This window comes from Pandoraea fibrosis (genome assembly GCF_000807775.2).
GTDB lineage: Bacteria > Pseudomonadota > Gammaproteobacteria > Burkholderiales > Burkholderiaceae > Pandoraea > Pandoraea fibrosis.
In genome coordinates, this window is the sequence record NZ_CP047385.1 from 2,245,450 (window position 1) to 2,474,312 (window position 228,863).

General features: G+C 63.4%; 207 protein-coding genes, 5 tRNA genes, 2 pseudogenes and 2 riboswitches (2 of these 216 only partly in view). Of the genes and pseudogenes, 99 read left to right on the plus strand and 115 right to left on the minus strand.

Annotation, left to right across the window (positions count from 1 at the left end):
• The 5 genes from PI93_RS10060 to PI93_RS10080 form a co-directional block, all read left to right on the plus strand.
• Positions 1–248, plus strand: the end of a protein-coding gene (locus PI93_RS10060; RefSeq protein WP_039372677.1) for a CoxG family protein. It extends 367 nt beyond the left edge of the window; only the last 248 of its 615 coding nucleotides appear in the window; its start codon lies beyond the left edge, outside the window; its stop codon occupies positions 246–248.
• A complete protein-coding gene (locus PI93_RS24985; protein WP_080759298.1) occupies positions 238–774 on the plus strand; it encodes a winged helix-turn-helix domain-containing protein in 537 nt (178 codons plus the stop codon). Before PI93_RS10060 ends, PI93_RS24985 begins: the two co-directional genes overlap by 11 nt.
• A 129-nt stretch (positions 775–903) precedes the next feature.
• The gene (locus tag PI93_RS10070) at positions 904–1,539 is read left to right on the plus strand and encodes a cytochrome b/b6 domain-containing protein (protein WP_052240821.1); all 636 of its coding nucleotides are present in this window, start codon (positions 904–906) and stop codon (positions 1,537–1,539) included.
• Positions 1,540–1,568: 29 nt separating this feature from the next.
• On the plus strand, positions 1,569–2,387 hold the full coding sequence (locus PI93_RS10075; RefSeq protein ID WP_039372674.1) for a molybdopterin-dependent oxidoreductase: 819 nt from the start codon (positions 1,569–1,571) through the stop codon (positions 2,385–2,387).
• Positions 2,388–2,468: 81 nt separating this feature from the next.
• Positions 2,469–2,762, plus strand: a complete 294-nt coding sequence (locus PI93_RS10080; RefSeq protein WP_039372672.1) for a hypothetical protein — start codon at positions 2,469–2,471, stop codon at positions 2,760–2,762.
• A gap of 85 nt (positions 2,763–2,847) precedes the next feature.
• Here the strand turns inward: PI93_RS10080 and modC are convergent, their stop codons facing one another.
• The 4 genes from modC to PI93_RS10100 all read right to left on the minus strand — a co-directional run bounded on the left by modC (position 2,848) and on the right by PI93_RS10100 (position 6,721).
• Positions 2,848–3,963, minus strand: coding sequence for a molybdenum ABC transporter ATP-binding protein (gene modC / locus PI93_RS10085; protein WP_039372670.1), 1,116 nt, complete (start codon positions 3,961–3,963; stop codon positions 2,848–2,850).
• Positions 3,953–4,651, minus strand: coding sequence for a molybdate ABC transporter permease subunit (gene modB, locus PI93_RS10090; RefSeq protein WP_039372668.1), 699 nt, complete (start codon positions 4,649–4,651; stop codon positions 3,953–3,955). The genes modC and modB overlap by 11 nt, the downstream gene beginning before the upstream one ends.
• Before the next feature lie 221 nt (positions 4,652–4,872).
• Positions 4,873–5,685: a molybdate ABC transporter substrate-binding protein gene (gene modA, locus PI93_RS10095; RefSeq protein ID WP_236105609.1), complete on the minus strand. Its 813-nt coding sequence runs from the start codon at positions 5,683–5,685 to the stop codon at positions 4,873–4,875.
• A 370-nt stretch (positions 5,686–6,055) separates the two neighbouring features.
• On the minus strand, positions 6,056–6,721 hold the full coding sequence (locus tag PI93_RS10100; RefSeq protein WP_039372666.1) for a TetR family transcriptional regulator: 666 nt from the start codon (positions 6,719–6,721) through the stop codon (positions 6,056–6,058).
• Between the two features lie 340 nt (positions 6,722–7,061).
• Here PI93_RS10100 and PI93_RS10105 point away from each other — a divergent pair, with 340 nt between their 5' ends.
• The 8 genes from PI93_RS10105 (at position 7,062) to PI93_RS10140 (ending at position 16,344) form a co-directional block, all read left to right on the plus strand.
• Positions 7,062–8,294 (plus strand): efflux RND transporter periplasmic adaptor subunit, encoded by a 1,233-nt coding sequence (locus tag PI93_RS10105; protein WP_039372664.1) that lies wholly within the window; start codon positions 7,062–7,064, stop codon positions 8,292–8,294.
• 15 nt (positions 8,295–8,309) lie between these two features.
• Complete coding sequence (locus PI93_RS10110) at positions 8,310–11,483, plus strand: efflux RND transporter permease subunit (protein ID WP_039372662.1); 3,174 nt, start codon at positions 8,310–8,312, stop codon at positions 11,481–11,483.
• A gap of 2 nt (positions 11,484–11,485) precedes the next feature.
• Positions 11,486–12,976, plus strand: coding sequence for an AdeC/AdeK/OprM family multidrug efflux complex outer membrane factor (gene adeC / locus PI93_RS10115; protein ID WP_039372660.1), 1,491 nt, complete (start codon positions 11,486–11,488; stop codon positions 12,974–12,976).
• A gap of 340 nt (positions 12,977–13,316) precedes the next feature.
• Positions 13,317–13,574 carry an acyl-CoA-binding protein gene (locus tag PI93_RS10120; protein WP_010808495.1) on the plus strand — a complete coding sequence of 86 codons (258 nt, stop codon included), beginning with the start codon at positions 13,317–13,319 and terminating at the stop codon, positions 13,572–13,574.
• A 254-nt stretch (positions 13,575–13,828) separates the two neighbouring features.
• Positions 13,829–14,254 (plus strand): hypothetical protein, encoded by a 426-nt coding sequence (locus PI93_RS10125; protein WP_039372656.1) that lies wholly within the window; start codon positions 13,829–13,831, stop codon positions 14,252–14,254.
• On the plus strand, positions 14,230–15,213 hold the full coding sequence (locus PI93_RS10130) for a PilW family protein (protein WP_144400507.1): 984 nt from the start codon (positions 14,230–14,232) through the stop codon (positions 15,211–15,213). Before PI93_RS10125 ends, PI93_RS10130 begins: the two co-directional genes overlap by 25 nt.
• Positions 15,192–15,836 carry a pilus assembly protein gene (locus PI93_RS10135; RefSeq protein WP_039372652.1) on the plus strand — a complete coding sequence of 215 codons (645 nt, stop codon included), beginning with the start codon at positions 15,192–15,194 and terminating at the stop codon, positions 15,834–15,836. The genes PI93_RS10130 and PI93_RS10135 overlap by 22 nt, the downstream gene beginning before the upstream one ends.
• A complete protein-coding gene (locus PI93_RS10140) occupies positions 15,826–16,344 on the plus strand; it encodes a GspH/FimT family pseudopilin (RefSeq protein WP_039372650.1) in 519 nt (172 codons plus the stop codon). The genes PI93_RS10135 and PI93_RS10140 overlap by 11 nt, the downstream gene beginning before the upstream one ends.
• A 14-nt stretch (positions 16,345–16,358) precedes the next feature.
• On the opposite strand, the gene PI93_RS10145 is transcribed toward PI93_RS10140, so the two are convergent.
• The 3 genes from PI93_RS10145 to PI93_RS10155 form a co-directional block, all read right to left on the minus strand.
• On the minus strand, positions 16,359–16,862 hold the full coding sequence (locus tag PI93_RS10145) for a DUF3318 domain-containing protein (RefSeq protein ID WP_052240820.1): 504 nt from the start codon (positions 16,860–16,862) through the stop codon (positions 16,359–16,361).
• 13 nt (positions 16,863–16,875) lie between these two features.
• Positions 16,876–17,259, minus strand: coding sequence for a phage holin family protein (locus PI93_RS10150; protein ID WP_039372648.1), 384 nt, complete (start codon positions 17,257–17,259; stop codon positions 16,876–16,878).
• A gap of 94 nt (positions 17,260–17,353) precedes the next feature.
• Complete coding sequence (locus tag PI93_RS10155; protein WP_370834648.1) at positions 17,354–17,653, minus strand: DUF883 family protein; 300 nt, start codon at positions 17,651–17,653, stop codon at positions 17,354–17,356.
• Between the two features lie 214 nt (positions 17,654–17,867).
• On the opposite strand from PI93_RS10155, the gene PI93_RS10160 reads away from it, so the two are divergent.
• A complete protein-coding gene (locus tag PI93_RS10160) occupies positions 17,868–18,506 on the plus strand; it encodes a peroxiredoxin (protein WP_039372644.1) in 639 nt (212 codons plus the stop codon).
• Between the two features lie 213 nt (positions 18,507–18,719).
• Here PI93_RS10160 and PI93_RS10165 read toward each other — a convergent pair whose 3' ends face one another.
• Positions 18,720–19,913, minus strand: a complete 1,194-nt coding sequence (locus PI93_RS10165) for an acyl-CoA dehydrogenase (protein WP_039372641.1) — start codon at positions 19,911–19,913, stop codon at positions 18,720–18,722.
• A 233-nt stretch (positions 19,914–20,146) separates the two neighbouring features.
• Here PI93_RS10165 and PI93_RS10170 point away from each other — a divergent pair, with 233 nt between their 5' ends.
• Positions 20,147–20,995, plus strand: coding sequence for an IclR family transcriptional regulator (locus tag PI93_RS10170; RefSeq protein WP_224786281.1), 849 nt, complete (start codon positions 20,147–20,149; stop codon positions 20,993–20,995).
• A 304-nt stretch (positions 20,996–21,299) separates the two neighbouring features.
• Here the strand turns inward: PI93_RS10170 and kynA are convergent, their stop codons facing one another.
• From kynA to PI93_RS10195, 5 genes are all read right to left on the minus strand, one after another.
• Positions 21,300–22,265, minus strand: coding sequence for a tryptophan 2,3-dioxygenase (gene kynA / locus PI93_RS10175; protein WP_039372639.1), 966 nt, complete (start codon positions 22,263–22,265; stop codon positions 21,300–21,302).
• A gap of 16 nt (positions 22,266–22,281) precedes the next feature.
• Positions 22,282–23,535, minus strand: coding sequence for a kynureninase (gene kynU / locus PI93_RS10180; RefSeq protein ID WP_039372636.1), 1,254 nt, complete (start codon positions 23,533–23,535; stop codon positions 22,282–22,284).
• Positions 23,536–23,604: 69 nt separating this feature from the next.
• Positions 23,605–24,270, minus strand: coding sequence for an arylformamidase (gene kynB, locus PI93_RS10185; protein ID WP_052240835.1), 666 nt, complete (start codon positions 24,268–24,270; stop codon positions 23,605–23,607).
• A 226-nt stretch (positions 24,271–24,496) separates the two neighbouring features.
• Positions 24,497–24,955, minus strand: a complete 459-nt coding sequence (locus PI93_RS10190) for a MarR family winged helix-turn-helix transcriptional regulator (protein ID WP_039372634.1) — start codon at positions 24,953–24,955, stop codon at positions 24,497–24,499.
• Positions 24,956–24,961: 6 nt separating this feature from the next.
• Positions 24,962–25,480, minus strand: a complete 519-nt coding sequence (locus PI93_RS10195) for a flavin reductase family protein (RefSeq protein ID WP_039372633.1) — start codon at positions 25,478–25,480, stop codon at positions 24,962–24,964.
• Positions 25,481–25,643: 163 nt separating this feature from the next.
• Between PI93_RS10195 and PI93_RS10200 the strand changes: the two genes are divergently transcribed.
• The 10 genes from PI93_RS10200 to msrA all read left to right on the plus strand — a co-directional run bounded on the left by PI93_RS10200 (position 25,644) and on the right by msrA (position 35,384).
• Positions 25,644–26,693, plus strand: a complete 1,050-nt coding sequence (locus tag PI93_RS10200) for a M29 family metallopeptidase (RefSeq protein WP_039372630.1) — start codon at positions 25,644–25,646, stop codon at positions 26,691–26,693.
• Positions 26,690–27,496 (plus strand): alpha/beta fold hydrolase, encoded by an 807-nt coding sequence (locus tag PI93_RS10205; RefSeq protein ID WP_039372629.1) that lies wholly within the window; start codon positions 26,690–26,692, stop codon positions 27,494–27,496. Before PI93_RS10200 ends, PI93_RS10205 begins: the two co-directional genes overlap by 4 nt.
• Before the next feature lie 9 nt (positions 27,497–27,505).
• Entirely contained in the window at positions 27,506–28,750 is a 1,245-nt protein-coding gene (locus PI93_RS10210; protein ID WP_052240819.1) for an acyl-CoA dehydrogenase family protein, read from the plus strand.
• A gap of 84 nt (positions 28,751–28,834) precedes the next feature.
• Positions 28,835–30,385 carry a class I adenylate-forming enzyme family protein gene (locus tag PI93_RS10215; RefSeq protein ID WP_039372627.1) on the plus strand — a complete coding sequence of 517 codons (1,551 nt, stop codon included), beginning with the start codon at positions 28,835–28,837 and terminating at the stop codon, positions 30,383–30,385.
• Between the two features lie 243 nt (positions 30,386–30,628).
• Positions 30,629–31,375: an IclR family transcriptional regulator gene (locus PI93_RS10220; protein WP_039372846.1), complete on the plus strand. Its 747-nt coding sequence runs from the start codon at positions 30,629–30,631 to the stop codon at positions 31,373–31,375.
• A 39-nt stretch (positions 31,376–31,414) separates the two neighbouring features.
• Entirely contained in the window at positions 31,415–32,152 is a 738-nt protein-coding gene (locus tag PI93_RS10225) for a transporter substrate-binding domain-containing protein (RefSeq protein WP_039372624.1), read from the plus strand.
• Positions 32,153–32,253: 101 nt separating this feature from the next.
• A complete protein-coding gene (locus PI93_RS10230; RefSeq protein ID WP_039372621.1) occupies positions 32,254–32,922 on the plus strand; it encodes an amino acid ABC transporter permease in 669 nt (222 codons plus the stop codon).
• Complete coding sequence (locus PI93_RS10235; RefSeq protein WP_039372619.1) at positions 32,919–33,695, plus strand: amino acid ABC transporter ATP-binding protein; 777 nt, start codon at positions 32,919–32,921, stop codon at positions 33,693–33,695. The genes PI93_RS10230 and PI93_RS10235 overlap by 4 nt, the downstream gene beginning before the upstream one ends.
• A gap of 18 nt (positions 33,696–33,713) precedes the next feature.
• Positions 33,714–34,661, plus strand: a complete 948-nt coding sequence (hutG, locus tag PI93_RS10240; RefSeq protein WP_039372616.1) for a formimidoylglutamase — start codon at positions 33,714–33,716, stop codon at positions 34,659–34,661.
• A gap of 147 nt (positions 34,662–34,808) precedes the next feature.
• Complete coding sequence (gene msrA, locus PI93_RS10245) at positions 34,809–35,384, plus strand: peptide-methionine (S)-S-oxide reductase MsrA (protein WP_224786282.1); 576 nt, start codon at positions 34,809–34,811, stop codon at positions 35,382–35,384.
• Between the two features lie 84 nt (positions 35,385–35,468).
• Here the strand turns inward: msrA and PI93_RS10250 are convergent, their stop codons facing one another.
• Positions 35,469–36,290: a hypothetical protein gene (locus tag PI93_RS10250; RefSeq protein ID WP_144400505.1), complete on the minus strand. Its 822-nt coding sequence runs from the start codon at positions 36,288–36,290 to the stop codon at positions 35,469–35,471.
• Positions 36,291–36,380: 90 nt separating this feature from the next.
• Complete coding sequence (locus PI93_RS10255; RefSeq protein WP_039372610.1) at positions 36,381–36,722, minus strand: hypothetical protein; 342 nt, start codon at positions 36,720–36,722, stop codon at positions 36,381–36,383.
• Positions 36,723–37,298: 576 nt separating this feature from the next.
• Here PI93_RS10255 and PI93_RS10260 point away from each other — a divergent pair.
• Positions 37,299–38,837, plus strand: a complete 1,539-nt coding sequence (locus tag PI93_RS10260) for an MFS transporter (protein WP_039372840.1) — start codon at positions 37,299–37,301, stop codon at positions 38,835–38,837.
• A 198-nt stretch (positions 38,838–39,035) separates the two neighbouring features.
• Positions 39,036–40,229 (plus strand): enoyl-ACP reductase FabV, encoded by a 1,194-nt coding sequence (fabV, locus tag PI93_RS10265; RefSeq protein WP_039372607.1) that lies wholly within the window; start codon positions 39,036–39,038, stop codon positions 40,227–40,229.
• A 160-nt stretch (positions 40,230–40,389) separates the two neighbouring features.
• Here fabV and PI93_RS10270 read toward each other — a convergent pair whose 3' ends face one another.
• From PI93_RS10270 to PI93_RS10285, 4 genes are all read right to left on the minus strand, one after another.
• Entirely contained in the window at positions 40,390–41,523 is a 1,134-nt protein-coding gene (locus PI93_RS10270) for a DUF72 domain-containing protein (RefSeq protein ID WP_039372605.1), read from the minus strand.
• A complete protein-coding gene (locus PI93_RS10275; protein ID WP_039372602.1) occupies positions 41,520–42,740 on the minus strand; it encodes an SAM-dependent methyltransferase in 1,221 nt (406 codons plus the stop codon). Before PI93_RS10275 ends, PI93_RS10270 begins: the two co-directional genes overlap by 4 nt.
• 113 nt (positions 42,741–42,853) lie before the next feature.
• Positions 42,854–43,501 (minus strand): pyridoxamine 5'-phosphate oxidase, encoded by a 648-nt coding sequence (gene pdxH, locus PI93_RS10280; RefSeq protein WP_039372600.1) that lies wholly within the window; start codon positions 43,499–43,501, stop codon positions 42,854–42,856.
• Positions 43,502–43,785: 284 nt separating this feature from the next.
• Positions 43,786–45,885, minus strand: coding sequence for an AsmA family protein (locus PI93_RS10285; protein WP_236105606.1), 2,100 nt, complete (start codon positions 45,883–45,885; stop codon positions 43,786–43,788).
• On the opposite strand from PI93_RS10285, the gene tcdA reads away from it, so the two are divergent.
• Positions 45,884–46,720: a tRNA cyclic N6-threonylcarbamoyladenosine(37) synthase TcdA gene (gene tcdA / locus PI93_RS10290; RefSeq protein ID WP_039372598.1), complete on the plus strand. Its 837-nt coding sequence runs from the start codon at positions 45,884–45,886 to the stop codon at positions 46,718–46,720. The genes PI93_RS10285 and tcdA overlap by 2 nt on opposite strands.
• 209 nt (positions 46,721–46,929) lie before the next feature.
• On the opposite strand, the gene PI93_RS10295 is transcribed toward tcdA, so the two are convergent.
• Positions 46,930–48,582: an AMP-binding protein gene (locus tag PI93_RS10295; protein WP_039372595.1), complete on the minus strand. Its 1,653-nt coding sequence runs from the start codon at positions 48,580–48,582 to the stop codon at positions 46,930–46,932.
• Positions 48,583–48,990: 408 nt separating this feature from the next.
• Here PI93_RS10295 and PI93_RS10300 point away from each other — a divergent pair.
• Positions 48,991–49,067, plus strand: a tRNA-Arg gene (locus PI93_RS10300).
• A 154-nt stretch (positions 49,068–49,221) separates the two neighbouring features.
• Positions 49,222–49,298: transfer RNA gene (locus tag PI93_RS10305), tRNA-Arg, on the plus strand.
• A gap of 179 nt (positions 49,299–49,477) precedes the next feature.
• Here the strand turns inward: PI93_RS10305 and PI93_RS10310 are convergent.
• From PI93_RS10310 to PI93_RS10320, 3 genes are all read right to left on the minus strand, one after another.
• A complete protein-coding gene (locus PI93_RS10310; RefSeq protein ID WP_039372593.1) occupies positions 49,478–50,974 on the minus strand; it encodes an efflux transporter outer membrane subunit in 1,497 nt (498 codons plus the stop codon).
• A 6-nt stretch (positions 50,975–50,980) separates the two neighbouring features.
• The gene (locus PI93_RS10315) at positions 50,981–52,591 is read right to left on the minus strand and encodes a DHA2 family efflux MFS transporter permease subunit (RefSeq protein ID WP_039372837.1); all 1,611 of its coding nucleotides are present in this window, start codon (positions 52,589–52,591) and stop codon (positions 50,981–50,983) included.
• Positions 52,592–52,655: 64 nt separating this feature from the next.
• A complete protein-coding gene (locus PI93_RS10320; RefSeq protein WP_039372591.1) occupies positions 52,656–53,942 on the minus strand; it encodes an HlyD family secretion protein in 1,287 nt (428 codons plus the stop codon).
• A gap of 103 nt (positions 53,943–54,045) precedes the next feature.
• On the opposite strand from PI93_RS10320, the gene PI93_RS10325 reads away from it, so the two are divergent.
• Positions 54,046–54,795: a CerR family C-terminal domain-containing protein gene (locus PI93_RS10325; protein WP_052240818.1), complete on the plus strand. Its 750-nt coding sequence runs from the start codon at positions 54,046–54,048 to the stop codon at positions 54,793–54,795.
• A 79-nt stretch (positions 54,796–54,874) separates the two neighbouring features.
• On the opposite strand, the gene PI93_RS10330 is transcribed toward PI93_RS10325, so the two are convergent.
• Positions 54,875–56,332, minus strand: a complete 1,458-nt coding sequence (locus tag PI93_RS10330; RefSeq protein ID WP_039372590.1) for an amino acid permease — start codon at positions 56,330–56,332, stop codon at positions 54,875–54,877.
• A gap of 231 nt (positions 56,333–56,563) precedes the next feature.
• Positions 56,564–57,652, minus strand: a complete 1,089-nt coding sequence (locus tag PI93_RS10335) for a porin (protein WP_039372585.1) — start codon at positions 57,650–57,652, stop codon at positions 56,564–56,566.
• A gap of 269 nt (positions 57,653–57,921) precedes the next feature.
• On the opposite strand from PI93_RS10335, the gene PI93_RS10340 reads away from it, so the two are divergent.
• Together PI93_RS10340 and PI93_RS10345 are read left to right on the plus strand one after the other, a co-directional pair.
• Positions 57,922–58,395, plus strand: coding sequence for an Lrp/AsnC family transcriptional regulator (locus PI93_RS10340; protein ID WP_039372583.1), 474 nt, complete (start codon positions 57,922–57,924; stop codon positions 58,393–58,395).
• A gap of 67 nt (positions 58,396–58,462) precedes the next feature.
• Complete coding sequence (locus tag PI93_RS10345) at positions 58,463–59,650, plus strand: alpha-hydroxy acid oxidase (protein WP_039372580.1); 1,188 nt, start codon at positions 58,463–58,465, stop codon at positions 59,648–59,650.
• Positions 59,651–59,747: 97 nt separating this feature from the next.
• Here the strand turns inward: PI93_RS10345 and PI93_RS10350 are convergent, their stop codons facing one another.
• Both PI93_RS10350 and PI93_RS10355 read right to left on the minus strand, forming a co-directional pair.
• A complete protein-coding gene (locus tag PI93_RS10350; protein WP_039372578.1) occupies positions 59,748–60,179 on the minus strand; it encodes a hypothetical protein in 432 nt (143 codons plus the stop codon).
• Between the two features lie 133 nt (positions 60,180–60,312).
• Complete coding sequence (locus PI93_RS10355) at positions 60,313–61,239, minus strand: LysR family transcriptional regulator (RefSeq protein WP_039372575.1); 927 nt, start codon at positions 61,237–61,239, stop codon at positions 60,313–60,315.
• A 313-nt stretch (positions 61,240–61,552) separates the two neighbouring features.
• Between PI93_RS10355 and tcuC the strand changes: the two genes are divergently transcribed.
• The 3 genes from tcuC (at position 61,553) to PI93_RS10370 (ending at position 65,384) form a co-directional block, all read left to right on the plus strand.
• Entirely contained in the window at positions 61,553–62,872 is a 1,320-nt protein-coding gene (tcuC, locus tag PI93_RS10360; RefSeq protein ID WP_039372573.1) for an MFS transporter, read from the plus strand.
• Between the two features lie 11 nt (positions 62,873–62,883).
• Positions 62,884–63,699: a substrate-binding domain-containing protein gene (locus PI93_RS10365; RefSeq protein WP_052240817.1), complete on the plus strand. Its 816-nt coding sequence runs from the start codon at positions 62,884–62,886 to the stop codon at positions 63,697–63,699.
• 149 nt (positions 63,700–63,848) lie between these two features.
• Positions 63,849–65,384, plus strand: coding sequence for an amidase (locus tag PI93_RS10370; protein WP_080759295.1), 1,536 nt, complete (start codon positions 63,849–63,851; stop codon positions 65,382–65,384).
• Positions 65,385–65,418: 34 nt separating this feature from the next.
• On the opposite strand, the gene PI93_RS10375 is transcribed toward PI93_RS10370, so the two are convergent.
• The 9 genes from PI93_RS10375 to PI93_RS10415 form a co-directional block, all read right to left on the minus strand.
• The gene (locus PI93_RS10375; protein ID WP_039372571.1) at positions 65,419–65,655 is read right to left on the minus strand and encodes a DUF3820 family protein; all 237 of its coding nucleotides are present in this window, start codon (positions 65,653–65,655) and stop codon (positions 65,419–65,421) included.
• A 106-nt stretch (positions 65,656–65,761) separates the two neighbouring features.
• The gene (locus tag PI93_RS10380) at positions 65,762–66,403 is read right to left on the minus strand and encodes a LysE family translocator (RefSeq protein ID WP_039372829.1); all 642 of its coding nucleotides are present in this window, start codon (positions 66,401–66,403) and stop codon (positions 65,762–65,764) included.
• A gap of 201 nt (positions 66,404–66,604) precedes the next feature.
• Positions 66,605–67,573, minus strand: coding sequence for an ABC transporter substrate-binding protein (locus tag PI93_RS10385; RefSeq protein ID WP_039372568.1), 969 nt, complete (start codon positions 67,571–67,573; stop codon positions 66,605–66,607).
• A gap of 59 nt (positions 67,574–67,632) precedes the next feature.
• Complete coding sequence (locus tag PI93_RS10390) at positions 67,633–68,910, minus strand: c-type cytochrome (RefSeq protein WP_039372566.1); 1,278 nt, start codon at positions 68,908–68,910, stop codon at positions 67,633–67,635.
• An 81-nt stretch (positions 68,911–68,991) separates the two neighbouring features.
• On the minus strand, positions 68,992–69,855 hold the full coding sequence (locus PI93_RS10395; RefSeq protein WP_080759294.1) for an ABC transporter ATP-binding protein: 864 nt from the start codon (positions 69,853–69,855) through the stop codon (positions 68,992–68,994).
• Complete coding sequence (locus PI93_RS10400; RefSeq protein WP_080759293.1) at positions 69,849–70,979, minus strand: ABC transporter permease; 1,131 nt, start codon at positions 70,977–70,979, stop codon at positions 69,849–69,851. Before PI93_RS10400 ends, PI93_RS10395 begins: the two co-directional genes overlap by 7 nt.
• Before the next feature lie 6 nt (positions 70,980–70,985).
• Complete coding sequence (locus PI93_RS10405) at positions 70,986–72,029, minus strand: ABC transporter substrate-binding protein (RefSeq protein ID WP_080759292.1); 1,044 nt, start codon at positions 72,027–72,029, stop codon at positions 70,986–70,988.
• 82 nt (positions 72,030–72,111) lie between these two features.
• Positions 72,112–73,008 (minus strand): class II aldolase/adducin family protein, encoded by an 897-nt coding sequence (locus tag PI93_RS10410; protein WP_039372563.1) that lies wholly within the window; start codon positions 73,006–73,008, stop codon positions 72,112–72,114.
• A 17-nt stretch (positions 73,009–73,025) separates the two neighbouring features.
• Entirely contained in the window at positions 73,026–74,123 is a 1,098-nt protein-coding gene (locus PI93_RS10415) for an LLM class flavin-dependent oxidoreductase (RefSeq protein ID WP_039372560.1), read from the minus strand.
• A 254-nt stretch (positions 74,124–74,377) separates the two neighbouring features.
• Here PI93_RS10415 and PI93_RS10420 point away from each other — a divergent pair, with 254 nt between their 5' ends.
• The 4 genes and pseudogenes from PI93_RS10420 to PI93_RS25075 all read left to right on the plus strand — a co-directional run.
• Positions 74,378–75,691, plus strand: a complete 1,314-nt coding sequence (locus PI93_RS10420; RefSeq protein ID WP_080759291.1) for an acyl-CoA dehydrogenase family protein — start codon at positions 74,378–74,380, stop codon at positions 75,689–75,691.
• Positions 75,688–76,335 (plus strand): cysteine dioxygenase family protein, encoded by a 648-nt coding sequence (locus PI93_RS10425; RefSeq protein ID WP_052240816.1) that lies wholly within the window; start codon positions 75,688–75,690, stop codon positions 76,333–76,335. The genes PI93_RS10420 and PI93_RS10425 overlap by 4 nt, the downstream gene beginning before the upstream one ends.
• 170 nt (positions 76,336–76,505) lie before the next feature.
• Entirely contained in the window at positions 76,506–78,164 is a 1,659-nt protein-coding gene (locus PI93_RS10430) for a rhodanese-related sulfurtransferase (protein ID WP_407945350.1), read from the plus strand.
• Positions 78,165–79,067: 903 nt separating this feature from the next.
• A pseudogene (locus PI93_RS25075) lies at positions 79,068–79,478 on the plus strand (glycosyltransferase family 9 protein); the annotation flags it as partial.
• Positions 79,479–79,604: 126 nt separating this feature from the next.
• On the opposite strand, the gene PI93_RS10440 reads toward PI93_RS25075, so the two are convergent.
• The 8 genes from PI93_RS10440 to PI93_RS10475 all read right to left on the minus strand — a co-directional run bounded on the left by PI93_RS10440 (position 79,605) and on the right by PI93_RS10475 (position 87,749).
• Positions 79,605–79,985 (minus strand): DUF1801 domain-containing protein, encoded by a 381-nt coding sequence (locus PI93_RS10440; RefSeq protein ID WP_039372558.1) that lies wholly within the window; start codon positions 79,983–79,985, stop codon positions 79,605–79,607.
• Between the two features lie 272 nt (positions 79,986–80,257).
• Entirely contained in the window at positions 80,258–81,418 is a 1,161-nt protein-coding gene (locus PI93_RS10445) for an iron-containing alcohol dehydrogenase (protein ID WP_039372554.1), read from the minus strand.
• A 24-nt stretch (positions 81,419–81,442) separates the two neighbouring features.
• Positions 81,443–82,090: a branched-chain amino acid ABC transporter ATP-binding protein gene (locus PI93_RS10450; protein ID WP_039372551.1), complete on the minus strand. Its 648-nt coding sequence runs from the start codon at positions 82,088–82,090 to the stop codon at positions 81,443–81,445.
• On the minus strand, positions 82,083–82,847 hold the full coding sequence (locus PI93_RS10455; RefSeq protein WP_052240832.1) for an ABC transporter ATP-binding protein: 765 nt from the start codon (positions 82,845–82,847) through the stop codon (positions 82,083–82,085). The genes PI93_RS10450 and PI93_RS10455 overlap by 8 nt, the downstream gene beginning before the upstream one ends.
• A gap of 11 nt (positions 82,848–82,858) precedes the next feature.
• The gene (locus PI93_RS10460; RefSeq protein WP_052240814.1) at positions 82,859–83,875 is read right to left on the minus strand and encodes a branched-chain amino acid ABC transporter permease; all 1,017 of its coding nucleotides are present in this window, start codon (positions 83,873–83,875) and stop codon (positions 82,859–82,861) included.
• Positions 83,872–84,768 carry a branched-chain amino acid ABC transporter permease gene (locus PI93_RS10465; protein WP_039372549.1) on the minus strand — a complete coding sequence of 299 codons (897 nt, stop codon included), beginning with the start codon at positions 84,766–84,768 and terminating at the stop codon, positions 83,872–83,874. Before PI93_RS10465 ends, PI93_RS10460 begins: the two co-directional genes overlap by 4 nt.
• A 129-nt stretch (positions 84,769–84,897) precedes the next feature.
• Positions 84,898–86,190 (minus strand): ABC transporter substrate-binding protein, encoded by a 1,293-nt coding sequence (locus tag PI93_RS10470; protein ID WP_224786301.1) that lies wholly within the window; start codon positions 86,188–86,190, stop codon positions 84,898–84,900.
• Between the two features lie 110 nt (positions 86,191–86,300).
• Positions 86,301–87,749 (minus strand): NAD-dependent succinate-semialdehyde dehydrogenase, encoded by a 1,449-nt coding sequence (locus PI93_RS10475; RefSeq protein ID WP_039372547.1) that lies wholly within the window; start codon positions 87,747–87,749, stop codon positions 86,301–86,303.
• A 248-nt stretch (positions 87,750–87,997) separates the two neighbouring features.
• Between PI93_RS10475 and PI93_RS10480 the strand changes: the two genes are divergently transcribed.
• Together PI93_RS10480 and PI93_RS10485 are read left to right on the plus strand one after the other, a co-directional pair.
• Positions 87,998–88,828 carry an IclR family transcriptional regulator gene (locus PI93_RS10480; protein WP_080759289.1) on the plus strand — a complete coding sequence of 277 codons (831 nt, stop codon included), beginning with the start codon at positions 87,998–88,000 and terminating at the stop codon, positions 88,826–88,828.
• Between the two features lie 249 nt (positions 88,829–89,077).
• The gene (locus PI93_RS10485; protein ID WP_052240813.1) at positions 89,078–89,719 is read left to right on the plus strand and encodes a flavodoxin family protein; all 642 of its coding nucleotides are present in this window, start codon (positions 89,078–89,080) and stop codon (positions 89,717–89,719) included.
• 134 nt (positions 89,720–89,853) lie between these two features.
• Here the strand turns inward: PI93_RS10485 and PI93_RS10490 are convergent, their stop codons facing one another.
• Positions 89,854–90,570 (minus strand): GntR family transcriptional regulator, encoded by a 717-nt coding sequence (locus PI93_RS10490; RefSeq protein WP_039365005.1) that lies wholly within the window; start codon positions 90,568–90,570, stop codon positions 89,854–89,856.
• A gap of 177 nt (positions 90,571–90,747) precedes the next feature.
• Here PI93_RS10490 and PI93_RS10495 point away from each other — a divergent pair, with 177 nt between their 5' ends.
• The 6 genes from PI93_RS10495 to PI93_RS10520 all read left to right on the plus strand — a co-directional run bounded on the left by PI93_RS10495 (position 90,748) and on the right by PI93_RS10520 (position 98,134).
• Positions 90,748–91,968: a pyridoxal-phosphate-dependent aminotransferase family protein gene (locus PI93_RS10495; protein WP_039365002.1), complete on the plus strand. Its 1,221-nt coding sequence runs from the start codon at positions 90,748–90,750 to the stop codon at positions 91,966–91,968.
• 189 nt (positions 91,969–92,157) lie between these two features.
• A complete protein-coding gene (locus PI93_RS10500) occupies positions 92,158–93,435 on the plus strand; it encodes an MFS transporter (protein WP_039364999.1) in 1,278 nt (425 codons plus the stop codon).
• Between the two features lie 183 nt (positions 93,436–93,618).
• Entirely contained in the window at positions 93,619–96,675 is a 3,057-nt protein-coding gene (locus PI93_RS10505; RefSeq protein WP_039364996.1) for an FAD-binding and (Fe-S)-binding domain-containing protein, read from the plus strand.
• A gap of 40 nt (positions 96,676–96,715) precedes the next feature.
• The gene (locus PI93_RS10510) at positions 96,716–97,885 is read left to right on the plus strand and encodes a DSD1 family PLP-dependent enzyme (RefSeq protein ID WP_052240287.1); all 1,170 of its coding nucleotides are present in this window, start codon (positions 96,716–96,718) and stop codon (positions 97,883–97,885) included.
• Between the two features lie 82 nt (positions 97,886–97,967).
• Positions 97,968–98,043 (plus strand) — tRNA-Ala (locus tag PI93_RS10515).
• 15 nt (positions 98,044–98,058) lie between these two features.
• Positions 98,059–98,134 (plus strand) — tRNA-Glu (locus tag PI93_RS10520).
• 185 nt (positions 98,135–98,319) lie between these two features.
• Here PI93_RS10520 and PI93_RS10525 read toward each other — a convergent pair.
• Together PI93_RS10525 and PI93_RS10530 are read right to left on the minus strand one after the other, a co-directional pair.
• Positions 98,320–98,616: a YciI-like protein gene (locus PI93_RS10525; protein WP_039364993.1), complete on the minus strand. Its 297-nt coding sequence runs from the start codon at positions 98,614–98,616 to the stop codon at positions 98,320–98,322.
• Between the two features lie 49 nt (positions 98,617–98,665).
• Positions 98,666–99,454 carry an AraC family transcriptional regulator gene (locus tag PI93_RS10530; RefSeq protein ID WP_236105604.1) on the minus strand — a complete coding sequence of 263 codons (789 nt, stop codon included), beginning with the start codon at positions 99,452–99,454 and terminating at the stop codon, positions 98,666–98,668.
• A 103-nt stretch (positions 99,455–99,557) separates the two neighbouring features.
• Here PI93_RS10530 and PI93_RS10535 point away from each other — a divergent pair, with 103 nt between their 5' ends.
• Entirely contained in the window at positions 99,558–100,505 is a 948-nt protein-coding gene (locus PI93_RS10535; protein ID WP_080758947.1) for a DMT family transporter, read from the plus strand.
• Between the two features lie 73 nt (positions 100,506–100,578).
• On the opposite strand, the gene PI93_RS10540 is transcribed toward PI93_RS10535, so the two are convergent.
• The 4 genes from PI93_RS10540 to PI93_RS10555 form a co-directional block, all read right to left on the minus strand.
• Positions 100,579–100,896, minus strand: a complete 318-nt coding sequence (locus tag PI93_RS10540) for a VOC family protein (protein WP_039364990.1) — start codon at positions 100,894–100,896, stop codon at positions 100,579–100,581.
• A gap of 300 nt (positions 100,897–101,196) precedes the next feature.
• On the minus strand, positions 101,197–101,700 hold the full coding sequence (locus PI93_RS10545) for a hypothetical protein (protein WP_039365050.1): 504 nt from the start codon (positions 101,698–101,700) through the stop codon (positions 101,197–101,199).
• 154 nt (positions 101,701–101,854) lie between these two features.
• The gene (locus PI93_RS10550) at positions 101,855–102,616 is read right to left on the minus strand and encodes a 3-oxoacyl-ACP reductase (protein ID WP_039364987.1); all 762 of its coding nucleotides are present in this window, start codon (positions 102,614–102,616) and stop codon (positions 101,855–101,857) included.
• A gap of 194 nt (positions 102,617–102,810) precedes the next feature.
• Positions 102,811–103,545, minus strand: a complete 735-nt coding sequence (locus PI93_RS10555; RefSeq protein WP_039364983.1) for a YoaK family protein — start codon at positions 103,543–103,545, stop codon at positions 102,811–102,813.
• Positions 103,546–103,782: 237 nt separating this feature from the next.
• Between PI93_RS10555 and PI93_RS10560 the strand changes: the two genes are divergently transcribed.
• The 3 genes from PI93_RS10560 (at position 103,783) to PI93_RS10570 (ending at position 105,172) form a co-directional block, all read left to right on the plus strand.
• Positions 103,783–103,929: a TOBE domain-containing protein gene (locus PI93_RS10560; RefSeq protein WP_158453289.1), complete on the plus strand. Its 147-nt coding sequence runs from the start codon at positions 103,783–103,785 to the stop codon at positions 103,927–103,929.
• Between the two features lie 44 nt (positions 103,930–103,973).
• Positions 103,974–104,549 (plus strand): nitrogen fixation protein NifQ, encoded by a 576-nt coding sequence (locus PI93_RS10565; RefSeq protein WP_052240286.1) that lies wholly within the window; start codon positions 103,974–103,976, stop codon positions 104,547–104,549.
• Positions 104,550–104,650: 101 nt separating this feature from the next.
• A complete protein-coding gene (locus PI93_RS10570; protein ID WP_039364981.1) occupies positions 104,651–105,172 on the plus strand; it encodes a DUF1993 domain-containing protein in 522 nt (173 codons plus the stop codon).
• A gap of 81 nt (positions 105,173–105,253) precedes the next feature.
• Here the strand turns inward: PI93_RS10570 and PI93_RS10575 are convergent, their stop codons facing one another.
• Both PI93_RS10575 and PI93_RS10580 read right to left on the minus strand, forming a co-directional pair.
• Positions 105,254–105,745, minus strand: a complete 492-nt coding sequence (locus PI93_RS10575) for a GNAT family N-acetyltransferase (RefSeq protein WP_158453290.1) — start codon at positions 105,743–105,745, stop codon at positions 105,254–105,256.
• A 35-nt stretch (positions 105,746–105,780) separates the two neighbouring features.
• Complete coding sequence (locus PI93_RS10580) at positions 105,781–106,470, minus strand: type 1 glutamine amidotransferase domain-containing protein (RefSeq protein ID WP_039364977.1); 690 nt, start codon at positions 106,468–106,470, stop codon at positions 105,781–105,783.
• A 273-nt stretch (positions 106,471–106,743) separates the two neighbouring features.
• On the opposite strand from PI93_RS10580, the gene PI93_RS10585 reads away from it, so the two are divergent.
• Positions 106,744–107,358 (plus strand): glutathione S-transferase, encoded by a 615-nt coding sequence (locus PI93_RS10585; protein WP_039364976.1) that lies wholly within the window; start codon positions 106,744–106,746, stop codon positions 107,356–107,358.
• A 65-nt stretch (positions 107,359–107,423) separates the two neighbouring features.
• Here the strand turns inward: PI93_RS10585 and PI93_RS10590 are convergent, their stop codons facing one another.
• The 4 genes from PI93_RS10590 to PI93_RS10605 form a co-directional block, all read right to left on the minus strand.
• Positions 107,424–108,185: an ABC transporter permease gene (locus tag PI93_RS10590; RefSeq protein ID WP_039364975.1), complete on the minus strand. Its 762-nt coding sequence runs from the start codon at positions 108,183–108,185 to the stop codon at positions 107,424–107,426.
• A gap of 8 nt (positions 108,186–108,193) precedes the next feature.
• Positions 108,194–109,123, minus strand: coding sequence for an ABC transporter ATP-binding protein (locus PI93_RS10595; RefSeq protein ID WP_039364974.1), 930 nt, complete (start codon positions 109,121–109,123; stop codon positions 108,194–108,196).
• 188 nt (positions 109,124–109,311) lie between these two features.
• On the minus strand, positions 109,312–109,740 hold the full coding sequence (locus tag PI93_RS10600; protein ID WP_039364973.1) for a VOC family protein: 429 nt from the start codon (positions 109,738–109,740) through the stop codon (positions 109,312–109,314).
• A 59-nt stretch (positions 109,741–109,799) separates the two neighbouring features.
• Positions 109,800–110,219, minus strand: coding sequence for a YybH family protein (locus PI93_RS10605; RefSeq protein ID WP_039364971.1), 420 nt, complete (start codon positions 110,217–110,219; stop codon positions 109,800–109,802).
• A 107-nt stretch (positions 110,220–110,326) separates the two neighbouring features.
• Here PI93_RS10605 and PI93_RS10610 point away from each other — a divergent pair, with 107 nt between their 5' ends.
• The gene (locus PI93_RS10610; RefSeq protein ID WP_039364969.1) at positions 110,327–110,977 is read left to right on the plus strand and encodes a TetR/AcrR family transcriptional regulator; all 651 of its coding nucleotides are present in this window, start codon (positions 110,327–110,329) and stop codon (positions 110,975–110,977) included.
• A 37-nt stretch (positions 110,978–111,014) separates the two neighbouring features.
• Here the strand turns inward: PI93_RS10610 and PI93_RS10615 are convergent, their stop codons facing one another.
• On the minus strand, positions 111,015–111,920 hold the full coding sequence (locus tag PI93_RS10615; RefSeq protein WP_039364967.1) for a LysR family transcriptional regulator: 906 nt from the start codon (positions 111,918–111,920) through the stop codon (positions 111,015–111,017).
• Between the two features lie 282 nt (positions 111,921–112,202).
• Here PI93_RS10615 and PI93_RS10620 point away from each other — a divergent pair, with 282 nt between their 5' ends.
• The gene (locus PI93_RS10620) at positions 112,203–112,961 is read left to right on the plus strand and encodes an SDR family NAD(P)-dependent oxidoreductase (RefSeq protein WP_039364965.1); all 759 of its coding nucleotides are present in this window, start codon (positions 112,203–112,205) and stop codon (positions 112,959–112,961) included.
• Between the two features lie 12 nt (positions 112,962–112,973).
• On the opposite strand, the gene PI93_RS10625 is transcribed toward PI93_RS10620, so the two are convergent.
• Positions 112,974–113,942, minus strand: coding sequence for a DMT family transporter (locus PI93_RS10625; protein WP_052240285.1), 969 nt, complete (start codon positions 113,940–113,942; stop codon positions 112,974–112,976).
• Complete coding sequence (locus PI93_RS10630) at positions 113,935–114,414, minus strand: Lrp/AsnC family transcriptional regulator (protein WP_039364963.1); 480 nt, start codon at positions 114,412–114,414, stop codon at positions 113,935–113,937. The genes PI93_RS10625 and PI93_RS10630 overlap by 8 nt, the downstream gene beginning before the upstream one ends.
• A gap of 523 nt (positions 114,415–114,937) precedes the next feature.
• Here PI93_RS10630 and PI93_RS10635 point away from each other — a divergent pair.
• From PI93_RS10635 to PI93_RS10645, 3 genes and pseudogenes are all read left to right on the plus strand, one after another.
• Positions 114,938–117,145 (plus strand): annotated as a pseudogene (locus tag PI93_RS10635) (TonB-dependent siderophore receptor).
• A 192-nt stretch (positions 117,146–117,337) separates the two neighbouring features.
• On the plus strand, positions 117,338–117,922 hold the full coding sequence (locus PI93_RS10640) for a TetR/AcrR family transcriptional regulator (RefSeq protein ID WP_039364961.1): 585 nt from the start codon (positions 117,338–117,340) through the stop codon (positions 117,920–117,922).
• A gap of 412 nt (positions 117,923–118,334) precedes the next feature.
• Positions 118,335–118,760, plus strand: a complete 426-nt coding sequence (locus PI93_RS10645; protein ID WP_039364959.1) for an organic hydroperoxide resistance protein — start codon at positions 118,335–118,337, stop codon at positions 118,758–118,760.
• 131 nt (positions 118,761–118,891) lie between these two features.
• On the opposite strand, the gene PI93_RS10650 is transcribed toward PI93_RS10645, so the two are convergent.
• Together PI93_RS10650 and PI93_RS10655 are read right to left on the minus strand one after the other, a co-directional pair.
• Positions 118,892–119,563: a DUF1439 domain-containing protein gene (locus PI93_RS10650; protein WP_080758945.1), complete on the minus strand. Its 672-nt coding sequence runs from the start codon at positions 119,561–119,563 to the stop codon at positions 118,892–118,894.
• 171 nt (positions 119,564–119,734) lie between these two features.
• The gene (locus PI93_RS10655; protein WP_039364957.1) at positions 119,735–119,947 is read right to left on the minus strand and encodes a SlyX family protein; all 213 of its coding nucleotides are present in this window, start codon (positions 119,945–119,947) and stop codon (positions 119,735–119,737) included.
• Positions 119,948–120,049: 102 nt separating this feature from the next.
• On the opposite strand from PI93_RS10655, the gene PI93_RS10660 reads away from it, so the two are divergent.
• Positions 120,050–120,367 (plus strand): YnfA family protein, encoded by a 318-nt coding sequence (locus PI93_RS10660; RefSeq protein ID WP_039365037.1) that lies wholly within the window; start codon positions 120,050–120,052, stop codon positions 120,365–120,367.
• An 11-nt stretch (positions 120,368–120,378) separates the two neighbouring features.
• Here PI93_RS10660 and PI93_RS10665 read toward each other — a convergent pair whose 3' ends face one another.
• Positions 120,379–120,969 (minus strand): helix-turn-helix transcriptional regulator, encoded by a 591-nt coding sequence (locus PI93_RS10665; protein WP_328803350.1) that lies wholly within the window; start codon positions 120,967–120,969, stop codon positions 120,379–120,381.
• 140 nt (positions 120,970–121,109) lie between these two features.
• Here PI93_RS10665 and PI93_RS10670 point away from each other — a divergent pair, with 140 nt between their 5' ends.
• A complete protein-coding gene (locus PI93_RS10670; protein WP_039364953.1) occupies positions 121,110–122,585 on the plus strand; it encodes an MFS transporter in 1,476 nt (491 codons plus the stop codon).
• Complete coding sequence (locus PI93_RS10675) at positions 122,582–123,682, plus strand: LysR family transcriptional regulator (protein ID WP_039376133.1); 1,101 nt, start codon at positions 122,582–122,584, stop codon at positions 123,680–123,682. Before PI93_RS10670 ends, PI93_RS10675 begins: the two co-directional genes overlap by 4 nt.
• Here PI93_RS10675 and PI93_RS10680 read toward each other — a convergent pair.
• Both PI93_RS10680 and PI93_RS10685 read right to left on the minus strand, forming a co-directional pair.
• Entirely contained in the window at positions 123,586–125,070 is a 1,485-nt protein-coding gene (locus PI93_RS10680) for a sensor domain-containing diguanylate cyclase (RefSeq protein ID WP_052240288.1), read from the minus strand. The two genes, PI93_RS10675 and PI93_RS10680, sit on opposite strands and share 97 nt — an antisense overlap.
• 176 nt (positions 125,071–125,246) lie before the next feature.
• Positions 125,247–125,711, minus strand: a complete 465-nt coding sequence (locus PI93_RS10685) for an Lrp/AsnC family transcriptional regulator (RefSeq protein ID WP_039364951.1) — start codon at positions 125,709–125,711, stop codon at positions 125,247–125,249.
• Between the two features lie 267 nt (positions 125,712–125,978).
• Between PI93_RS10685 and PI93_RS10690 the strand changes: the two genes are divergently transcribed.
• From PI93_RS10690 to PI93_RS10710, 5 genes are all read left to right on the plus strand, one after another.
• Positions 125,979–126,608, plus strand: coding sequence for a LysE family translocator (locus tag PI93_RS10690; protein ID WP_039364949.1), 630 nt, complete (start codon positions 125,979–125,981; stop codon positions 126,606–126,608).
• Positions 126,609–127,118: 510 nt separating this feature from the next.
• A complete protein-coding gene (gene cyoA / locus PI93_RS10695) occupies positions 127,119–128,180 on the plus strand; it encodes a ubiquinol oxidase subunit II (RefSeq protein WP_080758943.1) in 1,062 nt (353 codons plus the stop codon).
• Positions 128,181–128,195: 15 nt separating this feature from the next.
• Complete coding sequence (gene cyoB / locus PI93_RS10700) at positions 128,196–130,175, plus strand: cytochrome o ubiquinol oxidase subunit I (RefSeq protein WP_039365024.1); 1,980 nt, start codon at positions 128,196–128,198, stop codon at positions 130,173–130,175.
• A gap of 2 nt (positions 130,176–130,177) precedes the next feature.
• Positions 130,178–130,804: a cytochrome o ubiquinol oxidase subunit III gene (locus tag PI93_RS10705; protein WP_039364947.1), complete on the plus strand. Its 627-nt coding sequence runs from the start codon at positions 130,178–130,180 to the stop codon at positions 130,802–130,804.
• On the plus strand, positions 130,805–131,170 hold the full coding sequence (locus tag PI93_RS10710; protein ID WP_010808614.1) for a cytochrome o ubiquinol oxidase subunit IV: 366 nt from the start codon (positions 130,805–130,807) through the stop codon (positions 131,168–131,170). It begins immediately after the preceding gene.
• 146 nt (positions 131,171–131,316) lie between these two features.
• Here the strand turns inward: PI93_RS10710 and PI93_RS10715 are convergent, their stop codons facing one another.
• The 3 genes from PI93_RS10715 to PI93_RS10725 form a co-directional block, all read right to left on the minus strand.
• Entirely contained in the window at positions 131,317–133,101 is a 1,785-nt protein-coding gene (locus PI93_RS10715; RefSeq protein ID WP_039364945.1) for a peptidoglycan D,D-transpeptidase FtsI family protein, read from the minus strand.
• 278 nt (positions 133,102–133,379) lie between these two features.
• The gene (locus tag PI93_RS10720; protein ID WP_080758942.1) at positions 133,380–134,240 is read right to left on the minus strand and encodes a DUF3047 domain-containing protein; all 861 of its coding nucleotides are present in this window, start codon (positions 134,238–134,240) and stop codon (positions 133,380–133,382) included.
• Between the two features lie 112 nt (positions 134,241–134,352).
• Positions 134,353–134,979: a LysE family translocator gene (locus PI93_RS10725; protein WP_039364943.1), complete on the minus strand. Its 627-nt coding sequence runs from the start codon at positions 134,977–134,979 to the stop codon at positions 134,353–134,355.
• 155 nt (positions 134,980–135,134) lie between these two features.
• Here PI93_RS10725 and PI93_RS10730 point away from each other — a divergent pair, with 155 nt between their 5' ends.
• Positions 135,135–136,499 (plus strand): hypothetical protein, encoded by a 1,365-nt coding sequence (locus tag PI93_RS10730; RefSeq protein WP_039364941.1) that lies wholly within the window; start codon positions 135,135–135,137, stop codon positions 136,497–136,499.
• A gap of 57 nt (positions 136,500–136,556) precedes the next feature.
• Here PI93_RS10730 and PI93_RS10735 read toward each other — a convergent pair whose 3' ends face one another.
• Both PI93_RS10735 and PI93_RS10740 read right to left on the minus strand, forming a co-directional pair.
• Positions 136,557–137,087 (minus strand): chromate transporter, encoded by a 531-nt coding sequence (locus PI93_RS10735; protein WP_039364939.1) that lies wholly within the window; start codon positions 137,085–137,087, stop codon positions 136,557–136,559.
• On the minus strand, positions 137,084–137,686 hold the full coding sequence (locus PI93_RS10740; protein ID WP_080758941.1) for a chromate transporter: 603 nt from the start codon (positions 137,684–137,686) through the stop codon (positions 137,084–137,086). The genes PI93_RS10735 and PI93_RS10740 overlap by 4 nt, the downstream gene beginning before the upstream one ends.
• Positions 137,687–137,844: 158 nt before the next feature.
• On the opposite strand from PI93_RS10740, the gene PI93_RS10745 reads away from it, so the two are divergent.
• The gene (locus PI93_RS10745) at positions 137,845–138,768 is read left to right on the plus strand and encodes a LysR family transcriptional regulator (RefSeq protein ID WP_039364936.1); all 924 of its coding nucleotides are present in this window, start codon (positions 137,845–137,847) and stop codon (positions 138,766–138,768) included.
• A gap of 36 nt (positions 138,769–138,804) precedes the next feature.
• On the opposite strand, the gene PI93_RS10750 is transcribed toward PI93_RS10745, so the two are convergent.
• Together PI93_RS10750 and PI93_RS10755 are read right to left on the minus strand one after the other, a co-directional pair.
• Positions 138,805–139,404: a TlpA family protein disulfide reductase gene (locus tag PI93_RS10750; protein ID WP_052240282.1), complete on the minus strand. Its 600-nt coding sequence runs from the start codon at positions 139,402–139,404 to the stop codon at positions 138,805–138,807.
• Positions 139,405–139,450: 46 nt separating this feature from the next.
• Entirely contained in the window at positions 139,451–140,617 is a 1,167-nt protein-coding gene (locus PI93_RS10755; protein WP_039364934.1) for a transglutaminase-like domain-containing protein, read from the minus strand.
• Between the two features lie 318 nt (positions 140,618–140,935).
• On the opposite strand from PI93_RS10755, the gene selD reads away from it, so the two are divergent.
• Entirely contained in the window at positions 140,936–142,015 is a 1,080-nt protein-coding gene (gene selD, locus PI93_RS10760; protein WP_039364932.1) for a selenide, water dikinase SelD, read from the plus strand.
• A 58-nt stretch (positions 142,016–142,073) separates the two neighbouring features.
• On the opposite strand, the gene PI93_RS10765 is transcribed toward selD, so the two are convergent.
• The 4 genes from PI93_RS10765 to PI93_RS10780 form a co-directional block, all read right to left on the minus strand.
• Complete coding sequence (locus tag PI93_RS10765; protein ID WP_039364930.1) at positions 142,074–142,895, minus strand: alpha/beta fold hydrolase; 822 nt, start codon at positions 142,893–142,895, stop codon at positions 142,074–142,076.
• A gap of 14 nt (positions 142,896–142,909) precedes the next feature.
• Positions 142,910–144,472, minus strand: a complete 1,563-nt coding sequence (locus PI93_RS10770) for a benzoate-CoA ligase family protein (RefSeq protein WP_039364929.1) — start codon at positions 144,470–144,472, stop codon at positions 142,910–142,912.
• Positions 144,473–144,611: 139 nt separating this feature from the next.
• Positions 144,612–146,216, minus strand: a complete 1,605-nt coding sequence (locus PI93_RS10775) for a 3,4-dehydroadipyl-CoA semialdehyde dehydrogenase (RefSeq protein ID WP_039364928.1) — start codon at positions 146,214–146,216, stop codon at positions 144,612–144,614.
• Between the two features lie 41 nt (positions 146,217–146,257).
• Entirely contained in the window at positions 146,258–146,728 is a 471-nt protein-coding gene (locus PI93_RS10780; RefSeq protein WP_039364926.1) for a DUF4863 family protein, read from the minus strand.
• A 269-nt stretch (positions 146,729–146,997) separates the two neighbouring features.
• On the opposite strand from PI93_RS10780, the gene PI93_RS10785 reads away from it, so the two are divergent.
• The 5 genes from PI93_RS10785 to PI93_RS10805 all read left to right on the plus strand — a co-directional run bounded on the left by PI93_RS10785 (position 146,998) and on the right by PI93_RS10805 (position 153,344).
• Positions 146,998–147,912 (plus strand): helix-turn-helix transcriptional regulator, encoded by a 915-nt coding sequence (locus PI93_RS10785; RefSeq protein ID WP_052240281.1) that lies wholly within the window; start codon positions 146,998–147,000, stop codon positions 147,910–147,912.
• Positions 147,913–148,023: 111 nt separating this feature from the next.
• A complete protein-coding gene (gene boxC / locus PI93_RS10790; protein ID WP_039364922.1) occupies positions 148,024–149,679 on the plus strand; it encodes a 2,3-epoxybenzoyl-CoA dihydrolase in 1,656 nt (551 codons plus the stop codon).
• 109 nt (positions 149,680–149,788) lie between these two features.
• The gene (gene boxB / locus PI93_RS10795) at positions 149,789–151,216 is read left to right on the plus strand and encodes a benzoyl-CoA 2,3-epoxidase subunit BoxB (RefSeq protein ID WP_039364919.1); all 1,428 of its coding nucleotides are present in this window, start codon (positions 149,789–149,791) and stop codon (positions 151,214–151,216) included.
• Positions 151,217–151,253: 37 nt separating this feature from the next.
• Positions 151,254–152,510: a benzoyl-CoA 2,3-epoxidase subunit BoxA gene (gene boxA / locus PI93_RS10800; protein WP_039364916.1), complete on the plus strand. Its 1,257-nt coding sequence runs from the start codon at positions 151,254–151,256 to the stop codon at positions 152,508–152,510.
• Between the two features lie 252 nt (positions 152,511–152,762).
• Complete coding sequence (locus tag PI93_RS10805; protein ID WP_039364913.1) at positions 152,763–153,344, plus strand: DJ-1/PfpI family protein; 582 nt, start codon at positions 152,763–152,765, stop codon at positions 153,342–153,344.
• Positions 153,345–153,394: 50 nt separating this feature from the next.
• On the opposite strand, the gene PI93_RS10810 is transcribed toward PI93_RS10805, so the two are convergent.
• On the minus strand, positions 153,395–153,922 hold the full coding sequence (locus PI93_RS10810) for a DUF523 domain-containing protein (protein WP_039364910.1): 528 nt from the start codon (positions 153,920–153,922) through the stop codon (positions 153,395–153,397).
• A 167-nt stretch (positions 153,923–154,089) separates the two neighbouring features.
• Here PI93_RS10810 and PI93_RS10815 point away from each other — a divergent pair, with 167 nt between their 5' ends.
• Positions 154,090–155,496 (plus strand): hypothetical protein, encoded by a 1,407-nt coding sequence (locus tag PI93_RS10815; protein ID WP_039364908.1) that lies wholly within the window; start codon positions 154,090–154,092, stop codon positions 155,494–155,496.
• A gap of 41 nt (positions 155,497–155,537) precedes the next feature.
• On the opposite strand, the gene PI93_RS10820 is transcribed toward PI93_RS10815, so the two are convergent.
• Positions 155,538–156,467 (minus strand): LysR family transcriptional regulator, encoded by a 930-nt coding sequence (locus PI93_RS10820; protein WP_039364906.1) that lies wholly within the window; start codon positions 156,465–156,467, stop codon positions 155,538–155,540.
• A 120-nt stretch (positions 156,468–156,587) separates the two neighbouring features.
• Here PI93_RS10820 and PI93_RS10825 point away from each other — a divergent pair, with 120 nt between their 5' ends.
• The 5 genes from PI93_RS10825 to PI93_RS10845 all read left to right on the plus strand — a co-directional run bounded on the left by PI93_RS10825 (position 156,588) and on the right by PI93_RS10845 (position 166,575).
• A complete protein-coding gene (locus PI93_RS10825) occupies positions 156,588–157,598 on the plus strand; it encodes a zinc-dependent alcohol dehydrogenase family protein (protein WP_039365011.1) in 1,011 nt (336 codons plus the stop codon).
• 31 nt (positions 157,599–157,629) lie between these two features.
• A riboswitch (ZMP/ZTP riboswitch) is annotated at positions 157,630–157,737 on the plus strand.
• 98 nt (positions 157,738–157,835) lie between these two features.
• Positions 157,836–159,083, plus strand: a complete 1,248-nt coding sequence (glyA, locus tag PI93_RS10830; RefSeq protein ID WP_039364904.1) for a serine hydroxymethyltransferase — start codon at positions 157,836–157,838, stop codon at positions 159,081–159,083.
• 18 nt (positions 159,084–159,101) lie between these two features.
• The gene (nrdR, locus tag PI93_RS10835) at positions 159,102–159,584 is read left to right on the plus strand and encodes a transcriptional regulator NrdR (protein ID WP_039364902.1); all 483 of its coding nucleotides are present in this window, start codon (positions 159,102–159,104) and stop codon (positions 159,582–159,584) included.
• A 449-nt stretch (positions 159,585–160,033) separates the two neighbouring features.
• Complete coding sequence (locus PI93_RS10840) at positions 160,034–163,774, plus strand: autotransporter family protein (protein WP_080758940.1); 3,741 nt, start codon at positions 160,034–160,036, stop codon at positions 163,772–163,774.
• A 527-nt stretch (positions 163,775–164,301) separates the two neighbouring features.
• A complete protein-coding gene (locus tag PI93_RS10845; protein WP_039364896.1) occupies positions 164,302–166,575 on the plus strand; it encodes an autotransporter outer membrane beta-barrel domain-containing protein in 2,274 nt (757 codons plus the stop codon).
• A gap of 188 nt (positions 166,576–166,763) precedes the next feature.
• On the opposite strand, the gene PI93_RS10850 is transcribed toward PI93_RS10845, so the two are convergent.
• The gene (locus PI93_RS10850) at positions 166,764–167,828 is read right to left on the minus strand and encodes a porin (protein WP_039364894.1); all 1,065 of its coding nucleotides are present in this window, start codon (positions 167,826–167,828) and stop codon (positions 166,764–166,766) included.
• Between the two features lie 501 nt (positions 167,829–168,329).
• A complete protein-coding gene (locus tag PI93_RS10855) occupies positions 168,330–169,271 on the minus strand; it encodes a LysR family transcriptional regulator (protein ID WP_039364892.1) in 942 nt (313 codons plus the stop codon).
• A 274-nt stretch (positions 169,272–169,545) separates the two neighbouring features.
• Between PI93_RS10855 and PI93_RS10860 the strand changes: the two genes are divergently transcribed.
• The 4 genes from PI93_RS10860 (at position 169,546) to PI93_RS10875 (ending at position 174,815) form a co-directional block, all read left to right on the plus strand.
• The gene (locus tag PI93_RS10860; protein ID WP_039364889.1) at positions 169,546–170,451 is read left to right on the plus strand and encodes a VOC family protein; all 906 of its coding nucleotides are present in this window, start codon (positions 169,546–169,548) and stop codon (positions 170,449–170,451) included.
• Between the two features lie 104 nt (positions 170,452–170,555).
• Complete coding sequence (locus PI93_RS10865; RefSeq protein WP_039364887.1) at positions 170,556–171,437, plus strand: NAD(P)-dependent oxidoreductase; 882 nt, start codon at positions 170,556–170,558, stop codon at positions 171,435–171,437.
• Positions 171,438–171,534: 97 nt separating this feature from the next.
• Positions 171,535–173,049, plus strand: a complete 1,515-nt coding sequence (locus PI93_RS10870) for an aldehyde dehydrogenase family protein (RefSeq protein ID WP_039364884.1) — start codon at positions 171,535–171,537, stop codon at positions 173,047–173,049.
• 398 nt (positions 173,050–173,447) lie between these two features.
• A complete protein-coding gene (locus tag PI93_RS10875; RefSeq protein WP_144400430.1) occupies positions 173,448–174,815 on the plus strand; it encodes a DUF3100 domain-containing protein in 1,368 nt (455 codons plus the stop codon).
• Positions 174,816–174,919: 104 nt separating this feature from the next.
• Here PI93_RS10875 and PI93_RS10880 read toward each other — a convergent pair whose 3' ends face one another.
• The 3 genes from PI93_RS10880 to PI93_RS10890 form a co-directional block, all read right to left on the minus strand.
• On the minus strand, positions 174,920–175,483 hold the full coding sequence (locus tag PI93_RS10880; RefSeq protein ID WP_052241145.1) for an EF-hand domain-containing protein: 564 nt from the start codon (positions 175,481–175,483) through the stop codon (positions 174,920–174,922).
• Positions 175,484–175,604: 121 nt separating this feature from the next.
• Positions 175,605–175,871, minus strand: coding sequence for a glycine zipper 2TM domain-containing protein (locus tag PI93_RS10885; RefSeq protein WP_236105602.1), 267 nt, complete (start codon positions 175,869–175,871; stop codon positions 175,605–175,607).
• A 176-nt stretch (positions 175,872–176,047) separates the two neighbouring features.
• Positions 176,048–176,476 carry a hypothetical protein gene (locus PI93_RS10890; RefSeq protein ID WP_039375768.1) on the minus strand — a complete coding sequence of 143 codons (429 nt, stop codon included), beginning with the start codon at positions 176,474–176,476 and terminating at the stop codon, positions 176,048–176,050.
• Between the two features lie 615 nt (positions 176,477–177,091).
• Here PI93_RS10890 and PI93_RS10895 point away from each other — a divergent pair.
• Positions 177,092–177,748: a TetR/AcrR family transcriptional regulator gene (locus PI93_RS10895; protein WP_052241144.1), complete on the plus strand. Its 657-nt coding sequence runs from the start codon at positions 177,092–177,094 to the stop codon at positions 177,746–177,748.
• Positions 177,749–177,759: 11 nt separating this feature from the next.
• Positions 177,760–178,716: a LysR substrate-binding domain-containing protein gene (locus tag PI93_RS10900; RefSeq protein ID WP_039375762.1), complete on the plus strand. Its 957-nt coding sequence runs from the start codon at positions 177,760–177,762 to the stop codon at positions 178,714–178,716.
• Between the two features lie 100 nt (positions 178,717–178,816).
• Here PI93_RS10900 and PI93_RS10905 read toward each other — a convergent pair whose 3' ends face one another.
• The 12 genes from PI93_RS10905 to PI93_RS10960 form a co-directional block, all read right to left on the minus strand.
• Positions 178,817–179,176 (minus strand): helix-turn-helix domain-containing protein, encoded by a 360-nt coding sequence (locus PI93_RS10905; RefSeq protein ID WP_010805833.1) that lies wholly within the window; start codon positions 179,174–179,176, stop codon positions 178,817–178,819.
• Positions 179,177–179,384: 208 nt separating this feature from the next.
• Positions 179,385–180,095, minus strand: a complete 711-nt coding sequence (locus tag PI93_RS10910; RefSeq protein ID WP_039368125.1) for an ABC transporter ATP-binding protein — start codon at positions 180,093–180,095, stop codon at positions 179,385–179,387.
• A complete protein-coding gene (locus PI93_RS10915) occupies positions 180,092–180,862 on the minus strand; it encodes an ABC transporter ATP-binding protein (protein ID WP_039368123.1) in 771 nt (256 codons plus the stop codon). The genes PI93_RS10910 and PI93_RS10915 overlap by 4 nt, the downstream gene beginning before the upstream one ends.
• The gene (locus tag PI93_RS10920) at positions 180,859–181,833 is read right to left on the minus strand and encodes a branched-chain amino acid ABC transporter permease (protein ID WP_039368176.1); all 975 of its coding nucleotides are present in this window, start codon (positions 181,831–181,833) and stop codon (positions 180,859–180,861) included. The genes PI93_RS10915 and PI93_RS10920 overlap by 4 nt, the downstream gene beginning before the upstream one ends.
• 8 nt (positions 181,834–181,841) lie before the next feature.
• Positions 181,842–182,762: a branched-chain amino acid ABC transporter permease gene (locus PI93_RS10925; protein ID WP_039368120.1), complete on the minus strand. Its 921-nt coding sequence runs from the start codon at positions 182,760–182,762 to the stop codon at positions 181,842–181,844.
• A complete protein-coding gene (locus tag PI93_RS10930; protein WP_039368117.1) occupies positions 182,759–183,631 on the minus strand; it encodes an alpha/beta hydrolase in 873 nt (290 codons plus the stop codon). The genes PI93_RS10925 and PI93_RS10930 overlap by 4 nt, the downstream gene beginning before the upstream one ends.
• 252 nt (positions 183,632–183,883) lie before the next feature.
• Positions 183,884–185,077 carry an ABC transporter substrate-binding protein gene (locus PI93_RS10935; RefSeq protein ID WP_039368115.1) on the minus strand — a complete coding sequence of 398 codons (1,194 nt, stop codon included), beginning with the start codon at positions 185,075–185,077 and terminating at the stop codon, positions 183,884–183,886.
• Positions 185,078–185,285: 208 nt separating this feature from the next.
• Positions 185,286–186,281, minus strand: coding sequence for an amidohydrolase family protein (locus PI93_RS10940; RefSeq protein ID WP_039368114.1), 996 nt, complete (start codon positions 186,279–186,281; stop codon positions 185,286–185,288).
• A 37-nt stretch (positions 186,282–186,318) separates the two neighbouring features.
• A complete protein-coding gene (locus tag PI93_RS10945; protein ID WP_039368112.1) occupies positions 186,319–186,873 on the minus strand; it encodes a 3-hydroxyanthranilate 3,4-dioxygenase in 555 nt (184 codons plus the stop codon).
• Between the two features lie 42 nt (positions 186,874–186,915).
• Positions 186,916–187,350 carry a RidA family protein gene (locus tag PI93_RS10950; RefSeq protein ID WP_039368109.1) on the minus strand — a complete coding sequence of 145 codons (435 nt, stop codon included), beginning with the start codon at positions 187,348–187,350 and terminating at the stop codon, positions 186,916–186,918.
• A gap of 102 nt (positions 187,351–187,452) precedes the next feature.
• Positions 187,453–188,925, minus strand: coding sequence for a 2-hydroxymuconic semialdehyde dehydrogenase (locus tag PI93_RS10955; protein WP_039368107.1), 1,473 nt, complete (start codon positions 188,923–188,925; stop codon positions 187,453–187,455).
• 154 nt (positions 188,926–189,079) lie between these two features.
• Complete coding sequence (locus PI93_RS10960; RefSeq protein ID WP_039368105.1) at positions 189,080–189,646, minus strand: SRPBCC family protein; 567 nt, start codon at positions 189,644–189,646, stop codon at positions 189,080–189,082.
• A 301-nt stretch (positions 189,647–189,947) separates the two neighbouring features.
• Here PI93_RS10960 and PI93_RS10965 point away from each other — a divergent pair, with 301 nt between their 5' ends.
• The 6 genes from PI93_RS10965 to PI93_RS10990 all read left to right on the plus strand — a co-directional run bounded on the left by PI93_RS10965 (position 189,948) and on the right by PI93_RS10990 (position 195,812).
• The gene (locus PI93_RS10965) at positions 189,948–191,003 is read left to right on the plus strand and encodes a LacI family DNA-binding transcriptional regulator (protein ID WP_039368103.1); all 1,056 of its coding nucleotides are present in this window, start codon (positions 189,948–189,950) and stop codon (positions 191,001–191,003) included.
• Positions 191,004–191,187: 184 nt separating this feature from the next.
• Positions 191,188–192,201 carry an extracellular solute-binding protein gene (locus PI93_RS10970; protein ID WP_039368101.1) on the plus strand — a complete coding sequence of 338 codons (1,014 nt, stop codon included), beginning with the start codon at positions 191,188–191,190 and terminating at the stop codon, positions 192,199–192,201.
• 40 nt (positions 192,202–192,241) lie between these two features.
• Entirely contained in the window at positions 192,242–193,066 is an 825-nt protein-coding gene (locus PI93_RS10975) for an ABC transporter permease (RefSeq protein ID WP_039368098.1), read from the plus strand.
• A 5-nt stretch (positions 193,067–193,071) separates the two neighbouring features.
• Positions 193,072–193,887: an ABC transporter permease gene (locus tag PI93_RS10980; protein ID WP_039368097.1), complete on the plus strand. Its 816-nt coding sequence runs from the start codon at positions 193,072–193,074 to the stop codon at positions 193,885–193,887.
• A 46-nt stretch (positions 193,888–193,933) separates the two neighbouring features.
• On the plus strand, positions 193,934–194,977 hold the full coding sequence (locus tag PI93_RS10985) for an ABC transporter ATP-binding protein (RefSeq protein WP_039368093.1): 1,044 nt from the start codon (positions 193,934–193,936) through the stop codon (positions 194,975–194,977).
• Between the two features lie 7 nt (positions 194,978–194,984).
• Positions 194,985–195,812 (plus strand): phosphodiesterase, encoded by an 828-nt coding sequence (locus PI93_RS10990; protein ID WP_039368089.1) that lies wholly within the window; start codon positions 194,985–194,987, stop codon positions 195,810–195,812.
• A gap of 87 nt (positions 195,813–195,899) precedes the next feature.
• On the opposite strand, the gene hmpA is transcribed toward PI93_RS10990, so the two are convergent.
• From hmpA to PI93_RS11005, 3 genes are all read right to left on the minus strand, one after another.
• On the minus strand, positions 195,900–197,102 hold the full coding sequence (hmpA, locus tag PI93_RS10995; protein WP_039368086.1) for an NO-inducible flavohemoprotein: 1,203 nt from the start codon (positions 197,100–197,102) through the stop codon (positions 195,900–195,902).
• A 196-nt stretch (positions 197,103–197,298) separates the two neighbouring features.
• Positions 197,299–198,936, minus strand: coding sequence for a hypothetical protein (locus PI93_RS11000; RefSeq protein ID WP_144400431.1), 1,638 nt, complete (start codon positions 198,934–198,936; stop codon positions 197,299–197,301).
• Positions 198,937–199,208: 272 nt separating this feature from the next.
• On the minus strand, positions 199,209–200,402 hold the full coding sequence (locus PI93_RS11005) for a hypothetical protein (RefSeq protein WP_039368080.1): 1,194 nt from the start codon (positions 200,400–200,402) through the stop codon (positions 199,209–199,211).
• Positions 200,403–200,590: 188 nt separating this feature from the next.
• Between PI93_RS11005 and PI93_RS11010 the strand changes: the two genes are divergently transcribed.
• Positions 200,591–201,238, plus strand: a complete 648-nt coding sequence (locus PI93_RS11010; protein WP_236105600.1) for a DUF1415 domain-containing protein — start codon at positions 200,591–200,593, stop codon at positions 201,236–201,238.
• A 214-nt stretch (positions 201,239–201,452) separates the two neighbouring features.
• Here PI93_RS11010 and PI93_RS11015 read toward each other — a convergent pair.
• The 3 genes from PI93_RS11015 to PI93_RS11025 form a co-directional block, all read right to left on the minus strand.
• A tRNA-Thr gene (locus PI93_RS11015) sits at positions 201,453–201,528 on the minus strand.
• 166 nt (positions 201,529–201,694) lie between these two features.
• Positions 201,695–202,708, minus strand: a complete 1,014-nt coding sequence (locus PI93_RS11020; RefSeq protein WP_039368077.1) for a class 1 fructose-bisphosphatase — start codon at positions 202,706–202,708, stop codon at positions 201,695–201,697.
• Positions 202,709–202,860: 152 nt separating this feature from the next.
• Positions 202,861–204,144 (minus strand): aspartate carbamoyltransferase, encoded by a 1,284-nt coding sequence (locus PI93_RS11025; protein WP_039368173.1) that lies wholly within the window; start codon positions 204,142–204,144, stop codon positions 202,861–202,863.
• 206 nt (positions 204,145–204,350) lie between these two features.
• On the opposite strand from PI93_RS11025, the gene PI93_RS11030 reads away from it, so the two are divergent.
• Positions 204,351–205,184 (plus strand): LysR family transcriptional regulator, encoded by an 834-nt coding sequence (locus PI93_RS11030; protein WP_456238606.1) that lies wholly within the window; start codon positions 204,351–204,353, stop codon positions 205,182–205,184.
• Positions 205,185–205,284: 100 nt separating this feature from the next.
• Here PI93_RS11030 and PI93_RS11035 read toward each other — a convergent pair whose 3' ends face one another.
• Positions 205,285–205,488 carry a hypothetical protein gene (locus PI93_RS11035; RefSeq protein ID WP_144400432.1) on the minus strand — a complete coding sequence of 68 codons (204 nt, stop codon included), beginning with the start codon at positions 205,486–205,488 and terminating at the stop codon, positions 205,285–205,287.
• Positions 205,485–205,748 carry a hypothetical protein gene (locus PI93_RS11040; protein WP_039368068.1) on the minus strand — a complete coding sequence of 88 codons (264 nt, stop codon included), beginning with the start codon at positions 205,746–205,748 and terminating at the stop codon, positions 205,485–205,487. Before PI93_RS11040 ends, PI93_RS11035 begins: the two co-directional genes overlap by 4 nt.
• Before the next feature lie 427 nt (positions 205,749–206,175).
• On the opposite strand from PI93_RS11040, the gene PI93_RS11045 reads away from it, so the two are divergent.
• The 3 genes from PI93_RS11045 to PI93_RS11055 all read left to right on the plus strand — a co-directional run bounded on the left by PI93_RS11045 (position 206,176) and on the right by PI93_RS11055 (position 210,445).
• On the plus strand, positions 206,176–208,161 hold the full coding sequence (locus PI93_RS11045) for an aconitase family protein (protein WP_039368172.1): 1,986 nt from the start codon (positions 206,176–206,178) through the stop codon (positions 208,159–208,161).
• Positions 208,162–208,369: 208 nt separating this feature from the next.
• Positions 208,370–209,788: an MFS transporter gene (locus tag PI93_RS11050; protein WP_407945351.1), complete on the plus strand. Its 1,419-nt coding sequence runs from the start codon at positions 208,370–208,372 to the stop codon at positions 209,786–209,788.
• Between the two features lie 63 nt (positions 209,789–209,851).
• Positions 209,852–210,445, plus strand: a complete 594-nt coding sequence (locus PI93_RS11055; RefSeq protein ID WP_039368062.1) for a class I SAM-dependent methyltransferase — start codon at positions 209,852–209,854, stop codon at positions 210,443–210,445.
• A gap of 74 nt (positions 210,446–210,519) precedes the next feature.
• Here PI93_RS11055 and pepN read toward each other — a convergent pair whose 3' ends face one another.
• On the minus strand, positions 210,520–213,231 hold the full coding sequence (gene pepN / locus PI93_RS11060) for an aminopeptidase N (RefSeq protein WP_039368059.1): 2,712 nt from the start codon (positions 213,229–213,231) through the stop codon (positions 210,520–210,522).
• Positions 213,232–213,431: 200 nt separating this feature from the next.
• Here pepN and PI93_RS11065 point away from each other — a divergent pair, with 200 nt between their 5' ends.
• Positions 213,432–214,040, plus strand: a complete 609-nt coding sequence (locus PI93_RS11065) for a DUF4136 domain-containing protein (RefSeq protein ID WP_039368057.1) — start codon at positions 213,432–213,434, stop codon at positions 214,038–214,040.
• Positions 214,041–214,136: 96 nt separating this feature from the next.
• Here the strand turns inward: PI93_RS11065 and PI93_RS11070 are convergent, their stop codons facing one another.
• From PI93_RS11070 to xdhA, 9 genes are all read right to left on the minus strand, one after another.
• Positions 214,137–214,694 (minus strand): TMEM165/GDT1 family protein, encoded by a 558-nt coding sequence (locus PI93_RS11070; RefSeq protein WP_039368054.1) that lies wholly within the window; start codon positions 214,692–214,694, stop codon positions 214,137–214,139.
• Positions 214,695–214,706: 12 nt separating this feature from the next.
• A riboswitch (yybP-ykoY riboswitch) is annotated at positions 214,707–214,894 on the minus strand.
• A 112-nt stretch (positions 214,895–215,006) separates the two neighbouring features.
• Complete coding sequence (locus PI93_RS11075; protein WP_144400433.1) at positions 215,007–216,137, minus strand: hypothetical protein; 1,131 nt, start codon at positions 216,135–216,137, stop codon at positions 215,007–215,009.
• A 258-nt stretch (positions 216,138–216,395) separates the two neighbouring features.
• A complete protein-coding gene (locus PI93_RS11080) occupies positions 216,396–216,803 on the minus strand; it encodes a CesT family type III secretion system chaperone (RefSeq protein ID WP_039368048.1) in 408 nt (135 codons plus the stop codon).
• Between the two features lie 495 nt (positions 216,804–217,298).
• Positions 217,299–218,627: a guanine deaminase gene (guaD, locus tag PI93_RS11085; protein WP_039368045.1), complete on the minus strand. Its 1,329-nt coding sequence runs from the start codon at positions 218,625–218,627 to the stop codon at positions 217,299–217,301.
• Positions 218,628–218,646: 19 nt separating this feature from the next.
• On the minus strand, positions 218,647–220,071 hold the full coding sequence (locus tag PI93_RS11090; protein ID WP_224786295.1) for an NCS2 family permease: 1,425 nt from the start codon (positions 220,069–220,071) through the stop codon (positions 218,647–218,649).
• A gap of 318 nt (positions 220,072–220,389) precedes the next feature.
• Positions 220,390–221,430 carry an adenosine deaminase gene (locus PI93_RS11095; RefSeq protein ID WP_052240521.1) on the minus strand — a complete coding sequence of 347 codons (1,041 nt, stop codon included), beginning with the start codon at positions 221,428–221,430 and terminating at the stop codon, positions 220,390–220,392.
• Positions 221,431–221,524: 94 nt separating this feature from the next.
• Complete coding sequence (gene xdhC / locus PI93_RS11100; protein WP_039368041.1) at positions 221,525–222,604, minus strand: xanthine dehydrogenase accessory protein XdhC; 1,080 nt, start codon at positions 222,602–222,604, stop codon at positions 221,525–221,527.
• Positions 222,604–224,952, minus strand: a complete 2,349-nt coding sequence (gene xdhB, locus PI93_RS11105; protein WP_039368038.1) for a xanthine dehydrogenase molybdopterin binding subunit — start codon at positions 224,950–224,952, stop codon at positions 222,604–222,606. Before xdhB ends, xdhC begins: the two co-directional genes overlap by 1 nt.
• Positions 224,953–224,964: 12 nt before the next feature.
• Positions 224,965–226,437, minus strand: a complete 1,473-nt coding sequence (gene xdhA / locus PI93_RS11110; RefSeq protein ID WP_039368035.1) for a xanthine dehydrogenase small subunit — start codon at positions 226,435–226,437, stop codon at positions 224,965–224,967.
• A 207-nt stretch (positions 226,438–226,644) separates the two neighbouring features.
• Between xdhA and PI93_RS11115 the strand changes: the two genes are divergently transcribed.
• Positions 226,645–227,610 carry a LysR substrate-binding domain-containing protein gene (locus PI93_RS11115; RefSeq protein WP_039368032.1) on the plus strand — a complete coding sequence of 322 codons (966 nt, stop codon included), beginning with the start codon at positions 226,645–226,647 and terminating at the stop codon, positions 227,608–227,610.
• Positions 227,611–227,730: 120 nt separating this feature from the next.
• On the opposite strand, the gene PI93_RS11120 is transcribed toward PI93_RS11115, so the two are convergent.
• Positions 227,731–228,243, minus strand: a complete 513-nt coding sequence (locus PI93_RS11120) for a disulfide bond formation protein B (RefSeq protein ID WP_039368029.1) — start codon at positions 228,241–228,243, stop codon at positions 227,731–227,733.
• A gap of 267 nt (positions 228,244–228,510) precedes the next feature.
• Positions 228,511–228,863, minus strand: the end of a protein-coding gene (locus PI93_RS11125) for an amidase (protein ID WP_039368026.1). Its footprint extends 1,033 nt past the window's final position; the window shows 353 of its 1,386 coding nt (coding positions 1,034–1,386); its start codon lies beyond the right edge, outside the window; it ends in the stop codon at positions 228,511–228,513.

The window sequence follows — 228,863 nt, forward strand, 5'->3', positions numbered from 1 at the left end:
CCCCGCAGGTCGATAGCGCGGCCCACGCGCTCGCCGACGAGTTCTTCCGGCGCCTGACGGTGGCCATCGCCCCTCACCACCAACTCAACGACCCCGTGACCACCGACGGTGAAGTGGCGGCCGTCCTCGCAACGCGTGCCCCGCGCGATACGTCTTCCGCACGCGGCAAGATGGCGCGCTGGTGGCCGTGGGCGGTGGCGGTCGTGATCCTCGTGCTTATCGTGTTGTGGGGCAACCATGCCAGTTGAGCGTCGTCAGAGGAAAGCGGGACGTCCAGAGGCGGCAAGCAAGGTCGATATCGCCCTGAGCTCGGACGTTCATGACACCGACGCCCTCGCACGCGAGTTGCTCGCCGCCGCCGAAGCGCTGGAAGCAGCGGGCAAGGCCGCAGCGCCTGCGGGGGTCGCGAGCTACGACGTGCGCGTGCGTATTCGCGATGGCGACACGCCGGTGTTCGGGCCGGGGCGTCTGACGTTGCTGCGTGCCATCGACGCGACGGGGTCGATTTCTGCGGCGGCGCGCCGCATGGGCATGTCGTACCGGCGGGCGTGGCTGCTCGTCGAAGCGATGAACCACGAGTTTCGCGAGCCGCTCGTCACGCGCCATATCGGCGGTGTGTCCGGTGGCGGTGCGCAACTCACGCCCTTCGCGCAGAACCTCACGGCACACTACGACACGCTCATCAAGGAAATCCGCTTGCTGCTCGACGCCCATGTCCCGACTTTCGACGCCTATCTCAAAGGCGGCAAGGCTGTCGACCCGGACGAGGGGTAAACACCAGCTTCCGGTCGCTGATTCCCGCAGCCCCGACTATCACGAAAACGTTATCTCTCCGTGAGGACTTCGTCACCGGCCTGAGGCGACACTGACTCCATCGACGCGAACCCCGCGATGGAGGTCCCCATGTCCAGTCTGACGAAGTCCGTGCCCCCGGCGGCACAGCCCCCGGTGCGGTCCCGGCCGGTACAGCCCGGTTGGCTTCGCGTCACCCATTGGCTGAACGTGTTGGCCGTGCTCGTGATGGTGACGAGCGGCTGGCGCATCTACAACGCGTCGCCCATTTTCGGTTTTCGCATCCCCAACGAGATCACGCTCGGCGGCTGGCTCGGTGGCGCGCTGCGCTGGCACTTTGCCGCCATGTGGCTGCTGGCGGCCAATGGGCTCATCTATCTGCTGGTCAATCTCGCCAGCGGCCGTCTGTCGCGCCGCTTCTTTCCGCTGACGTTGCGCGGTGTGTTGCGCGACGCCTTCGCCGCACTGCGCGGCCGTCTCGCGCACGACGATCCCCGGCAATACAACCATGTGCAGCGCGCGGCCTATCTGTTCGCGGTGCTCGATCTGGTGTTGCTGGTGGCGTCCGGACTCGCGATCTGGAAGCCCGTGCAACTCGGCTGGCTGTGCACGTTGTTCGGTGGTTTTCAGGGCGCGCGGCTGGTGCATTTCATCGCAATGGCGGGCCTTGTCGCATTCGTTGCCGTGCATGTGGCGATGGTGGCGCTGGTGCCTCGCACGCTGCGCACGATGATTACCGGACGCTGAGCGCGCCGTCTACGAGAGAGCCAACGATCATGACCCTCGAACGAAAACCAGGCAACGCGTCGCCGAGTGCGCCAGTCGTGCGCGACGGTGAAGCGATTCTCCATGAAGCGCGTGCGTTGGTGAAACGCCGCGTGGCCGAGCCCTCGCGCAGAGCTTTCCTGACCCGCACGTTGTCGCTCGGTGGCGTGGCGTTGCTCTCGGGATGTTCGCTCGACGACAACCCCAGCGTGGAGTCGGCGCTCGACAAGATATCGAGATGGAACGACCGAGTGCAGGCTGCGCTGTTCCGTCAGGACGTGCTGGCGCCGACGTTCCCGGCATCGAGCATCACCCGGCCGTTCCCGTTCAACGCCTTCTATTCGATGGACGAGGCCCCGGTGGTCGACGCCGCCGATTATCAACTGGAATTGTCGGGACTGATTGCGGACAAGGCGCCGTGGCGGCTCGACGCACTTCGCGACTTCGCCAGTCCGCGAGCGGCAGAGCAGATCACGCGTCATGTCTGCGTGGAGGGATGGAGCGCCATCGGCCGCTGGGGCGGCGTGACGTTCTCCGACTTCCTGCGGCGTATCGGCGCCGACACGACGGCGCGCTACGTCGGTTTCAAATGCGCCGACGACTACTACACGAGTATCGACATGCCGACGGCACTGCATCCGCAGACGCTGCTCGCATTCACTTACGACGGCCAGACGCTGCCAAGGGAGTACGGCTTCCCGATGAAGCTACGTATCCCGACCAAGCTCGGCTACAAGAATCCCAAACATATCCGCGCGATTTTCGTGACGAACACCTATCCGGGCGGGTACTGGGAGGACCAGGGTTACAACTGGTTCGGCGGCAGTTGACGCTGAGGCGCGACTGCTGGATGAACGGAGCACTGTCGTGGTGTTCCGGCAGCACACACTCACTCTTGGAGGACTACGGCAATGAAGATGCGATATCTGGCGGTGATGGCGATGGGGCTGGCGCTCGGCACCGGTGCGGCGTTTGCACAGGACGCGATGAGCAAGGGCGATGCCATGAGTAAAGGCGACGCCATGTCGAAGGGCGATGCAATGGGTAAGAGCGGCGCCATGAGCAAAGACATGGACAAAAGCGGCAAGATGTCCAAAGGCGACGCGATGGGCAAGGGAGGTGCGATGAGCAAGCACGACGCCATGGGCAAGATGGACAAGGGCGACGGCATGTCCAAGGGCGACGCGATGGGTAAGGGCCAGTAAGTCGGGCGCGGTAAAGCCTAAAGGCGTCGTAACGGGAATCCGTTGCGACGCCTTTTCTGTGGCTGCGGCTCCCGCTCCCGCTGCCTTATCGGGTCAGCGCGACCGATTTGATCAGCAGGTACACCTCGCGGCCCGCCGTCAGTTGCAGTTGGTCGGCCGAGAAGCGCGTGATGCGTGCGCGCAGCGTTGTGCCTGTTGTCCCTGTGGCATCGCCGGTGAGCGCTGCCTCCACTTCCACCGAATCGCCCAGGTCGCGCAGCGTGATCACGCGTGCGGGCAGCACGTTCAGCACACTGGTATCGACGGGGGGGGCCGTGGCCACGGCGACGTCGCGCTCGCGCACGAGAATGCGGCAGGCATCGCCCATCTCGCCGCTCGCACGCGGTACACGCAGCCGAATCGTGTCGCTGCCATTCACGGCAAGCTCCGTCAGCCCGTAATGTGCGTCGTGCGCAACGATGCGTGTCTCCAGCACCGTGCCCGGCGTGTCGCTGGCGCCGTCGAGCGCGTCGCGATGCGTATTGAGCACGTCGGCCGGCGCACCTTGCGAGACGGTACGACCGTCCTTGAACAACACCACCTGATCGGCCAGCCGCATCACCTCGTCGAGCGAGTGTGTGACGTACAGTACCGGCAACTTCAACTCGTGACGAATGCGGTTGAGGTAGTCGAGCACTTCGAGGCGCCGGGCGTGATCGAGCGACGCGAGCGGCTCGTCCATGAGCAGCATGCGCGGGCACGACAGCAACGCACGGCCAATGCCGACGCGCTGCTTCTCGCCGCCCGACAGTGCGCCGGGACGGCGACTCAGCAGATGTCCCAGATTCAACACATCGACGATATGTTCGAGCGCAATGGCGCCGGTGCCGGCGGCGGCCACATCGCGGCGGCGCAACCAGCGGCCGAAGAGCAGGTTCTGGCGAACGGTCAGATGCGGCAGCAGGCGCGAGTCCTGAAACACGTAGCCGATCCGACGACGCCAGGTCGGCAGCGCCACGCCTGCCATGCTGTCGAAGAGGACGTCGTCGCCGACGACGATTCGTCCGGTATCGGGCCTGAGCAGGCCGGACACGGCGTTGACGACCGTGCTCTTGCCGCTGCCCGACGGCCCGAACAGTGCCGTCACGCCCATGCCTGCGGCGAATTCGGCGTCGAGCCGGAAGTCGCCGAACCTATGCTGGAGTCGAACTTCAACCGTCATAGCCGAGCGCCTTGCGATTGCCGAAGCGGATCAGCACTTCGGAGAAGATGAGCGTCGCCACGGCCAGCACGACCGAGATGGCGCACAGACGCCAGACCAGCGCGTCGCCATTGGGTACCTGAGTGGCCGTGTAGATCGCGAGCGGTAGTGTCTGCGTCTGTCCGGGAATATTCGAGACGAACGTGATCGTTGCGCCGAACTCGCCGAGCGCACGGGCGAACGCGAGCACGAAGCCGTGCAGCACGCCGGTGGCGCTGAGCGGTAGCGTCACTGTGAAGAAGGTGAGCCACGGGCCTGCGCCAAGCGTTTGCGCGGCTTGCTCCAGCTTGGTGTCGGACGATTCGAGCGCTTGCCGGATCGCTCGCACAAGCAGCGGGAACCCCATCACGCCGGCGGCGAGCGCGGCGCCCGTCCAGCGAAACGCGAAGGTGAAATTGAACCACTCGCGCAGCAGTTTGCCGATGGCGCCTTGTGCACCGAACAGCACGAGCAGCGCGAAGCCGACGACGACCGGCGGCAGCACGAGCGGCAAGTGCAGGACGGCATCGAGCAGTGCCTTGCCGGGGAAATGCCGGCGAGCGAGCAGCCAGGCGGCGGCATAGGCGAAGGGCAGGCTGCAGAGCGTGCCCCATAGGCCGATGCGCAGGCTGAGTTCGACGATGCCCCATTCTTCCGGGCTGAGACTCATGAACATTCGGGCGAGCAGTTGAGAGTGACGGAGTCGGCCGGACGCTTACGCGCCGGTCCTGCGGGTCCAGCCGGTCTTACATGAGGCAATGCCGAAACCGTCAACGACGGCTTCGGCGGCCAATGCATCAGAGGGATACCGGGAATGTAGCGGATCTCGCCCGTATGAGCGCGAAATGGTTTCCCGGTAGGCGTGCTGCGAGTGTGACAGGCGTTGCGAAATTACGGATGGCTGAAGCCGAAGCGCTGGAACGTTGCCTGTGCCGTCGGCGTTTGCAGGAATTTGTAGAACGGATCGGCATCGGCGCGGTTGGCCTGCTTCGTCACGGCCACCGGATAGACGATCGGTGCGTGGCTGTCGGCCGGGAACGTGCCGGCGATGCGCACACGCTTCTCGGCGTTGGCATCGGTCTTGTACACGATGCCGTAAGGCGCTTCGCCGCGGGCGACCAGCAACAGGGCGTTGCGCACGTTGTCCGCTGCGGCGACCTTGCCTTGCACCTTCGACCAGATGCCGAGCTTCTCGAGCGCAGCCTTGCCGTATAGACCGGCCGGCACGTGAGCGGGATCGCCCATCGCGAGTTTGCCGTTACCGAGCTTGGCGTCGAGATCGGCGCCCGACTTCAGATCGATGTCGCCCGTGGTCGTGGCCGGCGCGATCAGCACCAGCTCGTTGCCGAGCAGGTTGCGACGCGTGCCTGTATCGATCAGGTCGTGCTTCTGGGCATAGTCCATCCAGTCCTGGTCGGCCGAGATGAAGACGTCGGCCGGCGCACCTTTCTCGATCTGACGCGCGAGCGTCGAGCTGGCGCCATACACAAGCACCGGCTTCTTGCCGGTTTCCTTGGTGTAGGCGGCCGACAGATCGTCCAGCGCGTCTTTCATGCTGGCGGCGGCGAAGACTTGTTGGGCCGCCGCGTGGCCGGCAAACAACAGACTTGCGCCGACGGCGGCTACGCCCAGTACGCGGCGCAGCATCGTGCCGGTCTTGTGCGGGGCTTGGGACTTGAGGCTAGCGATAACGACAGCTTTCACGAATAAGGTCTCCAGCGTGTGGTGGCTAGGTCGGCTCGATGTCTGGCGGCGAACGGATCGTGCGCCCTGAGCTGACTCGTGGATGCAATCGGGCGGCGAGGCCGGATTGCCGGTCGCGCAGTGCGCGCAACGCGTTGTGTAGGATTATATATAACGCTTCGACGCTGTACAGGTATACGCCGTATCACGGCACCCGAATGCGATCCGATGCGGCAACGCCGCGCCGTGAAACGGAGAAATCGGGACGAACTGCGTCAGTTGACGCCCGAATGAGGCGAAAGCGAACAGGCGCCCGGTCGAGGGCGCCTCCTAATTAATATATGTAGTAAATCCGGGGGGGAGCGGCGGAAGGAGCGGACGGGGTCGCCCGTCAGGCGAGGGCGACTTGTGGCGTTTTGCCCGCCGGGCGCAGCATCGCCGGGCTCGTGCGCAGCATATCGAAGAAGCCGTCGACGACGGCATCGCATTCCGCACCCAGGTCGTAGTCGGGCAGGAACAACCAGTCCGACATCATGCCGACCACAAGCGCGTGCAGCATGATCGCTGCGCGACGGGTATCGAGATTTTTCGGCAACTGATCGCGCTCAATGGCGCGTTCCATGTCGCGCATGATGCGTTGCTTGCCGTCGGCGCACGCCTCGCGCTGGCGCTCGAGCACGGAGAGCATCTCGTTCGTGTATTCACATTTGTGGAACAGAATGTCGAGCACGCGGCGGCGGCGCTCGTTGCGCGCCGTCTCCTTGAGGACGAGCTTGCAGATATCGTGCATGCGCTCCATGGGGTCGCCATTCTCCGACTCGGCGCATTCTTCGTCGATCATGCGCTCCATGGGCAGACGAATGCGGTCCGTCATGGCGTTGAACAGGTCGATCTTGTTCTTGAAGTGCCAATAAATGGCGCCGCGGGTCAGACCGGCGGCTTCGGCGATGTCGGCGAGCGATGTGCGCGACACGCCTTTCTGTGCGAACACCGTCTCGGCGGTGTCGAGCAACAGATTGCGGGTCTCGATCGCTTCCTCTTTGGTTCTGCGGGCCATCGTCGTGTCACAGGGGCGGCGGAAATTTGCGAAATGCGATGTAAACCGGTGCGCACTTTGGTGCGACGCAATGTGATTTACATACATTCATGAATGTATCTATAATAGCAGCCGCTTGCTCAATTGCACAGGGAACATTTAAGCTCCTTCGTCTAAGGGAAAAACCTCACGGATGTGAGGGAGCCATTTGAGGCCAGATCACCCGGGCCTCAGGCACTCGCCGACCCGTCTTTGTGCGACAGGATTGCCGAGCGGACTTTGCCGCAGCAGTCGTCGCCACCGCAATCGTCGCAACGTATCGTCATTTTGTTTGACCGCATTCCATTTATCGGGGGCGTATATGCACGTCAAGAGAAGTTCACTGGGGATGGTCACGGCCGTGGCACTCGCGGTATTGACCTTGGCCGCGTGCGGCAAGAAGCCGCAGCAGCCGCAGGGCATGGTGCCGGAAGTCGGCGTCGTGACACTGCAACCCCAGAACGTAACACTGACGACCGACCTGCCCGGACGCACCTCGCCCTTCCGCGTTGCCGACGTGCGGGCGCGTGTCGACGGCATCGTGCTCAAGCGCGATTTCACCGAAGGCGGTGACGTCAAGGCAGGCCAGCGTCTGTACAAGATCGACCCGGCAACGTATCAGGCGGCTTACGACAACGCCAAGGCCACGCTGGCCAAGGCCGTCGCGAACCAGGCCTCGACCAAGCTGTTGGCCGATCGCTACAAGCAACTGGTCGCCGTCGAGGCTGTCTCGAAGCAGGACTACGACAACGCCGTCGCGTCTGCCCTGCAGGCCGACGCCGATGTGCAGTCCGGCAAGGCCGCGGTCGAAACGGCACGCATCAACCTCGGCTACACCGACGTGCCGGCTCCGATCTCGGGCCGCACCGGGCTGTCGCAAGTGACCGAAGGCGCTTACGTGCAATCGGGCGCCGCCACGCTCATGACGACCGTTCAGCAGATCGATCCGATGTACGTGGACGTGACGCAATCGGCCGCCGAGGGGCTGCGTCTGCGCCGTTCACTGGCCGACGGCAAGCTGCAAAGTGCGGGCAAGAACGCCGCCAAGGTCGAACTGACGCTGGAAGACGGCACGAAGTACCCGCTCGAAGGCAAGCTGCAGTTCTCCGACATCACCGTCGATCAGACGACCGGCTCGGTGACGGTGCGCGCGATCTTCCCGAACCCGAACCGCGAGTTGTTGCCCGGCATGTTCGTGCACGCCAAGCTCCAGGAAGGGGTGAAGGAAGGTGGTCTGCTCGTGCCGCAACAGGGCGTCACGCGTGACCAGAAGGGTCAGCCGACGGCACTGATCGTGAACAAGGAAGGCAAGGTCGAACTGCGTCAACTCGTGACCGATCGCGCGATCGGCGACAAGTGGCTGGTGAGTTCGGGCCTGGCAGCGGGCGATCAGGTGATCGTGTCGGGGCTGCAGAAGGTGCGCCCGGGTGCGCCGGCGAAGGCTGTGCCGGCACAACAACCGGGGGCGGCGCCGGCGCCGGCGGGTGCCAGCGCACCGGCCGCTGCGGCACCTGCCTCGCAGGCGAGCACTGCCTCGGCCGCCAACGCTCAATAACGCGGAGCCTTATTCATGGCAAAGTTTTTTATCGATCGCCCGATTTTTGCGTGGGTGATCGCGATTGTCATCATGCTGGCCGGTGCGCTTTCGATTCTGAAGCTCCCGGTCTCGCAATATCCGCCCATCGCACCGCCTTCGGTGCAGATCACCGCGACTTACCCGGGCGCTTCGGCGCAGACCGTTCAGGATACGGTCACGCAGGTGATCGAGCAGCAGATGAACGGTATCGACAACCTCGAGTACATGTCGTCGACGTCTGACGGCTCGGGTACGGCACAGATCACGCTGACCTTCTCGCAGGGCACGAACCCGGACATCGCACAGGTGCAGGTGCAGAACAAGCTGCAACTTGCCACGCCGCTGCTGCCGCAGCAGGTGCAACAGCAGGGTATCAAGGTGGCCAAGGCGACCAAGAACTTCTTGCTGGTGATCGGTGCGTATTCCGACGACGGTCAGATGACCGACATCGACCTTGCCAACTACATCGCCGCCAACGTGCAGGACCCGATCAGCCGTGTGAACGGTGTGGGTCAGGTGCAGCTCTTCGGTTCGCAGTACGCGATGCGTGTCTGGGTCGATCCGCAGAAACTGAACGGCTACAACCTCACCGTCATCGACGTTTCGAACGCCATTTCGGCGCAGAACGTTCAGATTTCGGCGGGTGAGTTGGGCGGTGCACCGGCAGTGAAGGGGCAACAGCTCAATGCCACCGTGACGGCACAAAGCCGTCTGCAAACGCCGGAGCAGTTCCGCAAGATTCTGCTCAAGGTCAACAAGGACGGCTCGCAAGTGCGTCTGGGTGACGTGGCACGTATCGAGCTGGGCGGTGAGTCGTATCAGGTGGTGGCACGCTATAACGGCAAGCCGGCCGCCGGTCTGGCCATTACGCTGGCCACGGGCGCGAACGCGCTGCAAACCGCGACAGCAGTCAAGCAGGCCGTCACCGAGCTGGAGCCGTACTTCCCGGCGGGCATGAAGGTCGACTACCCCTACGACACCACGCCGTTCGTGAAGATCTCGATCGAGGAAGTGATCAAGACCCTCATCGAAGGTATCGTGCTCGTGTTCCTGGTGATGTATCTGTTCCTGCAAAATCTGCGGGCAACGATCATCCCGACGATTGCCGTGCCGGTCGTGTTGCTGGGGACGTTCGGCATCATGGGCGCGGCGGGCTTCTCGATCAACACCTTGTCGATGTTCGGGCTGGTGCTGGCCATTGGTCTGCTCGTTGACGATGCCATTGTGGTGGTGGAAAACGTCGAGCGGGTGATGGCCGAAGAGGGCTTGAGTCCGAAGGAAGCGACGAAGAAGGCGATGGACCAGATCGTCGGCGCGCTGGTGGGCGTGGCGCTCGTGCTCTCGGCGGTGTTCGTGCCGATGGCGTTCTTCGGCGGCTCGACGGGGGCCATCTATCGTCAGTTCTCGTTGACGATCGTGGCGGCCATGGCGTTGTCGGTGCTGGTGGCTATCGTGCTCACGCCGGCCATGTGCGCGACGATTCTCAAGCCGATCAAGAAGGGCGAAGTGCACGAGAAGCGCGGCTTCTTCGGCTGGTTCAACCGCACGTTCGACAAGGGCTCGAAGAAGTATCAGGGTCAGGTCGAGCGGATTCTGAAGCGCAGCACGCCGCTCGTGATCGTATATGTCGTGATCGTGGCGGCGGTGGGCTTCCTGTTCGTGCGCATGCCGACAGCGTTCTTGCCGGACGAAGATCAGGGCTACTTCTTCAACCTGGTGCAATTGCCGCCGGGCGCGACGCAAGAGCGCACGCTCGACGTGATGAAGCAGGTCGAGAAGCACTACCTCGAGAAGGAAAAGGACGCCGTGCGTTCGATCTTCACGGTGACGGGCTTCGGCTTTAACGGCCGTGGTCAGAACGTGGGTCTCGCGTTCACGATGTTGCGTCCGTGGGAAGACCGTCAGTCGTCGGATCTGAAGGTGCAGGCGGTGATCGCGCGGTCGTACCAGGCCTTCGCGAGCGTGAAGGACGCCATGATCTTCGCGATCAACCCGCCGTCGGTGCCTGAACTGGGTAACGCGGGCGGTATCGACTTCGAACTGCAGGATCGCGCAGGCCTGGGCCACGACGCGTTGATGGCCGCACGTAACCAGCTTCTCGGATTGGCGGCAAAGAATCCGAATCTGGCGAACATGCGTCCGAACGGTCTCGACGACACGCCGCAGTACAAGGTGGACGTCGACGAGGAAAAGGCCGCTGCACTGGGTCTGTCGATTGCCGACGTGTACACCACGCTCTCGGCCTCGTGGGGTTCGTCCTACGTGAACGACTTCATCGACCGTGGTCGTGTGAAGAAGGTGTACGTGATGTCGGAGGCGAAGGACCGCATGCTGCCGCAAGACATCAACAAGCTGTATGTGCGCAACGCGAGCGGAACCATGGTGCCGTTCTCGGCCTTCGCGACCGGCAAGTGGACTTACGGCTCGCCGCGTCTGGAGCGTTACAACGGTGTGCCTGCGGTGGAAATCCAGGGGATGCCGGCACCGGGCAAGTCGTCGGGTGACGCCATGAAGGCCGTGGAGGAAATCGCCAAGCAACTGCCGGCGGGTATCGGTCTGGAGTGGACGGGGCTGTCGTTTGAAGAGCGCATTTCGGGCTCGCAGGCACCGGCGCTGTATGCCATCTCGATCCTGATCGTGTTCTTGTGTCTGGCCGCGTTGTATGAAAGCTGGTCGATTCCGTTCTCGGTGATTCTGGTGGTGCCGCTGGGTGTGTTGGGCGCACTGCTTGCAGCGACGCTGCGTGGATTGTCGAACGACGTGTACTTCCAGGTGGGTCTGCTGACAACCGTGGGTCTGTCGGCGAAGAACGCGATTCTGATCGTGGAATTCGCCAAGGATCTGCAAGAGCAGGGCCGCACGCTGATGGAAGCGACGATGGAAGCGGTGCGACTGCGTTTGCGCCCGATTCTGATGACGTCGATGGCGTTCATTCTCGGGGTGTTGCCGCTCGCGATCTCGAACGGTGCCGGCTCGGCTTCGCAGCACGCTATCGGTACCGGCGTGATCGGCGGTATGCTGGCGGCGACGTTCCTCGCGATCTACTACGTGCCGGTCTTCTTCGTGATGGTGCGCAAGCGCTTCGCCCATGAAGATCTGGATACCGTGGAGCATCCGGAATTGCGTCATGAGCAACCGGACGCCGGCCCCGCCAAGGAAGGAAACTGACTATGAAGCACAAAGCATTGCCGATTGCCTTGGCGGCAGCGTTCCTGGCAGGCTGTACCCTCGCGCCGCACTATGAGCGGCCCGAGGCACCGGTTGCCACGTCGTTCCCCACTGGCCCGGCTTACAAGACGCCCGGGGCGGCGAACCAGAACGGCACGGCCGGCAGCAATGCCCTGGTGGCTGCCGATCTGGGTTGGCGAGATTTCTTCACCGATCCCCGCCTGCAAAAGCTGATCGAGATCGCACTGGAGAACAACCGCGATCTGCGAGTCTCGATGCTCAACATCGAAGCGGCGCGTGCGCAGTATCAGATCCAGCGCTCTGCGCTGTTGCCCTCGGTTGGGGCGGCAGGGCAGGCGTCGATCCAGCGTTCCCCGGCAGACTTGTCGTCGTCGGGACGCGCGGGGGTCAGCCGCAGTTATCAGGTGGGTGTGGGTTTTACGTCGTATGAACTCGATCTGTTCGGTCGTATCCAGAGCCTGAAGGATCAGGCATTGGAGACGTATCTGGCGAGCGAGGACACGGCCAAGGCAGCGCATATGACGCTGATCTCGGAAGTGGCCACGGCGTACCTCACCTGGCTGGCGGATCAGGAACTGCTCAAGCTCACCGCCGACACGCTCAAGAGCCAGGAATCGTCGTATAACCTGACCCTGCGCAGCTTTAACGTGGGCACGGCCTCCGGGCTGGATCTGCGTCAGGCGCAAACGCCGGTCGATACGGCGCGGGCGAATTTTGCGCAATACACGCGTCAGGTCGCACAGGACGAGAATGCGCTGACGCTGCTCATCGGCCAGCCGTTGCCGGCCGATCTGCCGCCGGGACGTCCGCTCGACGGGCAGGGTTTGCTCACCGACCTGCCGGCCGGGTTGCCTTCGGATCTGCTGCTGCGTCGTCCGGATGTCACGGCGGCCGAGCACACGCTCAAGGGGGCCAACGCGAACATCGGTGCTGCGCGTGCCGCATTCTTCCCGTCGATCTCTTTGACGGCGAGCGCCGGGACGGCCAGCGCCTCGTTGAGCAATCTGTTCAAGGGCGGGCAGGGCGCATGGTCGTTTGCGCCGACGATTACGCTGCCGATCTTCGCGGGTGGGCAGAACATCGCCAACCTCGACTTGGCCAAGGTGCAGAAGCGTATCGAGATCGCCAATTACGAGAAGGCGATTCAGACTGCGTTCCGCGAAGTGTCGGACGGGTTGGCCGCGCGCGGCACGCTCGACGATCAGGTCGCGGCGCAGGAGTCGCTCGTCAAGGCGAGCGACGAGAGCTACAAGCTCTCGGATCTGCGCTACCGCAACGGCGTCGACAGCTACCTGAACGCGCTCGTTTCGCAACGCGCGCTGTACTCGGCGCAGCAAACGCTGATTGCCACGCGCCTGTCGCGCTGGACCAACCTCGTCACGCTGTACAAGGCGCTTGGCGGCGGTTGGGAAGAGCGCTCGGTTCCGGCCAATGCCGGAACGGCGTCGGCACCGGCAGCAGCATCGTCGTGATGGGGGCGAGGGTGTCGGCGATGTTGTGAGGCGGGCGGCGGTGTGAGCCGCTCAACTGTCTCGCAACGGCGCAAGACCTCACCTTCGAGGTATCGGAAACGCCCGGCCAAGTGCCGGGCGTTTCTTTTTTGTGCGTCATGTCGCGCGAACAATAAGCTCAGTTCCCGAGAGGTTTAGACGCCGGGTTCTACGCTCGCCCCTACCTTGCGTAGCGCTTCGTCGCTATCCTTGATCGCGTTGTATTCGCAACACCCCGAGCGTCGACGCGAGCGTTCCATGACACTCGCGAACTGATGCACGGGACACATATAAGCTGACTGCTTTTCCAGGGAGAGACACCATGAGCGATCTTCAAGCACGCTTCGACGAGGCGGTAGCCCAATCCAAGACGCTGCCCGAACGCCCCGACAATTTCACGTTGCTGCGCATCTATGCGCTTTTCAAGCAAGGCACCGAGGGCGATGTGTCCGGCACGCGTCCCGGCATGACGGATTTCGTCGGTCGCGCCAAATTCGATGCGTGGGAAATGCTCAAAGGCAAGTCGAAGGAAGAGGCGCAGGAAGCTTATGTCGCCCTCGTCGACGAGTTGAAGGGATAACGCTGGCGGGCACTTCGTTGCCCGGCCTGCGACGATGAGGCGGTGCCGAACCTGTTCGGCGCGATCGGCCTGATCGGCAAAAAAACGGCGGCTTCGGTCGCCGTTTTTTCATGGGCGTCCGCCGTCGAGCGAAGCCTCGCGTATGAGAAGTGAGGTGGCGTATGACGGGGTGAGTTTTGCGGTGTGGTCCGATTGGCGAGTGGCGGAGGGTGCGCGACGATGAACACGTCATCAACGAGACGAGAGACTGCACCATGCAACAGGATCGACGACACTCGCGGCGTCACGCCGATCGTCAGGCGCTGCGCGATGCACTTGCCAATCGCAGCTATCCATCCAGGCGAATCGATCCGCGAATGCCTTCGCGTGAGGCAACGCGACGTCGGGGCCGGGGCGTGTGGCTATTGCCGCCGCGTGCGCGGGGGCAGCCGGCTGGCGAGATGACGGCAGAGGCGACGTCGATCGGCGCTCGGCGAGGCAAGCCTCGTTGTCGAGGCGCGGCACTGCTCGACGTCATGTTCACGTTGGCGGCGCTCATGGCGGGCATGCAGGGCTTTGCCCAGTGGCAGGCGGCGGGAGGCACGACATCTGCTGCGCTTGGCTCGGCGACGAAAGCTGTCGCGATGGCCTCGCCGGTGCAGGCAGGAGGCAACGCGTGGCTCGTTCGTCGACAACCGTGATGTGGGCACCGAGCGCCGTACCGCGTGCTCGGCCCGGCGCGCAACGTATGGCGGGTTTTACGCTGCTCGAATGGGTGCTGGCGATGCCGCTCGGGCTGCTGATCGTGACGGCGGCCATCGCGATCTATCTCGCCGGCATTCGGCTGTGGCGGGTGCAGGCGGAGCGATACGACGTCACCGAGCGCGCTATCTTTGCGTTGACCCAACTTACCCGTGCCGTGAGTGTGGCGGGATACCGGAACTGGGACCCGATGGAGGGGGCGATCTGGCCACCGGGAGCCGGGACGGCGAAGCGCGAATGGCCGTCGTTGCGCGCGAGCGCGGCGTGTGCGAGCACGGTCGACACCTGTCCGCGACAGGGCTGGCAAGGCAGTTCGTTGCTGGAGGTGCAGTTTCAGGGCGCCGGGCTGTCGACCGGCAATGGCGCGATGCAGAACTGTGCCGGCTTGCGCGCCCGGGCGACGGGGCGTCTGGATGATCGACACGTCAGCATCTTCTATGTCGACAAGGGGGAAGACGAGATTCCGTCTCTCTATTGCCGCTATGGCGAGCGTCAGATGCTCTCGACGGATCTGCATCCGGCGCAGGTGCTGGTCAGCGGTGTCGAGGCGATGTACGTTCGGTTAGGTTTTCGCGTCGGTGGCACGGGGCCTTTGCGTTGGGTCGAGCCCGTAAGGAGTGTGCGTCGCAGACCGCCTAGCCCGCCGCCGGGGGAGGGGGGATGGGAGAACGTCGCGGCCGTGGCGTTTTCACTGGTCTTGCGCGGCGCGCCGCGACGCGGAGGCAAGCCTCGAACGGTACGCGTGGTCGAAGTCTTCGACGCGGCAACCGGCGGCCGTGAGTACAAGCGGTTGGGCAATGCCGGAGACGTTCACCTGCACGTATTCAATGCGGTGGCCTATCGTCGCAACGATGGCGGCATTGGCGAGGAGGCGAAATGGTTGGCGTCTTCATGGTGATGTGGCTGGCGGCATTGATGACGCTCGCCGCATCCGGCATGCAACAGCGTCAACTGGCCGCCCGCTTTGTCGCTTATACGAATGACCGCGCGGGCGCATTTGCGGCGGCGGACCAAGCGCTGGCCGAGGCTCGCGATTGGCTGACGCACGAGACGCGTGCGGCCGAGATTGCCGGCGTATCGACGTTCGAGGCGGGACCCTACGGTGTGCTTGAGGCGAACCATCGCGACGACATCTGGTATCAGCGTCGTGTGCCGAGATGGCGGACGGTCGAATGGAATGGCAGTGCCGCCGTTGTGACGACGCACAAGGCGCGCTACTTCATCGAGAGAATTGCCTTTTCCGCCTATCGCGCGGGCGAACCGGAGGCACGCGACATGCCGGTGCGCCGGTACCGTGTGAGTGCAATGGGGTGTGGCGACCTGCCTGGCACACGCGTGTATTTGCAGGCGGTCTATGAAGTCCGGCAGGTCAGGCAACGACCGACAGATGCGCGCAGCGGTGGCCTGCCGCCGACATTTTCATCCCGGTCATTGAGTTGGCGCGAGGTCGCTGCGTGGCGTGACGACGCGGTGGTACCGCTCGCGCAGGACAATCGTGGCGAGCATTGCGATGCGTCGTGATCTACGTTCCGCACGCGGCTTCACGATGCTGGAGTGCTTGATTGCAATGGCGGTGCTTGCCGTCGCGATGATGGCGGTCCGGCCTTCCATCGACGCGGTGCGCCACCGTGTCGCCGTGGACATCACGGCGCGGGCGTTTCTGGCCTCGATGCAGTCGGCGCGTGCGGAGGCCTTGGGGCGGCACCGTCGTGTTGCGCTGGCGCCGCATGACGGCGGAAGTCTCAACAGTGGCTGGGTAACGTTCGTCGACGAGAATCGCAACGATCGTTTCGACGCGGGGGATCAATTGCTGGGGCGACATGCACCGTTGCCGCCGGGCGTCAGCGTGGAAGTGAGATGGGGGTTGTACAACACCGAGGGCCTCGCGTTCGCGGAAAACGGCTTCATGCGAACGGAGACACGCGGATGGTTGTCGGGGAATGTGCGAATCGAGGGGCATGGGCGACGCGTTTGCATCACCATCAATGCCTACGGCCGCGCCCGTGTGGCTCGACGCTGCCGTGCGTGAGCCGGGCGCAGCCCTTACATCACCGGTGGCGTGCCGTTGTCGTTGACGTGGGACGCGCTCGACGTGGAAGTGTTGGCCACATCGGTCGCACTGGCATTAGGGGGCGGCGGTTTGGTCGACTCCTGCCACAGCTTGATGCCTTGCCAGGCGAGAACGCCAAGGCTGCCCCATTTGAGGCTACGGCGTAGCACGCGTCCGACGGGCGTATGCGACAGCCCGGTGAGCGCCAGCGATGCCACCGAGCTGACCAGCGGATAGCGTTCAAGCAGCCCGCCGAGCTTCAGTCCGGAATTGGCAATGCCGCCAATACCGGAGAACTTGGAGAAGGCACCAGGCAGCAGATAGCGCACCCAGCGGAAGTTGCGCAGGCGCTCGCGAGTGACGTGCGAGGCCTGAATCAGTTCGGCACGCTCCACGGCGATACGCGTGAGCACGAGCTCCTTGCGAATGGCGAGGAGGTCGTGACGCGAGCGTCGTGACGGTCGCGTGCGGCGAGGGCGGTTCGGTTCCAGCGGCACGGGCAGATCTCCTTCAGTCCGGACGCAGGGCGTCGCGGTCCTTTTCGAACTCGGCCAGTGTGGCCTCGAACGGCATCGGGGCATCGCGCAGGATGTTGCGAGCGCGCAATGCGCACCCGGCGGCGATCAGCAGATACACGATGAAAATGCCGGTCATGGCCTGGAGACGATAGGTGTCCCAGAAAATCACGATCACCAGCGCGGTCAGCGACACGAGGGCGAGAACGCCGAAGAGCATCGCGGCAAGGCCGAGGAAAGCCACGCCCATCAGGCGTTCCTTCTCTTCGGTCAATTCGATGCCGATGAGTTCGATGCGCGACTGCAGGATCTCGAGCAACGCACCGGCGAGGCGCCGCAGCGAAGGCCGCGGCGGGGTCGTGCGATCATTGTCGGTCATGGGCTGGACTCGGGCGGCCCACCTGACCCGTCGCACCGGTCAAGTGAGTCCGCCTTGGGCTGAATAGGCGAGAGAGCGACTTGCGTCGGCCAGCTTACTTGCGGTTGAGCAGCAGGCCGATCACGACGCCGATACCGGCGGCGATGCCCACGGCTTGCCACGGATGGTCGTGAACATAATCGTCGGTCGCGCGAGCGGCTTGCTTGCTCTTCTCGACAACGACGACCTGCACGTCGGATGCCTTTTCCTTGGCTTGCTTGAGCAACGCCAGTGCCTTGTCGCTCAATTCGGAGGCGCGCTCACCGGTCGTGTTGGCGGCTTGTTTGAGCAGGTCTTCGGCGTCGGCCAATACGGATTTGATATCGGTCATAAACTTCTCCTTGTTGGTGTGCATTTGCGACATGGTCGTTACCCGGTTCTGGGAGGAAAATGCGAGGGGGTATGAGTGTTATCGTAACGCTTTCAACGAGCCGTTGCCAGAAAACAACACCCCGGAAGTCGGTATATTTCGAATAATTATGTGCAATCAATTTTTTATTCGTTCTTGCAAAGCTTAGCATCCTTTAGTCTTTACCCCACTGAGTGGAAGGTTCTCAAGGAGACCGTAAATGACATTGCGTTTGGGTGACATTGCTCCCGATTTCGAGCAAGACTCGTCGGTTGGCAAAATCAAGTTCCATGAATTCCTTGGCGATGGTTGGGGCGTGCTGTTCTCGCACCCGGCGGATTACACGCCGGTGTGCACGACCGAACTGGGTCTGACCGCGAAACTCAAGGGTGAGTTCGAAAAGCGTGGCGTGAAGGCCATCGCGTTGTCGGTCGACGACGCCGAATCGCACAAGGGCTGGATCAACGACATCAACGAAACACAGAACACCACGGTCAACTTCCCGATTCTGGCGGACGGCGATCGCAAGGTTTCCCAGCTTTACGACATGATCCATCCGAATGCCAGCGAAACCGTGACGGTGCGCTCGCTGTTCGTGATCGATCCGAAGAAGAAGGTGCGTCTGATCATTACGTATCCGGCCAGCACCGGCCGCAACTTCGACGAGATCCTGCGTGTGATCGACTCGTTGCAACTGACCGACAACTATTCGGTTGCCACGCCGGGTAACTGGAAGGATGGCGAAGATGTCGTGATCGTCCCGTCGCTCAAGGACGAAGCCGTGCTGAAGGAAAAATTCCCGAAGGGATACAAGGCCGTGCGCCCGTATCTGCGTCTCACGCCGCAGCCGAACAAGTAATCCGGCCCGCGTCTCGGAAGACGGCAGACGAAAAAAAGCCAGCTCGACAGAGCTGGCTTTTTTGTTTGGTACGCGCCGTCGCCCGGGGGATTGACGGCCCGCGAAATGCGGCCTGAGAAACGACGCGTACCAGACAAATCACAAGTCGCATGAACCGCGAGGCGCTGCACCTTCGTGTGCGGTTCATGCAACCCGGTCCATCGTGGCGATCGATCAGAAGAACGCCTGGATGCCGGTCTGTGCACGGCCGAGAATCAGCGCGTGGATGTCGTGGGTGCCTTCGTAGGTGTTGACCACTTCGAGGTTCACGAGGTGACGCGCGATGCCGAATTCGTCGGAGATGCCGTTGCCGCCGAGCATGTCGCGCGCGAGACGGGCGACATCCAGTGCCTTGCCGCACGAGTTGCGCTTCATGATCGAGGTGATCTCGACGGCTGCCGTGCCTTCGTCCTTCATGCGGCCCAGACGCAGGCAGCCTTGCAGGCCGAGGGTGATTTCCGTCTGCATGTCGGCGAGCTTCTTTTGGATCAACTGGTTGGCGGCGAGCGGGCGCCCGAACTGCTGACGGTCGAGCACGTACTGACGTGCCGTGTGCCAGCAGAATTCGGCGGCACCCAGTGCGCCCCAGGCAATGCCGTAGCGCGCCGAGTTCAGGCAGGTGAACGGACCCTTCAGGCCCGAGACGCCCGGCATCAGATTGTCTTCCGGTACGAAGACTTGATCCATCACGATCTCACCGGTGATCGACGCGCGCAGACCGACCTTGCCGTGAATTGCCGGCGCCGACAGACCCTTCCAGCCCTTTTCCAGAATGAAGCCGCGGATCTTCTCGTCGCCATTCTCGTCGGCGAGCTTGCCCCACACCACGAAGACGTCGGCGATGGGCGAGTTGGTGATCCACATCTTGCTGCCGCTCAACTCATAGCCGCCAGCGACCTTCTTGGCGCGCGTGGTCATGCCGGCCGGATCGGAGCCGTGGTTCGGTTCGGTCAGACCGAAGCAGCCGATCCACTCGCCGCTGGCCAGCTTCGGCAGGTACTTCTGCTTTTGCGCTTCGCTGCCGAATTCGAAGATCGGCACCATGACGAGCGACGACTGCACCGACATCATCGAGCGATAGCCCGAGTCCACGCGCTCGACTTCGCGCGCGATCAGACCGTAGGCGACATAGTTCAGGCCCGGGCCGCCGTATTGCTCGGGAATCGTCGGGCCGAGCAGGCCGATCTCACCCATCTCGCGAAAGATGGCGGCGTCGGTGCGCTCATGACGGAATGCTTCGAGCACGCGCGGCGCGAGCTTGTCGTTCGAGTACGCGGCCGCGGCGTCGCGAATCATGCGCTCTTCGCTCGTGAGCTGTGCGTCGAGCAACAGCGGATCTTCCCAATGAAACTGTGCATTGCCTGCCATGACCTATCTCCTCCGACGTTCTCGAAAAATATGCCGACGCCATCCTCATCGTCCCGTTTGGCACATGTGTGGCATCGCTTGCGACTTGCCACACCGGGAAAGCACTTCGACTTGACGAAAGTTCCGCAATGCGGAACAATGTTCTGAAATCGAAGTTAGTTTAGCACTAAACTTTTTTCTCAGGCAACGGCCAGTGTGTGCACTGGCCGAACTCATTTGAAGCGGAGTGCGCGATGGTTGTGGTCAAAACGTCCCTGTCAGCCTTTGCCGGTGCTCCGGCGCACGGTGTGCCGCCGTCGCATGACGAGCGCAAGTTCGTGACCGCGCTGGCGCGCGGTCTCGAACTGTTGCGCGCTTTCGGTCCCGACGATGTCCTGCTGGGCAACCGCGACTTCGCGGCCCGCACCGGATTGCCCAAGGCGACCGTCAGTCGCCTCGCCTACACGCTCACGGAGTTGGGGTATCTGCGTTATGACGCCGAGCTTGGCAAATACGCCCTAGATGCAGGCGTGCTGGCCCTGGGATACGCGTTCCTGAGCGGTACCGACATGCTGACGCTCGCGCGTCCGCACATGCGGGCGCTGGCGAAGGAAATGGGATGTTCCATTTCGCTGGGTTGCCGAGAGGGCATCGACATGATGTATCTCGAAACCATCCGCAGCGATTCGGCACACCTCACGCTGGGACTGACGGCGGGCTCACGCCTGTCGATGCTGACAAGTTCGATGGGGCGCGTCTACCTCGCGGCCATGACGCCGACTGAGCGCGAGACGATGCTCGCCGATCTTCGCGATGCCTACGACGCGAATCCGGCGGCACTGCGCAACGTGGGCTGGGATGTGTTGCAGTCCGGCGTCGACAAAGGGATCGAGTCGTATAAGCGCGAGGGCTGCTGCTACTCGTTTCGCGAGTGGCATGAAGGCGTGAATGCGGTGGCCGTGCCGTTGCGTGACGTGCGGCAGAACCGTTGGCTGGCGATCAGTTGCAGCGGGCCGTCTTCGTCGATTCCGGATGCGGTTTTCCGTGAAGAGATCGGCCCGAGATTGAAGCAGCTCGCGGCGCGGCTTACCGGGCAGGTGTAGGTAAATCCCGAACACCTACCTAACACTTAACACCCGTGGTCCATCGGGTTGGGGGCCGCCCGCGGCGCTCCAATGCCTGTTAAGTCGCACCGCAGGCGGCCCCCAACCCGATCCGCAACCGCCATCGATCCGTCGACACCTCGTCGACGCGATGACGGCTGTGCGATTGGGCACACGATGGTGGTTGTCCGTCCCCTGACGTAGCGACTTAACAAGCGTTGGCGCGGAGGCAGGGGACGGGCGGGCACCGGGCACCGGGGTGCTCGCCAAATCTATGCGGTGGGTGTTCTCACCGCAAACGACATCACAGCAACGTTCGCACGTGCCACAACTCGGGGAACAGCACCACATCGAGCATCTTGCGAAGGTAAGGCGCGCCATTGGTGCCACCGGTGCCTTGCTTGAAGCCGATGATGCGCTCGACGGTTGTCACGTGGCGGAAGCGCCACTGCCGGAAGGCGTCTTCGAGATCGACCAATTCCTCAGCCATCTCGTACAACTCCCAGTGCTGCGACGGATTGCGATACACCTCAAGCCACGCCGCCTCGACGGTCTCGTCGTGAGGCGTCGGCTGTGTCCAGTCGCGCTCCAGCCGGGCTGGCGCAATCGCGAAGCCGCGACGAGCCAGCAGGCGCACCACTTCATCGTAAAACGACGGCGCGTTGAGCGCCGCTTCCACCTGCTGGAATAGATCCGGGCGATGCGAATGCGGCTTCAACATCGCCGCATTCTTGTTGCCCAGCATGAACTCCAGAATGCGGTACTGATACGACTGGAAGCCCGACGAGCTACCCAGTGACGGACGCATCGACGAATACTCCGACGGCGTCATCGTCGCCAGCACGCTCCACGCCTGCACCAGTTGTTCAAGAATGCGCGACACGCGTGCGAGCATCTTGAAGGCGGGTGGCAGTGCGTCGTTGTGAACCGCGGCACGCGCTGCCTGCAGTTCGTACAACGCCAACTTCATCCACAACTCACTTGTCTGATGCTGAATGATGAACAGCATCTCGTTGTGATCGGTCGAGCGCGGATGTTGCGCATTCAAAATCGGATCGAGCGACAGATAATCGCCGTAGCTCATGCTCTTGGAGAAGTCGAGCTGAGCGTCGTGCCATTGGGTCGCTTCGGCCGGTGCACTTTGCGCGGCGTTCGTGTTGCCCGCCGCGTTCTCGCCACTCTGATGCCCGAACGGGCACCCGCCCTGTGCGGGCGTGGCGTCCGTCGGCGTGTCGCGAGGGTCGTTTGCGGAAGAGGGAGTCTTGCTCATACTGACGATTCCTCTCTCAGGTCACCGTGCCGCGACGATGAAATTCGGGCTTGTCCCACGCGCCCGTGGCCAGCACCTCGCGCAGAATTTCGACGGAATCCCAGACATCGGCAAAGCTCGTGTACAGCGGCGTCATACCGAAGCGCATGATGCGCGGCTCGCGATAGTCACCGATGACACCTCGTGCAATCAGCGCCTGAATCACGGCAAACCCCTCCGGATGCTCGAAGCTCACCTGCGAACCTCGCGCGGCATGATCGCGCGGCGTCACCAGCGTGAGCGGGAATTCGGCGCAACGCTCTTCGACCAGCTTGATGAACAGATCCGTCAGCGCCAGCGACTTGCTGCGCAGGGCTTCCATCGACGTCTGCGCGAAGATGTCCAGACCGCATTGCACAAGCGAGAGCGAGACGATCGGTTGCGTGCCGCACAGGTAGCGTCCGATGCCATTGTCCGGCGTGTAGTCCGGATGCATGGCGAACGGCGTGCGATGGCCCCACCAGCCCGACAACGGCTGCCAGAACTCGTCCTGATGTGACTTGTTGACCCACACGAAGGCCGGTGCACCCGGGCCGCCGTTCAGATACTTATATGTGCAGCCCACCGCGTAGTCGGCCTTGGCACCGTTCAGATCGACGGGCACGGCGCCCGCCGAATGGCAAAGGTCCCACACCGCCAGTGCTCCCGCGGCATGAATCTCTGCCGTGCGTGCGGCCATGTCGTACATCGCGCCGCTGCGGTAGTTCACGTGCGTGAGCAGCACCACAGCGACATCGTCGCGCAGCGCGTTCGGCAGGTCTTCCGGCGCATCGATCAGACGCAACGAGTAGCCGTCGTCGAGCAAGCGCGTGAGGCCCTGCACGATGTAGAGGTCGGTCGGGAAGTTGCTGCGCTCGGAGACGATCACCTTGCGTTGCGGTGCTCGCGTGCGCTGCATGTCGAGGGCGGCAGCCATCACCTTGAAGAGGTTGCTCGACGTGGTGTCGGTCACCACGACTTCGCCTTGACCGGCACCGATGATCGGAGCGAGGGCGTCGCCGAGCTTGCGCGGCAGCGCAAACCAGTCGGCGTCGTTCCAGCTACGGATGAGATCCCGGCCCCATTCGGCGGTAATCACTTCCTGAGCGCGCTTGGCCGACGCCAGCGGGCGGGCACCCAGCGAGTTTCCGTCGAGATAGATCACGTCGGGCGGCAGATCGAATTGTGCGCGCAGCGGGGCGAGCGGATCGGCCGCATCGAGGGCCAGGCAATCGTTGCGAGAAGACGTCATGGTTTGCGTTTTATGAGTGAATGCAATGAAAAAAATCGTTTGCCGTGAGGCCGACGCGGGCTGTCCCGTTCAGAGGGAGCGCAGCACGGCGCGGACCGGGCTTGCGTCGAGCCGCATGAACTTCAGCGGCAACGCAATGAGTTCGTAATCGGCCGGGAGAATCGCGTCGAGCACCAGCCCTTCGAGAATGGCCATGCGATGCGCGCGAATGCGGTGGTGCGCGTCCATCGTCTTGCTTTCCTGCGGATCGAGCGACGGCGTGTCGATGCCCACCAGCTTCACGCCATGCGACGCGAGCAGATCGATAGTCTCTGGCGCTACCGCGCAAAACGCGCTATCCCAACGAGCCAACGGCGCCCGCTCATACGTGCGCAACAGCACACGCGGCGGCACATCGCTCAGGTGCGGCGCCACCATCTCGGGGGTGACGACCGGAGAGGCGCCAAGACAATGAATCACCCGGCACGGTCCCAGATACGTATCCAGCGAGACCTCGCCAATGAAGGCGCCATCGTCGTCGTAATGACGCGGGGCATCCGCATGAGCCCCCGTGTGAGGCGACAACGTGATGCGCCCGACATTGACCGGACAACCCGGCCCGATCTGCCAAACCGCTTCTTCCGAGAACGGTGTGTCACCTGGCCAGACGGGCGTGTTGCTGGAGAGTGGGGCGCTGATATCCCAAACGCGGCGCTCGTTGCGCGCGTCGGCTGGGTGATGGCTGGGTGCGGTCATGGACGTGCGCATTAGCGGGAATCGATATGCGCATCTTAGAAGAATTCGCGTTGCAAGTGCTTGCGTATTCGCCGATCGCGATCCGTGAAATTGATAGTGGAAATGCGATTTTTGTGAATTGTCGATAGAAAATTCGACAATATGGCAAAGGGGTCGAATTTTTGACGATTCGACGCGCGACGTGATTCGTGTTTTCGGACACGTCCGTGCGCGAAGCGGAAACGGCCTAACGAGGGAGTTGGGTTCCCTGCGCCATCTCGTCGATCAGGCGGCGCAACGTGTCTTTGAGGAGGGTGGATTGTTCGGCACCGAAGCGCGCGAGCACCCCGGCTTCGTGCCGGCGTGCGCTGGCGAGCAACGGCGCCACGCGTTCGCGGCCCGCGTCGGTGAGCGAGACAAGCGACTGGCGGCGATCCGTTGTGCTCTCGCCGCGCACGACGTCGCCGGTCGCTTCCAGCCGGTCGACAACCTTGGTGAGCGTCGGCTGCTTGGCAAGCACGATGTCGGCGAGTTGATTGATGGTGCGCGCCCTGCCATCGGAAAGCGTGGCAAGGACTCGCCACTCAGACACACCGAGGCCCGCTGCTGCCACTTCGCGATGAAACTCATCGGAGACCAGCGTGCTCGCACGAGCGAGCAGATACGCCAGATAGTCGTCGACGAACGGCGCTCCGGCGGCTGACATGGGACTTTAACCGAGAGATTGCGGCTTGTGGAAGCCGCCGGCGTGGAAGATCAGCGGCATGCGATCGGCAACGTTCGCATGAACGCCGCAACGCTCGACCTCGCCGACGAAGATGACGTGGTCGCCTTCGTCATAACGGCTGCGGTTATGACACTCAAACCAGGCCAGCGCCCCGTCCAGCACCGGGGTGCCCGACGCCGACAACGTATAAGGTACGCCCGCAAAACGGTCACCCTTCACCGTGGCGAATCGCTTGCAGATGTCAAGCTGATCGGCCGCCAGTACATTCACGGCATAGTGGGAGTTTTCGCGGAAGACGGGCATGCTGCCCGCGCGCGTGGCGAGACTCCACAAGATGAGCGGCGGCGTGAGCGACACCGAGTTGAACGAACTGGCGGTAATACCGATGAGCGAACCGTCGTCGGCGCGCGTGGTGATGACTGTCACCCCGGTCGCAAACTGACCGAGCGCATGACGAAAGGCTGCGCTGTCGAAATCTGGCACTGCGGCGCGTTTGGCGTTCACTGTCCCTGCACTCCCGTCCGGCTAATTTGATCGGGTTGATTTGTATGAATATTCATATACTATGGCACGAACAACAGATCGACAAGACGCATGACGGCCAGCAGCGTGCCACGGGGCGAAGCAGCCCCCGGCGGGCGAGAGGGTCAGACGCTCAGGAGACGATATGCTGATCGAGCGAATCGAGCATAAGTGGATCGAGGTATTTGCCGAGACCTTGCGGCGCTGCGACATACGACCCGGTGATGTGGTGGCGATTGTAGCCGAAACGCAATCCCGGCCTGTCAACGTGGAATTAGCACAGCTTGCGGCGGAATCGCTTGGCGCCAAGCCTTTCCGGCTGATTGTGCCGAGTCCGCGCGTGAGTGCCCCGGTGCCGGTGCGCTCGACGGGCGCCAGCGACGCACTGGGGCAACTGGCCCCGGTCGTGGCGGCGCTACGGGCCGCAACGCTGGTCGTCGACTGCACCGTAGAAGGGTTGCTGCATGCGCCCGAACTGCCCGACATTCTGGGCGGCGGCGCGCGCGTGTTGATGGTCTCCAACGAACATCCCGAAATTCTGGAACGCTGCGCAACCGACCCGGCGCTCGAGCCGAAGGTGCGTGCGGCGATCAAGCGTTTGCGCGGTTCGGCACAAATGCATGTCACCTCCGCCGCTGGCACCGATCTGCGCATCGGGCTGCGTGACGCGCGCGTGGGCGGTGTCTGGGGTTGGTGCGCCAAACCGGGACAGGTGGCCCACTGGCCGGGCGGTCTGGCGTTGGCGTTCCCCGCTGCGCACAGTGTGAACGGCCGACTCGTGCTCGCGCCGGGGGACATCAATCTGACGTTCAAACAATACCTGCGCGATCGTATCGAACTCACGGTCGAGGACGACTATGTCGTCGCTATCGACGGTGAAGGCGTCGACGTCGATCTCATGCGCGAGTACTTCGCGGCGTGGGGCGATCGCGAAGCCTACGCCGTCTCGCACGTTGGCTTCGGTCTGAACCCGCGTGCGCGTTGGGATGCACTCGCCTGCTACGACAAGCGCGATTGCAACGGTACGGAGCAGCGCGCGTTCGCGGGCAATTTCCTGTATTCGACGGGCGCGAACGAAGTGGCGGGACGTCACACGCTCGGTCACTTCGACTTGCCATTGCGCCGTTGCACCATCGCGCTCGATGGCGATGTGGTCGTGCGCGATGGTCAACTGCAAGGCGAGTTCGCATCATGACGCTTCCCGTACCCGCCTGTCGCATGGCGGGCGACGGCCCGCTCACGCTGGTGCTGCTGCACGGCATTGGTGGCAACCAGCATGTCTGGCCCGCGCAATTCGAGACTTTCGTGACGGCGGGCTATCGCGTGGTGGCCTGGGACATGCCCGGTTACGGCGAGAGCGCCATGCCTGCCGAGCCGACCATGGCGTCGCTGGCCGACAGTCTGCGGGCGCTGCTCGACGCATTGGGGCCATCGCGCTCGTCGCGATTCGTGCTCGTCGGTCACAGCATGGGTGGCATGGTCGCGCAGGAGCTGATGGCGCGCGGCGAGCCGTTCACGCGCGATATCGCGGCGCTCGTGTTGTGCGGCACGTCCCCCGCATTCGGCAAGCCGGATGGCGACTTTCAACGTGAATTCGTGCGTCAGCGCACTGCGCCGTTAGACGCCGGTAAAACGCTGCGCGAGATGGCGCAAGCGATCGTGCCGGGCATGCTCGGTGAGCCGGATGCCGCCACGCGTGCGAGTGCGCAGGCGCTGGCCGTCGACGCGATGGGCGCGCTCACGCCCGACGCATACCGCGCCGCGCTGCAAGCGCTCGTGGGCTTCGAGCAACGTGCTGCGCTTGCACGTCTCGCCGTGCCGGTGTTGCTGATCGCCGGCGAGCACGACACCAATGCGCCACCGAGAGTCATGGCGCGCATGGCCGAGTCCATTGCACAGGCGCGCTATGTCTGCCTGCCCGGCGCCGGACACCTCATGAATCTGACGCACCCGGCGGCCTTCGACGCCGAGGTGCGCGCTTTCCTCGCAACACTCTAGGAGACTACCGTGGCCTATCAGCCCCCTTCGATCGTCGGCGAGCATTACCCGTTCACGGACAAGCAACGGCGTTTGCTGGCGCTGGCCGAACAGGTGGGGCGCGAGTCGCTCGCGCCACGCGCCGCCCGCTGGGATCGTGAAGCGTCGTTCCCGTTCGAGAACTACGACGACATGCGCGCCGCCGGCTTGCTGAAGTTGTGCATTCCCGAATCGGACGGTGGCCTGGGCGCCGATTTCGCCACGTACATGATGGTCTCCGCCGAGCTGGGCCGCCACTGCGGTGCTACGGCGCTCACATTCAATATGCATACGTGCTCGATGATGTGGACGGGCATTCTTGCCGACGATCTCGACATGACTCCCGAGCAACGCACTGAGCATGCGGGCTATCGAAAGCATCACTTCTCGCGCGTCATTCAGGACGGCGCGATCTACGCGCAGCCGTTCTCCGAGGGCAGTGCGGCGGCGGCGGGCAAGGCACCGTTCGGTACGACCGCGACGAAGGTGGAGGGGGGCTGGAAGATCAACGGTCGCAAGATCTTTGCATCGCTCTCGGGCGCGGCGAACTACTACGGCGTGCTGTGCACCGAAGACAAGCCCGAGTTGTCGATGAAGGACACGTTCTACATCGCCGTGCCGGGCGACGCGCCGGGCGTGACCGTCACCGGCGACTGGGACCCGCTGGGCATGCGCGGTACGGTGTCGCGCACGTTGCTCTTCAAAGACGTGTTCGTTCCCGACGAACTGCAATTGATGCCGCGTGGCGTCTACTATCAGGCCGCCAGCCGCTGGCCACACATGTTCATGACGCTCGCCCCGACGTATATGGGGATCGCGCAGGCCGCCTACGATTTCACGGTGCGCTATCTGCGTGGCGAAGCCGACGGCATGGGCGCACCGGTCAAGCGTCGTATGTATCCGACCAAGCAGATTGCCGTTGCACAAATGCACATCATGCTTGAGCAAACGCGCGCGCTGTTTTTGCGCGCCTTGCAGGACGGTCGTGCAGATCCAGGCAAGGAGGCGCGTCTGCGGGCGTATGCAGCGCAGTACACGATCATGGAGAATGCGAACGAGTTGTGCCGTCTCGCCATCCGCACCTGCGGCGGGCAGTCGATGCTCAAGACGTTGCCGCTCGAACGTATGTATCGCGATTCGCGTTGCGGCGCGCTGATGCTGCCGTGGACTGCGGAATTGTGCCTCGACCGTATTGGCCGCGAGGCGCTCTACGAACCGGGCGAGCGCGACGAGTAGAAACAAGGTAAGCGACGTGAGTGGCACGCGGGCCCCGGTTCGCTGGACTCATGCGTTGTCGTCTCTCTTGTCACGGAGAACAAGTTGACGCCTTTTGTAGAAGCGCTTGCCCGTCATGCACGCGCCACGCCTGAGCGGCTGGCATTGCGTTGTGGCATTGGCGATGAATCGGAGCGGACCGACTACGCTGCGTTGTGGCGACGCGTCGAGCGGGTGGGGGGGCATTTGCGCAGCACCTGGCGCATCGCACCGGGCGATCGCGTCGCCTGTCTCGGTCTGAATGACGAGTTGCAACTGGCGCTGCTGTTTGCCTGCGCCCGTGCCGGCGCCATTTTCCTGCCGCTCAATTTCCGTCTAGCCGTTCCCGAACTGGCCGCGATCGTGCGCCATGCGGGCGTGCGTGTGCTGTGGTTCGACGCTGTGCATCGCGACGCTGCGCGTCAGATCCGCGACTCGCTCGAACAGCACGCCATCACCGACCTGCCGCCGCCCGCCATTGCACCGATCGAAGGACTGATCGCGGTGCCGTCGACAAAACCCGTCGACTATCCCGATGTCGCTGCCGATGCGCCTGTACTGCTCGCCTATACGTCCGGCACGACGGGCGAACCCAAGGGCGCGCTGCATACGCAGGCCGGCTTGCTCGCCAATGCCGAAGCCAGTTGGTGGGCGCACGACATGCGTGCCGACGACCACATCCTGTCGACACTGCCGATGTTTCATGTCGGCGGCCTGTGTATTCAAACGCTGCCTGCGCTGTTGTGCGGGGCGAGCGTCACGCTGCATCCCCGTTTCGATCCGGCAGCGTGGCTGGCGGATGTCGCGAAGCACCGTCCGACGCTCTCTCTGATGGTGCCCGCGACGATGCGAGCGGTGCAACTGCATCCGGCGTGGTCGACGACTGATCTGTCGTCGCTGCGCGGCGTGATGGCCGGCTCCAGCGTTGTGCCGATGTCCGCCATCGATGCATTCCACGCGCGTGGCATTCCGCTCGGGCAGGTGTATGGCGCGACGGAAACCGGTCCGGTATCGATTGCGCTGCGCTTTGGCGAAGCGAAAGCGTATCCCGGTGCGGTGGGCCGTGCGTGCCCGGGCGTGGAAGTGCGGCTGACGGATGTGAGCGGGCAGGACGTCGCGGCCGGTGAGGTCGGCGAGATTCTCGTGCGTGCACCGAATGTGATGCGCGAGTACTGGCGTGCGCCCGGACACGCCTCGTTCGAGGGCGGCTGGTTCCACTCCGGCGATCTGGCGCGCTTGCGTGAGGATGGGTGTTTCGAAGTCGTGGGCCGCAGCAAGGACATGATCATCTCGGGGGGCGAGAACATCTACCCGGCGGAAATCGAGAATGCGCTGGTCGACTGCCCGGGGGTACTGGAGGCCGCTGTCGTTGGCGTGCCGGACGAGCGATGGGGCGAGGTGCCGGTGGCGGTCATCGTACCGACGCCCTCGGCCGGTGCGACGTCTCAGACCGTGCTCGACTTCCTTGGCGAGCGCATCGCTCGCTTCAAATTGCCGCGACGCGTTGTGATTCTCGATGCGCTTCCCAAAAGCGCGCTTGGGAAAGTGCAAAAACCGATTCTCATTGGCTGGTTATCTGCGACGCAGGAATTGCAAACGTCGACTGCAAGTCGGTAATCAGAATATTTATTCAGTTTTTGCTTAAAAACGCCGAAGTCCTTGCTGTACAAGGGCTTCGGCGTTTTTTTATGCTGACGTTCCGCGATGCATAAGGGAAAATCCCTATGCGTAACCGCTCGATTTGTTACCATCCGGTGAGAATCTCATTTTTTACTTTGGGAATTGCATCGCAAGATAGCGCCCATGTCGTCATCGGCGGCTAGCCCGCTGATTTTTTTGCTTTCTTTTGTTTTCAAGACGATGGACACCACCGAAGCTCATTCGGTCTCTGAACGCGTTCTGCAAGTCCTTGTGACTGTGGCGCGTCATGGACGACCGATCGCGGCACGCGAGATCGCCGCGCAAACGAGCCTGCCGCTCTCCACGGTTTACCGCCACCTCGTGCCGCTCAAGAAGTGGGGCCTGGTGCAGGAGCACGCCCATGAGGCGCTCTATGAACCGGGTCCGGTCGGCGTGCAATTGGCGTGGGGTTTCGACCACAACTCGCATCTTGTCACCCAGGCACGTGAGGAAATCGACGCCCTCGTGCAGCGCACCGGCGAGACTGTCGGTCTGCTTGTGGCCGCCAACGGCCAGGTCGTCTGCCTCGACATGCACGAGAGCGAGCAATCGCTGCGTTGCTCCTTTGCCAAGGGGCGTGCGCATCCGCTGGTGCATGGCGCGTCTGCCAAGGCACTGCTCTCGTTCCTGCCCCAGGCGACCCGCGAAAGCCTGATCGGCCGCCAATTGGCGGGCCAGCCGGTCGCGCAGGAGCGTCTCGTCGCGCAGGTCGAAGAGATTCGCAAGCAGCGATACGCGGTGTCCGAAAGCGAAGTGGATTTCGGCGTCTGGGGCGTGTCGGCCCCTGTGTTTGCCGCCAAGGAGCGTCTGGAGGGCACCATCACGCTGATGGCGCCGGCCGTGCGTGTGGCTCAGCGCCACGAAGAGCTGATCCGCCTCACGGTGGCAGCAGCCGAGCGTATTTCGAATCGATTGCAGTACTTTTAACCGGTTTTAGCCGACCAAGACTACACGAAGGAGTACCAGATGAAATTGCGTCACATCCTGTTCACGATGGCGCTGGCCGTCACCTGCTCGAGCAAAGTCTTCGCTGCCGACGACGTGTTGCGTGTTGCCACCGACGCGACCTTCCCGCCGTTCGAATATGTGGACAACGGCAAGCGCACCGGCTTCGACGTCGAAATGATCGAAGCGCTGGGCAAGGCCATGGGCAAGAAGGTCGAGTGGACGGATATCGATTTCAAGGGGCTGATCCCGGCCGTGCTTTCCAAACGCGTCGACGTGGCTGCTTCGGCGATCTACATCACCGACGAGCGCCTGAAGGTGGTGAACTTCACGCATCCCTACTACACCGGCGGTCTGGCGATTCTGGTGAAGGCAGATAACACGAGCATCAAGGAACCGGCCGACCTGACCGGCAAGAAGGTGTCGGTGCAGGTGGGAACGAAGTCGGTGCAATTCCTGAAGGAAAGCTATCCGAAGGTCGAGCGCGTGGAAGTCGAGAAGAACGATCAGATGTTCGAACTCGTGAAGATCGGTCGTGCCGACGCTGCCGTGACCGGCAAGCCGGCAGCGCTGCTGTACGCCAAGGCCAACCCGGGCGTGAAGGTGCTCGACAAGACGCTGACCGTTGAGCGTTATGGCTTCGCCGTGCGCAAGGGCGACACCGAACTGACCAACGAGATGAACAAGGCGCTGGAGAAGGTTCGTGCAGACGGCACCTACGCTGCGCTGGTCAGCAAGTACTTCGGTACCGCGAAGTAAGCACGTCGCAAACGTAATACCGGGCGGGTTTGCCGTCACCCCGAATGGGATGACGGCGCCCGCCGATGCAATAAAGCAGTAGAGCAACTGACGGAGTACGCATGGAACTCGATTTTTCGCCGGTGTGGGCAAACTGGCAGGACCTCGCGCGTGGCGCGCTCGTTACCGTCGAGGTAACTGCCTGCGCACTGGCGCTGGGCTGCGTGTTGGGTTTGCTGGTCGGCATGGGCCGCCTGAACCCGGCACATCGCATTCGCTACGGCATCTGTACCGCCTATGTCACGTTCATTCGTGGCACGCCGCTGCTGGTGCAGCTCTTTATCCTGTTCTTCGGACTGCCTCAGTTCAACATTCTGCTGCCGGCCTTCATGTGCGGTGTGCTGGGTCTGGGCATCTATAGCGGTGCCTATGTCTCGGAGATCGTGCGCGGTGCCATCCAGTCGATCGAACGCGGTCAGATGGAAGCCGCCCGCTCACTCGGCATGCCGTATGGTCAGGCCATGCGCTCGGTGATTCTGCCGCAGGCCGTTGTGCGCATGATTCCGCCGCTGGGCAACGAATTCATTGCGCTGATCAAGAACTCGGCCCTCGTGTCGCTGCTCACGATTCATGACGTGATGCACGAAGGTCAGAAAATCATCAGCGTGTCGTATCGCTCGCTGGAAGTGTATCTGGCGATTGCGTTTGTTTATCTGATTCTGACCGGTGTCACCACGCTGCTCCTGCAGCGCGCCGAGAAGTCCCTGCGTGCCGGAGGTGCCGTGCAATGAGCGAAGTGAAAAAGGAGATCGGCGCCCCGATCCTGAAGATCGAGGGCCTGGGCAAGGCCTACGGCAGTCATCAGGTGCTCAAGGGCATCGACTTCGAAGTCGATGCGCGTCAGGTTGTCGTGGTCATCGGCCCGAGCGGTTCGGGCAAGAGCACGTTCCTGCGTTGCTGCAACGGGCTGGAAACGGCGGAGCAGGGCACCATCGAAATCGTGGGCAAGAAGCTCGTCGATCACGGCAAGATGATGGGCGAGAACGCGCTCAATCATCTGCGTACCGAAGTGGGCATGGTGTTCCAGTCGTTTAATCTGTTCCCGCATCTGAGCGTGCTCGATAACGTCACGCTCGCACCGCGCAAGCTGCGCGGCATGAAGAGCGCCGACGCCGAGAAGCTCGCTCGCGAATTGCTGGCGAAGGTGGGACTGGCGGCGAAGGCCGACGTCTATCCGGGCACGCTGTCGGGCGGTCAGAAGCAGCGTGTGGCGATTGCCCGCGCACTGGCCATGCAACCGCAAGTCATGTTGTTCGACGAGCCGACCTCGGCACTCGATCCGGAACTCGTGGGGGAAGTGCTTCAGGTGATGAAGGCGCTCGCAAACGACGGCATGACAATGCTGGTGGTCACGCACGAGATGGGATTCGCCCGCGAAGTGGCCGATGTCGTGGTCGTGATGGATCAGGGGCGAATCATCGAAGCGGGCGCGCCGGAGCAGATTTTCACTGCGCCGCGTGAAGCGCGCACGCGAGAATTCCTGCAAGCGGTCATCGCACGGTAAGGCAAGGCAGGCAAACGTATGACAATTGATCGAACGGTCTGGCAAGGCCGTGTGGATACCGGCGAAACCGGCCATACCCTGCGTCTGCATCAGGTGCTGCGCGATTACGATGCGTCGCAGGCGGCGGGCGGCGCAGTCGTGCTGGGCTTTTGCAGCGACGAGGGTGTGCGCCGCAATCATGGGCGTCAGGGCGCGGTCGCTGGGCCGGACATGCTGCGTCGCGCGCTCGCGAGCCTGCCGGTGAAGGGCACGCCGGTCGTGTTCGATGGCGGCAATATTGTGTGCGCCGACGACCGGCTCGAAGCGGCGCAAGCCGCGCTCGGCCACCGCGTGGCCGAGGTGCTGGCCGCCGGTGCGCTGCCGGTCGTGCTGGGTGGTGGGCATGAGATTGCCTATGGCACCTTCCTGGGCGTTGCCGAGCATTTCGGCGACCGTCTGCGCGACGAGCCGATCCTGATCCTCAATTTCGACGCGCACTTCGACCTGCGTGCACAACCGACGGCCAGCTCGGGTACGCCGTTCTGGCAGATTTCGCAGTTGCTCGCGGGCCGTCAGGCGCCTTTCCATTACGCCTGTCTTGGTGTGAGCCGCTACAGCAATACCGATGCCCTTTTCGAGCGTGCGGAATCGCTGAACGTGGATTACTGGCTCGACGACACGATGCTCGCGCATCGTTTGCCGGAAATGTGCGAGCGGCTCGAGAAGAAGCTTGCACAAGTGAGTCACATCTATCTGACCATCGACATGGACGTGCTCCCAGGCGAGAAGGCGCCGGGCGTGTCGGCACCGGCGGCGCATGGCGTGGCTCTGGAAGTTGTCGAAGCGCTCATCGGCGTGGTTCGCCGCTCCGGCAAGTTACGTGTCGCGGATATCGCCGAGTACAACCCGACGTATGACCGCGACGGTCTGACCGCGCGAGTCGGCGCTCGTCTTCTGCATCCGCTCATCACGCAGTTGAAAGGCTGACGCAGATCGGTAGACGCGAGTTCGCTGTAGGGTAATTTGCGCCGTTTGCAGAACTTCTGCGCGACAATAGGGCGGGCGATCGAACCATCGATCGCCCGCCCTAATTTTTGTGCGCTGCCGCATAAAGCGTTGTCGACAAGCGAGGTCATGATGACAGAGCAGACGAACTCCCCGAGCGATACCCGTACCGAAGTTGCCACGCTGGCGGGTGGCTGTTTTTGGTGTCTCGAGGCTTGCTATCAGCAGTTGGACGGCGTCAAGTCCGTCGTCTCGGGTTATGAAGGCGGCCGTGTCGACAACCCGACCTACGAGCAGGTCTGTGAGGGCGAAACCGGTCACGCGGAAGTGGTGCGGTTGACCTACGACCCGGAGGTTGTCTCGTTCGAAGAATTGCTGATCGTGTTTTTCCAGATTCACGATCCGACGACCGTCAACCGTCAGGGCAACGACGTTGGCACGCAATACCGCTCTGCGATCTTCTATCAGGATGAGAAGCAGAAGGAGATCGCCGAGCATCTCATCGCCGAACTGATGGCCGAGATGACTTACCCCGCACCGATCGTCACGCAAGTGGTCCCGACGCAGACGTTCTGGCCGGCCGAGGCGTATCACCAGAACTACTTCCGTCAGCATCCCGATCAGGGTTACTGCGCTTATGTAGTCGCCCCGAAACTCAAGAAATTCCGCGAGAAGTTTGCGCGCCGTCTCAAGTCGGCGGCTTAACCTAACCAAGTCCCTCACCGCCGTCCCCGACACGTCGAGCCTCTTGCGACGACGCGGGGCGGCGCGGTTCAGCCTGGCGTTGGGTTACAGAATCACACACGGACCGCTTTGCATCAGGTCGAGCGGATCGTGGTGGCGGTACGGGCCGCTCGCCCGCGGTGAACGACCCAGATCGGAACGCTGACGGCATCGGGCCAATTGCGCGGTGAAATCGGCAAGGGTGGTGTCGTCCTTTGCCGCGAGCGTGTTGCCGGCGGGGGGGAGTGTAGTGTGTCCCCGCACTCCCGCTGCTCGGTAATGGAATCCGAGGATTGCCGCATGCGCTTCTCTGATGAGAGGCGCATGCGGATTCCCTTCATGAAGAAATGCCAGTTCGCTCTCGCCGGCGAACAGCAACGCGTCCTCTTTCCCTTCGTCAAGCTCCGGAAACGCGAACCGTCCGATTTCGACGCTGTGCGCGCCGACGTCGTAGCTCAATGCCGTCAGTGTTCCGGGCAAGTAAGCGGGATCGTCGCGAAGGAGCGATGGCAGCCCCATTTCCTTGACTCGCGCCTCGACCGAGACTTCGGTGCCTTCCGGGTGAAACGTTAGAAGCTCACCAAGCGCCTTGCGCAGCTCGGCGTTGCTGGTGTATCGCCCGGTTCCACACGCGTTGTGCGGCGTGATCAGCTCCGCGAGCACATTATCGAAGTAGTCTCTCACTGGTATGACGCGGCACGTGAAGGCCGCGCGGCCCAAGCGAGCGTAGAGCCGCTCCGACGTTGTCGAAGCAGGGCTCCTTGCGTGAGGCCGGTTCTCGATCCTTTCCATGTCGATGGCGATTTCGTGGCGATTCGCGCGAGCGTCAATCGCATAGGAACCGGCGTTTGATAGTACGGACGAAATTACCAAGGCGAGTGGCGGCATTGTTGGTGCTCCGTTAGGGTGAGGGACGCGGGAGGGGGCATTGGGTAAAGCGACTGAGAGTGGATTGCATGTTCTACGTGGCTATCGGCATCAACCCACAACAAGGGCAGGCGCCCCACCGCTCGCCGCATACAGGATCAGACAGGGTTCGTCGACAAAGACGGCATGCCCGTAGGCGGCGTCTAGGCTGTCGAAGAAGAAGGCTTCGGCTGCACTCGGCACCCGCTGCGTCACGATCTCGAAACGGTGGTGATCGAAGCGAATGTCGAGATACGTCAGACTCACATGAAACCAGACCACATAACCGGCAAATGGCAGCACTGACGGCAGCGTCGGAACGCCGCCGGTCGAGTGCGATTCGCCGTCCGACGCTGCGACGCCTTGCGCTTCCAGCCAACGCCGATAGTCTTCGCGCACAGGTCGATTTTTCATGGTCGTTTCTCCTGAGAAGTGACGACGACGCTTCCTGAGGCGTCGAGCGATAGTGCGGCCGTTGTCAAGGCACGGATTTCGGAAACGACCGGTGCGCTGCCGAATTTGCATCGCACCGTCGAAGCGCGCGGCGTCCAGCGACGTTGCCACGTCATATGGGTGCCGGCCGCACGCGCTGAAGCCCGACGCAATCTAAGTCCTTTGCGCGGCATCGTTCGGTGTCCGGTCAACGATATCGATGATGCCCGGTGTGCCGACTTCCGGGATGAAGGAGCGTCTGAAAGGGGTATCGGACAACACCCGATTCCGGGGCTACCGGCGCCCAAAGCGGGTCGCCCCCAGGGTGAACGTGGTGCCGACGGCCGTTGAAATTCCCTCACGGGGGGCCTGACATGAGAGCTCGCGAGGGCAGAAGACCAGACGCCAAGGCCGTCCAGGCGAATCGGTCCGGAAACCCGCATGGCACCTGAATGTTCATATATTCATTATTTTTCGCATAAAATACCGGCTTCCCTCCATGAAGTCTTCAGGTAGTCCGCCGTGCGCCCCCTGCCTTTCCGCGATGCGTTGATGGCCATGATCGGCATCGCGCTCGTCAATATGCTGGTCGCTCTCGACCAGACCGTTGTCAGTACAGCACTCCCGTCCATCGTCGCCGAACTCAAAGGGTTCGAGTATTACGCCTGGATTGCGAGCATTTACCTGTTGGCCTCCGTGGTCACCGTGCCGGTATTCGGCCGGCTAGGGGACTATTTCGGCCGACGGCAGTTCGTGATCGCTTCGGTACTGACCTTCACCATCGCCTCGCTGCTGTGCGGGCTGGCCCCCAACATGCCGTTCCTCGTGTTTGCACGCGGGTTGCAGGGGATCGGCGGCGGCATGATGGTCGGTACGGCCTTTGCTTCGGTGCCGGACCTGTTCCCCGACGCCCGCTCACGCGTGCGCTGGCAGGTCGTGATTACCACGGCTTACGGCATTGGCACGGCCGCCGGGCCGTCGCTGGGCGGGCTGCTCTCCGAGCATTTCGGCTGGCGTTCGACGTTCTTCGTGAACCTGCCGGTCGGTCTGGCGGCGTTGTACTTCGTATGGCGATACCTGCCGAAATTCCCGCCGGCGCATCGGGGCGAAGTTCGGGTGGACTGGCGCGGCGCGGCGTGGATCGCGATCGTGCTCGGTGGCTTTCAGGTGTTTATCGAAAACGTGCCGGCGCATGGCGCTTCGCTCGGGAATCTGCTGCTGATCGCTGCCGTCGTGTTCGGCTTCTGGGCGTTGCTGCGCACCGAGCGCCGGGCCACGCACCCGATCGTGCCGCTCGATATGTTCCGGCACCCGCAACTCATCGTGCTCTTCACGCTGTCGGTGCTGATCGGTTTTGTGATGTATTCGCTGATTTTCTTTGCGCCGCTGCTGTTGCAGGGCGGATTCGGCCTGAGTCCGCAGGGCGCAGGCCTGATCGCGACGCCCATTGCGGCATGTATCGCGCTGGGCAGCTTCATCAATACGCCAATCGTGGTGCGCCTCTCGCGGCCCACCAACATGCTGATCCTAGGGTTTTGTCTGCTCGCGGTGGCGTCGGCGGGCGTGGGGCTGGCGCATCGGGATACGTCGCACGGCCTGCTGGCATTGATGATGGCCTGTGCGGGCATCGGCATTGGTTTCATCCTGAACAACATGAACGTGTTCGGACAGGAAATCGCGGGGCGCGAGCGTTTCGGCATTACCACCGCGCTGTTGCAGTCGACGCGGATGGTCGGCGGCATGCTGGGCACGACCATCGTGGGCACGCTGGTCAATCACTGGTACGCCAACGGCGTGGCCGGTGCCGTGTCGGGTTACGACGGCACCCCGGCGGCCCACGCGGTCGCACGGGCGCTCGATCCGCGCATCCTGATCGATCCGGCCCTGCGTGCCGATTTGCTGATGGACCTGCGCGCCATGGGCATCGACGGTGCGCCGTTGGTGGAAACCGCTCGCCAGACGCTCGTGAACGCTGTGCACGCCGGGGTGTTGCTGACGGGCATTGCGGCGATCATTGCTGCCGTGCTGGTGCGCCGCATTCGGCAGATCCAGTTTCCCAAGCATATCGACCGTTCGGCGGTCGCCGCGCCGGAATAAGTGGGGATCAGTTGAATCAGTTGGAATCAGCGCGAAAGCGGCCCGGTGTTGTCCTAACGGGCGATGCCAACTGGCGCAAAACCGCAGCACAGGGCAAGCCAACGCCCGTCAAAATGCCGGGCCGGGTCCGACCTCGTTTACAATGCGCGGTGTTTGCCGGGTGAGCCGGCATCAACGAATTTTGTGAACGAGGTTTCCATGATCATCAAGCCACGCGTGCGCGGCTTCATCTGCGTCACCACCCACCCCGTCGGCTGCGAAGCCAACGTCAAGCAACAAATCGAATATGTGAAGGCACAAGGCCCGATCGCGAACGGCCCGAAGAAGGTGCTCGTGATCGGCGCGTCGACCGGCTATGGCCTGGCCGCGCGCATTACCGCCGCCTTCGGTGCCGACGCGGCAACGCTGGGTGTGTTTTTCGAGCGCGCGGGCAGCGAGACCAAGCCGGGAACGCCGGGTTGGTACAACACCGCTGCCTTCGACAAATTCGCTACCGAGAAGGGCCTGTACGCGAAGAGCATCAACGGCGACGCGTTCTCCAAGGAGATCAAGGCCAAGACCATCGAGACGATCAAGAACGATCTTGGTCAGGTCGATCTGGTCGTATACAGCCTGGCCGCGCCGCGCCGCACGCATCCGGAAACGGGGCAGGTGTTCAGTTCGGTGCTCAAGCCGATCGGCAAGTCGGTGACGCTGCGCGGCATCGATACGGACAAGGAAGTCGTCAAGGCGTCGGTGTTCGAGCCGGCGTCGCAGGAAGAAATCGATAACACCGTGGCCGTCATGGGTGGCGAAGACTGGCAGATGTGGATCGACGCGCTTGCCGAAGCCGGCGTGCTCGCGCCGGGGGCCAAGACGACAGCATTCACCTATCTCGGCGAGAAGATCACGCACGACATCTACTGGAACGGTTCCATTGGCGCCGCCAAGAAGGACCTCGACGAGAAGGTGCTGGATATTCGCGCCAAGCTCGCCGCGAACGGGGGCGATGCCCGCGTGGCCGTGCTCAAGGCGCTGGTCACGCAGGCCAGCTCGGCCATTCCGATGATGCCGCTCTACCTCTCGCTGCTGTTCAAGGTCATGAAGGCCAAGGGCACGCACGAAGGCTGTATCGAGCAGATCTATGGTCTGTACAAGGACAGTCTGTACAGCGCTACGCCGCGCCTCGACGACGAAGGCCGTGTGCGCACCGACCAGAAGGAACTCTCGGCGGATGTGCAGGCGGAAGTCTCGGCGCTGTGGGATAAGGTGACGGACGAGAACCTGTACGAGTTGACGGATTTCGTGGGCTACAAGCACGAGTTCCTGCGTCTGTTCGGCTTCGAGATCGACGGTGTCGATTACGAGGCCGACGTGAATCCGGACGTGCCGATTCCGCACCTCGTGGCGTAAGCCATCAGCACGCCCCGCACGGGCGTAGTGAGACTTAGCGAGACGTAGTGCGATGGCGAAGGCCTGAGTCCGGCGAAAGCCGGCTCAGGCCTTCGTCGTTTCAGCGCATGCCGGAGGGGGCAGATGGCCGCGAAATCGGCGTTAGTCGGTTTCCGTCGACTTAATCCGCACTCGCAGCAGGCGGTGCCTCGGAGAGTTCGGTGATGCGTTCGGCCAGCGCGCTGCACGACAGCGGTGACGAGCCTTCGGCTTTGTTGTTGATGATCACGTAGACCGGATGCCCGGCCATCGCGTAGTGCGTGGCGAGGGCGGCGAGTACGTCGCGCGTTGTCGGATCGGGATCGACGATCTTGTCGAACGGCGCGTACTTCGCTTTGGCTTGCTCGTAGCGGTGCGCGCTGTTCAGATTCCAACGCACGACGAGTGGGCCTGCGCCCGCTTCGTCGAGCATGGCGAGCGCTGCCGCCTGACGTTCCACATGAGGCATGCGAGCGTGCAAGCCAATGCAATAGCGCACGCCCAACTGTCCCAATGCTCGCATGAGACGTGGCGTAAGCAGCGCGCCATCGCGAATTTCCAGTGCGTAACAAGGCCCGGGGGCGGCATTGCCGTCGGGCAATGTCGCCCCCTGCGGCAGAGGCGGCAGCGCAGCAAAAAACGCTTCGAGGCGTTGGATCAACGCAGGAATGTCGCGCAGCAACTCAACAGGCAATGGCGACACCTGAAACACTAATACGCCTGCTTTCGATCCGAGTCCGGCCAGACAGGGCGCGACGAATTGCTCGGTGGCAATGCGCGCATCGAGGAAACAGGGGTTCGCGCTCAGTCCTTCGCCTTTTTCGCCACGAACGACGGCATCGGTCACGACACTCGGCGCCTTGACGAGAAAGCGGAAGTCATCTGGCACCTGTTGCGCATATTTCTGATACTCGACGATCGACATCGGCTTGTAGAACGACCGGTCGATGCCGACGCAACGCAGCACCGGGTGACGGGCGTAAGCCGTGAGTCCCTGACGGGAGAGCTTGGTGTCGCTGTAGTCGTCGTCCCAGACGATGCCCTTCCACCCGGGGAACGACCACGACGAGGTGCCCAGTCGAATGTGGCCGGGCAACCGGTGGCCCAACGTCTGCATGTCGGGGGGAATGTCGGCAGCACCGACGCCGCCACGACGCGCTGCGCCTTGGCGAGGTTCGGTGCTATCCGTTGCGGGGGCGTTGCCATCGACCTGCCTGGCATGTCCACCTGTCGGGGGATCGTCAGGCGGCGTGCCAAACAGATCGAACTGGCTCATCGACTCTCGTGGTTGTCGTACATGTAACGGCGTGACCAGGGCAGACGCGTGGCCGGCAGGCCCGCCTTGCGGCAAACGATTTGATAGATCGAGACGTGATCGTGCTCGAACGCATACGCGCAACCCGCAAGATACACGCGCCAGACACGGAAGCGCTCTTCGCCGGCCAACTGGCGCAGCGTGGGAGCGTGCGCTTCGAAGCGTTCGGACCAGAGCGTGAGCGTGCGGGCGTAGTGACGGCGCAGACTCTCCACGTCGCTCGCCTCGAGCCCGCCGCGCTGCATCGATTCCAGTGCCAGGCTGATGTGCGGCAACTCGCCGTTGGGGAACACGTACTTGTCGATGAACTCGCCGCCCCCCATCGCCGTCTCGCCGCTATCCGGATCGGTCGATGTGATGCCGTGGTTCATGGCGACGCCGTCGTCCTTGAGCAGCGACGCGATCTTGGCGAAGTAGTCCTTCAGGTTCTTGCGCCCCACATGCTCGAACATCCCCACGCTCGTGATGCGGTCGAACTCACCTGTCACGTCGCGATAATCCTGAATACGGATTTCGATCTGGTTCTCGAGGCCGAGTGCCTTCACTCGCTGGGTGGCGAGATCGAACTGGTTCTGAGAGAGCGTGACGCCGACACACTTCGCACCGAATTTCTGCGCAGCGCGAATCACCAGTGCGCCCCAGCCGCAACCGATATCGAGCAGGGTCTGCCCGGGCTGCAACTGGATCTTGGTGAGGATGTGATCGATCTTTTTCTCCTGCGCCGTGTCGAGGTCTTCGTCGCCGTTTTCAAAGTAGGCACACGAATAGACCATGTTCTTGTCCAGCCAGAGCTGGTAGAACTCGTTCGACACGTCGTAGTGAAATTCGATCGAGCGTTTGTCGGACTTCTTGCTGTGATTGAAGTGGCGTACCGCCCGCTCCAGCGGACCGATAGTCGAGAGACTGCTACCGGCGAGCGCGTAGCTCATGTCGATGACGTCGGCGAGCTTGCCCTCGACGTCGATTTCGCCCTTCACGTAAGCCTCTCCGAGATTGTCGAGGCTCGGACTCAGCAGACGCGTCATGGCCGCAGGGCCGTTGATGCGCAACGTTACGCTGGGGTTGTCGAAGGCACCGAAATCATAGTGCTGTCCATTCCAAAGCGCGAGCCGGATCGGCAGATTCGAAGACGTCTTGACGCCGCTGACCCAGTTTTCGAGTTTTTTCTCCCACAACATGGATATGCTCCAAGTGTCACCAAAAAAACTTCAATCCGTACCGCAGGCACGGTGACGTCTCCTCGTCAAAACGGGCGGGCAGGCGTACCGCGTCGGCGTAGCCGACACAACGTTTAGGGGGACAGGCGCGCCACGCGCCACGACCCGTCGGCAAGCCGGAAATACTTGATGCGATCGTGCAGGCGCGATTCGCGGCCCTGCCAGAACTCGATGGTCTCCGGCACCAGCCGGTAGCCACCCCAGTGCGGCGGGCGCGGCGGAGCGTCGCCGAACTGGCGCCGGAAATCCGCTTCGCGTTGCTCGATGATGCTGCGATCGGCCACTTCGGCGCTTTGCACCGAGGCCCAGGCACCCAGACGGGAGCCCACCGGGCGCGAGTGGTAATAAGCGTCGCTCTCGGCTTCGCTCACCTTGTCGACACGACCCTCGATGCGCACCTGACGCTCGAGTTCGATCCAGTGGAACAGCAGACAGCCATAGGGCGTGGCGGCCAGTTCCTGGCCTTTGCGCGACTCGTAATTCGTGAAGAATGTGAACCCGCTTTCGTCCGCGCCTTTGATGAGCACGATGCGCGCGTCCGGCCGGCCATCCGGCGTGACCGTGGCGAGCGTCATGGCGTTCGGCTCGGCCAGTTGGGCGGCGAGCGCTTGCTCAAACCAAAGTCGGAATTGATCGAACGGGCTGGACGCCACGTCGGTCTCTGAAAGGGAGCCGAGGGCGTAGTTTTTGCGCAGATCCGCGAGAGAAAGCGTCTGAGTCACGACGATCGATATCAGTCTGTTGCGGTTGGGGGTTGCGACACAGTATAGCGAAGAGTCGGCGAGTGTGCGCGCGTGTCGATTTGTCGCATAGCGCAGCGCAGCGATCCTTCGGGAGCCCCGTGATGCGGGCATCTCGCGCCATGTGCTTGATATTTAAGGAGTGAAGTAGTTTTGCCGGCCAGGCGTCGCCGGTCCCGAAATCGTGCGACGTGGGGCGACAAATCCCTGAGCCTGGCATGGGCATTGCTTCGACGGAACGAAACATGCCCGAGACCATCAGGAATTCACGGCGCCTCCCGGCCAGACCCGAAAGTCGGCGTCGTTGCCGCTGGCGGCGGGTTGCCGGACGGGCGTCGTTGCGAGTTCGTTCTGGCGCCGCCGGTGCCGTTGGCATCGGGCACCGGTTTGACCTTGGACGGGTTCCGGCTCGCCGGATGCTGCAGGTTGGCGAGCAACTCGCCGCACGGGCTGTCCTTGCCGGGGCCGAGTTCAAGCAACGGCACGAGGGCGGTGTAGGGGGCGAGTACGCCCAGCGCGATGGCGCCGCCCGCGCGTGCCACCAGCGTCGGCACGTTGACGCCCACGTCCGGATGTTTGAACGTGCCGCGCACGTACAGCGGCGAGCGCAACGACAGCAGACCGAAATGCTTCGGTTCCGGCCGGATCGTCAGATTGAAGTGCTCGCGCTTGAGGTCGACCTGACCGGTCACGCCGATGCTCGTGTCGTCGGTGTCGATCACGAACGTGCGGGCGTCCATCAAGCCGTCTCGCACCGCGAAGTCCGCCGCCGCACAACGCATCTCGATCTGCTTGTCGCCGAAGAGCTTGGTGAGCACGATGTTCCCCACGTTGAGCCCAAGGTATTGCAGCAACAATTTGCTCATCGAGCCGCGGTCGATCAGCGTCTTGATCTCGCCGTTCGACGAGCCGGCCAACGCGGCAATCGAATTGCCGGTCGCGGTCAATGCGGCGTCGCCGTTCACTTCGCCGACGCTCGTCTTCATCAGATCGACATCGGGCAGCAACTGCTTCATTTGCAGATGACGCAGCGACACCTGCGAATCCACCTTCATCGGTTCGCTCTGTCCGTTGAGCACCAGCGTCGAGGTGATGCGTCCCCCGGCCACGCCGAATTCCAGCGGCCTGAGCGAGAGGACGCCGTCGTCAAGCACGATGTGCGTGACGAGATTGTCGATCGGCAGGCTCTTGTCCTTGATGATCTTGCGGCCGGTGAATTGCACGTCGGCGTCGATCGCACGCCAGCGATCGGTCTTGAAGGGATCGACCGGCAGGACCTTGTCGGAGGGCGGCGCTTTGGGCTTGCCCGTCAGGTCGCTGCCGCCCGACGGATTCTGTCCGCCCACGACCGGCCCGAGGTCGACCAGCCGCAACTGGTTCGATACGACGGCGCCTTGCAGGACGTTGCGCGGCTCGCGTTGACGGAACACGAGCGTGCCCGACAGATCGCTCTGGCCGACCTTGCCCTGGAAACGCTCATAGCGCCATACGCCCGCAGTGTGCAGCAGGTGCCCGTTGGTCTCGTAGGCAGGGGTTTCCGGCAACAGCACGCCTGTGATCGGGTAGAGGTCGGCCATCGTCGGGCCGGACAGCCGCAGGTGCATGTCCAGCGCCGAGAGCGTGGCCGGGTTGGTGAACGTTCCGTTCGCGGCGATCTGGGTGCGGCCGATGCGCACGCTGGCGTCGAGCGGGTAGGGGTCGCCAGCGTCTTCAAGCGAGAGAACGTCGCCCCCGCGCGCCTTGCCCGTGACGGCGACTTTTCGGAAGGTGCCCTTGAGCGACACGCCGATGCCGTAAGGGGCCTGCCCGTCGATGGTGGCGATGTTCGCGGTGAGGTCGAGTTGCTGGGGAACGAGGTTGGCGCGTACCACGCCGTCTTCGAGAATCAGACGGCCGATGCGCAGTTTCCACGGAGACGGTTTGCCGTCGCCCTTCGTGAAAGTCCAGTTGTTCTGTCCGTCGGCCCGTTGCTCCACGATGACCTTGGGCGCGGACAAGGCCACTTCGGGCAGCACCACATGTTTGTCGAGCAGCGGCAGCCATTCGAGCGAGAACGTGAGCCGTCCGAGCGTGATCATGTTCGGCTCCTGACTCCACGCAACGTTGCCTAACACGATATCATTCGCGATCAGGCGAGGCCGCGGCAGCCAGCGCCCCAGTCCTGGGGCCTGTGCGTTCGGCGCCAGCCAGTGCAGCGAAAGGTCGCCCCGGATTTCGAACGGGCGACCGGTCGCGGTGCTCACTTCCCGGTTGATAAAGGGCCGGGCGTAGTTCCAGTCAAACCACGTGATGAACGCCGCGAATGCCAGCACGATGGCGACTATCGTGATCGCCAGCCATTTCAAGGACGTTACCCATCGCATCATGAACAGTACCCCGTCGATCGTTGTTGCTCCGGTGCCTGTCACGCCATCGGAGGAAGATTTTGACGCGAACCGCCGTTTTGGCGGCATCGCGCGCTTATATGGTGATGACGGTCTCGCACGCCTGCGTGATGCCCACGTGGCCGTCATCGGCATCGGCGGCGTCGGTTCGTGGGTCGCCGAAGCACTGGCACGCAGCGCCGTGGGCCGACTCACGCTGATCGATCTCGATAACGTCGCCGAAAGCAATACCAATCGTCAGGTGCATGCACTGGACGGCAACTTCGGGAAACCGAAAGTTACCGCGATGGCCGAGCGAATCGTGGCCATCAATCCTGCTTGCCAGCTTACGCTTGTCGAAGACTTCGTGGCGCCGGAGAATCTCGACGCCATGTTGAGCGGCGGCTTCGACTGGCTCGTCGATGCCATCGACAGCGTGCGGGTGAAGACGGCGCTGATCGCCTGGTGCGTGGCGCACAAGCAGCGTCTGATCACCGTGGGCGGGGCGGGCGGTCAGATCGATCCGACACGGATTCGTATCGACGATCTTGCCCGCACGATCCAGGACCCGCTGCTGGCGAAAGTGCGTGCGCAATTACGCAAGCAACATGGTTTTGTCCGTGGGCCGAAAGCCAAGTTCAACGTGCCCGCCGTGTACTCGGACGAGCCCTTGCAGTACCCGGAAGCGGTCTGTGCACCGGGCGACGGCGCCGATGCGGCTCCGGGGCCACAGGGCCTGAACTGTGCCGGTTTCGGCTCAAGCATGTGTGTGACAGCGACATTCGGCATGGCAGCCGCTGCTCACGTTCTGAAGCAAATCACGAAGCGTGCCGCCTGATGGCCTACCTGACGTGCCCCTGTTTTACCAAGGCATGCGCGCCACGTCTGTAACCAAAAGTTACCAATCGCGGTCGACGTCTCGATCAACGTTTCGATATCTGAAATGACAATGGCCGGGAGTGCTCCCGGCCATGTGGGTGATCGTGTAATGTCAGCGGACTTTCGGCCGTTTCGTTATGTAGGACGAAATAACCCGCCGGACAGCGATCAGCGCAATTCGCGACGAAGGACCTTGCCCACCGGCGTCTTGGGCAGGTCTTTGCGGAATTCGATCACGTGCGGCACCTTGTAGTTCGTCAGGTGCTGGCGGCAGAAGTCGATGATGACCTTCTCGGTCAGATCCTGCGACTTCTTCACGATCACGGCTTTCACCGCTTCGCCAGTCCGCTCGCTCGGCACGCCGACAACGGCCGCTTCGAGCACGCCCGGGCACATCGCCAGCACGCTCTCGACCTCGTTCGGATACACGTTGAAGCCGGACACGATGATCATGTCCTTCTTGCGGTCGGTGATGCGCACATAGCCCTGTTCATCCATCGTGCCGATGTCGCCGGTGCGCAGCCAGCCGTCAGGCGTAATCGTCTTGGCCGTTTCGTCCGGCCGGTGCCAGTAACCCTTCATGACCTGTGGGCCGCGCACGCAGATTTCGCCTTCCTGACCGAAGCCGAGCGCTTCGTTGGCGTCGTTGCGGATACTGACGTCCGTCGACGAGATCGGCAGGCCGATCGACCCGTTGAACTCGCTGCCGAGCGGGTTGATACACACGGCGGGTGACGTCTCCGTGAGACCGTAGGCTTCGATGAGCGGATGGCCGGTGACCTTCTGCCAGCGATCGGCCACCGCACGCTGCACGGCAGCGCCACCCCCCAGCGCGCACTTGAGCGCGCTGAAGTCGAGCTGATCGAACCCGGGGGTATTGAGCAATCCGTTGAAGAGCGTGTTCACGCCGGTCATGAACGTGAACTTCCATTTGCCCAGCTCTTTCACGAAGCCGGGCATGTCGCGCGGGTTGGTGATGAGCAGGTTGAGTGCGCCCAACTGGAGGAACACCAGGCAGTTCGCCGTCAGACAGAAGATGTGATAGAGCGGCAGGGCGGTGACGATGATCTCCTTGCCTTCCTCGAGACCCGAACCGACCCACGCGCGTGCCTGCAGCATGTTGGCGATCATGTTGCGATGCGTGAGCATCGCGCCCTTGGCGACACCCGTGGTGCCGCCCGTGTATTGCAGGAAGGCGATGTCGTCGTGACCCAGTTGCACTTCCTGATGCTTGGCGCGCGCGCCTTGCGCGAGCGCCGTGCGAAACGGCACCGCGTGGGGAATGCTCCACGCGGGCACCATCTTCTTCACATGGCGCACGACGTAGTTCACGATCCAGCGCTTGGGGGCCGGCACGAGATCGCCGATCGCCGTCGTGATGACGTGCTTGACCGGCGTGTTGGGCAGTGCCTTTTCCAGGGTGGCAGCGAAGTTTTCGATCACGACGATGGCGCCGCACTCGGCATCTTTGAGTTGATGCTCGAGTTCGCCGGCCGTGTAAAGCGGGTTGACGTTCACGACCACCATGCCGGCCCGCAGGATGCCGAAAACGGCGACCGGATATTGCAGCAGGTTCGGCGACATGATCGCCACGCGCGAGCCGCGCTCCAGTCCGGGCAGGCTTTGCAGATAGGCGGCAAAGTCGCGTGATTTGCGTTCGAGGTCCGCAAAGGTCATCGTCACACCGAGGTTGGTGAACGACGGGCGATCCGCGAACTTCTGGCAGCTTTGCAGGAACAGATCGTTCAGCGAACGATACATGTTGACGTCGATCTCGGCCGGCACGCCGGGCGGATAGCTCTTGAGCCAGACTTTTTCCATGAGCGCCTCCTTGAATTTGGTTTTTATCGCATCGTCGTCGCCGGGGGAAGAGCTTGGGCGCGCGGTGCGTCGTTTCATCGCATTTCCGTCGGCAATGCAAGAGGGGGCTCCGGACGTGTCGTCTCCCCAGTCCGGTCTTGCATGCGCGATGCGCGCGCCAACATCGACGCGCTGCAAAAAGTCGTAGCATACCGTGCCGTTTCCGGTGGGAGCACATGGAAAGCCCTGATTTGATGCGGGTTTGCGTGGAGTAATTGTTCTAGCGGCAAAGGCTTGCCAGTGGAGGGGATTCCGCGCTAATCCCGCACGGAATGGCCGATGCGACGGACAATCCGCAGATGTGACAAAAGAATTGCAAAAAACGCTTGCGTGGCGGGCTGGTTTCTTACATAATTCTGTTCTCACGACGCGGCTGTAGCTCAGTTGGATAGAGTACTTGGCTACGAACCAAGGGGTCGTGGGTTCGAATCCTGCCAGCCGCGCCACCTAATTCGAGGGTCTCCTCACGGGGAGACCCTTAGTTTTTCGGGAGAGTCCTTCCCAGTGACGCGCCGCATGTCATGTACATTCGGCCCGCGTCGATGAGAAGGCAACCGACAGCAGCAAGATCGTCTGATCGGTGTCTCACGTGCAGTAAGTGCGGCTGTAGCTCAGTTGGATAGAGTACTTGGCTACGAACCAAGGGGTCGTGGGTTCGAATCCTGCCAGCCGCGCCAACTCAGTTGGCAAAAACGCTCCAGAGGCGAAAGCTTCTGGAGCGTTTTCGTTTGTGCGGATGAAAAGCACGGCACTCGGCACAGATCGTCGCGCGTTGGCTCACATCGGCCGGCTTCCCTCACGTCGGGCACGACGACGTCCCTCCATCGAACGCCATCACACCCGACGCTCATCGCCGTCAGCCTCGCCCTGCTTGCGTTGCCGTTGCCGCTGTCGTTGCCCCTTCTGCGGCGACTTCCGGGCCGACTTGCCATCCCAGCCCCAGCGCTTTGTGCAACGTCACGAACGACTTGAGAAGTTGCGCATCCGCAGCGATGCGGTCTTGTTCGGCGGAGAATCGCGTGCGCTCCGCATCCAGCCAATCGAGCGTGCTGGCGGTGCCTGCGCGGTAGCGCTGTCGTGTGAGTACGGCAGCGCGCGCGGCCGACGCCTCCACGCTGCGCACCCGGTACACGTTTTCGCGCTGATGGCCGTAGCGCGCGAGCGCCACGTCGGCGTCTCGCAACGCGGTGAGCACCGCACTTTCATACTTCGCCTGCGCCTGATCGCGTCCCGCCTTTGCGCCGTCGACACCCGCCTGAACGCGGCCGAAGTCGAGCACATTCCATTGCAGGCGCGGCATCGTCATCCAACTGAAGTTGTCCTTGCGCACGAGATGGCCGGGGTCCAGCGCGGAATAGCCGAGTTCTCCCATGATCGAGAGCTTCGGAAACCAATTGGCCGTCTGCACACCGATCTGTGCGTTCTGCGAGGCCAGACGACGCTCCGCAGCGCGAATGTCCGGGCGCGCCTGCAACAAGGCGGACGGATCGCCGATGGCGACCTTTGCCGGCAGGGTCGGCAGCGCTTTGGATGTCTTCAACTCGGCGTCGAGGGTGCCCGGGGCGCGTCCGGTCAGCAATGCCAACTGATCGAGCGATTCGATGACGTCGGCTTCCAGCGGCAGTACACGCGATTGTGTTTGCTCCACTTGCGTCACGAGTCGTTCGACGTCGAGCTCCGACGCGACACCGCCCGCGCGGCGCTGACGCGTGAGGTCGAGCATTTCGCTTTCCAACTGGGCCGAGTCGCGCACCAGCGTCAGGCGGGCTTGCTGATCGCGCAACCCGACGTAAGTCTGAGCGACCTCGGCGGCAAGTTGCACATGCGCGTCGGCCAGATCCTCCGATGCGGCGTCGGCATCGGCGCTGGCGGCCTCGACAGCACGTCGCGTGCCGCCGAACAGATCGATCTCCCAACTGGCGTCGAAGCCGGCGACATACAGGTCGAGCGGGCCACGACCACCGCCGCCGCCTTCACCGCCAAGCAGACTCAGATCCGGGGATCGGGTGCGTATCGTCGCCAGATCGACGCCCGCTTTCGGCAGCAGGTCGGCCTGATGACTGCGCAGGCTCGCGCGCGACTGACGTACCTTCGCCTGCGCGGCACGGATGTCGGGGCTATGCGCGATGGCGTCGTCGATCAGCGCGGTGAGTTGTGGATCGTTCAGCGCCGTCCACCACCGGGCAACCCCCGGCGTGTGGGCTTCGACACCTTCGCCCGCATGTGCGAACGTCGCCCCGGTGCGCAGGGCGTCGCCCGCGACCTCGGGCGCGCCGCGATAGTTCGGGCCGACGGTGCAGCCGGTGACGAGGAGGGCGGCCGCAACGGCCAGCGTTCGGATAGGAAGCGTCATGATGGTTCAATGGCCGCCGGAACTGAAACCGGTCGGCTGCTTGAGCAACAGGGCCAGCGGCACGCAAAGCAGCAGCGCGATACCCAGTGCGTAAAAAGTCTCGGAAAACGTCATCACGCTGGCCTGCCGTGCGATCTCGGCGGCGAGCTGTGCGGTGGCCTGCAATTGGGCATGGACCATGTCGCCTGTCTGCGCGAAGAAGCCCGCCGCGTTGGCCGCGAGATGCTCTTGACCTCGTGCGCTGTTGGCGGTGATCGTCTCGCGCAGCATGGCGTCGTGATAGTCGGTGCGACGGTCGATCAGCGTGCCGAGCAACGCCAGCCCCACCGACCCGCCGAGGTTGCGGGCCATGTTGTACAGACCTGCGGCGTCGCCGGCGTCCTGCGCATCGACGGCGGCCATCGACGCTTGATTGAGCGGCATCATGGCAAGCATCTGCCCCACACCGCGCAGCAGTTGCGAGAGCGTGAAATCGTGGCCCACGCTTTGCGCCGTGAGGCCGATGTCGAGCATGCAACTGGCAAAGAAGCACAACAGCCCGAGAATCACGAGCAGGCGAATGTCCACCCGGCTGATGAGGCGCGGCAGGAACGGCATCATCAGGAAGGCGGGCAGTCCCGAGAGCAGCATGATGTTGCCCGACTGTTGGGCGTTGTAGCCCGCGATCGTGGAAAGGAACTGCGGCAGCAGATACGACACGCCATAGAGCCCCGCCCCCACCGTGAAGACGATGTAGATCACGCTCGCGTAATTCTTGTTGCCCAGCAGCGAGAGCTTGACGATGGGTTTGTCTGCCGTGAACTGCGCCACGAGCATCATGCCGATGCCGATCGCCGACACGATCGACAGCCAGATAATCAGGTGCGAGTCGAACCAACGCTCGCGCTGTCCTTCTTCAAGCACCACCGTGAGCGAACTCAGACCGATGGTCAGCCCCACGATGCCCAGCCAGTCGGCGGTGAAGAACGCCCGCAGATTGGTCGGCTCGCGTTTGAGACCAAGCATGAGCAGCGTGACGATGGCGGCCGAGATCGGCAGATTCAGAAAGAAGCACCAGCGCCAGTTGGCGTTCTCGGTCAGCCATCCGCCGACGACCGGTCCGAGCAATGGACCGAGCAGCACGATCAGGCCGAACATCGCCATGCCCACCGGCATCTGATGCCGTGGCAGCCGCGTGCGAATGATCATCTGCGCCGTGGGAATCATGGCGCCACCGGCGAAGCCTTGTCCGATACGGCCGATGATCATCTCGGGCAGGCTGCTCGAGGCACCGCACATCATCGAGAAAAGCGTGAAGAACACGGCGTTGAGCATCAGGAAACGTCGTAGCCCGAGCACGCGCGTGAGCCACGCGGCGAGCGGAATCATGACGATTTCCGACATCAGGTAACCCGTCGAGATCCAGGTGCCTTCCGTGCCCGAGGCGCCGATTTGTCCCTGAATCTGCGGCAGCGCCGAGTTGGTGATGGAAATGTCGAGCGTGGCCAGCAGTGCGCCCAGCGCACCCGCCGCCACGGCGATCCAGTCCGACGCCGAGGCGTTGCGCGGCGCGGCGGCGCTTGCGGCACTCCCACCCGTGTTGCCCGAGCCACCACCGCTGCCGCCTCCCGCTGCCATGGCACTACGCGCCTGATCGCTTGTCAATGTGACGGGCGAGGGCGAAGCGCTCACCACGCTGCCGTCAGCCACGTTGCGCTCCACCGTTCGCAGGCGACGGCGCGACGTTCGTGTCGGGTCCGAAGATGGCGTCGAGCGGCGCACTGAGCGAGAGCTGCTGCCCCGTGCGGGCCGCTTGTTTTGCGGGCGTGGCCGGCGCGTTGCGATGCGTATCGACCTCGGCGGTAACCGACAGGCCTGGCAGCAGCACCGTTCGCAACGATTCCGGCACCTCGAGACGGATGCGAACCGGCACGCGTTGCACGATCTTCGTGAAGTTACCGGTGGCGTTCTGCGCGGGCAGCAGTGCGAATTGCGCACCGGTGCCGGGCGAGAGCGAATCGACCACACCGTGAATCGGTTCGCCGGGCAGGGCATCGACGTGCACCGTCACCGGCTGGCCGGGCCGCATATGGCCGACCTGCGTTTCCTTGAAGTTCGCCGTCAGATAGACGTTCTGCACCGGCACGACGGTGAGCAGTCGCGTGCCCGGCTGAGCAAACTGGCCGACGCGCACGGCACGATCGCCGACGCGTCCGGCCAGCGTGCTTTTGACTACCGTGTCCGCGAGATCGAGTTCGGCCTTGCGTGCGCTGGCCTGTGCGACGCTCAGTTGCGCCTTGGCCTGGGCCAGTGCGGCCGTGAGCGTGTCCGTCTGGCGCTCGCTTGCCAACAAGCTGGCCTCGTTGCTCTTGAGCGAGGCGTCGGCGCGGGCGCTGGCATTGCGCAACTCGGCGAGACGCTCGTCGGTTTCGGCACCGGTGGCGACCAGCGGCGCATAGCGTTTGACCTGACCCGCGGAGTACGCGGCATTCGCGCGTGCGCTGTCGAGTTCGGCGCGTGCCTGCGCGATCGTGGCCGAGTGCTGAGAGAGTTCCGCCTGTGCCCGGGCAACGTCGGCTTCGCGGGCCAGTGCCGTGGCCTGCGCTTCGTCGTAGGCGGCCTGATACTGACGCCCATCGAGTCGCACGAGTGGCTGCCCGACCGTCACCGTTTCGTTGTCGCGCACCAGCACTTCGGTCACGTAGCCGCCAACTTTCGGGGCGACAGTCATGCTGTCGGCTTGCAAATAGGCGTCGTCGGTCGACTCGATGAAGCGACCGACAAACCACCATTGCGCGCCCCAGCCGAGCGCGGCAACCACGCCCAGCGCCACCGCGCCGAGCAGAATTTTCTTGCGGCGAGGGTTGGCCGGGGCCTTCGTCTGGCCGGGCGTTTGCGGCGCCTCGCCAGCCTTGTTGGCCGGGGCTTGCGCCTGACGTGCGGTCAACGGCGCCGATTCCGCCGGCTTGACCTGTGCTGCGGTGGTCATGGGAATTTTCCTAAAATTATTCCAGTTGGCAGAATTATTCCAGTTGATCGATTTATGTCAAGTGTTATATTTTTGACGAAAGTTTTGGCAAGCAAGGACAGACATGACAGGGACTTCACGTGCAGGGCGTGCGCAGGGTGCGGCAACGCGTCCGCGGCATGCAGTCGACACGGGGTATCAACGTGGCGAGGAAACGCGTGCGCGCATCATCCTCGCGGCGATCAAGTGTTTCGGGGAGTTCGGCTTTGCGGGAGCGTCTACGCGAGACATCGCGAACGAGGCGGGCGTGAACGCGCCGGCGCTCCAGTATTACTTCGACAACAAGGAGGGGGTGTACAAGGCGTGCGTCGAGTACATCCTGAGCCTCGTGATGGGGCAGATGGGGGAAGCCATCGAATCCGCCGAGCGAGTGGTGGCGGATCCGAACGCAACCGACAAGCAGCTCATGGATGCGTTTTGCGAACTACAGAACCGCAAAGCGGGATTCATGGAAGAGGTGCCTGAGATCGACGGCTGGCACATGTTCATGGCTCGCGAACAGGCAGGCCTTGGCCCGGAAGCCGGATTCAAGGTGTTTCACGAGCGGTTTTCGAGCCGGTTGGCGTCGGTCTGCGCAAACATCGTCACGCGTCTCGCGGGCGTGGCACCGGACAATGAGGAAATGCGTATTCGCGCGGTGTGCATCAGCACATTGGGCATGGCATTTCGCGTGATGCGCCGCTCCGTCGCTTGTTCGATGGGATGGGACGGCGAGCCGAATCCCGATCGCAACCGGATGGTGCGCGAGGCAGTACTGGAACAGACGCGGCAACTGCTGGAGCGCATCGTCAAGCAGCGCAAGGCGGCCAGGTAACGTCAAACGCACGCTGCTGTCGGACAGGGGCACCTTTGGGTGCCCTTGTGTCGTTTTCAGGGCGTCGTTCCTGTTGCGGTCATGACGGCGTGGCCGTGCGCGTCTGTGGTTCGCCGTCGTGCTTGCGGTACCACAGGAAGTAGATCAGCAGCACGACGACAACGAACGGCACGCCGAAGATCAGCGTCATGCGGAATACCCCGGTGAACAGCGTGGTGAGCATGATGGCTGCCATCAGCGTCGCGCCGAGCAGCGTGAGCCACGGGAAGCCCCACATGCGGAATGCCAGCGGCGGATGATTCTCGCGCCGCCACGCCCGGCGGAAGAAGAAGTGCGTGACGAAGATCATCATCCAGGTGAGCATCGCGCCGAACATCGAGATCGCCATCATGAACGTGAAAGACGACTCGGGATACAGGAAGTTCACGAGCGTGGCGAGCGCAATGCCGACGGTCGAGAGCAGCAATGCCGCAAGCGGCACGCCACGCCGATTGACCTCGCCGAAGCGTGCGGGCGCATACCCGGCGCGCGAGAGCGAGAACATCATGCGCGTGGTGATGTAGAGCTGACTGTTCATCGACGAGAGCGCGGCGATCAGCACCACGAAGTTGATGACACCTGCGGCGCCGGGAATGCTAATGGCCTGCATCACCTTCACGAACGGGCTTTCGTCCTGACCGGCGGCGGTCCACGGCACGATGGCGAGCATCAGGGCAAGCGTGAGCAGATAGAACAACACGAGACGCACGACTGTGGAGCGGAAGGCGCGCGTCACGGCGCGCTCCGGATTCTCGGCTTCACCGGCGGCCACCGCAATCATCTCGATGGACAGGTAGCTGAATATCGAGATGATGACCGCGACCCACATCCCCCACAGCCCCTTCGGAAAGAAGCCGCCGTGCGCGGTGTAATTCGCAAATCCCGCAGGCGTATGCCCGCCACCGGCGACCGATCCCGGCGCGATGAAGACCACGTAGGCGCCGATCAGAATGAAGATGACGATGGCGGTGATCTTGATGAGCGAAAAGCCGTATTCGATCGCACCGAACAGATTCACCGACATGGCGTTCACGAGTACGAGCGCTGCCGAGAAGCCCGCAACCCAATACCAGCCCGGCACCTGTGGGAACCAGTACTTCATGTAGACGGCGATGGCGCTCACCTCGGTGCCCACGGCCAGTACGATGCATGACCAATACGCGTAGCGAACCAGAAAACCGGCCCACGGACCGATGTAGTGTTCGGCGTACGCGCCGAACGAGCCCGACGTCGGATGCGCGACCGTCATTTCGGCGAGGCATCCCATGAGCATGAGTGCGATGAATGCGCCGATGCCGTAAGAGATCAGCACACTCGGACCGGCAAAGCCGATGGCGAAGCCGCTGCCGAGAAAGAGCCCGGTGCCGATGGCACCCCCGATGGCGATCATCGCCATCTGACTGGCCGTGAGCGAGCGTCGCAAGCCTTGCTCGCGGCGCGTGATATGGGCGAAGTCGCGGGGCCGACTGGATTGAGAAGACTGGGGGGAATGCGTCATGACACACCTTTTGGGCGTCGTCGCGAGAAGTCGGCGACACCCGCATGAGTACAGCATTGCTTGTCATCGCCCGCCGGCGCGCCATGGGTGGCGCTCGCGAGCCCGGTGACAGCATCGGATATCGCAAAGCGCAGGCGCGAACGGGCCCCACCGCCCCGGACGAATCCGGGGCGGGTCATACCAACAGCAGAGGAAACCACCGAAACGGCGCGAACGGGTCGCGCCATCGGGTTAGAAGATGTGGCGAATACCGGTTGCCACGCCCACTTGCGTCGAGTTGCCCGGCAGTTCGACGCGCGCTGCGCCGCTGACCTTGTTGTAGTCGACGGTGCCGTAGACTTGCGTGCGCTTGGACAGGGCGTACTCGGCGAGCAGCACATACGTGTAACGACGGCCAGAACCGGCATCGCCCGCCTGGGCGTTGATGTTCTTGATGTCGTCGAAATACGCCGCACCCGTGATCGCGAGGTTCGGCATGGCCTGAATGGTCGTGCCGAGATAGAACGTCATGTCCTTGCGCGGGTTGTCGTTCAGGTTGCCCGTAGCGACCGTGTGAGCCGGATCGTTGAGCGTGCTGTCGAGCCAGCCGCTGCGATCGCGCCCGCCCATGTAGCCGACGAAGACCTTGGCGATCGAGACGCTGTAGATACCGGCCAGGCCCCACATCTGCTGCACGTTCTTGGCGGCATCGCGCGCTTGCTGATACACGCCGGCGACCTGGAACGGGCCCATGGCGTAGGCGGCACGAGCGCCCCAGTAGTTGCTGGCAGCCATCGTGCCCGGCGTGTTGCCGAAGCCATAGGTTGCACCGACCGACAGGCCACCGAACGTGCCGGCGTAGCTCACTGCGTTGTCGACGCGCCCGCGCGTGATGTTGTACATCCACGAGTTGTTCGCGTAGTTGCCGATCGTGAGCGGATCGAAATCGCCATAGACGTTAAACGCCTCGGTTGCCTGACGGCCGATCTTGATCGTGCCGTACTGGTTTTGCAGGCCGACGAAGGCGTAGCGGTCAAACAGTCGCGGACCATTCGAGAGTTGGCCGTTTTGCGGGTTGATGCCCGATTCCAACTGGAAGATCGCCTTCATGCCGCCACCGAGATCTTCCGAGCCCTTGAAGCCGAAACGGCTGTTGGTCACGGCGCCGTTGGCGACTTGCCACAGGGCGTCGTTATTGGCGTTGGCGTTGTTCTGATAGCGCACGCTCTGATCGACGATCCCGTACAGGGTGACAGAGCTTTGCGCGGCAGCGGTGGTGCTCAGGGCCAGGCCGCTAGCGGCGCAGAGGATGGCCAGGCTGGCCGGAATTGCAGACTTCATGAGTCTCCTTTTTTTAGTCTTGTAGACGGACTACTGTTTAAAACGGATCCGCTGCTCCTTCCGATATAGGAGGTCACGGATTCTTCTGGGCACGACAACTGCAATATCCAAAAACGGCACCCGTTGCCGGAATGGCAAAGCGACCCCGGCCCGAGGCCGAGGGCTATCATATCAACGCAAAAATTGAATTTGCTTGTTATTTATGTCGGGCAACTGGCGGTGAGTCGAAGGATCTGCCAGAATTCGTGAAAACTTGACGGATTCTGCCAATGAACCTCGACCTTGCCGATCTGCGCATCCTTCGCCATCTTGAACTCAATGGACGCATCTCCAACCAGGAGTTGGCGGATGCCGTTGGCTTGTCGCCATCAGCCTGCCTTCGCCGGGTGAAATTGCTCGAGGATCGCGGGGTGATTTCCGGATACCGCTGCATCGTGGACGCACAGCATATCGGTCTGGAGTTCGAAGCGCTAGTGCAAATTACGCTCCGTCCGGACGTCGATCAGTGGCATGAAAAGTTTCTCGCGTGTGTGCAGAACTGGCCCGAAGTGGTGACCGCTCGCATCGTTACCGGCTCGGCGAATTACATCTTGACGGTAAGAGCCCGTAACCTCGCGCATTACTCCGATTTCATCGTGAATGAGCTGTACCGGGCGCCCGCCGTGATGTCGATTCAGTCGAATATCGTGCTAAAGACAATTAAACACACGCAGTCCCTTGTCGACCTCGTCAAGCAAAAATAAAAAAATATAGAAGATATTAACTAATTCCCAAAAGACCGTTGGGATTTCCCGGAAGAAGAGACGCAGCATGGCAGTGATTACCACCATCGAGGACTTGCGGGTTCTCGCGCAGCGGCGAGTGCCGCGCATGTTTTACGAGTATGTCGATTCGGGGTCGTGGACGGAGTCCACCTATCGGGCGAATGCGGCGGATTTCGGCGGTATCGGATTCCGTCAGCGTGTTGCCGTGAACATCGAGCATCGCAGCACGCGCACGACGATGTTGGGCGAGTCGGTCGCCATGCCGGTGGCATTGGCGCCCACGGGCATGACCGGCATGCAGCACGCGGACGGCGAGATCCTCGCAGCGCGCGCCGCCGAGGCGTTCGGCGTGCCGTTCACGCTCTCGACCGTGTCGATCTGCTCCATCGAGGACGTGGCGGCGCACACCAAGGCGCCGTTCTGGTTCCAGTTGTACGTGATGCGCGATCGCGATTTCATCGAGCGTCTGATCGACCGGGCCAAGGCGGCGGGATGTTCGGCCCTGATGGTGACGATGGATTTGCAGATCAGCGGTCAGCGTCACCGCGACATCAAGAATGGGCTGTCGGCGCCGCCGAAGCTGACGCTGCCGAACATTGCCAACATGATGACCAAGCCGCGCTGGTGCATGGGCATGCTGGGCACACGACGTCGCACCTTCGGCAATATCGTGGGCCATGCCAAAGGCGTAGACGACATTGGTTCGTTAGCCACGTGGTCGGCGGCGCAGTTCGATCCCTGCCTGTCGTGGGATGACGTCGAGTGGATCAAGAAGCGCTGGGGAGGCAAGCTCGTGCTCAAGGGCGTGCTCGACCCTGAAGATGCGCGTGCCGCACGCGATACCGGGGCCGACGCCATCGTGGTGAGCAATCACGGCGGGCGTCAGCTTGACGGTGCGATCTCGACGATTCGCGCGCTGCCGGACATCGTGGCGGCCGTCGGGCGCGACACCGAAGTCTGGCTCGACGGCGGTATCCGTTCCGGTCAGGACGTGATCAAGGCGATGGCGTTAGGGGCGAAGGGCACGCTGATCGGGCGCCCGTTTCTGTATGGGTTGGGTGCGATGGGCGAGGCGGGCGTGCGTCGTGCGTTGGAGGTGATTGCGAAGGAGATGGATGTGACGATGGCGCTGACCGGGCGCACGACCATCGATCGTCTCGATCCTTCGATGCTCATTCCGGGGAGCTACCCGACAGGCATTGGCCCATACCTGCCCGAACCGGGCATCAGCTAATCCGCTTGTCCAAAAAAGAAAGCCGCAGCTAATCGCGCTGCGGCTTTTTTATTGCCGTCGGGGCTTTCCGATAATCGGAGGGTCGCTCCCCGCTCGATCAATGATGGTGGTGTTTGCGATGACCACGGCGCTTGCCGCGGTAGTGGTCGTCGTCGTATGAGCTGGAGCGCGACATGTTGCCGCCGAGTGCGGCACCGGCGCCACCCCCCACCGCGGCACCGATCAGGCCGCCCGAACGGCCGCCCATCGCGTTGCCGGCTGCGGTACCGGCACCACCGCCCAGCGCGCCGCCGAGAATGGCGCCCGTGCGCTCGCGCCGGTTGGACGTGATCGCGCCGCCGGCACCACCGCCGACTGCGCCACCCACCACCGCACCGGTGCTGCCGCCGAGTGCACCGCCTACGGCTGCGCCTGCGACACCCCCCAGCGCGCCGCCGAGAGCATTGTTCATATCACTGGCCGAAGCCGTCAGGGAGGTCGTTGCAACCACGGCGGCGATCGCCACCATCGGGAAAATTCGCTTGAGCATGAGTCTTGAAGAAGATTCGGATTAACGCGAGGCAAGTATAAAGACGCCTCGCCCTGCCGCCGTCGACCCAATGTTTCACTTCTCGTAAGACGAGTAACAAAGTGTTTCCGGGCGTGCATTCGCAACCATTCGGCTATAGCGGATCGCCCCCCGCGCGACGGCGGGCCGGCACCTTCATCTCCGCCACGTAGCGATACAACTGTACCGCCGCCGGAGACAGCGGCCGCGCCTTGCTGCGGATCATACCAACGCGTCGCGTCACTACCGGATCGACCAGCGGCACGCTCGTGAGCAGCGGATGATCGCTGCCCGGCATGGCCATCGTCGGCACGGCCGCGACGCCCAGACCCGCTTCCACCAGTCCGAGCATCGTGGTCACATGCTGTGTCTCGCAAATGCTCGGCGGCCGTTGCGGCAGCGTGGTCAATGCCTGATCGAGCAACAACCGGTTACCCGAGACCTTGCCCACGGCGATGTAGTCGTACTCGTAAAGCTCGCGCCACGTCACGCGCTTCTTGCCGGCAAGTGGGTGGTCGCGCCGGCAGGCCGCGACATATCGTTCCTGCAACAGAAGCTTGAACTCGATGTTCGGCTCCTGACTGCCGATGAAATTCAAGCCGAAATCGGCGTCGCCATTGACCACGGCGGCCAGCACCTCGTTGGCGCTCGCGTCGAGCACCGAAATACGAATGCGCGGAAACGCCCGGTGGTAGCGCGAGATCACCTGCGGCATGAAGTAATACGCCGCAGACGGCACGCAAGCGATGGTCACGTGCCCGAGACTCGGCGACGCCACATCGCGAATACCGAGCAATGCGTTATCCAGGTCGTCGAGAATGCGCTCGGCATCGCGCGCAAACGCCCGGCCCACATTGGTGAGCGCCACGCGCCGCGTGCTGCGCTCGAAGAGCTTGACCCCCAGCGCCTCTTCGAGCTTGTCGATGCGGCGCGAGAGCGCGGGCTGCGAGAGGTGGATCGCTTCGGCCGCGCGGCGAAAGCTCGAGAGTTGCGCCACTGCGCGAAAGGCCTGCAAATCGTTCAGATCGAAATTGATCGCCATGGCATTGGGGGATGAGAGTCGGGCATGCGCCGCGCGTCGCCCGGGAATCGGAAATTGCCGCGGGTGCGGGGTGCGGGGCGCGGCGCAGAGTGTAGCGTGTTACCGCTCGGTAGACGCATTAGCATCCTACGATTGATAGCGTGTGCGCATCAATCTTTCCAAAACTTGCAATTCACAACCGGGGAACTTCCGGCGCACCATTGGCGGCTTCAAAAAGCGTCCACGACGGTTCGACACGTCCCTGGCAGAGACGCAATGCGACGATTCACTAGCGGCTCGACCCCCCGGGCCGCAAGCAACACGGAGACAGCGCATGTCACAGCGCCCCCAAGACGCGGTTTCGCGTCGCCATTCAAAAGCCGGCGCGGTCCTGCGCGTCACTGCCGGCAACTTCCTCGAGCAGTTCGATTTTTTCCTGTTCGGTTTCTACGCCACCCAGATTTCCCGCGTCTTCTTTCCCACGAACAGCGAGTTCGCATCGCTCATGCTGACCTTCGCCGTGTTCGGCGCGGGTTTCCTGATGCGCCCGCTCGGTGCGATCGTGCTTGGCGCGTACATCGATAACGTGGGTCGCCGCAAAGGGCTGGTCACCACGCTGGCCATCATGGCAAGCGGCACGATTCTCATTGCCTTCGTGCCGGGTTACGACACCATTGGGCTGGCCGCGCCGGTGCTGGTGCTGATCGGCCGGCTGTTGCAGGGCTTCTCGGCCGGTGCCGAACTGGGCGGCGTGTCCGTGTATCTGGCGGAAATTGCCACGCCGGGCCGCAAGGGTTTCTATACGAGTTGGCAGTCGGCGAGCCAGCAAGTGGCCATTGTCGTCTCGGCAGGACTTGGTTTCGTGCTCTCGCTCACACTGACGGCGCAGCAGATTGCCTCATGGGGCTGGCGCCTGCCGTTCCTGGTGGGCTGCATGATCGTGCCGGTGATCTTCGCGCTTCGCCGCTCGCTTCAGGAGAGCGACGAATTCAAGCAACGCAAGCGCCATCCGTCGGTCGGCGAAGTGTTTCGCTCGATGGCGGCCAACGCAGGGGTGGTGCTCGGCGGCACGATGCTCGTGGCGCTGACCACCACGGCGTTTTACCTGATCACCGTCTACGCGCCGACGTTCGGCAAGAGCGTGCTGCATCTCTCGAGCGCCGACGCGCTGCTCGTCACGCTGTGCGTGGGGGTGTCCAACTTCATTTGGCTGCCTATCGGCGGCACGCTCTCCGATCGCATCGGCCGACGTCCTGTGCTGCTGCTGTTCGCGGGCCTCACGCTGGTCACGGCATACCCGGTCCTGTCGTTCCTCGTGCAGGCACCGAGCTTCACGCGCATGCTCGTCGCCCTGCTGTGGCTCTCGTTCCTGTACGGCATGTACAACGGCGCGATGATCCCGGCGCTGACCGAAGTCATGCCGCCGGACGTGCGCGTGGCAGGCTTCTCGCTGGCCTATAGTCTGGCGACGGCGATTTTCGGCGGTTTCACGCCCGCATTGTCGACGTATCTCATTCACGCCACGGGCGACAAGGCGGCACCGGGCTATTGGATGAGCTTTGCCGCACTGTGCGCGATCGGCGCGACGCTGGCCCTTTACCGCGGCCGCCCCGGTGGGCAGGGCCGCACCCGCACCGAACTCGCCGCAGGTTAAGAGAGATCGTCATGAATACCCTTTCCTCCCCGAAGCGCGTGAGCGCTGCCCGTCGCCTCGTCGCCGCACTCGGCGTGGGCATCGCGCTGACGACGCTCTCAGCCGCTCCCGTTGCTCAGGCAGAAGACCTGCATGTGATGAACTCCGGTGGCTTCACCGCGGCCTACAAGCTGCTGCTGCCCAAGTTCGAGGCCGCGAGCGGCGACCATGTCGATACGGCCTGGGGCCCGTCGATGGGCAAGGCGCCCGAGGCGATCCCGAATCGTCTGGCGCGTGGTGAATCGGCCGACGTCGTCATCATGGTCGGTTATGCGCTCGACGATCTCATCAAGGCGGGCAAGGTGCGCCCCGATTCGCGCGTCGATCTGGCTGACTCGCGCATCGGTGTCGTCGTCAAAGCGGGCGACGCGGTGCCCGACGTCAGCACCCCCGAGGCACTGAAGGCAGCGCTGCTGGCGGCGAAGTCGGTGGCCTATTCGGATAGCGCCAGCGGCGTGTACGTCGAGCGCGAACTCTTCAAGAAGCTCGGCATTGCCGAACAGATGCAGGGCAAAGCGGTGATGGTGCAGAAAACGCCCGTTGCCGAGAAAGTCGCCGCCGGCGACTACGCGCTGGGCCTGCAACAGGTGAGCGAGTTGCTGCCGGTCAAGGGCATCGCGTTCGCGGGCAAGATTCCCGAGTCGCTGCAATCGGTGACCCGCTTTGCCGGCGGCGTGCCGGTCAACGCGCCGCATCCCGACGAAGCGAAGAAGCTGCTGACGTACATGGCGGCGCCCGCTGTCGCGAAGGAGATCGAGTCCACCGGCCTCGACCCGCTGACGCACTGATGCCCCGCTCATTGATGAAGATGTGAAGTTTCTGCGTTGCCGCGGGGGAATTGAATTTCCCCCTCGCAAACCTTGGCGGGTTTGACCGACAATAGCGTGTCAGACAACGGCGTCGCACTGAACGACGCCACCGCCAAGGAGAGAGACTCATGGCCATTGCGCCAGACCTGCCGTCCCTGGCTGCCCACTCGAGCGCAGCCGAAGCCAACACCACGGCTACCCCTCATGCTGACCTGAACGACATCGTTGCGCTCGACGCACTGGCGCTGTCCGACGCCATTCGCACGCGTCAGGTATCGTGCCGCGACGTCATGCAGGCGTATCTCGCGCACATTGCGCAGTACAACCCGGCAGTCAACGCCATCGTGTCTCTGCGAGACGCGGACACCTTGCTGGCGCAGGCCGACGAGCGCGACCGGCAACTGGCGAACGGCCAGTATCTCGGCTGGATGCATGGCATGCCGCACGCCGTGAAGGATCTCGCCGCCTGTGCCGGATTGCCGACCCGCAAGGGCTCGCCCTTGACGCCCGAAGGCCCCGACACACACGACAGCATCAGCGTGGCGCGCATCCGCGCGGCGGGAGCGATCTTCATCGGCAAGACCAACGTGTCAGAGTTCGGCCTGGGCTCGCATAGCTACAACCCGGTCTTCGGCACGACACGTAACGCCTACGACACGACACGTATCGCTGGCGGCAGCAGCGGTGGCGCAGGCAGCGCCCTGGCGTTGCGCATGCTGCCGGTGGCCGATGGCAGCGACATGATGGGCTCGCTGCGCAATCCGGCGGCATTCGGCAACGTGTACGGCTTTCGGCCGTCGCAGGGCCGTGTGCCTTATGGTCCCACGCCCGAAGTCTTCGTTCAGCAACTGAGCACCGAGGGGCCGATGGGCCGCAGCGTCGCCGACGTCGCCCAGTTGCTCGCCACCCAGTCCGGTTACGACGCGCGCAGCCCACTGTCGCTGGCCCACGAGACACCGCCGTTCGCGAGTGCGTTACAGCGCGACATGAAAGGTGTGAAGCTCGGGTGGCTCGGCGACTACGGAGGCCATCTGCCAATGGAAGCGGGTGTGATGGCGCTTTGCGAAGCCTCGCTGCGCGATTTTGCGGCGATGGGATGTGAAGTGGAGGCATGTGTGCCGGACTTTGCGCCCGAGCGACTGTGGCAGACGTGGCTGACGCTGCGTCATTGGCTCGTGAACGGCTCGCTCGGCGAGATGTACGCCGATCCGGCGCGCCGCGACAAGCTCAAGCCGGAGGCGCAATGGGAAGTCGCGGGCGGCGAAGCGTTGCGTGCTGCCGACGTGTTTCGCGCATCGATCGATCGCAGCGAGTGGTACCGATCGCTGGCGCGGTTGTTTGAGCGCTACGACTTCTTGTTGCTGCCCTCGGCGCAGGTGTTCCCGTTCGACGCGCAGATGCACTGGCCGACGTCGGTCGCGGGCAAGCCGATGGATACCTACCATCGATGGATGGAGGTTGTGATCGGGCCGACACTGGCCGGGTTGCCGGCGATCAGCGTGCCGGTCGGATTCGACGCGCGCGGTCTGCCGATGGGGCTGCAAATCATCGGGCCGGCGCAAGCGGATCTCGCAGTGCTGCAATTGGCACATGCGCACGAGCAGCAAACGCAGTGGGTGCGTCGTCGCCTGCCGTCGATGCTCTCGGCTAACGCGCGGATCTGAGGTTTGGCTTGAGGCGGGCAGGCGGTGTCCCGGCTTACCGGGGGCGCGCCGCCTGCGCGCGTAGTGGACGGAGCAGTTCACCCAACGCGTTGTGGTCGATCTCGTGCATGAGCGCGAGCAGACGACCGATCTCGCCCGGCGGGAAACCCTCGCGGGCGAACCAACTGAGATAGTTGCCCGGCAGGTCGGCGATATACGTGCCCTTGTGTTTACCGAATGGCATGGGCGTCGTGACGAGGCGCATGAGCGCGTCGGCGTCGAAATCGAGCATGACGAAAGGGCGCAGCGTGGCGCGCGTGCAAGTCAGAGGGAAAGCGTCACGCTACCACAGGCGGCGTGCGTCGCGCCGGCTATCGTTTCGCATCCCCCGTCAAGCGTCACACCCGCGACGTCAACAATTGCCAGCCCGCGGCACCGAAGACCACGGCGAGGCAGCCGTCGAGCCAGCGCCGGATGCGCAGATAGATGCGCCGCGCCGTGCGTGTGGAGAACAGCATCGCATAGCCGCAGAACACCGTCAGACCGATTGCCACGCAACCGGGCACGACCGCCATGGGCATGGCGCCGTCGGGCGTCGACGACAGGGCAACGACGGAGACCCATCCCAGCACGGCCTTCGGATTGGTGAGGTGCATTAATGTGCCGCGCAGGTATAGCCGTTTGAGCGACAGTGTGCCGCCGGCATCCGTGGGCACCGATTGCGCGGCGTTCGCCGGTCGCAGGGCGGATCGTCCGGACTTGAGCGCCAGCCACATCAGGTAGACACCGCCGAAGACTTTGATGGCGATGAGGAACTGCGCATAGGCGAGCAGCGTGGCGGCAATACCGAGCATGGCGACCATCGCCCAGAACAGCGAGCCTGACATCACGCCCAACGCAAACGTCAGCGCGGGTTTGCGGCCGTGATTCGTCGCAATGGACATGATCGCCAGATTGCTCGGCCCCGGACTGGCCGCGCCGATGAAGTAAGCCGTATAGGCGAGCCATAAATGGGTTGAGAGCGTGGCGCTGGCGAGCATGACGAACCTTGTGCCGGAGGGGATCTTCGGAGTGTCGGCGCGTGTCACGTCCTGCGCCATAGACAGTTCGTCAATTTCCGAGCGTGCCACTTTTCGGACATGCCGCTTTGCGTCGGTTTGCATCGCCTTGATCGACGAGCCGACCGGCGTCCCGACCCGATGACCGTCGGGTCGGGGCGGTCATCCCTGCCGGCTGCCGCCTCAGACCTTGACGGGGAAGCGCCGGTCGAAGGTTGTCTTCACGTCCAGCGGTTGGCGCAGCAAGCCGACTTGCGAGTAGAAGTCGGCGGTGCGCTGTTGCTCGGCCACGAGGGCGTCGTCGATGTTGCGCCATTTCGTGGCGCGTCGCGAGAACTGGAGCTTTGCCGCCTCGGGCGGAATGCCGATGATGCGCGCCATGGCCGCGGAGAAGGCGTCGACATGCTGATACGACCAGACCTGCGCCCGCACGACACGCGACAGGAAATCGCGCAGCACCTCCTGCTTGCCCGCGATGGCCGCGTCGGTCGCCGCCAGATAGCTCAACCCCGACCAGAGCCCGCGGCCATTGACGAGCACCCGCCCGCGTCCGGTTGTCTCCGCGACTGCCGTGTAGGGCTCCCAGGTTGCCCATGCATCGACCGAGCCGCTCGCCAGTGCGGTGATGGTGTCGGCCGGCGGCAGGAAGCGGAAGTTGACGTCGCTGGGCGCCAGACCGGCGGACGTGAGCGCCTTGAGCGTGACGAAGTGGCCGATGGAGCCTCGCGTCGTGCCGATGTTCTTGCCCTTGAGATCGGCGGCGGTGCGCAGTGTGGCGTCCGGGCGCACGATCACGGCCGTGCCATACGCGTCGGAGCGATTGGCGCCGATGATCTTGATGGCGGCGCCGGCCGACAGCGCGAAGATCACCGGCGCGTCGCCGATAGGGCCGCAATCGACGGCACCCGCATTGAGCGCTTCGGCCAGCGGTGCGGCGGCGGGGAATTCGGTCCACTGAATGTCGTAGGGCAACTGCCTGAGTTCGTCCGCCGCTTCGAGCAGTGCGCGCAGCCCGCCTTTCTGGTCGCCGGCTTTGAGGAGCGGGCGGCCGGATTGCGCATAGGAGACGCCGGGCAGGGCGAGTATGCTCAGCGCACCCGCGGCACTCGACGTGGTGACGTACTGGAGAAAGCGGCGTCGGGAAGTCGTCATGGGGAAAGCCTGTGATGGATTGGAATGAAAGAAAATCAGGCGCGGACAAGGGCAGACGGTTAGTGCACGAAGCCGCCTTTGACGAACCGCACGGGGTCGTCGTCCATCTGGCGCAGCGTGGCGGTTAGCGGGTCTGTGCGACGCGCAGCCTGTGCGTCAAGGGGAAGCGCGCTTGGAAGTGCGGTCGTTGTCGTGCACATCAGGCCGCCGTCGGCCCAGCCCCCACGACCGGCGGGCGCAAGGGCGCGTAGCCAGCCGTCGCGATCCGCCAGCCATTCGGTGCCCGCCAGGCTCGATGGCGATGCGCCGGCGATTTGCGCGAAGACCTGCCATGCCTCGGGGCTATCGGCCACGCAGTCTGCTCGTGCGCCGAACAGCGGTGTGACGTTGCCGGCATTGACGGAACTGACCGTGCGCACCCGATCCGAGGGGCGTGCCGCCACCTTGCGAATGCCAGACGCACCGGGCGGCGACGGGGCATTGCGCTCGACCAGCAAGGTGAGAAAGCGGGGATCCTCGAACGGTGGCGGGTGATCGGTATCCACCGCCACGACGCGTACTCGCTGATTGCCGCGCCATGTGGCGACATCCCGGGCAGGGCCGTTGGCGCATTTCACCGACAGCGCGGGCAGGGCGATCGGAACGGGCCAACTGCCGCCCGCCGCCATGCCCGCAGAAGCGGAGAGCACGCGCATGTAATCGAGGGCGGCCCAGATCTCGCGGTCGCTCAGCCGCCCGGAGAAGCCGGGCATGGTCACGCCCTGATCGTCGCGCATGCCGTACAGCACATGCCAGAACAATTCGCCATCGGCGCGGCGACTCAGCAGCGTGCTCGCCATGGTGGGCGGCCATCGATGCAGCGTGGCGGCCAACGGCCCTTCGCCGCGTCCGTCGGTGCCGTGACACGCTGCGCATTGCGCCGCGTACACGCGCGAGCCGCGCGCGATGCTCTCGACGGTAAAGCCCGTCGGGCTGGTATGAAAACTGGTCGGCACGGCAGCGCTCAGCCAAAGCGATGGCGAAGGCCAGGGCGCCAGCGCCAGCGCACCGATGCCGGCGGCCAGCAGCCAACGCCATGCGCGTCGCCAAAACAGCGCCAGCAATACGCAGACGAGCGCAAACGCGATGGCCGCGAGCATCCACGCGAACTGGCGGGCGAGGGCCACGTCGATGACAAGATTCTCTCCGGCGATGCGCACGTCCCATGGCCATGCCGGTGCGCCATGCGAGTCGTCGGTGATGCCGAGCGCATAGAGCGTGCTCAGCCAGGTGGACTGCACGAACTGGAGGACTTGCAGCAGTGCGCCCAGCCAGAGATGCGAAGGCGGGGACGTCATCGCGGGCACTCCGCAGGGAAATGCGTCGATGACGGCCGGTACGTCGATTTCATCTGCTTCGTGGCACTACGATCTACACGATTACCAGCTTGCATCGAGCCCCAGATGTCGGAGCGCTTCGTGGCGCAGTTCGGTAATCCGCGGGTCGCCGCGATGGCGTGGATAGGGCAGGTCGACGCGCAGTTCCGCCACGATCTTTGCCGGACGCGGGCTGAACACGATGACGCGTTGCGCCAGGAAGAGCGCCTCTTCCACGTCGTGCGTGACGAGCAGCGCCGAGAAGCCGGCGCGCTGCCACAACTCGACCAGCTCGCTTTGCATGGCCAGACGCGTGAGCGAATCGAGCTTGCCGAGGGGCTCGTCGAGTACGAGCAGGCGCGGATCGTTGACTAACGCACGGGCAAGCGCCACACGTTGCGCCATGCCGCCGGAGAGTTGATGCGGAAACGCGTCGGCGAACTCGGAAAGGCCCACGCGGGCGAGTGCTGCGTCGACCCGCTGGCGCTCCTTGCCGAGCACGCCTCGGGCTTGCAGGCCGAGCGCGACGTTATCGCGCACGCGTCGCCACGGATAAAGCGTCGGATCCTGAAACACCACGATGCGCGACGGATCGGGGCGCGTAATCGCGGTACCGTCCTGCGTGATCGTGCCGCGCGTGGCGGTTTCCAGTCCCGCGACGAGGCGCAGCAGTGTGGACTTGCCGCAACCGCTCGGCCCGAGCAGCGCTACAAACTCGCCGGGGGCGACGCTCAAGTCCACGCCGTCCAGCACCTGCAAAGGCGCCTGACGCGTGCCAAACCAGTGATCGACGCCACGAATGTCGATGCGAGCACCGGTGTCGTTCGCCGGGGCGGATGCCTCGTTGCCGGGGACTGACGCCGAAACATGCACGTATTGCGGATTCGACCGCTCCTGCGTGGAGGAGGGGGTGGCGGCGCTTACCATTTGACGGTTCCTTTCTGCCACGCGAGCGCGCGGTCGCGCACGGTGAAGAGCAGCGTGATGACGCCGGAGAAGAGTAGCGCCATGACAATTAGCGCAGCGTACATGTTCACGTAAGAGGCCCAGCCCTGCGCCCACGTGAGGTACCAGCCGAGGCCGGACTTCACGCCCATCATCTCAGCGGTGACGAGCACCGAGAACGATGCGCCGAGCCCCATGAACAGGCCGACGAAGACGTTGGGCAATGCCGCAGGAATCGCCACACGCAGCACCAGAAACGCATCGGACGCGCCGAGCGTGCGCGCAACGTCGTAATAACTCTTGTTCACGCCGGCTACGCCCGACCATGTGAGGACGGCGACCGGGAACGCGGTGGAGAGTGCGATGAGGAAGGCGGCGGCCGAGTAGCTCGACGGAAAGAAGTAGAACGTGAGCGGCAACAGGGCTGTGGCCGGCACGGGGCCGAGCACGCGCAATACCGGGTGCACCCAATAGCCGATGGCGCGCGACCAGCCGATGGACACACCGATCAGGAAGCCCGCAATGGCACCCAGCCCGAAGCCGATGCCGAGCAGCTTGAGCGTATTGACGGCGCTGTCGCCGAGGCGTTGCCAGTCGTCGGTGTAGACCTCGATGAGGGCTTGCGGCGGGGCAAAGAAGGGCGTGGGCAACGCGCCGGTTTTCGCGGTGAGAATTTCCCACGCGGCGAGCACCAGCGCAATGGCGACGAGCCACGGGCCGGTACCGGTGATCGCTTCGCGCAGACGCAGCAATGGCGGCGTGGCACGGCCTGCGACCGACAGCACGGCGAGCAAGGCGGCAATGGCCAGTGCGACGACGCCCAGTTCGTCGGTAAAGGCCCAGTCGGAGAAGCCCACGACCTTATTGGGCCAGCGCAGCGTGAGCGCGCCGAACGCTGCCCATGCCAGCGCAGCGGCGAACCCGACGCCCCAGATGGCGGGGGTGCGCGGCGCGGCGAAAAGCTGATCGATTTCGGTCTCGTCGAAGCGCGGCAGGGGAACGGGCGACGGCACACGCAGCGTCGTACCCTCCGCTTGTTCGGCGAGTTCCAGCGCGCCGGCGGGGGACGCCCCGCGCAGTGCGGCGTTGTCGAGAATGGCACTCATGGTCGTTTATCCCAAGACATTGGCGTAGACGTGCTGCGCCAGTTTCTGTGGATCGGTGCTCTTCTTGAGCACACCGATGCGGCGGAAGTCGTCGGCGAAGTAGGCGATTTCATCGCGCAGGTCTACGCCGGTCGGATGGTGCGAATAGGTGAGCGTGGCGTATAGCTTGCGCAGGTCCTCGGGGCTGATCTTCGGCGAGTACTTGGCAAAGATCTTCGCGGCCTCGTTCGGGTTCTCGTTGACGAACTCGGTTGCCTGCACGATGGAGCGCGCGAGCGCGCTGGCGGCGGCACGGTCGTTGCGCACCAGTTCCCCGCGCGCGCCAATCACGCAGCACACCTTGCGGGCGTATTCGCCGCTCAGGTTGGTGGCCAGTTCGACATAGGCGCCGTTGGTGCGCTTCTCGAGCAGATACAGATTCGGGTCGCCGTCCGCAATCGCCTGAATTTCGCCCTTGTCGACGGCAACGCCGAGCAAGTCGGCGGGGTACTGACGCCACGTGACGTCGCGATCGGCATCGATACCGTTCTTCGCGAGCAGGATCTGGAAGAAGTGCTTACCCGGTGCGGCGAGATCGGATACCCCGATGGTCTTGCCCTTGAGCGCGGCGAGCGATGTTACGCCGGCCGCCTTCGCGCCGAGCAGCCGCACGCAGCCGCCGTGCGAGCTGCCGATGATCTTCACGTCGAAGCCCGCTTCGAGCGGCTTGAGCCAGCGATGGATCATGCCGACGGCGGCGTCCGCTTTGCCGGTCGCAATCGATTCGAGCAACTGGTCGGTCGAGCCGCTGTAGTTGATGAGATCGACCTGCAGACCGTTCTTCTCGAAGAAGCCGCGCTCTTGTGCGGCGACGATCGGCGTCAGGCAAAACGAGTTTTGGTTCCAGGCGAACGTGAGCTTGCGCGGTTGCGACCAGGCCTGGCGTCCAAGCAAGAGGGCCGGGGCGGCCAGTGCGGCGGCCGTGCCTGCACGCAAAATCTTGCGGCGACCCGTGTGAACTTCGCTCGGCGTTGCGACTTCCGATCCGTTGGCAGTGTGACGAAACTTCATGGATACGACTCCCCTGTTGATTTCTGATGTTTGTGTTCGGGTGGCAGAAAAGAGGCGTGGGTGAGCCACACGCCCCGTAACGTCAGTCGAGCAGGTCCGGCTCGGCGGCGACCAGTCCTTCGTAGAGGCTTTCGAACGAGTACAGGGCGCCTTCCGGCCCCCCGACCTGACTGTGCGTGTGGCGCGCCGTCGCTTCATCGATCGGCTGTGGCGTACCGGCCGCTTGCGCAAGCAATTGCGTGTGGGCAGCGTTCTCCAGCGCGATGTACCACCACGCGGCGGCTTCGACGCTCGGGCCGGCGGTGAGAATGCCGTGATTTTTGAGGATCACGCCCTTGACCGTGCCGCTGCCGTCGGGCTTGTTCAGCGCCTGGGCGATGCGGTTGCCTTCGCTGTCGTCGACCACCATGCCGGTGAAGTCGTCGAACAGGGCGTGGTCTTCGAAGAAGCCGCACGAATCCTGCGTGAGCGGATCGAGCAGCCGTCCGAGTGTCGACCAGGCCTTGCCGTAGGTGGAATGCGTGTGTGCGGCAGCAACGAGATGCGGGTGCGCCTCATGGATCGCCGCGTGAATCGCGAATGCCGCCTTGTTGAGCGGCCGCTCGCCCACGACCGTCTCGCCCTTGGCATTGACGAGCAACAGGTCGGAGACTTTGATGCGCGAGAAGTGCACGCCCAGCGGATTGACCCAGAAGTGATCGGTCAGCTCGGGATCGCGCGCGGTGATGTGTCCGGCTAGTCCGAGGTCGAAGCCGTGCCGCGCGAAGATGCGGAATGCGGCGGCCAGACGTGTCTGACGGTGGCGGCGCTCGGCCAGTACGTCGCTGCGCACGGGCGGCGGGTCGAACCAGAAACGTTGCTGGGGAGCGGCGTTGAGGACGAGTCCCGTCGGCGTGGTGCGGGTCGAGGCGGGGGCAGGCGAAGACGAGGACGTCGAGCGTCCGAACGTGTGAGTGTCGACGGGCAGAACGGCAGCCATGGGGCGTCTCTCCTGAGTCAGGCCGCGCGGCGCGTGGCGTCGTTTTGACGATCGCGTTCTGCCACGAGGGTGCGCAGACGCGGGATCAGTTCACGGCCGTAGTCGATGGCGTCGCCCAGCGGATCGAAGCCGCGAATGAGGAACGTCGTGACGCCGAGGTCGTAGTAATCGAGCAGCGCGTCGGCCACCTGTTCGGGCGTGCCCACGAGCGCTGTGGAGTTCGAGCGGCCGCCGATGAGCTTGGCGATTTCCGTCCACAACACCTTGTCCAGACGTGCGCCCTTGTCGGCGGCGGCGAGCAGGCGCCGTGCCCCTTCGCTTTGCAGCGCCGAGCCTTGCGGCAGGCCTGCGGCGTCGCGAATGGCTTTGGCTTGCGCGAGGATCTGGTCGGCGCGCGCCCACGCCTTCGCTTCGGTCTCTCCGAGAATCGGGCGGAACGACACCGAGAAGCGCGGCACTCGGCCGTGCACCGCAGCCGCTGCGCGCACACGCGTGGTGATCTCGCGTACCTGATCGAGCGACTCGCCCCACAGCGCATAGATGTCGGCGTGCTTGGCGGCGACTTCCAGCGCGGCTTCCGACGCACCGCCGAAGAAGATCGGCACGTGCGGTTGCTGCACCGGCTTGACCTCCGAGAACCCCTGTACGAAGCGGTAGTACTTGCCGTCGTGATCGAACGGGCGGTCTTCCGTCCAGATACGGCGCAGGATGCTCAGGTATTCGTCGGTTCGTGCGTAGCGCTCGTCGTGCGAGAGAAAATCGCCGTCGCGTTGCTGTTCGGCGTCGGAGCCGCCCGAGATGAAGTGAACGCCGATGCGGCCGCCGCTGAACTGATCGAGCGTCGCGATCTGGCGTGCGGCCAGCGTCGGTGCGACGAATCCCGGGCGATGCGCGAGCATGAAGTGAATGTTCTCGGTCACGGTTGTCGCATAGGCAATCGTGAGCGTGGCAGACGGGCTCGTCGAGTGATGCGGCACGAGAATGCGGTCGAAGCCCGATTGTTCGTGGGCGCGGGCGAAATTGCGCACATAGTCGCGGTCGACAGCCGCACCCTTTTGCGGATGAATTTCGGATTGCTTACTGCTTTGAATCATGCCGATGATTTCGACGCTCATGAACGCTCTCCTTGGGTAAGGGCAGGGACGCGTGCACGGCGACGTGGGTCGGTTTGCGCTACACGCCCATCGATCGGTAACAGACGGTGAACGGGAGTGAGCCTACGCAAACAATTTGCGGCCGTTAAATAATCATTTCCGCAAAGATTATTCGATATGGATGGTTGGGCGAGGCCAGGCCGGGCCTTACGCTATGGGCACTGCGTAAGACGGCGCATGCTGCGCCAAACGCGTATTTGCTTATTCCAAAAGTCATGTCTTCTCCTGGCTACTCGACGTTGCCGACCGACGCGTTGCCGTCGTTGGCGAACCCTGCGCCGTCCGGGGCAGTGCTGCCGCTGCCACGGGCCGATGGTCCGGCACGTCTCGCACAACTGGACGTCTTGCTCCCCCCCATCACGCGCACGCTTGCCCAGAGCGCGGCGGCGCTCGATCGCGCCGCCCGCTTCCCGTTCGAAAACTTCGCGCTATTGCATCGCCACGGGCTGATCGCGGAGATCGTGCCGCGCGCACAGGGCGGCGGCGGTGGCGGACTGGTGGCGGCGCGTCGTATCGTAGGCGCCGTTGCGGCGGGCGAATCGGCCACAGCGCTCGTGCTGACGATGACCTACCTCCAGCACCGTTCCCTGGTGCGCACGAGCACGCATTGGCCCGAAGCTCAGCGGCGTGCGGTGTTCGAGAGTGCCGTGCGCGACGGGGCGCTGATCAACGCGCTGCGCGTCGAGCCCGATCTGGGCACGCCTGCCCGGGGTGGTTTGCCGTCGACCATTGCACGTCGCACCGAAACTGGCTGGCGATTGTCTGGCAGAAAACTCTATTGCACCGGCATTCCGGCGCTGCGCTGGCTCTGCGTATGGGCGCGAACCGACGAACCCGAGCCGCGCATCGGCATATTTTTGGTGCCTCGCCCCGAGGGTTCGCAGGCGTCGCCGGATCGACCGGGCATCCGTGTCATTCCAAACTGGGATCACCTGGGACTGCGCGCGTCCGGCAGTCACGAGGTCGTTCTCGAGGACATCGATCTGCCGTTCGGCAATGCGGTCGACATTCGTCTGCCGCACGAGTGGGCGCCAGCGGGTATCGGTCAGCGCGATAACGACGCCCATATCGAACAACAGGCGTGGATGAGCGTCTTGCTCGGCACGTTGTACGACGCGCTCGCGCGTGCGGGCGTCGACTGGCTCGTGACGTTTCTGAACACGCGTGTGCCGGGCAATCTCGGCGCGTCGCTCGCGACGGTGCCGCGCGTTCAGGAGACGGTGGGCGAAATGGCGGCGTTGCTGCACGTCAACCAACGATTGCTCGATCTGGCGGCCGCGTCGGCGGACGGTGGCGAACCAGATGACGACATCGCCAGCGGTGCGCTAAAGTTCACGGTAACGGGCAATGCCATTCGGGTTCTCGAACTCGCTTTGCAGCTCTCGGGCAATCACGGGCTTTCACGCAACAATCCGCTTGAGCGTTACCACCGCGACGTGCTGTGCAGCCGCATTCACACGCCGCAAAACGACACCATTCTGGGCGCTGCCGGCCGGCGAGCGCTCGCTGCTTTCCGGGAATCCGTATGACCGCAGGTTTGCATGGCATCGCGCTTTCCAGCGATTTGCCCGAACACGATTACGATGCGCTCGATCCGTTGCGCAACTTCGTTGCCGCGTTTTCGCGACTATTGGAGCGTCGTCCGCACGAGACCACATTGCTCGAAGAAGGGGCTGGGCTGCTTGCCCAGTTGGTCGCCCGGGACGATTGGCTGCCCGAGGCGTTTGCGATACCGCATCCCGAGCACTATCAGCAGTACCTTTTGCATTGCGATTCGGCGCAGCGCTTTTCCATCGTGAGTTTCGTGTGGGGGCCGGGCCAGCGCACACCGATCCACGATCACACCGTGTGGGGCCTGATCGGCATGCTGCGCGGTGCGGAGGATTCGCAGCCTTACGTGCTCGACGCGAAGGGGATACCGATCATCGCGGGCGAGCCGGTGCGACTGTCACCGGGCGACGTCGAGGTGCTTTCGCCGCGGCTGGGGGATATCCACCGCGTGACCAACGCCTATGCCGATCGCGTGTCGGTCAGTATTCACGTGTATGGCGCAAACATTGGTGCGGTGCATCGCAGCGTATTTACCGAAGTGGGGGAGCGCAAAGGCTTCGTCTCTGGCTATGCCAATGCGCAGTTGCCGAATCCGTGGGGCAGAGCGGCCCAGCGCGTCTGAGACGTCCGACACCTCGCAAGCCGCGTTGCGCATGCCGCAGCGCACCACGTCGTGCGGTGCACGGGAGACAGCGCCTTCTGCCACAATGGCCGTCTGCCTGTGCAGACGGGCCAGCCCGCCACGCCGCCACCCGATACCGAAGCTACGTTTGACGAATTCAAGGAATTATCGTGTCCGCTCATTCGACCGACGCGCCGTCGCAAACGGCAGATCAGGCGCCTGCCGCCACTGACGTCACCTTCCCCGAACTGCGTTTTGCCGACGTGCGTGCCGCATTGCTCGCACGTGAGGAAATCGCACTGCTCGACGTTCGCGAAGAAGATCCGTTTGCGCAAGCTCACCCGTTGTGGGCGGCCAATCTTCCGCTCTCGCGGGTGGAAATCGACGCGTGGGCGCGTATTCCGCGACGCGACACGCGCATCGTCGTGTACGGCGAGCATGACGGTCGCGATCTTGCGCCGCTTGCCGCCGCTGTGTTGCGCAAACTGGGTTATACCGACGTCAACCTGCTGGCGGGTGGCCTCGACGGCTGGATCTCGGCGGGCGGTGAAATCTTTCGCGACGTCAACGTGCCGAGCAAAGCCTTTGGCGAGTGGGTCGAGGGATTGCGTCATACACCTTCGCTCTCGGCACAGGAAGTGCAGGCGTTGCTCGATGCGGACGCCGATGTCGTGGTCGTCGACGCGCGTCGCTTCGACGAATACCAGACCATGAACATTCCCGGCTCGACCAGCGTGCCCGGTGCCGAACTGGTGCTGCGCGTGCGCGAACTGGCGCCGGACCCGGCCACGCGCGTGATCGTCAACTGTGCGGGACGCACGCGCAGCATCATCGGCACGCAATCGCTCGTCAATGCCGGTTTGCCGAATCCGGTGGCGGCCTTGCGCAACGGCACCATCGGCTGGACGCTGGCGGGACAGACACTCGAGCGCGGGGCCGATCGCCGTCACCCGGCAACCGTGCGCGAAGCGACGCTGGCTGTGGCGCGCGAAGGGGCGAGAGCCGTGGCCGACCGTGCGGGTGTGCGGCGTATCGCGTTGGCCGACGTACCGTCGCTGAACGCGCCGGGGCGCACCGTGTACCGTTTCGACGTGCGCACGCCGGAAGAGTATGCGGCGGGGCACCTACCCGACTTCGCGAGCGCGCCGGGCGGCCAGTTGGTGCAGGAGACCGATCATCAGGCGCCGGTGCGCGGCGCGTGGCTCGTGCTGGCCGATGACGACGGCGTGCGAGCCGATATGACCGGCTCGTGGCTTGCGCAGATGGGCTGGACGGTGTACGTGGTCGAGCCGCATCGGGCCGAGGCGCGCAGTGCGCAGGGCGGATGGCCATTGCACGCGCCGAGCGCGCCTGACGTGGCGAGCGTTTCGCCGGCGTTGCTGGCGCGATGGCTCGACGAGGGGCAGCCGGGGCAAGTCGCGGTGCTCGACTTCACATCGGGCGTGAATTACGTCAAACGTCACATCCCGGGAGCGTGGTTCGTCATTCGCGCGCGGTTGGCCGAGGCGCTGCGCAAGATCGGGCCAGCGCAGCGTTACGTGCTGACCTGTGGTTCGAGCTTGCTCGCGCGTTTTGCGGCGGCCGATCTGCGACGTCTGACCGATGCCGAGATCGTGGTGCTCGATGGCGGAACGCAGGCCTGGATCAACGCCGGATTCCCGTTGGAGTCGGGAGAAACACGTCTGGCCAGTGCGCGCGACGATCGCTATCGCCGCCCTTACGAAGGCACCGATAACGCGGCGGCGGCCATGCAGGCCTACCTCGATTGGGAGTTCGGGCTGGTGGATCAACTGCACCGAGATGGTACGCACCACTTTCAGGTGGTGTGACGCGCCTCACCAGGCAAGCGCAAGCGAGGGAGATGGCTGGGCGGCGCGAGTCGTGTTTGCGCCGCCGTTTTCGCGGGCAGACGTGGCATACTCCCGAACTTCTGGCGTGCTCGCCTGACTCGCGGATGTGAACCTGTTCACCGAGATGCGGGGGGCGGCGGCCGACCTGCTTTCGATTCGATCATGCCACTGCAGCGCTTCATTGCCCGCCGACTGGGGGCCCTCACCGAGCCGAGCACCCGCATTCCCTACGCCTGGGTGTATCACGAGCCCGACGTCTTCATGCAACGCACGTCGTCGCTGAGCGTTGCCAAAAAATACCTGCACCGTCGTTTGCGTCTCGCTATTAGCGGGCAGTCGAATCGTGAAGTCCGTCATGTGGCGCCGAACGCGCGCGTGTTGTGGATCTATGGCGGCAAGGCGTCCGTGGGCGATGCAGTGATGGACATGTCGGGCCGGGCGCTCTTGCGCGGGCGCGAAGGGCCGGTCGATCTGTTGATCACCCCGGGGCTCAAAGCCGTGTTCGAGGGCGACGACATCTTCCGCCACATTCACGACGATCCTGCGAGTGTGAATCCGGGCGATTACGACGTTGTCGTATTGCAGGAATTCAACTATCCGACGCTGCGGCTCAAGCGCAAATTTTTCCCGTCGTTGCCGTTTGCCTGCCTGTTCCGCTTCTTCCACGGACCGGATCGTAACCAGACGCAATTCAGCCTTGCGGCGGTCAACGACATCTTCTCGCTGGGGTTGGCGTCAGACGAACTGTTCGCCCGTGCAAAGCCGTATCTGCGAGGCGAGTCCGAGGTGCCGGCGGCCATTGCGCAGCAATTGCCGCCGGGGCCGTTCCTCGTACTGGCGATGGGGGGCGTCGAGCCGCGCCGCACGTATGCGCACTGGCGCGAATTCCTGCAGGCCTACGACATTGCATACCAGCCGGGGATGCCGGCGGGCATTGTGTTGTTGGGATCTGGCAATGGTGCGGAGGCGGCGAAAGCGTTGATGGCGGGGACATTCGTCAACCTGCGTCTGGTGTCGTTCGTCGGCCAGTTGACGTTGCGCGATGCGAAGCGAGTGATTGCGAACGCCTCGCTTTTCGTGGGTGCCGATGGTGGCTTGATGCATGTGGCGCACACCACGCCGACACCGAGCGTGACGCTCTTCGCGAAGGCCGAGCCCCCTTATTTGCGGCTGACGCCGCAGTGCCAATCGACGCCGTTGCAGACCGACTCCGATGTGAGTGCGGTCGATCCGACGGAATTGGCCGAGACGGTCATTACCACCTTGGCATCGACGCCCCCGCGCCTGGGCTAAGGTGTAGTCAGCGGCACATCACTTTCGCCACCGGCGGGTTGCCGGTGCGCTTCCGGCCGCCATGCGTCAGGCGTGGCCAAACGAAAATCATCGAACGTTGACGGGTTCCAGATCAGCGGGCGCCGATCACTTCTGGTTGGCTTTGATCGCGGCACGGATGAGTGCGGTGAGGGCTTTTTCGTTGATGGCGTCGCCGAGATGAAAATCGATGGCGCGGCGGGTATTCCCGTCGAGGCTGGCATTGAACAGGTGAGCGGGATCGGGAAGCGAGGCGCCTTTGGGGAACGTGAGTTTCACGGCGGCCTTATAGGATTCGCCGGTGCAGAGGATGCCGTTGCAGGACCAGACGGGGACCCGCCATTTCCATTCCTCGACGATATCGGGGGAGGCGTGGTTAATGATGGTGCGGAGTTGGGCGAGGAGCGTGCCGCGCCAGTCATTGAGTTCGGCGATACGTTCGTCGATCAGCGCGGTGGCGTTGGGAGCATCGGGTGTGGCCTTCGTCATCGAGGGATACCTCCGGTGGGGGGAGTGGGCAGACACGAGGGAGCGTGAGTTGCCATTGTAGCGATGGGGGAGGATGACGCGTGAGGGGGCGGGGAAAGAGACGGACCGGGGCCCCTTTCTGAATCGAGTTGGGTTTATGTCTGAGAGGCGGAAAGGGGCCCCGGTCCGTCGGAGAGGGGCTCCGGGGGTGTGCAGCAGGTCAACAGGTCAGCAGTACAGCGACGGGTCAGCCGATCAGCCGACCCGCCGTGCGGGGCAATAAGCCTGGCGATTCAGAACGCGGCGCTATAGATCGCGAACGCATCCGCCTCGGTGACCTCACGAGGATTATTCACGAGCAGACGCGTCTGAAGCATGGCGTCGCTGGCCATACGGGCGATGTCTTCCTGCTTGACGCCGACTTCACGCAACGTGCGCGGAATCGCGGTATCGACGATCAACTGTTCGATGTGTTGAATCAGCGCGTCGGTTTTCGCCGCATCGCTGCCAGCGATCTTGGCGGGCAGAATCACATCGGCGAGTTCAGCGTAGAGCTTGCTGGCGGCGCTCGCATTGAAGCGCATGACGTGCGAGAGCACGAGGGCGTTCGACAGGCCGTGAGCGACGTGGAAGATGCCACCGATCGGATAGGCGAGGGCGTGCACCGCGGCGACCGGCGAATTCGCGAAAGCTTGTCCGGCGAACATCGCGCCAACCAGCATGGCTTCGCGGGCTTCACGGTTGTTGCCGTCGTTGCAGGCGGGCAGCAGATTGCGCGAGAGCAATTCGAGGGCTTTCACGGCGAGCGTGTCTGAAATCGGATTCTTCAGATGCGCGGAGGTGTAGGCCTCGATGGCGTGAACCATCGCGTCGATGCCCGTGGCGGCCGTCGCGGCGCGCGGCAGGCCGAGCGTGAGTTCCGCGTCGAGAATCGCGAGATCGGCGTAAAGCTGCGGGGCGACGACGCCCATCTTCGTCGTCTCGCCGGTCGTCACGATCGACACCGCCGTGACTTCCGAACCGGTGCCGGCGGTCGTCGGCATCTGCACCAGCGGCAGGCGCGTGCCCGTCACCTTCTTGATGCCGTACATCTCCTTGATCGACTGCGTGCCGGGAAGCAGCACGGCGAGCAACTTGGCCACGTCCATCGACGAGCCGCCGCCCAGACCCAGCACGATTTCCGCATCGGCCGCGCGAGCGCGTTCGGCCGCTTCCAGCACCACATGCTCGGGCGGATCGGCGATCACGTCGTCGATCACCGAGACTTGCCAGTCATGCTTCGCGAGGTCTGCCAACGCGGGGGCCAGCAAGCCGCTCTTGTGCAAAAAGCCGTCCGTCACCACGCACAGGCGTTTGCCCGTCGGATACTGCTCACGCAACAGCGCGCCCAGACGGCGTGCCGCACCAAATTCCACGACGACGGTCGGAACCGTCTGGAAACGAAAAGCGTTCATCATCGTTTTCCTCTTGAGACCTTCTCAGACTGCCGCGACCATCTGGCCGCGATCGATTCGGTAGACGTTATCGAGCACCGCGCCTGCGTGTTGCAAGTCTGCGCCCGACAGCACCACGGCGAGGCCGGCGCCGCGCATCTGGCCGATCACCTCGGCAATGCGCTTCGAGAGTGCCGGGGCCACGCCTTCGAACGGTTCGTCGAGCATCAGCAGACGCGAGCTGGTCATCAGCGCGCGTCCGACGGCCACCAGTTTCTGCTGGCCTCCCGACAATTGCAAGGCGCGGCGCGGTGCCCATTCACGGGCTTCCGGAATGATGCGGTAGACCTTGTCCAGACGTTCCTGCACGTCCTTCGCCTTGAGTGCCCACGCGGGCACGCACAGGTTCTCTTCCACCGTCATGTCCGGAATCAGACGGCGATCCTCGGGGGCGTAGCCGATGCCCAGCGACGTGCGCTCATGCGACGGCGCCTTCACCAGATCCACGCCGTCGAACGTCAGCGTGCCGCCGTTCGGCTTCACCAGCCCCATGATCGCGCGCAGCGTCGTCGTCTTGCCCGCGCCGTTGCGCCCGATCAGACCGACGATCGCGCCCTTCGGCACCGAGAAGTGCACCCCGCGCAGAATGTCCGTTGCGCCGAAGCGCACATTCAGATTTCCGACTTCAAGCATGGGCCACCTCGCCTGCCACATTTCCGGTAGCCGGCACCGCAGCCACCGTCTCGCCAATGATCAACTCGCGCACCTGCGCGTCGGCCAGCACCACGTCGGCCGTGCCGTCTGCCAGAATGCGGCCGTCGCAAAACGCCAGCACCCGGTCGCTGTAACGGCGCACGATTTCCATATCGTGCTCCACGAAAAGCACCGTAATGCCCAGGGCGCGCGCCGCATCCAGCACACGATTCATCACGTCGAACTTCTCTTCTGCGGCCACGCCCGAGGTCGGCTCGTCCAGCAACAGCACTTCCGGCTTGCAGACCATCGCGAGTGCGATATCCAGCAACTTGCGAACGCCCTCGGGCAACGTGCCCGAAATCATGTCCGCAAACTCCAGCACGCCCAGACGCGCCAGACTCTCGTTCGCCAGGTCCGCCGACAAGCCCGAAATCGCCAGCGCGATCTCGATGTTCTCACGCGCCGTCTGCGAGCCGAAAAGCTGCGGGATCTGGAACGACCGCGCAATGCCCAGACGCGTAATCTTGCGCGGCGCGAGTCCCGTGATGCGCTTGCCACGGAACACGATCTCGCCGCGATCCGGTTTGATGTAGCCCGTGAGCATGTTCACGAACGTAGTCTTGCCCGCACCGTTCGTGCCGATCAACCCCACCACGCTTTGCGCGTCGATATTGACCGTAATGTCCTTCGCCGGCGTGACACTGCCGAACGTCTTGTACAGGCCAGTGGCCTCAATGATGTGTTTCGATGCCATCTCGTGCCCCTTCATGCAGCGTCGCCCGAGGCGGTCGCTGTTGTCGTTGCCGTCTGCGTGACCGGATGCACCGCAGCCGATTTGCGACGTCCGAGACCCAGGCTCGTCAGCCCGCCCGGCAGGAACGCAATGATCGCCAGCATGATCGCGCCCATCACGATCTGCCACGTGTTCGGTGCGTAGCGATACGCCATCGCGCGAGCCACCTCCAGCAGCAGAGCGCCGATGAACGGCGAGAAGGCGAAGCGTGTGCCCGAGAGCACCGCGATGAAGACAAACTCACCCGAGGTCGTCCAGAACGCCATGTCCGGATCGATGTGACCGATGTTGAACGCCTGCAACGCGCCGCCCAGACCGGCGAGGGCACCCGCGATCACATACGTCAGGTGAATGTTCGCGCGCGCCGACGTGCCCAGATACTCCACACGGATCTCGTTATCCTTGATCGCGGGGCCGAGACGGCCCGGCGTCGAGCGCATGTACACCGCGACCGCCATCACGCACACAATCGCCGCGATGAAACCCACGGCGAACAGATTCGTGCCTGTGAGCTGCCACGGCTCGGCGCTGCTGCCGAGGGTCGGGGCGTTCACGTTGAAGCCGTCGCTGCCGCCGAGTTCCACGTTATTGAGCAACAGGCCGTAGCAGATCATCGACAGCGCCAGCGTGAGCATCGCGAAGAAAATGTCGCGATAGCGCGCCAGCAGGAAGCCGAGGACCAGCGCAAGCAAGGCCGAGACGATCATCGAGACGGCCAGCAGCGCGAACAGCTCCGTCAGACCGTAGTAGTTCATGCCGAGGCCCACGCAGTACGCGCCGACCGCGAAGAACAGCGCCTGCCCGAACGAGGCCAGCCCCGTGCGCAGCAACAGCGCCAGACCCAGCGCGACGATGCCCTTCGAGAGCGCCACCGACACCAGAAACTGCCACTGCGGCAGCGCCAGACCTGCCGCACCGATGGCGGCGAAACCGATCACCGCGAGCCACGTGCCGGGCGCGCGCAGGTGAGAACAGATTGCGGAACTCATATCTTGCGAGCCTCCATCGGAGCGAAGATGCCTTTCGGACGCACAGCCAGCACCAGCGCCATGACGATGTAAATCGAGAACAGTTCGCCTTGCGGCCAGTAATGCACGGCACTCGCGCGTACCAGACCCACAAGCAGGGCGCCGAACGCTGCGCCGGGCAGCGAGCCGAGCCCGCCGATCACCACCACCGCAAACGTCAGCACCACGATCTCGACACCCATGCCCGGGGCCACCGATACCGTCGGCGCGGTCAGCGCACCGCCGATCGCGGCAAGCACCGCGCCGGCCATGAACGTGAGCACGAAATAGCGACTCACGCGAATCCCCATCGCCTGACTGACTTCACGGTCGTGAATCACCGCGCGCAGCAAACGGCCGCTGCGCGTGAACTTCAGGAACGACGTGAGGCCGATACCGGCCACGAGCGCTACGCCCACAATCAGGAAGTTGTAGTTCGGGTACGAAAGATCGCCCAGATCGAAATTGCCGAGGAAGCTATAGGGCTCCGACACCGAGTACGGATCCACCCCCCACACCAGCTTGATCGCGTCTTCCATGATCAGGAAGAGCGCATAGGTGACCAGCAGCAGCACCACGGGGTCTTGCCCGTAGAAACGCTTGAGCACCCCGCGCTCCATGATGAAACCAATGGCTCCGCCCGCGACGATGGCCGCCAGCACGAGCAACAGATAGCTCACGTAAAGATTGCCGCCCTGGGCAACCCACGGGCCGATCAACGTCACGCCAGCGTATGCGCCCAACGCATACAGGCTGCCGTGCGCCATGTTCAAGATTTTGAGCACGCCGTAGACGAGGGTCAGTCCCAGAGCAACCAGGAACAGCCACGCGGCGTACATCACCCCGTCCACCAGGACGGCGTAGATCTGCGACATCTCGCATTCTCCTTGGAACGCAAAGCGGCGCGCGGTACACAGACCGTCACGCCAGCCCTGCGGGTACGACTCGAGGTCGTGACAGCGATATTGCAAGGAGGACCCGCAGGTCCTCCTGAACGAGGCGCCTTAGTGCTTCAGGCCGCCCTTGATCCACTCGGCCGACTTCACGCCTTCGGGCGGGGTGACTTCCGCGATCGAATACTGCTTGACGTCGGTCACGGTGACCTTGCCGTTCACGTTCTTCACAATGCCGAACGCCGTACCCTGCGCAGCCTGGTGACCCTTGCCCAGCGTCAGGCCGATCTTGCCGGCCGGCGCCTCGAACGCCAGGTGCTCGAACGACGCGATGACCTGCTCCGGCGTGGGCTGCTTGCCGCCGTTAGCTGCCTGTGCTTTCTCATAGGCCGCCTTGAGCGCCAGAAGGCTCTGGTTCATCTTGTACGACGGGTAGCTCGGCGTATCGTTGAACTTCGCGCTGTAAGCCGTGCGCAGCCAACGGTTCAGGGCATTGTCGGGGGCGAACATGCCGTACATGCCGCGTGCGCCGATGATCACGCCGTCCGGCAGACGCGTCTTGCCGTGCGTGGCCGTCTCGCCTGCGGTGAGCACGGTGAGCGACTTCTTGAACAGATCGCGCGGACCGGCTTGCACCACCAGGCCCTCCAGATCGCCGCCCCAGAAGCTCGAGTGCAGCACGTCCGGATGCGCGGCCAACAGGCTCGAAATGCCGGCGTTGTACTGACCTGCGCCCAACTGCGGCATTTGCGAGCTGACTGCCTTCGCGTTCGGCTTGAGCGCCTTGAGCGTGCCTTCGAAGTCAGCCCATGCGTCCTGACCCCAGGCGTAGTTCTGATTGATACCGGCGTAGGTTTGCAGATCCGGCTTGCGCTCGGCGACGTAGCGGGCGGCGCCCACGTTGTCCATCGTGGCCGTGGCGACCGGACGGAAGACGTACTTGAAGCTGGCGTCTTCAAACACGCGCGGCGTGCCGCAATCGAAGAACAGCGTGACCTTCTTCAGCTCTTCCGCGACCGGTGCGATGGCCAGGCAGTTACCCGAGGACGTGTAGCCCACCACGTAGTCCACCCCTTGATTCAGCAAGTTGCGGTACTCGCTCACTTGCTTGCTCGTGCTGCCGGCTTCGTCGATGTAGACGAGTTCGATCGGCGCGCCGCCGAAACCCTTCGTGGCGTAAGGCGCCGGCACCTTGCCAGCGTTGAGCTCGGCTGCCGTGACTTCGGCGGCATTCTTGGCGGGCACGCCGAAGGGGCCGGCGGCGGCGCCCGACATGAATGTCACGATGCCGATCTTGATCGGCTTTGCATCGGCTTGTGCCGTTGTGGCAACCGAGGCGATGGCGGCGCCGGCCGCAAGTGCGAGAGCGAGCGGCTTCATGCCGCGCTGGATAACGCGCTTCATACTGGTTTCCTTTGGTGGTGTTGCGACTTGTGTGTCGATTTATGCGTTAGCGGAGTTCTGATGCTCCGGTGCGTCGGTGCGAGGGCAGGGCCCGTTACCGGGCCCGTCCATCACACTTGCAGGCACAGGTACTTCAGTTCGAGGTATTCCTCGATGCCGTAGTGCGAGCCTTCACGGCCCACGCCGGATTGCTTGATGCCGCCGAACGGCGCGACTTCGTTGGAGATCAGGCCGGTGTTCAGACCGACCATGCCGTACTCGAGCGCCTCGGCCGTGCGCCACGCGCGCGAGATATCACGCGTGTACAGATAGGCCGCGAGACCGAATTCGGTGTCGTTCGCCAGGGCGACGGCGTCGGCATCGCGCGTGAAGCGGAACAGCGGCGCTACCGGGCCGAAGATTTCTTCGCGTGCCACGCGCATTTGCGACGTTGCATCGGCGATCACGGTCGGTGCGTAGTAAGTGCCGCCCAACGCGTGCGCTTCGCCGCCGACCAGCACGCGGCCGCCGCGGGACTTGGCGTCTTCGACCAGCGTCACGACCTTTTCCACGGCCTTGCCTTCGATCAGCGGGCCGATCGTCACGCCGTCTTCCAGACCGTTGCCGACCTTCATCTCGGCGACACGCCTGGCGAATTTCTCGGCGAATGCGTCGTAGACGCCATCCTGAATATAGAAGCGGTTGGCGCACACGCAGGTCTGGCCACCGTTGCGGTACTTCGCGGCGATGGCACCTTCGACGGCGGCGTCGAGGTCGGCGTCGTCGAACACGATGAACGGGGCGTTGCCGCCCAGTTCCAGCGACATGCGCTTGACCGTCGGTGCGCACTGCGCCATGAGCAGACGGCCCACGCCGGTCGAGCCGGTGAACGACAGCTTGCGCACGCTCGGGTGCGCGGTAAGCACGCCGCCCACTGCGCGGGCATCCCCCGTGACCACCTGGAACACGCCACCCGGAATGCCGGCGCGATGGGCCAGTTCGGCCAGCGCGAAGGCCGACAGCGGCGTGAGTTCGGACGGCTTGACCACGATGGCGCAACCCGCGGCCAGTGCCGGGGCGACCTTGCGCGTGATCATCGCTGCGGGGAAGTTCCACGGCGTGATGGCCGCGCACACGCCCACCGGCTGCTTGAGCGTGACGAGGCGCTTGTCCGACGCAGGCGTGGCGAGCACGTCGCCATCGACCCGCTTGGCTTCCTCCGCAAACCACTCGATGAAGCTCGCGGCATAGGCGATCTCGCCGCGCGACTCTGCCAGCGGCTTACCTTGCTCGCGGGTCATCAGGTACGCCAGATCGTCGGTATTGGCGATCATCAGATCGAACCAGCGGCGCAACACGGCGGCGCGCTCCTTGCCGGTGCGGGCCGCCCACGGCTTTTGCGCCGCTTCGGCCGCGACCACCGCACGCGTGGTTTCCTCGGCGCCGAGTTCCGGCACCTTGGCCAGCACTTCGCCCGTGGCCGGGTCGAGCACGTCGAACGTCTTGCCGCTGTCGGCGGCGATCCATTGACCGTCGACCCAGGCGAGGGTCTTGAGAAGGGTAGTGTCTTTGAGTTGCATGGCAGTGGGCCGGGCGCGCCGGCTTTTCCTGTTGGCGAATCGGCGTGCGGCAGGGTCTCGGCTTGTCGCTTGCCGTTCTATCTATTGAACGGTATTCTATGTATTGAATGTGATTCTACGTATTGAACGTTTCGGGTGCAACTAAGGGGTTTTCCTAGGGCGGAATGAGAATGACTTGCCCGTACCATGCTGGCGGCGTGGCCTGCCACCCGATCCCTCCTCACGATTTCGAAGCCGATTCCCGATTCATGCCCAAGCGCAAACTCGACGTACCCGCCAATGCCTCTTCCGATGTCCTCGCCACCGAGCCGCTCAAGACCACGGCACCTGCCGTGGTGCGGGCGGTGCACATCCTCGATGTGATTGCGGCGTCGTCCGAACCCGTGGCGCTGGCTGATCTGGCGCGCGAGACGGGCGTACCCAAGAGCACGCTGCATGGTTTGTGCGAGACGCTGGTCAAGCTGCGTCTGGTCAAGCGCCATGCCAACGGCGGCATGACGATGGGGTCCTATGTGATGGGATGGGCGAATGCGTTTCTGTCGCAGACCAACATCACCGAGGAGTTCCGGGCGGTCTGGGAGGCGTCGCGCGCCTTTGCACAGGAAACGGTGACCCTGTCCGTGCTGGACGGCGCCGACGTCATCTATCTGGCTTGCCACAACGGCAACCGGCCGTTGGGCGTGACGTTCCGGATTGGTATGCGACTGCCCGCGCCGTACACGGCGACGGGCAAAGCCATGCTCTCGACGTTGCCGCCGGGCGAGGCGGCCGACCTGCTGGCCGGTGCCTGGCCTGCACCGCTTACACGCGCGAGCGTGAGCGCTTATCCGGCGTTGGCCGAGGAGATGGCGCAGGTGCGCCGCGATGGCTATTCGATCGACAACGGTCAAATGCGCGAAGGCATGATTTGCTTCGGTGCACCGGTGTTCGATGCGAGCGGCGAGCGCGCCGTGGCGGGGCTGGCCGTTAGCTTTCTCACGAACGAGATCGATTCGCAGACCGGTCAGCGCATTGGACGCCAGATGCGCGAACTGGCTGATCAGCTCTCCGTGCGGCTCGGCGCTCAGGCCCGCCGCTAAGGTATATCCACGCTGTCAGCGTGGTGTCATTTTCCCGTCAGGCAGGTGCTGATCTGCCGACAGCGTGGTGCGGCCATCGGATTGTTATCTTTGACGGAACAGTCATGTTCAATTATGCGGGCTATTCCCTAGGGGTTATCACTGGCATTATTTGGCCTTGACTGATGTCCAGACAAGCCAGCGGAAGCGTAGGGAAGCGCGATCCCGGCGGTGCCATGGGGCGGACATCCATTCGGGAAGCACTACGCCATGTCCAATATCGCAATCGTGTACTACTCGCAAGGCGGCGCAACCGCCATGATTGCTCATTCCGTCGCGCAAGGCGTGAACGACGCCGGCGCACATGCACAACTGCTCAGTATCGAGCCGCACCAACTCGTTGACGGGCAATGGCACGACGAGGCCATGCTCGCACGTCTGGCTGCCGCCGATGCGATCATCTTCGGTGCACCGGCCTATCAGGGCGGGATCGCCGCGCCGTTCAGGGCCTTTGCCGACGCCACGACCGGCATGTGGCGGGCGCGTAGCTGGCGCAACAAGGTCGCAGGCGGATTTGCGTTCAGTTGCCGTTCGGCCGACGACAAACGCAACACCCTCGACTACTTCGCGGCACTCGCTGCGCAGCAGGGGATGGTGTGGGCCGATGTCGAAACCTCGGACATCGAAGTGAGTGTCTCTGCCGGCAAGCGTCATCCCGGTGAGTTTCCGGCCGCAGCGGTGTCGGGGATGGAAGTCGACGCCGCCTATGCCCTCGATCCGGCAGATGTGATCGCGGGCAAGCAATATGGCCGCAACGTCGCCGGGATGGTGGCGCGTCTCGCGGGCGAAGTGCTCGAATCGCCCGCCGCGCTCGCACGCCGTGCGCGCGAAGCGGCCGAACGGCGTCTCTGATTCCCGGTCGCGTCGGCAACGCGTGAGTGGCAGGCGGGGCCGCGAAAGACCGCCGGAGATGAATCGCAGTCGCCATGAAAAAAGGCGTGGGGCCGGATAGGGCGCCCACGCCTTTTTTCATTGGCAGGACAGACTCAGTTGCTTGGCGCGTCGCTGGCCGGTTCGGCGTGGATTTGCAGGACGGCGTCGCGTTTGGCCAGCAGGTGCTTGCGCAGAATTTCGCCGAGGCGCTTGCCGTCGTGTTTTTCCAGCGCATCGATCATCTGCTCGTGTTCCGAAATGGCGCGGTCCCACTTGTCCGCATGGAAGTTCGAGCGAAAGCGCAGCGCCATCAGACGTCGATTGATCGACATATACGTCTGACGCAGCGCCCCGTTACGCGCTGCTTCGTTGATGCGATCGTGAATTGCCTGATTGCGCGCGTAGTAGCCCGGCAGATCCTGCTGTGCGCGGCACGCGAGCATCGCGTAATGCAGCGCCTTGACCTCGGCCAGTTCGACGGGCGTCATGCGCTCGGCGGCCAGTTCACCCGAAAACGCTTCGAGAGCACTCATCAGCTCGAACATTTCCCGGATTTCCTTCTCCGTCATGCGGGCGACGCTCGCCCCGCGATTCGGCGCGATCTCGATCAATCCCTCTGCGGCCAGCACCTTGAAGGCTTCGCGCAGCGGCGTGCGCGAGATGCCCAGGGTTTCGCACAACTCGCGTTCGTTGAGTTTGACACCGGGGGAGAGCACCCCCTCGATGATGAGCTTGCGCAAGTGCTCGACCACGGTGTCGTGCAAACGCAGGCGTTCCACACGCGGAATGTCTGGGGTGGCAATCGTCGACGTGTTTTCCATTTTTTGCATTCAAAATCATCAAGCCTTCATGATCGCGATTGTAACGTACCGTCTCCGGTACCCCTATCTCTAGGGTAAACGCCTGTATTAAAAGCGCTTCTCACCTCTTGCGAAAGTCTTCGGCTCTGCTAAAGTATTTTGCATGCAAAATTCAAAATAGAATTTTTGAAGAGGAGAGAGACGTTCATGTTGAAGCTCGATTTCCATCCCTCGGGTCGCCATTTCCTGCAGATCCCTGGTCCCAGCCCGGTGCCCGATCGTATTTTGCGCGCCATGAGCTACCCGACGATCGACCACCGCGGCCCGGAATTCGGCGCGCTCGGTCGCAAGGTGCTGGCCGACATCAAGAAGATTTTCAAGACGGAACAGCCGGTCGTGATTTATCCGGCGTCGGGGACGGGCGCGTGGGAAGCCGCGCTGACGAATACGCTCTCGCCCGGCGACCACGTGCTCATGTTCGAGACGGGGCACTTCTCCACGCTGTGGAAGAAGATGGCCGAGAACCTGGGGCTGAAGCCAGAGTTCATCGGCCTGCCGGGGACCGACGGCTGGCGCCGTGGCGTGCAGCCGGACATGATCGAAGCTCGTCTTCGTGCCGACACCACCCATGACATCAAGGCCGTGTGCGTGGTGCACAACGAAACCTCGACCGGCGTGACGTCGGACATCGCGGCCGTGCGGCGTGCCATCGACGCTGCCGGGCATCCCGCGCTGCTGCTCGTCGACACGATCTCGGGTCTCGGCTCGGCCGATTACCGTCACGACGAATGGGGGGTGGACGTCACCGTCTCGGGCTCGCAGAAGGGCCTGATGCTGCCGCCGGGGATCAGTTTCAACGCGGTCTCGCCCAAGGCGCTCGAAGCCGGCCGCCACGCCAGGCTGCCGCGCGCCTTCTGGGGCTGGCAAGAAATCATCGAAGCGAACAAGAACGGCTACTGGCCGTACACGCCGAACACGAATCTGCTGTACGGCCTGTCCGAAGCGCTCGACATGATTCTCGAAGAAGGGCTGGACAACGTGTTCGCCCGCCACCAGCGTCTGGCCGAGGCCACGCGCCGCGCGGTGCGTGCGTGGGGGCTCGAGATTCAGTGTCAGGACCCGGCGGTATACAGCCCGGTGCTCACGGGCGTGGTCATGCCGCAAGGGGTGGATGCCGACGACGTGCGCAAACGCATCTACGAACGCTTCGATATGTCGCTCGGGCAGGCGCTCGGCAAGATCCGCGGCACGATGTTCCGCATCGGCCATCTGGGCGACTGCAATGACCTCACGCTCATGGCAACGCTCGCGGGCTGCGAAATGGGTCTGCAAATTTCCGGCGTGAAACTCGCCGGTTCAGGTGTCGTCGCAGCCATGGACTACCTGGCACAGGCAAAAGATACGCCGTCTCTCAAGGCCGCTGCCTGACCTGCCGTTAGTTGTCCTTATCAGGAGACGAGGACGCCGTTGCCGTAGTCGGCGTCCTTGCAGTGAACGCTTTAATTGTCATTCATGCGTCACAGGGCTTCCACACAGAAGAGTCCGTGACGCAGCAACACCTTTTGCGCTGCCGGCACGCTGCGGGCGCGCTTCACAGGATGTTTCAGGAGACATGCAATGAAGCTTTTCAAAGCGACAAGGGTCGTGCTGGTGATGCTATGCGTCATGTATTTCATCACCTACCTCGATCGTGTCAACGTCAGCACGGCTGCGGCCGGCTTCGGCAAGGAATTCAATCTCAACAAGACCGAAATCGGTCTCGTCTTCTCCGCTTTTGCCTATCCCTATCTGGTCTTCCAAATCATCGGCGGCTGGGTGAGCGATCGCTTCGGTGCGAAGCGCACGCTGCTCGTCTGCGGTGCCTTGTGGGCTGTCGCAACGATTCTCACCGGTATGGCGGGCGGTCTCGTCACGCTGCTGCTGGCGCGTCTGCTGCTTGGTCTGGGCGAGGGCGCCACGTTCCCGGCTGCGACGTCTGCCATGTCGCGCTGGATTCCCAAAGAGAAGCGCGGTTTCGCTCAGGGGATCACGCACGCGGCGTCGCGCATCGGTAATGCCGTTGCACCGGCCGTGGTGGTGTTCATCATGGCCACGCATGGCTGGCGCGAATCGTTCTATCTGTGCGGTATCGTGAGCCTCGTCTGGGTGGTGCTGTGGGGCCTCACGTTCACGGAGCGTCCGCAGGATCATCCGCGTATCACGACGGAAGAACTCGCAGTGTTGCCCGCCCTGAAAGCCAAGAGTGCGTCGGTGCCGTGGGGGCCGCTGTTCAAGCGCATGATGCCGGTGACGGTCGTGTACTTCTGCTACGGCTGGACGTTGTGGCTCTTCCTGTCATGGATTCCTCAGTACTTCCTGCATAGCTACGACCTCGATCTGAAGAAGTCGGCGCTGTTCGCGTCGAGTGTGTTCTTCGCCGGTGTCGTCGGCGATACGCTCGGCGGGATCGTCACCGACAAGCTCTACGAACGCACTGGCAGTCTGAAGCGGGCGCGTAGCTGGATGGTGTCGGTGTGCATGCTGCTCACGCTGATCTCGCTCGTGCCGATGATGTTCACCCATCATCTGTACGTGTCGATGGCCTGCCTGGCGTTCGGCTTCTTCTTCGCCGAAATGACGATTGGCCCGATGTGGGCGATCCCGATGGACGTCGCACCGGAATATTCGGGCACGGCCAGCGGCATGATGAACACGGGTTCGGCGCTGGCGGCGATTCTCTCGCCGGTGATCTCGGGCTACCTCATCGACCGCACGGGTAACTGGGAACTGCCGTTCCTGGGCAGCATGATTCTGATGGCTGTTGGTGTGGTGCTGGCCTTCCGCATGCAACCCGAGAGCAAGTTCTCGATGGCCGGCGATGCCGGCAAGCCGAGCAACGCCCGTCAGCCTGCCTGACGCGCCAAGCATGCTCGCCTGATCGACCCGCCGCCTCGACAGTCTCGACGTCGACACGGGCGCTGAAGGCGGCATGCGCCGTATCTCTGCAAAACACCTGCCGGGCGGGCTTCACGCCTGCCCGCAGCAGGCCCGCCACACGTCGACTCGCCATCGGACCGGCAGCCTAACGCCAGCAACATCATGAATTCCCAATCGAACGCCCGCGCCAATTCTCATGCGAATCTCGTCAGTCAGCCCGTGCATCTGATGCCGATGCAGCGTGGCGGGGTGGCCCTCACGCCTTTGCAGGATCGTTTGCGCCGCGAGATGCGTGGCGATGTGCTTTTCGACCGCGCGAGCCGTGGCCGCTATGCGACGGATGCATCGATCTACCAGATCTTTCCGATCGGTGTGGTGGTGCCGCGCGATCAGGAAGACCTGATTCGCGCGCTGGACATCGCGCGCGATCTGCAGGTGCCGGTGCTCGCACGCGGTGCAGGCACGAGCCAGTGCGGGCAGACCATTGGCGAGGCGCTCGTCATCGACAACAGCAAATGGCTCAACCGCGTGGTGGCGTTCGACGCCGAAGCATGCACCGTCACCGTCGAGCCGGGCATCGTGCTCGATCACCTCAATGCGTGGCTCAAACCCCATGGCCTGTGGTTTCCGGTCGACGTATCGACGGCGGCGCAATGCACCATTGGCGGCATGACCGGCAACAACTCGTGCGGCTCGCGCTCGCTTGAGTACGGCAACATGGTGCATAACGTGCTGTCCATCGACGCCGTGCTCGCCGATGGCGCGCAATTGCACTTCGGTTCGCTGCACACGCCGCCCACGGATGCCCGTACCCAGGCCATTCTCGCGAGCGTTCACGACATTGCAGTGCGCGAGCGCGACGAACTGCGCGAGCGCGTGCCGCGCGTGTTGCGCCGCGTGGCCGGTTACAACCTCGATCTGTTCGACTGCCTCAATCCGCGCGCCTACACGGACGATGGCGTTGCCAATCTGTCGCATCTGCTGGTCGGCTCGGAGGGCACGCTGGCGTACAGCCGTCAGATCACGCTAAAGCTCGTGCCGCTACCGGTGCACAAGACGCTCGGCGTGGTGAACTTCCCCACGTTCTATCAGGCGATGGATCTCACGCAACACATCGTCAAGCTGGGGCCGGTCGCGGTGGAACTGGTCGACCGCACGATGATCGATCTGGCAATGGACAACGCGGCGTTCCGTCCCGTGATCGAGAAGGCGCTCGTCGGTGATCCGCAGGCGATTCTGCTCGTGGAGTTTGCCGGCGACGACGCCAACGCATTGCGCGCGAAGCTCGATGAGCTTGCCACACTCATGGGAGATCTCGGGCTGCCCGACAGCGTGGTGAAGATGCCCGAAGCGGGGCCGCAGAAGGCGCTGTGGGAAGTGCGCAAGGCGGGCCTGAACATCATGATGAGCATGAAGGGCGACGGCAAACCGGTGTCGTTCATCGAAGACTGCGCCGTGCCGCTGGAGCACCTCGCGGAGTACACGCGGCGTCTGACCGAGGTGTTCCATCGCAACGGCACCGAAGGCACCTGGTACGCGCACGCGAGCGTGGGGACGCTGCATGTGCGTCCGATTCTCGACATGCGCCGCGACGGCGCGGTGAAGATGCGCGCCATTGCCGAAGAGGCGGCGGCGCTCGTGCAGGCGTACAAGGGGGCGTACTCGGGCGAGCACGGCGACGGGCTGTGTCGGGGCGAGTGGGTGGCCTGGCAGTATGGGCCGCGCATCAATGCGGCGTTCGGTGAGATCAAGCAACTGTTCGATCCGCAGAACCGCTTCAACCCGGACAAGATGGTGCGTCCACCCAAGATGGACACGCGCGAGCTGTTCCGTTTCGCGCCGGGCTACGAAGCCAGACCGATCACGCCCGCGCTGGACTGGACGGCGTGGAACGTGAAGCGCGATGCGCTGACTGGCGAGCAGACTCCGCCCGATACGGGCACCGATGTCACGCATGGTCTCGCGTCGGCGGTGGAGATGTGCAACAACAACGGGCATTGCCGCAAGTTCGACGCCGGTACGATGTGCCCGAGCTACCGCGTGACCCGCGATGAACAACATGTGACGCGCGGACGTGCGAATACACTGCGTTTGGCCGTCTCCGGCCAATTGGGCGAGGACGGGCTCGCAAGCGACGAGGTCAAGGCCGCGCTCGACCTTTGTGTGTCGTGCAAGGGCTGCAAGCGCGATTGTCCGACGGGCATCGACATGGCGCGCTTCAAGATCGAGGCGCGTCATGCGCGCGCCAAGCGTCATGGTGTGTCGTTGCGCGACAAGCTGATCGCGTACCTGCCGCGCTATGCGCCGTGGGCCAGCCGCGTGGGCGGCCTGCTCGACGCAGCGCAGCGTCTGCCGGGCAGCAATGCCGCCAAGCGCTGGCTCGGTCTGGCGCTGGAGCGCTCGGTGCCGGCGTTGACGTCGTCGTTTCTCGCGAATCAGACGCCCCTCGCTTGCGCGCCGGAGACGGCCGGGCAGCGCCAGGTGCTGCTCTTCGTCGATACGTTCAACAACTACATGGAGCCGGAGAACGCACGCGCCGCGAAGCGTGTGCTCGAAGCGGCCGGCTATACCGTCCATGTGAATCGGCGTGCGGGCGAACGTCCATTGTGCTGTGGGCGCACGTTCCTCGCGGCGGGTCTGGTAGACGAAGCGAAGGCGGAGGCGCGACGGTTGCTCGACGCCGTGATGCCATTCGTCGAACGCGGGGTGCCGATTGTGGGGTTGGAGCCGTCGTGCCTGCTGTCGCTGCGCGACGAAGTGCTGGGTTATGGCTTCGGCGATATGGCCCGCAAGGTGGCCGACAATGCGTTCCTGTTTGAGGAATTTCTGGTTCGCGAGAAGGCGGCCGGGCGTTTCGATGTCGCATGGCAGGCGTTGCCCGACGGCGTGGGCGAGGCGCTCGTGCACGGGCACTGCCATCAGAAGGCGTTCGATGCCTATTCACCCGTGACGGCGGTGCTTGGTTGGGTGCCGGGGCTGAAGGTATCATCGATCGAGTCGTCATGCTGCGGCATGGCGGGCAGCTTCGGGTACGAGGCGGAGCACTACGATACCTCTCGCGCCATGTCCGAATTGACGCTGTTGCCGGCAATCCGCCAGCGCAAGGAGAACGCCATCGTTGTTGCCGACGGCACCAGTTGCCGGCATCAGATTCACGATGGCGCTCACACGCAGGCGCTTCACGTCGCTTGCGTGCTGGCCCGGGCGCTGCCTGCATGATCGCCGCTCCTTTCTTGCGAATGCCCTTCAGAGGATTGTGATGCCCGATTCATTCAGTACGGTTTCGACGTCTGCCAACGTGGTGGTTCCTCCGGTCGCGCGCGTGGGCGATTCGCTTGCTCAGGTGGCAACGCCTTCCCTGCTGCTCGATCTCGAGGCCTTCGACGCCAATGTCGCCCGCATGGCGAGTGCTGCTGCGGCAAGAGGGGTTGCCGTGCGTCCGCATGCGAAAGCGCACAAGTCTGTCACGATTGCGCGCGCACAGATGGCGGCGGGCGCGGTTGGTATCTGCTGTCAGAAGGTCACGGAGGCGATTCCATTCGTCAACGCAGGGATCGGCAATATTCACATCAGCAACGAGTTCGTCGGGCAGGCGCGCGTGGCGCTGGTGGTGGAAATGGCGTCGCGCGCCACGCTCTCCGTATGCGTGGACGACGTGCGTCAGGTGGCGCCGCTCGGTAAGGCAGCACAACGCGCCGGTGTGCGCATCTCGGTGCTGCCCGAGGTCGACGTGGGGCAGGGGCGTTGCGGTGTCGATTCGACGGACGCAGTTGGTGCGCTGGTGGACGCCATCGATCATTACGAAGGACTGCGCTTTGGCGGCTTGCAGGCGTATCACGGCAGCGCGCAGCACATCGAGCGCTGGGAAACGCGACGCGACACGGCGCGGCTTGCCGCCGACCGGGCGTCGGCCTATGTGAGGTTTCTGGAGGCGCGCGGCATCGCTTGTCCCGTGGTGACGGGCGGCGGTACGGGCACGGCCGAGTTCGATATCGAGAGCGGCGTCTACACCGAGATTCAACCGGGGTCGTATGTCTTCCTCGACGGCCACTACGGCTCGCTCGAATGGCGCGACGACTGGCGTTTCCGTCATGGCCTGTTTCTCGCGTCGACGGTCATGAGTACGGCGCGCGCCGGCGTCATCGTGTGCGACGCCGGGCTCAAGAGCGTGGCGACGGATTCGGGGCTGCCGCGTTTCTGGTCGTCGCAGCAGGTGGGCAAACCGCATTACCGCACGGCGTCGGACGAACATGGCGTGCTCGAATTGGCCTCGCCTGACGAGGACAGCACGCCCTGGCTCGGTGAGCCGATCCTGCTTGTGCCGGGACATTGCGATCCGACGGTGAATCTTTATGACCGGTATGTGGCGGTACGGCATGGCCGGGTGGAAGGGCTGTGGCCCATCGAGGCGCGCGGCCTGAGCCAGTGAGGCGTTACGCCATCGAAAAAATTTCGCTCGGGGGCTTCCCAACTTTCGAAAACCGCGTTATAGTCTCGTTTCTTCGCCGTACGGGGGTATAGCTCAGCTGGGAGAGCGCTTGCATGGCATGCAAGAGGTCAGCGGTTCGATCCCGCTTACCTCCACCAAACGGAAGACTTTATGTCCCCTTCGTCTAGAGGCCTAGGACATCACCCTTTCACGGTGAGTACAGGGGTTCGAATCCCCTAGGGGACGCCAGATTCAACGGCGTGATTCTCGGAAATCTCCGAAAACACGACGTAAAATCGGTTGTCGACAAACGCGCTTGGCTTTACCGCCAAGCGCGTTTTGTTTTTCTGAGACGGATTTCTTTCTCCGACGTCGCGTGAAGGGCAGCATTGCGCGCCCGCCTGTTCCTTATGACATGGGGGCTCGCTTCGCGTTCAGCGCACGGGCGAACTCGCCATCTTCCCCACGACGGTCTTCCACGGCCGTACTCGCCACGCTTTCACCAGTCCATTCACGACATACGGATCGCTTTTCGCAAACGCTTCTGCGGCGGCGGGGGACTCGCCTTCGAAGAGCAATGCCGCAGTGTCGACGGGAGACTCGAGCGCGCCGGCAAGGACCAGTTCGCCGCGATCGGCGGCTTGCCATGCAAGGGCCAGATGGGCGTCGCGATACTGAGCACGACGTTCGAGATAGTCGTCGACGAGATCGTAAGTGAGAAGGTAATGCACGGTGCTATCTCCTTTGCATGCGTTGCGGTACCGATGACCTCTCGCTGCATTATCGGTAAAACGCCGACGGCGGTACGCCGAAATGGCGCTTGAACATGGCGGCAAACGCGCTCTGGCTGGTGTAGCCGTGGTCGAGCGCGACGTTCACGATTTTCTCACCGCGCGCGAGCGCTTCCAAGGCTTGCAGCAAGCGCGCCTGCTGGCGCCAGCGGCCGAACGTCATGCCGGTCTCCCGCGCAAAGCGTCGTTGGAAGGTCTTCGCCGACAGACCGGCATCGCGAGCCCAGTCGTCGATGATCGCGTCGTCGTCAGGCGCTTGCATCAGCCGGTCGCATATGCGGGCCAAACGCGCATCTCGCGGCCATGGCAGATACAGGGGAAGGACCGGCAACGCGATGAGTTCGTCGAGCAACAGACGCATCAGTCGTGCATCGCGCGAGTCGCTGGCGTAGTCCGTCGGCACATGGATGGCCGCGAGAATCAACTCACGCATGAGCGGCGTGATCTCGACCACACAACTCTCGTCGGGCAACGGCTCCGTGCCCGGTTCGACGAACACGGTGCGCATCTTGACGTTACCGCTCATCTGAACCGTATGTTCCAGTCCGGCCGAGAGCCAGACGCCACGCGTGGGCGGCACCACCCATCGACCCGACGCCGATGCGATGATCATCACGCCCTCGATCGCGTAGAGCAATTGCGCCCGACGATGCGAGTGCGACGCGATGAACTCGTTGTGCGCATAGTCGACCGCCATCGCCGCCATTGGCATCGGTGTGTTTTCAAAACGCACGTGATCGGTCTGGCGCGCGTTCCGGGGCTCGCGGAGGGGACTCATGGGGTGTCCTTTTCAAGACAGATTTCGGAATTTTAGCGTGAGACACCCCGTCGCGACATGGCCGACGATGACGCTTCCCTTTCACTACTTGCGGAAATTCGTCATGGGGTACTTCCTGTATCCGCTCGGCGCCATGTTGTTGTGGGCCGGCAATGTCATCGTCTCGAAGCTCTCGGCCACCACCATCGCGCCGTCGGCCATTACGTTCTACCGACTGGTGCTGGCACTTGCCGTCATGACGCCATTCGTCATTCGCCCGCTGGCGCGCAACTGGGGGCATATTCGCCCGCAACTGGCCAAACTCGGCTTCCTCGGCTTTCTGAGCATGTCGTTCTATCAGAGCCTGTCGTATCTCGCCGCGCACAGCACCACGGCGACGAACATGGCGATTGTGACAGCGCTCGCGCCGCTGCTCACGTTGCTTTGGAGTGTCGTGCTGCTGCGCGAGCCGCCAACCCTCGGCATGCTCGTCGGTGGCCTGTTGTCATTGGCTGGGCTGGTCTATCTGATCGGGCAGGGGCACCCCTCGCAACTGCTCGACGGCGGTGTGCATCTGGGGGATGTGCTCATGTTGATCGCGTCGGCATCGTATGGTCTGTACAGCGTGTTGCTGCGGCGCTGGCATGTGGCCGTGCCGCCCGCGCAGTCGACCTATGTGCAGGCCTGGGCAGCACTCGTGACGATGATTCCAATGCTGGTGCTCGTACCCGCCGGTCAGGCACAACTCAACGCGGCGACGGTGCCGCTGGTGCTGTATGCCGGGCTGGGCGCCTCGATTCTGCTGCCCATTCTCTGGATCCAGGGCATTCGCCATCTGGGGCCAAATCGTTGCAGCATGTTCATCAACGTGTTGCCCGTCATGACGGCGGCGATTGCGGTGGTGCTGCTGGGTGAGCGCTTGCACACGTTTCACCTGATCGGTGGTGGCGTCGCGCTCGTCGGGGTATTCATTGCCCAGCGTTGGCAACGGCCGCTGCCGGGGTTCGGCACGGCACCTGATGCATTGGAAACACCCGCGCCGTCCGATGAGTCGGACGAAGTCCCTGCGTAAGTCGGTAAGTCTGTGGCCCCCGCTGTTGCAACGACAACGGCGGGGCAGGGGACATCGCCTGATGCGCAGCGATCTATGCGTTGCGAACGGCGACCCCGTAAGTGCTCACTATGCGACGGTCTTGCTCTTGTGCAGAGAACGCCTCCCAGAGCAGGCCGTTGCAGTCGGTGCTGCTGGCATATTCAGGCGTGTCGTCGTCTTCGAAGCCGATGTGACGCAGCTCGCCAGCACGCGCGGGCGATTGGTTGATCGAGAAGTTCAGCAGATCGGTGCGCCACATGGCGTATGCGCCGGGCACCACGGCTGCGGGCGGCTGGCCGAGACGAATGGAATAGTCCTGAATGGATTCGTCGAGATCGCGCACGGCGAGCGCGATGTGAAAGCGTTTCATGGGGTCTCCTGACGTGAGCATGAGTACGCGTCGACACAGACCTGTGTGAGCGCCCGCTCGCATGATGCGCGAGGTGTCGATTGCGTTGATAGAGGGTCGATAGGATCGACGAGCTCCATCATATGTGTCGTCAGAAAGCCCAGCCAGACGGCAGCTTATCCCGGTATCTGGCGTAACTGGATGGCAGGCAGCAGCAGCGAAAACGTTGAGGAGCGTCCGGTGGTGATGCAGGGCAGGCGGGGCGCTGAAATGCCCTCGGACGATAGTGCAACGAACGGCCTAAACGGCGTAAGCGTGCGCTTACTGGGGGCGCTGGAAGTCGTTCTCGACCCACGCGCGGGCGCTGTTGCGAGAGAGCTTGAAGGTGGGCGGCACTTTCACCGACGCAAGCGTTTCGCCGAAGCGGTCGATCGCGCTCAGCATCGCATACGGATCGTAGTCGTCGGGCACGATGTCGAGCGTGACCTCGATGTCGCCATCGGGACCGTCGACACTCACCCGCTTGTGCAACTGCGCGCGCAATTGCTGCTCGTGACGGCGCAGCACTTCAGTGGCCGTCTTCACGAGCGTGTGAAACGCGTTGACGTCGAGCGGTTTCGGATTCTTCTTGTCGCGCCCCATGGTCCACGGCCCGACCAGCGCCGGTTCCGATTCTCCATCCCGATACATGGCGACGGCCCAGCCATCGTCCTCCTCGTTCTTGATGACCTTCGCCGTCCATCCATCGTCGCGCCACAGGCGGTCTTCGTGGATGGCATCGGTGCTATCGGCGGTGTCGTCGGTCGGAGGAAGGTCGGTGGAGATGGCAGTCACTGTCGGAGATCGGCGCTTGGGGGGAGAGTGGCAGGCGCGAGTCGTATGCAGGCGTGCACTCGCGAAAGGGGCGATTTTACCGCGTTCGGCCGAGGCACGAACGCGTTCGCCGTATTGCGTAGGGACGTAGCGCGACGTGCGCGCGTCAGCCCTTGACCAGCCCGCCGTCGACGATGAGGTTCTGCCCCGTTACCGCGCGGGCCCACGGGGAGAGGAAATACAGCACGGCGTCGGCGAATTCGTCAGGGGTGGTGACGCGGCGAAGCGGCGTCAGGCTGGCGATGAGATCGAACACGGCCTCTGGCGTTGCGGCACTGGCGTCGGTCACGCGCAACAACCCGCCCGACACCATGTTGACGGTGATGCCGTCGGGGCCCAGATCGTTGGCTGCCGTGCGCGTGAGCGACAGCAGCGCGGCCTTGGCCGTCGTGTAATCGTGGTACGGCACGACAGGGTTCTGGAACAGATTGGTGCCAACGTTCACGACGCGTCCGAAACCGGCCTCGCGCATGCCCGGCAATGCCGCCTGCATCGTATTGAGCGCGCCCTTGACCGCGCCTTCGAATTGCTGCGTGAAGCGCGACCACGCAATGTCACCCAGCTTGGGGCGTGCGTCGCCGTCGAAGCGGAAGTCGGCCAGCGCGTTGTTGACCACCGACACGATCGGGCCGCCGATTTGCTCGCGTGCCTCGGCAAATAGCCGGGCGACCGCCTTCTCGTCGGTCACGTCGGCTTGCAACGCGATGGCGCGCGCACCGAGTGACTCGGCCAGTTCGCGTGCGGCCACGTCGCTGCGCAGGTAGTTGATGACCACGCCCGCGCCCTCACGCGCGAGCGCACGCGTAATGGCCGCGCCCAACCCGCGCGCTCCGCCCGTGACGAGTACCCACTGCGAATCCAGCTTCATTCCGATAGTCCTTGATGACGGTTTCCGATGCGTTGCGCTGGGCGTTCCCCACAACGTGCGGGAACGCAGCGCCGAATGCAAGCACGTGCATTCGGGGCGAACGAGCACAAAAGTCCGACATTATCGCGCGTTCCGGCGCCATGCTTCGAGCGGAGGGTACACGACGGCGCGCGATGTCGGCGGGCGTCGGCCGGTTACTCGTTCGCGACAGCCAGTGCGGCGAGCAACGCGACGGGCAGCAACACGCACCAGAAGCCTGCGCCATGAAAGGCGAAGCCGCCAAAAATGGCCCCGACGGCAAAGGCGGCGAGTGCCGGAATCATCTTGCGCAGACGGGCGCGGGCGGCCTTGTCGTCGCCGCAATTGCCGCTGGCCAGCTCGACCATGTCGATCACGATCTGCGTGGTGTTGCCGGTCATGATGGTGGTCGGGGCGAGATCGGTGAGCACGAGGCGTCCAAGGGCGTTCTGGATGGCGAGTGCCGCCACGCCGAACATGCCGGAGAGGATGGCGAGCGGCGCGTCGGCCGAGACGATGGGTTGGGCGGCCATGCCGACGATCATGAACCCGAGCAGCAACAGCGTCTGCATCACGATCAACAGGCGCAACGGCCGGCGTTCGGTGCGCGAGAAGCCTTGCACGACCAGCTTCACCATGGCGACGAAGATGACGAACACAGGCAGTGCCAGCAGTTTGGCGAGCACGCCCACGTGGGTGCTGGCGACCAGTTGCACGCCGATCATCACGAAGTTGCCGGTCACATGTGCGGTGAACAGGCCGAACAAGGCAATGAAGCCCACGACATCGATGTAGCCCGCCACGAAGGCGAGCACCATGCTGATGGCGGCCGGTTTCGAAAAGTGGCTGACCCATGCGCGGGCAGACGCAGCGGCTTCGGTTGGCGTGGGGATGTGACGGGGGGTACCCATGGTAGCTCCTCTGACGACTTCCGTTGGGGCTTGCACTTGCCCGGCGGCCCTGCGGGCGGCGCCGGGCGCTGATGAAGCATATCATCGCCCCATGACGGCTCACGTCGCGTTGCCCCGCTATACTTCAACACGCCAACGAGCGACATTGCTATCCGACGACGACCGTTCCGCCTTACCCCCATCCCATTGCCGTTCGACGTTTCGAAGGCATCAGGCTTTTTCGACAGGAGAATCCCGATGAAGACAAGCGCGCGTAACCAATTCAGCAGCGCCGTCATTGCCGCTATCGTCACCAATGAAAGCGCCAGGCGTCTCGGGCTGACGGCCGGGCGTGCGGCGGCCGCGCTGGTCAAGGCATCGAGCATGATTCTGGCGGTGGCCTGAGCGCCGTCATCGCGCCATGAATTGCTGAGGGACGGAGGGAGCGCATGACGACGAACATTTCGCTGACCCCCTCGCATTCGCGCACGGAGGCGGCGCTCTTCGCGTCGCTGCTGCTGGCGAATGCCACCCCCGAGCGCGTGGTGCGTCTCGGGCTCTCGGGGGCGGCCATGGCGGCCTTGCTGCGTCGCCACTTCGCGCCGGTGCCCGAGGTGTGGCGCGTCCTGGCGGCCGATTTGCCAACGCCTGCCTGGGCGTCACACGCGATCTTCGTCGTGGAAATGCGCGAAATGTTGCGCCGCCGCGCCAATCCGGTTCTGCATCCGGTGGACGCGGCCGATATGGCGACGATTCTCGCCACGGCGTGTTTGCGGCCCGATCATCTGTGGCGGGATCTCGGACTGACCGGACGCGACGATGTGACGGCGCTGCTCGCGCATTTCTTCCCGTCGCTGGTGAGCGAGAACACGGCCAACCTGCGCTGGAAACGATTCCTCGCCGAGACCTGTGCCAACGCCTATGGTCGCGCTCCCGCACCGGCGCCGGGATGCCCGGGATGCGAGGCTTACGGCGAGTGCTACGCGCACTTGCGGCGCACGAGCGTTCCGATCGAATTTCCGTAGGCCGTTCCGATGCACGGCGAGAATGTTTCGGCACTGATAGCATGGGTGTCTGCGCGACTTGTGCGCATGCCCCGCAACGCCATCCCCCGAGGAGTTTCACGATGTCGATTTCCCTCTATCGCGCCACTATCCCCGTTTATCTGCGCGGCCTGACTGTCATGGCCGACTACGTCAAGAAGGCTCGTGCCCACTGCGAGGCGAAGTCGCTCGCCCCCGAAACGATCCTCAAAGCGAAGCTCGCGCCGGATATGCTCGACTTCGTTGCCCAGGTGCAGCGCGTGAGCGATACGGCGAAGTTTGCGGTGGCTCGCCTCACAGGCGTGGAGTCGCCGAAGTTCGAGGACAACGAGGCGAGCTTCGATCAGTTGCGCGATCGTATCGCCAACACCGAGGCGTTCATCGCCGGCATTCTCGAAGATCGCTTCGACGGCGCCGAAGCGCGCCAGATTACGTTGAAATTCAAGGAGTATCAGACCACGATGGATGCGGTCGACTATCTCTTCAAGTTCGCGCTGCCGAACTTCTATTTCCACGTGACGACGACGCACGACATCCTGCGCGCGCAAGGAGTGGACGTCGGCAAGACGGATTATCTCGGCCCGTACGAGATGGAAAAGATCTGATCTGCGCGAACGCAAACCGATAAGACGACACGGGAGCCAGAGGGCTCCCGTGTTTGATTGGCGTCAACGGATGCCGTGAATTCAGTGGGTCGAGATGGGCAGATACATGCGTAGCTCGTCCTGGAAACCGTTGCCCACGCGCATGGCGTCGGGCTCCCGTCCGATTTCCACGAATCCGAACGATTGGTAAAGCGCGATGGCTGGGCGATTGGCGGCACTCACCTGCAACGTGACGTGCCGCAGCCCGGGCTGCGAGCGCGCGAGGGCGAGTGCCGCTTCGACCAGCGAGCGTCCCACGCCGCGTCCGGTGGCGTCCGACTGCACGTACATTCCCCACAGAAAGCCGACGTGCGCGAAGTTCGTGCGCTGCCCGCGTCCCAGGCCGAGCACGCCGATCAGTCGTTCGTTTTCGAACGCCCCGAAGATGCCGCCATCGGGGCGCGCTACCAGCCATTCCCGCACACGCTCGACCGGCCAGTCCTTCTCTTCGTCGTAGGTCGAACCGAATGCCTCGGGATGGGCTTGCAGACCCGCGAGCCGCAATGCCTGAAACGCGAGGGCATCGCTTGGCACGAGACGCCTCACATCGACGGATGGCGCCCGTGAATTCATGGCAGACGCGGCTCCATCATGGCGAGCACGGTACGTGCGGCTTCTTCCGACGAGGCGGGGTTCTGGCCCGTCACGAGCCGACCGTCGCCGACTACGTGCGATTGCCAGTTGTCGCCTTTCTCGTATAAACCGCCCAGCCGCTTGAGTTCGTCCTCGACGAGAAACGGCACCACGTCGGTGAGGCCCACTGCGGCCTCTTCGTCGTTGGTGAAGCCTGTGACGTGACGGCCACGCACGAGCGGCTCGCCGTTCGCGCTGCGCACCTGCCGCAGCACACCAGGCGCATGACAAACGAAGCCGATGGCCTTGCCCGCGCGCTCGAAGGTTTCGATCAGATGGATGGAGTTCGGGTCTTGCGCCAGATCCCACAGCGGCCCATGGCCACCGGGGTAGAACAAGGCATCGTAGTCGCCGGCTTTGACGTCGGCCAGCCGTAGCGTGTTGGCCAGCGCTTTCTGGGCGTCGGGATCTTCGCGGAAGCGCCGTGTCGCATCGGTCTGCGCATCAGGCGCATCGCTCTTCGGATCGAGCGGCGGCTGACCGCCGGCGGGCGATGCCAGCGTGACGTCCAGTCCTTCGTCGATGAACACGTAGTAGGGGGCGGCGAATTCTTCGAGCCAGAAGCCGGTCTTCTTGCCCGTGTCGCCAAGGCGGTCGTGCGAGGTCAGCACCATCAGGATGTTCATGAAAGGTCTCCCTGTCGAGTCAGCCATGCGGCACATTTTACCTGTCATGCCGCGCGCTCGCTGCCGACAGCGTGCCGCGCGACAGGTTCCCGCCAAGCCGCCGCGCGGCGCCCCGCTTGTGAGCCAGATTCACAGCAGAGCGCAATCGAATTCGATTTGCGGGGCGTGAGACGTCCGCTATGCTTGTGCGGATGCGGGCGTCGCCCGTCGCATGGCGTCACAGAACGATCACAGGCACACCGCGGCAACGACTGCCGCTCACAGGAGCGAGACATGCAATTGATTGGAATGCTGGATTCCCCATACGTGCGTCGCACGGCGATCTGCCTGAAGCTGCTGGGGCTGTCGTATGAGCATCGCTCGTTGTCCGTGTTTCGAACGTTCGACGAATTCGCGGCGATCAACCCGGTCGTGAAGGCCCCCACGCTCGTGACCGACGACGGCACGGTGCTGATGGACTCGACCCTCATCCTGCAATACATCGAGACACTCGTTGATCCGGCACGGCGCCTCGTGCCCGAGAACCCCGCCGAACATTTGCGCGCGTTACGGCTCACGGGTTTGGCGCTGGCCGCGTGCGAGAAGTCGGTGCAACTGGTGTACGAGCGTGAGTTGCGGCCGAGCGAGAAGCGTCACACGCCGTGGACGGATCGCGTGCGCAAGCAGGTCCAGGCGGCTTTCGGCGCGCTGGAGGCGGAACTGAAGGACAAACCTGTTCTGGCCACCCCGGACGCCATCGGCGAACACGGCGTTGCGATTGCGGTGGCGTGGCGCTTCCATCAACTGATGCTGCCGGAAGTCGATTTCGGCGCTGACTTCCCGGAGGTCGCCAAATTCTCCGCGCAGGCCGAAGCGTTGCCTGCGTTCCGGGAAACGCCGCCGATCTGAGCCTGCGCGCGGGGAGTAAAGCGAGATGAGGCGTGCCGGACGGCGTACCGTCCGGCAGACGGGTGTCAGTTCTTGAGACGATAGCCCGTCTTGAACATCCAGGCGACGATCGCGAGGAAGACGGCAAGGAACACGAGCGTCATGCCCAGACTGACACCGACGCTCACATCCGCCAACCCGTAGAAGCTCCAGCGAAAACCGCTGATGAGATACACGACCGGGTTGAACAGCGTGACCGTGCGCCAGAACGGCGGCAGGATGCTCGTCGAGTAGAAACTGCCACCGAGGAAGGTGAGCGGCGTGATGATGAGCAGCGGCACCAGTTGCAGCTTCTCGAAGCCGTCGGCCCAGATGCCGATGATGAAGCCGAGCAGGCTGAACGTGACGGCGGTAAGCACCAGAAACAACACCATCCATAGCGGATGCTCGATGCGCAGCGGCACGAACAGGGCAGCGGTGCCGAGCATGATGACACCGAGAATGATCGACTTGGTGGCCGCCGCCCCCACATACGCCACTACGATCTCCATGTACGACACGGGCGCTGAAAGCACTTCGTAGATCGTGCCGGTGAATCTTGGGAAGTAGATGCCGAACGAGGCGTTCGTCACACTTTGCGTGAGCAGCGAAAGCATGATGAGGCCCGGCACGATGAATGCGCCATACGGCACGCCGTCGATCTCGGGAATGCGCGAGCCGATGGCGGCACCGAACACCACAAAGTAAAGCGACGTCGAAATGACGGGCGAGATGATGCTTTGCATCAGCGTGCGACGCGTGCGGGCCATCTCGAAGTTGTAGATCGCCCTGACGGCGTAGAAATTCATGGGGCGGCTCATCCTTCTTTTTTATGCACGAGCGAGACGAAGATGTCTTCGAGCGAGCTTTGCGTCGTATGCAGATCCTTCACCGAGAGACCGGCACGCTCCATGTCGCGCAACAAGGTGGCGATGGAGGTCTGCTCGATATTGGCGTCATAGGTGAACGCCAGTTCGGTGCCGTTGTTGCCGAGCGCAAGGCCATAGCTGGCGAGCGACTCGGGCACCGCGGACAGGGGCTCGGCGAGTTGCATCGTGAGATGCTTGCTGCCCATATGCCGCATCAGTTCGGTCTTCTCCTGCACGAGCGTGATCTGACCGCCGGTGATGATGCCCACGCGGTCGGCCATTTCCTCGGCCTCTTCGATGTAGTGCGTGGTGAGAATCACGGTCACGCCGGTCTCGCGCAGCGACTGCACGAGACGCCACATGTCGCGACGCAGTTCCACGTCGACACCGGCGGTCGGCTCGTCGAGAAACAGCACGCGCGGCTCATGCGAGAGCGCCTTGGCGATCAGCACGCGTCGTTTCATGCCGCCCGAGAGCTGCATGATGCGGCTGTCCTTTTTCTCCCAGAGCGAGAGCGAGCGCAGCACCTTTTCGATGTACGCCGGATTCGCCGGTTTGCCGAACAGGCCGCGCGAAAACGAGACGGTGGCCCACACCGACTCGAACGAATCGGTGGTCAGTTCCTGCGGCACGAGACCGATGGCGGCACGCGCGGCACGGTAGTCCGTGACGATGTCGTGACCGTCGACGGTGACCGTGCCCGAGCTTGGGCGCACGATGCCGCAGATGGTGCTGATGAGGGTCGTTTTGCCGGCGCCGTTCGGGCCGAGCAGAGCGAAGATTTCGCCGCGCTGGATTTCCAGGTTGATGTTCTTGAGCGCCTGGAAGCCGGTCGCGTACGTCTTCGACAGATTCTGGATTGAGATCACGGATGGCATGGCGGCGACGATAGCACAGGCGTGCGGAACTTGTTGGGGACGGGATGGCGCAAGCGACGCGCGGCGCGCAGGCAAAAGAAGGGCGGGACGCGAGGCTGTCGTCAGCCCCGAATGCCCGCCTGTCGTCAGACGAATGGCCGGGGCGGCGCCCGACCATGCCGATGTCTTTCGATACCGTGCGCCGGCCCTTAGCCCTTGGGCATTTCCTTCGGCACGATCACCATCCAGTTCATGCCGAAACGGTCCTTGACCATGCCGAACGTCTTCGCGAAAAAGGTTTCGCCGAGCGGCATGTTGACGGTACCCCCATCGGCGAGCGCGTTGAAGGCCTTCTCGGCCGCGCCCACTTCGGTGAAGTCGACCGACAGCGAGAAACCATCGAATTTGGGCTTGCCGCTCACCATGCCGTCAGAGGCCATCACCATCGACTCGCCGATGGTGAACTCGCCGTGCATGATCTTGTTCTCGCTTCCCGGCGGGAGCATGCCCTCCGGGCAGCTTTCGGGGCTTTCGCCATAGCGCATGAGCATGCCGCGTTTCGCCCCAAGGGTCTTTTCGTAAAACGCAATCGCTTCTTCGCAACGGCCTTCGAAAAACAAATAGGAATGAACTTGCATGGAGTGCTCCTCTCGATGTCTTGAAAAAGGGGGCATCACGACGCCCCGGCAGGGAAGGGTTACGGCGCTAACGTCATGGGCACCGATGCGTGCTCATGCACCACACGCCAACGACCTTGTGTCTTGCGATAGCCCACCGTCGCGCGCACGGTGGCGCCGTGCGTCTGTCCGTCAGGACCGGTGTTGCGTACAACATTTACGCAGTGGCTGAACGCCAGATCGCCAGCGTGCTCCAGATGCCATTGCGTGACTTCGAAATGGATCGGCCCGACGGTGTAGCCGAACCAACCCTCGAGCAGACGGCGATAGGCCTCATGGCCGCGATGCTCGAGGGGCGGCATCACGTCGAACACCACGACATCGGGGTCGTAATGCTCGAGTAATGTGCCCACCTTCTTGTTGCGCACGGCATCGAGCCATGCCGCATGGATCGCACGAATGGCAGCTTCATCGCCATGTGCCGGGTACGTCTCCACCATAGTGCCTCCTCGCGTATTGCGCTGATATGTCGCACTGCAACTTGTCTTTGTGGACAGTGTACACAAACAATAGCAGACATAATGGACACTGTCCACAAGGAGTTGTAATGACAGAACAAGACACAACGACCGGGCCGGCACGCACGACATACCGGCATGGCGACCTGCGCCGGGCGTTGCTGGAAGCGGGGATTGCGCTGGCGCGCGATGGGGGGCCGGACGCCGTGATCCTGCGTGAGGCCACGCGGCGCGCGGGGGTTGTGCCCAATGCGGCATACCGTCACTTTGCGAATCGGCAGGATTTGCTCGATGCCGTGCGCTCGGCGGCGTTGGCCGAACTGGCGCATGCCATCGAGCATGAGTTGGCGGCAACGGGCGTGGCGGTGCCCGATGCGGCGGCCCGCGCTCGCGCGGGGCTGCGGGCCGTGGGGATTGGCTACCTGCACTTTGCGCGTGCGCAACCGGGACTGTTCCGAACGGCGTTCGCGCCATCGGAGAATGTGCGTTCGGCGGCCACGCCGGAGAAGGCGGGTACGAGCGGACTCAACCCTTTCCAGTTGCTGGGGGCGGCGCTCGACGGCATGGTCGACGCCGGCATCATCGGCGCGGCGCAGCGTCCCGGTGCGGAGTATCTGGCGTGGGCCGCGGTGCACGGATTAGCGGTGCTCGTAATCGATGGCCCGCTACGCGATCTGCCAGGCGATCAGGTCGATGCGCTGGGTCAGCGGCTGGTGGCGATGGTCGAGCGCGGGCTATAGCTGTCGTAGTGCGGGCCGTCGCCCCGCACTGCCGTCCTCAGCGCTGGGTCAGACGCGGTGTCAGCAAGTCGGCAAGCCAGTTCATGAACGCTTGCACGCGCCGGGGCAGGTGACGCCGGTTCGCGTAGAGCAGTGTGACGGCCAGCGGCTCGGCCTGATACGCCGGCAACACTTCTTGCAGCGTGCCATCGGCCAAATGACCCCGCACGCCGCTCTCAGGCGCCTGGATCAACCCGAGCCCGGCGATGCACGCCGCCTGATAGGCGTCGGCGTTATTCACGGTCAGCACACCCTCCATCGGCCATTGGGCATATCGCTCGCCGTCGAAATACTCCCAGCCGACCGGTCGCGTGCCCAGTGTCGTCGTGTAGTGAATCAATTGATGGGCTCGCAGATCGTCGAGCGTGTGCGGTACGCCGTGACGCTTGAGGTAAGCCGGACTCGCCACGTTGATCTGACGCATGTGGCCCAGTGGGCGCGCAATCAGCGTGGAGTCGGCGATGGCGCCCACGCGCAACACGCAGTCGAACCCTTCACGCACGAGATCGACACGCCGGTCGGTGCTCGACAGTTCCACGCGCAGGGCCGGGTGTTGCGCGAGAAATGCGGGCAGTTGCGGAATGACGGTCGTGCGCGCGAGCGTGGCAGGGAGGTCGATGCGCAAGCGGCCCGTGAGCGCCTCGTCGCGCGCCGCGAACATCGTCTCCCATTCCTCCATGTCGGCGAGCAGATCCTTGCATCGCTCGAGGCATACCTGACCGTCCTGCGTGAGCTGGACACGTCGCGTAGTCCGATGCAGCAACCGTGTGCCGAGTTGGGTCTCGAGTTGCTTGATGGCGTTGGAAACGCTGGCGCGCGGCAGGCCGAGACTGTCGGCGGCCTGCGTGAAACTCGCGGTCTCCGTCACGCGCACGAAGATACGCATGGCGTCTAGCTGATGCATGGCGAGAGAGGACCGGTGCGTCGATTGACCGGCCAATTGTTATTGGAATTTGATCAGTGTAATCAAAATCGCCGGGTTTATTGGTGAAATTCGTTGCAATAGGATGTTGAACATACCGCGGCACCAGAAGCGCCTCGTCAGCAACCGATGACGAACGGCGCGGGCGAGAGCCGGCAGACGCGGGACGAGACGGCCCGACATGCTGAGGACAAGCGGGGCCACCGACAGGGTTCACGGGGGGGTTGCCAGCGCGCATGGCCCCAGACATTCAGGAGCATCATCATGACTCGCAAAATCGTTCTCATCACCGGTGGCAGCCGCGGCCTGGGCCGGGCGTCGGCGCTCGCCGCCGCGCGCCGCGGCATCGACGTGATTCTCACCTATCGCAGCCATCGCGCCGAGGCCGACGCGGTGGTGGCCGAGATCGTCAAGCTTGGCGCGAACGCCGTGGCCCTGCCGCTCGACGTGTCGGATTCGTCGCTATTCGCTCCGTTTGCCGCAGAGATCAAACGCGTGCTGAGCGACGTGTGGAAGCGCGATACGTTCGATTTCCTGCTGAACAACGCCGGCACGGGCTTGCACAGCGCGTTTGCCGAGACGACGCAAGCGCAGTTCGACGACCTGGTGCGCATTCATCTGAAGGGCCCGTACTTCCTGACGCAAACGCTGCTGCCGTTGATCGCAGACGGTGGACGCATTCTGAACGTGTCGAGCGGCCTGGCGCGCTTCTCGCTGCCGGGCGCATCGGCCTACGCCATGATGAAAGGCGGTATCGAAGTGTTCACGCGTTATCTGGCGAAAGAACTGGGCGCGCGCGGCATCCGTGCCAATACGGTCGCACCGGGCGCGATCGCCACGGACTTCAACGGCGGCACCGTGCGTGACAACCAGGGCGTCCATCAGATGGTGGCGGCGAATACGGCGCTGGGCCGCGTGGGCGAGGCCGACGACATCGGCGGCATGGTGGCCGCGCTGCTGGCCGACGAAACCGGCTGGATCAATGCGCAGCGCATCGAGGCGTCGGGTGGCATGTTCGTCTGATGCGAGCGTGCGTCAGTGCGAACTGCGGCGTGAGCGCATCGACCCGGACCAAGCCACGGCTCCGACGATAAACACGCCGCCCACCGCCATCTTGAGCGTGGGTGATGTGCCGAACAGTACCCACGCGAAGGCAATGGCATAGACCGGTTCAAGGGCGATGACGACGGCCGCCTGGCTGGCCTTGACCGTGCGCAGCGCATGGATGAAGAGCGTGTACGCCAGCGCGGTGCAGACGACACCCAGACAGGCGAGCCAGCCCCATTGCACGGCAGGCAGTGTGAGCGCCTCGCGCCATGCGAAGGGGCCGAGCACGAGCAGGATGCCGAGACACTGCCACCAACTGGCTCGCAACGGCGAGGCCTGCGCGCCGAGCACCCGGTTGAACAGCGCGATGACCGCGTAGATGGCGCCGGACAGCACGCCCCACGCGAGGCCGACGGTGGCGCCCGCTTGCCAGTCGAATGCTGGGGTGACGAGCGCCAGTCCGATACAGACGAGTCCGATGACCCCGGCGTCGCCAAGCGTTGGACGCTCGCGGCGCAGGGGCCATTCGAGCAGAATCACGAAGGCCGGGAAGCAGGCGAAACCGAGCGTACCGACCGCGACGCCGCCCGCCTTGATCGCCAGAAAGAAGGCGAGCCAGTGCGCGGCCAGCAACACACCGGCCACGATGAGCCGCAACGCCGACGCGCACGAGAGTCCTTGCCACGGCGCGCCGCCCGAGAGTCGCGCGGCGCTGCGCATGCCGGCAAGCCCGGCAATGGCGATGACGCTCAGCGAGAGCCACGAGAACAGGCCACGTCCGAAGACGATCAGCGTGCTGCTTGCGGCGATATGTTCGCCGAACAATGCGGAAGCGCCGAACAGCATCGCAGCAACATGCAGCGCGATCTGCTGACTGGCCCCGCCATGCGGGGGCACGGCGGTGTCGGAGGTGAGGGAGTTGCCGGTGGCGGCAGTCTCGGGGGCGGCCTCAGGCATCGCCGGAAGTGTCCGGCACCGGGACTGCGGTGGTGTACATCACTTGCTTGAGCGCGAAGCTCGAGCGGATGTTGCGGATGCCGGGAATGCGCGAGAGACGGTCGGTGATCAACGTTTCGTAAGCACTCATGTCGCTCACCATGACGCGCAACAGATAGTCGGCATCGCCCGACATCAGATAACACTCCATGACGTTGGGCAGCGCGGTGACGGCGGCTTCGAACGCGTCGAGTCCGTCGCGATTCTGATTTTCGAGCGTCACGTGGATGAACACGTTGATATGCAGCCCCAGGCGGGACGGGTCCAGCAGCGTCACACGCTGGCGGATATAGCCCGCCGCTTCAAGCGCTTTCACGCGCGCCAGACAGGGTGAAGGCGAGAGATTGACCCGCGAGGCGAGTTCCACGTTGGTGAGGCGGGCGTCGGCTTGCAGCTCCCGCAGAATCTTCAAATCAATGGCGTCGAGTTCCATACCACATTGCGCGCGCGCCCCGGATGGGGGCCGGCGTTCCAGTCGATTAGCCGCTCGGTAGGCGACAGTGCCGCAATACTAGCCTATTTGGTACCGGTTCCGGTGGCTGCGTCGCCTGTCACTGCGCCGGATGACGACCGACGGCATAAGACGCCGCATAAGGCCCGATGTCTCGTCGACGGCCTCACTTGCGTTCGGACTTCGCGGCCAGTCGATGTTCCCGTGGCTCCCGCCCGTGTTGCCGGCCGATGCCCGGCCCTTGGGCGGAATGATCGGCCAGTACGCGTTCGCCTCGTTGATCGCCGCCGACGGCGCGATGGCTCACTGACACCGAACGAACGGTCGCATTTCCCTCCCGCCTGTAAGGGATGGAAATGTTGTATTTCGGTGTTGTCCGTCTCATTCACTTTCAACATTTATTGACGACGCGCCCGGGTTTGCTAACATGTCGAACCTGATAATGAGAATGTTAACGATTCTCATTAATAAATAAGATTTCATCTCATCACTCGGGATTTTCAGCATGTCTTTCGCTCACGCCCATCGCGCCCCGCGCGCGACCGGCCGCATTGTCGCGGGCACGATTGCGCGCCACGCCGTGGTTCCCCGTAGTGCTATCGCACCGCTCGCGCTGGCGACTTTCCTGAGCTTCGCTGCCGCGCCGGCCATCGCGCAATCGTCTGCGGGAGCCGCCGAGACGACGGCAGGGGATGCCACCGCGCAAGCGACGCTCAAGGCCACAACCGTGACCAGTTCGACGTTGCGCGAAACGCCGCAGAATCTGAAGCAACTGGTGCAGTCCGGCGCGCTCGGCTCGCGCAGCCAGCTCGATACGCCGTTCTCGACCACGGTGGTGAGTCAGGAGCAACTCGAACAACGTCAGCCCGCCAAACTCGGCGACGTGTTCTCGACCGATGCCTCCGTGACCGACGGCAGCAACGCTTTCGACGCTTGGGCGGGCTACATCTACGTGCGCGGTATGCCGATCGATTGGCAATACGGCTTCAAGCTCGACGGCCTGCCGGTGATGACCTATGGCGTGACAATGCCTTACGAACAATTCGATCGCGTCGAACTGCTCAAGGGCTTGTCGGGCTTCATGTATGGCTTCGTGGCGCCGGGCGGCGTGGTGAACTACGTCACGAAGAAACCGACGGACGAGCGCATTGCCAGTATCGATCTGGGGTTCCACTCCGAGGGTATCTGGCGCGAGCACGTCGACCTGGGCGGGCGGGCCGGACCGAACGACATGTTCGGCGCACGCCTGAACTACACGCACGAAGAAGGCCGCACGTACACCGATGGCAATCTGAATCGCGACACGGTTTCGGTGGCGCTCGACGCGCGCATTACCCGCGATCTCACGTGGAACTTCGGGGCGATGTATCAGGACCGTCGCGCGACGGGAACCTCGCCATCGCTCTCGACCTTCAACTTCTCCGGCAATCAGTTGCCGGGGCCGATCAACGTGTCCAATGCGAATCTGCAAACGCAGGCCACGCACCTGAACACGATCACGCAGTTCTACACGACCGGCCTGCAATACCAGATCGATCCGGACTGGAAGGTATCGGCCAACTACGCTTTCAACAAGTCGACGCGGGACCGAAACGAGGCCACGCTGTATCTGCTAGGCGGCGCAGGCAATTTCAGCGGCCAGAACGATCTGGGCGACGAGAACAATACCTTCCGCGCGTGGCAATTGACCGCCGAGGGCAAGGTGCGCACCGGTCCGTTGGCGCACCAGTTGACGTTCGGCATCGCTTCGCAATATCAGACGAACGACTACGCCTACCTCTATAGCCCGACCTATACGGGCAACCTGTACCAGGGCACGTCGTACCAGTACTACGGTGATGGCACGACCCTCAAGGCGCAACGTTCCAGCGCCATCGAACAGCGCTCGGTCTTCGCGTCGGACACGGTACAGATCACGCAGCGTCTGTCGGTCCTCGGCGGCGTGCGCTTCACGAACTACAACCAGACGAACGCACAGGGCATCTCGACCTACTCGACGAACGGCGTGTTCACGCCAACGCTCGCGGTGATGTACAAGGTCGCGCCGAACACGACCGCCTATGCGAGCTATGTGGAAGCACTCGAAGCCGGCGAAGTCGTGGGCGCCACTTACGCCAACGCGGGGGCGGTGCTCAATCCGTTCAAGAGCCGTCAATACGAAGTCGGCGTGAAGACGGAGCAGGGCACCTAGAGCACGACGGCAGCGCTCTTTCGCATCGAGCGCGGCGCCGTGTACACGAACAGCGCCAACGCGCGCGTGTCGGACGGCCAGTCGATCTATCAGGGCATCGAGCTGGCCGGTTCGGTCAAGCTGGGACCGCAGTGGACGCTGGGTGCCAGCGCCATGGCGCTCGATAGCTGGTATGCCCGCACGAACGGCTTCGACGGCAACCGGGTGGGCGGCGCGCCGCGCTTCGTGCTGTCGGGCAACGTCGAGTACAAGGTGCCGTATGTGCCGGGTCTCTCGGTGGGCGGCGATATCCGCTACAACGGCCGCACGTCGCTCAATCCGCAGAACTCGCTGACGGTCTCGGGCTATACGTTGATCAACCTCGGCGCGACGTACCGCACACGTGTCGCCGGCAAGGACGTGACGTTGCGCGCCGCGGTGAGCAACCTGACCAATCGCAAGTACTGGGAGTATCAGTACGACAACTACATCAAACCGGCCGATCCGCGCATGGTCAGCCTGAACGCCAAGATCGACTTCTGATCGCGCTTCGGGATTCGGCAAATTATGAAAAACAGCGGCCCTTGCGCCGCTGTTTTTCATGGGGCCAGCGTGCGCTGCCGTTCGACCGGCAATGCAAGGCATACCCCGGCTATCGCCCCCATCGGAAAAATCAATCGGCCAGATCGATAAAACGACTTGACTATCTATCTACTGGTAGATAAAGTTCGTTTCATGAACCGCGCAACGACATCTCCGAGTACACCGACCGTCAGGGAACAACTGCTGGAACAAGCGCAGATGTTCCTGATGACGAGAGGCTACAACGGCTTCAGCTACCGGGATTTGGCCGAGCGGGTCGGTGTGAAGACGTCGAGCATTCACTACTACTTCCCGGCCAAGGAAGATCTGGTGCTCGAAGCGATCAAGGCGTATGACGCGCAGATTGCTGAAGGATTGGCCGGGATCGACGATGCGCTGCCGCCGGCACAGAAGCTGGCGTTGTATGCGCAAGGGTTTGGACGCATCGTGGCCGACGGTCATCGGATCTGTCTGTGCGGCATGCTCGCCGCCGACATCGAGACGCTGCCGGAGACGGTTCGGGATGCGGTGCAGCGCTTCTTCGCGTTTCACGAAGCCTGGCTGGCGCGTGTGTTGGCGCAAGGCGTGGCAGACGGTTCGCTGGCGCTAACCTCGTCGCCCGACGCTACGGCCCGCGCCCTGTTCGCGGGGTTTCAGGGCAGCGTGATGGCCTCGCGGTTGTTTCGGGCGCCGTCGCGGCTGGAAGATGTGGTGGCTTCGGTTTGTCACGTGGCTTGAGGCAAGACGCGGCGAAGACAAGCTGGGAACATACAACGGGAGTGGACCTCCCGTTTATTTGGAATCATTTATCTATCTAGTAATAGATAGCTTGATGGAAAGTGAGAAACGGGACGGTGGACGGCGGGGTTCCGAGCGGCGTTCACGAAAGATGTCTCGCAGGTGGATTAAGATCGTTGACGGCGTTGAGTGCCGTGCACGCGAGAGGCTTGAGGACAGGCAAGCGGCGCGGCGCGAGCAGCCCCTCGGTACCGTTGACGCAGGAACACACGCGCTCGGCAGGCGTCAAGACAGCTATCCGACGCGCGTATGTCAGGTTGATCGTCCGGCAAGAAGGCAACGCCACGATGGCGTGTCAGTCCGGGGCGATCGAAGTTTGGAAGTGAATTTTTCTACTTACCAGGAGTTCGTCATGTCGATCGAAAAAGTGCTTTACACCGCCCATGCCACCGCTACCGGAGGCCGTGATGGCCGTGCCGTTTCCTCGGACGGCGTGCTTGATGTGAAGCTGGTGGTGCCCAAGGAAATGGGCGGCCCCGGCGTTGGCGGTACCAACCCGGAGCAACTGTTCGCCGCCGGTTACTCGGCTTGCTTCCTCGGCGCGCTGAAGTTCGTCGCCGGCAAAGAGAAGGTGACGTTGCCCGCCGACACGAAGATCGACGGTAGCGTCGGCATCGGTCAGATCCCGACCGGCTTTGGCATTCAGGCCGAATTGAAGATCAGCGTGCCTGGTCTGGATCGCGCGACGGTCGAAGCGCTGGTGCAAAAGGCTCACATCGTGTGCCCGTATTCGAACGCCACACGTGGCAACATCGACGTGACGCTGACGGTGGTCTGAGTGAGTCGACGCTCGCCGACGGCTTGACGGACGGCCCAACGGCGGTTTGCGAAGCCGGCGAGATTCGCCGGAGAAAAGAAGGGCAGCCCTCGGGCTGCCCTTTCTCATGGCGTGACGCGGCGCGGCGCCGATTACTTGGTCTTCACTTCGACCTTGATGCCGTCGGGCAGCACGGTGATCGCTCCCGGTTCGACCTCTCGTCCGCCGTAGCGCAATTGCTCGGGTTTGAACGTGTAGATCGGATACTGATTGAGTACCTGCTGAGCGACGTTTCCACCAATGGATGTCAATTGCTGGCCGTAGGCGGCGGGCATGCCGTTCAGATCCACACGCTCGACATTGGGGTTGTCGAGGAGCACGGCGCGTTTGACCGGATCGTATTTCAGCGCGCTGGAGATGGCGATGACGCCGGCCAGCGGCTGGCCTTGCAGCAACACGTTTTGCACTTGCGCGTCGACCTGTGTCGTGACGCGATTGGCTTGCGGATTGAAACCGATTTGCGGATGCGCCAATGCCACGGAGAGCAATTGACCGTAGTTGAGCGTCGTGGGAAAGCGCTTGTCGATGGCGGCCTCGATTTCCTTGCGCGTCATCGTGTACTCGCCGGTCCAGATGTTGTAGGCGGCGTCGGCAGAGCGCATGAACGGGGCAAGCGTCAGACCGAGCAGCCCGGCCACGGCCAGACGAAGCGTTTCGCGGCGCGATGCCGCGACAGAGGCCACCTGATCCGAAGCATCGAGCGTGTCGAGGCGATCGACGCGGTCGCGAAGGTCGGCCGGGAAAAGCGTGCGGCGAGAGATCATAGGGCGAAGGTCCGAAGGACGGGGCACGGCGCGGCCGTGTCTGAGTCGTCGATGCAGATGTGACTCGGACAGCGCGGAATCGTTCTGAACGCCGCGTAGACCCGCGCAGGCAAAGCAAGCGAGTGCGCTCGCGCGTTGGCCGCTGCGTAGCGGTGACAGAGCATCAAGTCTTCAATAGTGCGGCGGAATTTCGTGACGCGGATTGCCGTCGGGGCCGCTTTGCCCTTGCGACTGCATCTGCTGGTACAGCGCCTTGAGCTGCTTTTGCAGCAGGTCGATTTGCTGCTCCTGACGCGTGACGATCTCGTTGAGTGTCTCGAGCAGATCTTCCTGAAACGCTGTCTTGACTTCAAGTTCCACGACGCGTGCTTCCAACGATTCCATGAGCTTCTCCGGTGAACGCGGCATTGTAGGTCATTGCGCGCATCGCAAGCCCGCACCGCGTGCGATATGACGCATCACATTGGCGCCGGGCATAATCGCACCATGAAAACTTTTCTGCTTTATGTCGTGACTGCCGTGGCGGAAATCGTCGGCTGCTATCTGCCGTGGCTGTGGCTCAAGCACGATCGCAGCGCTTGGCTGCTCGTGCCCGGTGCGATCTCGCTCGCGTTGTTCGCGTGGCTGCTCACGCTGCATCCGGCGGCCGCCGGCCGTGTCTATGCCGCATACGGTGGCGTATACATCGGCGTCGCCATCGTGTGGCTGTGGCTGGTCGACGGCATGCGTCCGACGCCGTGGGACGTGGCCGGTGTGGTCGTCGCGCTCGCGGGCATGAGTCTGATCGCGTTTCAGCCGCGCTGAGCGCTCGTGCGTCAGGCCGTGCGCACGCGGTAAGTACAACGCTGGCCGCCTGCGAGGATGTGTGTCTCGCGAGACACAGTGCCACGTTCGCCGATCAATTCCTGAAACAACTCAAGCTCCGTGCGGCAAAAGCCCTGGCACGTCTTTGCCGCCGCGCAGATCGGGCAATGGTCCTCGATGAGCAGCCAATCGTCGCCATCGCGCTCGACGCGCGCCATATAGCCTTCCGCCGAACGAATTTCCGCGAGCTTCTTCAGCCGCGCTGCCAGACCCGGCAGCGGGTCGACAGCTTGCTTGTAGAGCGCTCGCGTTTCCGCGGCACGCTGCGTGATCAGACGATCGAGCCCGTCGTCGCCAAAGAGCTGGCGAATCGAGCCGATCAACTGAACGGTGAGATGGGAGTGGGCGTCAGGAAAGCGACCGTGCCCGGCCTCCGTCAGCGTCCATGCCTGACGTGGACGTCCCGCACCGCGTGACGGCATCGTCTCGCCGACGAGCAGACCGTCCGCGACCAGCTTCTGCACCTGCTGACGCGCCGCCTCAGCCGTTATCCCCAGCGCAGAAGCGACCTCCGCGGTCGAGGCCGGGCCCTGCGTCTTCAACCAATGCAGTACGCGCTCGTGCCCGGGGCCGGGCGTCGCCGCCCTATTATCCAAGTGGTTATTTGGGTAATTCATTGTGAGGCATGTAATATCCAAGAACTTTCTTGCATATTAGTCGTCCAGCGGACGGCTGTCCATCCATGACAACGAGCACGACGAACTCCACGGCGCCGGGCTGGCGCGATCTGTTGAGCGGTAACAACGGCTGGCGCTCGCTGGCACTGGCGGGCGGGGTGGCGTTGCACGCCACCAATGTTTATGTGGCGACGACGGTATTGCCCTCCATCGTCAAGGAGATCGGCGGATTGGATCTGTATTCGTGGAACACTACGCTGTTCGTGGTGGCGTCGATTCTCGGCTCGGTGCTGGCTTCCCAGATGCTCACCGCGCTCGGTCCGCGCGTTGCCTACCTCACGGCGCTGCTCGGCTTCAGTGCGGGCACGATCCTGTGTGCCGCCGCGCCGACCATGGCCTGGATGCTCGCGGGGCGCACCTTGCAGGGCTTCGGCGGCGGCATTCTGCTGGCGCTCAGTTACGCGCTGATTCGCATCGTCTTCGCGCCGGCGTTGTGGTCGCGGGCGATGGGGCTGGTCTCGGGCATGTGGGGCGTCGCCACGCTCTGCGGGCCGGCGGTGGGCGGCGTCTTCGCGCAGTTCGGTCACTGGCGCTGGGCGTTCTGGTCTTTGCTGCCAGTGGTGGTCGGGCTAGGCCTGATCATTCGTGCGCAGGTCCCCGCCGGACGCGCCGTCGCGAGGGCTCACGCATCGTCGCCATCGCCAGACGATGCGCACGTCATTCCTTGGTCCAAAGTGATTCTGCTGTGTGCTTCGGCGGTGGCGATATCGCTGGGTGCGGTTGTCGGCACGTACTGGCTGGCGGCGGGGTGGATGCTCGTGGGACTCGCGCTCGCCTGGTGGCTGTCGCAACGCGAGCGCAGTGTGCGCCATGCGCTGCCGCGCCTCATGCCGACGGGCGCGTATTCGTTGCGCACGCGGCTTGGCGGGCTGTACGCGGCCATGAGTCTGCTCGGTCTTGCGATGACGAGCGAGATCTACATCCCGTATTTCCTTCAGACGATTCATGGCCAGACGCCGTTCGCCGCCGGTTATCTCGCCGCACTCATGGCGGCCGGCTGGTCGGTGGGGTCGATGACAAGTGCGGGACGGCATGGCGACGCCGCCGAGCGACGCGTCCGACTCGGCCCGGTGATCGTCACGCTCGGCATGCTCGCACTGGCGTGGCTGCTTCCCCAGCCCTCGCTTTTCGCGAGGGCGGCAGGTGTCGCGAGCTTGTGCATCGCGCTGTTCGGTGTCGGCGTGGGGGTGGGCATCGGCTGGCCGCACTTGCTCACTCGCGTGATGACGGCGGCGCGCCCGGGGGAGGCGGCGCTGGCGTCGGCGTCGATCACGACCGTGCAGTTGTATTCGATGGCGCTGGGGTCGGCGCTCGCCGGGCTGGTGGCGAACTCCGCGGGTCTCGCACACGGCACATTGCCCGAAGCGCAGCGCGCCTCCGTCTGGCTATTCGCTTTATTCGCCCTCGCGCCGGCAGGCGCGGCGGTCATTGCGTTGCGCGGCAGGGTAGCCGTTCCCGTCACCGAGCAGGAGGCATCATGATCGATCGCATCACCGCCATGCGCACCTTTGTGCGTGTGGCCGAAGTCGGCAGCTTCACCAAGGCGGCGACATCGCTCGACATTCCGCGTGCGACGGCCACCACCCAAGTGCAGCATCTGGAGCGATGGTTCGGCGTGGCGCTCTTCACGCGCTCGACACGCCGTGTCGCGCTTACGATGGAAGGCGCTGCGTACTACGAGCGATGTGCGGCGATTCTGGCAGATGTCGAGGAGGTGGAGTCCGGGCTGTTCGGCGCGCAGGCGCAACTACGCGGACGCCTGGCCGTGGTGCTGCCGCCCGTCATTGCGCGCGAGGTCGTCATGCCGTCGCTTGCCGAATTTCAGGCACGCTATCCGGGCCTCGAAATCGCGCTCGACGCCACACCGGCCCATGGCGATTGGCGGGGCGACGGTGTGGACTGCGGCGTTGTGTTGGGGGAGTTGCCCGACTCACGGCTGGTGGCGCGTCATCTAGGGGATCTGCCGCGCGTGACCTGTGCGAGCCGTCGTTATCTCGACACGCATGGCCTGCCCGACGATCTCGATAGCCTCGCCACACATACGTCGGTGAAATGGCTGATGGCGCCGGCAGAGACGCTGGCATCTCTCCCGGCTGTCGGGAGCGCGGGTGGCGCGGACTCGGGGGGCGCATCGCTCGCCGCATTGACCGCAGCGAACCCGCTCACAACGCGCTGCGGCGATCTGACATTGACGGTCGGTGGACGAGCCACATGCGTGCGCACGCGAGGTCAGTTGCATGTTGGAGATGAAGCGGCGTATCTCGCTGCCGGACTCGAAGGACTCGGGCTGATTCAGCCGACGCTGCTGGCCGCAGCGCCGTATCTTGCGTCGGGACGTCTGGTGCCCGTGTTGCCGAAGTGTCCACCGCCGCCGTTGCGGCTCTCGGCGGCATATCCGGCGCAAAAACGCGTGTCGCCGCGTGTGCGGGCGTTCGTCGACTGGCTTGCGCAGATCTGCGAGCCGTTGGGCAACGCGCGAGATTACGCGCCGCTGCCCCGGCCCCCCATGCCACCTTCAGAGCCGATGCCGGAGGGGAGTTCATCGAGCGCACGCCGCTCATTCACGCTACCGGCATAGTGACTGCGCTTTTCTTCGTACATCAGGAGGTCGGCCCGCTGAATCGTGGCTTCGAGACGCTCGCCGGCTTCGCACGTCGCCATGCCCATCGAGAACGAGAGCGGCGTGCCGGGATAGAACGAATTGTTCAACTCCACGAGTTGACGAATGCTCTCGATCACGGCCGCACCGCCCGACGCGTCGGTGGAGGGCAGCAACAGGGCGAACTCGTCGCCGCCGATGCGCGCGGCAATTTGCGGTGCCACGACCGCTTTGCCCAGCACCTCGCCTGCGCGGCGGAGCAGCCCATCGCCTGCGGCGTGTCCCAACTGATCGTTTACGAGCTTCAGGCCATTCAGATCGGCTACGATCACCGTCACCGGATGCGGCCCCTTGCGCTCGAGTCGGTTCAGTTCGTCGACATAGAACGAACGGTTGCGCAGCTTGGTGAGCACGTCGTGCTTGCCGAGGTATTCGAGATACGACTCGGCTTTCTTGCGTGCGGTGATGTCCGTGAGCGCGACGAGCACCAGATCCCAGCGCGACTCGTGACCCGGCAGCACTGCGAATTGCAGGTGAACATTGATCTCGTTGCCGTCGAGCGCGTAGTTGATGACTTCTCGTTGCTGAAACAGCTTGTTGTCCCACAGGTCGATCAACTGCTCGCGGAAGTTGTGCCGCATATCGTCGCGGAACACGTCGGGCAGGCGGGAGAGCAGCGTGGACTTGTCGCTGGCGACGAACATCGCCAGCGTGTGGCGGTTCACGTCGAGCACATGGATCTCGTTCATGCAGCGCTCGACGAACTCGGGATGAACGTCGGTGAACGTGCGGAAGTCGGTGATGCCGCGTGAGCGGGCGTCGTCGAGCAGTCGTTTGATCGCGCTGAAATCCTCGACCCACAGCGAGACCGGCGAGTATTCGAAGAGGCCGCGGGCATATGCCTCGCCCATCGTCACGCGCTGGCGGGCGTGTTCGAGTTCGGTCACGTCTTCGAGCGAGATCAGTACACGCTCGAACGTGGCTTCATGCCCGGGCAGGACCGAGCCGTTGAGCAGTACATCCAGACGCCGGCCGTCGAGCGTGTAGTTGACGGTTTTGCTCGTGAAGTGCGTCTTGCCATCCCACAATTGGCAAAGCTCTTCGATGTGGGTCTTGAGCATGTCGTCGCGGAACACGCGCGGCAAGTTGGCCACGAGCGTGTCGAGCGACGGCGCGTTGAACATCGCCAATGTCCGGCGATTGACCTTGAGGACGCGAATGCGCTGGGAGCACGCCGAGACGTAGGCCGGGTCGGTCCTGAAGTGTGTGCGCAGGTCGGTCACACCCTGTGCACGCCATTCGTCGAACAACTGCCTCACGCCGCTGAAATCCTCGAGCCAGAGCGAGACGGGGGCGAGGTCGAACATCAGCGCGTCGTCGCTGGCGCCACCGGCGCCATGGGCATCATGGACATCGTTAGCGTCGGCCGGCGAGGCGCTCGGCTGGGAGGGTACGGCTGGCATGGCGTCCGGCATGAGGAACCTAGGGTCGGGTCAGCCCGCCATTCTACGGGCAAACCCGCTCCACGCCACAGTGAGTCGGATTACAGCAACGGCGCGCCGGTATCGCGTTTGACCTCGCGCAACGACAGCATCGATTCGATCGACGAGACACCGGGCAGGGCACGCAATACGTCGCGCGTGAACATGCCGTAATCGTCGAGATCGGTGGCGACTACCTCGAGCAGATAATCGGCGCTGCCGGAAATGTTGTGGCACGACACGATGCGGTCGATGGCTTGCACTTCGCGCTCGAATTGCTCGGACAGGGCGCGGTCGTGAACGGCAAAGCGCACATGGACGAAGGCTGTCACGCCAAGACCCAGCGCGCGATGCGACAGCTCGGCCCGGTAGCCCGTGATATAGCCGTCGGCTTCGAGCCGTTTCAAGCGCCTTGCGCAGGGCGTCTCCGAGAGCGCTACCCGCTCGGCGAGCCGGGCGTTGGAGATGCGGCCATCGCGTTGCACGATGGCGAGAATCGCCTGATCGATGGCGTCGAGTTCGTTCATTATCGGTATCCCGCTACGAAAGCTGCTGTAAAGATGGCATTCCACCACGATCTTCGATATCGGGAAAGTGTTGCCCTCATCTGTCCGGATTAAGCCGGTTGGTGGCACCTCGCGCGATGATGTTGGCGGATTTCGCGATAGGTTGGTTAAAGTTGGTGGAATTCACCATATTGGTAAATTATATAAGGTGGAAAACGCCATGTATCGCTCCTGATTTGGCGGGATCATTGGTCTCGTTCCGGCCGCTTCGGCCTTCAGGGGAAAACCATGGTTTCGCTGCAGTTGCTCACCGTCTTCATTGGCGCTTTGATCGTCGTCTATGCACTGCCGGGCCCGGATATGGCGCTGGTGATGCAGACGAGCATGACGCGCGGTGTGCGGCACGGCCTGGCGACGGCCGGCGGACTGGCGCTCGCGCGCGCCGGGCACGTGACGCTCTCGGCCTGCGGCGTGGCGGCGCTGCTGCGCACGGCACCGTGGCTGTTCGAGACGGTACGGATCGTGGGGGCTATCTATCTTGCGTGGGTGGCCATTCAGATCTGGCGATCACCGGCATTCGGCATGACGACGACCGAGGCGCCAACGGACGCCGCGCCGCCGCTCGCGCACGCCGTGCGACGCGGCGTGCTCTCGAGCGTGCTCAACCCGAAGGCGCTGCTGTTCTGTTCGGTGCTATTGCCGCAGTTCGTGCGCCCGGAAGCCGGCCCGGTCTGGACGCAGGTGCTCGAACTCGGCGTGCTGTTGCTGATCGTGGGGGCGATCTTCGATATCGCGCTCGCGTTCGGCGCGGCACGCATCGCGCGCTGGCTGCGCACCCGGCCGCTTGCCCAAAAAGTACAACGCTGGTCGTTCGGCGCAGCGCTCATGGCGTTCGCTGTGCGGCTGTCGCTCGACTGAAAAGCCGGGCACAATCCCTCCCACCGACATGCCAGCGATTTAATGCACCAATTTCGTGCATTTCGCTGCGACACCGCAAAAAAGGGTGCGACACAACGTCGCACCTCTTGAAATATAAGAATCTCCCACGATTGCTGCATTGCACAGCGTTTACCGCCAAACAGGTGCCGATCTGCTTGGAAATCGTCGCGCGTGTACGCGCGAAGGCTGCGCGACACATTGTCGCGCCGGCGGGTGAGCGATGTCCGGCCTAATTAAACTTCGGCATAATGCCGCACCGTGATGGAAGTAAAAGACAAGAAGTCGGACAGTGACTTGAGGTCTGCGGGCGGCACTCTGCCCCGGTTCCCGTCTTTTCGATGACACAGTCGTCGTAGTTCGACCGGTGCAACACCGGCGCGACGACTGCTCCCGTCCCACCTTAACCCTTGCCAACCTCCTGCGACCCTGCATCAGGCCGGTAAGCCCGTGTTGCGCCGTTCGCTGGCCAACTCAACCCTGTCGTGTGACATGAAGAAACACAGAAACCCGCGATTGTTTAGGCTCCTCGCCTTGTGCTCGCCGCTGCTTTTGGCTGGCTGCGGCATGACGCTGCTCGACCCTAAGGGGCAGATCGGAGTAGAGAACAAGAACCTGATCCTCACGGCCACCTGGCTGATGTTGATTGTGGTGATTCCGGTCATCCTGATGACGCTGTGGTTCGCGTGGAAGTATCGCGCGAGCAACAAGTCGGCGCGCTATGAGCCGAACTGGTCGCACTCGACGGCCATTGAGGTCGTGGTCTGGCTCGTGCCGATCATCATCATTGCGATCCTCGCGCGCATCACCTGGGTCTCCACCCACGAACTCGATCCGTACAAGCCCCTGGAAAGCCAGGTGAAGCCGATCACGGTCGAAGTCGTGTCGATGAACTACAAGTGGTTGTTCATCTACCCGGAACAGGGCATTGCGTCGATCAACGAGTTGGCCGTTCCTGTCGATACCCCGGTGAATTTCAAGATCACCTCGGAATCGATCATGAATTCGTTCTTCATTCCGCAATTGGGTAGCCAGGTCTACTCGATGGCCGGCATGGAAACGAAGCTGCACCTGATCGCCAATCACGTCGGCTCGTTCGACGGCATTTCGGCGAACTACAGCGGTGGCGGCTTCTCGGGCATGCGTTTCAAGACGCTGGCGATGACCGACAACGACTTCCAGCAATGGGTCGCCAAGGTGCGTGATTCGAAGAAGATCCTGGACAAGGATGCTTACGCTTCGCTCGTGCCGATGAGCGAGAACACGCCGGTCACGTATTACAGCTCGGTCGACGCGAAGATGTTCGAATCGATCCTGCACGCCCCGATGGCAAGTGGCATGGCCCAGCAACACGAAGGTCATGAGAACCACGGCGCCATGGAAATGAAGGGCATGGACATGAAGATGGAAATGAAGGGCGCGGGCACCGACGCCGCGACGGCTCCGGCCGCCGCTGTGAATGGGCAGAACGGCCAGTCGATGACCATGGCCATGGACAACGCCGGCGCGCACGCGATGCACGCCGGTACGGCCGCGCACGCGCATAAGGAGTAAACAACAATGTCAACGCTGTTTGGCAAACTGACTCTCGAAGCCATCCCGTACCACGAGCCGATCATCGTCGGCGCGGTCGGCATGATGGTGCTGGGGGGGCTGGGCATCTTCGCGCTGCTCACCTACTTCGGCAAGTGGAAGTACCTGTGGAACGAGTGGGTGACGTCGGTCGATCACAAGAAGATCGGCGTCATGTATGTGCTGGTCGCACTCGTCATGCTGCTGCGCGGCTTTGCCGACGCCATCATGATGCGTACCCAACTGGCGCTCGCCCACAATTCTCCCGGCATCCTCCCGCCGGATCACTACGACCAGATCTTCACCGCCCACGGCGTGATCATGATCTTCTTCGTGGCGATGCCGTTCATGACGGGGCTGGTGAACCTCGTGGTGCCGCTGCAGATCGGCGCACGCGACGTGGCGTTCCCGTTCCTGAACACGCTGTCGTTCTGGCTGTTCGCCGCCGGCGCAGTGCTGGTGAACCTGTCGCTGGGCGTGGGTGAATTCGCACGCACGGGCTGGCTGGCTTATCCGCCGCTCTCGGGCATTCAATACAGCCCGGGCGTTGGGGTGGACTACTACATCTGGGCCTTGCAGATATCGGGGTTGGGGACGTTGCTCACGGGTGTGAACTTCGTCGTCACGATTCTGAAGATGCGCGCCCCGGGCATGAACCTGATGAAGATGCCGATCTTCACCTGGACCTCGCTGTGCACGATGGTGCTGGTGTGCGCTGCGTTCCCGGTGCTGACGGTCACGCTGGGCCTGCTCTCGCTCGATCGCTACCTCGACTTCCATTTCTTCACGAATGAGTTGGGCGGCAATCCGATGATGTACATCAACCTGATCTGGATCTGGGGTCACCCTGAGGTGTACATCCTGATCTTGCCGGCGTTCGGTATCTTCTCGGAAATCATCTCGACGTTCTCGGGCAAGAAGCTGTTCGGCTACAAGTCGATGGTGTACGCCACGGCCGCGATCATGGTGCTGTCGTTCCTCGTGTGGGCGCACCACTTCTTCACGATGGGCTCGGGCGCCAGCGTGAACGCCTTCTTCGGTATCGCGACGATGATCATCTCGATCCCGACCGGCGTGAAGATCTTCAACTGGCTGTTCACGATGTACCGCGGTCGCGTGCAAATGACCGTGCCGGTGCTGTGGACGCTGGGCTTCATCATCACGTTCGTGATCGGCGGTATGACCGGCGTGCTGCTGGCTGTGCCGGGCGCCGACTTCGTGCTGCACAACTCGCTGTTCCTGATTGCTCACTTCCACAACGTGATCATCGGCGGCGTGCTGTTCGGTTACATCGCCGGCATGAACTACTGGTTCCCGAAGGCTTTCGGCTTCAAGCTCGACGAGCGTCTGGGCAAGGCAAGCTTCTGGTGCTGGCTGATCGGCTTCTACCTCGCGTTCATGCCGCTGTACGTGCTGGGCCTGATGGGCATGACCCGTCGCCTGAACCACTACAGCAACCCGGATTGGCAGCCGTGGCTGATCGCCGCCCTGATCGGTGCGCTGTTCATCGCCGCCGGTATCGGGTTCCAGGTGCTGCAACTGGTGGTCTCGATCAAGAACCGCAAGGCGCTGGCCGACACCACGGGCGATCCCTGGAATGGCCGCACGCTGGAGTGGATGACGTCGTCGCCGCCGCAGTTCTACAACTTTGCCGAAGAGCCGCGCGTGCATGACGTCGACGAGCTGGCCTATCGCAAGGAGCACGGCATCAAGGGCGATCTGAAGACGAGCTACGCCCCGATCCACATGCCGAAGAACACGGGCGCCGGTTTCATCATCAGTGCGTTCTCGCTGGTGTTCGGTTTCGCTGCCATCTGGCACATCTGGTGGCTGGCTATCGTCGGCTTCGTCGGCATGATCGTGACGTTCATCTGCCGCAGCAACGACGATTCGATCGACTACTACGTGCAGTCGCCGGAAGTGGTGGCCATTGAAACGGCTCACCATCAGGCACTGGCCGCAGCAGCAAAGGCTTAATCATGACGAGCGAAGTTCTCAAACACTCTGGCGCGCATGCCGATGCGCATGCGCACGACCACGCGCACCACGACACCGGGGGCAACACGATCTTCGGTTTCTGGGTGTACCTGATGACCGACCTGGTGCTGTTCGCCAGCCTGTTCGCCACCTTCGCGGTGCTGCGTGACTCGACGGCGGGCGGCCCCACGGGCAAGGAACTGTTCGACCTGAAGTTCGTGCTGGTCGAAACGTTCATCCTGCTGTTCTCGTCGATCACCTATGGCTTTGCCATGATCGGCCTGCACAACGGCAAGAAGGGCGCCGTGATGGGCTGGCTGGCGATTACCTGGCTGCTGGGTGCCGGGTTTATCGCGATGGAACTGTATGAGTTCCATCACCTGATCCTCGAAGGGGCGGGCCCGAACCGTAGCGGTTTCCTGTCGTCGTTCTTCGCACTCGTGGCAACCCACGGTCTGCACGTGGCTTCGGGCCTGCTGTGGATGGCTGTCCTGATGTTCCAGATCGGCAAGAAGGGCCTGAGCTCGACCAACACCACGCGTCTGCAGTGCCTGTCGCTGTTCTGGCACTTCTTGGATGTGGTCTGGATCGGCGTGTTCACGGTCGTGTACCTGATGGGAGCGATGTAAATGAGCAATAGCAAATCGGTGCAATCGCACGGCCACGACGCTGGCCACAATGCGGCCGGGGGTAGCCACGGCAGCGTGAAGTCGTACCTGATCGGCTTCGTGCTCGCGGTGATCCTGACGGTCGTGCCGTTCAAGCTGGTGATGGATGGCACGATGCCGCCGTCGACGGTGCTGCCGCTGATTCTTGGCGCCGCCCTCGTGCAGATCATCGTCCACCTGATCTACTTCCTGCACATGGACCGTTCGTCGGAACAGCGCTGGAACGTGATGGCGTTTCTGTTCACCGTGCTGATCGTGGCCATCGTGCTGGTCGGCTCGCTGTGGATCATGCACAACGCCAACTCGCTGATGATGCCGGGGATGTAAATCTTCCGGCCTTGCCCGGTCGTTCAGGGCAAGACAAAAAGGCGGCACCGGATTTCCGGGCCGCCTTTTTTTATGGGGATGCGGGGGAAGAGGCGAAGCGCTGCCTCGGGGGCAATGCTTCGCGACGCTACGTGAGGCCTTGAGGCTTAGCCGTGCGGCGCCTTGTCGTCCGGTGGCGTGTCCGACGTCGGTGCCGCCAGAATCACGCCGGGGCGTACCGGCAGGTCGGGGCGGATACCCAGCAGCGGCAGCGCCTGCGATGCGATCTCTGCAAACGCCGGGCCGGCCGCCTGACCGCCAAAGTGCTGCGACGCCTTGGGCTCGTCCACCGACACGGCAATCACCAGACGCGGCGCGGACAGGGGCGCGATGCCCACGAACGACGCGCGATACTTCGAGTGATCGTAGCCATGTGCGCCCGCCTTATAGGCCGTCCCGGTTTTCCCGCCAATGCTGTAACCGGCCACCTGTGCGGTCGTGGCCGTGCCGCCGGTGTCGACCACGGCGGCTAGCATCTTGCGCATTTCCGTCGCCGTGCGGGCGTCGATGACGCGCACCCCTTCGGGCTGCGTTGGCGAATCCGGCTTGATGATGGAGATGGGCACGAGCACGCCGTCGTTGGCGAATATCGTATAAGCCCGCGCCAACTGGAACAGCGACGCCGAAATCCCGTAGCCGTAGGCCATCGTCGCCTGCTCGATGCGCCGCCACGACTTGTACGGACGCAAACGGCCCGACACCGCACCGGGGAATCCCAGCTTCGGCTGCTGACCCAGGCCGATCTCGGTGAACATGTCCCACATTTCCTCGGCGCGCAGCATGGTCGACACCTTGGTCATGCCGATGTTGCTCGACTTCTGGATGACGCCTGCGGCCGTCAGCACGCCGTTCGCGCTATCGTCGCTGATGGTCGCGCCTTCGAAGGCATATCGCCCGGGGCCGGTGTCGATCAGGGTGGTCGGCGTCAGACGATGCAGGTCCAGCGCCAGTGCCATCGTAAACGGCTTGAGAATCGAGCCGGGCTCGAAGACATCGGTGAACACACGGTTGCGCAGTTGCTCGCCGGTCAGATGCTCGCGGTCGTTCGGGTTGTACGTCGGGAAGTTCGCCAGCGCCAGCACCTCGCCCGTCTTGGCATCGATGACGACCGCCATCGCCGCCTTTGCGCCTGTGCGTTCCAGCGCGTTCTTGAGCGCCTCATAGGCGATGTATTGCACGCGGGTGTCGAGCGTGAGGCGAATGTCCTTGCCGTCGCGCGGCGGGCTGGAGTCGTCGAGATCCTGAATGGTGCGGCCAATGCGGTCCTTGATCACACGCCGCACCCCGGCCGTGCCTTCGAGCAAGGGCTCCTCGCCAAGCTCCATGCCTTCCTGACCTTTGTCTTCGACGTTGGTGAAGCCCACGACGTGTGCGGCAACATCCCCTTCAGGGTAGAACCGCTTGTATTCGCTGCTTTCGTAGACACCGGGGATGCCGAGCGCTTCGACTTGTTTGCCAACGTCCGGCGACACCTGACGCTTCACGTAGACGAATTTCTTCTCGCCAATGAGCTTGGTGCGCAGTTCCTTTGCGGGCATGTCGAGCAGCTTGCTGGCTTTCTGGATGTCGCTGTCGGAGAGGTCGTCGGGGACTTCGGCGGGCACGGCCCAGACCGTGCGCATCGGCAGGCTGGTCGCGAGAACGCGTCCGTCGCGATCTTCGATCTTGCCGCGCACGGCGGGCATGACGATGGTGTGCTCGTAGCGCTTTTCGCCCTGCGCGATGTAGAAACCGTTGCCGGGACCGGCAATCCAGAAGGCTCGCACGACCAGCCCGATGAACGCGAGGGTGATCATGATGACAACGAGCTTGGAGCGCCACAACGACATGCGCGATTGCAATACCGGACTGGAGGCGAACGTGACGTCCTTGGGCTGGCGATTCTTTTGCATAGCGCTCGCGAAGGCGGTAAGAGGCGTGAACAGCAATGAGCCGATCGACAAACTCTGGCTCAAATTCTAGGCGAGATAGCGTAGCATGCAAGCGTCTGTTGCAATAGCGCAAAAGCCCCGTCAGACGGGGCTTTCAGGGTTATTTTCGAGGCTTTCGGGCCGGCTTTTCGCACGGGTGTCGGCTGATGAAACCGGAGGCGGATTTTTCCGGCGGACGAGGGCCGTACACGCGAAGCGATCTTGCGCGTGTCTCTCGCTTGTCTCGTACTTGTCACGCACTACTTCGCCGGGCCGAAGCGCACGTCCGCATACCACGCGTGCGCACTCGCATGCGTGTTGTCGCTGTCGGTGAAGATGCCGTAGCCGAGCAGCTTGCCCGGCTTCTCCTTGTAGATGCGCTCGTAATCGGCCGCGACGTTACGCGAGAAGGTTTGCCACTTGCCAAGCGACGCCTCGCCGCCCGCGACCACGAGCATCTGTACCCGGTCGGTATGCGGGTTCTGGATGACGCTCCCCGGTGCGGCGTCGTTGGACCAGACGTACATGAGCGTGGCGTATGGCAAGTCTTCTCCCCCGGCCTTGGCCAATGTCATGGCTGCCCGGTCGCCGAACGGCAGCGTGGACTTGTCGCCATCGAAGAAGAACACCAGCCGTGCCGGAGAATCCTCTTTGTCGCTCACGCGGTTATCGGCACCCGGGATCGCCTTGTCGACCTTCCAGCGCCAGCTCACGTTTGGCGTTTCGTTCAGGTCGATGCCGTCTCCCTTAGCCATCAGCGCCGACGCGGAGTCCACGGAATTGGCCTCGATGACATTGCGCCCGCCATCGGCGACAACGGTGTACGTGGTGAGCTTCTTGCCGCTGACGACCGGCAGGTTCTGCCAGCCGGTGGGTAAGGCGTTGCCCGGACTGGCTTTCGAGAACGGGATGGCGCTCGGCGGCGCCGTGGCGGCATCGGCTGCGAGGGCGGCATTGCCCATTGTTGTGGCGAGTGCGACAGCGACCAGACTGAGCGTCGGTCTCCCGATCCGGATCAGAGGAAGGATCCCATGGGAGGAGGGACGCGCGGCCGCGCGAGGCAGCCAGCCGAAGCGGCGAAAGGGGCCGAGCAAGCCCGGTGACGAGACGATGCGATGCATGATGAGCGACTCCGGCGTAGGCAGGCAAACCGCTGGCACCGGCCGGATGGCCCGTGCCTCCGGGGGGACTGCCCCCCATTCAACTGCTATCGACGACTGAACGGCAAGAGGATCAACGCTGTTGCAGGGCGACGCGCAAGCCCAGGCCGATGAAGATCGTCCCGATGATCTTGCCCTGCCAGCGCAACAACCAGGTGAAGCGTTGCACGAATTTGCCGAGCGGGCGCACGGACAACGCAATCGCGGCCGTGTAAAGCGCACTCATCGCGACAAACACCAGCCCCAGCACGAGGAACTGCGCGAAGACATTGCCCTCGCTCGCATGCACGAACTGGGGCATGAAGGCGAGGAAGAAGAGGGCGGTTTTCGGATTGAGCACTTCGGTGGCCACGGCCTGTACGAAGGCACGTCCGGGCGAGACCTTCGGGGCGGCGGGCAACTGCGGATCGGACGGACGCTCGCGCAACGCTTTGATTCCCAGATAGATCAGATAGGCCGCCCCCACGTACTTCACGACATCGAAAGCCAGTGCGGAGGTCATCAGCACTGCCGAGAGTCCCACTGCCGCGCACAGGGTGTGCACGAGGTCGCCGAGCGCAATCCCCATGCCCGTCATGACGCCGGCGCGACGTCCGCCTTGCACGGTTCGTGTGATCGTCAGCAACACCGCAGGGCCAGGAATCAGGAACAGCCCGAGTACAACGACAACGAAAGTGGCGAGGGTGGCAAAGGTCGGCATGGGGTCTCTCCGGCGAAATCGGTGGCGACGCAATGGCGACATCATCCCAGATTCCGCGACATCGTGCCCGAAAGCGGGCCGGGCGAATGCAGAAGCGCCTCCCACGGCGTCAGCGCAGGATGTTTGCCTTTACGACGTCAGAAAAAGGAAGCGACATGCCATTCGTGTCCCATGCGGCATCTTCATCCCCCGGTACCTTCCCGCACCTTGCCTACGAGGCGGTGAGCTGCCTCTACGACGGGCTCAAGGGCGACTTCACGGGGGCTGTCGCATGTTTGAGAGACAGTAGCCTGCATCATCTGCTGAGCGATGCCTGGCGAAGCACGAGTCAGCGGCATCAGGAGCAGGCGTTGAGTGTTCAGGGCACGTCGGTGATGTCAGGGGTTGCCGGCGCGGCGGATGTGGCGTTCGCCTGTGCGCTCAGCGCGTTGACCATCGGTGCCGCCTGCCGCTATCTGTGGCCGGAAATGCGCGCATTGGAAAACGCCATCGGTGAGGGCGCGCAAGCCCAGCGTGCGTGGGCGCGTCAGACACAGTTGCAGCTTCGTCGTCGCACCCCGGAAGATCTCACTTCGATGCGCCAATGCCTCGCCGCCTTCGACGCCACGCAGATCTTCGCCAACACCACGCCATCCGCAGCGCGTTCCGCACCCGGCGCCGCCGTGTCGGGGCGCAAGCTGGCCGAGCAGAAAATCGCGGAGGCCCTCATCCTTCATATCGCCGATGCACCGCAAACCTGCGTGGCCCAAAGCGACCGGGTGGCGTCGCTGTGTCAGCTTCTGGCCCATGGCCTTGGCTTCACGCTGCCGCACAAGATGCGTGAAGCGCTGCGCGTGGACGATGCCCGGCCATCGCTGATCCGATATGACGGCGCCTTCACGTTGCTGCGCGAACGTCTCGAACCGGATTGGCGCCATGACATCGCCGGCTCACCGACATTCACGGTGCACCCGGTCGACGTTCAGCTTTTCGACCCGACCGAGACCACCGACGATCTGACGAAAGCCACACGTATCGCAAGGCGGCAATTGACCCATCCCGACGCGCTGCGGCGGGTTCGGTCTCGTGTCGTCGCGCTGATGGCGACAAGCGTGCGGGAGGATTGCGGGAGCGCTGCCGACTGGCGGGATCTGGGCGAGTTTGCGTTGATAGCTGCTGTCCAGCGCGGGTTGCCTTGTGAGCGCGTGCTCGACGCGCTGGGTATCGCCGTGCGCGCGGGCGTGACGGCGCGCTTTGCCTGGCGTTGGACCGATGAACCGCAAGTGGGGCAGGCGATGACGTCGACGATTCCGGTAGAGGTCTCGCAATGGATCGCCCGCGTGCTGCTGATTGCCGGCAAGCCGCAGGAGGCACGCACCCCGTGTCCGCCTCGCCTTGCGGCGCTGGCACGCGGCGATACCCCGGCATCGTTGTTGATCGGCTCCCCCGACTGGATTCACCTTGTCGACGGTATTTGCAAGATGGGGCGTGACCATTGGCACGCCGATTACGCGACAGTATGCGAGGCAGGCCGGACATAACGCATCACGCATGACGCATCACGCGAGCGGCCCGATCTCCGGACCGCCTCGCACGACTCAGAGATACGCCCCGCCGAGTAACCCCACGACACTGCCGGCCGCGAGCCACCACAGCGGGTGGACACGGGTGCGGATCGCGAGCACGGCCACGCAGGCGGTGATGCCCGCGAGCAGCCACGACGTTGCCGACGCTTCGGCAATGAGCGCGGCACTTGCGGCGACCAGCCCGGCCGTCATCGGTACCAGACCGGCCTGCACGATGCGGCGCCACGGCCGGTCCTTGAAGCGCTCCCACAGGTGCAACACGCCGACGGTGATGAGCGAGGACGGTCCGAACTTCGCGAGCGACGTGACCAGCATGCCCTGCCAGCCGGCCACATGCCAGCCAACGAGCGTGACGATCATGAGGTTCGGGCCGGGCGCCGCCTGTCCCAGCGCGAACAACGCGCTGAATTCTTCGGACGTCATCCAGTGATGCAGATCGACGACCTGACGCTCCATCTCGGGCAGGATCGTGTTGCCGCCGCCAAACGCCAATACCGACAACTGCGTGAAGATGAGCGCGAGCGAGATGAGCGTGCCGGTCATTGCGAGACCCTCCAGGTGGCGTAGATGGAGATCGGCGTCATCACGAGCATGGTGAGCACCAGCGGCACACGCAGCACGGCAATCGCGATGAAGCACGCCACCGCCACCCCCGCCAGCGCGACGGACTTGCGCAACGGCCACGCCACTTTCCATGCCATTTGCACCAGCAGGCCGGCCGCCGCTGCCGCGAGCCCGGCGAAGAGGTGCTTCACGTGCGGATCGCTCTGGAAGTGCTGATAGATCGTGCCCAGCCCGATGACCACGGCAGACGGTGCGGCGATCAGCCCGAGGATCGAGGCGAGCGCGCCGCGCCAGCCGTGAAAACGCATGCCGAGTGCGACCGACAGATTGATGATGTTGCCGCCGGGCAGGAACTGACACAGCCCCAGCAGATCGGTGAATTCGGCCGGCGTGACCCAGCGATGCTTCTCGACGATCATGCGCCGCGCCAACGGCAACGCGCCGCCGAATGCGGTCATCCCCAGACCGAGAAAACCAAAGAAGAGGGCGCGAATGCTGGGGGCGTCGGCAACGGGCGTGAGTGGCATCGTGGCGGGGGCGCCGGATGCGGCAGGGGTGGTTGGGGCCGGAGTGCTCATGGCGGTGGGTTCTGGAAAACGGGACTACGGTGGGGGCCGCCGGCAGGGAGCGTCTTCGGGGGAAGGATGCACGAGTGCCGCGCGGAACCCCTTGAGATTAGGTGGATTGCGCTATATTGTCCAATATATGGAAGTGACTTGATTCATATCGAACCAATATGGCAAATATCGACATACGCCTGCTGCGCTACTTCATTGCAGTGGCGGAAACGGGACACATGACGCGCGCTGCGGAGCGTCTCGGTATCGGACAGCCGCCGCTCTCGCAACAGATCCGGGTGCTGGAAACGCAACTGGGCGTCACGCTCTTCGAACGTCTGCCACGTGGCATGGCGCTCACCGATGCCGGTCAGGCGTTTCTCGGCGATGCCTATGATGTCGTGCGCAAGCTCGATCAGGCGGTAGACGACGTGCGCCGTGTCGCGGCGGGCATCAAAGGGCGGCTGTCCGTGGGCTTCACCAGCTCGTCGGCGCTGCATCCGTTCGTACCGACGGTGATTCGTGCGTTCCGTCGCGATGCCCCGTCGGTGTCGTTGATGCTCGACGAAAGCAGTACGAGCGAATTGCTCGACGGGCTGCGCGACGGTCATCTGGACGTCGCGTTCATTCGTCAGCCGCAGGGCGATATCGGGCAGATTGTCTTCACGCAGGTCCTCGAAGAGTCGATGGTGCTTGCCGTGCCATCGGCGCATCCGCTCGCGCTCACGGGGCGTGCAGGCAAGGCGGCCGTGCCGATGACGGCCATCGCGGCGGAGAAGCTGATTCTCTATCGGCGCCGCACCGGGCAGGGACTCTACGACGCGATCATTGCCGCGTGTCATGGCGCGGGCTTTAGTCCGAACATCGAACAGGAAGCGCCGCGTCTGCTCACCACGCTCTCGCTCGTCGCGGCAGGGCTGGGCGTGTCGGTGGTGCCTGCCTCGCTCATGCGTATGCAGGTCGAGGGCATCGTCTATCGGCCGCTCGCGCCCGCACCGCGAGCGCCGCTGTACTGTGCATATCGCGAAGGCGTGCTGGCCGGGCCGACCGCGCGACTGCTCGATCATGTGAATGAGACCGCGCAGACTGTCGTCGCCGAGTGACGAGCGACCCGCAACGTGCCGCGGCAGGCGACGACGTCAGGCCGTGGTGCTGCCCTTTTGCGTCAGCAGCGCCTCGATATGTCCGTGCAGACCGACATCGCTCCACTCCAGTTCGCCCATGCGCCAGAAGCGCGCGTTGCCCGCGCGATCGATGAGATACGTAGCGGGCAAGCCGAGCGATCCGAAGCGCTTGTAGACGGCGCCGTCGGCATCGAGCAGGACCGTACCGTCGATGGGTAGCTTGTCGATGAACGGCTTCACCGTGGCGAGCGGCTCTTTGTAATTGACGGCGACCAGCGCGAGGCCTCGCTGACGGTATTGACGTGCCACTGCGCCCATCGCCGGGATTTCTTCGCGGCACGGGCCACACCACGTCGCCCAGAAGTTGAGGATGACCACGCGCCCGCGCCATTCGGACAACGCGTGTGGCTTGCCGTCGAGCCCGTCGAGCGTGAACGCAGGAGTCGCGCCGCGCCATGCCGACAGCGTGCCGCCGGACGCCCCGGCGAGCGCACTGTCGTCCACTTCTGCCGCCCCCTTGGCGGGCCCGGCCGCTAACGCGTGTGCACCGGTGCCGCCCAGCGCACCGGCCGTTCCGAGGGCCCCGAGGGTGTGAAGAAAATGACGGCGTTGCATGGCGGTGCTCTCCTGCGGGTGAGTGTCGTGAATGTCGCGGTTCGTGTCAGGCCGTGATTTCGCGGGCGTTCATGCGATAGCGGAAGGTGTCCGGATTGAGGCTGTCGAGCTGGGCACGCGCCACTTCGCCGTTCGGATACATGAGGAATGGCACCGCATGATCCTGCGCCGCGCGTGCACCGGGCAGCGGTACGTCGGCGCCGTGGTTGAACGCGACCCAGTTCATCTCCCACTGGCCGAAGAGCATCGCGCGCGCAGCCCGCACGCGCAGATCGTCGAGCGGCAGGCCGCCAGGCACTTCCTCAAGTACGACCTTGCGCACATCTGCCGGGTCGACTGGCACCCAGCCGTAACCGGCGGCGTAGAACTCGGCCCGGCAATGCTGTGCACGCGTGACGTCGCCCGCTTTGCCCAGACTGTTGAAGCCATGATTCGACGTCGCGACGCGCACGCCGTAAGCGTCGCGTGCGGGAATGCCGACCGAGCGTGCGAGTGCGGTGAACAGCGCGTTGATGTCGGCGCATTTGCCCGCGAGGTCACCCGTGGTGAGCATGTAGCGCACGTCGCCGGTGCCGCAGCCGCGCACCGAGCCTTCGCGGCGGCAGTTCTCGACGATCCATTGGTAGATGGCGCGCGCTTTTTCGACGTCACCCTTTTCGCCGCGGGTGATCTTCTCTGCCGTCTCGCGCACAAGACCGTCGGTCGGCTGGAGTGCCGTCGGGCGGAGATATTGACGCAGGACCTCGGGCGATTCGCGCGGCGCATTCGCGGACGGTGGCTGTGCGAGATCGACACGCCGGTCGCGCGTGGCGAAGGTGTTCACCAGTGTGACCGTCCGAGGGGCTTGCGTGTCGTCGGGCCACGCCACGGCCAGCATCGGCACGCCAATGCCCGAGGCACCGCGCACCGTGCGCAACGCGGCGGTGGCGCCGGGCGCCTCCCAGCGCGTGCCGAGCGCACGCTGATAGCTCCCGGACGGCGACGCGGCCACCGGTAGCCAGACGTTCGCCGGGCCACGACCGTTACCGGCCGGCAGATCGACCTGCGTGGTCAGCTCGAAGGTGCGCCAGCCGTCGGCGGCGTCGGCCGAGGGCGTGCGTGACGGTGACGCCAGTGCGTTGGCGGGTAGCAGCGAGGTCGACAGGACGGATGCCGGCAGGACGGAAGCGGGCAGGGCGCAGGCACCCAGCGAGAGGAAGCGGCGGCGTTGCATGATGAGATCCCCTTTGGCGTCAGCGCTCACGGCGCATGGTGGTTAGGGTAGTGCGAAGGGTGCTGCAGTAGCGTGCTGAGGCTCGGCGACAATGGCCTGCTGCGATGCAGGCACCATGTGAACCGGTAGCATGGCGAGATCGACAGACCGCCATCGGTCATTTCGAGACATATCGACGCGCCAAAGCTGCTTCATAATACGTCGACTTTTGGCAAACTGTCGTCATGCCGGGAGCGACGCGCTTTCCCGAAGCCCTGAGCCGCGCTGCGGCGGGCTTCACGACGCGTTCCCGGCCATCCCCAACGAACACCAACGACCATGACCGCAATCGATGCAACTCAAGCAGGCGCCGCACCCGCCGCGCCGCGTCTGACTTCGCTCTCGCACGGTGGCGGCTGCGGCTGCAAGATCGCGCCGGGCGTACTGTCCGAACTGCTCGCCCGTAACGAAGTGCCGCTGCCGGCGCCGGCAGCGCTGCTGGTGGGCACCGAAACCTCCGACGACGCCGCGGTCTACCAGCTCAACGACGAGCAAGCCATCATCGCGACGACGGACTTCTTCATGCCCATCGTCGACGACCCGTTCGACTTCGGCCGTATCGCCGCGACCAATGCGCTATCCGATATTTATGCGATGGGGGGCAAGCCGATCTTTGCGCTCGCTATCGTCGGCATGCCGATCAACGTGCTGCCGCGCGAGACGATCCGCGACATTCTGCGCGGCGGCGAGTCGGTTTGCGCCGAGGCGGGTATCCCGATTGCAGGTGGCCACAGCATTGACTCGGTCGAGCCGATCTATGGACTCGCCGCCCTCGGGGTGGTGCATCCGAAACGGCTGAAGCGCAATTCCGACGCGCAGGCGGGGGACGTGCTGGTCCTCGGCAAGCCGCTCGGTGTGGGCGTGATGTCGGCGGCGCTCAAGAAGCATCAACTGGACGAGGCGAGCTATCGCCGCATGATCGACGCCACCACGCGTCTGAATCGTGTCGGCCCGGCACTCGCCGCGTTGCCCGGCGTGCATGCGCTCACGGATGTGACTGGCTTCGGTCTGCTCGGCCACACGCTGGAGATGTGCCGTGGCGCGAATCTGGCGGCCTATCTGCGGATGTCCGATGTGCCGCTGTTCGACGGCGTGCGCGAGTTGGCCGACAAGGGATGTATCACCGGGGCGTCTGGCCGGAACTGGGCGTCGTATGGCGCCTCGGTCGAAATGGGCGAGCGGTTGACGCAGCGCGATCGCGATCTGTTGTGCGATCCGCAGACCGCCGGCGGCTTGCTGGTGTCCTGCGCACCGGGGGCGGTCGACGACGTGCTCGCTGTCTTCCGTGCCGACGGCTTTGACGAAGCGGGGATCGTTGGCGCGATGCGTCCGGGCACGCCCGGGGTGCGCGTCATCTGACGGACGTTTCAGAGCCGGGCGCGCTTCCGGAGAAACGCGCCCGCGACGGTGCCTGACGTCATGCCGCCTGACGCTCGGCGTGACTGCCGATAAAGGCGATGATGGCTTCGCCAAGCGGCCCAGGCGCATCGCGATGCGGCGAGTGTCCGCAGGCCGCGAGCTTCACCACCTTGGCGTGCGGCACGTGCGCGGCGATGCTGTCCATCTGCGCCATCGTGCCGTACTCATCGTCTTCGCCCTGAACGGCGAGCAGCGGCTTCGAGATGCTCGCCACGGCGCCCACGAGATTCCATTCACGAAACGCCGGGTCCAGCCAGATATCGTTCCAGCCCCAGAACGCCGACTCGACGTCGTCGTGATAGCGGCCGAGCTTGGCCGGCAGATCGGTCGTTTCGTACACGGTCTTGGTCTTCGCAATGCTCTCTACCGACACGTCTTCGACGAAGAGGTGCGGCGCGAGCACCACGGCACCCGCGAGGCGATCCGGGAAGGCGGCCGAGAACAGCAGCGAGATCGAGCCGCCATCGCTGTGGCCGACGAGCCACACGCGATCCGCCTGCTCGGGGCCGACACCGACCGCGTCGAGAAACGCGGGCAGCACCTCGCGGGCCTGACGATGCATGAAATCCACCGGCCATTTCTCGTCATGCGCACGCGGTGTCGAGCGGCCGTAGCCGTTGCGCGAATACACCAGGCCGCGATAGCCGCCGGCGTCGCACAACTGCTGCGGCCAGTCCTTCCACATGGCGACGGAGCCCAGCCCCTCGTGCAGAAAGACCAGCAATGGCGCCTGCGTGCGCTCGCGATGGATCCATCGATACTCCAGCGAGAGCGGGCCGTGCGAGGCCGTCTCGATCCGGGCGAATTGGACTTCCGACATTGTCGTGTTGTCTCCTAAAGCAACTCGCGCAGCTTGAAGCGCTGCACTTTGCCGGTGGCGGTCTTCGGCAGATCGTCGACGAACACCAGCTCGCGAGGGTATTTGTGCGGCGCGAGCCGCGCTTTGACGAACGCCTTCAACTCGGTGGCCATCGCGTCCGTCGCCGTGACACCCGGTTTGAGGACGACGAAGGCCTGCGTCTTGGTCAGCCCGTTATCGTCGCGTCCCACCACGCCCGCCTCGAGCACGGCGTCGTGCTGCATCAACACCATTTCCACTTCGATGGGCGAGACGTACTGACCGCTGACCTTGAGCATATCGTCACTGCGTCCGGCGTAGACGTAATACCCATTGGGCAGTCGCTGGTACTTGTCGCCGCTCTTGAGCCAGTCGCCAAGGAACGTCGAGCGCGATTTCTCGCGATTGCACCAGTACATGAGGGCCGCGCTCGGGCCCTTGATGTACAGGTCGCCGATCTCGCCATCGGGGACGGGCTGGCCGTTCTCGTCGCGCAATTCCACCGCGTAGCCCGGCACCGGTTCGCCGGTCGTGCCGTAGGCGACTCGTCCGGCGCGATTCGACAGGAAGATGTGCAGCATCTCGGTCGAGCCGATGCCGTCGAGAATCTCCGCGCCGAAGTGCGCCGTGAATCGTTCGCCGATTTCACGCGGCAGCGCTTCGCCCGCCGACGTGCACAAGCGCAACGCCACGTCTTCGCGCGCGGGCAGATGCGGTGAGGTCAGCAGGTTGGCGTAGAGCGTTGGCACGCCGTAGAAGATGGTCGGGCGATGCCGACGCAGGCGCTGCGCCACGGCCTCTGCCGTCGGACGCTCGGCCATCAGCACGACCGTCGCGCCGACCGACAACGGGAACGTCAGTCCGTTGCCCAGCCCGTAGGCGAAGAAGAGCTTCGCGGCGGAGAAGGCGATGTCGTCTTCGCGAATGCCCAGCACGTTGCGGCCATACGTCTCGGCCGTCCAGTACAGGTTGGCATGCGTATGGACCGTGCCCTTGGGCTTGCCGGTCGAGCCCGACGAGTACAGCCAGAAGGCGATGTCGTCGCCGGCGGTGTCGGCAGGCATGGGGCTTGGCGGGCCGTCGACAAGCGCATCGAACGTCGGCAGAACGGTCGACGTTGCCGTCTCGGCAGCGATCGGCTGCGAGACGACGCATGGCGGAGGCGAGGGCACTTTATCCAGCGCCGCTTGCACCGTCGGCATCAGGGCGCCGGACGCGATCACGAGTTGCGCTTTGCAGTGCGTGATCATGTAGGCGTAATCGTCGGCGGTGAGCAGGGTGTTGACGACCACAGGCACGACACCGGCGTACAACGCGCCGAGGAACGAGACCGGCAGGTCGATGGTGTCGAGCATGACGAGCAGAATGCGCTCTTCGCGATGGATACCCGCGCGGGTGAGCCCGGCGGCGAAGCGTCGGCTTTGCTCTGCCAGTTCGCCGTAGGTCAGCGCACGTGTGTCGTCGAGATATGCAGTCTTGGCAGCGCGCTCACGATTGAGCGCCTCCAGATGCGCAGCGAAGTTGAAGTTCGCCGGCGGTGGGGTGAGTACGGCTTCCATGTTGCCTCCGGTGGATCACCGCGCGGCCACTGCTCACAATTGAACGGTGGAGGCGGCGTGAGTGCTTTATGGCGCTCTGACGGCGCCTGTATGAATCACCTTGACTGCGACGGCTTGCGACGACTGCTGGCGTAATGCGTTACGACTTCGGGAGTTCGACGGCGTCCTGCGTCAGCGCTTCGATCAATGCGGCGGGGCCTTGAACGGCCGAGCGCACGTGATAGAAGCGCAATGCGCGCAGGCCGCCCAGTTCTTCACCGCCACCGGCACGGCCCGGGCCGCCATGCAGCGATTGCGGCATGACGTTGCCGTGCCCGGTTTGTGTTTTCGCAACCGACGGATCGACCGCATGCACGCGTCCGTGAGCGTCGGCCAGCGCCAGGGCGGGCGCGCGCATGGCGATGGCGTCGTTGCTATAGAGGGAGACGACGAGCGAGCCCTGACCTCGCCTGGCGAGTGCGACTGCCTCGTCGATATCGCGATAGCCCACAAGCGTCGCGACTGGGCCGAAGACTTCCGTCTCGTGAATACGTTGACCGGCGGCACCGTCGCGCATGCCGAGGAGCACAGGCGCCACGCAGGCGCTGTGAGGACCGGCGTCGACGAAGACGGCGTCGCGATTGCCGTCATAAAGCGTTTCAGCCTCCTCCTGCAAATGTGCGATGCCCTCGAGCACGGTACGCTTGTGCTCAGTACTCACGAGCGAGCCCATCTTCACGGATTCGTTGCGGGGATTACCGACAACCGTCTTGGCGAGACGCTCGGCAATGGCCTCAGCCGCGGCATCGAAATGTTCCACAGGCACCATCGCGCGGCGAATGGCGGTGCACTTCTGGCCCGACTTGACGGTCATTTCACGCGCGACTTCGCGCACGAACTGGTCGAAAGCCGGCGTGCCCGATGCGGCATCAGGCAACAGGACGGCGCTGTTCAGGCTATCGGCTTCCACATTGATGCGTGCCGAGCGTTGCGTGAACGCCGGATGCGCACGCAGCGTGGCGGCGGTGTCGGCCGAGCCGGTGAAGGAGACCACGTCGAACGGCCCGATCCGGTCGAGCAGACCGGCGGCGCTGCCGCAGATCACCGACAGGCTGCCCGGGGGCAAAATGCCGGCGGCCACAACGTCGGCGACCATGCGCTGCGTGAGCCAGGCGGTCGACGTTGCCGGTTTGACGATGACGGGCACGCCCGCGAGCAATGCACCGGCAGCCTTTTCCCAGAGCCCCCATGCGGGGAAGTTGAAGGCGTTGATGAACAACGCCACGCCGGGTGTGGGACGCAGTACGTGACGTACCGCGAACGAGCCGTCCTTGGCTAGCGGAACCGTCGCACCGTCGAGCAGCGTGTGGGCATCGCCAAGCGCGGCACCGAGCTTGGCGTAGGTCGACAGGGTGTAGATGGCCCCATCGATATCGACCGCGGAGTCAGTGGCAACCGTGCCCGAATTGGCGGTGGCAATGGCGTAATAGTCGTCGCGATTCGCTTGCAGCGTGGTCACGATTTGGGAGAGCCGCTGCGCGCGTTCGCCATATGACAGGGCGCGTAGCGCAGGACCGGCGGTCTCGCGCGCGTAGGTGAACGCGGCGTCGAGATCCAGAGCGGCGCTTGAGACGAAAGCGAGCGTCTCGCCGGTGACGGGATCGGTGAGCGCGGTGGGAGCGCTTCCGTTCGACGTGCCCGGTGTGCCGGCCACCCATTGACCGGCAACGTAGTTTTCCAGCAAGGCAGGGGTACGCATGACCATGAACCGATGTGAATCCAGCAGAAGAATGTGCGTGCGCCGGATCAGGCGCTACGCGTGAATTCGATCGCGCCCTCGGGCAGCAGATACAGGACGAGGGCGCGTCCGCCGGCGACCGTCGGCCGATGCGCGGTGCCGGGACCGTACACGCACCAGCCTGCCGGATGGCCGTCGAAGGTCGCGCCCGGCGTGATCGGCATGATCAGATCGATTTCGCCGTTGGGGTGGACATGATGCGGGCCGGCCAGATCGGCCATGTCCACCACGTCGACGGAAAAGCCGTGCGTGTCGGACGTGGGCTTGATGACCCGCCCGTAGCGAATGCCGCCGCCTTCGCGCTGGCATAGCCAGCCCTCGGCAACGCCGGTGCGGCAAGCGTTGGCCAGGGTTTCATAACCGGGGGAACCGGCACCGTAGTGCGTGTTCAGCCAATCGGCGAGGTCGGCGTCGATGGGGCGGCCGTCGAGTTGCCGGGTGAGGTCGGCAATCAGCGCCTGAAATTGGGGCACATCCATCCATGTCTCCTGGGGACGTCGCAGTCGCGGTACCGGTCGCGGCGGCCTCTTCGGCCCGAATCGCTCCGGGCCGGCATTGCCTGTGCAATGCCCTGTCGCTCGCGCATCGCGGTGTGCGCACTGTCTGTTGAGATGACGCCGATCAAGGGCGGTGCTCGCAATGTCCGGCCCGCGTTTGCTTTTTTATCGACGCATGGTGAAAATTAGAGCATGCAAATTTCGCTGTCAAGCAATATATTACATGTTACCTGCTTCGAGGATCTCGCCTGATGAATAAGAGTGCGCAAGCCGATGGGGTGTCGACGGCGCGTGGCGCCGGTGAGAAAGACCCGTTCCTGGTCGCGCTGGGAGAGCGGGTGCGAACGCTGCGAGCCCGGCGGGGCTTGACCCGCAAGGCGTTGGCGTTGGACGCGGCCGTCTCCGAGCGCCATGTGGCCAATCTGGAGTCGGGGGTGGGCAATGCGTCGGTGCTGTTTCTTCGTCAGCTCGCACAGGCACTAAATTGCACATTGGCGGAGATCGTGGGCGACGAAACCACGTCGTCGGCCGAGTGGTTGCTGATTCGCGAGATCCTGCACGGGCGCGACGGCGAGGCGCTCACGCGTGCGCGTCAGGCGCTGAGCGAGTTGTTCGCCGGCAGCGAGCGCGACCCTGACCGGCGCGGGCGCATTGCGCTCATCGGTCTGCGCGGTGCGGGCAAGTCGACGCTGGGCCGTATGCTCGCCGACGACATGCATGTGCCGTTCGTCGAGCTCAATCGTGTGATCGAGCAACTGGCCGGCTGCCCGCCGTCGGAAATCTATTCGCTGTACGGCGCGACCGCCTATCGCCGCTATGAACTGCGCGCGCTGGAAGCTGTAGTTGCGGAGCATCCGCGTGCCGTGATCGCGTCGCCGGGCGGCATCGTGAGCGACGCCGCTACCTTCAATTTCTTGCTGACCCATTGCTATACGGTGTGGCTTCAGGCATCGCCCGAAGAGCATATGAAGCGGGTGGTCGCGCAGGGCGATCTGCGACCCATGTCGGGCAACGCGGAAGCCATGGACGATCTCAAGCGGATTCTGGCGGGCCGGCAGGACTTCTACGCCAAGGCCGACATGAGTTTCGACACCGGCGGCCGTGCGCTGGCCGACGCCTACCTGCAACTGCGCGGACGCCTGGCAGTGCAGTTGTCGACCGACTGAATCTCTGCATCTGCAAAATAATTCATTTTTCTTCGCGTAAACGGTTGACGGTGGGGTGATGCTGCACTATATTGCAATCCAACAAGATCATTATTCGTGTTGGAGGCAATCATGTTCGGCAAACCCCACGTCGACTACCGTACGGACCCCACGCAGTACAAGCATTGGAAGCTGAGCTTCGAAGGCCCTGTCGCCACGCTCGCGATCGACATCGCGGAAGACGGTGGCATTCGCGAGGGCTACAAGCTCAAGCTCAATTCGTACGATCTCGGTGTGGATATCGAACTGCACGATGCCGTCCAGCGCATCCGCTTCGAGCATCCGGAAGTGAAGACCGTCGTGGTGACGAGCGCAAAGGATCGCGTGTTCTGCTCCGGTGCCAACATCTTCATGCTCGGCCTGTCCTCGCATGCGTGGAAGGTCAATTTCTGCAAGTTCACAAACGAGACGCGCAACGGTCTCGAGGATTCCAGCCGTCATTCCGGACTGAAGTTCCTCGCCGCGGTGAACGGCGCGTGCGCCGGTGGCGGCTATGAGCTTGCGCTCGCCTGCGATGAGATTTATCTGGTCGATGACCGTTCGTCGTCGGTTGCGTTGCCGGAGGTGCCGCTGCTGGGCGTGCTGCCGGGGACCGGCGGCCTCACGCGTCTGACCGACAAGCGCCATGTGCGCAACGACCGTGCCGACATCTTCTGCACGATCGTCGAAGGCATTCGCGGCGAGCGCGCCAAGCAATGGCGTCTGGTCGACGAGGTGGTCAAGCCCGCGCAATTCGCGCAAACGATCTCGGCCCGCGCACTGGAGCTGGCGCAGGGTAGCCATCGTCCTGGCGGCAAGGGCGTGACGCTCACGCGTATCGAGCGCACCGACGAACCGGATGCGATCCGCTATGAATTCGTCGAAGTCGAAATCGACCGCACCAACCGCACGGCGAGCCTCACCGTGAAGGCGCCGAAGTCTGCGCCGCCTTCGGATATCGCCGGCATCGAAGCGGCAGGGGTGAACTGGTGGCCGCTGAAGATGGCGCGCGAACTCGACGACGCCATCCTGAATCTGCGCACGAACGAACTCGACATCGGTACCTGGCTGCTGCGCACGGAAGGCGAAGCGAAGCATGTCGTGGCTGCCGATGCCTCGCTGTTGGCGCACCAGGATCACTGGTTCGTGCGCGAGACAATCGGCATGCTGCGCCGCACGCTCGCACGTATCGATGTGTCGTCGCGCTCGCTGTTCGCGTTGATCGAACCCGATTCGTGCTTTACCGGCACGCTCGCCGAATTCGCTTTCGCCGCCGACCGCACCTATATGGCCGCGCTGCCGGCGAGCGAGGAAGACGAGCCGGCGATCACGCTCACCGAAGCCAACTTCGGCCTGCTGCCGATGGTCACCGATCAGTCGCGTCTGGCACGCCGCTTCTACGAAGATGCCGCCGAACTGGATGCCGTTCGCGCCACGATCGGCCGGGCCGTGCGTCCGGATGAAGCCGAGCGCCTGGGATTGGTCACGGCCGCCGTTGACGATCTCGACTGGCCGGACGAAATTCGTATCGCTATCGAGGAGCGTGCGGCCATGTCGCCCGATGCGCTCACCGGCATGGAAGCGAATCTGCGCTTCAACGGCAAAGAGACGATGAACACTCGCATCTTCGGCCGTCTGTCGGCGTGGCAAAACTGGATCTTCATCCGTCCGAACGCCGTCGGCGAGAAGGGGGCGCTGAAGGTCTACGGCAAGGGCAACAAGGCGCAGTTCGATCTGAATCGCGTCTGACGAACGGGCTGCGCCGCCGCCGGCGAACCGTGCCGGGCGGCGCCGTCACCGGACAAGACGTTTTCCACAGAATACGCACGAGACACCACGAGACACGAGGATTCCCACGATGGCTTCGATCAACTACAGCGAGAAGATCCCCAACAACGTCAACCTGTCGGACGACCGCACGCTGCAACGTGCGCTGGAGCAGTGGCAGCCGAACTTCCTGTCCTGGTGGGGCGACATGGGCCCGGAAGGATCGCACGGTTTCGACGTCTACCTGCGCACGGCCGTGAGCGTAGACCCGAGCGGCTGGGCACACTTCGATCACGTGAAAATGCCGGACTATCGCTGGGGGATCTTCCTCACGCCGGGCGACGCCGATCGCAAGATTCACTTCGGCGAGCACAAGGGCGAAGCCGCGTGGCAAGACGTGCCGGGCGAGCACCGCGCGAACCTGCGCCGCATCATCGTCACGCAGGGCGATACGGAGCCGGCGTCGGTGGAACAACAGCGTCACCTCGGGCTCACCGCGCCGTCGATGTATGACTTGCGCAATCTGTTTCAGGTGAACGTGGAAGAAGGCCGTCACCTGTGGGCAATGGTCTACCTGCTGCATCGCTACTTCGGCCGCGATGGCCGCGAAGAAGCCGAAGCGCTGCTCGGTCGTCGCTCGGGCGACGATGACAATCCGCGCATTCTTGGCGCGTTCAACGAGAAAACGCCGGACTGGCTGGCGTTCTACATGTTCACGTACTTCACCGATCGCGACGGCAAGTTCCAGCTCTCGGCACTGGCCGAGTCCGGTTTCGATCCGCTCGCGCGCACCACGAAGTTCATGCTGACCGAAGAGGCGCACCACATGTTCGTGGGCGAGTCGGGGGTGTCGCGCGTGATTGCCCGCACGGCGCAGGTGATGAACGAACTGAAGACCGACGACGTCGCGAAGTTGCGTGCGGCCGGCGTGATCGATCTGCCCACGATCCAGCGCTACGTGAACTTCCACTACTCCGTGACGATCGACCTGTTCGGCGCGGACCAGTCGTCGAATGCCGCGATCTTCTATAGCTCGGGTCTGAAAGGGCGTTATGAAGAAAGCAAGCGCGACGACGACCATCAACTGAACGGTCAGATGTACCGGCTGCTCGATGTGGACAACGGCAAGCTCGTCGAGCGCGAAGTGCCGATGCTCAACGCGATGAACGAAGTGCTTCGCGACGACTACATCAAGGACTCGGTTGCCGGCGTGAATCGCTGGAACAAGGTGCTGGAGAAAGCCGGTATCGACTTCCGTCTGACGGTGCCGCACAAGGCGTTCAATCGCCAGATCGGCACGTTCGCCGGCGTGCGCGTGTCGCCGGACGGCCGCGTGGTGAGCGAGACGGAGTGGGCCGCGCACGAGCGCGAGTGGCTGCCGTCGTCGGAAGATCGTGCGTATGTCGCATCGCTCATGGGGCGTGTGGTCGAGCCGGGCAAGTTCGCGAACTGGATTGCGCCGCCTCCGCTGGGCATCAACCGTCAACCCATCGACTTCGAGTACGTGCGCTTCAACTAAAAAAGCAGCAGCGCATTCCCCACAAGGAGACAGCATCATGAACGGCCCCGTTCCGGTCGAAGTCCTCAAGCAGCATCTGATCGATCCGGAGATCTGCATTCGCTGCAATACCTGCGAGGAGACGTGTCCGATCGACGCGATCACGCACGACGAGAACAACTACGTTGTGCGCGCGGACACGTGCAATGGGTGCATGGCGTGTATCTCGCCGTGTCCGACGGGGGCCATCGACAACTGGCGCGACGTGCTCAAGGCCGAGTCCTATTCGGTCGACGAACAGCTCACGTGGGATGAACTCCCGGTCCAGGACGACGCGATCGCCGGTCAGGGGTCGATTGGCGACGCGGCACAAGGAACGTCAGGCGGTGCATCGGCCGACGCACCCGAGCCAGTCATCGGCGGCTCCGATCTCGTGCGCGGCTCGGTCGTACCCCCATGGTCCGCTGCGAAGCCCTACGTGAATCTGTATAACCACAAGGCACCGATTCAGGCCACCGTGGTGGGCAATTATCGTCTGACCGACGCGAGTACCGAGAGCGATATTCATCACATCGTGCTGGACTTCGGCAAGCAGCCGTTCCCGGTGCTCGAAGGGCAGTCGATCGGCATCATTCCGCCGGGCACCACCGCCGACGGACGAGCGCATCACGCTCGGCAGTACTCGATTGCGTCGCCGCGCGATGGTGAGCGCCCCGGCTACAACAACCTCGCGCTGACCGTCAAACGCGTGACGAAGGACCATCAGGAGCAGGCCGTCGGCGGGGTGTGCTCGAACTACCTGTGCGATCTGAAGAAAGGCGATGTGGTGAACGTGATGGGCCCGTTCGGCAGCACGTTCCTGATGCCGAACCACGCCGATTCGCATTTGCTGATGATCTGCACCGGCACGGGCGCCGCCCCGATGCGGGCGATGACCGAGTATCGCCGCCGTCGCCGTCTGAAAGGCGCGACGGGCAAGTTGATGCTTTTCTTTGGTGCGCGCACGCAGGGCGAGTTGCCGTACTTCGGCCCGCTGCTCAATCTGCCGAAGGATTTCATCGACACCAATCTCGCATTTTCGCGCACGCCGGGACAAGCCAAGCGCTACGTGCAGGACGCGATGCGCGAGCGCGCGGCCGATGTGGCGGCGCTGCTGCGTCACGAACACACTTACATATATGTCTGCGGATTGAAGGGCATGGAGGACGGCGTGCTGCAAGTGCTGCAAACCATCGCGGGCGAGGCCGGGCTCGACTGGCAGTCGCTTTGGCAGCGCATGAAGACGGAAGGGCGCCTGCATCTCGAGACCTACTAAGGAAGCCTGACGACGTCTGACGCTATTGGCTGGCGCGGTGCGGATACGATTGTGCCGCGCGGGCTTTCGATTGACCGACGGCGTTCTGCGCCGGCTTGACACCGCGTGCTTCGGCACGCGGTTTTTTTTCGTCTGATGTGTCTCCCGGCACGGCAAATTGACGCCATCGGACGCCGCCCCGGAGGTGTCACCGGAATTGAGTACCATGGAGGGGCTGTTTCCCTTCCATCTTTTCTCTGAACGGAGAGTCACATGGGCAAGAAGCGGATTCTGGTACTGGCGGGCGACTATGTCGAAGACTACGAGTTGATGGTGCCGGTGCAGGCACTGAGCGCTGTGGGGCATCGGGTGGAGGTGGTTTGCCCGGGCAAGAAGGCAGGCGACAAGGTGCGCACTGCGATTCACGATTTCGAGGGCGATCAGACGTATAGCGAGAAGCGCGGCCACGACTTCACGCTCAACGCCACGTTCGACGGGCTGTCGCCGGCCGACTTCGACGCGTTGGTGATTCCCGGCGGCCGCGCGCCCGAGTATCTGCGATTGAACGATGAGGTGCTCGCGGCGGTGAAGCACTTTGCCGAGAACGATAAGCCGATTGCGGCCATCTGCCACGGTGCGCAGTTGCTTGCGGCAGCCGGTGTCATCGAAGGGCGCGAGTGTTCGGCGTATCCGGCGTGTGCACCGGAGGTGCGTCTGGCAGGCGGGAAGTATATGGAGATCGCCATCGACGAGGCACATACCGACGGCAAGCTCGTGACCGCACCTGCGTGGCCTGCGCATCCGGCATGGATCGCGCAATTCCTGGTCGTGCTGGGAACGAAGATCGAGCTTTGATGCCCGGTCTTTGACGCGCGCTCGATCTGACGTCGCGTTTGAGATGCGCGCTATCGGATGTCGCCGATGGCGCGCAGTCTTTCGTCTGCCTCGGCGAGCGTGTGCTCGCTGAACACTTCAATGCCGTGCCGTCGCAACCATGCGGCTGCCACGCCTTCACCCGCGACTTTCCGAGCACTGAACGAGCCGTCGTAGATCGACGTGCTGCCGCACGACGGGCTGTCTTCCTTGAGAACTGCAATGCAGATGCCGTGACGCTGCGCCAACGCGAGCGCCCGTTGCGCGCCGTCGAGAAAGGCGTCGGTGACGTCGGCCCCGGTGTTGTCCATCACACGCGCATGCTTTTGCCAGACGGCGTTGCCACCGATGGCGATCGGACTGCCGGTGATTTCGGCGGGGGCGCGTGGCGTGGGCAATCCGCCGGCGACTTCGGGGCAGATCGGCAGGATGAGTCCCTTGGCTTGCCACCGCGCAAGAATGGCGGCGGCGTCGGATTCGCAGCGCGCTGGGCGTCCGTGATAACGCACCGGATGGCCCAGAAGACAACTGCTGACAAGAATGCGGGGCGACGTAGACATGGCGCGAGCCTATCACGCGGCGATCGCGCGCGACTGAATTATCCGAAGTTGCCTCGTTTTCCAAAGCGCGATGCGCGCTTGCGCAGCAAGATCGGCCGATCTCAACCGGGGCGGCCGACACGCAGTTAGCGCGAGGACGTCCTGCCATACGACCAAGGAGTGTCGTGATGGACATCAACGCTTGTCCGCCGGGAGGCATCGCTTCCGGCAGTTTCTCCGCCGTTCGGCAGCAGCGCGACGCGGCGGCGCCGGAGGTTGTGCCGCTTGCAGCGTTCGGGCCTGTCACCGGACACGATGGCAGTGGCGCGCCGTTGCCGCCTGTCGGACCGCACGACTTTTCCGAAGCGCAGCCTGTGCACGAGGCCGGGTCGCAGGACGCGAGGCGAGGGGCCGTGCGAATGTCGCTGTCGCCGCACGCCGAGGCGGCTCAGTTCGTCGTGAGCGCATGTCCGAGTGCCCGGTGCGCGACACTGGCATGGTTCGCCTCGCGCCTGTGCGGTGCGCTGGGCCTCGCAACGCCGACAGCACTGCTGGTGCGAGGGTGCTCGCTCGCGTTCGATGGCACGCATGCTCCCGAGCGCCTTTATCTGGCAACGTCGTATCTACCGGCCTATCGCCCACTGGGGCCGTGGCTTGAGAGCGATGCGGCGTGGCGAGTGATCGACGGTGTGCGTGGCGGTGCCGATGACGCGTGCAGGCGAGCCCGGGCCGAAGCCCATGAGATCGGGGGGCAAATGGCGCAACGTGTACCCCATGCGGTACAGGCCCGGACAGACGCTCAGGCGTATGCCGACATCGTCAAGGCGCGCAACGACAGGCGCACGACGCTCTGCCGCGCGCTCCCCGACGTCTACCAATGTGCACTGGAGCGGCATTACATTGCGGCGCTTTGGCTCGGCAATCGAGACCTTTGCGACGCGTTCATGGGGAATATCGGTGTCTGGCGCGATAAGAACGATCTGCCTTACATCATGACCGTGGACTTTAGCGCCTGCCTGGGTGCGGGGATTCAGGAAGCGTGCGCTGGTGACGGCGAGGGGATGCAATCACGGCATGTGCCGGCGTCGCCCGATGCCTTGCGTCGCGGCGGACACTCGGGGCAGCCCGATACGTCGCCATACGGGGCGCTGATCCCGGACGGTGCGCTGGTCGACACCACGCAGTTTCGGCAAGGGGCGTATTGCGCACCCTTCGCACGGCGGCTGGGTGGTCTGACGCCCGCAGCCGACGCCAAGACCCTGCTCGACGAAATGAAGGACCCGACCGGTGTGCGGGCATTGGCCGCCGAGATGGCTTACCGGTTGGGCCGCATTGGCGCATCGGATATCTTGCCGTGGGCGGCGAGCGCCGATGACATGGCGCGCGCCTTGCCGGCTGGCACCGGCACTGCCAGCGACGGCAGCATTGACGACCCGGATTCGCAAGTGCATCGCATTCTGTCGCGTCGCGACTGTCTCGTGACCATGCTGGGTGGCACGTGGGCGGCGCAAGCATGGGAGCGGTTGTTTCCGATGCGCGCCGCAGCGATCAAGGCGCAGCAGTCGCCGTTTCTGACGCCTGAACGCAATGATTAGGTCCCGGACAGTGGTCTGCACCGGGCACATCGGCTCTGGCGTTACGACGCGTTCGGGGTGGCGAGGAGTTCGCGTGAGGCGTCGACCAGCGCGTCGATAGCGGCACGCAGTTTCGGCGACGGATGCCGTGTGTCCGGCCAGACCAGATGCAGCGGTGTAGCGGGCGAGCCCACCTGCGGCAGCAATCGCAGAAGTTTGCCGCTGCTCAGCGATTGCGCCACGACCCAATGCGGAAGACAGGCGACGCCCAGTCCTTGTTCGGCGGCGTCGGCCAGGGTGACGAGGTCATCCAGTACGAAGCGCGGCGCATGGCGCGCCTCGTGCACCATCGACAATGCGGTCCATTCATAGAGACTGCCGTTGCGTCCGTACATCAACCGCTCGTGTCCGTCGAGGTCGGCCGGGGTCCGGGGGGTGCCGCGCTCGGCGAGATAGGCGGGTGAGGCGCACAGCACCATGGTCTGTTTGCCCAGCAGGCGGGCTTTCAGTCCAGGCGTGTCGTCGAGGTGCCCGCTGCGCACCGCGAGGTCGTAGCCCTCTTCGACAAGATCGATCCGGCGATCGCTGAACGCCATTTCCAATCGTAACTGCGGGTGCGCACGCGCCAGCGCAAGCAACACGGGGGCAATGCACTGCCGTCCGATCTGCACCGGCATGGTCACACGCAGCCTGCCCATTGGCGTTTGCGACCCGGCGCTCAGTTCGTTTTCGGCGTCGGACAGCTCGGCGAGCACTTTCGTGCAGCGCTGATAGAACGTCTGACCTTCGTCCGTCAGATGCTGGCTGCGCGTGGTGCGGTGAAACAGGCGTACCCCCAGCCGCGCTTCGAGTCGGCCAACGCGCTTGGCGACGGCCGAGCGCGTCAGATGCAGCCGTTGCGCAGCTGCGGAGAAGCTGCCTGCATCGGCGGCGGCCACAAACGCGGAAAGACCGGACAAGCGATCAGGCGTGTAGGTCTCATTGATTCCCATATATCGCCAATTAGTAGAAAAGTTGCCAACACTGCTGCGAAGTATTCTCCAATAAGCTAAGCGTGTCTACCCGGCGTACCGGGCAATTCAGATCGGTGAGAGGACTTGGCAATGGCAACGATGCAGCAATGGCAGATGGCAACGATTGGCGAAGCAGCGCTTGAGCGGGTGAGTGTGGACATCCCCCGGCCCGGCCCGGGCGAGGTGCTGGTGAAAGTGAACGCGGTGTCGCTCAACTATCGCGACGCGTTGATGATCGATACCGGCATGGGGTTGCCGGTGACGTTTCCGTTCGTGCCGGGGTCGGACATGGCCGGCGAGGTGGTGGCTGTCGGGGCGGGGGTGACGCGTGTGGCGGTGGGCGAGCGAGTCGTCAACACGTTCTGGGATCGATGGATCGGCGGCGAACAGGCGCCGGCGGGCCTGAAGATATTCGGCGGGACGTTGCAGGGGGTGTTACGTGAATACGCCGTGTTCGACGAGGCGTCGCTGGTGCGCGCGCCGGAGACGATCGACGATGTGGCGGCCTCAACGTTGACTTGTGCGGGGCTCACGGCATGGTTCGCGTTGTTTGGCACAGGACGCAAGCTCGCGGCGGGTGAGACGGTATTGCTGATTGGGACGGGGGGCGTCGCCTTGTTCGGTGCACAACTGGCGCTGGCCCATGGGGCAACGGCGATCGTCACGAGCGCGAGCGAGGCGAAACTTGCCCGGGCGGCGGCGCTGGGCGTCACACACGGCGTGAGGCGTCGGGAGGGGTGGGCGCAGGAGGTGCTTGAACTGACGCAGGGCCGGGGTGCTGAACAGGTGCTGGAACTGGCGGGTGGGGATATGCGGGAGACGATGACCGCGCTTGCCCCCGGCGGCAAGGTCTCGGTGATTGGCACGCTGGGCGGGGATACGCTGCAATTGCCGGTCTATCCGGTGTTGCTCAAACGGGCCCATGTGCAGGGTATCGGGGTGGGGCACCGGGACGGGCTGGAAGCGCTGGTGAGCGCGATCGAACGCCACGGCATCGTGCCGGTGGTCGATGCCGTCTACGATTTCGCCGACTTCGGCGCGGCGTTGGCGCACCTGCGCCGGGGGGCGTTCGGCAAGGTGGTTGTGCGGTTGGCCGGGCCGGTTGCCTAACATCAAAAGCTCGCATAAACTATCGACGCCACAAACCCCGCGTGACTGGCGATTAGGGCGCACAGCCTTGTGTGCCCGAGGTGGAGCAACCCACCGGGAAGCGCCGGGGTCTTATTTGCCGTTCGCCTGGGCAGCCGTGATGGTTGGTGCTGCCCTGTCTATCGTCTTCCGAAGCACAAAGGAAGGCGCGCCGCACCATCCCCTCCCGGAAAACCTGTTCAATTCAACGGAACCGCCATGTTCGACAAATCCAAATCTACCGTTGCCTCCGTCGATCCCGACGTCTGGGCCGCGATTCAGAAAGAAAATCAGCGTCAGGAAGACCACATCGAGCTGATTGCTTCGGAAAATTACACCAGCCCCGCCGTGATGGAAGCGCAGGGCTCGCAACTGACCAACAAGTATGCGGAAGGGTATCCGGGCAAGCGCTATTACGGTGGTTGCGAGTATGTCGACGTCGTCGAACAGTTGGCCATCGATCGTGTGAAGGCGCTGTTCGGTGCGGAAGCCGCGAACGTGCAGCCGAACTCGGGCTCGCAGGCTAACCAGGGCGTGTACTTTGCCATGCTCAAGCCGGGCGACACGATCATGGGCATGAGCCTCGCGCACGGCGGTCACCTCACGCACGGTTCGCCGGTCAACATGTCGGGCAAGTGGTTCAACGTGGTGAGCTACGGTCTGAACGAGCAGGAAGACATCGATTACGACGCTGCCGAGAAGCTCGCGCAGCAGCACAAGCCGAAGATGATCGTGGCGGGCGCATCGGCCTTCGCCCTGAAGATCGACTTCGAGCGCATGTCGCAGATCGCCAAGTCGGTCGGCGCGTACTTCATGGTCGACATGGCGCACTACGCCGGTCTGATCGCCGCAGGGGTGTACCCGAACCCTGTGCCGCACGCCGACTTCGTGACCACGACCACGCACAAGAGCCTGCGCGGCCCGCGCGGTGGCGTGATCCTGATGAAGGCAGAATTCGAAAAGCCGATCAATTCGGCCATCTTCCCGGGCATTCAGGGCGGTCCGCTCATGCACGTGATTGCCGGCAAGGCCGTTGCGTTCAAGGAAGCCGCTACGCCGGAATTCAAGGCTTATCAGGAACAAGTCGCGAAGAACGCTCGCGTGATGGCCGAAACGCTGGTCGAGCGCGGCCTGCGTATCGTGTCGGGTCGCACCGAGTCGCACGTGATGCTGGTCGACCTGCGCGCGAAGAACATCACGGGCAAGGCTGCGGAAGCTGCGCTGGGCGAAGCCCACATCACCGTCAACAAGAACGCGATTCCGAACGATCCGGAAAAGCCGTTCGTGACGAGCGGTGTGCGTCTGGGCTCGCCGGCCATGACCACGCGCGGTTTCAAGGAAGACGAAGCGAAGCAGGTCGCGCACCTGATCGCCGACGTGCTCGACAACCCGGAAGACGCTGAGAACCTGGCTCGTGTGCGTGCACAAGTGGCCGAGTTGACCAAGCGTTTCCCGGTTTACGGCTAAGCCGCGAGCACCGCACACATGCGCTGCCCGTTCTGCCGGCACGACGACACGCAGGTCATCGACTCGCGTGAAGCGGAAGACGGCGCTGCCATCCGGCGGCGCCGGAAATGCCCGTCGTGCGACAAGCGCTTCACCACTTACGAGCGCGTCGAACTGGCGATGCCGGCTGTCGTCAAGAAGGATGGCAGCCGTGCCGAGTACGACCGCGCGAAAGTGCGCGCCAGTATGCAACTGGCGATTCGCAAGCGCCCTGTGAGTGCCGAGGCCATGGATGCCGCGATTGCGCGCATCGAGTACAAGCTGTTGGCCGGTGCAGAGCGTGAAGTGATGAGCCAGCGCATTGGCGAACTCGTCATGCGCGAGTTGAAGCGGTTGGACAAGATCGCCTATATCCGTTTTGCGTCGGTGTATCGAAGCTTCGAGGACATCGCCGAGTTCCGCGATGTGCTCGAAGAGATCGACAGTACCGATATCAAGCCCAAACGTAAGCCGGTGGATTGAGTCGCGAGGACAATGCGATAGCCGCGTGTGTGAGCATCAGAGGGCGGTGATGAGGCCAGTCTGATGCGAGGAGTCACGGAAAACCCGTTGTGCCCGAAAGGGTCCGGCGGGTTTTTTTATGCCCGGGCGAGTGGGGGCAGCGACCTTATGAGGCATTGAAATGTGGTGCTTTCCATTCTGAAAGTCATCGATGGGAAATCACTGCATTACGGGTTTGCAACGTTGCATACGTACCTGATTTGCCGTCTATTTTGGGATGTTGGCGTCCATTGTGTGAAATATTTGGGATGCTCCCTATCAAATTGAAATAAAAATAATGGGATTAATCGCAATTTAAAATTTTCGTGGATTTTGGGTTAATTACCAAAATCGTGTCGAATCGACTTTATTTCGGTAACTCGTATCTAGAATTCGCCACTTCGCGGTGAAGTACCGCTGCTGTGGTGACGATGGGGGTGATTCATCGTCGTCAAGAATTCTTTGGAGATTATCGAATGCAAAGTCAAATTCAGACGTCGAAACCTCTTCGTCAATCCAAAATTTGTCTGGCCGTCGCGACGCTGCTCGCGGCGATGAGTATGCCTGCGCAGGCAAACGACGTCGTCGAAAGCGAAACGACGACGTGGAGCGATGAAAGAACGGGCGTCGTCAATAAAATGAACGAAAGACTTGCCAATATGGCGGCCGAATTGGAAACGAAATTCAAGAGCGCGGATGAGCTTCATTCGCTGAGAATGGTGCGCTCGTACATTCACTCGAACACCAACGATATTTCCGATAAGGCCGAGTATGAAGCGGCGCTTGGAGAGATGGTCGAGAAAATTAATGGCGTCATTTCGGAGTTGAACGATAACGAGGGAAGCGGGCTGGAGCATTCGTGGGAGCGAGATCTAAAGGTGGGCGATCTCGAAAACGTCAAGACGGAAATTCAGCGAGTCCTGACTGCCAATCCGGAGGGCCACACCAATGCTCGCGCGCAACTGCGCGACTTCCTCAATGACGATGCTGCGTTTTTGGCGAGGCGTGAAGCGGCGCTGGATCTCTATGCCGAGATCACCGCCTTTAGTGCGCGCATTAAGGCGCTCGACAACGTCGACGAAGCAACATTTAAGGTCATCGCGAACACCAAGGAATTGGTCGTGCCGGCACAGAGCGGCGCTGATGCCGTACCGACATGGCGTGACGGCAACCTGCTCAACGCGTACTCCGAGGAGGGTTACGCGGAAGGGAACCTTCAGATCAACAAGGAAACCGTGCTCGAAATCACGAAGCGTTCCGGTGCCGGGTCGGACGTCATGATTGGCGAAGAGGAAGAGGTTCGCGATGTCGGCGCAATCCGTGTGGCGAAAGATGTGTCCCATTCGATTGGCATCATCAACGGGGATCTGAACATCCATCAGAGTATTGGGGGCGAAGGTGAACTGGCTGTGGTCGTTGGGAATGGTGGGGAGCTCAAGTTTGTAGCAGGTGGCAAAGGTATCGATCCTGCAGCCAAGCATGTTTTGCTGATTGTCGGAAGTGGTGCGAGCGCCGAGGACGTCGCCGAAGGGGCTTTCGGGAAGGCCGGCAAAATCGACGAGGATCCGGGGGTGATCCGGTTTGAGGCCGGCACCAGCGCTCAAAACGCCGAAATTGCGGTTGCCACGCGCGGTCGACTGCAATTCGAAGAAGGTTCCAATGCCGGCGCCAGTACCATCATGGTGAACGGTGGAACGGTGCATTTCGACGAAGCGCACGCTGGCAGTGCGTCCATCTGGAATGCCGGGAAACTTGTCGTAGACGATTCCGCAATGGGCACCAGCAGCGTAGTGAATCATGCGAAGGGCAGGTTCTTTGCAACTGATGTGCAGTTGGAGAGCATGCGTCTTAAAAATCGGGGAAAAACCAAAATTTTCGACGCTGTTGGTGGAAACGCTTCGATCTCGAACGAAGGCCGTGGCCACATTGAGATCATCGAAACGCAACTGGAAAACGCGAAAATCGATAACGCGAGCACTATGTTTATCGAGAGATCAAGCGGTGACAATGCAACGATCCTGAATGGAAGAGGTGCCGTCCTGACGTTTAGCGATACCGCACTGGAATCACTGCGGATCGAGAATCGAGGGACGGTGATTGCTAAGGAAAACACCACGGCCAATAACGCGCGCATTCGCATGGATGGCGGGGTATTCGATGTCTCGAGAATCGAAAGTTCCGAGGGGGAAGATTATCTCGCCGCAGAAATCACCATAGGCTCGCTGTCGGGCCAAGGCGACCTGATCGCCGATGAGACGCGCGTCACGCTCGGCGCCTTGAATCAGGATGATGTCTTTGACGGGCGAGTGCTGGCGTCGAAAGAATCGCCCCATGACATCAAGACGCGTCTGCGAGGCAAGTCTAAACGTCATGCTGAAAAGTCAGACTTGTTGACCAATCATCCCGGGGTGGACCTGACCAAAATCGGGACCGGCAATCTGACGCTCACGGCCGACCAGAGCGATGTGACGTCGATGACCATCGCAGCGGGCACGTTGACCGCTGCGCACGCCAATGCGTTGGGGGCAGGCTATGTGGACATCGGTGAGAACGGCACCGTGGTTCTCACGCAGAACGTTAGTGGTGTCGATCTCATCGAAAACGCGGGCACATTGAATCTGGGCACGAACAAGCTGAGCGTAGAGAGTTATCTCTCCGAGGCAGGGGCGAAGATCCAGTCGCGTGTCGAGAAGGTGGAGGGTAACCTCGTCGGGGGCAAGATCCATGTCTCGAACGAAGGTGATTTCACCAATACGACCGTTGGTGTGGATGTCGCTCCCGATATCGAGCTTTCCGAAATCGTGGGCCACTTTGAAGTGGTGCAAGCCGAAGGCGACGCCAAGGTAAGCGGCGGTGAAGTGACGGTGGGTAGCATCACCGGCGGTAAAAAGCCGGAACCGGTCATCACCGACCCGGAAGACCCGAACGTGCCCCCCGAAGACCCGACGGTTAAGCCGATAACGCCGACGATCGAGCCGGGAACGGACACCGGCACGAAGATCACGGACAAGAACATCGTCAACTTCCTGGCAGCCGACGGTGGCTACACAGCTAACGAGCGCGCGGTGCTGGCCTCGGTCGATGGCGTGACGGTGGGCGAGCTGACCTCGGGTGCGGTCGGTGGCAAGGTGCTCTCAGCCATGGCGCTGCAAACGGCGGGTTCTGACGAGCAACGCAAGTCGGCTCGGATGCTCTCGGGTGAGTCGCTGGTGAACAACGCGGTGGCAGCACAAGCGGCGGCCACGTCGTTCCAGCGCGGCATGCAAACGCGCATGATCGCCGGTGGCGCGATGTTCGACGACAAGGCCACGACGGGTGCAATGGCAGCGGACAACGGCATCGCCGGTTGGGCCTCGTTCAACGGCGGTACCGCCAGCCAGCGCGGCGACGGCATGTCGTTCGACGTGAAGGGTCTGGACGGTGCGATCGGCGTGGACAAGCGGGTGAATCAGAACACGCTGGTCGGTGCGTCGGTGGGCTTCGGTAACCAAGAGTCGAAGGCCAAGGGCCTGCCGGGTGAGTCGAAGGTCAACAGTGTGAGCGTGGGTCTGTACGGCTCGCACCTGACGGATTCGAACTGGTTTGTGAACGGCGGCGCGTCGTACACGAACCACAGCGTGAAGACGGATCGCACGGTGGCGGCGCGTAACGCGTCGGCTCGCCTGACGGGCAAGACGAGCGGTCAGACGTTCGGGATGTTCGGTGAAGTGGGCAAGCGCTTTGAGGTGTCGGGCATGAACATCGATCCGTCGGTGGGTGTGCGTGTGGCCTCGACTCGCCTGAATGCGTTCGACGAGACGAACCGAGATGGCGAAGGTAACGACGGCCTGAAGGTGGGTTCGCAGTCGCAGACGTCGACGCGTGGTGTGCTGGGCGTGCGTCTGTGGAGCGAAGTGGCCAGCGTTGCGGGTGGCAAGATCGCACCGTCGCTGCGCCTGTCGTATGAGCACGAGTTCGGCAACACGCAGAGCAGCCTGACGAGCGCGATCTATGGCGCGTCGAACCATTTCACGGTGAAGGGTCCGAAGTTGGGCAAGGACATCTTCACGGCGGATCTGGGCGTGGACATGCAGCTCAAGAAGCAACTGGAAGTGCGCGTGGGCGGTAACGTCAGCGTGCGCAAGGGCGAAAGCGCGCTGGGCGGTGGTATCTCGGCGAAGTATCGCTTCTGAGACAGTCGGTAGGACGCTTTCCTTGTGAGAGGAAAGCGCGGATCTCATCCCAGGGAGATCCGAATGGGGCATCGTGAAGTGATGATCGATGCGCCATTGATTAAATAAGATTGGGTAGAAGCCCCCGTTACGTATTGGTAACGGGGGCTTTTTACATTTGCGCGTTCGCGTCAATCGAGCGCTCGAAAGATGACTGTCGAGTGACAGGTTTCGCCCGCCTATTCACCTATGCGGCATCACATTGCGCCCTCCCGCTGGCGGGGTGATTTTGAGCGCTAAGTCCTACGAAATCATGCGTGTTGGGTGAAATTCGTGTGTGGCGCATGGATTCATAGGGATTTTCACCATGATTTTCATGGGATATGTCCCAACGGCGGCATTTTGAGTGAGCAATTTCCCAATGCCCCACCCCAAAGACCGTTAATACGTTAATTACGCCCTACGATTCGTGTCACTCATCGGATGCAACGCAATTAGCGGACTGCATTCGACATCTGCCAATCACGAATTGAAGAGGGACGTAAAACATGAATGCAAACCAAATCGCCGCCAACAAGGGTATCCAATCCACGAACGACACCGACACGCTGAGCGCACGTGTTCGCCGCACGGCCATCGCCGGTGCTGCCGCGATTGCACTGACTGGCGGCGGCATGGTGAGCGCCAACGCGGCGACGGAAATGGTGTCCGAGACGAGCGCTGCGGAAAAGAACTGGAAGCGCATGGCTGGCGCGGCCGCCAAGCAGGCGGTGCCGTCGGTTGAACGCGCACGTCAGGTGCTGGCGAATGCCGCTGACAAGAAGAGCGACCTGGCGATCGCGATCATGGTTGAGAACAAGCAGAAGAAGGCATTGATGGATGCCAGCGACGCCGTAGTGAAGGCCGAGGGCAATCTGTTCCAACGTGGGCTGGGGCACGCGGAGAAGCATCTCGACAAAGCCCGCACGAACCTCGACAAGGCAATGAAGGCGCGCGAATTGGCTCAGGCAGCAAATGAGTTCTTGGCGCAAGAGAAGGCAGATGCCGCGCGCACTGTCTGGAAGCACACCGCGAACGAATTGATGACGGGCGGTGCCACCAAGCAAGATCCCGCGACGACGCAGAAAGAGACAACCTTCACCGATGCCTCGGGTCTCTCGGTAGACGATTTCTTCTCGCGTATCGATCGCGCCATCGCAGAAGGCAAGAAGAATAACGCCAAGATGGAAAAGGAACTCAACGAGCCTGAGTTCCTGAAGGAGATTGACCACAACATCGCCAAAGCCAATCGCCGTTTGGAATTGCTCAAGGCCAAGCAGATGGTCGAGCCGATCATTGCCAAGGAACCGATGGACGAGATCGCGTCGAAGTTCGACATGCCGGTGACCGAAGTCGCCAAGGTCAGCGAAGTGCCGGAAGTGGGTGCCAAGTCGGTCGCCACGGAAACGACCGCTGTCGCTTCGGTGAGCGACTCCCGCAAAGAATGGGAAAAATTCCTCGATCGCAAGACCGATGAGATCAAGAAAGGGGCTGAAGAGATCGCCCGGATCGTCGAGGGTAGCGAGCACGCGACGGATGAGGAAAAAGCGACGGCGCGTGAAACCCTGACCGAAGTCATCGAAAAGCTTGAGACTGAACTCGAAACCTCGAAGGGCAACGAGGGCAACGAGGGCAACGAGGGCAGCGAAGGTGGCGACGGTAGTGAAGGTAACGGCGACGATCTCGGCGAAGTGATCTCACCCGAAGTCGAGCCTACCGATAGCAACGTCGACACCGAAGAGACCGCTGTCATCGAACAACCGGCAGTCGAAGAAGTCGTAACGCAACCCGCCTTCTCGGCCGAGCAGGCAATGGCTTCCGGCGTCGTCCTGACCCAAATGGCCAACGCCGCTCAACAGAACGCAGAACTGTTCCGCAAGGGCATGCAGGACCGTGTGTCGGGTGACGACGCGTTCATGCAACCGGTGGACATCGCCACGGCAGGTACCGGTATCTCGACCTGGGCACAAGCCATGGGCGGTCAGACGACCACGCAAGGTCGCGGCGATCTTGCCGGTTTCTCGGTGCGCGGCGCCGGTATGGTGGCAGGTGTTGACGTCAAGAAGAACAACACGCGTGTCGGTGTGGCCGTGGGCTACGGCGATGCCAACGTCGATGCGAACGGCGAGAACGGCCAGAACGCCTCGTCGAAGGTCAGCACGTATAGCGTCGGTCTGTACGGTGCGCATGAAGTCGACGGCTGGTTCGCCAACGGTGGCGTGTCGTACAGCGCACACAGCATCAAGAGCCAGCGTGCAGCCAAGCTCGGCGGCGAAGTCTACGGCCTGAGCGCCAAGACGAACGCGACGACCGTGGGCGGTTTCGCGCAGTTCGGCAAGCATATCGTCACGAACGCTGTGAACATCGATCCGAGCATTACGCTGAAGGTCTCGAACACGTCGGTGAAGGGCTTCACCGAAAACGGCGACGCCGGTCTCGAGGTCGACGGCAGCAACTTCAACTCGGCGCGTGTGGGCATTGGTGCACGTCTGTGGAAGGAGTTCGGCGACGCGTCGCACAGTGTCACGCCGTCGCTGCGTATTTCTTACGAACGTGAGCTGGCGCATGCCGCACCGTCGATGGACGTTGCACTCGCCAACGCGGCAAGCGCCGGCACGATGACTGTCATGGGCAACAAGCTCGGCCGCGACATCCTGAGCGCGGAAGCCGGCATCGACGTGAAGTTCGGCAAGAAGCTCTCGCTGCGTGGTGGCGTGAACGGCAGCGTGCGTCAAGGTCAAACGCAAGCCGGTGTGGCCGGTTCGCTCAAGTACGTCTGGTAATCCAGGTGTGAGAGGTGCCGGCATGCGCCGGCGCCAAATTCGCGAGGTAGTTGTAGTAACCGCAGTAACGGCAGTAGTCGCAGAAGTCGTAACGGCAGTAGTACCCGCAGTCGCAGTAAGGAAAAAGCCGTCCGGCAATACGCTGGACGGCTTTTTTTGTCTTGCGGGTTCACACCGACATCGCGGGATCAGAACGAATGCGATACCCCGATATAGGCACCCGTCTGGCTTTTCCCGGCCGGCGGGTTATCGAGCGAGTCGCTGGGAATGGCCGCGACCGAGAAGCTCTGATTCGCGCTGTTCTTCACGTAGGCGACCGTGCCGTACAGGAACGTGCGCTTCGAGAGGTTGTACGTGGTGCCCAGTTCGAACATTGTGGCGTGACCGAAGCCGCCCGGCACGTTCACGTGGTACACCGCCGCATTCGCAGCCCACGCCTGCGTCGCCTGATACTTCACGCCGGCCCAGTAATGATCGGCGCGCGTGGCGAAGTCGGGGGCGGGAGCGTCCGGCGCAGACATATGCGTGTAGCCCAGCGAAATGGTGAAGCGGTTCAGGAACACGTTCGCACCGGCAAAGTACTCGCGCGATGTGGCGAAGACATCGGTGAAGCGTCCGTTGGTGTCGCGAATTTCGTCGTACAACGCCCGCAACTGGAACCGGTCGTGGGTGTACGTCAATTGGGCACCCATGCCGCGACCGCTGTTGAACTGCCCGACGACATTCGAAAACGCGTACTGACCCGCGACATCGAAGCCATACCAGTTCGGGCTCTGATAGTTGACGGTATTGCTTGCCTGCGGCCAGTTACGTCCGCGCACGAGCGACGCCGAGGAGAAGGCCTGTTGCTGGAACGGATCGAAGTCCCACACCCCGTTGCTGATGAACAGGTTGCGGCCGAGGGTCAGTTGCCCCCACGAGCGGGAGTTGAATCCGACCAGCGCGCGGCGATCGAAGATCGATCCGGAGCCGTTGTTGTTGAAGCCATTCATCAACTGGAATCCACCTTCCAGATTGAATACGGCATGGAGACCCTGCCCGAGGTCTTCGTAGCCGCGCAGGCCGAACAGGCTGGTGCCGTAGTCGCCGCCTTGCGCACTCCAGCGCGACGCGGTGCCACCGTTACCGTCCTGCAGGTTGTTCATGAACTGAAAGCCGCCATCCACGCGGCCATAGAGTTGCACACTCGATTGCGCGTGCGCAAACGTGCCGATGCTGCATAGCAGGCCGGCTGCAATGAGCTTCTTTTTCATGATCTGCTCCCCAGGTTGCGTTTTGCCCCGCACCTTCCTTGCGTGGTTATGTCCGCCGTCGTCGCGCGCTGCCCATGCTGGGGCGTCGCAAGACGTCGGCGGGAAAGCCTGAAATTTCGTTACGAGTGACGAGAAATAGGCAAGCGGGGACGCCTGGGCAACGGGCGCCGCATGAAGAGATGCGGGCGGTTGCAAGTGATGCCGTCACGCTCTGGTCGTCAGAGATCGTCGTCATGGCAGTCCACTGGCGTTGGGTCTGCAACAGCGTAGCGCAAGCACAAACCGCTTCGCGCGCGGCCGTGAGACCGGAATCGGCTGGGAGAGGGGGAGCGCGGCGTCACATAACGTGTCGTGCGACGCAACGGGCACCCTCTGCCTGGATGGTTTTCTTTATATCCGATTTCCCCGGGGTGCAACATCGGGGAAAGGCTTAGTACCCCGATTGTTGTTTGCCCGCAACCGAAAAGGCTCAATCGACGAGACAAATTCGGTCAAAGGGCTTCAGTCGGTCGTTTCGTCCGGGGCGCCGAAAGCCTCCATCTTGCTGGCCAGATGAGTCAACAACCGATTGGCGGCGCCGGACAGTCGACGGCCCGCCCGGGTGACGAGGTGCGCCTCGGCGCTGTTGAGAATCGGGTGATCGACTGGCAGCGCACGCAGTACGCCAGCCTCGATCTCCTGCGATACCGCGAACGCGGGCAGAAATGTCGCGCCCAGTCCCGCTCGCACGAAATGCTTGAGCACGGAGATGGAGTTGGTCGTGACCGTGGGCGTGAGCCTGTGCTTTTCGGACTGCTCGGCCAGTTCCATCAACTGGCGCGTGCCGTAGGCGCCGTGCATGAGGGCGAGCGGTACATCGTAAAGGGCGTCGAGCCGGAGCGATCCCGTCTCGTCCAGGCGCTCCGCGAGCAGCGAGTCGGGGGCAACGATGGCATGCACCGGCTGGCGCATCTGTGCGCGCGACACGATTTTGGGCTCGGCTGGCGGGTTGTAGACGAGTCCGATATCCGCATCGTCCTCGGCCACCAGCCGCATGACCTCGTTGGTGCCGGCCAGATCGAGCGTCAGCGTGATATCGGGATAGCGCTTGCAGAAGTACTGCAACGGTGCGCCCATCAGATCGCTGACGAACCCCTCGCCGACAGCCAGCCGGATGTGGCCGCGCCGTAGTCCACGCACTTCCTGCAGCTTGGCGAGCAAATCCTCCTGGTGCGCCCGTTGTTCACGGTAATACTCCATGAGCAGCCGTCCGGCCTGCGTCAGGTGAACACCACGCTTGTGGCGTTCGATGAGAGGCAGCGCCAGTTCGGCCTCCAGCAAGGCGATCTGGCGGCTGACGGCGGAGGGCGCGATATCGAGCCGGTCGGCGGCGGCACGCACGGTACCGCATTGCACGGCTTCGAACAGATACGGCAAGCGGCTTTCAGTGATGGCAGGTGTCATGCCCTAAAGACTAATTATTAGAACAAAAATCTTCAAGCGTTGTCATTGAGCGTCGTTTTTTTTCAATCCACACTGCGAAACATGCGGATCGGCCCCTTTGCCGGGCAACGAACCCAGGCGAGGCCTGGTAGAGGTGGCCCGATTCCGCGCCAGTTCCGGGCCTACCGGCCGCGAGACAGAGATAACGGGGCAAAGGCCTTCGGGCCGACAGGATCGGCACTACGCCGCACTGACGTCGTACCGAAGCCGCAGCGACGCACTACGGAGACACCTGATGATTCCTCCGCGCAACACGCGATTTGGCATCGATCATCCGCTGGTCACCGTGCATGACCATCCGCGGCGGCTGGCGCATTACGAGCGCATGGGCTTTTCGCCGTCGCCGGTGTCGTATCACCCGTGGGGCACGGTCACGTCGCTCATGATGTTCGGCGACAACTTCATCGAACTGATTGGCGTGGACAACGCCGACAAGTTCGGCACGAACGCGGTCGGCGACTTTTGCTTCGGACGTTATCTCGGCAGTTTTCTGGCGCGTGAAGAAGGTCTCTCGCTGCTCGCTCTGCACAGCAAGGATGCTCGCGCCGACCACTCGCGCCTCGCTCAGATCGGCCTCGAGACGCAAGGCATCCTCGATTTCCGCCGGACGATGCGCAAGCCGGATGGCTCGCCCGACGAAGCGGTTGTCTCGCTGGGGCTGTTCATCGACGACTCACTGGGCGACGCCTCGAATTTCATCTGCCAGCAGCATCGGCCAGAGTTGATCTGGGTGCCTGAATGGCAGACACACGCGAATGGCGTGAGCAACATCATCGGCGTGACTTACGTGACGCCGGACACCGATTCCCTGCGAGCCCTCGCCACCCGATGGCAGCAGATGTACGGCGCACGGCACGTCGATCTGTATGACGGCGGTGCGGTGGCCGACACCGGTTGTGGACACTTGCGCGCCCTGTCGCCGCAGCGCGCCGAGGCACGCTATGCGGCGGTCGGTCTGCCGATGGCGCAGGCCACGCGTCCCCATGCTGTGGCGATTACGCTGCTGGCCCCGGATCTGGCGCACATCGAGGCGCTGTGGCGAGAACATGGTGTGCCCTATGGCTACAACGAACATGGGCTGGTGGTGGAGCCCGAGTTTGCGGGCAACGTCGTGCTGGAGTTCGTGAATCACCCGCACTGAAGTCCCCTGAAATTTCCAAGCGGCGGCCGGATGACCCGGCCGGCGGAGCAACGCGGCGTCGCCCGTGGGGGCGGCGCCATCCTCGCAGTCAATCTGGAGTCAACATGAAAATCATCGGAGTGGTCGGACTGGGCAACATGGGACGCGGCATGGCGCTGTCGTTGCAGCGCGGCGGTTTCACGGTGCTAGGTTTCGATCCGTCGCCGGCGGCCGGTAGCGCGCTGGCCGAGGCCGGCATCGGTCTGCGGGCTTCGGTGGCCGAACTGGCCCGCGAAGCCGACGCCCTGGTGCTGTCGCTGCCGACGTCGCAGGTGGTCGAAGCCGTGGTGAACGGCGCCGACGGTATTGCCGCGAACGGTCGCGAAGGCCTGATCGTCGTCGACACGTCGACGGCCGATCCGCAAAGCACGCGCGCACTGGCAGCCACGCTGCGCGAGACGGGCATTGCACTGGTCGATGCCCCGGTCTCGGGTGGCCCGAAGGGCGCCCTGAACGGCGCGCTCACGATGGTGCTGGGCGGCTCGGCGGACGACATCGCCCGCGTCGAGCCGGTACTCGCGGCCATGTCGGCCAAGCGTGTGCACATCGGCGAGGTGGGCGCGGGGCACGTGACCAAGCTCATCAACAACCTGATGTGCGCGGCCCATCTGGTGGTGGCGGGCGAGGCGATGCGTCTGGCGAAAGCCGCCGGCGTTGCCCCGGAACAGGTGCTCGAAGGCCTGAACGCCGGCTCGGGCCGCAGTGGCGTGACGCAGACCAACTACCCGACGTGGATTCTGAACGACGCCTTCGACTCGGGCTTCACGATGAAGCTCATGCGCAAGGACGTGCGTCTGGCGATGGCGCTCGCGCAGCAGACGGGCACGCTGGCCACGGGACCGCTCTCGGCAGAAGTCGGCCGTCTGTGGGCGGCAAGCGCAGAGACCGTGGGCGATGACGAGGACTTCAACCGCATCGTTCAGTTCATCGAGCCCGGCCGCGCGTAATCGTCGCTGCCGTCCCCACACCCGCACGCACCCGCGTTCGTATTTTTCGTTTGACGACACGATGCGCCCGACTCGGCGCATCGCACGGAGTTTTCTCATGGCAGACCAACAAGCCGCCGCGTTGCTCGGCGCATTCGCAAAGTTCTTCCCCAACGCCACCACCATCGGCTCGTTCGTGAACGGCGAACTGGTCGAAGGCACGGGCGAGGCAACCATCGACATCGTGAATCCCGCCACCGGCCAGACGGTGCTGACCTATCGCGATGCGGGTGCCGCCGTGGTGGCGCAGGCCGCCGACGCCGCGCAGGCCGCACAGAAGGCCTGGTGGGCGCTGACCCATGCCGCACGTGGCCGCGTGATGCAGGCCGTGGGCAGCAAGATCCGCGAGAACGCCGAGGCGCTCGCACAACTCGAATCGATTGGCGCAGGCAAGCCGATCCGCGACTGCCGTGGCGAAGTCGGCAAAGTGGCGGAGATGTTCGAGTACTACGCCGGCTGGACCGACAAGTTCTTCGGCGACGTGATCCCGGTGCCGAGCACGCACCTGAACTACACGCGTCGTGAAGCCATGGGCGTGGTGTTGCAGATCACGCCGTGGAACGCGCCGGTCTTCACCTGCGGCTGGCAACTCGCGCCGGCCATCGCCATGGGTAACGGCGTGCTGCTCAAGCCGTCGGAACTCACGCCGGCCAGCTCGCTCGTGGTGGCGGCACTCGCCGAACAGGCCGGCGTGCCGCGCGGCCTGATCAACGTGCTGGCGGGTTTCGGTCACACAACCGGTCAGGCGGCGATCTCGCATCCGGTGATCAAGAAGGTCGTGTTTGTCGGCTCGCCGGCCACCGGCAGCAAGATCGCCACGGCCGCAGCGCAGCGCCTGCTGCCCAGCGTGCTGGAGCTGGGCGGCAAGTCCGCGAACATCGTGTTCGACGATGCCGACCTGAAACGCGCCTGCCTGGGGGCTCAGGCTGCCATCTTCTCGAGCGCCGGCCAAAGCTGTGTCGCGGGGTCGCGCCTGCTGGTTCAACGCGGCGTGTACGACCAGATGGTCGAGATGCTCGCAAGCGGCGCGCAGAAGATTCGCGTGGGCGAGCCGCTGGACGACGCCACCGAAGTCGGCCCGATCTGCAATCGCACCCAGTATCAACATGTGATGAACATGATCGACGCGGGCGTTGAAGGCGGCGCGCGTCTGGCCGCCGGCTCGCAGCAGCGTAGCGACGGTGGCTTCTTCGTGCGTCCGACCGTGCTGGCCGACGCCAACAACACGATGGGCGTGGCTCGCACCGAGATCTTCGGCCCGGTCGTGGTGGCGATTCCGTTCGACACGGAAGAAGAAGCGCTCGCGATTGCCAACGACAGCGAATTCGGTCTGGCGGGCGCCGTGTGGACGCAGGACGTTGCGCGCGCCCACCGCGTGGCCGCGCAAGTGAACGCCGGAACGTTCTGGATCAATGGTTACAAGACGATCAACGTGGCGTCGCCGTTCGGGGGCTATAACCACAGCGGGTACGGTCGCTCGAGCGGCGTGGAAGCGCTCTACGAATACACGCAAACCAAGAGTGTGTGGGTCGAGACCGCCGCCAATCCGGCCACGCCGTTCGGCTACGTCTGATCCTGCGGCGAGCCGGATGGAAGGCAATCCGCGCGAATGCGCTGCCATCACGCGTTCTGTGGTCGGGAACGTGTCGTAAAAGTGTGAGAAATGCGTCGGACGAAGGTCGTGAGACCCCGTTCGGCGTGCGGCGGTTCCAGCCTGCGAGACCCGGGGCCGGAACCGCTATTTTGACCGCGTATAATGCCGCCCTCGGGTGGTTCGGCGCGGAACGCTGTTGCTGTCACCGAGGCGTGTCAATATGGCGCTCTTTTGGGCGTCGTAAGGGGAGAGGTCTGCTGGTTTTGCGACCGTGCGGGCCGTGCGCCGAATTTCCTTAACCACCGAAATGTTCGCGTCTTTTCCGGGGCACCGGAGGGCACCGGACCGGTTCAATAGCAAGTGCAGTGGAGACCCAGATGGCAGTCATGGAACAAAACGCGGCCAAGCCGCAAGGGGGCGCCTTCAGCGATGGCGTGCGCCTGTATGTTTGGGCAATCGTGATTCTCGTGATCGCGGAGTTGATCGGGGCGATCAGCATTAAGGCCGGTCACGGGAAGATCGTGTTGTTGCCGATGGTCTGGGCGTTGCTGCTCGGCGCGGCGTTGGGCCTGTCGCAGGCGCGTCTGCCGCGCTTCGCGCAGATCGACCTGCCGATGCAGCACCGCGCTGCCGCCATTCTGCAACCGGCGCTGCTGCTCTTCGTGGCAAAGCTGGGCCTGCTCGTGGGCGGTTCGCTGCCCAAGCTCGTCGCCGCGGGCTGGGCGCTCGTGTTCCAGGAGTTCGGCCACTTCGTGGGCACGATCATCCTGGGTCTGCCGGTTGCGCTGATGCTCGGCATCAAGCGTGAGGCGATCGGCGCGACCTTCTCGGTCGGCCGTGAGCCGAGCCTCGCCATCATCGGCGAGAAGTACGGTTTCGACTCGCCGGAAGGCCGTGGTGTGCTGGCCGAGTACCTGACGGGCACGATCTTCGGTGCCGTGTTCATCTCGCTGTTCGCCGGTTTCGTCGCCAGCCTGAACCTGTTCCATCCGCATTCGCTCGCGATGGGCGCCGGTGTGGGCTCGGGCTCGATGATGGCCGCGGCTGCCGGTGCCATTGCCGCACAGCAAACCCCGGAAGTCGCCAAGGAAGTCGCCACGTTCGCCGCCGCATCGAACCTGATTACGACGACCATCGGCACGTACTTCACGCTGTTTATCTCGCTGCCGCTTGCCGTCTGGGGCTATCGCGTGATGGAGCCGGTGCTGGGCCGCATGAGCCGCCGTGGCCGTGCCAACGCCGAAGCCGCTGCCGTGGCCGACGCCGAAGCCGCCAAGGAACTCAAGCAGGCCAGCAAGGCGCACACCGTCGAGATGAATTTCGGTGCACGTCTGTTTGCCTGGGTGTTCTCGGGCGCGCTCGCGCTCATCGGTAACAGCATGGCCTTCAAGACGCCGTTCCTCGACGGTGTCCCGGGCATGCTCATCATCATCGGTGCAGTGATCGTTGGCGAAGTGCTGTACTTCGTCACGCGTCGCAAGGTGCCGGCCGTGTGCTGGGTGTCGCTGATCGCCATGTTCCTGACCTCGCCGGCGTTCCCGTTCGCGCCGGTCGTCGAGCAGTTCACGGGCAAGATCAACTTCCTCGCACTGGTCACGCCGATGCTGACCTATGCGGGTCTGTCGGTCGCCAAGGACGTGCCCGCGTTCCGTCGCCTGGGCTGGCGCATCGTGGTCGTGTCGTTCCTCGCCAACGCTGGTACGTTCCTGGGCGCGGCGATCATCGCCGAGTTCTTCCACGTGTAAAACGTGCCCGACGTGCGCGGCGGTGACAGGCCGCGCACCGGCAGGGAAAACCAATACGCCACGGCATGCCGTGGCGTATTTTTTTAGGCGAGACGAACGATGGTTCAGGGTTTGGTTGTTGCGGCGTCGGCCTGTTCGCGCTCGTGATAGTAACGGCGGAAGTAGGCGCGAATCTCGGCCGGTGAAAGCTTGCCGTCGCGATTCACATCGATCTGGTCGAAATGCTGGTACAGAAACGGCTCGGCGGCGGCCACTTCGTCGCGGCTCAGATAGCCGTCGCCATCCTTGTCGGCCGCTTTGAAATAGCGCTCGAACGTTGCACGGCGTGCCTGCAATTGACTGCGCTGATAGACGGTCCATTCGTTGCGGTCGATCTTGCCGTCGCGATTGGTGTCGATGGCATCGAACGAGCGTTGCAGGTACAGGCCGAGTGCGGCGTTCTGATCGGCTGCATCGCCGTAGTCCGGCCCGGTCGGGGGCGCGGGAGGTGTCGGCGTTGACGGTACGACGCCATTCACCGGATTGCCCTGCGCATGGGCGGGGATGGCCGCGAGCGACAGTGCGGCTGCGCCGGCGCACAGCGTGACGGCGGCGAGCGTGCGACGTGCAACGCGTCGCGCGGCGAGTGTGCGAAGCGTTCGTTGGTGGAGTGTGTCTTGGGAGGTCATTTCGCGCTTCTCCTTATTTCCTGAGCAATGACGGCGTCAGGCGTTTCGCGCTTGTCATGCCGCGAGAGACGCCTGACGCCCGAGAACGGTGCCGGCGAGGGTCGACGTGAAGCGGCATGCATCAGCGACGATGGCGATCGTCCGTGATGACGTTACCGATCACGCCGCCGACGACGGCGCCGCCCACGGTGGTGCCGAGGTCGCCGCCCGAGATAAGGGCGCCACCGAGCGCGCCCACGCCGGCACCGACGGCCGTATTACGCGACTCGCGCGGCGTCATGCCGCCACAACCCGCCAGCGTGCCGATCAGCGCGGCGCCGACGAGAATCGGTGCGGCCGAGCGTGAGAGATGTGCAATGTGCGAGGTCCATCGTTGTGTGGTTTTCATGACGTATGACTCCTTCAATGGGGCGTTAGGCCCCTGGACGCGCAGGCCGGGTGAGAGCTCAGCCTGCTATTCGATAACCGCCGTCGCTGCCTGTGCCGAAGGGAGGGATGCCATCCCGTCGGCATGTGCGGATCACGCGATCAACGCGCGGTGCCAAGACGCGAATCAATGTCGGTCTAGTGCGCAGTTTCGGAACCCGGAGTCGGGGCACCCGCCCCATTGGCAGGATAGGTTTCCCGATAAGCCGGTGGCGGCGGTGGCGGCGGATACGGGCGGCCCTGAGCGTCGGACGGGTACGGTCGGCCATAGCCATCGGTCGGCGGGTATGGGCGTCCATAGGCGTCGGTCGCCGGTGCCGGAGACGGTGGCGCCGCGTAGGGGCTGCACGGCGAACCGGCTGCATAAGGCGGCGGCCCGCAGTTCGGCTGATACGCGGGATTCGTCGTTTCGTTGCCTCGGTACGGCAAGCGCGGTTGCGGCGGCGGCTCATAGGCGCAACCGGCAAGCGTGAGCAGCACAGCCGTCAGCCCGGTCGCGGCAGTGGCTTTGACGATACGTGTCTTCGCATCGTGCGCCGATGTCCGCTTCTCAGCATTCGTTCTCATCCTGACCTCCTATTGAGAGCGGTGTTTGCCCCGCTCGTCGTCATGGATCGACTCATGTTGGACGCAAGTTGCGGAATTTGGATCGCCAGATCTTGTAAGAGTTTGTAATGGCGCTTTGGTAGCCCCTGCTGGCAAGGGGGGCGCAGGATTATTGCGGTGCACATTGATGACTACGTATACGACGTAGTCCGAATCAATGTAGGAATGCGCTGACGATGTGTACGCAAAGTGCGTGACTTCTGGGGAGGTTCGTATGCGTTTGCATATTCGCTTTCATATATGTCGATCACGACGGGGCAGAGCGGTCACGTGACGAAACATGACATCGAAATTGTTCAATTTTGAAATATCCGAGGCGTAAGGCAGTGCCTCGCGTTGCCCGGCGTACCGTGCATCTATTACGCGATAACTCGGCGCATTACGCGATGTCTGTCATCGCAATCCACGTTGTATGCGTTGAAATATCGGGAAAGTCCGGGGGAGTGTTTGCGCTTAGTTTTCGCCGCAAGCTGCGTTTGCGCTGGCATACTGTGCCCGCTGACGTTCGGTATCGGCTTCAGCGGACGTTGAGAATATTTTGATCGAGGTGCTCGGCCTATCCGCGCAGGCTTACACATGCCACAAGTCAAGAAAGAAGACATTCGTCTGGCCATTCTCGAAGCGTCGCACGCTCTGTTTCTGGAGCGGGGTTACGTCGACACGACGATGGTGCAGATCGCCAAGCGGGCAGGTATTTCGCACGCGAACATCTACAGCTATTTCACCGCGAAGCTGCAGGTCTTCTTCTGCGTCTACGAGACGTGGTTCAAGGCGCGTATCACCGCGCTGGAAGCCGAAGTGATGGCCGCCCACGGTGCCCATGCGAGAATGCGCACGTTGCTCGGCGGCCTGTTGGTCCGCACACCCAGGCTCGACAACGGCTTTTCGCACAATCTGGTCCAGGCACTGGCCACCGTGACGCCGGGCGATCCTTACGATCCTGCGCTCTTGCAGTGGTTTCGCGAGCGCCTGTCGAGCATGCTGGCGGCATGTGCGCCCAGCCTTGCGCGTGATGGCGTGCGGCGCGCGCGCCTGGTCGACATGCTCGTGCTGACGTTCGACGGATGCCTCGTCAATCATCACGTCAATCCGGCGTCGTTGCCGGACGTGGCCATGCTCGAAGAGTTTCTGGCCGCGTTCCTGTCGGCAGAACCCGCAGAGTCGGCGGAGTCGGCAACAGCACCGCAGGGAGTGGATCCCGCGATGCCGTCCGGTTCTGCGGCGGCGGCCTGAACAGGACGCCGATGCGCTCACTTCCCTGGACTGCCCTCAATCTCGGGCGAAAGCTCAAGTTCCATCAACTTCAGGTGTTCGATCGCGTGCTCGAGACGGGCTCGCTCGTGCGCGCCGCCAACGAGACCGGCCTCACGCAGCCGGCCGTGAGCAAGATCGTGCACGAGTTGGAGGCCTGCTTTGAAGGGCCGCTTTTCGTGCGCAGCAATCGCGGCATGCAACCCACGGAACTGGGCGAATTGCTGGGCCATCGTGTGAAATCGCTGATGGCTGAGCTGCGGTACCTCACGGACGAGGTGAACGCATTTAGTGCAGGCACCAGCGGACATGTGATCGTCGGTACGCTGATCTCGGCCGCTGCCGATCTGCTGCCGCGCACGATTGCCTTGCTGAAGTCGCAAACCCCCGGTGTGCTCGTCACGGTGCGCGAGGCGACCACCGCGCAACTCTTCCCGGCGCTTGCCAGCGGGGATCTCGATATTGTCGTGGGACGTTTGCCCGAGCGGGCGCTCCCCGTCGCCAATGCCTTCGCCCTCACGCATGAAATCCTTTTCAACGAGTCGCTCTGCGTCGTCGGTGGCAAACGTCACTGGACGCAGTCCCCTGAGCGCGTACCGCTGGCGGAACTGCGTGATGGGGCATGGATTCTGCCGGTGCCCGAGTCGCCGTCGCGCCTCGCTGCCGAGCGGTTGTTCCACGATGCGGGGCTTGCGTTGCCCGAAGACGTGGTCGAATCGCTCTCTGTTCTCACCAATATCGGGTTGATGCTAGAGACGCCTCGTGTCGCGCTCATGCCGCGTGCGGCCGCCACGCCGTTTGTGGGATCGGGGCTGCTGCGCGTGTTGGCCGATACGGTGCCGGGCAGCTTTGGCGATGTGGGGTATTCGCTGCGTACCGACAAGCAGCCAAGTCCGGCCTGCGAACGTTTCGTTGCCTGTCTTCGCGAGGTTTGCGGTCTCAAGCCGTAATTGGCGGCGTCGGCCGTTCACGACATCCACGCTGTCGCGTTCCCGGAAATAAAAAAGGCGGCATGCCGATGCATTGGCATGCCGCCTTTTTTCCTGTGTTTCAGAGACGGGCAAGCGATGAGACAAGTCCAGGATTCTGTTGCACGAGTCGAATCAGGCACGCAGCCTGAGCGTTGGGACGGGCGCGTCCTTGTTCCCAGTTTTCGAGCGTACGCGGATTGGTACGCAAGTAGTGCGCGAAGACATTGCGCGACATGCCCAGATGCTTGCGCAACGCCAGCAACTCGTCAGGAAATATTTCCAGCTTGGGGAGCGGGGTGCGAGGTAGCTCCTTGATGTTGAGCGGAAGATCCGCCGGAAGGCCGTTCTTGACGTGTGCCGGCTCGGTGGGCTGCGGCGCACCGGTGTCCTGCGATAGTAGCCAGCGGAAGGGATTCGAAGGCGTATTGGAGTAAGCCATAGTCCTACCCGGGTGTCGATAAGTGGTGAGAAGAGGGCGCTTGCGAAGTCGATCAAGCGGCATCGATTGCACCACAGAGTTCCACCGGGTGCTTTCACAAAACACACCGGATTTTCGCGTCTGACACCTATCGAGTACTACGCACCTCGTGGTTCGAGGTGCCGTAGAGTGTACGCAGAAAAGTGAGGTACGCAGGGTGATGTACGCCTTAAACGCCCAGATAAGTCTGCAATTCCGGGAGCGCCTGTCGCAGGCTCGGCGAGTCGCCCTGCCAAGCCACACGGCCCTTGTCGACGATGTAGTGACGGTCGCCGAGTTCGAGCATGGGGGCCAGATTCTTGTCGATGCAAAGGATCGACAAGCCGCTGCCTTTAAGTTGCTTCAGGCATTGCCAGATTTCACCGCGAATGAGCGGCGCCAACCCTTCCGTCGCTTCGTCAAGAATGAGTAATTTCGGATTCGTCATCAGCGCACGGCCGATGGCGAGCATCTGTTGTTCACCGCCGGACAGATTGCTCCCGAGGTTTTTCTCACGTTCGCGCAGTCGCGGAAACAGGCCATAGATGCGCTCGAGTGTCCATGGCGAACTGGCGCCATGACGATTGCTCGCTGTGGCTACGAGGTTTTCGCGCACCGTCAGCGTGGGAAAAATCTGGCGTCCCTCGGGCACGAGTCCCATGCCGGCGCGTGCAATGCGGTGTGACGGACTGGTGTGCACGGGCTGTCCATCGAACACGATCTCGCCCCGTGCCGGGCGCATGAGGCCGGTCATCGATTTCACCGTGGTCGACTTGCCCATCCCGTTGCGGCCGAGCAGCGTGACGAATGCGCCCCGCTCGATCTCCAACTGCATACCGAACAGCGCCTGACTTGCGCCGTAGTACGACTCGACGCCTGACAAAGACAACAAGGGGCTCATGCGGTCGCTCCCAGCATTTCGTTGCGGGTGTCGTCCCCGAGATAGGCTTCGCGCACGCCCGCATCGTTGCGGATGGTGTCGGCGTCGCCGCAGGCGATGGCACGTCCATAGACGAGCACGGTGATACGGTCGGCGAGTGCGAACACGGCGTCCATGTCATGTTCCACGAGCACGATGGCGTAATCGCCCTTGAGGTCCGCCAGCAGATGCGTCATCTGTTCGGACTCGGCTTGCGACATACCGGCCATCGGCTCATCGAGCAGCAGCAGCTTTGGACGTCCGGCGAGTGCCATGGCCAGTTCGAGCTGACGATGCTCGCCGTGAGCGAGGGCACTTGCGGGCACCTGCATGCGTGCCGCCAGACCGGTACGCGCCAGAATCTCGCGTGCCGGTTCGACCAGCGCGGCGTCGCGAATCGCGGGCCGCCAGAAGCCGAAGCTATGGCCCTGCATCGCCTGCACGGCCACGAGTACGTTTTCAAGTGCCGTGAATTCTCGGAAGACGGACGTGATCTGATAGGAGCGCGCGAGTCCTGCGCGGGCGCGCTGCTCGATCGGCACGGCCGTGATATCGCGTCCGTCGAAATGAATGCTGCCTTCGTCGGAGCGCAATTCGCCTGCCAGTTGGCCGATGAGTGTGCTCTTGCCCGCCCCGTTCGGGCCGATGATGGCATGCAGCTCACCGGGCGCGACGTCGAGGCAGAAGTGATCGGTGGCGGTCAGCCCGCCGTAGCGTTTGACCAGTTGGTCGACTCTGAGCAGGCTCATGCTTTGCCCTCCACGGGACGGGCGCGGCGGGAGAGCCGTACCTGAAGGTCGCCGAGCAGGCCGTACAGGCCGCGTCGCGAGACGAGGACGGCCACGACGATGAGCGGCCCGAAGATGATCATCCAGTGTTCCGTCATGCCCTTGAGCCATTCTTCGATCAGCAGCATGGCGGCGCTGCCCAGCACCGGGCCGAAGAACGATCCCAGCCCGCCGAGCACGACCATGACGATCAGTTCGCCCGAGGCTGTCCAGGCCATGTACGCCGGCGAGACGAAGTGCGTGAGGTTGGCGTAGAGCATGCCCGCCACACCGCACACCATGGCGCTGATGATGTAGGCCACGAGCTTGTAGCGCAGCGTCGGGTAGCCGAGTGCGCGCATGCGTCGATCGTTCTGGCGCGAACCGCGAATCACCATGCCGAAACGGGCATCGACCATCCGGCGGCCACCCCAGACACACAGACACAGCACCGTGAACGCCGCGTAGTACAGCACGGCCGGGTCGTCGAGCGGCACGCTGCCGAAGCGGCTGCCGGCGGCCACCGGCAGACCGTCGTCGCCGCCATACTGCTTCAGGCTGACGGCGAGGAAGTAGAACATCTGGGCAAATGCCAGCGTAATCATGATGAAGGCAATGCCGGTCGTGCGCAGCGAGAGCAGGCCGGTCACGGCGCCGACGAGCGCGCACAGCAGCAGCGTGACACCGAGATGCACGAAGCCGTTGTCCACACCGTGATAGCTGAGAATGCCGACGACATACGCACCGAGACCGAGATACAGCGCGTGGCCAAAGCTGACCATGCCGCCGTAGCCGAGAATCAGATCCAGCGAGACGGCCGCGATGGCGAACACCACGATGCGGCCAAACAGGGTGAGATAGAACGGTTGCTGGGCAAACGTCGCGTAAAGGGGCACCAGCGCCAGCACGGCTAGCAACAGCAACGGCACGGCGGTGCGAAGATTCAGTTTCATTTCCATCGTCAACCGTGTTTGACCGGGAAGAGGCCTTGCGGACGCACGGCAAGCACCGCCGCCATCACAAGGTAGATGAGCATCGACGCCAGTGCGGGGCCGGCGGTGTCGGCAGTGCTGCGCTCAAGCAGGCTGCGCAGCAGCGTGGGCAACGCGGTGCGTCCCACCGTATCGACCACGCCGACAATCAGCGCGGCGAGGAACGCGCCGCGCACCGAGCCGATGCCGCCGATCACGATCACCACCATGGTGAGAATCAGGATCGGTTCGCCCATGCCCGGTTGTACCGAGAGAATGGGGCCGGCCATGAGTCCGGCAATGCCCGCGAGAATCGCGCCGAGACCGAACAGCAGCGAGTTGAGCAACACAATGTTCACGCCGAGCGCGCCGACCATCTGGCGGTGCGTCGACCCGGCACGAATCAACATGCCGATGCGCGTGCGGTGGATGAGCAGATAGCAACCGAGCGCCACCGCGAGTCCCACCACGATGATGAGGAAGCGATACGCCGGGTAGTCCAGCCCGAACAGATTCACCGTGCCGGAGAGCCACTCGGGCACTTCCATGTAGTACGGCGACGGCCCCCAGATCATGCGCGCCAATTCATTGAAGAACAGAATCAGACCGAAGGTCGCCAGCACCTGATCGAGGTGATCGCGGTCGTACAGCGTTTTGAGCGCGACGAATTCGACGATCAGGCCGAGCAACAGCATCGCAGGGAGGATGGCGAGCGCGGCGAGTGCGAACGAACCCGTATGGTTGTACACGGTGGCGGCGATGAACGCCCCCATCATGTAGAGCGAACCGTGGGCAAGGTTGACGAAGTTCATGATGCCGAACACCAGCGTGAGGCCGGCGGCCATCAGGAACAGCAGCACCCCGAGTTGCAGTCCGTTCAGGCACTGCATGATGAAAAGCGTCAGACTCATGTCGCCTCCCGGGCCAGACCCATCTGGCGGAAGATGGCTTGCGTGAGCGGACTGGCGGTGTCGTTCAGCGTGAGCACGATATCGAAGTGATTGGTGCCGGGCATCGGCACATACTCGCCGGCGAATCCCTGAGCGCGCCACGCCACGAGGTAGTCGTCGCTCTGCCGTTTGAACTCGGCCGTCTCCGTCTCGCCGTAGGACACCACGATCGGGCAGCCACGCGCAGGCAGATGGAAGTACGGGCTGTTGCGGCGCGCGTCGTCCTCGGACAGCTTCATCCACTCGTTGATGTGCGTGTACGGAATCGGCGTGAGGTCGAACAGGCCCGACAACGGTGCGGCGCCGGCGATGACGTCTTCGGGCACGCCGTATTCCGCATGCCAGCCCTGCGCGAGCAGCATGCCCACGAGGTGGCCGCCGGCAGAGCTGCCGCACACATGAATGCGGCGTGCGTCGCCGTGGTGCTCGCCGATATGACGATGCACCCAGGCCAGTGCGCGCCGTGTCTGGTCGACGATGGTGTCGAGCGACGCGCCAGGCGCGAGCGAATAGTTGATGGTGACGACGGTGGCGCCGGCGCGCGTGAAGGCGGGCGCCATGTTGCTCGAATCGTTCTTGTTCAGTGCGCGCCAGTAGCCGCCGTGAACGAAGAAGAAGACGGGGGCGCCGGGGGTCGGGGCCGGGAAAATGTCCAGTGTTTCGTCGGGGTGATCCCCGTAGGCGACATCGAGAACGCAGGGGGTGGTCGCACGGGCGTGCGCGCTCTCTTGGGCGTACTGCGTCAGGATGTCGAGGACGTTGGGGGTCGTGGCGCGAGCGTTGTACTGAATATCCAGCTCGGCATCGTCGAAATTGCGGTAGCGCTTCATAAACCCTCGATAGTGCTCTGGTATTGCTCGGGTCGTGCAACGGCAGCGCTCGCCGACGCATGGCGTCGGGAGCCGGCAACCGGGGCGGCAACCGCCGCAACGTCGGGCCGTGCGTCAGCGAACAGGCCCGCCGCCGCAGCGGCTTACATCACAGACAACACATAGCAGATGGCGGGGGCGCGATGCCCCGCGATACCACGTTGACCACGTTGAACTGCAGATGCAAACAGGCAGGCAAATGCGTCAGACGGCTTACGAGCGGATCTTGCACATCGACGCGAGATTGGCGCGCGTCTTGATTTCGATCTTCCCCTTGTTCGCAAACGCTGCGCCGCTGCCGTCCTTCACGACGTCCACGCGGTAGAACGGCGCGATCGGGAACTGGTTGCTCGCGAACTTGAACGAGCCACGCACGGACTGGAAGTCGGCGGCCTTGAGCGCGGCACGCAGGGCCTCGCGGTCGGCCACGCTGCCCTTCGTCTTCGTGAGGGCGGAGTCGATCAGGTTCGCCGCGTCGTATGACTGCGCGGCGTACATCGACGGCACACGGTTGTATTTCTTCTGGAAGGCCGCGACGAATTGCTTGTTCTGCGCGTTGTCGAGGTCAGGCGAGTACGGCGCGCTGGTGATGCTGCCCACGGCTTGCTCTTTGAGAGCGGGCAGGGTCGAGCCGTCGATGGTCGACACGGAGATCAGCGGAATCTTGCCGAGCAGCCCGGCCTGACGGTATTGCTTGACGAAGTTCACGCCCATGCCGCCCGGGTAGAACACGTAGACGGCGTCCGGCTTGGCGGCTTGCAACTGGGCGATTTCCGCCGAGTAATCCGGCTGGTTGACCTGTGTGTAGACCTCGTCGACGATCTGGCCTTTGTAGTCGCGCTTGAAGCCGTTCACGGCGTCGCGTCCGGCCTGATAGTTCGGGGCCATCACGTACATCTTCTTGTAACCGAGGTCGGTCGAGAGCTGACCGCCGGCCTCATGCAGTTCGTCGTTGTCCCACGAGGTCGAGAAGAAGTTCGGCGAACATTGTTCGCCGGCAATCGGCGTCGGGCCGGCGTTCGAGCCCACCATGACCACGCCCGCGTTCGTCACGTTCTTGTGGATGGCCATCATCACGTTCGAGAACGTCACGCCGGTGATGAGCGGAACCTTGTCGCGCTCCACCAGCTTTTGGGCCGCCTGCACGCCGACGTCGGGCTTGAGTTGATCGTCTTCCTTGATCACCTGCACAGGCACGCCGCCCAGCTTGCCGCCCTTCTGCTCGATAGCGAGCATGAAAGCGTCGTACTGATCCTGGCCGAGCGCACCGCCCGGGCCAGAGAGCGTGCCGATGAAGCCGATCTTTACCTGAGCGTATGCGCCGGTCGAGGCAAACAGCGCCGCGGCTGCGGCGACGGCGCCCAGCACGGCGATGGCTTTGCGTTGCGTGGTCTTCGTTCCCGTCATCATGGTCTCCAAACTAAGCCGGAACTGGCAAACACTTGCAGTTGATGGACTCGCGCCGGGATACTTGACCGCTTCTTCACGTCGGTCATGGCAGGCCAGGCGCGTCAGACTAGTTAAATTGTTTAAGCGTCAAATATTTCAGTGCCCAGCCTAAACGACGCCTTTTGCGTAGGCAAGCAATTTCAAAAACACCTCGGGAAAGCACCAGTTACAGGCCGAAGAACTCGAGGGCGTTCGCTGCCAGAATGCGGTGCCGCGCGGCGGCGTCCAGCCCCGGCTGTTCGGCCACCAGACGGCCGATGTCCTGCTCGCCGAGCGGGAACGGGTGGTCGGAGCCCAGCATGATGCGCTCCACGCCCATGGTGTCAACCAGCAGGCGCAGGGCGCGCGGGTCGAACACGGCGCTGTCCACGTAGAAGCGGTCCAGATAGTGGGACGGCGGGTGCGGGCTGTCGGCGCGCACGATGTCGCGGCAATGCCAGGCGTTTTCGGCGCGGCCCAGCAGATAGGGGAAGGCGCCGCCCCCGTGGGCGAAGCACAGCTTGAGCGAGCGGGGCAGACGTTCGAAGGCCCCCGAGAGGATCAGCGAGAGGATCGAGAGTTGCGTCTCGGCGGGCATGGCCACGAGCCACGGCATCATCCACTTCTTCATGCGGCCGTCGGTCATCATGTCCCACGGATGCACGAGCACCGGGATGTGTTCGTTGCCGCAGTGCCGCAAGAACGCTACGAGCTGCTCGTCGTCCAGATCCTTGTCACCGAGGTGATTGCCGATTTGCACGCCGATATGGCCACTGGCCTTGGCGCGCGAGGCTTCCGCGCATGCCAGATCGAGGTGCTGCAACGGCACCTGCGCCATCGGCTTGAGCCGCGTGGGGGCGTAGGCGCAATGCTCCAGCGCCAGATCGTTCATGCGCCGGACCCAGTCCATCACCACGTGAGCGTCGTAGCGGTAGCCGAACATGATCGGCGTGGCGCAGACCACTTGCAAATCGATGCCATGACGGTCGAGTTCTTCGACACGCAGTGCGGGGTCCCACAAGGCGCGGTAGACGGGACGGAAGGCGCGCTCGTCGAGCATGATGTTGCCGGTCTCGCCGCCGTCGTCGATGCGCAGCCACGGCGCGGTGGCGGGGTCGAGACGGGCCGCTTCTGCCTGCGTGATGCGCGGGAAGAAGTGGGCGTGCATGTCGATTTTCTTCATGACGTGACGTATGAGGTTCTGTGAGCGGCGTGGCGGGTCAGGCCGACGCCGGTGCGGTGGTTTTGGGTTGTGCGGCCCGGCCCGGATGGATCTCGCCGCAGCTCGGGCAACGACGCAGCGATTCGGAGCCGTAGAACGCTTCGAACAGCGGCGGCAGGTCCGTCACGATGCTCTTGAGTTGCACTTCCACGCGGTGCACCTGCGTGCCGCATTTCAGGCAGTACCACTCGAAGCCGTCGAGCAGGCCGGGCGGGCGTTGGCGTTCGATCACGAGGCACAGGCTGCCGGCTTCGGGGCGTTGTGGGGAGTGGCGGACGTGCGGCGGCAACAGGAAGATGTCGCCTTCCTTGAGGTCGATGCGCTCGGCGCGGCCGTCGATCCACAGATTGACCCACGCGTTGCCCTTGAACTGATAGAAGAACTCCTCGAGCGGATCGTCGTGATAGTCGGTGCGGTGGTTCGGTCCGCCCACGACCGTCACGATGAAATCGCTGTCCTGCCAGACCTGCTGGTTGCCGACGGGCGGCTTGAGCAGATGCGCGTGATCGTCGATCCAGCGCTGGAAATTGAAGGGTTTGCCATACGTCAACATGCTGTCTCCCGGGTCATGCCGCGTCAGGTGAGGTCTCGGCCGTTAGCGCGAGCGCGGTGCGTAGGCCACGCACTTGATTTCGATGAGCAGCAGCGGGTGCGGCAACTGATGCACGGCCACCGTGGTGCGTGTCGGGCCGTTCTCGTCGAAGTATTCGCCATACACCTCGTTGTAGCCACCGAAGTCGTTCATGTTCACAAGGAACGAGCCGACTTCGACCACGTCGGCCAGTGTGGCGCCTTCGCTCGCGAGAATGTCGCGAATGTTCTCGATGACCGCACGCGTTTGCTCGCGGATGTCGAGTTGCGTCACGCCCAGGGCATCGACCTGGGCACCGGCGTAGGTGTTATCCGGACGGCGCGAGCTGGTGCCCGAGACGAACAGGAAGTCGCCCGCACGTTTGATATGCGGGAACTTGCCGCGCGGTTTGGCCTTGCCGGCCACGACACGGGCTTGGGTGTCTTGCGATGCGCTCATGGATTGTCAGTCTCCGTCGTACTTATTCGGTTGTGCTGCTTTTTGAGAATGGCGCACGGGTGCGGCAGTCTCGACCCCCATCGATACCGCCGCACCGTCGCCTCACAGTTTGATGCAGATGTTGGTGATTTCGGAATAGAAATCGAGCGAGTGGCGTCCGCCTTCGCGGCCCAGCCCGGAGAGCTTCACCCCGCCGAATGGCGTGCGCAGGTCGCGCAGGAACCAGGTGTTCACCCATACGAGGCCGGTCTGGAACTGACGCGCCACGCGGTGCGCGCGCGAGAGGTTTTCCGTCCACACACAACCGGCAAGGCCGTAGTCGCTGTCGTTCACCCGGCGGATCACTTCGTCTTCGCTGTCGAACGGCGCGACGTGGCACACCGGGCCGAAGATTTCCTCGCGAACGCAGCGGGCCGTATCGGGCAAGCCGGTCCACACCGTCGGTTGTACAAAGGCGCCTTCGTCGCGGGCGTCGCCGAAGGTGGGCACATCACCGCCGGTGACGACCGTTGCCCCTTCTTCCACGGCCAGCCGGTAATAGGAGAGCACCTTCTCGCGGTGCTTGCGCGACACGAGCGGGCCCATTTGCACGCCGGGGGCGTCCGGGGCGTCGATGCGCAGGGCAGCGGCACGCTCGGCCAGTGCCGCGACGAAGCGATCGAAGATCGGCCGTTCGACGTAGACACGCTCGGAGCACAGACAAACCTGACCGGCGTTGGTGAACGACGAGCGGACCACGCCATCGACGGCTTTCTCGAAGTCGGCATCGGCGAACACCACGGCAGCGTTCTTGCCACCCAGCTCGAACGAGATTTCCTTCACGCCGTCGGCCACGGCTTTCATGATGGCGCTGCCGGTGCGCGACTCGCCGGTGAAGGTGATTGCGGCCACGTCGGGATGCTTCGTCAGGAATTCCCCCGCCGAGTTCGGGCCGAAACCGTGAACCAGATTGAAGACGCCGGGGGGCACGCCGGCGGCGTCCATCACTTCGGCGAGCAGCGTGGCGGACGACGGCGTTTCTTCCGACGGCTTGGCGACCACGCAGTTGCCCATGGCCAGCGCGGGCGCCACCTTCCACGTGAACAACAGCAAGGGCAGGTTCCACGGCGAGATGATGCCGATTACCCCGAGCGGCTTGCGTGTGACGTAGTTCATCACGTCGCCGCCATCGGCTGCGCGCATTTCGTAAATTTCGCTGCCGGCGGTCTTGATGAGATCGGCGAACATGCGGAAGTTGGCGATCCCACGGGCGATATCCAGCGTGCGGGCCTGCTCGGTGGGACGGCCGGTGTCGGCGACTTCGGCCGCGACGAACTCGTCGAAGCGGGCCTGAATGCCATCGGCGATGCGGTGCAGCACGGCGGCACGCTCGGCGGGCGTGGTTTTGCCCCAGGGGCCGTCGTGCAAGGCGCGACGGGCGGCGCTGACGGCCCGATCGACCGTTGCGGCGTCGGCCTCGCAGACTTTCGCGACCAGCCGTCCGTCGACGGGGCTCACGTTATCGAACTGACGGTCGGTGGCGAGGAAGGCGCCGTCCACGTAGTGCCGCAACAGCGGCGGAGTCGCAAGGCTCACGAGGTCTCCTGGAGCAGAATGTTTTGCGGGGCGGCAGCGCGTTGTCGAGACGCCATAGATCCACCGCCGGATGCCTACGAGTCTAAGCATCCGGAGTTATAAAAAATAATGAAATCTATCGGATCGTCTATTCCTGAATGGAATAGCTGAGCGGTCAATGACGGGCGTCGTGACTCATGCGCGAACGGGCTTCGCGCAGATCGCGCGGATTGCGCTCTTCGCCGATGGCGGCAGGCGGCAGATCGGTGTCGAGGCATTCGGCCAGATGGGCGTTGAGCACCGCCGCGAGGCCCTCGCCGCCACGTCGCATGACGTAGTTGTGATTCCAGCGGAACAGCGGCTGGGCGATGGGCGAGAGCTTGTTCATCCAGGCGCGCTTCGTGTGCACATCCCAGGCGTAGCGCACCACGGTGATCGAGCCTTCCGTGTCGAAGCGCCACACGCCAGTGCCCTCGGCCTCGCCGGTCGCCACGCTGCGCACCTCGCGCATCGGCTCGATGTGGGTGATGCGTGTCTCGAACGTGAGCGAGTAGGGCAGCGCACCATGCCAGGTCAGTTCCCGCACGGCGCCCACGCCATCGGCGTCGCCTGTCTCGAGCGTGCGGACGTTACGCACGCACGGCCACCAGCGTGCCCAGTGGTCGACGTCGCGAATCGTATCCCAGACTTCGTCCAGCGGTGCCGTCAACCGCCACAAGGTGAGGAAGTGATATTCGTTCATGGCCGATCCCGGTAGTGAAGGAAGGGGGAAGGGGTGCTGTCATGCCCCGGCGTGTGGGGGGAATTTCAGTATAGGCGGCATACCGGCCTTGGGTATCCGGCATGTGCGTCGAGCCGTGTCGATGGCTCCCGCCAACGCTGACGATGCGTCGGACAGCGAATGGGCCGTTGTTCGCTCGCTGTCATCAATCCATCACATTGCCTCCATAGAATCCCGAAGTGAAAACGTTTTCGTAAACGTTTACATTTACGTAAAATCCGTCAACTTCAAATTCTGGCGGCACGATAACAAGGAGCAGGGTGTGGCAGACATACGGGACGTGGCGCAGCGCGCGGGGTGTTCGATTGCGACGGTGTCGCGTGCCCTCAATTCGCCGCAATTGGTCCGTCCCGAGACGCTGGCCCGCGTGCAGGCGGCGGCTGCCGAGCTCAAATTCCGTCCCAATGCGTTGGGCCGCCAGTTGCGCGGCGAGCGCACGGGGTTGATCGGTGTGATGCTGCCGACGCTGGGCAATCCGGTGTTCGCCGATTGTCTGGAAGGGATCGAAGCCGCCATCGACGGCACCGGGCGCCGTTTGCTGCTCGTCACCACCCAGTACGACCCCGAGCGTGAGCGCAACGCCATCGAGACTCTGCTGCAACAGCGGGTGGACGGCCTGCTGCTCACGCTCGCCGACGCCGAACACAGCGCGCTCATCGACGATCTCGCCGCCGAAGGCGTGGCGTGTCAGCTTGTCTACAACGATGCCCCCGAGCGGCCCTGCGTGTCGGTGAACAACCGGGCTGCCGCCGCACAGGGCGTGGCCATGCTGATCGAGGCGGGGCATCGCGACATCGTGATGGTGACCGGGGCGCTGCATGCGTCCGATCGCGCCAAGCGCCGTTATCTCGGTTATGGCGACGCCATGCAAGCCGCCGGCCTGACGCCGCTGCCGGCGTTCGAAATCGATTTCAACAGCGGGGCACGCGGTGAGCGGGTGCGCGAATGGCTGGCGCAGCGCGAGCGCGACGGCGCACGCCCCACGGCCCTGTTCTGCTCCAACGATCTGCTGGCGCTTGGCGTGATGCGTGCATTGCGCGAGGCGGGGCTGCGCGTGCCCGACGACATGTCGGTGCTCGGCTTCGACGGTCTGGCCGTGGGCGAACTGCTCTCGCCGACGCTCGCCACGGTCGTGCAGCCCAGCGTCGACATCGGCCGTCACGCGGCGCAACGACTGCTCGCACAGATCGAGGGGCGCGATGGACGCACCGGAGTCGCAACGACATTGCCTGACGCTTCGCTCGGGCAGGCGCTGATCCTGCCGCACGAGATTCGTCGCGGCGGCACGGTAGCCGCGCCGCCGGGCAAGCCTCGCTGAGGTGGTATCGGAACGGATCGAACGGATTTGCAGGAAAAGCACTAGCAAGGAAAGTGGCTGACGACTGGCTCCGACAAAGAGAGTGCAGCGCCGGCCGAGGCAATCAGGCATCCGGCCGCGAGGCCCGCACTTATCCGGCAGCACGCCGTGCCGCCAACGCTCAGACATTCAGGAGCCCATAGAAATGAAGCTTTGGATCACCCGCGCCGCTCGCACGCTGGCGCTTTTCACCCTGCTCGGTGCTGGCGCCGCGCACGCCCAGCAGACCGCCATCTGCTACAACTGCCCGCCGGAATGGGCGGACTGGGCCGGTCAGGTCAAGGCCATCGCACAGGACACCGGCATTCGCGTGCCGCTCGATAACAAGAACTCCGGCCAGGCTGTGGCGCAGTTGATCGCGGAACAGAAGGCGCCGGTGGCCGACATCGTGTATCTCGGCATCACTTCCGCTATCGAAGCCAGCAAGAAGGGGCTGCTCGCGCCGTACAAACCGGCGAACTGGGATCAGGTGCCGGCAAACCTGAAGGATCCGAACGGCATGTGGACCACGATCCACTCGGGCACGGTGGGCTTCTTCGTGAACCGCGACGCCCTGGAAGGCAAGCCGGTGCCGCGTTCGTGGGCCGACCTGCTCAAGCCGGAGTATCGCGGCATGGTGGGGTATCTGGATCCGAGCAGTGCATTCGCCGGCTATGCCGCCGCGATCGCCGCCAATCAGGCGCTCGGCGGTTCGATGGACAACTTTGGCCCGGCCATCGGCTTCTTCCAGAAGCTCAAGGCCAACGCGCCCATCGTGCCGAAGCAAACGGCCTATGCCCGCGTGCTCTCGGGTGAGATCCCCATCCTCATCGACTTCGACTTCAACGCCTACCGCGCGATCTACAAGGACCGCGCCAACGTGCAGTTCGTGATTCCGATGGAAGGCACGGTGTCGCTGCCTTACGTGATCGCACTCGTGAAGAACGCACCGCACGCCGACAACGGCAAGAAGGTCATCGACTACACGCTGTCCGACAAGGGCCAGGCACATTGGGCGCAAGCGTTCCTGCGTCCGGTGCGTGCCAGCACGATGCCAGCTGATGTGGCTGCGAAGTTCCTGCCCGCAACCGACTATGCCCGCGTGAAGCCGGTCGATCTGCAGAAGCTCGCCGCGCAGCAGGACGCGTTCGGCCAGCAGTATCTGAAGAACGTGCGCTAAGCACGGAAATGTCCAACGAGGAAGAGGAGCAAAGCAAGCGATGCGTGACCTGACCCTGCCGCGCGGCTGGCGCGTGGCACTTCTGCTACCGGCGCTGGCGGTTTTTCTGGCGTTCTGGCTATTGCCGATGGCCGCCCTTGTGCAGGTGAGCGGCGACGGTCACGCGTTCGAGACCTATCGCGCGATTCTCACCAACGCGCGTTATCTCGATAGCCTGTGGCAGACCGTCGTGCTCTCGGCGCTGGTCACCCTTGCCACGCTGGCGTTGTCGCTTGTGGCGGGCCTCTTCCTCACCCGTCATGACTTTCCGGGGAAATCGATCCTCGTGTCGATGCTGACGCTGCCGTTGGCGTTCCCCGGCGTGGTGGTCGGTTTCATGGTCATCATGCTCGCGGGACGTCAGGGCCTGATCGGCGATCTGTCGACCAAGCTCATCGGGCACAAGCTCGTGTTCGCGTATTCGCTCGCGGGCTTGTTCCTCGGTTACCTGTATTTCTCGATTCCCCGCGTGATTCTCGCAGTGATGGCCGCGGCGGAATCGCTCGACCATTCGCTCACGGAGGCCGCCGCATCGCTCGGCGCGGGGCCGTTCGCCATTGCCCGCGACGTCACGTTGCCCGCGCTGGCACCTGCACTGATCGCTTCGGGCGCGATGTGTTTCGCGACCTCGGTCGGTGCGTTCGGTACGGCGTTTACGCTCGCCACCGACATCGATGTGCTGCCGATGACCATCTACACCGAGTTCACGCTCAACGCCAATGTCGCGACGGCGGCGGCGCTCTCGGTCATTCTCGGCATCGTGACGTGGGCGGTGCTCATGCTCGCCCGCAATTTCACGGGGCAGGCTGTCGCCGCCGGAGGTTGATCCGCATGCTCAAGAAAACCCTTTTCACGCTGCAACTGCTGCTCACGTTGCTGATGTGCGCGTTCCTGTTGATCCCCGTGGGCATGTCGATTCTCGCGGGGCTGTCGGTGAACTATTTCCGTGGTCCGTCGGCCGGCCTCACGTTCAAGTGGGTGATTCAGGTCTGGCAGGACTATCACGACGCCATTCTGAATTCGTTGTACGTCGGCGGTGCCACGCTTGTTCTGGTCACGCTGCTCGGCGTGCCGGCCGGTTACGTGCTGGCGCGCTGGCAGAGTCGCTTTGCGCGCTGGATCGAAGAACTGCTGACGCTGCCCATCGCCCTGCCGGGGCTGGCCAGTGCGCTCGCGCTGATCAGCGTGTACGGCGGCATGCGCGGCTTTCGGGAAAGTCTGGCGTTCATCGTGGTCGGGCACGTCATTTTTACGTTGCCGTTCATGGTGCGCGCCGTGGCCGCCGCATGCGCGGACTCGCGCATCAAGTTGATGGAAGAGGGCGCGGCGAGCCTCGGTGCGAGCTTCCTGCGCCGCTTCATGACCGTGGTGCTGCCCAATATCCGTAGCGAAATCGTGGCGGCCGCGCTCATCGTGGTGACGCTCTCGCTCGGTGAGTTCAACCTGACGTGGATGCTCCACACCCCCGATACCAAGACGCTGCCGGTGGGGCTGGCGGACGCCTACGCGTCGCTGCGCCTGGAGATCGGTAGCGCCTACACGGCCGTGTTTTTCGTGTTGATCGTGCCGCTGCTCGTCGTCATGCAGATGACGGCCCAGCGCGCGAAGGTGTCGGGCGGGAAGACATCGGCGCGAGGCCGTACCTGATCCCGACGGCTGCATTGCACGCCTACCGAATGCCAAGGATATGACGATGAAACTGACCTCCATCCCGATTCATCTCGAACGCTGTGCCAAGACGTTCAACGGCAACACCGTGTTGCAGCCGCTCGATCTGACGATCGGGGCCGGCGAGACGTTGGTGTTGCTCGGCCCGTCGGGTTGCGGCAAGACCACCACCCTGCGCATGATCGCCGGACTCGAGCGCCCTGACGCGGGGGGCCGCGTGCGCTTCGGCGACGAAGACGTCACGCGCTTGCCCATCGAGAAGCGTCGCGTGGGCATGGTGTTCCAGAACTACGCCCTGTTCCCGAATTTCACGGTGCGGGGCAATGTTGCCTACGGCCTGAAGCTGCGCGGATTACCGTCGGCACAGATCGACAAGCGCGTGAACGAACTGCTCGACCTTGTGCATCTCACGCCCTTCGCCGATCGCGCCATTGCGCAACTCTCCGGCGGTCAGAAGCAGCGCGTGGCGTTGGCTCGCGCGCTCGCACCGGAGCCGCGCGTGCTGTTGCTCGACGAGCCGCTCACTGCCCTGGACGCGAAGCTGCGCGAGACGGTGCGCGCCGATATGGACCGTCTGCTGCGCGGACTGGGCGTGACCACCGTGTACGTCACGCACGATCAGGACGAGGCCATGGCGCTGGGCGATCGCATCGTGGTGATGAGCGCAGGCCGTATCGAACAGATCGGCGCGCCGCGCGACATTTACTACCAACCGGCCTCGCGTCACGTGGCGAACTTCGTCGGCACGCTCAACCGTCTGGCCGGCGTGTGGCGCGATGGGCATTTCCATCTGGAAGGCGGTCGTGTTGCCTGTCCGGATGTGCGCTCCGATGTGGAGGAACTGTACTTCCGTCCGGAAGACGCCATCGTGGTGCCCGCCGGCGATGCGCCGCTCGTCGGACGTGTCGATGAAGTGCAGTTCCTTGGCGATCGCACGCGTCTGACCTTGAGCGGCGTGTCTGCGGCAGGTCCGGTGCTGGTCGAAGTTTCCAGCCGTCGCGAGTGTCGCGTCGGCGATCAGGTGGGCCTGTCGCTGCCCGCCGCCCATGTTTTTTCGCTTCACGGATAATCCGCACATGCTGTTCGCGCAAATCAGCGATCTTCACATCAAACGGCCCGGCAAGCTGGCCTATCGGCGCGTGGATACCGCCGCCTATCTCGAACGCTGCGTGGCGCGTCTGAACGCGCTGGCGCCGCGTCCCGACTTCGTTGTGCTGACGGGCGATCTCGTCGACTTCGGTGCACGCGAGGAGTACGAACACCTGCGCCGTTTGCTCACGCCGCTGCAAATTCCGTACTACCTAGTGATCGGCAATCACGACGGACGCGATGCCCTGCGCGAAGTGTTCCCGGAGCATGCCTATCTCGGCAAACCGGGTGGGTTTGTGCAATACACGGCCATGTTCGGGCCGCTGCGACTCGTGGCGCTCGATACGCAGGATCCGCCACACGGCGGAGGCAAGCTGTGTGGCGAGCGTCTCGAATGGCTGGAGGCGACGCTGGCGAGCGATACCGCTACGCCAACGGTGATCGCGATGCATCACCCGCCGTTTGCCTGCGGTATCGAGCACATGGACATTCAGGCGCTCGACGTCGGCGATGCCGCGAAGCTCGCGGCCATCGTGCGCCGCTTCGACAACATCGAGCGAGTGATCTGCGGGCATGTGCACCGACCGATTCACACCCGCTTTGCCGGCACTGTCGCAAGCGTGTGTCCGTCGCCGGCGCATCAAGTGGCCCTCGATCTGCGAGAGGGCGGGCCGTCGGCCTGGGTGCTCGATCCGCCGTCGTTCCAACTGCACCGGTTCACGCCGGCGACGGGGCTGGTCTCGCACCTCGCCTTCGTTGACGACGCCGGCGGTGCCCACCCGTTCTACGACGCGTCGGGCGCCTTGATCGACTGAGGTGTTTGCGTTGCGGCTGAGTCGCCGCATCGAGCAATCGCAAGGCCCCCGAATTGGGGGCCTTGTGTCGTTTACCGCCCTGAGAACTTAAAGCAGATGGTCGAGGGCATCGGGGCCGAAGACCTCGCGATGCAGGCGCTCGGCGGGCACGCCGGCGTCGCGCAGAGCCCGCCATTGGGTCCGCATGAACGGCACGGGGCCGCACAGCAGGTAGTCGGCATCGGCGGGCAGGGCGAGACGCGAGAGGTCCATCCGGCCAGCGAACGTATGCTCGGTATTGTCGCGCCCGGCACTTTGCGGTGTTTCGATGAACGTCGCCACACGCAGGTTCGGCAACTGCGTGGCGGCATGGGTCAGATGACGGCGCAGCGCGACGTGCGAGCTGTTACGTGCCGCATGGGCGAACACGATCTCGCGGCGCGAGCGTTTGGCGGCCAGCGTGGCGAGCATCGACATCATCGGCGTAATGCCCACGCCGGCGCTGAGCAGCACCAGCGGGTGGGCAGCATCGAGCGAGGTGGTGAATTCGCCGTAGGGCGGGCTCACAAGAATGCGATCTCCGGCCTTCAGATTGGCATGCAGCCAGTTCGATACCTGGCCGGCGGGTTTCGCATCGGCTGCGTCTTCGCGCTTGACGGTAATGCGCCAGTGGGGTGCGTCGGGGGCGTCGGACAAACTGTATTGACGGCGTTGTTGCAGACCGTCGGGCAGGGTGACACGGACGCTAATGTATTGTCCGGGGGCAAACTCACCCGGCGAGCCGCCTTCCGGAGTGCGCAGGTAGTACGAGACGATGTGCTCGGTCTCCCGGTCGACATCGGCCACGACCAGCTCACGCAGTGCGCCCAGCGGCGCGCGCGTGCGCTCCGACAGGCGTGCTTCGGCGCCGATCAGCTCGCCCGCAAGCAACCAGTACGCTTCGTCCCATGCGGCGATCAGTTCCGGTGTGGCGGCGTCGCCCAAGACGTCCTTGATCGCACCAAGCAGATAGCGGCCGACAATCGGATAGTGCGACGGCGTAATGCCGACCGAGGCGTGCTTGTGCACGATCCGCTCGAGTACCGGCCCGAGTGCTGCGGCGTTGTCGATGTTTGCGGCATACGCGAAGACTGCCGAGGCGAGCGATTGCTGCTGTGCGCCGCTCGCCTGATTCCCCATGTTGAAGAGATTGCGCAACTCAGGATGCGCTTCGAACATGCTCGCGTAAAAGTGACGCGTGATCGCAAGACCGTGTTCGCGCAGCACGGGAACGCTGGCGTCGATGTAGGGGCGGGAAGCAGCGGAAAGCATGGCAAGACTCCTGAGTTTATAAGATGTAATTTAAATGCATCTTTTTGGGCGTACTTGTGGGTGTTTCATGGACACCGCTCGACTCGCTCGGAGTTTCGCGGTGAGGCATTCGGTCGCCGGCGCCCCAAGGGCTCACGACACGACGACAACAACAGGAGGCCGGCGAGGTGATTATAAGATGCAAATGAAATGCATATTATAGAGATGCGGCGGAATGTCGCATTGGCGCGTCTGTCGGTTGCGCGTTGGACTGGCGGCGCTGGGTGACGGTCTCAATCGCACGTTTTCGCGTGGTGGCGATCATGGCGAGGCCGGCGCGCGCGAATTGACTATGCTCAGCCGACAGCAGCGAGAGTGCCGTCACCCCGGATCGATTGGGGCGCGTGGGGTCGCCCTCGTATCGCATTGCGACGGTGAGCATGTAGCTGGCGAGCGTTGCACACTCCGGCACGCGCGTCGCGGCAGCCAGCTCATGCATCAGCGTATTGCCGTCACGCGCCGGGTCGTTGGCGTTCGGACATAGGGCGAGCAGGACTTCCGCCGCGCCGCAGTAGCCGCGTCGTGTCAGCCACATGACGGGGAGTGTGCCGTCCCGATGCCGTCGTCCCAGATCCGCGCCGTTGCTCTGGAGCGACATCCCCAATTGAAACAGGGACTCGCAGGGAAGTAGGGGATCGTTCCCTCGTGAGTAGAGTCGGTTGGCTTCCGTTGCGAAGGCGGCGACGAAGGGCGGGAGCTGGCTGTTGGGGTGCTTCGCCCGGGACGCCGAGGTGTCCAGGATTCGGCGTCCCGCGCGCTCTCGCGCCGAGGCGATCATCGTCTGGGTGAGGCGAAGGTACTGGGAGAGGCTGGCGGGGATCAGCGAGCGAGCCGTTATGCCATCGAAGCTCGGTTGGTCGAGATCGCCACCGTGACGCAGGGTCAGGGTAAGCAGGAAGAAGGCGGAGAATGCATGCCGTGCCTGGTGTGTCGCGGCGGCGAGGTAGTGCATGAGGGTATTGCCGTTGAGATTGCCTGCGGTGGCGTTGCAGTCGACGCCGGACGAAAGCAGGGCTTCCGCCGCCGCACAATAACCGTTGAGGGCGAGTAGCATGACCGGCGGCGAGCCCGTCCGGTCGGGCTGCGAGAGGCGAGCGCCGTGCGAGCGGAGCATTGCGCAGAGTTGATGGAGCGACGCATGCGGGGTCAGCAAATCATGCCCGGCCAGACGCAGACGCTCGGCTTGCGCGGCCATGGCGGTAGCCACCAGCGGAATGCCGTGTGCGGTGAGCTGATTGGGGTCTGAGCCGTATTCCAGAATCGAGGGCAGCCATTCCGGGGCGACCTGACTGCACAGATGAGACAGGGGAAGGTGGTAGCTTCCGGGGACCTCCGACGCGGGGACGTCGTTGGTCCTGTCGCGACCGCAGACGACCAGCACTTTGAGTGCCGAAGCGATCGATACCTCCGGTTCGGTGGGCGTGGCCTCGTGCAGAATCGTGTCGACGAAGACGCTCGGATACGCCGATGGCGATGCGGCAAACCGAAGCCAAAGTTGCAGGCCCTCGTCGCTCATGAGGATGGGGGCGTCGTCTGGGCGCAGGTTTCGGCGTCGTATCGGGTCGAGGAAGATGCCGGCTTCGTCCAGTCTGGCGAGCGTTCTTTCTTTCGGCGGCGTGCTGAACAGGGTCGCCATCGTAAAGGCCAATCCCCCGGGGTGGCCGTCGCTCGCAACGCGGCAACTGTCGAGCAGCTCTTTGCCGGCTGTTGTGGTGGTACTTATCAACGTCTCCCACACGTCTCTGGATGAACATTGCTCGTTGCGTTTGGCGAGCAGCAGTTGATCGAGTGACATGTCGGACAGGGAGGGAAGCGCGGCGGTGGACGCGAGGGGATGGATCTCCGGCCCGGGCGAGCGTGTCGGGTGCGAGGGGGAGGTGGTACTCGAGAGTGGAGATATCGCGGTGACAGGGGATTGCGGCATGGGGATGTGGGGACGGGGAATCTAGGGACGTGGCGCATTCGGTGGCGAGCACGCGGGCGCCAGGCACGCAACTGGAAGTGGCCTGCGAGATCGCGTTGGGCCGATACTGGCAATGGGTGTCCGATGTCTTGTGGGTGTGCAGGTCACACAAGGGATCTGATACGCCGTAGTGCCGTGTTGCGCACGGTGTCGAGGAACGCCTTGTCGACCAGCGGGGCAAGGTTGAAGGGGCTCGGTAGCCACGCGCGGGGGGACTGACCGGCACGATTCACCCGGGTCAGATCGCCGCCGAATTGCGACGCGACGATGAGCGCGTAATGAGCGAGATGGGCGTAGCTGGCCTTTGCCGGATCGTTGCGCGAGCGAACGACGTATGCGAGATGGTGCATGAGGGTATTGCCGTTTGCATCGGGGGCGTTCGGATCGGCGCCGGCTGCAAGCAGCGCTTCGGCCGCCCCGCACAGCCCGTGAAAAGTGAGTATTGCGACCGATGGCATGCCCGCACGGTTGGACTGCATCAAATCGGCGCCATGTCGCTTAAGCAGGTGAGCGAGTTGTCGCAATGAATCATACGGAATCAGGGGGTCGTGACTGGCCATGTACAGGCGAACGGCTTGCGCTCTCATGGCGACGACCGTCAACGGCATTCCCTCGCTGTTGATTTGCCCGGGTCTGGCGTCGAGTTCGAGCAATCGATGCAGCCATTGCGGCGCGACCTGGCTGCATAGGTGCGAGAGCGGATTGCGGGGGGCGCTATCGGCGGGATGTAAGGGCGGGGCGTCGGTTCTGTCGCGACCGCTTGCCACCAGTACGCGCAGGATCTTGTCGATGCGCGAGCAGTCGGCTGCAATGGTTTCACCGAAGACATCCGACGCGTCGAATACATTCAGATAGCCGGTGGGGGCCGCCGCGTATTGCAACCAGAGCTTCAGGCCTTCGTCGCTCCGTAACAGGGCAGCGTCTTCGGCACGCACTTGATAGGAGCGGGCCGGGGCCAAGAAAACGCCGGCGTTGGCCAGACCATCCAGCGAACGATCCGCTTCCTGTGTCGTGAGCAGGGTCACCATTTCGCCGAACAGCGATCCGTTGGGGGCGGCGTTTTCGCAGATGGCGCGTAGCTCACGACTCGCGAACGTGCGCGTGTCGATCAACGTGTGCCAGATATCTTGCGGACGATAGTTGAGGGACTTCTGTGCATCGAGCACTTCGGACAATGTCATGGCCGCCAACGGGGCGGTAGGCTTGCGGTAGACGCGGTGATCCAGATCGATACCGGTCGGCGAGAGACATTCGGTGTTACTGGTAGCGGGAGACGGAGTGGTGCTGATGCCGGGCATGGGCGTTGGACGTGTCGGGTGCGTGGCGCAAGGGAAGCCGAAAGGTTACGCAGATACGTCGGGCCGGATTTGGTATTCGCACCTCGGGACTATCGACAGCGGGCATGCCGGTGAGGGGCGAGGGCGAATTACAATGCGGTATTCATGATTGATCGCGAAGTTTTTGTATGTCGGAGAAAACCATCCCAGTGTCTGAAGCCACATCTGAATCGTTGGACAGTCAAGACCATGAGGCCGTGATTGCGGCGACGCGTCATTGGCTCACGCGTGCGGTGATCGGGTTGAACCTCTGTCCGTTCGCGAAGGCGGTGCACGTCAAGGATCAGATTCGCTACGTCGTGAGCGCAGCGCGGGACATGGAAGGTGCCTTGCTGGATCTGGAGCGCGAGTTGCAAGGCTTGGCCGAGGCCGCCCCCCAAGAGATCGACACCACGCTGTTGATCTTGCCGTATGCGTTACTCGATTTTCACGAGTACAACGACGCGTTGTTTTTCGCGGAACGCATGCTCAAACAGTTGCATCTCGAAGGCGAGTTGCAGATTGCGAGCTTTCATCCGGACTATCAATTCGAAGGCACGACGCCGGACGACGCGGAGAACTACACGAACCGCTCGCCTTATCCGATTCTGCATTTGCTGCGTGAGTCGAGCATCGATCGCGCCGTCGAGGCGTTCCCGGAAGCCGAGACAATCTTTGAACGCAACGAGGCACTGATGCGCAAGATGGGCGTAGCCGGCTATCACGCCTGGATGGCGCAGCCCGCCGAAGACGAGGACGGGGCGAACGATAACGCGATGGATGGCGCTGACGAGGCGAGCGGCAAGACGGGGGAGTGACGGCGGCCGGAGAGAATGTCTGTACTGTGGGGGGGGCATCGACGAGAGGCATCATCGAGATGCCCCCAAACTTCATTGGCCGGAAGTCGTCAGAGGGAAGCAAGCGATCTTTGAACGAGAAAAACAAAAAAGCCGCACGACATATTCGAGCGGCTTTTTTGTTGACTGCCAAGGACTGCATCTTGCTTGCATAACCAGGGACTTTGGAAGTCGCTGGTGCCGGAGAGAGGAATCGAACCCCCGACCTTCTCATTACGAATGAGCTGCTCTACCGACTGAGCTACTCCGGCGCTGCGAAGAAGTGAGATAATAGCAGACTTTCTGCGTTTGTCACGACTTTTTTCGAAGAATTTTCGCTGTCCCTGCGTGAGTTACGCGTAAATCCTTGAAATTGCAGAAATCCTGCGCTTTCGTCGTCGCCAGACATTTGCCACCGCGACGACGTTTCCCGTGCCCTTACTTCGCGCCGTCTTCGTGGTGATAGGCGGTCACGCGTTCGACTTCGTTCTTCGAACCGAGGAATACGGCCACGCGCTCATGCAGCTTCTGCGGTTGCACATCCAGAATGCGCTGCACGCCGTTCGTTGCCGCGCCACCTGCCTGCTCCACCAGGAAGCTCATCGGGTTGGCTTCATACATGATGCGCAGCTTGCCCGGCTTGTCCGGATCGCGCTTGTCGGCCGGATACATGAACACGCCGCCGCGCGTGAGAATGCGATGCACGTCGGCCACCATCGAGGCGATCCAGCGCATGTTGAAGTCCTTGCCGCGCACGCCTTCCTTGCCTTCGAGCAGTTCGCCGACATAGCGCTGCACCGGCGCATACCAATGGCGCTCGTTCGACATATTGATCGCGAATTCCTTCGTATCTTCCGGAATGCGCATGCCTTCCTGCGTGAGCACCCACGACCCCATCTCGCGGTCGAGCGTGAAGCAGTTCACGCCATGTCCCGTCGTCAGCACCAGCACCGTTTGCGGACCGTATACCGCATAACCGGCCGCCACCTGTTGCGAGCCCGGTTGCAGGAAGTCCTTCTCGGTCGGGTCCGTCACGCCGTCCGGGCAACGCAGCACGGAGAAGATCGTGCCGATCGACACGTTCACGTCGATGTTCGACGAGCCGTCGAGCGGATCGAACATCAACAGATATTCGCCCTGCGGATAGCGATTCGGAATGTGGAAGACGTCTTCCATCTCCTCCGACGCCATCGCCGCCAGATGGCCGCCCCATTCATTGGCTTCGAGCATGATCTCGTTGGAGATCACGTCGAGCTTCTTCTGCACTTCGCCTTGCACGTTTTCACTGCCCGCGCTGCCCAGCACGCCACCGAGCGCGCCTTTGGACACGGCGTGGCTGATCGTCTTGCACGCGCGCGCAACAACTTCGATCAGCAGTCGCAGCTCGGCAGGAATGTTGTTGAACTCCCGCCGCTGTTCGATGAGATATTGGGTAAGGGTCTTGCGCCGCATGTGGGCCTCCGGGAAAGCAAAAAAAGCGTACCTATTCGATTTGGTCGCAATTTTACTCGTAAAGGCACGCTGCCCCCGCGAAAAATCCTCGGGGGCAGCGCAATTTCAGGTGTGACTGAGGTAGGTCTCGGTGTTTTCCGAGAGATGACCGATCAGTCGAGGCCGTCAAACAAGGCGTCGTCCGGGCCGATGTGCGACGGCGCGCGCCAGGTGGCATCGCGCATGCTGTGCTGCACCTGCTTGTCCACGCCCAGCAGAATCGCGAAGATCGCCATGCGCACCGGAATGCCGTTGTCCGTCTGACGGAAGATGGCCAGTCGCGGGTCGTGATTCAGATCGGTCGACAGGTCGTTCGCGCCCGGCCGGCTGTCGCGCGGCAGCGGATGCATGATGATCGTGCGCGCGTCGCAATACTGGTTGATGAGCGCTTCGTTGATCTGGAAGTCGGGCGTATAACCTTCGATCGCCTCGTCGGCAAAGCGCTCTTTCTGGATGCGCGTGGCGTAGACCACATCGGCACCGGACAGGTCGGCGAGCGAGTTGCTCTGCACGATCACATGGCCGTTTTGCGAGATCTGATCGAGAATGTACGTCGGCATTTCCAGCGACGGCGGCGAAATCAACGTGAACTTCAGACCGCGATACAGCGCGAGCAGCTTGATGAGCGAGTGCACGGTGCGGCCATAGCGAAGGTCGCCGACCATCGCGACGTGCGCGCCGTCGACCAGCTTGCCCAGACGCGAGAACTCGCGGCCGATGGTGTATAGATCGAGAATGGCCTGGCTCGGGTGTTCGCCGGGACCGTCGCCGCCATTGATGACGGGGATGTTCGTGGCGCGTGCGAATTCTGCGACCGAGCCCTTTTCCGGGTGACGCACGACAAGGGCGTCGACGTAGCCGCTCATCACGCGGCTCGTGTCGTAAATCGATTCGCCCTTGGCCATCGACGAGAAGGTGAAGCCGGTGGTGTCGCACACCGAGCCGCCGAGACGGCAGAAGGCGGCGCCGAAGCTCACACGGGTTCGGGTACTGGCTTCGAAGAACAGATTGCCGAGTACGGCACCTTCGAGCACGCGCGAGATCTTCTGGCGGCGCGCGATCGGTTGCATGATATCGGCAACGTGGAACAGCTCTTCGAGCGAGTCGCGTGAGAACTGATCGACCGAGATCAAATGCGGCTTGCCGTCGAGACCCATGCGTTCGCGCAACGGTTTGTGTGCGCTTTGCGTAGATTCCGCGGACGGTGCCTCGCGACCGAGGATTTCGCCGACGAATTTCTCCACGATGCTCGGCATCGTGCGATATTCGCTGGAATCTTCAGGCAACAGCCAGGTGTCGAGGGCGCGCCGGCGAACGCCGATGCGCTCGGCGAAGCTGTCGCGGGTCATGTTCAGGCGACGCATCGCGTCGCGCAGGAAAGTCTGCTGTGCACTCATGGTCGGGTCGGCAGGAATGTGTACGCGATGCGTATAATAGGCGTCGATTCGTTGTTTGTCCAGCAAAAGACGTGCCCCGCGCGGGGCCGCGCCAGCCGGGCGTTTCCGGCATTTCCGATGTATTGCCTTACGGTATGGAAAACCTTCTCCGCAAGCTCGACCTTACCTCTTTGCGCCTTTTCGTGGCTGTGTGCCAGGAGCGGAGCATGGCGCGTGCTGCCGAGCGCGAATTCATTGCGCCGTCGGCCATCAGCCGGCGCATTGCCGACATCGAAGCGATCGTCGGACTTCCCCTTATTCAACGTCACCAGCGCGGCATTACCGTCACGCCCGTTGGCGAGACGGTGCGTCGTTATGCAGAGCGCATCCTTGGCACCATCGAATCGCTGGGCGCAGAGCTGTCGCAGTTTCACGAGGGGGCGCGCGGCAGCGTGCGCATTGCGGCGAACCTATCGGCCATCGTCCAGTTTTTGCCGGAGGACCTCGCCGCGTTCGGTCGCGTGTTTTCCGCGGTGGATGTCGAACTCGACGAACAGCACAGCAACGAAGTGCTCCAGCGGGTGGGGGAGCGCGCGGTGGATGTGGGTATCTGCAATGCCGTCGAGGGGATCGAGGCGTTCACGATGGTGCCGTATCGCCGCGATCGGCTCGCCGTAATTCTGCCCGTGGGGCATCCGTTGGCGGCGCGCACCGGCGAGATTCCGTTCTCCGCCTGCGTTGGCGAGACGCTGGTGGGCCTTCAGGGCAACAGCGCGCTGACGCAGTTGCTGCGCCAGCAGGCGAGTGCGCTCGGCGCGTCGCTGCGCATCAAGATTCGCGTGTCCAGTCTCGACGCCCTGTGCCGCATGGCGCATGCGGGGCTGGGCATCGCCATCGCGCCCGAGCAAGTCGGCCAGTTGTACGTGGGCAAGCTCGATGTGGTCGTGCGCCCCCTCACCGACGAATGGGCGCATCGTCAGCTCTGGCTCGTGTTTCCGTCGCGTGACCAACTGAGCGCGACTGCGTCGGCCGTCGTGAATTTTCTCGCGCAGAAGGAATGACCCCGGTATCCCGGGGTTGTCGCGCCTGAGGCCTGCCGCTCCCCGGGAAACAGCCTGATCGCCGGGGTGCGGCAGGGACTGCCGATCGCAATGTGCCGATTCAGGCGCGTGGCACGAGCGAACCGATGCGCGACGCGAACGCCTGGGGATCTTTCAGTTGCACGACATCATCGGGAACATCGATGACGTGCGCCTTCTGATCGGGGCCGGCCGCGATGCCTGCCACTTGTCCGCGCAAGCCACCGTCACTTTGCTGCGCGGCGACAAGCGCACCCTGCTTGTCGACAATGACGATCATTTTCATACCACCCCCCCGCCTTGCAGGTTATGCCAGGCACCGCCCGGCCCAAGATTCGTGATCGTGACGTAATACGTGGTGTGACCGTTGTTGTCCTTCTCCTTGCGCTGGTTGTCAGCGCGATGGACCCCGCCGGAATTCGGCGTCTTGACATCGGCACTCGCAAACTGCGTGCCATAGTCTTCGCCGCCGTTGCGGACATACCACCAGTAGGCAGATTGGTTAGGGTTCAGGAAGGTCAGCGGCCCTACATTGTTGAACGCCATGGCATGACTCCTCTGGAAACGACGCGCAATGGCTGCCAGTGCGCAGCTCACGCGCCTGGGCTGACACAATTCCGTACGCCATGCGGACCGTGAGTCCCTGTGGTGGATAAATAGCGTCCACATGTCGTACGTACGTCATCGACGCTCGATTGCCTTCGCCGATGGCGCGTTTGAAATCTAGGTTGACCATCGGGCGTCGATGCCGGCGGTGTCCGGGTGGCTCGGCGCCATGGGCTTCCGCGCGATTTGTAACATCGATATTTCGGAATTTTCCCAAGGAACGAAGGGGGCGCTCAAGATGTCGGCGCGGTTGAACGGCGGTGACGGGATTGGCACGGACTTCGCGATTCGTCACGGCGACCTTGCTCAGACGGCATGGCCGGGCGCCGGGCCCGGGGATATGCTTTTCGCGAGGAGGTTCCCTGGCATGGAAGACACCATTCGTTTCGACGGCCGCATGCTGTTTCTGTCCGACGACCCGGCTATCGTGCGCCGGCAGTTGGCCGGCGAGTCCATCACCCGCGCCGAAGCCGGTGCATTGCGCGATAACGTCTCGACCGACGAGATCACCCCCGTCACCGTCATGCTCACTTACGACGAACGGCTCGGGCGTTATCCCTACGTGGGTTTCAAGGCGGGAAACGACATGCCCGTCGGCGAGCACGACGTGCGCCGCGGCGGTTTTCAGATCACGGTCGCGGGCAAGCGTTACGGCAAGGGGTCGTCGCGCGAATCGAGTCCGCTGGCGGAACTGTCGGCGGGCATCCGGCTGATCGTTGCCGAGAGCTTCGAGCGTATCTATCAGCAGAACTGCGACAACATCGGCATTCTGACGACCACCGACTTCGGTGTGCTCGAGCGCATTCAGGCCGGCGAAGCCATTCCGATCACCGAATTTCTCAAGGGGCGCGACGCCCTCACGCAGCAAATCATCCGCAGTGGCGGCCTGCTCGCGTTCAGCAAGTTTGCGGAATGGCCCGCACCGGTGGTACACCCCGACGCGACACCTTCGAGCGATACGGCAGACACACCGCCACGCACGCTCGTCGAGAAGATCATGGCGCGGCGTCTGCATCCGGCCACGCCCGGTGTCGAGCATGGCGACGGCGTATTTGTGCGCGTCGACTGGCGCTTCTCTCACGATTACTTCACGGGGATGTGCGCGCATCTGATGCATCGTGCATTCGGCGAGCCGGCGGCGCTGTACGACCCGGCCCGCATCATCGCGTTTCAGGATCATCTGGTGCTGGCTGCGCAGAGCCATCCGCACGTCACGCAGGGGTTGCTGCCCGGCGTGGCCAATCTGACGAACGGGCATCGCGATTTCGTCTCGCGTTACCCGGTGCTGGCGCATGGCGAACTGCCCATCGGAGATCGCGATGAAGCGCATGGCGCCGACGGCATCTGCCACGCGCTGATGGCTGAGCGCTATGCGTTGCCGGGTCAGATCGTGATCGGCACCGATTCGCACACGCCCCACGCGGGCGCGCTCGGCTGTCTGGCGTTCGGTGCCGGCGCGACCGACATCGCGAACAGTTGGGTGACGGGCTACGTCCGTTGCAAGGTGCCGCAGACGTTGCGCATCGAGATCGACGGTGCGCTGGCGCCCGGCGTGACGGCCAAGGACGTGGTGCTCCATTTGTTGCGGCTCGATGCGATCCGCAGCGGCGACGCCATCGGCCTCGTCTTCGAATACGCGGGAAGTGCCGTGCGGGCGATGTCGATCGACGAACGCGCCACGCTCACCAACATGGTCGCCGAGTTGGGGGGCTTCACGGGCATCGTGGCGCCGGACGAGAAGACGGTGGCCTTCCTCAAGACGCGTCGCGGGGTCGACTTCGTGATCGAGCCGTGGATGACGAGCGACGCCGGTGCGCGCTATCGCGACGTGATCCGCATCGATGCGGCGTCGCTGATGCCGATGCTGGCGCGCCCCGGCGATCCGGGTAACGGCGTGGCGCTTGCCGAACTGACGGCGCCCGTCGCCATCGATATCGCTTACGGCGGTTCATGCACCGCGGGCAAGCGCGACGATTTCGACGCGTATCACGACGTGCTTGCCTGGGGCGTAGCGCATGGGCTTCGCGTGGCGCAGGGGCGGTCGTTGTTCTTGCAGTTCGGCACGATGGACGTGCGTGCCTACTGTGAAGCGCGGGGCTATCTCGATACGTTCGAGGCCGCCGGAGTGACGCTCATCATGCCGGGCTGCGGCGCGTGTGCGAACTGCGGGCCGGGACAGTCGACGTCGGCGGAGCAAGTCACGATCAGCGCGATCAATCGCAACTTCCCCGGCCGTTCCGGGCCGGGCAGTGTGTGGCTCGCGAGCCCCTATACGGTGGCGGCGAGTGCCTTGGCCGGGCGCATCGTCAGCTTTGACGAATTGAGGGCTTCGGTACTGGCGACAGTGCAGTGACGTGTGCGGCAAAGGTGACAGGCGCGGTGTCATTCGTGGCACAATTTCGGCCTCGTGCCTGTCGATTCATGGTGTATCCGACGTACCGGCTACTGCGGGCGAATGCCGGCAAGTGGTTTGAGAGACGTCGGCAAATGAGCAGTTCGGCCATGACCGAACGGGCCCGGAGACGATTTCCATGCCATCCCCCGACGTTTCAATGCCTTCCATGCCTTCTCCAAGTCAGGCCGCGCAAGCCCACGCTGTGGCAAGCAGCCTGAGTGCCGGCGACATTTCCGCCCGTCTCGATCGACTGCCACCCACCCGCACTGTCTGGAAACTGGTGGTGCTGCTCAGTCTCGGTTTCTTCTTCGAACTTTACGATCTGCTCTACACGGGTTACATCGCACCCGGTCTGGTAAAGAGCGGCATTCTCACGCCGACCACGCCGGGCCTGTTCGGCACGACGGGCGTGGCGAGCTTCATCGCCGCGTTGTTTGCCGGGCTGTTCATCGGCACGATCGCGTGCGGTTTTCTCGCCGACCGGTTCGGCCGCCGCGCGGTGTTCACCGGCTCGCTGCTCTGGTACACGGTGGCCAACGTCATCATGGCGTTTCAGGAGACGGCTACAGGCGTGAACTTCTGGCGCTTCGTGGTGGGGCTGGGCATCGGCGTGGAACTGGTGACGATCGGCACCTACATCGCCGAGCTGGTGCCCAAGCAGATTCGCGGTCGTGCGTTCGCGTGCGAGCAGGCGGTCGGCTTTACCGCGGTGCCGGTCGTCGCGCTGCTGGCCTACTGGCTCGTGCCGCGTGAGTTCCTCGGTCTGGAAGGCTGGCGCTGGGTGGTGCTCATCGGTGCGCACGGCGCCGTGTTCGTCTGGTGGATTCGCCGTGCCTTGCCGGAGAGCCCGCGCTGGCTCGCGCAGAAGGGGCGTCTTGACGAGGCGGATCGTGTGTTGTCCGAACTGGAAGCCAAGGTCGCCCGAGAGTACGGCAAACCGCTGCCGCCGCCGGGCGAGCCGGAGCCGGTGGTGCCCAAGAGCGCGTTTCGCGACATGTGGGTGCCGCCGTATCGCAAGCGCGCGATCATGATGATCCTGTTCAACATCTTCCAGACGGTCGGCTTCTATGGCTTCGCCAACTGGGTGCCGACGCTGCTGATCAAGCAGGGCGTGACCGTGACGACGAGCCTCGGGTACTCCAGCGTGATCGCACTCGCGGCACCGGTCGGGCCGCTGATCGGTCTATGGATGGCCGACAAGGTCGAGCGCAAACACGCCATCGTATGGACGGCCGGCATCGGTATCGTGTGCGGTCTGGTGTTCTCGCAGGTGACATCGTCGTTCCTGCTGATCGCCATGGGGATCGGCCTTACGCTCGCGAACAACATCATGTCGTACAGCTATCACGCCTATCAGACGGAACTGTTCCCCACGGGGATTCGCGCGCGCGCCGTCGGTTTCGTTTATTCGTGGAGCCGCTTCTCGGCGATCTTCACGGCGTTCCTGATCGCGTCCGTGTTGCGCAACTTCGGCGTGACCGGCGTGTTTGTGTTCATCTCCTGTGCCATGCTGATCGTCATGCTTTCCATCGGACTGATGGGCCCGCGTACGCGTGACATCGCGCTGGAGAAGATCTCGCAGTAAGCAACATGGCAACCATGGCCGCGCGGGTGCGGCCATTCCCGCATTCCCCCGGAGACTCCGATCATGGCGGACCTGCAAACCGAAGCGGCCTACGAGGCCAACGCCGTTCGTTATAGCGAGGACTGGCTCAACCAGCCGCCACCGGACGACATGTACGCCTTGCTGGTGCGTCATTTCATCCCCGGCGGACGCACGATCGATGTGGGCTGTGGGAACGGTCGCGACGCGGCGTGGCTCGCGCAGCAGGGATTCGATGTGGTCGGTTACGACAACTCGCCGGCACTCATCGAGCTGGCGAGTCGATCCTTCCCGTGGGTGCCGTTTCACGTCGGCAGACTCCCGCAGCTTGACGCGGTGACGGCGCAGTTCGACAACGTCGTCTGCGAGACGGTTCTCATGCATCTGCCCGCGAACGAGGTGCCGCAGGCCGCCGACCGCCTCTGGTCGCTCGTGCGCCCGGGCGGCGTGCTTTACGTGTCGTGGCGAGTGACCGAGGGCGAAGACCTTCGCCATGAGGACGGACGCCTCTACAGCGCCTTCTCCCCCGACGTCGTGCGCGCTGCGCTTCACGAAGGCGTTGTGCTGCACGAGGAAGACGTCACGAGTGTGAGCTCCGGCAAGCGTGTGTGCCGGCTGATCGTGCAACGCCCGGCCTGACGTCGACGAAAAAACGCCGCCGATACCTTGGCGTATCGGCGGCGTTTTGTTTTCGCCGGTAAGCGAAAGCGCGCTTAGGCGAGTGCCTTCTCAACGATCTCGCGCACGTCCTTCGACAGCGCTTTGTGATCGGCGACGCTTCGCAATGCGGTGTGCATATGCTCACGCAGCGACGGCGTGTACTTGCGCCAGCGGTCGAGCACCCGTGCCAGACGCGCGGCTACCTGCGGGTTGAGGGCGTCGAGCGTGAGCACCTGTTCGGCCCAGAACTGATAGCCGGAGCCATCTGCCGCGTGGAACTGGGCGGGGTTGCCTGCGCAGAAGCTGAAAATCAGCGAACGCGCGCGGTTCGGGTTCTTCAGCGTAAAGGCCGGATGCCGCATGAGGGCACGCACGGCGTCGATCACGCAATGGCTGCCGTCACCGCGCTGCATGGCTTGCAGTGCAAACCACTTGTCGATGGCGAGCGGCTCGTGCTCGAAGCGTTGGTAGAAGTCGTCCAGCGCTTCGGCGGCATGGTTCTGTCCGTGGGCGGCGTCGCCCTCGAGTGCGGCGCCACCGCGTTGCACGAGCGCGGTGAGTGCGGCGAAGCGATCCGTCATGTTGTCGGCCGTGTCGTATTGCGTGCGGGCGGTTTGGGCCACCCCGGCGTCCGACAACTCCATCAGATACGACAGCGCGAGATTCTTCAGCGCGCGCTCGCCTGCCGAAGCGGCGTCCGGACGATACGGGCCCGGCACGCGGTGATTGTGATACGCCGCGAGCCACTCGGTGTGCAGCGAGGCCGCCAGACGCTGACGCAGGTACTGACGCGCCGCGTGAATCGCCGCTGGGTCGATCTCCGTCATCTGCTCGCCGAGATACGACTCCGCCGGCAGCGTAAGCGCCTGAGCACGGAACGCCGGGTCGAGCGTTTCGTCGCGCAGCACTTGCCGGAAGGCTTCGAGCACGTAGCTGTCCACGCTGGGCAACTGGCCCATCTGGATCGATTCGACGAGCGCCAGCAACTGACGCGTGGCGAGACGCTGACCGGCTTCCCAACGGTTGAACGGGTCGCTGTCGTGCGCCATCAGGAAGGCGAGTTCGTCGATGGTGGTCTCATGCTCGACGATCACCGGCGCCGAGAAACCGCGCAGCAGCGACGGCATCGGGTGATGCGGCACATCGACGAACGTGAAGCTCTGACGCTCCTGCGTGAAGTCGAGTACGCGCGTGGTCGCGGTGGGGGCGTCGCTGGCTTCACCCGCAAGACGCAGCGCCATATCGCGGCCATCGCGATCGAGCAGGCCGACGGCGAACGGAATATGGAACGGCTGTTTGACGAGCTGGGTATCCTGCAACTCCACGCCGACCTTCGGGCAGCGCTGTGTGAGCGTGAGGGTGTACGTGCGGGCGGCCTCGTCGTAGGCGGCATCGACCGTCACGCGCGGGGTGCCGGCCTGGCTGTACCAGCGGCCGAATTGCGTGAGGTCACGACGATTGGCATCGGCCATGGCGGCGCGGAAGTCATCGCACGTGACCGCCTGACCGTCATGGCGCTCGAAGTACAGATCCATGCCCCGACGGAAGCCGTCGCGGCCCAGCAACGTCTGATACATGCGCACGACTTCGGCGCCTTTCTCGTAGACGGTGACGGTGTAGAAGTTGTTGATCTCGACGTAACTCTCGGGACGCACCGGGTGCGCCATCGGGCCGGCGTCTTCCGGGAACTGCGCCTGACGCAGCACACGCACGTCGTCGATGCGCTTGACCGCGCGGCCCGACTCGGAGCCCATCATGTCGGCGGAGAATTCCTGATCGCGGAACACGGTCAGGCCTTCCTTCAGACTCAACTGGAACCAGTCGCGGCAGGTCACGCGATTGCCCGTCCAGTTGTGGAAGTATTCGTGGCCCACCACGGCTTCGATATTGCCGAAGTCGTCGTCGGTCGCGGTGGCGGCATCGGCCAGCACATACTTCGTGTTGAAGATGTTCAGGCCCTTGTTTTCCATCGCGCCCATGTTGAAGTCGCTCACGGCCACGATCATGAAGCGGTCGAGATCGAGCACGCGCCCGAAGCGCGCTTCGTCCCAACGGATCGAGTTGACCAGCGAGTGCATGGCGTGCTCGGTCTTGTCCAGATCCTGCGGCTGCACCCAGACCTGCAGGAGTTTTTCGCGGCCATCGCCGGCGACGAGGCGCTCCTCGCGGCAGACCAGCCGTCCGGCGACCAGCGCGAACAGATAGCTCGGCTTCTTGAACGGGTCATCCCAAACGGCGAAATGACGGCCGTCGGGCAGATCGCCCTTGTCGATCAGATTGCCGTTGGCCAGCAGCACCGGATACGCTTCGCGCTCGGCGCGCAGCGTCACGGTGTACGTGGCCATCACATCCGGACGGTCGAGGAAGTAGGTGATCTTGCGAAAGCCTTCGGCCTCGCACTGGGTGAAGAAGTTGCCGCCGGAGACGTACAGGCCCATGAGCGACGTGTTCTCTTGCGGACGACAGCGCGTCACGAGCGTGAGTTCGAAGGTGGCGGGCGGGGCCTCGACGGTGAGCGATTCTTCGCCCGTGCGGTAGCCGGCCCACGGTTTGCCGTCGAGTTCGAGGCTTACCAGTTGCAGACCCTGACCCACCAGTTCGAGGTCGCCGCCGGGGCCGGCCGGGTTGCGGTGTACGCGCAGTCGGCTGGTGACGGTGGTGACGTCGGGGGCGAGGTCGAAGTCAAGTTGGACGGTGTCGATCAGATACGCCGGGGGCGTATAGTCGGAGCGTTGGATGACACCTGCAAGGTCGGTTCTGAGCATGGACGGTGTTTTGCGGACGGCCAAGGATCCGTAAATTGTAACGGAGTGGCGGCCCGTTCGGGCTTAAGCGGGAAATTTGCTGAATTTTGCTGCAATGCGGCCGTCAAAGGATTCGGATGTGCGCGGGGCGCCGTCCTATGCTTAAATCGGCGCGAGCGGTGCGCATTGGCGTGCCGGGCCATTCTCTGGAGCAGTCAATCATGTGGAAACGATGGGCATTGGCGACGTTGACTGTGGCCAGCGTCTTGCTGGCAGGGTGTGCCAGCACGGTCACGAGTCAGGTGACCGCGTTCGGCGATTCGCCGGGTTTTGAGGGCCCGCGCACTTATGCGCTCACGCGCACCGCCGAGCAGCAGAACAATCAGGAGCACGCGACTTACGAGCAGTGGCTGCGCACGCGGCTGGCGGGAGATGGCTTCAGCGAGCAGAGCCCGTCGAGCGCGCACTACCTGATCGGCATGAGCTACGGCCTCACCCAGCAGATGATGCGTGTGGCGGAGCCGGCGTATGACCCGATGTTCGCGCCGGGGCCATGGGGGCCTTGGGGACGTCCGTGGGGCTGGTACGGCTATCCATACGGTCCGCCGCCGGCCTACGTCGAGCGCGATTATCCGTATGCGCTCGCCGGTTTGCAGTTGCGCTTCACGGATCGCGCGAGCGGCAAGGAGGTGTACCGCGTGCAGGCCAATACCAGTGACGGCGGGACATCGCTGGCGTCGGCCATGCCGTTCCTGATCGACGCGGCGCTCAAGCAGTTGCCGTTCCCCAGCGGACGAACCGTCAACGTGCAGCAGAAGGTCGGACAGTAAGATGTCGGGCGCCGGCTAGCGACGACAAGCCGTCGTACTCCGCCGGAGCGAAGCGGCGCGTCACCGGGACGTGCGCTTCGCTCCGGCGTTTTTCGTTTACTGCATCAGCGTGACGATGCCGAGGACGGCGAAGATGATGGCGGCGACCGTGTGCACGGCCCTCGTCGGCAGGCGCCCGGCGAATTTGTGGCCTACGAGTACGGCCGGCACATTGGCGAGCATCATGCCGAGCGTGGTGCCGGCGACCACGCCGAAGAAGTCCTGATAGCGCGCGGCGAGCATCACCGTGGCGATCTGCGTCTTGTCGCCCATTTCGGCGATGAAGAACGTGAGCACGGTGGTTGCGAACACGCCGAGCTGGCGCTTGGTGGTGGCGTCTTCATCGTCGACCTTGTCGGGAATCAGAATCCAGATCGCCATGCCGATGAACGACGCGACGATGGCCCACTTCATGATGGCCGGACTGATCGCCGTGGATAGCCATTCACCAAGTGCGCCGGCAAAGCCGTGATTGACCAGCGTGGCGACGAGAATGCCAAGAACGATCGGCACGGGCTTCTTGAAGCGCGCCGCGAGGACAAGGGCCAGCAGTTGGGTTTTGTCGCCGATTTCGGCGAGACCGACGACGCCGGTCGAGATGAGGAATGGGGACACCTTATGTTTTTCTCCGCCGGGCCATGTTGATGCGAGCCAATGACAACGCATCCCGGCCCGGTTGGCGGAAGCATTGTCATCGGTCTCGCCAGGCCCGAAGGCTGCGCACGCCATAGCCGGAACCGGCCAAGTCTGTTGACGTACGCCCCTGCCGATGCGCGATGTGCACGACAGGGCGGCTACTCCCCAATGAGGAAACGGATCATAGCATACCCGCCTTTTCAAAATAAAGTGCCCTGATGGGGGCCGGCCCGCCTCAGGCCGCGCGCCCGAGCCGATCGACGGCTCGGGCGCGATCGCCTCGAAGACGAATTACGGTTTCGGGCGCTGCCAGACGTTCGTGTGCATTGAAAAATCGATGCCGGAGAACTGCGTGGCATCAAATGTCGGGCTGTAGGTGAAGTATTTCCCCGAACGTGTGTGCAAATGCTGTTCGAGGATCTTCTCCTTGACGTCGTCGTCGGCAATGCCCGGGGTTTCGAGAATGGCGATCAGGTCGTCCAGCCTGAGAGACAGGTCCCACTCGCCGGCGGGCAGCACATGATTGACACGCACGTGAATGTGGAGACCGGCGGTTTCGTCGCCGTAGACCGGGCTGTGCATATAGAACTTCACGTCGTCGCGAGCCTCATCGACACCATAGACGTCGCGCAGATTCGCTAATGCAATGTTCTTGAATTCGCGCAGCATAGGGAGGTGAGCCGGCTTCACGTCGGTTGTCGTCGTGATGTAAGGAAGTCCGGTATTGGCCTTGAACTCCCCGATGGTCGGACGTTGCATCGCCTGAGTCGGGCCGACGGTCTTGCCTGTCTTGAATACGTCGTGAAGTTGTTGCTGACCTTCGTAGATCGATCCGGGTACCCAGTAGCCGACCAGCACGAAACCATTGTCGTGGCGGGTGGCATCGTTGAGTGTGGATGGGCTGGGGAACGCCTCCAGCTCACCGGGGATATAGCGACGGTTCGGCATGAGGACGATTCCGCCAAGCGTTTCCGAGTAAGACGTCGCCGGGAACTGCTCCGGGTGTTCGACGAACGCCACCGACTTCGAGTCAGTGCTGTCGGTCAGGAACCTGTGGACGAACATCGGGAGAACCGTGTTCCGGTCGTATTTCGCCCAGCGTTGCTCCAGCCCCTGCCGGTCGACCAGTGCAACGTTATCGCCATCGTACTTGCTGGGGGACTTCGTGTTCTGCGTGCGATTGCCGCGCGAGGCCGTGCGGTTCGCCACGAAAAGATCGTCGCGCGTATCGAACGACGCCGTTCGGGCTGTCGCAGCCGTGCGTGCCTCGGCCTCATGCGCCTTGCGGTGTGTGAGGGCGACTGGACCGGAGCGGGTTTCGGGTGCGGCATCGAGCAGCTTCGAGATATCAATCACTTTGCTCGGCACCATACCGTCGACGCGAATGGCGGTAACCGCCGGATGCCGAAGATCGTTGTGCACAGCTATCGCGCGTTCGCGGCTGGTGCCTGGCGGCAACGGTTCCTCAGAGGTGATCGATACAACATCGAGTGTTTGGAATTCCGCGGCTAACGCGGCAAGTGCTTGCGTCTGATTTGCAGCGGCGCCCGCGGCCAGGGAATGGGCAGGCGGCGAGACAAATGACGTCAGTTGAGCGTTTGAGAAATTAGGCATGTCGTGTCTGGATGTTCTGTTTGGACGAATCGGCGGCGAGCCGAGCGACGGTGTGTGTGAATACGATCAGGCGATCGCGGCGACGGGCATGCGGGCACCTTGATCGCCAAGCAAGGCTCGGGTGATCGTTTCGCGAAGCGCATGAAGGTTGCCGATCTTTCGATCCAACGTTTCGACGTTGGCTGACGCCGCCGGTATCGTTGTCATGAGCCGTAGCGAGTTCGATGCTTCGTGAATCCCGAGCCAGGCACCTTGCATCAGTCTCAGGTCGGTGTTCAGGGCGAGCAGGCGCTCAAGCGCTTCCGGACGAAGGTGTGTGGGGGCAACGCCGCGGCCCGTGTCGGTGTGGACGATCACTTGGTCGCCGTTGGCCGCAAGTTCGACGAACCACTGGCTGCCATCGGCGGCTTCAAGTGCAATGGCGTTGGTCGGCGTGTCGATATCGAGATGCAGCGCGTGAGCAAGCGATGGCATGACGTCGCCGGGGGGTAAATGGGGGAGGTCCATAAAGCGAGATAAAGAGTGAATCGGAGAACAACATTCCAAAAGCGAACTTCGGAAGCTATTCGAGACGCTTCACGCCTTGATGTTCTGGATCGTTTCCGGAGTTGGGACATCTCCGGCAAGGCAGGGGAGGACAGCGGCCAAAACACGGCCGAGGAGGGGGTGTCGGGGCAGAACCCGAGGGAGTGGCATGGGCGTAGCCGTAGGAAATGTCGGGACGATGCCGGAATGCGGCAAAGACCGGTCGCTAAACGAAAGCGAACCCAAGCGAACGCAAGCGGCGCGTGAGCGCCAAGCAAAAAAGGGCAGCCGACAGGCTGCCCAAGGAGATCCCCGACCGCATGCCCCTTGCGCACGGTCGGTGACCGCGGGGGAACGTGCGCCGTGCCTGAGCAATGGCGCCCGTTTCCTCGCGAAAGCGATATGTCACGCTGCCGCGCATTGGCAGCAGGTCAATGCGTCGGCTCAGTGGGTCGCGCGGCGATGCACCGGTTTGCCTGCGGCGTAGGTCGTGGCGATGGCGCGGTCGTCGCCGAGCATGGCGAACGCGAACAGGAGTTCTTCGAGCGACTCGGCCAACGCCGTGCGACGTGCGAGCAGCGGCGTGGCTTTCGGGTCGAGCACCACGAAGTCGGCTTCGGCCCCCACTGCCAGCGTGCCGATGGTCCCGTGCAAGTCGAGTGCGTGCGCCGCGCCTTCCGTGGCCAGATAGAACATGCGTTCGGCCGAGAGGTGGTAGCCCGACAGGCGTGCCACCTTGTGCGCCTCGTTCATCGTTTGCAACATCGAGAAAGTCGAGCCTCCGCCCACATCGGTCGCGAGCGTGACCGGCATGCGGGTCGCCTCGGCGGCGGCGAAATCGAACAGACCGCTGCCCAGGAATTGATTCGACGTGGGGCAATGCGCGGCGACCGTCCCCGTCTCGAACATGCGGCGGCGGTCGTGCTCGTCGAGCCAGATGCAGTGGCCGTACACGGCGCGCTTACGCAACAGCTTGTAATGGTCATACACGTCGAGATAGCTGCGATGCCCCGGGAACAGCGAGCGCACCCATTCGACTTCGTCGGTGTTCTCCGCGACGTGGCTCTGGATGAACACGTCCTGATACTGCTCGGCGAGTTCGCCGCACACGCCCAGTTGCGCTTCGGTCGACGTTGGCGCAAAGCGCGGCGTGAGCGCGTAGAGCTGGCGCCCCTTGTTGTGCCAGCGCTGGATCAGCGTTTCGCTGTCGCGCGCGCCGCTCTCGGCCGTGTCGCGCAGGAATTCCGGACAGTTGCGATCCATCATCACCTTGCCCGCGATCATGCGCAGGTCGCGCGCGTCGCTCGCCTTGAAGAAGGCGTCCGCCGATCCCGGATGCACCGTGCAATACACAAGCGCGCTCGTCGTGCCGCCGCGCAGCAGTTCGTCAAGGAAGAACTGGGCGACGTCGGCCGCGTACTCGGGATTCTCGAAACGGCGCTCGGTCGGGAACGTGTACTTCTCAAGCCACGGCAACAGCCCCGGCGCCGGCGACGCGATCATATCCGTTTGCGGATAGTGGATGTGCGTGTCGATGAAGCCGGGCGTGATGAGCTTGTCGCGCAGATCTTCGACAGGCGTGCCGGGGGGCAGGGTGGGGGCCACCCTGGCATAGTCGCCTACGGCGCTGATGCGGCCGTTCTCGAAGGCCACGATGCCGTCGGTATGGTGCACGGTGCCGGGGGTGCCATCGAGGTAGGCGCGCGCGGGATCGTGCGTGAAGTAGACCAGTTGCGCGCGTACGGCACGCAGGGCTTGGTTTGTGGTGGACATGTGCAGGGGCCTTCTATCGTTACATTTGCGTGAGCAGCAGCACTGCCAGTGCGGCGACGATCCACATCGCCGGCTTGATCTCTTTCACCCGCCCGGTGAACAGCTTGAGCACGACGAACGCAAGGAAGCTGTAGGCGATACCGTCGGTGATCGAGTACGAAATCGGAATCATCACCACCGCGATGAAGCTCGGGATGGCTTCGTCCATACGATGCCATTCGATGCGCGCCACGGACTCCATCATAAACACACCGACCAGAATCAGCGCCGGGGCCGTGGCGATGGCGGGCACCAGCGAGAGCATCGGCGACAGGAACAGGAACGGCAGGAACAGCAGCGCACAGACAAGTGCGGTCAGCCCGGTGCGTCCGCCCTGTGCGATACCGGCGGCCGATTCGATGTAGGCGTTTGCCGGGCTGGTGCCGAGCGGGCCGGAAATCAGCACCGAGAACGAATCGACGATCATGGCCTGACGCATATTGCGCGGATTGCCGTCGCGGTCCTTCATGTTACCGGCTTCGGCAATGCTCATGAAGGTCGAGAGCGTATCAAAGAACGCCGTGAAGAGCATCACGAAGATGAACGGCAGGTACGCCACCTTCAGCGCGCCCAGCAGGTCGAGCTGGCCGATGCCGGAGAAGTCGGGGGCGGCGAAGAAGCCGTGGAAGTTCACCAGCGTGGCGGTCGCGATTTCCTTCGGGAAGTATGCGGTGCCATCGCCCCACAACCGGCCGATGGGAATGGCCATGAGCGTGGTGACGACGATGCCGATCATCAGTGCGCCGTTCACACGCCGCGCGACGAGCACGGTCGTGAGCGCCAGCCCGATCAGGAACGTGACGGTCGGCGGCGACAAGTGCGCCAGACGCACGACCGTGACCGGATCGCTGATCACGAGCTTGGCGTTGACGAGGCCGATCACGGTGATGAACAAGCCAATGCCACACGAGATCGCGTAGCGCAGGTTGGCCGGAATGGCCTCCACGACGAAGCGGCGCACATTGAGCGCAGCGAGCAACGCGAAGAGGATGCCGGACCAGAACACGCAGCCCAGCGCCGTCTGCCACGGCATGCCGACGCCGTGCACCATCGTGAAGGCGAACAGCGCGTTCAGCCCCATGCCCGGTGCAACGAGCACCGGATTGCGCGCATAGAGCCCCATCGCGCAACTGCCGAAGAAGCTGATGAGTACCGTGGCGGTGAGCGCTGCCGGGAATGCCATGCCGGTCTTCGACAGGATGGCCGGATTGACGACGATGATGTACATCGCCGCGAGGAATGTTGTGATACCCGCGATGACTTCCGTGCGGAACGTCGATCCAAGCGCCGTGATACCGAAATAACGGTCGAGCGACGAGACAGGTTGCGCGCCCGCCACACGCGTGCTGTCGTGAGCCGCTTCGGGCGCGGCAGTACCCGCCGGGGGGCTGAGCGATGAGTCCATGGGGTGTTGTCTCCGATGTTCTAAGATGTTTTGTGCGCTCGCCGCCAGCGGTGTGGGGGCACCTGATGACGCCTATTCGGGCACGCACAAAAAATAGCATCGGGCCCCGGTGAAAATATTCCTCATGCGGAATGTTCCACATCATCGCGAGGTAATGTGGCGACGCGGGTTGGGGCTGGTTTGCTGCGGGTTATGCATCAATATGCGCACAAAAAAACGCCCGAACGGACTCGGGCGTTTTTCGTGCCAACGGAGAAAATCGGAACTTGCCGTCGTTTTCCGTAGTTTTGCGTCGCTGATATCGTCGCTTATCGTCCTTTACGCCGCCTGCGCAGCACGAAACTGCGTCAGTTCACCGACCAGACGGCGCTTCTCGCTGTCATCGATGAACGAGGCTTCGAAGCTGTTCCTTGCCATCGTGTAAGCGTCGTCGAGCGTCATGTCCAGCGCATCGAATGTCGCCAGAAAGTTCTCGTTCAGATAGCCGCCGAAATAGGCCGGATCGTCCGAGTTGATCGTCACGGCGAGGCCGCGTTTGAGCAACTGGTGCAGTGTGTGCTGGCCCATATCGTCGAACACTTTGAGACGCACGTTCGAGAGCGGGCACACCGTGAGCGCGATTTTCTCGCGCGCCAGCCGCTCCAGCAGGGCTTCGTCTTCGATGGCGCGCACGCCGTGATCCACGCGCTCGACGCGCAGCATGTCCAGCGCTTCGTGAATGTAGGCGGGCGGCCCTTCTTCGCCGGCATGCGCCACGATGCGCAGCCCCAGATCGCGGCACCGTTCGAATACGCGTGCGAACTTGGACGGCGGGTGGCCTTGTTCTGACGAGTCGAGGCCTACGCCCACGAGGCGGTGCCCGTGGCTATTGAAGTACGGCAGGGCGGTTTCCAGCGTTTGCAGCGCGTCTGCTTCCGGCAAATGGCGCAGGAAGCAGAGAATCATGCGGCTCGTGATGCCATGTTGCGCCTCGGCCTCGGCCAGTGCGCGTTCGATGCCGTTGACGACCGTTGCCATCGACACGCCGCGCGCCGTGTGCGTCTGCGGGTCGAAGAATAGCTCAGTGTGGCGGATGTTATCGGCCACCGCACGCTCGAGGTAGGCGCGCGTCATGTCGTAGAAATCGTCTTCGGTGAGGAGTACGCTTGCGCCTGCGTAATAGATATCCAGGAACGATTGCAGATCGGTAAAGGCGTAAGCGTCGCGCAGCGCTTCCACGCTCGGATAGGGCAGCGTGACGCCATTTCGCTGCGCGAGCTGGAAGATCAGCTCGGGCTCCAGCGTGCCCTCGATATGCAGATGCAGCTCCGCCTTGGGCATGGCGCAAAGGGTCTTGGCGAGTTCGGGCGTGAGTGGCATGAAGAAATTCTGTTGTAGGGGATGGGCGGGATTCTACCGTCGTCACCGAATGCCGGTCACGCCCAAATGCGTGCGCGGGGTGGCCGGGCGGTGCTCAGATGGCGACGCCGGCGTCGTGCGTCGATGCCGGTGCGCTCTGGCGCATCTGCTGCTCGCGCACGCGCAATAGCTGGGCCGCCACGGCAATGGCAATCGTCGCCGGTGCCTTGCCGGTAATGCCGGCGACACCGATGGGGCAGATCATCTGCTCGAAACGCTCGGGCGTCACCCCGCGATCGCGCAGACGGTGCTCGAACTGGCGGCGCTTCGTCATCGATCCGATCAGGCCGAAGTATGCGAAGTCGTCGCGTTTGAAGATGGCTTCGCACAGGCGCTGATCCAGCGCATGGTTATGCGTCATGACGAGAAAATACGCGCCCGGCGGCGCTTCGGTCACGATGGCTTCCGGAGTGTCGGTCGATTCCACCACCGTATTCGGCGGCACATGCTCCGGGAAGGTTTCGGTGCGCTCGTCGGCCCATGTCACACGGCATGGCAGCGTGGCCAGCACTTGCACGATGGCTTGTCCGACGTGGCCTGCACCGAACAATACGATATGGAAGTCACTGGGTGCCAGACGCTCGCTCAGCCATAGCCAGCCGTCGCTGCCTTGCCAGAACGAGCAGGCGGCGTCGTCGGCATCCCGGGTCAGGGTGTGCGGATGCGCCAGCGGTTCGTTCGGGTCGAGTTCCGTCAGCATGACCGGGCCGCCTTGCTGCTGGCTCGATACCGCGTCGGCGCCCGGGGCCCCGAACGCGACGCTGCGCAGACTCGCCTCACCGGCGGCGAGCCGCTTGTGAAGCGCGCTCACCCAGGCCAGATCGGCCAGTGTGAGCACTTCGAAGGCGAGGGTGACGGCGCCGCCGCAGCACTGGCCGAGGCTTGGGCCCAGCGCGAAACGTTCGACGTGGCGCGCACCTTGCTGCCCGTGCTGGCGCAGCAACTGGCGAGCGACGTCCATTGCCCGCCATTCGAGATGCCCGCCGCCGATGGTTTCCCACACATGCTCGCGTGTCACGAGCAGATGCGTACCCGCTTCGCGCGGCGCAGAGCCTTCCACGCGCGCGATCGTTACCAGTACCGCGGCCTCGCCACGGACCAGCAGCTTGTGGGCGGCATCGACCCAGCGATGCATCAGGCGGCGCTCCGCGTGCGCAACTCGGTGATCGCCATGAGCAGCGCTTCAGAGGTTGCCGGCGCATTGAGGACCGGCTCGTCACGATAGTCGTTCACGCTTGCCACGGCATCGCGCAGGGCGTTGAACACCGAGAACGGCAGCAGTAGCGGCGGTTCGCCCACGGCCTTCGAGCGATGGATAGAGTCCGACACGTTGGCGTTCTCGAACAAGGCCACGCGGAAGTCCGTCGGACAATCGCTGATGCCGGGGATCTTGTACGTGGAGGGGGCATGCGTCATGAGCTTGCCGTCCTTGTTCCACCACAGTTCTTCCGTCGTCAGCCAGCCCATGCCCTGAATGAAGGCGCCTTCGACCTGACCGATGTCCAGCGCAGGGTTGATCGATTTGCCGGCGTCGTGCAGCACGTCGGCGCGTAGCAGGCGCCATTCTCCGGTGAGCGTGTCGAGCACCACTTCCGAGACGGCGGCGCCGTAAGAGAAGTAGTAGAACGGATTGCCGTTCATGGTCGCGGCATCCCACGACAGGCCCGGCGTCGCGTAGAAACCGTCGGACCACAGTTGCACGCGCGCCCAGTAAGCCGCTTCCACCAGATCGGGGAAGGCGACGTCGTGGCCGTTCACGCTCACGACATCGTTGGCGAAGCGCACGTCGTCGGCCGAGCCACCGTACTTCTGTGCAGCAAAGGCCGCCAGTCGCTGACGAATCTGCCATGCGGCGTTCTGCGCGGCCTTGCCATTCAGGTCGGCACCGGTCGAGGCCGCCGTGGCCGAGGTGTTCGCCACCTTGCTGGTGTCGGTCGCCGTCACGCGCACATGCGAGAGATCGACCCCCAACTCGTGCGCCACCACCTGAGCCACCTTGGTGTTCAGACCTTGCCCCATCTCCGTGCCGCCGTGATTCACGAGCATCGAGCCGTCACGATAGATGTGCACCAGTGCACCGGCCTGATTGAAGGCCTGCACGTTGAACGAAATACCGAACTTGAGCGGCGTGAGCGCGAGACCCTTTCGCAGCACCGGACTCGTGCGGTTGAACGCCTGCACCGCCTCGCGTCGCGCACGGTAGTCGCTCGTGCGCTCCAACTCTGCGACGAGTTCGTGAATGACGTTGTCCTTGACCACTTGCCCGTAGGGCGTGACGTTGCGCTCGGTCTTGCCGTAGAAGTTCGCGCGCCGCACATCGAGGGCGTCCTTGCCCAGATGGCGGGCAATGGCGTCTTGCACCACTTCCATGATGAGCGCGCCTTGCGGGCCGCCGAAGCCCCGAAACGCCGTGTTCGACTGCGTGTTCGTCTTGCCGCACAGCGCCCGAAGGTCGGCATCGGGCACAAAGTAGGCGTTGTCGAAGTGGCAGATGGCGCGCGTGGCGACCGGGCCCGACAGGTCGGCCGAGAAGCCTGCGCGCAGGGTCATGTCGACCTTCGCACCCTGAATGCGGCCGTCATCGTCGAAGCCGATGTCGTATTCGAAGTAAAAACCGTGACGCTTGCCGGTCATCATGAAGTCGTCGTCGCGATCGAGACGCAACTTCACGGGGCGCTTCAGGCGCGTAGCGCACAGTGCCGCCACACACGCAAACAGGCCGGATTGCGATTCCTTGCCGCCGAAACCACCGCCCATGCGACGGCATTCGACCAGCACCTGATGGCTGTGCCAGCCAAGGGCGTGCGAGACGAGGGCCTGCATTTCGGTCGGGTGTTGCGTCGAACAATAGACGTGAATCCCGTCGTTTTCCTTCGGGATCGCATACGAAATCTGGCCTTCCAGATAGAACTGTTCCTGCCCGTTGCATTCGAACGTGCCGGTCAGCCGGTGCGGCGAGGCTTGCAGTGCCGCATCGGCATCGCCACGACGCAGGTGATACGGCGGCAGCACGCCCGCCCCAGCGGCCTTGGCGGCTTGCGGCGTCAGGATGGCCGGCAGGTCTTCGTATTCGCCCTTGGCCAGACGCGCGGCACGGCGCGCCGAGTCATGCGACTCGGCTACCACGGCGAACATCGGCTGACCGATGTACTGAACAATACCGTCCGCGAGAATCGGGTCGTCGTGAATGACGGGACCGCAATCGTTCACGCCGGGGATGTCGGCGGCGGTCAGCACCGCCACCACGCCGGGTGCGCGACGCACGGCGTCGAGATCGAGCGAGAGAATGCGGGCGTGAGCCTTGGGCGACGCCCCCAGGGCGCAGTGCAGCGTGCCTTGCAGTTCGGGAATGTCGTCGGTGTAAGTGGCTTCGCCGGCCACGTGAAGTTCGGCCGACTCGTGCGTACGCGAGCGACCCACCTGGGCACCGGCCGCGGTGGCGGCACCGGTCTGCGTCATGAAGCCTTCAACTTGCGTGTTCATGGGCAACTCCGGTTAGACGTTGGCAAACGCGTTGACTTCGTGTGCCGCAAGCGGCGCATCGGTGCGCGTCTCCAGGAAAAAACGATACAGCAGATTTTGCGCGCCGGCGAGGCGGTAGGCGCTGGTCGCCCGCATGTCCGAGAGCGGCTGGTAGTCGCTCGGCACGGCCGCCATGGCGGCGCGCACGGTCGCTTCCGTCCACGGCTGGCCGTTCAGCGCCGCTTCGATGGCATTACCGCGCTTGGGCGTGGCGGCCATGCCGCCGAAGGCCACGCGGGCCGAGCGCACGATGTCGCCGTCGAGTTCGACGGCGAACGCGGCGCACACCGCCGAGATGTCCTGATCGAAGCGCTTGGCCAGTTTGTACGTGCGGAAACGCTGGGCGTTCCCCGGCAGTGGTACGCGGATGCCCTGCACGAATTCGCCGGGCTGAAGGGCATTCTTCTGATATGCCAGATAGAAGTCCTCGAGCGGCATCTCGCGCACGACGCCTTCGCGATGCAGCACGATGCGGGTGCCGAGCACGATCAGCGCCGGCATCGAATCGCCGATGGGGGAGCCGTTCGCGACGTTGCCGCCCAGCGTACCGGCGTTGCGAATCGGGAACGACGCAAAGCGCTGACGCAGTTCGGCCAGTTCCGGATAGTGTTTGACGAGGGCATCGAAAGCATCGTTGAGCAAGGCGCCCGCACCGATATAGATGTCGTTCGGACCTTCGGAAATCTCGCGCAGTTCCGCGACTTGGCCGAGATAGATCAGATGCTTGAGCTCACGGAATTGCTTGGTGACCCACAAGCCGACGTCGGTGCTGCCGGCGAGAATGCGGGCGTCGGGGTAGGCGGCGCGCAGGCGGCCCATCTCAGCCAGCGTGCGCGGCGCGTGGAAAACATGGCCATCGTGCTCGTAAGACAGGGTGCCGCCGCGTTGCAACGCCTGAAGCTGCTTGGCCAGCGCTGTACGGTCGAAATCCTGGCGCGGCAGGTCGAACATCTTCTGCGCGGCGTCGACGATGGGGCGATACCCGGTGCAGCGGCACAGGTTGCCGGAGAGGACGTCGTCGATCTCGCGACGGCTCGGGCAGCCGGCATCGGCCGGGCGATTCAGATACATGGCCCACAGCGACATCACGAAACCCGGTGTGCAGAAGCCGCATTGCGAGGCGTGGCAATCCACGAGCGCCTGTTGCACCGGATGCAGGGTGCCGTCCTGAGCGCGCAAGTCTTCCACCGTAAAAAGGGCTTTGCCGTCGAGCGTGGGCAGGAACTGGATGCAGGCGTTGACTGCCCGCAGTGCCACGTTGCCATCGTCGGCCAACTCGCCGATCACGACCGTACAGGCACCGCAATCGCCTTCGGCGCACCCTTCCTTGGTGCCGGTGCAGTGCAGGTCTTCGCGCGTGTACTGAAGCACGGTGCGGGTCGTGGCCTCGCCAGTGACCTCGTGCACCTTGCCGCGGTAATAGAAGCGGATGGCTTGTGTCTCCATGGTTCTCAGTGTAGTGCAGTGGGATTGCAGAAGCGCCGGGTCTGCGCCGGCGTGGGGATGAGCCGAAGATAGCACCGGCGGGGGTGGTAAATATTTCGGGGCCATGATGATGCCTATTCGGTCGCCCCGATGACCCGGCATTGTCATAAACTATGGCTCAACCCGCCGTCATCCGGCGTTCAACAAGTCCCAAGAGCGCCCCAACTCATGCAAAGACCCCGCGAACAGATCGACGCCTACCTGCTGCGGGTACTTCATACGCTGCTCACCGAACAGAGCGTTTCGCGCGCCGCGCTCAAGCTCGGCCAGTCGCAGCCGGCTATCAGCAATTCGTTGCGCCGCCTGCGCGAGATCACCGGCGACGCCATTCTGGTGCGCGGCAAAAGCGGCATGGTGGCCACCGAACGAGGCCGTGAACTGCTGGGCTACGCCACCGATGCGCTGGCCGCCATCGAGCGCATCACCCATCCGACCACGGAATTTGCGCCGCAGACTACCACGCGGGCGTTCCGGCTCGGGGCGCCCGACTATCTCGACGCCGTTTTTCTGCCCAATATCGCCGAAGTGCTGCGCCGCGACGCTCCCTCGGCGCGCCTGCACGTTCAGCCGATCAACGCGGGGTTCGATTATGCCGGGGCGCTGGAGAACGGCTCGCTCGACGTGGTGATCGGTAATTGGCTCGAACCGCCGCCGCAATTGCACATGTCGCGTCTGTTCGACGACGAAGTGGTCTGCATGCTCGGTGCGCAGCATCCGCTCGCGAACAAGGGCATTTCGCTTAAGCATTATCTGGAATTGCCGCATCTGGCCCCCACGCCCTATGTGGCCGAACGTCAGAGCTTCATCGACGGATGTCTGGCCGAGCAGGGCTTGCGTCGCAACATTCAGATGACGATGCCGTACTTCGGGCTCGTGCCGTATGTGCTGATGCGCACCGATCTGGTGTTTACGACCGGCCGTCAGTTCGCACAGCACTACGCGCGGTACCTGCCGATTCGCGTGTTGCCGTCGCCGTTTGCCTTTCCACCGATGCGGTTCTATCAGCTATGGCACGAGCGCACGCATGCGGCACCGGAGGTGACGTGGCTGCGCCGGCGAGTGGCGGAGGTGGCGACGGAATTGGATGCCGTGAGCAGTGGCGGGGCAGAAGCGCCCGTCGTGGCACGCCCCTGAGGGCTGGCGGCACAGCGTAGGGAGGCGGGGGACGCGGCCGCTGCCAGAAGGCAGACGGCCGGTAGGATGAAAAGCGCGGTAGGCCCGGACAGCGCTCAGCGACGCCTTAGCGTTACGAACTCAGCGCAACGAAATCGCGCGGCGCGGACGATGCAACGCCAGCGACAGGAAAATTACGACAAACGCGGCGAGCGACCACATCGGCAGTGTGAGACCGAGGATCGGCGGGTACATCGTCTGGCACATGCCCTGCACCTGGAATACCTGCGGCAGCAAGCGCGACGTCGGCAATGCGTCGACGAATCCTTCGACCACGTCGTATCCGCAGCTCACCATCGGATTGGCTTGCACATAAATCAGATAGCCCGACGCGGCCATGCCGCCGATGGCCGACAGGGCGGCGAGCACACGGGCGAACTGAATGCCTGCCCAGCCGCGCGAAACCGCACCGACCAACCCGAAGATCGCAATCAGCACGAGCGCGTATCGCGTGAGAATGCATAGCGGGCACGGGTCTTCGTGACGCACGTACTGGAAGTACAACGCACCGCCCAACAGGGCGAGGCAGACGACGGTAAGCAGAAGGTACAGCCGGCGTTCGCGGCGCAGGGCCGGGTCGATTTGAGCGTTCATTTCACTTCGGGCGGTAGGCCATCACGAATCCCGCAAAACCCGCATGACGCCGGGTGGCAGGCACTTGGGCTGGGATTGTAACCCCAGCCCGATTCGTGCGTGAGTCGAAAAATTACGGAACTTTTTGCTCGTAAATCAGACGCTTGCTCACCGTGTGAGGAAGGTCTGACGGCCATTGAGCAAAGACGCGTGGGCGACGCCGGCACCTGCCGACGCCCACGCGATTTTTTGACTCCACGGGCGTAGGAAGCCCCGACGCGCGAGACCTTACCCGCCCAGACCTGCCGAGCGCAGGGTGTGTTCGATGGCGCGTCCGACCGGGAGCAGACGGGCGTCGTCGCCGGCTGCGCCGCTCGCCATCAAGCCGATGGGGGCCTCTCCCTGACCCTGACATGGCAGCGAGAACGCGCAGCCGTCGATCATGTTGATGGCTGTGGGATTGCGCAGCACCAGGGCGTTGGTCGCGGTGAACGCGTCGTCGCTGGCTTCGAGCGGTGCGATGGCCGGGGGTGTGAGCGGCACCGTCGGGCAGAGCACGGCGTCGAAGCGCTGCCAGACGGGGGTTGCCGCAGCGATCAGGGCTGCGCGCGCGTTCAGCAGATCGATGTAGTCGGCGGCAC

Excerpts from the sequence above, each read along its gene's own strand:
- pepN (WP_039368059.1), bottom strand. The coding sequence starts at position 213,231 with ATGCTCAGAACCGACCTTGCAGGTGTCATCCAACGCTCCGACTATACG.
- PI93_RS10560 (WP_158453289.1), top strand. The coding sequence starts at position 103,783 with ATGAAGACAAGCGCGCGTAACCAATTCAGCAGCGCCGTCATTGCCGCT.
- selD (WP_039364932.1), top strand. The coding sequence starts at position 140,936 with ATGACCGCAATCGATGCAACTCAAGCAGGCGCCGCACCCGCCGCGCCG.
- PI93_RS10970 (WP_039368101.1), top strand. The coding sequence starts at position 191,188 with ATGAAGCTTTGGATCACCCGCGCCGCTCGCACGCTGGCGCTTTTCACC.
- PI93_RS10915 (WP_039368123.1), bottom strand. The coding sequence starts at position 180,862 with ATGAGCCTGCTCAGAGTCGACCAACTGGTCAAACGCTACGGCGGGCTG.
- PI93_RS10220 (WP_039372846.1), top strand. The coding sequence starts at position 30,629 with ATGGACACCACCGAAGCTCATTCGGTCTCTGAACGCGTTCTGCAAGTC.
- PI93_RS11050 (WP_407945351.1), top strand. The coding sequence starts at position 208,370 with ATGCCTTCTCCAAGTCAGGCCGCGCAAGCCCACGCTGTGGCAAGCAGC.
- PI93_RS10675 (WP_039376133.1), top strand. The coding sequence starts at position 122,582 with ATGATCGATCGCATCACCGCCATGCGCACCTTTGTGCGTGTGGCCGAA.
- PI93_RS10125 (WP_039372656.1), top strand. The coding sequence starts at position 13,829 with ATGCAACAGGATCGACGACACTCGCGGCGTCACGCCGATCGTCAGGCG.
- PI93_RS10415 (WP_039372560.1), bottom strand. The coding sequence starts at position 74,123 with ATGAGCGTCGAAATCATCGGCATGATTCAAAGCAGTAAGCAATCCGAA.
- PI93_RS10870 (WP_039364884.1), top strand. The coding sequence starts at position 171,535 with ATGGCAGACCAACAAGCCGCCGCGTTGCTCGGCGCATTCGCAAAGTTC.
- PI93_RS10160 (WP_039372644.1), top strand. The coding sequence starts at position 17,868 with ATGACATTGCGTTTGGGTGACATTGCTCCCGATTTCGAGCAAGACTCG.
- PI93_RS10205 (WP_039372629.1), top strand. The coding sequence starts at position 26,690 with ATGACGCTTCCCGTACCCGCCTGTCGCATGGCGGGCGACGGCCCGCTC.
- PI93_RS10120 (WP_010808495.1), top strand. The coding sequence starts at position 13,317 with ATGAGCGATCTTCAAGCACGCTTCGACGAGGCGGTAGCCCAATCCAAG.
- PI93_RS10450 (WP_039372551.1), bottom strand. The coding sequence starts at position 82,090 with ATGCTTGAAGTCGGAAATCTGAATGTGCGCTTCGGCGCAACGGACATT.
- PI93_RS10150 (WP_039372648.1), bottom strand. The coding sequence starts at position 17,259 with ATGACCGACAATGATCGCACGACCCCGCCGCGGCCTTCGCTGCGGCGC.
- PI93_RS10905 (WP_010805833.1), bottom strand. The coding sequence starts at position 179,176 with ATGGCTTACTCCAATACGCCTTCGAATCCCTTCCGCTGGCTACTATCG.
- PI93_RS10505 (WP_039364996.1), top strand. The coding sequence starts at position 93,619 with ATGAATTCCCAATCGAACGCCCGCGCCAATTCTCATGCGAATCTCGTC.
- PI93_RS10650 (WP_080758945.1), bottom strand. The coding sequence starts at position 119,563 with ATGATCTCTCGCCGCACGCTTTTCCCGGCCGACCTTCGCGACCGCGTC.
- PI93_RS10330 (WP_039372590.1), bottom strand. The coding sequence starts at position 56,332 with ATGACGCATTCCCCCCAGTCTTCTCAATCCAGTCGGCCCCGCGACTTC.
- PI93_RS10320 (WP_039372591.1), bottom strand. The coding sequence starts at position 53,942 with ATGACCACCGCAGCACAGGTCAAGCCGGCGGAATCGGCGCCGTTGACC.
- PI93_RS10070 (WP_052240821.1), top strand. The coding sequence starts at position 904 with ATGTCCAGTCTGACGAAGTCCGTGCCCCCGGCGGCACAGCCCCCGGTG.
- PI93_RS10110 (WP_039372662.1), top strand. The coding sequence starts at position 8,310 with ATGGCAAAGTTTTTTATCGATCGCCCGATTTTTGCGTGGGTGATCGCG.
- PI93_RS10725 (WP_039364943.1), bottom strand. The coding sequence starts at position 134,979 with ATGCCGACCTTTGCCACCCTCGCCACTTTCGTTGTCGTTGTACTCGGG.
- PI93_RS10380 (WP_039372829.1), bottom strand. The coding sequence starts at position 66,403 with ATGCTCGCCAGCGCCACGCTCTCAACCCATTTATGGCTCGCCTATACG.
- PI93_RS10565 (WP_052240286.1), top strand. The coding sequence starts at position 103,974 with ATGACGACGAACATTTCGCTGACCCCCTCGCATTCGCGCACGGAGGCG.
- xdhA (WP_039368035.1), bottom strand. The coding sequence starts at position 226,437 with ATGGAGACACAAGCCATCCGCTTCTATTACCGCGGCAAGGTGCACGAG.
- kynU (WP_039372636.1), bottom strand. The coding sequence starts at position 23,535 with ATGACGTCTTCTCGCAACGATTGCCTGGCCCTCGATGCGGCCGATCCG.
- PI93_RS11040 (WP_039368068.1), bottom strand. The coding sequence starts at position 205,748 with ATGGCGTTCAACAATGTAGGGCCGCTGACCTTCCTGAACCCTAACCAA.
- PI93_RS10535 (WP_080758947.1), top strand. The coding sequence starts at position 99,558 with ATGGGGTACTTCCTGTATCCGCTCGGCGCCATGTTGTTGTGGGCCGGC.
- PI93_RS10610 (WP_039364969.1), top strand. The coding sequence starts at position 110,327 with ATGACAGAACAAGACACAACGACCGGGCCGGCACGCACGACATACCGG.
- PI93_RS10940 (WP_039368114.1), bottom strand. The coding sequence starts at position 186,281 with ATGAAGAAAATCGACATGCACGCCCACTTCTTCCCGCGCATCACGCAG.
- PI93_RS10530 (WP_236105604.1), bottom strand. The coding sequence starts at position 99,454 with ATGAGTCCCCTCCGCGAGCCCCGGAACGCGCGCCAGACCGATCACGTG.
- PI93_RS10140 (WP_039372650.1), top strand. The coding sequence starts at position 15,826 with ATGCGTCGTGATCTACGTTCCGCACGCGGCTTCACGATGCTGGAGTGC.
- PI93_RS10460 (WP_052240814.1), bottom strand. The coding sequence starts at position 83,875 with ATGAGTTCCGCAATCTGTTCTCACCTGCGCGCGCCCGGCACGTGGCTC.
- PI93_RS10645 (WP_039364959.1), top strand. The coding sequence starts at position 118,335 with ATGTCGATCGAAAAAGTGCTTTACACCGCCCATGCCACCGCTACCGGA.
- PI93_RS10720 (WP_080758942.1), bottom strand. The coding sequence starts at position 134,240 with ATGCATCGCATCGTCTCGTCACCGGGCTTGCTCGGCCCCTTTCGCCGC.
- PI93_RS10375 (WP_039372571.1), bottom strand. The coding sequence starts at position 65,655 with ATGCTCGATTTCGACGCCGACGCGCTCATGCGCCTCGTCACGACGCCC.
- PI93_RS10105 (WP_039372664.1), top strand. The coding sequence starts at position 7,062 with ATGCACGTCAAGAGAAGTTCACTGGGGATGGTCACGGCCGTGGCACTC.
- PI93_RS10930 (WP_039368117.1), bottom strand. The coding sequence starts at position 183,631 with ATGAAGCGCTACCGCAATTTCGACGATGCCGAGCTGGATATTCAGTAC.
- PI93_RS10775 (WP_039364928.1), bottom strand. The coding sequence starts at position 146,216 with ATGGTCATGCGTACCCCTGCCTTGCTGGAAAACTACGTTGCCGGTCAA.
- PI93_RS10570 (WP_039364981.1), top strand. The coding sequence starts at position 104,651 with ATGTCGATTTCCCTCTATCGCGCCACTATCCCCGTTTATCTGCGCGGC.
- PI93_RS10685 (WP_039364951.1), bottom strand. The coding sequence starts at position 125,711 with ATGAACGAACTCGACGCCATCGATCAGGCGATTCTCGCCATCGTGCAA.
- PI93_RS11120 (WP_039368029.1), bottom strand. The coding sequence starts at position 228,243 with ATGAACGCTCAAATCGACCCGGCCCTGCGCCGCGAACGCCGGCTGTAC.
- PI93_RS10890 (WP_039375768.1), bottom strand. The coding sequence starts at position 176,476 with ATGAGAACGAATGCTGAGAAGCGGACATCGGCGCACGATGCGAAGACA.
- boxA (WP_039364916.1), top strand. The coding sequence starts at position 151,254 with ATGAACGGCCCCGTTCCGGTCGAAGTCCTCAAGCAGCATCTGATCGAT.
- PI93_RS24985 (WP_080759298.1), top strand. The coding sequence starts at position 238 with ATGCCAGTTGAGCGTCGTCAGAGGAAAGCGGGACGTCCAGAGGCGGCA.
- PI93_RS10680 (WP_052240288.1), bottom strand. The coding sequence starts at position 125,070 with ATGTTCGACCTCGCCCCCGTCTCGCTCTGGCTCGAGGATTTCAGCGGC.
- PI93_RS11090 (WP_224786295.1), bottom strand. The coding sequence starts at position 220,071 with ATGGACTCATCGCTCAGCCCCCCGGCGGGTACTGCCGCGCCCGAAGCG.
- PI93_RS10340 (WP_039372583.1), top strand. The coding sequence starts at position 57,922 with ATGAACCTCGACCTTGCCGATCTGCGCATCCTTCGCCATCTTGAACTC.
- PI93_RS11095 (WP_052240521.1), bottom strand. The coding sequence starts at position 221,430 with ATGCCACTCACGCCCGAACTCGCCAAGACCCTTTGCGCCATGCCCAAG.
- PI93_RS10805 (WP_039364913.1), top strand. The coding sequence starts at position 152,763 with ATGGGCAAGAAGCGGATTCTGGTACTGGCGGGCGACTATGTCGAAGAC.
- hmpA (WP_039368086.1), bottom strand. The coding sequence starts at position 197,102 with ATGCTTTCCGCTGCTTCCCGCCCCTACATCGACGCCAGCGTTCCCGTG.
- PI93_RS10880 (WP_052241145.1), bottom strand. The coding sequence starts at position 175,483 with ATGACCTCCCAAGACACACTCCACCAACGAACGCTTCGCACACTCGCC.
- PI93_RS10275 (WP_039372602.1), bottom strand. The coding sequence starts at position 42,740 with ATGTTGTGGGAGAAAAAACTCGAAAACTGGGTCAGCGGCGTCAAGACG.
- PI93_RS10455 (WP_052240832.1), bottom strand. The coding sequence starts at position 82,847 with ATGGCATCGAAACACATCATTGAGGCCACTGGCCTGTACAAGACGTTC.
- xdhB (WP_039368038.1), bottom strand. The coding sequence starts at position 224,952 with ATGAACACGCAAGTTGAAGGCTTCATGACGCAGACCGGTGCCGCCACC.
- msrA (WP_224786282.1), top strand. The coding sequence starts at position 34,809 with ATGATGACAGAGCAGACGAACTCCCCGAGCGATACCCGTACCGAAGTT.
- PI93_RS10865 (WP_039364887.1), top strand. The coding sequence starts at position 170,556 with ATGAAAATCATCGGAGTGGTCGGACTGGGCAACATGGGACGCGGCATG.
- modB (WP_039372668.1), bottom strand. The coding sequence starts at position 4,651 with ATGAGTCTCAGCCCGGAAGAATGGGGCATCGTCGAACTCAGCCTGCGC.
- hutG (WP_039372616.1), top strand. The coding sequence starts at position 33,714 with ATGACAATTGATCGAACGGTCTGGCAAGGCCGTGTGGATACCGGCGAA.
- PI93_RS11115 (WP_039368032.1), top strand. The coding sequence starts at position 226,645 with ATGCAAAGACCCCGCGAACAGATCGACGCCTACCTGCTGCGGGTACTT.
- PI93_RS10885 (WP_236105602.1), bottom strand. The coding sequence starts at position 175,871 with ATGAAAACCACACAACGATGGACCTCGCACATTGCACATCTCTCACGC.
- PI93_RS10750 (WP_052240282.1), bottom strand. The coding sequence starts at position 139,404 with ATGCAACGCCGTCATTTTCTTCACACCCTCGGGGCCCTCGGAACGGCC.
- PI93_RS11035 (WP_144400432.1), bottom strand. The coding sequence starts at position 205,488 with ATGAAAATGATCGTCATTGTCGACAAGCAGGGTGCGCTTGTCGCCGCG.
- kynA (WP_039372639.1), bottom strand. The coding sequence starts at position 22,265 with ATGAGCAAGACTCCCTCTTCCGCAAACGACCCTCGCGACACGCCGACG.
- PI93_RS10860 (WP_039364889.1), top strand. The coding sequence starts at position 169,546 with ATGATTCCTCCGCGCAACACGCGATTTGGCATCGATCATCCGCTGGTC.
- nrdR (WP_039364902.1), top strand. The coding sequence starts at position 159,102 with ATGCGCTGCCCGTTCTGCCGGCACGACGACACGCAGGTCATCGACTCG.
- PI93_RS10960 (WP_039368105.1), bottom strand. The coding sequence starts at position 189,646 with ATGAACGAATATCACTTCCTCACCTTGTGGCGGTTGACGGCACCGCTG.
- PI93_RS10590 (WP_039364975.1), bottom strand. The coding sequence starts at position 108,185 with ATGAATTTCTACGCCGTCAGGGCGATCTACAACTTCGAGATGGCCCGC.
- PI93_RS10770 (WP_039364929.1), bottom strand. The coding sequence starts at position 144,472 with ATGGAAGCCGTACTCACCCCACCGCCGGCGAACTTCAACTTCGCTGCG.
- PI93_RS10355 (WP_039372575.1), bottom strand. The coding sequence starts at position 61,239 with ATGGCGATCAATTTCGATCTGAACGATTTGCAGGCCTTTCGCGCAGTG.
- PI93_RS11030 (WP_456238606.1), top strand. The coding sequence starts at position 204,351 with ATGGCGCGTGCTGCCGAGCGCGAATTCATTGCGCCGTCGGCCATCAGC.
- PI93_RS10400 (WP_080759293.1), bottom strand. The coding sequence starts at position 70,979 with ATGAGTGCCATTCTCGACAACGCCGCACTGCGCGGGGCGTCCCCCGCC.
- PI93_RS10945 (WP_039368112.1), bottom strand. The coding sequence starts at position 186,873 with ATGTTGACGTATGGCAAACCCTTCAATTTCCAGCGCTGGATCGACGAT.
- PI93_RS10840 (WP_080758940.1), top strand. The coding sequence starts at position 160,034 with ATGGGGGTGATTCATCGTCGTCAAGAATTCTTTGGAGATTATCGAATG.
- PI93_RS11000 (WP_144400431.1), bottom strand. The coding sequence starts at position 198,936 with ATGTCACTCGATCAACTGCTGCTCGCCAAACGCAACGAGCAATGTTCA.
- PI93_RS11005 (WP_039368080.1), bottom strand. The coding sequence starts at position 200,402 with ATGCCCGGCATCAGCACCACTCCGTCTCCCGCTACCAGTAACACCGAA.
- PI93_RS10200 (WP_039372630.1), top strand. The coding sequence starts at position 25,644 with ATGCTGATCGAGCGAATCGAGCATAAGTGGATCGAGGTATTTGCCGAG.
- PI93_RS10335 (WP_039372585.1), bottom strand. The coding sequence starts at position 57,652 with ATGAAGTCTGCAATTCCGGCCAGCCTGGCCATCCTCTGCGCCGCTAGC.
- PI93_RS11065 (WP_039368057.1), top strand. The coding sequence starts at position 213,432 with ATGTGGAAACGATGGGCATTGGCGACGTTGACTGTGGCCAGCGTCTTG.
- PI93_RS11080 (WP_039368048.1), bottom strand. The coding sequence starts at position 216,803 with ATGCCATCGCTTGCTCACGCGCTGCATCTCGATATCGACACGCCGACC.
- cyoA (WP_080758943.1), top strand. The coding sequence starts at position 127,119 with ATGAAGAAACACAGAAACCCGCGATTGTTTAGGCTCCTCGCCTTGTGC.
- PI93_RS10975 (WP_039368098.1), top strand. The coding sequence starts at position 192,242 with ATGCGTGACCTGACCCTGCCGCGCGGCTGGCGCGTGGCACTTCTGCTA.
- boxB (WP_039364919.1), top strand. The coding sequence starts at position 149,789 with ATGGCTTCGATCAACTACAGCGAGAAGATCCCCAACAACGTCAACCTG.
- PI93_RS10825 (WP_039365011.1), top strand. The coding sequence starts at position 156,588 with ATGCAGCAATGGCAGATGGCAACGATTGGCGAAGCAGCGCTTGAGCGG.
- PI93_RS10420 (WP_080759291.1), top strand. The coding sequence starts at position 74,378 with ATGTCTTCTCCTGGCTACTCGACGTTGCCGACCGACGCGTTGCCGTCG.
- PI93_RS10155 (WP_370834648.1), bottom strand. The coding sequence starts at position 17,653 with ATGCACACCAACAAGGAGAAGTTTATGACCGATATCAAATCCGTATTG.
- PI93_RS10370 (WP_080759295.1), top strand. The coding sequence starts at position 63,849 with ATGGCCATTGCGCCAGACCTGCCGTCCCTGGCTGCCCACTCGAGCGCA.
- PI93_RS10165 (WP_039372641.1), bottom strand. The coding sequence starts at position 19,913 with ATGGCAGGCAATGCACAGTTTCATTGGGAAGATCCGCTGTTGCTCGAC.
- PI93_RS10250 (WP_144400505.1), bottom strand. The coding sequence starts at position 36,290 with ATGCCGCCACTCGCCTTGGTAATTTCGTCCGTACTATCAAACGCCGGT.
- PI93_RS10740 (WP_080758941.1), bottom strand. The coding sequence starts at position 137,686 with ATGAGCACTCCGGCCCCAACCACCCCTGCCGCATCCGGCGCCCCCGCC.
- PI93_RS10540 (WP_039364990.1), bottom strand. The coding sequence starts at position 100,896 with ATGAAACGCTTTCACATCGCGCTCGCCGTGCGCGATCTCGACGAATCC.
- PI93_RS10345 (WP_039372580.1), top strand. The coding sequence starts at position 58,463 with ATGGCAGTGATTACCACCATCGAGGACTTGCGGGTTCTCGCGCAGCGG.
- PI93_RS10470 (WP_224786301.1), bottom strand. The coding sequence starts at position 86,190 with ATGAAGCGCGTTATCCAGCGCGGCATGAAGCCGCTCGCTCTCGCACTT.
- xdhC (WP_039368041.1), bottom strand. The coding sequence starts at position 222,604 with ATGCATCGCTGGGTCGATGCCGCCCACAAGCTGCTGGTCCGTGGCGAG.
- PI93_RS10170 (WP_224786281.1), top strand. The coding sequence starts at position 20,147 with ATGGTTGTGGTCAAAACGTCCCTGTCAGCCTTTGCCGGTGCTCCGGCG.
- PI93_RS10690 (WP_039364949.1), top strand. The coding sequence starts at position 125,979 with ATGGTTTCGCTGCAGTTGCTCACCGTCTTCATTGGCGCTTTGATCGTC.
- PI93_RS11055 (WP_039368062.1), top strand. The coding sequence starts at position 209,852 with ATGGCGGACCTGCAAACCGAAGCGGCCTACGAGGCCAACGCCGTTCGT.
- PI93_RS11020 (WP_039368077.1), bottom strand. The coding sequence starts at position 202,708 with ATGCGGCGCAAGACCCTTACCCAATATCTCATCGAACAGCGGCGGGAG.
- PI93_RS10555 (WP_039364983.1), bottom strand. The coding sequence starts at position 103,545 with ATGGGTACCCCCCGTCACATCCCCACGCCAACCGAAGCCGCTGCGTCT.
- PI93_RS10895 (WP_052241144.1), top strand. The coding sequence starts at position 177,092 with ATGCCACAAGTCAAGAAAGAAGACATTCGTCTGGCCATTCTCGAAGCG.
- PI93_RS10490 (WP_039365005.1), bottom strand. The coding sequence starts at position 90,570 with ATGCAAAAAATGGAAAACACGTCGACGATTGCCACCCCAGACATTCCG.
- PI93_RS10190 (WP_039372634.1), bottom strand. The coding sequence starts at position 24,955 with ATGTCAGCCGCCGGAGCGCCGTTCGTCGACGACTATCTGGCGTATCTG.
- PI93_RS10405 (WP_080759292.1), bottom strand. The coding sequence starts at position 72,029 with ATGAAGTTTCGTCACACTGCCAACGGATCGGAAGTCGCAACGCCGAGC.
- PI93_RS10485 (WP_052240813.1), top strand. The coding sequence starts at position 89,078 with ATGTCCAATATCGCAATCGTGTACTACTCGCAAGGCGGCGCAACCGCC.
- PI93_RS10920 (WP_039368176.1), bottom strand. The coding sequence starts at position 181,833 with ATGAAACTGAATCTTCGCACCGCCGTGCCGTTGCTGTTGCTAGCCGTG.
- PI93_RS10230 (WP_039372621.1), top strand. The coding sequence starts at position 32,254 with ATGGAACTCGATTTTTCGCCGGTGTGGGCAAACTGGCAGGACCTCGCG.
- PI93_RS10600 (WP_039364973.1), bottom strand. The coding sequence starts at position 109,740 with ATGCAAGTTCATTCCTATTTGTTTTTCGAAGGCCGTTGCGAAGAAGCG.
- PI93_RS10705 (WP_039364947.1), top strand. The coding sequence starts at position 130,178 with ATGACGAGCGAAGTTCTCAAACACTCTGGCGCGCATGCCGATGCGCAT.
- PI93_RS10595 (WP_039364974.1), bottom strand. The coding sequence starts at position 109,123 with ATGCCATCCGTGATCTCAATCCAGAATCTGTCGAAGACGTACGCGACC.
- PI93_RS10350 (WP_039372578.1), bottom strand. The coding sequence starts at position 60,179 with ATGCTCAAGCGAATTTTCCCGATGGTGGCGATCGCCGCCGTGGTTGCA.
- PI93_RS10670 (WP_039364953.1), top strand. The coding sequence starts at position 121,110 with ATGACAACGAGCACGACGAACTCCACGGCGCCGGGCTGGCGCGATCTG.
- PI93_RS10365 (WP_052240817.1), top strand. The coding sequence starts at position 62,884 with ATGAATACCCTTTCCTCCCCGAAGCGCGTGAGCGCTGCCCGTCGCCTC.
- PI93_RS10315 (WP_039372837.1), bottom strand. The coding sequence starts at position 52,591 with ATGGCAGCGGGAGGCGGCAGCGGTGGTGGCTCGGGCAACACGGGTGGG.
- glyA (WP_039364904.1), top strand. The coding sequence starts at position 157,836 with ATGTTCGACAAATCCAAATCTACCGTTGCCTCCGTCGATCCCGACGTC.
- PI93_RS10445 (WP_039372554.1), bottom strand. The coding sequence starts at position 81,418 with ATGAACGCTTTTCGTTTCCAGACGGTTCCGACCGTCGTCGTGGAATTT.
- adeC (WP_039372660.1), top strand. The coding sequence starts at position 11,486 with ATGAAGCACAAAGCATTGCCGATTGCCTTGGCGGCAGCGTTCCTGGCA.
- PI93_RS10475 (WP_039372547.1), bottom strand. The coding sequence starts at position 87,749 with ATGCAACTCAAAGACACTACCCTTCTCAAGACCCTCGCCTGGGTCGAC.
- PI93_RS10295 (WP_039372595.1), bottom strand. The coding sequence starts at position 48,582 with ATGGAAAAAGTCTGGCTCAAGAGCTATCCGCCCGGCGTGCCGGCCGAG.
- PI93_RS10585 (WP_039364976.1), top strand. The coding sequence starts at position 106,744 with ATGCAATTGATTGGAATGCTGGATTCCCCATACGTGCGTCGCACGGCG.
- PI93_RS10630 (WP_039364963.1), bottom strand. The coding sequence starts at position 114,414 with ATGGAACTCGACGCCATTGATTTGAAGATTCTGCGGGAGCTGCAAGCC.
- PI93_RS10500 (WP_039364999.1), top strand. The coding sequence starts at position 92,158 with ATGAAGCTTTTCAAAGCGACAAGGGTCGTGCTGGTGATGCTATGCGTC.
- PI93_RS10710 (WP_010808614.1), top strand. The coding sequence starts at position 130,805 with ATGAGCAATAGCAAATCGGTGCAATCGCACGGCCACGACGCTGGCCAC.
- PI93_RS10615 (WP_039364967.1), bottom strand. The coding sequence starts at position 111,920 with ATGCATCAGCTAGACGCCATGCGTATCTTCGTGCGCGTGACGGAGACC.
- PI93_RS11025 (WP_039368173.1), bottom strand. The coding sequence starts at position 204,144 with ATGAGTGCACAGCAGACTTTCCTGCGCGACGCGATGCGTCGCCTGAAC.
- PI93_RS10385 (WP_039372568.1), bottom strand. The coding sequence starts at position 67,573 with ATGACGACTTCCCGACGCCGCTTTCTCCAGTACGTCACCACGTCGAGT.
- tcdA (WP_039372598.1), top strand. The coding sequence starts at position 45,884 with ATGAACAGTACCCCGTCGATCGTTGTTGCTCCGGTGCCTGTCACGCCA.
- PI93_RS10785 (WP_052240281.1), top strand. The coding sequence starts at position 146,998 with ATGAATAAGAGTGCGCAAGCCGATGGGGTGTCGACGGCGCGTGGCGCC.
- boxC (WP_039364922.1), top strand. The coding sequence starts at position 148,024 with ATGTTCGGCAAACCCCACGTCGACTACCGTACGGACCCCACGCAGTAC.
- PI93_RS10580 (WP_039364977.1), bottom strand. The coding sequence starts at position 106,470 with ATGAACATCCTGATGGTGCTGACCTCGCACGACCGCCTTGGCGACACG.
- PI93_RS10260 (WP_039372840.1), top strand. The coding sequence starts at position 37,299 with ATGATCGGCATCGCGCTCGTCAATATGCTGGTCGCTCTCGACCAGACC.
- PI93_RS10765 (WP_039364930.1), bottom strand. The coding sequence starts at position 142,895 with ATGTCGGAAGTCCAATTCGCCCGGATCGAGACGGCCTCGCACGGCCCG.
- PI93_RS10620 (WP_039364965.1), top strand. The coding sequence starts at position 112,203 with ATGACTCGCAAAATCGTTCTCATCACCGGTGGCAGCCGCGGCCTGGGC.
- PI93_RS10495 (WP_039365002.1), top strand. The coding sequence starts at position 90,748 with ATGTTGAAGCTCGATTTCCATCCCTCGGGTCGCCATTTCCTGCAGATC.
- PI93_RS10480 (WP_080759289.1), top strand. The coding sequence starts at position 87,998 with ATGCCCAAGCGCAAACTCGACGTACCCGCCAATGCCTCTTCCGATGTC.
- PI93_RS10100 (WP_039372666.1), bottom strand. The coding sequence starts at position 6,721 with ATGGCCCGCAGAACCAAAGAGGAAGCGATCGAGACCCGCAATCTGTTG.
- PI93_RS10235 (WP_039372619.1), top strand. The coding sequence starts at position 32,919 with ATGAGCGAAGTGAAAAAGGAGATCGGCGCCCCGATCCTGAAGATCGAG.
- PI93_RS10845 (WP_039364896.1), top strand. The coding sequence starts at position 164,302 with ATGAATGCAAACCAAATCGCCGCCAACAAGGGTATCCAATCCACGAAC.
- PI93_RS10550 (WP_039364987.1), bottom strand. The coding sequence starts at position 102,616 with ATGAAGCTGGATTCGCAGTGGGTACTCGTCACGGGCGGAGCGCGCGGG.
- fabV (WP_039372607.1), top strand. The coding sequence starts at position 39,036 with ATGATCATCAAGCCACGCGTGCGCGGCTTCATCTGCGTCACCACCCAC.
- PI93_RS10605 (WP_039364971.1), bottom strand. The coding sequence starts at position 110,219 with ATGGTGGAGACGTACCCGGCACATGGCGATGAAGCTGCCATTCGTGCG.
- PI93_RS10715 (WP_039364945.1), bottom strand. The coding sequence starts at position 133,101 with ATGCAAAAGAATCGCCAGCCCAAGGACGTCACGTTCGCCTCCAGTCCG.
- PI93_RS10325 (WP_052240818.1), top strand. The coding sequence starts at position 54,046 with ATGACAGGGACTTCACGTGCAGGGCGTGCGCAGGGTGCGGCAACGCGT.
- PI93_RS10755 (WP_039364934.1), bottom strand. The coding sequence starts at position 140,617 with ATGCAACGCCGCCGCTTCCTCTCGCTGGGTGCCTGCGCCCTGCCCGCT.
- PI93_RS10815 (WP_039364908.1), top strand. The coding sequence starts at position 154,090 with ATGGACATCAACGCTTGTCCGCCGGGAGGCATCGCTTCCGGCAGTTTC.
- kynB (WP_052240835.1), bottom strand. The coding sequence starts at position 24,270 with ATGACCGCACCCAGCCATCACCCAGCCGACGCGCGCAACGAGCGCCGC.
- PI93_RS10910 (WP_039368125.1), bottom strand. The coding sequence starts at position 180,095 with ATGAGCCCCTTGTTGTCTTTGTCAGGCGTCGAGTCGTACTACGGCGCA.
- PI93_RS10810 (WP_039364910.1), bottom strand. The coding sequence starts at position 153,922 with ATGTCTACGTCGCCCCGCATTCTTGTCAGCAGTTGTCTTCTGGGCCAT.
- PI93_RS10285 (WP_236105606.1), bottom strand. The coding sequence starts at position 45,885 with ATGATGCGATGGGTAACGTCCTTGAAATGGCTGGCGATCACGATAGTC.
- PI93_RS10390 (WP_039372566.1), bottom strand. The coding sequence starts at position 68,910 with ATGACGTCCCCGCCTTCGCATCTCTGGCTGGGCGCACTGCTGCAAGTC.
- PI93_RS10440 (WP_039372558.1), bottom strand. The coding sequence starts at position 79,985 with ATGACGAAGGCCACACCCGATGCTCCCAACGCCACCGCGCTGATCGAC.
- PI93_RS10735 (WP_039364939.1), bottom strand. The coding sequence starts at position 137,087 with ATGACCGGCACGCTCATCTCGCTCGCGCTCATCTTCACGCAGTTGTCG.
- PI93_RS10900 (WP_039375762.1), top strand. The coding sequence starts at position 177,760 with ATGCGCTCACTTCCCTGGACTGCCCTCAATCTCGGGCGAAAGCTCAAG.
- PI93_RS10135 (WP_039372652.1), top strand. The coding sequence starts at position 15,192 with ATGGTTGGCGTCTTCATGGTGATGTGGCTGGCGGCATTGATGACGCTC.
- PI93_RS10465 (WP_039372549.1), bottom strand. The coding sequence starts at position 84,768 with ATGTCGCAGATCTACGCCGTCCTGGTGGACGGGGTGATGTACGCCGCG.
- modC (WP_039372670.1), bottom strand. The coding sequence starts at position 3,963 with ATGACGGTTGAAGTTCGACTCCAGCATAGGTTCGGCGACTTCCGGCTC.
- PI93_RS10080 (WP_039372672.1), top strand. The coding sequence starts at position 2,469 with ATGAAGATGCGATATCTGGCGGTGATGGCGATGGGGCTGGCGCTCGGC.
- PI93_RS10625 (WP_052240285.1), bottom strand. The coding sequence starts at position 113,942 with ATGCCTGAGGCCGCCCCCGAGACTGCCGCCACCGGCAACTCCCTCACC.
- PI93_RS11045 (WP_039368172.1), top strand. The coding sequence starts at position 206,176 with ATGGAAGACACCATTCGTTTCGACGGCCGCATGCTGTTTCTGTCCGAC.
- PI93_RS10985 (WP_039368093.1), top strand. The coding sequence starts at position 193,934 with ATGAAACTGACCTCCATCCCGATTCATCTCGAACGCTGTGCCAAGACG.
- PI93_RS10225 (WP_039372624.1), top strand. The coding sequence starts at position 31,415 with ATGAAATTGCGTCACATCCTGTTCACGATGGCGCTGGCCGTCACCTGC.
- PI93_RS10935 (WP_039368115.1), bottom strand. The coding sequence starts at position 185,077 with ATGACGGGAACGAAGACCACGCAACGCAAAGCCATCGCCGTGCTGGGC.
- PI93_RS10875 (WP_144400430.1), top strand. The coding sequence starts at position 173,448 with ATGGCAGTCATGGAACAAAACGCGGCCAAGCCGCAAGGGGGCGCCTTC.
- PI93_RS10395 (WP_080759294.1), bottom strand. The coding sequence starts at position 69,855 with ATGGTAAGCGCCGCCACCCCCTCCTCCACGCAGGAGCGGTCGAATCCG.
- PI93_RS10510 (WP_052240287.1), top strand. The coding sequence starts at position 96,716 with ATGCCCGATTCATTCAGTACGGTTTCGACGTCTGCCAACGTGGTGGTT.
- PI93_RS10410 (WP_039372563.1), bottom strand. The coding sequence starts at position 73,008 with ATGGCTGCCGTTCTGCCCGTCGACACTCACACGTTCGGACGCTCGACG.
- PI93_RS10990 (WP_039368089.1), top strand. The coding sequence starts at position 194,985 with ATGCTGTTCGCGCAAATCAGCGATCTTCACATCAAACGGCCCGGCAAG.
- tcuC (WP_039372573.1), top strand. The coding sequence starts at position 61,553 with ATGTCACAGCGCCCCCAAGACGCGGTTTCGCGTCGCCATTCAAAAGCC.
- PI93_RS10655 (WP_039364957.1), bottom strand. The coding sequence starts at position 119,947 with ATGGAATCGTTGGAAGCACGCGTCGTGGAACTTGAAGTCAAGACAGCG.
- PI93_RS10820 (WP_039364906.1), bottom strand. The coding sequence starts at position 156,467 with ATGGGAATCAATGAGACCTACACGCCTGATCGCTTGTCCGGTCTTTCC.
- PI93_RS10780 (WP_039364926.1), bottom strand. The coding sequence starts at position 146,728 with ATGGATGTGCCCCAATTTCAGGCGCTGATTGCCGACCTCACCCGGCAA.
- PI93_RS10950 (WP_039368109.1), bottom strand. The coding sequence starts at position 187,350 with ATGAGCGCATCGCAAGACACCCAAGCCCGTGTCGTGGCCGGCAAGGCC.
- PI93_RS10075 (WP_039372674.1), top strand. The coding sequence starts at position 1,569 with ATGACCCTCGAACGAAAACCAGGCAACGCGTCGCCGAGTGCGCCAGTC.
- PI93_RS10855 (WP_039364892.1), bottom strand. The coding sequence starts at position 169,271 with ATGACACCTGCCATCACTGAAAGCCGCTTGCCGTATCTGTTCGAAGCC.
- PI93_RS10660 (WP_039365037.1), top strand. The coding sequence starts at position 120,050 with ATGAAAACTTTTCTGCTTTATGTCGTGACTGCCGTGGCGGAAATCGTC.
- PI93_RS10730 (WP_039364941.1), top strand. The coding sequence starts at position 135,135 with ATGCCATTCGTGTCCCATGCGGCATCTTCATCCCCCGGTACCTTCCCG.
- PI93_RS10310 (WP_039372593.1), bottom strand. The coding sequence starts at position 50,974 with ATGACGCTTCCTATCCGAACGCTGGCCGTTGCGGCCGCCCTCCTCGTC.
- guaD (WP_039368045.1), bottom strand. The coding sequence starts at position 218,627 with ATGTCCACCACAAACCAAGCCCTGCGTGCCGTACGCGCGCAACTGGTC.
- PI93_RS10850 (WP_039364894.1), bottom strand. The coding sequence starts at position 167,828 with ATGAAAAAGAAGCTCATTGCAGCCGGCCTGCTATGCAGCATCGGCACG.
- PI93_RS10270 (WP_039372605.1), bottom strand. The coding sequence starts at position 41,523 with ATGAGCCAGTTCGATCTGTTTGGCACGCCGCCTGACGATCCCCCGACA.
- PI93_RS10925 (WP_039368120.1), bottom strand. The coding sequence starts at position 182,762 with ATGAGTCTGACGCTTTTCATCATGCAGTGCCTGAACGGACTGCAACTC.
- PI93_RS10980 (WP_039368097.1), top strand. The coding sequence starts at position 193,072 with ATGCTCAAGAAAACCCTTTTCACGCTGCAACTGCTGCTCACGTTGCTG.
- PI93_RS10745 (WP_039364936.1), top strand. The coding sequence starts at position 137,845 with ATGGCAAATATCGACATACGCCTGCTGCGCTACTTCATTGCAGTGGCG.
- PI93_RS10425 (WP_052240816.1), top strand. The coding sequence starts at position 75,688 with ATGACCGCAGGTTTGCATGGCATCGCGCTTTCCAGCGATTTGCCCGAA.
- PI93_RS10255 (WP_039372610.1), bottom strand. The coding sequence starts at position 36,722 with ATGAAAAATCGACCTGTGCGCGAAGACTATCGGCGTTGGCTGGAAGCG.
- PI93_RS10640 (WP_039364961.1), top strand. The coding sequence starts at position 117,338 with ATGAACCGCGCAACGACATCTCCGAGTACACCGACCGTCAGGGAACAA.